Origin of the sequence: Alcanivorax sp. 24, assembly GCF_004360225.1 — a bacterium.
GTDB lineage: Bacteria > Pseudomonadota > Gammaproteobacteria > Pseudomonadales > Alcanivoracaceae > Alloalcanivorax > Alloalcanivorax xiamenensis.
On record NZ_SNUA01000004.1, the window covers coordinates 55,083 to 285,768 of the forward strand.

Below are 230,686 nucleotides of genomic sequence, written 5' to 3' on the forward strand. Positions count from 1 at the left end.
CGAAGAGCGGCTACCATCGATAACAGGCCCGCGCGGAGCGGGCCTTGCGGATTTGCCATCCAACGCTGGCCTGGCTAGGAGACCTGCCTCATGACATCCGATCCCGCCTCCGCGCTGCTCGCGCAACTGGCCCGTCATTGGAAAGGGCTGCTGATCCTCGGTATTGCTTTCGTGATTCTGGGCACTCTCGGCCTGGGCGCCGTCGGGTTGTTCACTTTGGTTGGCGTGTTGTGGTTCGGGGCGATCCTGATCTTCGGCGGCGTGCTGCAGATCGTTCAGGCGTTCCGCGCATCAGGCCTGCCGCGCAGTCTGTTGTTTCTCGCCATCGGCCTGCTCTATACCCTACTGGGTCTGTACGTGGTGTCGCAGCCGCAAGCCGCCGCCGGCGCCCTGACGCTGCTGATCGCCATCGCCCTGGCTCTGACCGGCATTCTGCGTCTGCTGCTGGCCTGGCAAATGAGCGCTGCGATCTCGCCCTGGCTGCCGGCACTGACCGGTGTTCTGGGCCTGGTGCTGGCCGGGATGATCTTCTCCGAATGGCCGGAATCCAGCGCTTGGGTGATCGGTCTGTTCATCGCCATCGAATTGCTGTTGAACGGTTGGATGCTGATCATGGTGGCGCTGACGGTTCGACGCCGCGCCGAGTTCTGATCCTTTCGCCCCCTGTGGGAAGCGGCCTTGGCCGCGAATGCCCCCGGGCCGTTGGCCATTCGCTTGCAAGCAAGCTTCCCACAGTGGCCTTGTAGCCAACTCTGAATTGCTGTGTCGACGCTACATGGCTCTCTGATTCACCCGCGCCGACACCTCGGTGGCACTTTCCTTGCGCTCGGAATAGCGGTCGGTGAGGTAGTCGCCGCGATCACGCACCAGCAGGGTGAATTTCATCAGCTCTTCCATCACGTCGACGATGCGGTCATAGAACGATGACGGTTTCATGCGATCATTATCGTCGAACTCGAGAAAGGCCTTCGGCACCGAGGACTGATTCGGGATCGTCACCATGCGCATCCAACGCCCCAGCACCCGCAACTGGTTCACCGCATTGAAAGACTGAGAACCGCCGCAGACCTGCATCACCGCCAGGGTCTTGCCCTGGGTCGGACGTACACCGCCGAGGGCCAGCGGAATCCAGTCGATCTGCGCCTTCATGATACCGGTCATGGCGCCGTGGCGCTCCGGCGAGCACCACACCATACCTTCCGACCACTGGGCCAGATCGCGCAACTCCGCCACCTTGGGGTGATCCGCCGGTTCCGCATCGGGCAGCGGCAAGCCACGGGGGTCGAAGATGCGGGTTTGCGCGCCCATGGCTTCAAGCAGACGCGCGGCTTCTTCCACCGCCAGACGACTGAAGGAACGCTCCCGCAGGGAGCCGTACAGCAGCAGCACGCGCGGCGGATGGGTGCTGGCCGCGCCCAGTTGCCGCCGGTCCGGCATGCGGAACAGGTCCGCTTTCACATTGGGCAAATCATTCATGTTTCATTTCTCGCTTATGACAGCACCGCCAACCAACCGGCCAGAGCCAGCAGCGTGACGGTCAACACCGGCAGGGTCAGGACAATGCCCACGCGGCAGTAGTAACCCCAACCGATTTTCATGCCCTTACGGGCCAGAACATGCAGCCACAGCAACGTCGCCAGGCTGCCGATGGGCGTTATTTTCGGCCCCAGATCGCTGCCGATGACGTTGGCGTAAATCATCGCTTCGCGTACCAGGCCACCGGCCTGGCTATCGTCAATGGACAACGCCACCACCAGCACCGTGGGCATGTTATTCATGATCGAGGACAGCCCGGCGGCGATATAGCCGGTGCCCAGCGTGGCGACCCACAACTCCTGCCGTGCCAGTTGGTTCAACACCCCGGCGACGGCATCGGTGAGGCCGGCGTTACGCAAGCCGTAGACCACCAGGTACATGCCCAAAGAGAACACCACGATATTCCAGGGCGCGCCGCGCAGTACTTTCATGGTGGAAATGTGATGACCATGACGGGCAATCAGGAACAGCACCAAGGCGCCGATACCCGCGATCAAGCTCACCGGCACTCCCATGGGCTCGGCGAAAAAGAAGCCGCCAAGCAATAGCACCAGCACCCACCAACCGGCCCGGAAGGTTCTGGGGTCCTTGATCGCTTCGCGAGGCTGACGCAGCTTGGCTATCTCATACCCCTTGGGCACGTCGCGGCGGAAGAACAACCACAGCACCAACAGGGACGCGGAGACCGACACCAGATTCACCACCGCCATCACCGTGGCGTATTCGCCAAAGCCGATATCGAAGAAGTCCACGGACACGATATTGACCAGATTCGAGACCACCAGGGGCAGGCTGGCGGTGTCGGCGATAAAACCCGCCGCCATGATGAACGCCAGGGTGGCGGCGGGTCCGAATCCCAGCGCCAGCAGCATTTCAAAAACAATGGGGGTCAGAATCAGCGCCGCCCCGTCGTTGGCGAACACCGCCGCCACCAGGGCACCGAGCAACACCACCGCCGCCAGCAGCCGGCCACCATGGCCACCGCCCCAGCGGGCCACATGCAGCGCCGCCCATTCGAAGAACCCGGCTTCGTCCAGGATCAGGCTGATGATGATGATGGCGATGAACGCGAAGGTGGCGTTCCAGACAATGTCCCAGACCACGGGAATGTCATCGAGATGAATGACACCGGTGAGCAGGGCCACCAGGGCCCCCGCGCCGGCGCTCCAACCGATACCCAGCCCCCGGGGTTGCCAGATCACCAGCGTCAGGGTGGCGATGAAGATCAGTACCGCCAGCAGCATGATCAGTGTTCACCGTGGGAGCGATGAATTTTCTGCAAGGACGCGGTCAATCCCAGGGCGTTCAGATTCTCGAGATCCAGCGCCACCAGGTCCTCGATGCGGCCCCGCAGCCGCTCGTAGGTGGCCTCGAATACGGCGTCGATGGCAGCGTCATCGCCCTGCGCCGTGGCCGGATCGGGAATCCCCCAGTGGGATTTGGCGGTATCCGCCAGCCAGACCGGGCACGACTCGCCGGCGGCGGCATCACAGACGGTTACGATAGCGTCGAAGGACTCAACCTCCAGATCGTCCATGGATTTGGAAGCGGGCTCGCCCACCGGGATGCCATGACGTTCCAGCACCGCCAGGGCACGGGGATGGACCTGGCCGCTGGGCCGGCTGCCGGCACTGGCGGCACGAATCCGGCCCTCGCCGAGATGGTTGGCCAGGGCTTCGGCGATGATCGAGCGGCAGGAATTACCGGTGCACAGAAACAGTAATTTGACAGGGGTGGTCATGATAGCGCTCCAGAATTAAAGGGTTAGCAGCATGCCGTGTCGATGGGGGTAATCCCCAGTTGCTCGCGGGCGGGCGGCAACAGGGTGTCGAGGGTGGCGATCGCCCATTCCGGCAGCGCCGGATTGAGCCGGTAGTGCATCCAGGTGCCCTCACGGCGCGCCACCACCAGTTCACACTGGCGCAGCTGTGCCAGATGACGGGACACCGTGGATTGGGGCGAGTCCAGGGCTGCAACCAGATCGCAGACGCAGATTTCCCGCTCCTTTTCCATCAGGGCCATGAGCCGCAGGCGGTTCTCATCGGCAAGGCATTTACACAGTTGTGCGACAGTCAGATTCATTTATTAATCCGTTTATCCGGAATAACGGATATATTAAACACGCAACACGCAACACGCAACACGCAACACGCAACACGCAACACGCAACACGCAACACGCAACACGCAACACGCAAATAATAGCGTTGCCACGCCCCACCGTCTGTCAACCTCCTCCAGGGTCAACATCAGCAGCGACCGCAAGGTCGCCCCCCTCATTCGCGTGCAAGCGTGTTGCGTGACAGCGTCTTAGCCTTTGACCTTCTCTTCCATCTCGTCCATGGAAATGTGGCGGACGTCCTTGCCCTTCACCAGGAAGATCACCTGCTCGGCGATGTTGCGGGCATGGTCACCGATGCGCTCCAGTGCTCGCAGGGACCAGATGATGTTAAGCACGCGGGAAATGGCACGCGGATCTTCCATCATGAAGGTCACCAGGGAACGCATGGCCGAGCGGTATTCCAGGTCCACCTCGTTGTCCTCCGCCGCCACGTCCAGAGCCTTGTCGGCATCGAAGCGGGCGAAGGCATCCAGGGTATCGCGCAGCATGTTGCGCACATGGTTACCGATATGACGCACTTCCACATAGCCGCGCGGCGATTCGCCTTCCTCGGACAATTGCAGCGCCATGGCGGCGATCTTGGCGGACTCGTCGCCGATCCGCTCGAGATCGGACACCGCCTTGGTCACCGCGATGATCAGGCGCAGATCGGACGCGGCCGGCTGGCGCAGGGCCAGGACCCGGGCACACTCTTCGTCGATCTGGATTTCCAGCTTGTCGACTTTGTCCTCCGCCTGCATGACTTTTTCCGCCAGGTCGGAGTCGGCGCGCAGCAGCGCGTCCAGCGCATCCACGACCTGCTTCTCCACCAGACCACCCATTTCCATCAAATGGTTACGGATGGATTCCAACGCCTCGTTGAACTGCGATGAGCTGTGTTGACCAAAATAGGTGCGATCCATGGGGCACTCTCCTCAACGTCCGGGCGTCAGCCGAACCGACCGGTGATGTAGGCTTCGGTAAGCTCGTGTTCCGGCTTGGTGAACACGGTCTCGGTGTCATTCACCTCGATCAGACGACCCAGATGGAAATACGCTGTCCGATTGGACACCCGCGCCGCCTGTTGCATGGAGTGGGTGACGATGGCGATGGTGTAGGACTCGGTCAGTTCGTCGATCAGTTCCTCGATCTTGGCCGTGGCGATCGGATCCAGCGCGGAACACGGCTCGTCCATCAACACCACTTCCGGGCTGACCGCGATGGTGCGGGCGATACACAACCGCTGCTGCTGTCCACCGGAAAGACCGGTGCCCGGCGCGTGCAGGCGATCCTTTACCTCGTCCCACAGGCCGGCCTTGCGCAGACTGGTTTCCACGATCTCATCGAGCTCGTATTTTTTGTTGGCCAGACCATGCAGACGCGGCCCATAGGCCACGTTGTCATAGATGGATTTGGGGAATGGGTTGGGCTTCTGGAACACCATGCCCACCCGGGCACGCAGCTCCACCACATCCATTTTCGGATCATAGAGATCCTGGTCTTCCAGAAACAGCTCACCGGTCACACGACAGATATCGATGGTGTCGTTCATACGGTTGAGGCTGCGCAGAAAAGTCGATTTGCCACAACCGGACGGACCGATCAGGGCCACCACTTCATTCTTGCCAATGTCCAGGCTGACCTTGTGGATCGCCTGGTTGTCGCCATAGAACACGTCGACGTCGCGCAAACGCATTTTCGGGTCGTCCACGAACGGCGTGCCTACGGTGTGTTCCGGGTATCGGGTTTCCTGCATGGGCTGCTCTTCCAGGTCGATCATCGGCTCCTCGGCATGATTCCGACCGGAAGCGTTCTTGTCCAGTTTCTCAGCGGTGTCCATCGGTCATCTCCTCTGCTAGCGAGGCGCTTACCAGCGACGCTCGAGACGTTTACGCAGTACAACCGCCAAGGTGTTCATGGCGATCAGGAAGGCGAGCAACACCATGATGGCCGCGGAGGTCATGGCCACGAAGGACTGCTCGGGGCTGTCCGCCCAAAGGTAAATCTGCACCGGCAATACCGTGGACGCATCCAGCGGGCCGGTGGGAATGTCGACGATAAAGGCGACCATGCCGATCAACAGCAGCGGCGCGGTTTCACCCAGCGCCTGGGCCATGCCGATAATGGCGCCGGTGAGCATGCCGGGCAGGGCCAGCGGCAGCACATGGTGCAATACCACCTGCATGCGCGAGGCGCCCAACCCCATGGCCGCTTCGCGAATCGACGGCGGCACCGTTTTGATCGAGGCCCGGCTGGTGATGATAATGGTCGGCAGTGTCATCAGCGTCAGCACCAGACCGCCCAGCACCGGCACTGAACGCGGCACCCCGAACAGGTTGATGAAAATCGCCAGCCCCAGCAGACCAAAGATAATCGAGGGGACCGCCGCCAGATTGTTGATGTTCACCTCGATAAAATCGGTGAAGCGGTTTCTCGGCGCGAACTCCTCCAGATAGATCGCCGCGGCCACACCGATGGGGAACGACAGACACAGGGTCACCAGCATGGTGAAGAAGGAACCCACCACCGCGCTCCAGATCCCCGCCAGCTCCGGTTCACGGGAGTCCCCGCTGGAGAAGAACGAGGCGTTGAAGCGACGTTCGGTATCGCCGGCCGCTTCCAGTTCCGTGATCCAGGCTTTCTGCTCCACGCTCATGCGGCTGTCCTCGCGGCCCTTCTCACCGGCCTTGAGGAACAGGTCCACGTCATCGTCCGCCAGCAGCCACAAGGTCTGGGTGGTACCCAACCACTCAGGGTTCTCCCTCAGCAGATCGCGCAACTCATAGCCGGCGCCGATGCTCATCAACGCGCTCAGCTCCCGTACCTGGAGACGTTCGGTCACCCCCGGGAAACGCGCCTTGAGGGCCTCCCGGACGATGCCGTCATAGTTGCCGTAGTTCAGTTGCTCCGGATCACCGGCGTTTTCGATGTCCAGCGTTTGCTCGTTGAAGGTGATATCCAGCTTGACGTAGTGCTCGAAGAACGCACTGTGCCCCTTGCCGATGATATCGGTGAACAAAATCGCCAACGCCGCCAGACCGATGGCGATGGAAATAATCCCGTAGGCCCGGAAGCGGCGCTCGGCGCGGTATCGGCGGGCCAGGGATTTGCGTACCTGCTCGGTGGTTTTACTCATGCGATGATTCTCCACTGCGGTGCCCTGGGCCCGATCATTCGTATTGCTCGCGGTATTTCTTGACGATATGCAGCGCCAGAATGTTCAGACACAACGTGGTCAGGAACAGCATCAGACCCAACGCGAAGGCGGCCAGGGTCTTGGCGCTGTCGAACTCCTGGTCTCCGGTGAGCAGGGTGACGATTTGCACCGTGACGGTGGTCACCGCGTCCAGCGGGTTGGCGGTCAGGTTGGCGGCCAGACCGGCGGCCATCACCACGATCATGGTCTCACCGATGGCGCGGGACGCCGCCAGCAGAATGCCGCCCATGATCCCCGGCAGCGCCGCCGGGAACACCACTTTACGGATGGTTTCGGAGCGGGTGGCCCCCAGCCCCAGAGAGCCGTCACGCATCACCTGGGGTACCGCGGTGATCACATCGTCGGACAGGGAGGATACGAACGGGATGATCATCACCCCCATCACCAGCCCCGCCGCCAGCGCCGATTCCGAGGCCACGTCGAGCCCGATACTCTCACCGACGCCACGAATAAAGGGCGCCACCGTGAGAGCGGCGAAGAAGCCGTACACCACCGTCGGCACACCAGCGAGAATCTCCAGCATGGGTTTGGCCACCGAACGTACCTTGGGCGGGGCGTACTCGGCGAGGTAGATCGCCGACATCAATCCGATCGGCACCGCCACCAATAACGCGATGGTGGAAATCAAAAGGGTGCCGACGAACAGCGGAATCGCCCCGAAGGCACCGGAGGACGCCACCTGATCGGCCCGCAATGCGGTTTGCGGGCTCCATTGCAGCCCGAACAGGAACTCCGCCGGAGACACTTTCTGGAAAAAGCGGATCGACTCGAACAACACGGACATCAGGATGCCCACGGTAGTCAGAATCGCCACCGTGGCACACAACATGAAGATCACGCGCAGGATCGATTCAACCTGCTGCCGGGCCCGCAGTTGCGGCGCGATTTTCACCCAGCCCCAGGCGGCGCCGACCAGCCCCACCGCGATCACCACCACGGTCAACGCCATGGCACTGGTGGTTCGCAGGTTGTTGAGACGCTCGGCGGCGGCGGCGATGGCCGGGTCCACCGACTCGGGGGACAGCGCGCCGCTGGCGACGTTCTGGATCTGACTGAGCAACAGACCCCGGGCGCCGTCACTGTCCGGCCGAAGCGCCTCGGGAAGCCCCTGCATCACCGTCTGGCGGATAATGGTATCGTCGAACGCCAGCCAGCCCCCCAATATCAGCAGCGCTGGCAGAGCGCACCACAGGGCCGCGCGCATGGCGTAATAGAACGGCAGGGAGTGGAGGTGACGGATGCCCCCCAACGGCCGTGCCAAAGCCAGTGACCGCTGATGGCCCAGGTAGTAGGCCAGTGCCACCATCACGATCAGCAACAGCAACAGATTGCCTGTTTGCATGCTCAGCTACTCCGAGATCATTGTTTGCTCGCCAAAACCCGCGGGTTTTGGCCAACAAACCGCCTTCTGCCCAGAGGGCGAAAAAGCCCGATGGCCAAGACCACCGGGCTCGAGATGACGCATCCTTGCGATCCGCACTCCCTGAATTACAGCTCGCTACCGGTCATGCTGGCCAGGCCCTGGGCCTGTTTGGCCATTTCGGCGCGCTTGTCATCCGGCAGCGGAATCATGCCTTTGTCCACCAGGTAACCTTCCGGCCCCCAGGCACGCTCGCTGGTGAATTCCTTGATGTAGCCCTCGATACCGGGAACCACGCCCACGTGCGCTTTCTTCACGTAGAAGTACAGGGACCGGGATACCGGGTACTCGCCGCTGGCGATCACTTCCATGGCCGGAGCCACGCCGTTGATCTTGGCACCCTGCACCTTACCGCGGTTCTGATCCAGGAAGGAGTAACCGAATACGCCAAGGGCATTCGGGTTGGATACCAGCTTTTGCACGATCAGGTTGTCGTTTTCGCCGGCTTCCACATAGGCACCGTCTTCACGGATGCTGCGGCAGATCGCCTTGTACTTGTTTTTGTCTTCGTCCTTGATGGCCTTCAGCCAGTCGAAAGTTTTACAACCGCCTTCGATAGCCAGTTCGTTGAAGGCATCACGGGTACCGGAAGTCGGCGGCGGACCCAGCACTTCAATCTTGGTGTCCGGCAGGGAGGAGTTCACTTCCTTCCAGGTTTTGTAGGGGTTCGGCACCAGCTTCTCGCCACCCTTGGGATCCGGCACTTCCTTGGCCAGTGCCAGGAAGATGTCGCGCAGGGTCAGGTCGATATGGGTGGCTTTGGCGGAGTTGGCCATAACGATACCGTCATAGCCGATAACCACTTCGGTGATGTCCTTGATGCCGTTGCTCTGGCACTGTTCGAACTCGGACTTCTTCATGCGGCGGGACGCGTTGGTGATATCCGGAGTATCCGTGCCAACGCCTTGGCAGAACAGCTTCAGACCGCCGCCGGAGCCGGTGGACTCGATCTTGGGCGTGGGGTTGCCGCCACGGCCGAAACGCTCGGCAACGGTGGTAGCGAACGGGTATACAGTTGAGGAACCCACGATGGAGATGGTGTCGCGGGCGATAGCGGTCGCCGGCGCGGTGGCGAGAGCCAGAGCAGCGGCGGCCCCAACAATCGACGCTTTCAGTTTAACGTTCACAGTAAGCCTCCTGGTTTCATGGCACCGGCGTTGATCCACCCCGGTTTGTTCTTTCAGGCAGGGGGCATGCTAGATTCCGTATATGACAGCAAGATTACATCCGGGTGACGGTTGCACTACCCTCTAATGCCATACCCGGCAGGCCGCCGGGCCGGAATTGGCCACCAAATGTCCATTGTTGGCTGACCCCGGGCGGCCTGATCCGTATAATCGCCGCCGAATTCTTGATCAGTGACATAACAACGTGACCGTCCTCCATTCCCCGAGACTGGCCCATTTCCAGCGGGCCCTGCACCACCTGACCTGCGTCGTCGGCAGAGCCGTCTCCTGGTGCGTCCTGCTTATGGTATTCCTGATGGTGCTGGTGGTGGTAATGCGCTACGGACTCGGCATCGGCAACATCGCTCTGCAGGAAAGCATCACTTATTTGCATGGCGCCGTCTTCATGCTCTGCGCCGGTTACACTCTGGCACAGGACGAGCATGTGCGGGTGGACGTGCTCTATCAGCACTGGGGTCCGCGCCGGCAAGCGTTGGTGAACCTGCTGGGCACGCTGTTTCTGCTGCTGCCCATCTGCGTGGCGATTTTCACGCTGAGCCTGGACTATGTGGTGCACAGCTGGGCGGGGCTGGAGAAATCGGACAATGGCGGCCTTCCCCTGGTCTTCATACTCAAGAGTCTGCTGCTGGTGATGCCCGTACTGCTGGGAATCCAGGCGCTGGCGGATCTGTTGCGCCATGCCATGACCCTGGCCGGAGCCCCTCAACCCGTGGACCGCGAAGACCAGGAGACCCATCCATGGACATGATTCTGCCGCTTTCCATGTTCCTGGCCGTGGGCCTGGTACTGCTCAGTGGCTACCCGGTGGCCTTCTGTCTCGGCGGTGTCGCCCTGTTGTTCGCCGTCGGCGGCCTGGCCACCGGCATGGTTTCGATAAACGACCTGACCTTCCTGCCCGGCCGACTGTTCGGCATCATCAGTAATACCACCCTGATCGCCGTCCCGTTATTCGTGTTCATGGGCGTGATGCTGGAGAAGTCGCGGGTGGCGGAGAAGCTGCTGGCCAGCATGGGGCTGCTGTTCGGGCGGCTGCCGGGCGGCCTGGGTTTCTCCATCATTCTGGTGGGGGCCTTGCTCGCCGCCAGCACCGGCATCGTCGGCGCCACCGTGGTCACCATGGGCCTGCTGACGTTGCCCACCATGCTGCGCCGGGGCTACCAGCCCTCCCTGGCCACCGGCCTGATTTGCGCCACCGGGACCCTGGGCCAGATCATTCCCCCGTCCATTGCCCTGGTGCTGCTCGGCGACGTGCTTTCCACCGCCTACCAGGAGGCGCAACTGCGTCAGGGCGCCTGGGCCCTGGAAACGGTGTCGGTGGGCGACCTGTTCGTCGGTGCCCTGATTCCGGGGCTGGTGCTGGTCGTGCTCTACCTGATCTATATGACGGCGGTGAGCCTGTTGCGGCCGGAGCAGGTGCCGGCGCTGGAGCGCGACGATGGCGACGGCAATGAGCGTACCGGCCTGATGGCGGCGCTGGGTGGCCTGATTCCGCCTCTGCTGCTGATTCTCGCCGTATTGGGCTCGATCCTGGCCGGACTGGCCACGCCCACCGAGGCAGCCGGTGTCGGCGCTTTCGGCACCCTGATCCTGGCCGCCGCCAACCGTCATCTTAATTTCACCATTTTGCGCGAGACCGTGCACGGCGCCGCCCGGCTCACCTCCATGGTGTTCATGATCATGATCGGCGCCAGCCTGTTCACCATGGTGTTCCGCGCCTTCGGCGGGGAAGAGGCGGTGCAGCATCTGTTCGATGCCCTGCCCGGCGGTGTTCTCGGCGCCACCCTGATGGTGATGGTGATCATCTTCCTGCTCGGCTTCATCCTCGACTTCATCGAGATCACCTTCGTGGTGGTGCCGATCGTCGGGCCGATTCTGCTGGGCATGGGCCTGGACCCGATCTGGCTGGGGGTGATGATCGCCCTCAACCTGCAAACCTCCTTCCTGACGCCGCCCTTCGGCATAGCCTTGTTCTATCTGCGAGGAGTGGCACCGCCGGAAGTCCGTACCACCCATATTTACCGGGGCGTGGTACCCTTTGTCTTCATCCAAATCATTATGCTCGGTATCCTGGCGCTATTCCCTCAACTGGCGACCTGGCTGCCTCACCTGCTATATGGATAACAAGATGACCGATCCCAGCGACGACATCCCCCAACCCAAGGGCACCCTGGCCCTGCAAACCATTGCCATGCCGCAAAACGCCAACTGGAACGGCGATATTTTCGGTGGCTGGCTGGTGTCCCAGATGGACCTGGCCGGTTCGGTAACCGCCCGCGCCACCGCCAAGGGGCGCATTGCCACCGTGGCGGTGGATTCCATGGCGTTCCTGCGCCCGGTGCCAGTAGGCGCCGTGGTGAGCTGCTACACCCAACTGCTCGATATCGGCCGCAGTTCGATGCAGATCCAGGTGGAAGTGTGGATTCGGGAAGATACCGGGGAGTTGGCCAAGGTTACCGAAGGGCACTTCACCTTTGTCGCCATCGACGACAGCGGTCGTACCCGGGCCGTGCCTCGCTAGGAAAGGGGGCGCGGGCCTTGGGGACATGAATTGGGAGATAACTACGAAGCCGCCGTGGGAAGCGGCCTCGGCCGCGAATGCCCTCCGGGCCGTTGGCCATTCGCTTGCAAGCAAGCTTCCCACAGCGGCTTCATAGTTCCAATTGTAGGAGCAGCCTGTCAGGCGTCCTTCAACACCAGGGTACGGCTGTTGAGCAGGGCCTGCTCGGCGATTTCCTGATAGGGCATGGAGGCATCGCGGAAAGCGACGATGGACTCATAGATACGCCGTGACAGCTCATTCCCGGCGATCACCTCTTCAATCACCTGATCGCTGGTGTCCTTCAGCGCCATCAGGACATCATCCGGCAAGCGGCGCAGCTGCACCCCGTGCTCATTGACCAGTTGCTTGAGCGCATCGGCGTTGCGGGCGGTGAACTCGTCCAGGATATGCTGGTTCTCGGCCTCGGCGGCGGAACGGACGATGTTCTGCAAGTCCTCCGGCAGGCTGTTCCAGGCGTCCTTGTTGATGATCAGCTCCAATGCCGAACCCGGCTCCTGCCAACCGGGGTAGTAGTAGTACTTGACCACCTTGTAGAGACCGAAGGCCAGGTCGTTATAGGGACCAACCCAGTCGGCGGCATCCAGGGCACCGGTCTGCAGGGAGGTGAACACCTCGCCGCCGGGCATCTGCACCGGGATCGCACCCAGGCGCTTGATCACCTCGCCGGCCAGGCCGGGCATGCGGATCTTCAACCCCTTGAGGTCATCGACGGAATTGATTTCCTTGTTGAACCAGCCAGCCATTTGCGTGCCGCTGTTACCGCACGCCAGCGGCTGCAGGTTGAACGGCTCGTACAGTTCTTCCCACAGCGCCTGACCACCACCGAAATTGAGCCAGCCGTTCATTTCCCAGGCGGTCAAACCAAAGGGAATGGTGGTAAAAAAGGGTGTGGCCGGATGCTTGCCCTTCCAGTAATAAGGCGTGGAGTGCCCCATCTGGGCACTGCCGGAACGGACCGCGTCAAACACCTCGGTGGCGGGCACCAACTCACCGGCACCGTGTACCTTGACCGTCAGACGGCCGCCGGACATGGCATTGACGCGTTCCGCGAAGCGGTTGGCTCCGGTACCAAGGCCGGGGTAATTCTTCGGCCAGGTGGTGACCAGATCCCATTTCAAGGCTTCGGCTTTCTTTTCACCACCAGCGGTGGCGTTCTGTTCGGCCACGGCCGGTTTTTCTTCCTGGCCACAGCCCGCCAAGGCGGCGGCACCCAGCCCCAGGCCCAGGGCGGAAACAAATTTGCGACGGTCCATTGGTAAGTCTCTCCCCTTCGGGTTGTTGTAAGTATGTGCCCGCCATGATCGGGCACGAATCTTATTTCTGTTTACGGTACCGCTGTCTATGGGACTTCTGTCTACCGCACGCTACAGCAAGTCCATCTACAGCACATCCAGGCGGGCATACTGGCTGACCAGCCATTTGGTCCCCACGCCATCGAAGTTGATTTGCAGACGGGCATTGGGCCCCTGCCCCTCGAAGTGCAATACCGTACCCTCTCCGAATTTGGGATGCACCACCCGCGCGCCCAGGCCGATTCCGTTGGCCTCCTCCTGGCGCACCGTGCCGCGGCGGCCCACCGGCCGGCTCATCGCCGCCCGCACCCGCACTTCCTCCACCAACTCACCGGGAATCTCGCGCAGAAAACGACTGGGCGGGTTGAGGGTCTCGTTGCCGAACAGGCGCCGGCTCTCGGCGTAGGTCAGATACAGCTCGCGCATGGCCCGGGTCAGACCCACGTAACAGAGCCGCCGCTCCTCGGCCAGCCGGCCGGGCTCCTCCGAGGACATCTGATGGGGAAACAACCCTTCTTCCAGGCCGGTGATGAACACCACCGGGAACTCCAGGCCCTTGGCGGAGTGCAGTGTCATCATCTGTACCGCGTCCTCGAATGCCTCCGCCTGACCGTCACCGGCTTCCAGGGCGGCGTGATCGAGGAAGGCGGTGAGCGGATCCAGATCGGATTCCTCGTCACCCTCACCGAACTGGCGCGTGGCGGACACCAGTTCTTGCAGGTTTTCCACCCGCTGCTGCCCCTTGTCGCCTTTCTCCTGACCATGAAAATCCAGCAGGCCACTGGCGGCGATCACATGCTCGGTGGTTTCCGCCAGATCCAGCGCCTCGGTGTCGGCCGCCATTTGATCCACCAATTGCAGGAACGCCAGCAGGGCGTTGCTGGCCCGAGGGCTGAGCAGGCGCTCATTGACGGTGGCCACCGCCGCGTCCCAGAGCGGAATACCGCGCATGCGGGCCTGCTCGCGCACCGCTTCCAGGGTCTTGTTGCCAATGCCCCGGGTCGGCGTGTTCACCACCCGCTCGAAGGCGGCATCCGCCTGCCGGTTGTTAAGCAGTCGCAGATAAGCCAGCGCGTTACGGATTTCCGCCCGCTCGAAGAAGCGCTGGCCGCCGTAAATACGATAAGGGATGCCGGCCTGCAGAAACGCCTCCTCCAACACCCGGGACTGCGCATTGGAACGGTACAGCACCGCCATGTCATTGCGATTGGTACCCTGCTGCACCAGGCTTTCCACTTTGCCGGCGACAAAACGGGCTTCGTCCACCTCGTTGAACCCGGCATAGAGGCGAATCGGGTCCCCCTTGCCTCCCTCGGTCCATAACTGCTTGCCGAGCCGGTCCGGGTTGTTGTCGATCACCGCGTTGGCCGCTTCCAGGATCGTGCTGGTGGAGCGGTAGTTCTGCTCCAGGCGGATCACCCTGGTGTCCGGGAAGTCACGACTGAAGCGATGAATGTTCTCGATTTTGGCGCCACGCCAACCGTAGATGGACTGGTCGTCGTCGCCGACGATGGTGACCGCGTTATGGTCATCCGCCAGCAGCCGCAACCAGGCGTACTGGATGGCGTTGGTGTCCTGGAATTCATCCACCAGGATATGGCGGAAGCGGCGCTGATAGTGGCCGCGCAGGTCATCATTGTCGCGAAACAGCTCCAGCACCCGCAGCAGCATTTCATTGAAGTCCACCAGACCGGCACGCTCACAAGCTTCCTCATAGGCCAGGTAGATCTTCTGCATGGTCACGGCGAACAGATCGCCGCCGCTGACATCCATGTGCGCCGCGCGCAGCCCCTCATCCTTCTGGCCGTTGATGAACCAGGTGGCCTGGCGCGCCGGCCAGCGCTGCTCGTCCAGTCCCAATTCACGGATCACCCGCTTCACCAGCCGCTGCTGATCGTCGGCGTCGATGATCTCGAAGCTCTGCGGCAGGCGCGCTTCCTGCCAGTGCGAGCGCAACAGACGGTGAGCGATGCCGTGGAAGGTGCCCACCCACATCCCGCCGGCGGGCATGGCCAGCAGCTGTTCGATGCGGCCGCGCATTTCCGCCGCCGCCTTATTGGTGAAGGTGACCGCGAGAATACCGAACGGCGAAGCCTGTTCAGTGGCGATCTGCCAGGCAATGCGGTGCACCAGCACCCGGGTTTTACCGGAGCCGGCGCCGGCCAGCACCAGCAAATGGCGGTCTTCCGCGGCGACCGCGTCGCGTTGGGCCGGGTTGAGGCCTTCAAGAAGTGTGGTTACGTCATCCATGGGCCTGGAGTTTATCAGAACCAGCGAAAGCCGGCGCTGGCTTTGCGGCAATCGACGCATCCGTGATCAATCGCACGCGCGGTGCTCCCTACGTGGTTTCCTTTCCCGCACTGGCGTGGGTAAACTGCAAAACAAAAAGGCCGTCCACGAGCCTGGAACCCGAGTCCGTGTCTACGTTAACTCAGCAACATATGGATCATTCCCGCCATGCGGTGATGCGTGCCCAGTGCCGCCACTTGAGTGCCGGCTTGCGTGGCATGAGCATGCTGGAAGCGGCCACCGTGCTGGTCACCCTGGCGGCCTACTGGGCCACGCCGGTGTCCCTGCTATTGCTGCTGGGATGGGCGGCGCTGACGCTGACCTTCATAGCGGCGCGCATCCTGTGGCTGCAATCCTGGGACCTGGACGAGGATACCGACCACCGCCAGTTGCGCCGTTACATCTCGCTGTTCGTCCTGATCTCCGGTCTGCTGCTGGGGCTTGGCGGCCTGCTGCTGAACCTCCAGTCCACCACCCCGGACGAGTCCCTGTTCTATGCACAGCTGACCCTGGGTTGCCTGGGCATTGGTCTGGGTATCGTGGCGCTGGCCGCCTACAGCAGCCATCTGTTCACCGTGGTGAGCTATCAGGCGCTGCTGCTGACCCCCGCCTTTACCCAATTGCTGCTGACACAACCGGACAATCCCGCCCTGGCCACCACTTTACTTGCCATCGCCGGCTTTCTGTTTCTCACCGCCCGTTACATCAACAGCACCTCTCACCGTGCCCTGGACCTGCAGATCAGCAACACAGCCCTGATCGACTACCTGGACCGGGCCCGTGCCAATGCCGAGGCGCTGAACGAAAAGCTGGCCGAGGAGATTTGCGAGCGGAAGGAGGCGCGACGACGCCTGCAGGAGGCCAACGACCGGCTCGAATCCATGGTCAGCGAGCGCACCCGGGCGTTGGAAGTGGCGAATCGGGAGCTCACCGCCACCGGCGAGCGCCTGGAGCTGGCGCTGGAGGCCAGCAATATCGGCCTGTGGGACTGGAACCTGAACACCGGTTCCAACTACCACACCAATTTCGACCGGCTGCTTGGCTACGAGAACGAATACTTCGGCAACTTCTTCGGTGATCTCAAGCAGCTGGTTCACCCGGACGACTTTCCCACCATCCGCCGCGGCATGGTCGCCCACTTCAAGGGCGAGACCGATCGCTATCACGCCATTTACCGGCTACGTCACAAGCAAGGGCACTGGTGCTGGCTGGAAGACGACGGCCGTGTGGTGGAGTGGGACGATAATGGCCGGGCCATCCGCATGATCGGTACCCGCCGCGATATCACCTCTCAGCGCGAAGCCCAGGAACAGCAACGTCTGGCCGCCACCGTCTTCGAGAATGCGCCGGAAGGCATCTTCATCCTTGACCGGCAGTTCCGCTTCCTCGCCGCCAACGCCCGTTTCGAGCAGATCACCGGCTATCGCGAGGAAGAGATGAACGGCAAGAGCATCGCCGACAGCGAGCATGCCCGCCGCCACCGCAATCTCTACCACACCATCCGCCTGGGGCTGCGCCGCAACGGCTTCTGGGAAGGCGAGATCACCGGGCGCCGGCGCAACGGCGAGATCTTTCCCGAATGGGTGCAGATCAGCAGCGTGCTCGATGAACGTCAGCGGGTGATCCGCTACGTGGGCATGATTTCCGATCTCACCTCGCGCAAGGAGGCGGAGGAACGGGTCCGCTTCCTCTCCAACTACGACCGCCTGACCGGCCTGCCCAATCGCACTCTGTTCCGCGAGCGGTTGCACAAGGCACTCACCCTGGGGCGTCTCAACCGCTCCCGGGTGGCACTGCTGATGATCGACCTGGACCGCTTCAAGCCGATCAACGAATCGCTCGGCCACGAAATCGGCGATCGCCTGCTGAAACTGGCCGCCGACCGCATCTCGCAATGCGGCCCCGGAGAGGAGAGTCTGGCCCGGGTCGGCGGCGACGAGTTCGCCCTGGTGCTGGATAACTGCGGCGGAGAGCCACAAATCGGCGCTCTGTGCCAGAAGATCATCAACGCTATGAAGAAGCCGTTCCTGATCGACGGCCACGAGCTGCTGCTGGGCGCCAGCATCGGCATCAGCCTGTTCCCGTCCACCGCCATGGACGCCCAGCCAATGATCAACCAGGCCGACATGGCGGTGCATCAGGCCAAACGCAGCGGCGGCAACAACTACCAGTTCTACCGCAGCGGCATGCAGGTGGCGTCGGTGGAGCAACTGGCGCTGGAAACCAGCCTGCGCAAGGCCATCTTCAAAAACGAGTTCGTGGTCCACTACCAGCCGAAAATGGACCTGGCCAGCAACGCGGTGTCCTCGGTGGAAGCTCTGGTGCGCTGGCAACACCCGAGCATGGGGTTGCTGCCACCGTCGGAGTTCATCCCGCTGGCGGAGGAGTCCGGCCTGATCTCCGCCATCGGCGAACTGGTGCTGGAACGCTCCTGCCGCCAGGCGCGCCAGTGGCACAAGCAGGGGCTGGGGGATATCCGGGTATCGGTGAACCTGTCCGCCCACCAATTCCGCAAGGGCAATCTGGCCGACGTCATCGACCGCATCCTCGAACTCACCGGCCTGCCCGCCCATCTGCTGGAACTGGAATTGACCGAAAGCCTGATCATGGAGGATCTGGAGCAGAATATCGCCTTGCTGGAACGGCTGCGCTCACGGGGCATCGGCCTGTCGCTGGATGATTTCGGCACCGGTTATTCCTCGCTCAGTTACCTCAAGCGCTTTCCGGTGGACACCTTGAAGATCGACCGTTCCTTCATCACCGATCTGACCCAGAACGCGGACGACGCCGCCATCACCCGCGCCATTATTGAAATGGCGCACAGCCTCAACATGAGTGTGGTGGCGGAAGGGGTGGAGACCACGCAGCATCTGGAAATTCTGCGTGCCATGGGGTGTGACGGCATTCAGGGTTTCCTGATCAGCCGGCCGGTGGAAGAGAACAAGATCCGGGAGATGCTGCGCGACCAGCACAACCTTTCGCCACGACGGATGTCGTGATCCGGATTAAACCCGAATTTCGCGGTCGCCGGCCCACTGGTCGCTGACACGCCTGCACGCAACACGCTGGCACGCTGCCCCCCGACGCGTCTGCTGGTTCGGGGAGATGAATTCGGCCGGTTCCGATTCGAGTGTCAACACGCATCCCACAGAAGCGCTACAGGGTCGCTGTGGGAAGCGGCCGGGCGGCGCTCCGTTTTAGCGTGTTGGCGTGTTGCGTGTAAGCGGGCTGTTCGACCATGGTGGACCCCAGTGGTCCCCAGGCCGCGCTTCGTTTCAATCAATGGCCGGCGGCTCGTCGCCCAATATCGCCAGGGTTTCCGGTGCTTCGAAGAACGGCGTCAGATGACGGCGCAGCCAGGCCTCCAGCATGCCGTTATCGCGCAACACCCGCACCACGCCCGGGGCGAAGCGGCGGGCATCGTCCAGCATGGTTTCACGGTCGATTCCCACTTCCTCGAGCAATTCCAGCAGGGAACTGTCACGGTATTTGTCAAAGAAGGTGTGCACGCCCTCGCTCAGCAGGGTGGTGAAATAGTCGCTGTGCCGGAACTGCCGCCAGAAGTCATAGCCGATCACGAACAGCTCCTGAATGTCCTCGCTGCCCAGCAGGTCCCGCAGTTCCGCCACCGGGCGTTCGGACAGTTCGCGCCAGCCATCCAGAATCAATTCCCGTAGCGAGGCCAGGTTTTCGTCGCTGTAGAGCCAGGGATCACTGAGTAACGCTTCCATCCGCCGCATCAACCAGTCCTGCAGGCGCAGCTCCGCGGTGGCGCGCCAACGCTCCGGCACACGGCGTCCCAGCAGCCCCCGCACTGCCTCGGGTATCCCCTGATGCAGCCAGGTTTTGACACCCAGCTGGGTGCCGCCGGCCAATAGCGCCAGCAACACCGGGTTGTGGCTGAGCCAGGTGATTCCCTGACGGGACAGCGGCACTTCCAGCAGCTTGTCCACGGTGGCGGTGATGGTGTCCTCGTCCACCAGTTCCCCGATCAACCGATCACTGTCGGTACCACTCTGGTACAGGCGCTCCATCATTTCGCCGACCAGTTCCGGCACCCCGCCACCCAGTTCCATGGTGGCCGCGTACTTGTGCGCGGTGGTGATCACCTGCTCCGGAGTCACGACCTCTCCCAGACGCAGCCGGCCGGCTTCGGCCAGCAGGTAATCAAGCTCCTGCTCCAGCCAGACATTCAGCTGTTCCGGCGCCAACGTACGCTGGAAGTGCGCCACCAGCGCATCAAGTAAACAATTTGCCTTGATTTGTCTATTGTCCGTCACGACATAACCCTGCTGTTAGAAGTGCCTTGCTGATGGCCGGGCCAACTGTATCATCGAGTGATGTAACATTCATTAGAGGTACGTGATTATGGCCATCTCAATTCTGCCGACGCGCCGCAACCTGCGTTTCAAGCTGGATCCGGCGAAGGCCCTCACTTGGCATCGTGACGGCCTCAATGTCAGCCAGTTTCTTAATACCATGAGCCTGTTTTTTCCGGTCGGCGAACGCTTTTTCATAGACAGCGTTCGTCATTACCGGGAGCTGGTTCAGGATCCCGAGCTGAAAAAAGCGGTGGCCGCCTTTATCGGCCAGGAAGCCATGCACGGCCGTGAACATGATGAGTACAACGACCATGTCGCCAGCGCCGGCGTTCCTCTGAAAGCCCAGGAGCGGCTGGTCGAAACGCTGCTCAAGCAAATCCAGAAGCGCGCGCCTCAGTCCTTCCAGTTGGCCAGCACCGTGGCCCTGGAACACCTTACCGCGATTCTCGCCGACGGGCTGCTCAGCCTGCCGGAAATCATGGAGGGTGCGGACGACGGCTACAAGGCCATTTGGAATTGGCACGCCCTGGAAGAGACTGAACACAAAGCGGTGGCCTTTGACGTCTACCAGCTGGCGGTGGGTACCGACGACCGTTTGTCCGCCTACGCGCTGCGGACCTCCTCCCTGGTGATCTCCACCACCGTGTTCTTTGCCCTGTTCCTGCCGTTCTACGTGCATAACGTACGCGTTACCGGTGGTCTGTTCGACGCCAAGGGCTGGCGCTCGGTGCTGCGTCACAGTCTGGGCAAGAAAGGCATCTTCCGCTACACCGCCAAGGCCTGGCTGGACTGGTTCAAACCGGGGTTCCATCCGTGGGACCACGACAACCGCCGGTACCTGGAGCAGTTCGAGGAACTGCTCGGTGACGTCCTCACCGACGCCGCCTGATCCCATCCCCTTTTGGCCACCCACCGGCGGCCCTGCCTTGCGCCGGCCTCCCCCGCCGGCTTTTTTTATCGCCGCCGTCCATGGCGGCAACCCTTTGGACCGATTCGCTGGCAAGCCAGCTTCCCACAGCGGTTTCGTGGCCTTTCTGTGGGAAGCTGGCTTGCCAGCGAATTCATATCGGGAGGCCCCGTTCCTATCAACCTCTGTATCAGCAACAGGCTGGATTTACATCCGTCCTCGCTCAATCCAGGCCGAACTGCCGCATTTTCCGATATAGCGTCGCCCGGGCGATGCCGAGGTCCTTCGCGGCGGCGGAAACATTGCCTTTGTGTCGCGCCAGCGCCACTCGCACCGTTTCACATTCCGCCTGTTGCAAGGTCCCCGAAGGCCGCGTCGATGAGGACGCGGCCAGCGATCGAAGCGAAGCCGGCAAATGCTCCACCGTTACAATACCGTCCTCCGACAACGCCACCGCCAATCTCAGCGCCTGTTGCAGTTCACGGATATTGCCCGGCCAGCAATGCCCCCGCAGCGCTCGCCAAGCTGCCTCGGACAACACCGGCGGCTCTTCCCCCCGTGCTTCCCCGGCCAGCAGGTGCCGCACCAGGTCATCGAAATCCTGGCGCTGACGCAGCGGCGGCAGCGGCATTTGCAACCCGTTAATGCGATACAACAGGTCTTCACGGAACAGCCCTTCCGCCACCCTTTGTTCCAGGTCCCGGTGGGTGGCGCAAATCAATGAACATTGCACCGCGGTGCCACGGGTAGCCCCCAACCGGGTGACCTCCCGTTCCTGCAATACCCGCAAAAGACGCGCCTGCAACTCCAGTGGCATATCACCAATTTCATCCAGGAACAGCGTGCCACCGTCGGCCTGTTCGAACTTACCCGGCATGCCCCCCTTGCGTGCACCGGTGAAAGCGCCGCCCTCGTAACCAAACAGCTCGGATTCAATCAAACCCGCCGGAATCGACGAGCAGTTCACCGCCACAAAGGGCCCCTCGGCACGGGGCCCGGAACGATGCAGCCACCGCGCCATCACCTCTTTGCCGGTGCCGGTCTCGCCGCGCAACAGAACCGGCAGATCATGGTGGAAAGCCCGCTGGGCCTGGCGCAACAAGCCGTTAACCCCGGGATCATCGTGGAAAGGCGCTTGCGGGTCAGGCTGTCCCACCGGCGTCGGACCCGACGGAGAAAAGCCGCTAAAGCGCGGCGATGGCCGCCCCTCCAACCGGCAAAACAATTGCAAGCCGCCATGACAGGACAGAGCCACCGGCGTATTCCCGGCGGTCCAGACGCGCTCCATACTCCCCTCGAATAGCGTCTCGAAACACAGCCGGCCGCCACCTTCCCCCATGGGGAGATCAAGCATCTGGCGGGCCACCGGGTTGGCGCCCAGCAGACAGCCGTCACCGTTAAAGTGCAGCAGCCCGCGCATCGGCGAATCGGTCAGTTCCGGACGATAATGGACCGCCAGCCGCAACTCGCCGCCAATACGCCGCATCATGCGGTTCTCAATTGCCCGCACGGCCAACGCCACCGGCTCCAGAATGCCAATACGATGACCACCATGACGCCGGGAGGCGTCCAGCACCGCCACCAGCTCACCGTAAGGGTCGCGAAGCGGCACAGCCGCGCAGGCGAACACACGGGCCTCATCGAGAAAATGTTCACTGCCACAGACCACCGAGGGGCGCCCTTCCGCCAGTGCGCACCCCGGACCATTGGTGCCGGCCACGGATTCATTCAGATTGACACCAACGCGCAGCGCCGGAGCGAGGTCGCGACAGGCCGGGTTTTCGTTACCCAGGGCATGAATCACCACGCCCCCCGCCTCGATACAGGCCAGGATCCAGTTAGCGCGGCCCAATGAATGAAACAACAGTTCCATTTCCGGCGCCACGTCATCCAATAACAGATGATGATGCTCGCCAATGCGGCGCACGTCGGTACGGGACACGACGTTAAAGATGACCCGATCATCGGGACACAATCCATGATGACGTGAGCGCAGCCAGGAGCGCACCACCGAATCGTCCAGTAGCTGGGGGGGCACATCCCGGCCTTCCTCGAACAGTCGCCTGGCTTTTTTAACACGGTGATCGAAGTCGAACGGGTTAATCTGCATAGCGCTCTCCGGAATCCTGTTTTGTTGTTATACAGCCGGTACTCACCACTGTTTCAAAACGATACACCCATCTATCCGGCAACGAACTCAGGGTCTGCTTCAGGGTCTCTCAAACACCTGACAATCCACAGTATTTTTTAATTTTTCCCAAAAAAACAAGTATGGCACGCCCTCTGCAATACAACAACGAGGTGGCTGTTCGCGAGGGTGACAGTCCGCCTTCGAGGACTTCTATTTTTTGCGACGCTTTCTATCGAATAACAGAAACAAGGAACCGATTTCATGAACGACGACAAGAACGTAAAAGCGGCTTCCCGAAAACCCATCATACCGAAGAAAAAGACCGCCCTGTCACTGCTGGTCGGCGCGCTCTCGGTAGCGGCGGGCCAGAGCCACGCCGTGGACGTGGACGCCGGCGACTATACCGCCTTGCCCGCGGGCACCAATCTGGCCATGGTCTATTACCAGTACGCCGATCGCGACCGCCTCTACAGTGACGGCGACCGGGTACCCATTGATGCCGGACTCGAGTCCCATGTTGGCATTTTACGCGGCGTTCATTTCACGAAAATTGGCGATTACATCGTTGATCCTCAGTTCCTGCTTCCCTTCGGCCACCTGGAAGGGAAGGACGACACCAAGTCACTGGGCGATGCCGATGGTCTCGGCGATTTGATTCTCGCCGCCACGGTCTGGTTGGTGAACAAACCTGAAACCAATACCTACTTTGGTATTACGCCTTTTGTTTATGTGCCTACTGGCACCTATGACCACGACGACGCGCTTAACCTTGGCGAGAACCGATGGAAGTTCGCTCTGCAGGCGGGCTATATCACCGGCCTCACCGAGAAGGTGTTCCTCGACATCGCCGCCGATGTCACCGTGCACGGAAAAAATGATGATTTTGGAGCCAACAAGGACACACTGAAGCAAGACCCCCTGTTCCAGGTCCAGACCTTCCTGCGCTATCAGCTACGTGAAAATCTGGATTTACGTGCCGGGCTTTCCCACACCTTCGGCGGGGAAACCGAAATCAACGGTACCGACCAGGATGATCGTTCCAGAACCACCAAGATGACCATCGGCAGTGGCTGGTTCGTCACGCCTTCCGTGCAGCTACTGGCGAATTATGGGCGCGATCTTTCCGTTGAAAATGGTTTCAAGGAAAACAATCGTTTCAACCTGAGAATTCTCAAGGCATTCTGATCAGTAGCGTCACCGGTGCTCCGGCACCGGTGCGTTCACAGGCAGCGTGATAAAAACGAAAAGGAGCACCTGAAAATGAATTTGATGCTTGCATCCCGAAGGGCGTCCATACCCTCCCTGTTACTACTGTCGTCCCTGTTTGCCACGACGCCGGTTCTGGCTGACCAGGCCGGACCGGACGAGGCCTCCATAGTCGCCAACCGCGACAGTGGCAAGGACTGGCCCAGCCATGGTTTTGATTACGGCGGTACCCGCTTCAGCCCACTTACGCAGATCACCAGCAAGAACGTGGATGAGCTCGGCCTGGCCTGGTCCTACGATCTGAACTCCACGCGCGGCATTGAAGCCACGCCGATCGTGGTGGATGGCACCATGTACGTAACCGCCTCCTGGAGCGTGGTGCACGCCCTTGACGCAAAGACCGGCAAACGCCTGTGGAGTTATGACCCGAAGGTTCCCCGGGAGAAAGCCTACGAGGCCTGCTGTGATGTGGTGAACCGTGGTGTCGCCGTTTACAAGGGCAAGGTTTTCGTCGGTTCCCTGGATGGGCGACTGGTGGCGCTTGACGCCAACAGCGGCAAAAAACTCTGGGAAACGGACACCATCATCGACCGCTCCCGGCCCTATACCGTTACCGGGGCACCCCGCGTTTTTCGCGGTAATGTGATCATCGGCAACGGCGGCGCGGAATTCGGTGTGCGCGGTTACATCACCGCCTACGACGCCGAGACCGGCAAGCAGAAATGGCGTTGGTTCACCGTGCCCGGTGACCCGGCCAAGCCGTATGAAAACGAAGCCATGGCCAAGGCGGCGAAGACCTGGGACCCCAAGGGTAAGTATTGGGAGTCCGGCGGTGGCGGCACGGTATGGAATTCCATGGTGTTCGACCCGGAATTGAACCTGATGTACATCGGTACCGGTAACGGAAACCCCTGGGTACATCGCAAACGCAGCCCCGCCGGCGGCGACAACCTTTACCTGGCCTCCATCGTGGCGATCAATCCGGAAACCGGTGACTACGTCTGGCACTACCAGGAAACACCAGGGGACAACTGGGACTACACCTCAACCCAGGATCTTATCCTGGCCGACATTAAAATTGACGGCAAGCTGCGCAAGGTGATCATGCATGCGCCGAAGAACGGCTTCTTCTTTGTCGTGGATCGCACCAACGGCAAATTCATATCGGCGCAAAACTTTGTCGATGTGAACTGGGCCACCGGCTATGACAAGAACGGTCGGCCAATCGAGATCGCCGAAGCCCGCTCCGAGGACAAACCCTTTGACGCTATCCCCGGCCCCTTCGGCGGACACAATTGGCATTCCATGTCCTACAGCCCGAAAACCGGACTGGCTTATTTTCCGGCGCAGAATATCCCGCTGAATCTGATGGAAGATAAAAACTGGAAGGAGCACGGCAGCAACAAACCGGGACAACCAATGAGCGGCATCGGCTGGAATACCGGCATGTTGATCAATGCCGAGACACCTTCCAGCAAACCGTTCGGCCGGCTGCTGGCCTGGGACCCGGTCAAGCAGCAGGAGCGCTGGCGTTATGAACATGTGGCGCCCTGGAACGGCGGTACGCTGTCCACCGCCGGAAACCTGGTGTTCCAGGGCACCGCTGACGCCAGGCTGATGGCGTTCGACGCCGGCAGCGGCGATGTACTGTGGCAGTCCCCCATGGGTACCGGCGTAATTGCCGCGCCAATCAGCTACCAGGTGGACGGCGAGCAGTACATCACCATCGCCGCTGGCTGGGGCGGGGTATTCGGCCAGACTCAGCGCGCTTCGGAGACGACGACACCGGGTACCGTTTATACCTTCAAATTGAATGGCAAAGCGGAGATGCCGGAGTTCACGAAACACCAGCTCGGCAATCTTCTTACCGGCGTCAAGTACGACCCGGCCCTGGTGGAAGAAGGCACTTACCTTTACGTCAGCAACTGCGTGTTCTGCCATGGCGTCCCCGGTGTCGACAAGGGTGGCAACATTCCCAATCTGGGTTATGTGGACAAGAGCTTTATTGAAAATCTCGACAAGTTCGTCTTCAACGGCCCCTTTGTGTCGCGGGGAATGCCGGACTTCACCGGCAAACTCAGCGCGGAAGACGTGGAGAAGATCAAGGCGTTCATTCAAGGAACCGCCGACGCGATAAGACCCAAGAAATAACTCGATACCACTTTTTTCAATCACTCACACAGCAACACGGCCCGGTTTATCCGGGCCACGGGGAGCTTTTGCCATGAATATGATGACGGAATTCGGTCACACCATTGAGAGTCGCACCCGGACCTTTCTGGAAGCCACCCACCATCGCATGCTGATCGGTGACCAGTGGGTGGAAGCCGTCGAAGGGCAACGTCTGGAGGTGATCAACCCGGCGGATGAAACCGTACTCGGCACCGTTCCGGCCGCCGGGCAAACCGATGTGGATCGCGCGGTACGCGCCGCCGGGCAAGCCCTTGAAAACGGCCCGTGGGGAAGAATGCGCCCCTCCGAACGCCAGAACCTGATGCTCAAACTGGCGGATTTGATCGAACGCGACGCCAAGGTGCTGGCCGAGATCGAGTCCATCGACAACGGCAAGTCCGCGCAAATCGCGCAAGCAGTGGACATCACTCTGTGTATTGAATTTTTCCGCTACATGGCCGGCTGGGCCACCAAGATCGAAGGCGCGTCGCTGGACGTTTCGGTACCGTTCGCTCCACCGGAAAGCGAATTTTTCGCCTATACCCGCCGTGAACCGGTCGGCGTGGTGGCGGCGGTGGTACCCTGGAATTTCCCGCTGCTGGTCGCCACCTGGAAGTTAGCGCCGGCATTGGCGGCCGGTTGTACCGTGGTTCTCAAACCCGCCGAGCAGACGCCGCTCACCGCACTTTATCTCGGCACGCTACTGCAGGAGGCCGGTTTCCCCGATGGTGTGGTGAACATCATCACCGGAGACGGTCCGGATGCCGGCGCTCCGTTGGTGGCTCATCCCGGGGTCAGCAAGGTGAGTTTCACTGGTTCCACCGAAGTGGGCAAGCTGATCGGCCGCGCCGCCATGGACAACATGACCCGGGTCACCCTGGAGCTTGGTGGTAAATCACCGATGATCGTACTCGACGACTGTGATCCGACCCTGGCCGCCCAGGGCGCCGCCCAGGCGATTTTCTTCAACCACGGTCAGGTGTGCTGTGCCGGGTCACGCCTTTACGTACACAAAAAGCTGTACGACAACGTGGTGGCGGAACTCGCGGACCTGGCCAAGGCGCTGCCCATGGGGCCAGGGCTGGATCCGCAAACCCATCTCGGACCTCTGGTCTCCCGTGAACAACTGGACCGGGTGTGCGGTTATATCGACCTGGGTCGTGAACAGGGCGCGGAACTGGTGACCGGCGGCGCGCGCGCCAGTCGCAGCGGTTACTTTGTCGAGCCCACGGTATTCGCCAGTACCGATGACGATCTGCGTATCGTGCGGGAGGAGATTTTTGGTCCGGTGGTGGTGGCGCTACCGTATGAGGATCTGGACGATGTGGCCCGCCGCGCCAACGATACCCCCTACGGGCTTGGCGCCAGTATCTGGTCCAACGATCTGTCGCGAGTGCATCGTCTGGTACCGAAAATCAAAGCGGGAACGGTGTGGGTCAACTGCCACAACATGCTGGACGTCGCGGTACCGTTCGGTGGCTATAAGCTGTCCGGCTTCGGTCGTGACATGGGCCGGCAGTCCCTGGATGCGTACCTGGAAACCAAATCTGTTTTCATGGCGGTTTAGATAACCGCCGGCTCCAACGGATTGATGGTCTGGTGCCTTTCCGCCGACGTGATGCGACGTGCGTCGGCGGTTTTTTTAAAGAGAGAGCTGGTGCATTCGAGCCGGCACACTCCCAACCGGAATGCAAGTTAAGAACAATTATCGCTGTCTTGCCAACGCGGGTTGCAGATCCGGATAGACATGCGAAGCGGCGTCAATCACGTCCTTGAAGTTGGCACTACCGCCATGTGTATTCACCAGCCACCGCGCCATGTCACCGACCGAGTGGAACGACTGATCCGATGTGGCACGGATGTACTCCCACCCCCCGGATGCCTTGATCGCCGCGTCACGGCCAACCGCCTTACCGCTTTTCGACCCTGCCATGCCGCCCAGAAAGCTGCCAAAAAAACCGCCCCCAGGTACATTCTCCATCAGCTTTCGCCCTGCGTAAGCCCCGGCAGCGGCGCCAACAGCGGACCCCGTGGCCTCCCCCATTTTGGTGTTGATCGCCTTATTCACCCATTCTGCAGTGACACCGTCGGAGGTATAAGGGCTGAGGTACGGCCCGGAGTTATCCGAAATCACCAGGTCGGCGATATTAACCGGGGCCGCCGTCTCACCTTGTGTATCCAACCCCTTTTGCCCTTCAAGATAGGTCAACTCGGAAGCACGGCCTTCCGGCCCTCGTATCAGGACCACTTCGCGCTCTTGTGAGTCCTGATTGTTCATCAGTTTCAGTTTTACCCGAGTATAGGGTTGGCCACGAATCACATGGATTGCCTGGTTAAGACCGTAGCCTTTCAATATGACCCATTGAGATTCCGGTGTGGGTGCCGCCGCCAGAATCAGATCCCCCAGCAGGATTTGTCCACTTTGTTCCGCAACCGAACCAGGGTTGATCCGAACCACCATCGGGTAGCCTCTGTGCTTCACCAGCCCCGCGCCAATGGCACCAGAGCCGGCTGGCGACAGTGATGATGCACAGCCCGTCAATTGAACCAGAAGCACGAACCCCAATACGTGCAGGATGGCTTTCATTCTCATGGTAACGCCCTTTCAGGAAATGTTGTCGTAATCGTTTTTCAAGGCCGCATTCTTTCCATGGTCAGCAACGCCAACTCTCGGCCTATCTGGCTCAGTGATACCGGCATATCACGTTTCTGGTAGCCACTGGACGTCGCCACCCAATGCGATTCCTTATCGCTCTCTGGAGGTTCCGCCGTGGTTGAAAACGTTGTCACTACCGTGGCGTTTTCCGTGGACAGGACCCTCACCCGATACCCCGGATCACTGCCATCGCCGGCGGTTAACTCCAGGACATAGTCGGCGTATTCCGCCAGTGCGCGCATCTGCAGGCGCAACTGGTCCGGAGACAAGCGCGAGAAGGTGCCATCCTCCAAGGCATTATCGGATAGACGCCGCGCCAGTCCCTCATCCACCATGCTTGCCCCCGCCGACTGGAACGTTCCGATCAGGCCATCCCGTAAGGCGAAAGAGGTTTCCTTTTGCCGTTCACCCGGCACGCCGCGGGTTTCCGATTGCACACCCGCGGCAACATTTCCCTGTTGTTGCGTCCTTTTTCTTCCGTCGCTTTGTGAAGACTTTCCGCTCATGGCCAAGGTGGTCCGATGGTAGCCATACCAGTCGCTGACGCGGTCGGACAGCGCCTGGTGCCAAAGCACAGCGATACGAGGGCGATCGGGGAACCGCTCGCGGAATTGATCAACAATAGAGTCGGCATCACTGATGCGACCCGACCGCGTACTTAAGTCACTCCACCCCTGCTCCGTCAGCGGGGATCTGGCCGGGGCCATCATCGGCGCGGCGGAATGATCCTGTGCTAGCGCGGCGCCAATACCCGCCAACGCCAACATCAAGACCGTAGCCTGAACGCAGCTCATCGTGCCTGCCTCACTTCAATACGATATTGCAGCCGTTCCGTGCCCACGGATTTTTCCCGGTACACCGCGCTGGAATTAGCTGGTACCGGCAAACGTTGCCATACGGGTTTGGCATCCACCGGTATGCCTTGTTGGGAAAAAAACCGGGTTCTCGCCTCCACTACATAGTTGTGATCGGTGTGATTGCGCAGCTCCAGCCAGACTTCAGAGGTTCCTGTATCCGTGTGTCCAATGCCATGCCCCGCGCTGGAAAGGCGCAACACTTTATCCGGGCCGAACAGCCCTTCGCTGAAGTTCCGGTTCAGGTCGTAATCGGCGAAGACGACGGTATTGAAACCGGGCTCTTCAAGGCGCTGGCTCAGCTCCTTTTTACTCATCCCCGGGCTTTGACAGCCGCCCATTAAAGACAGCAAGCCCATCGCCCAAACCGCATTCATCAATCTGGTTCGCATCATGGTGAGACCCCTTCTGGTGTAGATCGGACGAAGGCAAAGCCATTGCCTTTGCCGTCGTAATGGACGGCTATGGTGGCGACTCTATCCACCATCAGCGCACCATCGGCATCCAGGAACACCATCCGCGACCCGTTGCTGACAGGATCACTTCGCACGGTGGTCAGATGAATTTGATCGGGAAGCCGACGCCAATAGCGTGTGTCCGCCCGAGTACGCGAACGAGCGGACAATCCTTGCGCCGCCACGCCGATGGCGGTGATGGTGTGAAAGCCAGCCGCCACCGCACCGCCGGCACTGGTGCTGAGCCCGGCCAGCACGCTGCTGTCGCTGACCGAGGTCAGAGCATCACCCGTGGCCTCAGCACTTTTCTTGAACTGAACCTTACCTTCGATAATGCGGTCCACGGTCCGCCCTCCCCGAGTTGATGCCTGAAAAAAAACATCCTCGATCGGGAAAAGCGACTGTGATACAGCGGCCGTTTCAAGGCGAGCACCCTGTGTCTGTATCTCACGGCCACGGCGGTAGACCAATTGATAGTGTCCAACACCGTCAGCTAACTTGCGCGGGGCACTGCCGGTTTCGGCAATGACAAGGGTGTTGTCGTCGTCATCCGGCAAGGGGCCATTCGGGCGGAGCCGCCGATACTCGGCAAAGTGCTGTTTGGCCAAACTGCCGTTACCATCCAGGCGTGCCGCCCAGCCCGCCAGGAAGATCAAGGACGCAAAGTCCGTGGCGTGCTGCTCTTCCTCGGCGAAGGCATCCTGCAATAGGCCACTCATGAAAGCCGCCCTCGCATTGCCGTAATCACCCTCACGCAGGAATAGCAAACCCCGGTAGTAGAACACCATGCTCCGCTCGTAGGGCTCGCCCTTGAATTCCTTTTCTCCTTCCTCGTACCAAAGGCTGCGCGCCCGGTGTGCGGCATCGTTGTCCGCGTATACGCTTTCGATGTTGACAATGGCCTGGTCGAACGCGGCGCGGGCCAGATCATATTCCTGCAAATGAAATGCCGCCGCGCCGATTTCCATCAAATTGAGAACCTCATTGCGGCGGCCTTCTTCAAATAGTGCGCGGTACAGCGGTCGCAATGATGGAGGCTTTTGGTCCACCACTTCCTGCTGAGCCACTGAAAGTGTTCGCGGCTGATACTGAGTGGGGCCGGTGGCGCAGCCCGCGAGAGCCATAACGGCCACACCGGCGGCCATCAGTTTAGCGATAGAGCACATTGTCCTGAGCCGCTTTGCGCATTTCGTAAGAGCCACTCCAAACGATGGTGCCCAGCTCCAGGTCCACCATTTCGAAGGTAACCTGATGGTAACGGGAGCGGGTCTGGGTATTGCGATCCATTGCGTCCAGGGAGGCGACCCGCCCGCCAAGGCGGTAATCCGCACCCGCGGTGGCCTGGGTCTTGCGGATGGTTCCTCCATCCACGGCACCATCCCGCTTCAGCGCCCGTTCCTTCTCCACCATGTCGGCATAGTGACGTCCGACAAAGATCAACCGGCCATTGGCGGCCCGGTTCAGTTCCACGCGCAGGCGGTCAGTGAGAAGATTGGTATTGATGATCGACGAGCTTTCGTTGCGCATATACTCGTTGTCGATGATGATCCGTGGCGGCACGTCGCGGGCCGCAAGAATGCGGTTGGCGAGCATGTCACGCATCATCTGGTCGGTCATGGCCACCACGTCCTGTGATTCGATACCCACACCCTGTACCCGTCCGGATGTGGTTGGGTCTTCATATACGGTGGCCTGTCCGGCCACATTATCCACTTGTACTGGAGCACAGCCTTGAATTCCAGCCAGTACCGCCGCGGCAACCAAACTCTTCCGGATCATTATTGTCCGCCTCCGTATACACGGTCGGGCCGACAATCGCCTGCGGGGATAAAGCAACGCGGCGCGACGTACTTCAGAACGCTTTGGAAAAGCCGGCTCCCCAAGGACCCCCGCGGGCTCCCTCCGGCTACCGGGCAAGACTAGACAGTTTAGAGCGGCCGCACATACCCCATATGGGGTATGTGGGACGGATATCGCAGGTCACGGAAAGGGGGTTGAGTAAGGCTCTAACAGCAGAGCGGGCTTCTATGGCCACCTTGCCGCGATCACCGAATCCTCGCTCTCCGAAGAAACCCGGGGCGGGGAGGATGGCGGATGAGGAATAGCGGCAAGCAGCTCACGGGTATAGGGATGTTCCGGACGGTCCAGTAAGTGTTCAGCCGACCCTTGCTCGACAATCCGCCCCGCTTTCATTACCAGCACCCGCTCACACAACAGCCGCACCACATTGAGATCGTGGCTGATGAACAGATAGCTCATACCCAGACGCTCGCGCAGTTCCACCAGCAGATTGAGCACCACTGCCTGCACCGATACGTCCAGCGCCGCCGTCGGCTCGTCGAGAATCAGCAGCTTCGGTTCCAGGGCAATCGCCCGGGCGATTCCCACCCGCGCTTTCTGACCGCCGGAGAGCTGATGGGGAAAGCGGTCAAGCAGGTGATCCGGCAGCCCCACCATTTCCGCCACTGCCTCCACCTTGGCGCGCAACGCGGAGCCGCCCACACTGGCAAGCCGCATCAGCGGATCACTGATCGAGCGGCGCGCGCTCCAGCGGGGGTTAAGACTGTCGGTCGGGTCCTGGAACACCATCTGCAGACTGGCACGGGCCGAATGGCCGGCAAAACGTTTTCCCGGCACCGCGCCGATGTCCTCACCGTTAAACAGAATGTGGCCGGATGTGGGGTCCAGCAAACGCATGATCATCGACGACGTGGTGGACTTGCCACAGCCGCTTTCGCCCACCAGCCCCAGGCTTTCACCGGAGCGTACTTCGAAGGACAGGCCGTCCACGGCCCGGTACTCATCGCCCTTGTCCTTGCCGGGGAATACCTTGACCAGATCCTGTATTTGCAGCAGCGTTTCGCCAGGCGGGCGCGTACTCGGTGTACGGCGGCGCGAATCCTCTTCCGGCAACAGATCCGCCACCTTTGAATCAAGTCTTGGTGTCGCCTGCAACAACCGCCGGGTATAGGGATGCCGGGGGTTGGCGAACAAGGTGGCGGTATCCGCTTCCTCGACGACGCGCCCTTTTTCCATCACCACGATGCGGTCACAGTAAGCGGCGGCGAGACCAAGGTCGTGGGTAATCAGCAAGGTCGACATATTACGCTCGGCGGTGAGCTCACGGATCAGATCCATCACCGCCTTTTGCGTGGTCACGTCCAGACCCGTAGTGGGTTCATCGGCGATCAGCAACCGCGGCCGGCAGGCCAGGGCGACGGCGATCACCACCCGCTGACACATGCCCCCGGACAGTTCGAACGGATAGGCGTGATAGCGGCTTTCCGGATCGTTGATACGTACCGCCTTGAGCACGTCGATGGCTTTTTCCCTGGCATCGGCGCGGGTGGCCAGACTGTGTTCGATCAAAACGTCTTCAATTTGACGGCCCACCGAACGGATCGGATTGAGCGCCGCCCGCGGATTCTGGAAGATCATCGACATCTCACGGCCACGCAGATCCCGCATGGTGCGCTCATCGGCCTTGCCCACATTGATACCACCGAACACGATACTGCCACCGGCGATGCGACCGGCACGATCAAGGATGCGCATCACCGCGTAAGAGGTTACCGACTTACCCGAACCGGATTCCCCGACGATGCCGACGGTTTCTCCCTTGGCCACGGTGACCGAAACCTGCCGCACCGCGTCCACCACGCCGCGACGGGTACCGAATTCCACGGTGAGCGCTTTTATATCCAATAACGGTATGCTCATATTCTCACCTCAAGTACGCCGCTGCGGATCGACCAGATCGCGCAGACCGTCACCGAGCAGATTAAACGTGAACACCGCCAGCATCAGTGCCACCCCGGGGAAGAAAGCCAGCCACCATTCACCGGACACGATGAAGTTGGCACCTTCCGCCACCATGATTCCCCACTCCGGTGTTGGCGGGCGCACGCCCAGACCGATGAACGAAAGACCCGCGGCATTGAGAATGGCCCAACCCATGTTGAGCGAGATTTGCACCATCATCGGCGGCAGAGTGTTGGGAAAAATATGCTGAGCCAGAATGCGCCAGTCGCCATTGCCGGACAGGCGCGCCGCCTGCACGAAGCCGGCATTGCGGCGGATATTCACTTCCGCCCGAGCCATGCGTGCGTAGAACGGCAAGTTGATGATGGCCGTGGCATAGACGATGTTTTCGATGGTATTGCCCGCCGCCGCCACCACGCCCATGGCGAGCACGAACAGCGGAAACGCCATGATGGTATCCAGCAGCCTGCCGGTGATGCGGTCCGCCCAACCACCAAAGTAGCCCGCCACCGCCCCCATGGCGGAGCCGATAACAAAGGCCAGGGCCACCGCGGCCAGAGAGATCATCAGATCCAGACGGGTCGCCACCACCACCCGGGAAAACACGTCACGACCGAGATGATCGGTACCGAACCAGTGATTCCAGGATGGCGGCTGCAGCGCGCGGCCGCCGTTGGTGGCCATCGGGTCGTAAGGCACCAGCGCGGGCCCGGCCACGGCGGCGATGACAATAAACAGAAAAAGCAGCGCCGCCAGCGCGGTCACCGGATTTTCCGTCATCACATAACGGGCATGGCGGGTGAAATTCTTCACCGAGGAAAGTGACATCGGATCAGTCCTCCATACCCAGACGGGGATCGACCAGGGTGTAGGTCACATCGATCAACAAATTGAGAATCACGAACAGTAGCGCCATGGACAACACGAAGCCTTGCACCGCGGCGTAGTCTGATACCACCAGCGCTTCCACCGCGTAGGAACCGATACCCGGCCAGGCGAACACTTTTTCCACCAGCACATTGGCGCCAAGAGCAAAGGAAAACACCATGCCCAAAGTAGTGATCACCGGCAGAATGGCATTGCGCAAAGCATAGCTGTAAAGCACTTTATTGCTGGAAAGGCCCGCCGCCCGGGCAGTGCGAATGAAGTCCCCTTCCAGCACCTGCAACATGGCAGCCCGGGTCATGCGGGCAATCGGCGCCAGAGTGAATAACCCAAGGGTCACCGCCGGCAGAATCAGTTGCGCCAGCGCCGCACGCGCTGTCTCGAAATCAGCATCGATCAGCGCATCGATCACATAGAAGCCAGTAACGTGAGGCGGCGACAAATAGAGAATATCGAGCCGCCCCATCGGCGCCGGTGACCAGCCCAGCAGAAAATAGAACAGGTACACCAAAGCCAGCCCGGTAAAGAAAGTGGGCAGCGATACCCCGGCGGTCACCACGAATCGGCACAGGTGGTCGATCCAGGAGTTGGGACGGGTGGCGGCCAGAATCCCCAATGGCATCGCCACGGCTATCGAGAACAGTAACGCGAACCCGGTCAGTTCCAACGACGCCGGCAGACGCCTGGTCAGCTCGGTCAGCACCGGCTGACCAGTGGAAATGGACTGCCCCAGCTCCCCACGCAAAAGATCTCCCACGTAGGCAAGGAACTGAACCGGCAGCGACCGGTCCAGCCCCATGCTGACGCGGATCTGTTCGATGGACTCCGCCGACGCCGCCGGCCCGGCGAAATAAACCGCCGGGTCTCCGGGCAGCGCCCGGGTCAAAAGAAACGACACCACGACAATGCCGATCAACACCGGAATCGCCTGTAGCAGGCGATAACCCACCAGCCGCAAGCGCTTGGGAACACGCACCATGATTCAGTCCTGTTTCAGAGTCAGCGGCCGCACATCCAGCTGACGGTGGTACCAGTACTCGTAGCCGCCGGTGTTCTGTTGCATGGCCACGTTCAGCGAGGGTTGATACAGCGGAATGCGCGGCACATCGTCGATGGCGATTTCGATCATGCGTCGAATCTTCGGCGCATAGCTGGGATCGTCCTGGGCCATGAACAGGGTTTCATCCACCAGTTCCGCGATCTCCTTGTTATCGTAGTTGGAGGAATTGAACAGGTTTCCTTTCACGTAGGCCCAATAGAAGTAATAGTCCGGCGTATTCAACCAGCCTCCGAAGTTTTCCAGATGCAGTGGCAGTGACTTCTCCACTAGTGCCACGGTTCGCCAATTGGCGCCCGGCACCTTGTTCAGCGACACCTTGATGCCGATCTTGCCCAACGCTTCCTGGATCAACAGCGCGGTGGGTTCAGCCCAGTCCGCCTGGCCGAGATCGAACGACAGTGGCACGGAGAAACCGTCAGCGTGGCTGGATTCCGCCATCAATGCCCTGGCCTTCTCCAGATCCTGGCTGTAGGGAAAAGGTTGTGGCCAGGTGATGCTTTCCGGTTTGGCGCTATCCCCACCCCACATCGGCACGCCGCGCCCGTAGGCGGCATTGTTGAAAATCGCTTCGTAAGGCACCGCATAGGCGATGGCCTGACGTACCTTTTTATCCTGGAACGGCTCGAAATTGAGATTGGTGCAGAGCACATGCAGACAGTTCTCGATCGGCGTGCTGACCACCTTTGCCTTACCGCCCGCCTCCAGTTCGCGCGCATCCTTGGCCGGGATATTCTGTGAGAAATGCACGTCTCCCCGTTCGATCAAGGCGCGGCGGGTGGACTGCGAGGGAATCTCCCGAATAATCACGCGCTGGATCTTCGGCACCGGCCCGCAAGCCCAGTCGTCATTGCGGCTGTAGACCAGCTGCTGCCCGGAATCCCAACGTTCCACCTTGAACGCACCGGAGCCGGCGGGAGTACGATGCAGGTATTCCGTGGCCCAGGGATCCTGCTCGGTGGCGTGCGCCTTGGCCGCTTGGGAATTGATGACGATGGCCACTGGCGTGGTCAGGTCCGGCAGCGTCAATTTGGACGAGTGCGGCAAATGGATGCGGAAAGTCTTGTCGTCCACCGCCTCGAACTGCTCCGGTTCTTCCAGGGAGCCGGCGGCCATCTGAGCGGTGGGGAAACCACCGAGCGTCACGGCGCGATCAAAGGACCATTTCACATCCTCGGCGGTGACCGGCTTGCCATCCCAGAAACGAGCGTTGTCGCGAATCTTGAACGTCAGGACGCGACCATCCCCGGAGACCTCCCAGGATTCAGCCAGCTCCGGTTGCAGATTGTCGTAATCGTAGCTGAGAGAACCGTCTTCCAACTGTTTGTGGCCGAAGGTCAGCAGACGGTCGTAGCAGTTTACCGCTACCTGATAGCTGGGCCGGTTAGTGCCGCTGCGGTGTATGTCCAGACTGTTGATGGTGGTCCCGGTGACCACCACCAGGGTGTCATTCCGGGCCGCCATAGCCGGCATGCTCTTGAGGAAAGTCAGAGCCCCCACACCCACGGACAAAGCGGAGATGCCCTTTAAAAAATCGCGACGGTACATGAACATTGCCCCCTACGGGTTAACATGAATACCAGGGTGTATGCAGGTTCCGGGCCAGATGCCGGTGGGCTTCGGGAGGCTTTTTTTGAAGGTGTCGGGCGATGGCGCGCGGCCCTTCCGGAAGGATTTCTGACAGCCCCGCAGCGCCCCGCTCAGCCGCCTTGCATGCAAGCGCGGGGCGCCACCCCACTCTGGGGCACGAGCCGGGCTTTCTGATCGTGGCGCACCAAATCGGAGCGCCACCGCACCAGGGCCATCCATCGCTCCGTTAAGGCCAAAATGACGGGTCGGCCGGGCGTACTGCCCCCGGTCTCCGGCGCCGGGGCAAATTACCCACGCGAGTCCAGGAGCGACAATGAAGCCCGTTTGCTTCAGGAATCCGATCCGCAGGGAGACAGGCAATGATGCAGTGGCAACATCGAACCGTGGTACGAGACGGCGTCAACCTGGCGGTACGCCAGGGCGGCAACCCGGACGGTCCGGTTCTGGTCATGGTGCACGGCTATCCGGACAACAGTGAAACCTGGGACAAGCTGGCCGAGGCACTGTGGGGGGACCTGCATCTGGTCACGTACGATGTGCGCGGCGCCGGCGCCTCCTCCGCCCCGGCGGCGATCTCCGCCTACCGTCTCAGCGAGCTGCGCGACGACCTGTTCGCGGTGATTGATGCGGTCAGCCCCGGTAAGCCGGTGCATTTGCTGGCCCACGACTGGGGATCGATCCAGTCCTGGGAGGCGGTCACCGAAACGGACGCCGAACGCCGCCTGGCCTCGTTCACGAGCCTGTCGGGGCCCTGCCTGGACCATATGGGGCAACGCCTGCGCCGCCGGTCTTCCCTGGCTTCCGGTTTCGGCCAATTGGCCAAAAGCTGGTACATCGGCGCTTTCCATCTGCCTGGCCTCGCCCCCATGGCATGGCGCCTGGGCCTGGATCGCGCCTGGCCGGATCTGCTGCGACGTACCGAGCAATTGCGGGTGGCGCCGAGCCCCACCCAGCGCCGTGATGGCATCAACGGTATCGCCCTCTACCGCGCCAACGTGCTGCCGTGCCTGCTGCATCCCCGGGAACGCCACACCCGGGTGCCCGTGCAGTTGCTGGTGGCACTGCGCGACCGCTATGTCGGCCCGGAACTGCTTGAGGAAGTGCCGCGCTGGACCGAACGGCTGTGGCGCCGGGAGATGCATACCGGGCATTGGGGACCGCTACAGGCCCGCCCGAACATCACCGCTGGCTACCTGCGTGAGTTCATCGCCCACATTGAAGGGGCGCCGGAGAGCTCATCTCTGCGGCGGGCACGGGTACCCGCGACCCCGCAACCGGACAGCGGCAAACTGGTGGTGATCACCGGAGCCGGTTCCGGCATCGGAGAAGCCACCGCCATGGCCTTCGGTGCCCGCGGCGCCACGGTACTGTGTACCGATATTGATGGCGGCGCCGCCGAACTTACCGCTCAACGCATTATCGATGCCGGCGGCCAAGCCCTTGGCCGCCGCGCGGACGTCGCCAATGCCCGCTCCATGGAAGCGCTGGCACGGTACGTGGAACGGGAACTGGGCGCCCCGGATGTGGTGGTGAACAATGCCGGCATCGGACTGGCCGGGCCGCTGCTGGATACCAGCGTGAAGGACTGGAAACAGGTGCTGGACGTCAATCTCTGGGGCGTGATCCACGGCTGCCGGCTGTTCGCCCGGCAAATGATCGACCAGGCCAGGGCCGGCCATATCGTCAATGTCTCCTCGGCTTCCGCCTACCTGCCCTCAAAAGTTCTGCCTGCTTATGCCACCAGCAAGTCAGCGGTACTGATGCTGACCGAGTGCCTGCGCGCGGAACTGGCGGACCAGGGTATCGGCGTCTCCGCCATCTGCCCCGGCATCATCGATACGCCGATCACCGGCCGCACCCGTTTTGTCGGCGCCAACGACGAAGAGCAGGATCGGCGCCGGGCGTCAGCGGAGCGTTTCTACCGGCGCCGGGGCTTCACTCCTGACCGGGTGGCCGCGGCCATTGTCTCCGCGGTGGAGGAAAACCGCGCGGAAGTGCCGGTCAGCGCCGAGGCCAGCGGCATGCGTCTGGTGGGCCGCTTCAGTCCGGCGTTGGCGCGGCGCTTGGCGCGGCTGGATCTGACGCCCTGAGGGAGGCCGGGATCCCTGGCACCACCACGGCATAGAGTCTATTATCGCCACCATGAGCTCATCACGAAAAACCCCCGCCGCGCTGCTGCGCTCCCTGCGCCAGCAAGCCTTCCGGCCAGCGGGCGGCACCAGCGCGGACCTGGAGAAACGCCAGGAATTCACCATCGACGAGTTGGCCCGGGAGGCCGGCTCCACGGTGCGCAACGTGCGCGCCTATCAGGATCGCGGCCTGTTACCGCCGCCGGAGAAACGTGGCCGCACCGGCATCTATAGCGATGTCCATCTGGCTCGCCTGAAGATTATCGGCGCCCTGCTGGAACGGGGTTACACCCTGAACAATATTCGTGATTTGCTCAGTGCCTGGGAAGAAGGCCGCGATCTCAACGATATCCTCGGCCTGGAAGTGGCGGTGACCTCCTGGCGCAATCCGCAGGTGCCCTCCTACGTGGATTATCAGGACCTGATCGACGACTTTGGCGAAGATATCACCCCGGAAGTCATGACCAAGGCGGTCAGCCTGGGTTACATCGTTCCCGAGGGCATGCGCCTGCGCGTACCCTACCCGCGCGTCTACAACGCCGGCAAGGAACTGGTGGAAGCCGGGGTGCCTCTGGATGCCGTGCTCACCCATGTGCGCCTGGTCCGTCATGAGGTGGACAAACTGGCCGAACGCTTCATCGGCATGATCATCCAGCATCTGGTGGACGACAAATACGGCGAGAACAGCCTGCCCCAGGGCGAGGACGTAGCCACCCTGGCGGAATTCATCACCCGCATCCGGCCACTGGCGGAAGCGGTGGTCAACGATGAACTCGGCCGGGTATTGGAGAAAAGCATTAACAAGGTACTGGTGGACCGGCTGGAAAACGTGCTGGCCCATCTGGAGAAGCATCACTGAGTTGCCCCGGCGCCCTTGAAAGGGGGCTGCCGCAACAGCCTCGCGCCCCCCACAATTGGATATCAGTTCTTCGGCTCCCGGTCACCATACCGGGCCAATACCTCGTCCCGGATCCCCGGTTTGATGTTGGCGCGACTCATATCGCCTTGATAATGACGCACCACCATCGGGTCGATGATCCGGAACCACAGAGGGGGTACCCACGCCAGCAGGATCATCGAGGCGTATCCGCCCGGTAACTGGGGGGACTCATCGAAATGCCGCAGCGATTGATAACTGCGCGTGGGATAGGCGTGGTGGTCGGAATGCCGTTGCAACTGATAAAGGAAAATATTGGTTACCCGGCGGTTCGAGTTCCAGGAATGCTCCGGCAGGCAGCGTTCATAACGCCCATTGTCTTTTTTTTGCCGTAACAATCCGTAGTGCTCGAGATAGTTAACCACCTCCAGCAGCTGAAAGCCGAACAGGCTCTGGATCAGCAGAAACGGCACCACAGCCCAGCCCAACCACAGCCCCAGGGCACCCCAAAGCACCACCGACAATGCCCAGGCTTGCAGATTGTCGTTATGCCGGCTCCATGCCGAAAGCCCCTGCCGCTCCAGCCGCTGCTTCTCCAGCGACCAGGCGGATTTAAGGCTGCCGATCACGGTGCGCGGCAGGAACTCCCAGAACGTCTCACCGAACCGGGAGGATGCCGGGTCTTCCGGTGTGGAGACCCTCACGTGGTGCCCGCGATTATGTTCCACATAGAAGTGCCCGTAGAACACCGGAGCGAGACATAGCTTGGCCATCCATTTCTCGTGACGGTCGGTCTTGTGCCCCATCTCATGGGCGGTATTGATGGCGATACCGGTGGCGCAGCCCGTGGAGATCGCCAGCCCCAGATAGCTGTACCAGGGCAGACTCCAGGTGGCGGCCACCCAGGCGGCATATATAAAGGCGCCATAGAGAAACGGCAGGCACACATACACCGCCCAGCGGTAGTAGCGGTCCTGTTCCAACCGTGGCACCAGCGCTTCTGGCGGATTTTCGGTCTCTTCGCCAAGCAGCATGTCCAGCAGCGGGATCACCCCGAATACGAACAGGAATCCAAACCACCAGAACAAGGCCCAGCCGGTACTGCTGGCCAGCCAGACCGTGAACAGGGGCAACAGCATGGTCAGGGTGCTGAGCAACCACAGGTAGCGGCGGCCGTCCCGCCATTCTTGTATTTCGCCTGATTGAGTCTGCATGGTTACGGTCTTCATCGTTATTCGTCCTCGCCCACGCCCGGTCAATTCATGATCAATCTTTACATTGAACAATGTCAATATGAACGGGCTTGCCTGTCACGACGGAGAAATCCCTCCTGTTTATTCATACTGTTTATGCCCTTTGATGAGTCTTATGCATTTGTCTAATGCATGGACCGGGGGTAGCGTGTCGGTCTCAATAAGTATTATTCGGGAGAGATGCATGCGCGCCATTCTCTGCAAGGAGTTGGGGCCGGCGGACAAGCTGGTCATCGAGGACGTTCCTTCCCCCGCCGTCGGCGCCGACGGCATCAAGGTCCGGGTCAAGGCCGCTGGCCTGAACTTCCCTGACACTCTGATCATCGAGGGCAAGTATCAGATCAAACCGGAACTGCCCTTTTCTCCGGGTGGTGAAATGTCCGGCGAGATCGTCGAGGTGGGTGAAAACGTCAAGGGCTATAAGCCGGGTCAGCGCGTGATGGGCCTTACCGGCTACGGCAGCTTCGCCGAGGAAATGGTGGTCACCGCTGATCGCGTGATCCCGGTTCCGGACGGTATGTCCGACGAACAAGCCGCCGGTTTCAGCATGGTCTACGGCACCAGCTACCATGCGCTGAAGCAGCGGGCCAATCTGCAACCGGGCGAAACCCTGCTGGTCATGGGCGCCAGTGGCGGCGTCGGTCTGGCCGCGGTGGAACTGGGTAAAGCCATGGGCGCCAAGGTGATCGCCGCCGCCAGCACCGCCGACAAGCTGGAAGTGGCCCGTGAAGCCGGCGCCGACGATCTGATCAACTACACCGAGGAAGACCTGAAGGACGTGCTGAAGAGCCGTTATCCGCAGGGCATCGACGTGATCTACGACCCGGTGGGCGACCGCTTCACCGAGCCGGCGTTGCGCAACATGGCCTGGAATGGCCGCTTCCTGATCATCGGCTTCGCCGCCGGCGAGATTCCGAAGATCCCCGCCAACCTGCCTCTGCTCAAGGGTTGCAGCGTGGTCGGTGTGTTCTGGGGCACGTTCACCCGCAAAGAGCCGGAAGCGCACATCCAGAACGTGAAGGATCTGATGCGGATGTTCGCGGAAGGGAAGATCAATCCCAAGGTCAGCGAGGTGTTCCCGTTCGAGGAATATGAGCAGGCCCTGGCGGCATTGAGCTCTCGTCGCGCCAAGGGCAAGGTGGTGCTGAAAGTCGGTTGATCCCGACTATTTCAGTATTGGCCCGGCGGCACCGCCGGGCCATGTCCGCTTTCAACCGCTCTGATCACACACCTTACCGACCGCGCCTTCCTGCAACGCGGCCCGCAGATCGTCGGGCACCCGGGTTTTCTCGAACGGTTCCGTGGTCATCATCACGTACACCGATTCCGCCCGGCACAGCAGCTGCTGGCTCTCCGCATTCAGAATAAGGAATTCCAGCGAGAACGAGGTGTTGCCCAACGACAATGGTCTGACCTGAATCTCGAGCACGTCGTCGAAACGGGCGGATGCTTTCCATTCCAGGGTGAGCTTCACCACCTGGTTATCCAGTCCACGCGCCAGCAGGGCACCGTAATCCCGCCCCAGAGCACGCATGAACTCGGTCATGGCCAGATCGACATAGTCACCGTAACGGGCGTTGAACACCACGTGCTGGGCGTCGCATTCACTGTAACGCACGCGCAGCCGGTAACGGAAAGGCTCACTCATGAAACACTCCTTGGTTTGTATTCTTAACATTCATGGGCGGCGGAGAAATCGCTCAACCCCCTTATATGAAGAGGGCTACAGGCCGCCCCAGGCAAGCCGTGACCGGCCGGTATTGTTCGCCAACATACCTGGTAGTATTCTGCCTGCCAAATTTCAAATGCGTTTTGTAAACCGTTTTTCAAAATAACCAGAAGCTCCGGGACCCGGTTCCGGACCACGGGAGAGGACGATGACCGCAGTCAGTAACGCCATGCCCCAATACGCACCGCAAGTCGACGATGAAGAGTTCCGTTGTCTGCCACGCCGGCTCCAGGAGCTGGCCGCGGAGCAGGGCGATCATCCAGCCATTTACGATGACAGCGGCAACCTGACCTGGCGGCAGTTCGTGGATCAGGTCAACCGCGTGGCCAACCGCCTGATCGACGCCGGTCTGCAACCCGGCGATACCGTGGCCGGCCTGTCCGAAAACAGCATTCCCTATTTTACCCTGTTCATGGGCGTGCTTACCGCCGGCGGCTGCATGGTCCCTCTGTCCAGCATGGCGGCCGGGGAGACCCTGGCGCTGATGATCAACGACTGTGATGCCCGCTTCCTGTTCATCTCCAGGAAGAATCAGGAACTGATCACGCCGCTGCTCGACCAGTTGCGGAATGTCTCTCCACAACAGCGCATCGCCCTGGACTTCCAGGATAAGGGCTGGAATAACTTCATGGACTGGGTTGGCGACGCCCCCGGTACCAGACCGGATCGCGAACCCGGCGCGGACGATCCATTCAATATTATCTACAGCTCCGGCACCACCGGCGTGCCCAAGGGCATTTTGCACGACCACCGCCTGCGGTCCCGGCAGATGGACCGTTTCACCGCGCTGGGATTCGACAACACCGCGATCAACCTGGTATCCACACCACTGTACTCCAACACCACTCTGGTTTCCGTACTGCCTACTCTGTTCGGCGGCGGCACCATCGTCACCATGGGCAAATTCGACGCGCGCAGATTCCTCGAATTGTGCGAGAAGCACCGCGTCACCCATGCCATGTTGGTACCGGTCCAGTATCAGCGGATCCTTTCCGATCCCGAATTCGATCGTTTCGATCTGAGCAGCTTCAAAGTGAAGTTCTCCACCAGCGCCCCCTTGCGGGGCCATGTCATCGCCGAGGTGATGCAACGCTGGCCAGGCAACATCATCGAGTTCTACGGCCTCACCGAAGGCGGCGTCAGCACTATCCTAAACTGTGCCGAGTTCCCCGATAAATGGGATACCGTCGGCCGTGCCGGTGAAGGCTGTGAGCTGCGCATCATCGACGAAGATCTCAAGGAAGTGCCCCCCGGCACCATTGGCGAAATTGTCGGCCGTGCCGGCGCCATGATGCGCGGTTACTACAAAAGGGAAGACAAAACCAACGAGATGCTCTGGACCAGCCCGGAAGGGGACGTGTTCTATCGCACTGGCGATATGGGGCGGCTCGACGAGGACGGCTTCCTGTCCGTGCTGGATCGCCGCAAGGACATGATCATTTCCGGTGGCTTCAACATCTATGCCGAAGACCTGGAAAAGATGCTGCTCAAGCACCCCGATGTGGTGGATGCGGCGGTAATCGCCATCCCCAGCGAGCAATGGGGTGAGACGCCGCTGGGCCTGGTGGTGCGTCGCGAGGACAGTGACACTGGCACCGACCAGATCCGTGACTGGGCCAACCGGCAACTGGGCAAAGCTCAGCGTCTGCACGACGTGGAACTTCGGGATCATTTGCCACGCAGCACTATTGGCAAGATTCTGAAGCGGGAACTGCGTGACCCCTACTGGAAAGAGCAACAACAGCAAGAACGCGGCTGATTCCGGTTACAGCAGATTCTCGATCGGCAGCAACGCCAACACCGCGCTGGCCAACCGGCGCGGTATCGATACCAGGGGCTCCCGGTGACAGACCACCGGCCCCTGGTCGCTCCCCCCGGCCCATGTCAGCCGCCCCTCTTCACGAGACAGCCGGTAGCTGTTCTGTGGCGCCATGCCTTCCTCGATAAACGCGGCCACCGATGCCGCCAATGACGGGGAGTAGATGTAGTACCCCATCTCGGTGTTGAAGTGCACGGAACGGGGATCGGCGTTAAACGACCCGACAAACAACTCACGCCGGTCCAGCACCATGGCCTTGGTATGCAAGCTGGCTTTGGACCGCCCACGCAGCAGCCGGGCCTGACGCATCATGCTGCGGGCATTGGGCTGCAGCTCGTGCAATTCCAATCCGGCATCCACCAGTGCCGGGCGATAGCGTTGATAGGCGGCATGTGCGGCGATGACATCGTTGGTGGCCAGACTGTTGGTCAGTACCGCCACCCGGCACCCCCGTTTGCGCCAACCGCTTAACGCCCGGGTGAAATCATCACCGGGAATAAAATAGCTGGCTTCGATCAGAATCTCCCGGGCGGAATGACGGCCAAGCAGCCGGGCCAGTTGCGTTCCCATCAGACGCTGAGGAGAACCGTGCACCTTTTCCGGGCTATCGAACAGCAATGCCGCCGGGGCATGAACGCGCCTCGCCCGTACCGCCCGCAGAGCCCTCTCGGATAACACGGTATCATCCCGATGCCGGGCACGCTGTTCCGTATCCAGGCTCATCCACAATGCTTCCGCGTCATCACTGGAACGGCGCCAGAACTGCCTCAGGCCCACCGACAAAGGACTGTGCCAATATCGATCAAAGGCGTCCTGCGTGTCGGCGGCGATCGGGCCATCGGCGTAGATATCCAGATCACGGAAGTTGGTGACCGCGTTGACGCCAAAGTAGTGTTCAGAGATATTGCGCCCGCCAACGATGGCGGCTTCACCATCGACGATCCAGGCTTTGTTATGCATGCGGCGATTGAGTTTGGGCGCCCGGTAAAGCCAGCGCAGCAAATTAAGGCCGCGACCGCGTAAAGGATTGAACAGACGGACTTCCACGTTGGGATGGGCGTTCAAGGTCGCCCAATTCCGGTCCCGGCCCAACTGATTGATATGATCGAGCAGCAAACGCACTCGAACACCGCGGCGTGCCGCCTCGAGTACACGCCATATCAAGCGCCGTCCGACCTGGTCGTTGTCCCAGATATAATACTGCAGATCCAGAGAACGTCTGGCGGTTCGGGCCGTCGCCATGCGCAGCAAGAAGGCTTCGCCGGCGTCGGCAACCAACGCGAAGTCGGAATCGACGCCGGCACCCGGCACCAGGGACGACCGCGATCTGGATCTGGTGGTATCGGACAAAAGACCTCTTCCGTGCCTGGTTATTCCCTCAACGTTGTTTAAGGTTGTCACGGATCTCCCGCAACAACAAGATATCCTCCGGGGTTGTCGGCGGCGGGGCGGCTTGCTCTGCTTTTTCTTCTTCCCGCTTCAACCTGTTAATGGCGCGCACCAGGAAGAACACAGCCCAGGCAACGATCAGGAAACTGATGACATTGTTGAGAAACACGCCATAGTTGATCGTCACGGCACCGGCGGCTTGCGCTTCAGCCAGGGTGGCGAACTCGCCGGCACCACGCAGCACCACGAACAAATTGGCGAAGTCCACTCCGCCCAGCAGCAACCCGATGGGGGGCATGATGACGTCGGCTACCAGACTTTTCACGATGGTGGCGAACGCCCCGCCGATAATGATGCCCACCGCCATATCGACCATGTTTCCCTTTATCGCGAACTCACGAAATTCCTTGATCATACCCACGGGCTTTCTCCCCAGGTGATTTCCGCGCGCACCATGCGTGAGCGGATGGTTCGATAATACCGACAAAGCACAAGATCACCGCTATGAAAATAATGACCCTTGGCGATCATCCATGAAATGCCCCCGGGACCCTTCCCTAAATTTGGTTCATCGCGGTTTGGAGGGAAACGGTCTTACCTTCCAGCATGGACAGCAGAGCCGTGTTACGCCTTGGCGGGAACGTCGTGAAACAGGTTCCGCAAAGGCGTAACACGGCTCCGCTTCGAGGTGAGGGGCTAGCACCAGCGCTGTCCGATCGCTGGCATGGAAGGGCTTCGAAGTCGCTGTGGGAGCCCGCTCGCTGGCGAATGGGCTTCCGGGTCTTAACATTCGCTTGCAACGGCCCGCCGCCCGGACAAGCTCCCACAATGGCACTGTAGCGACCTCCGAGTTTAGGTCTCCAAGGCCAGCGAAGGCATAACGCACCTCCGCCATTCCGCGATGAGCCTAAAATTTTCTCTTCATCGGCGTAACATAGAGGGCATTCAGGCATCCAATTCTTCAGGCAGCTTCTACAAGCAGGAGGAACAGGCCATGCGGGTCATCGCCGCGCTTCTAATTACCCTGATCACCGGCCCCGCCCTGGCGGCGCAAGCCACGGCGGTGTTCGCCGGGGGGTGTTTCTGGTGCACAGAATCGGACTTCGAGAAACTCGACGGCGTCAGCGAGGCCATCAGCGGCTACGCTGGCGGTGACGAGGCAAACCCCACCTATGAGCAAGTCTCCAGCGGCACCACCGGCCACACGGAATCGGTCAAGGTAATTTATGATCCCGACCAGGTCAGCTACGCTCAGTTGCTGGACTGGTTCTGGCGTCATATGGACCCCACCGACCCCGATGGTCAATTCGTTGATCGTGGCCACCAGTATCGGGGGGCCATTTTCTTCGAGACACCAGAGCAGGAAGAACAGGCACAAGCCTCCAAGGCGGCACTGGAAAAGAGTGGCCGGTTCGAGAAACCCATCGTCACCGAAATCACGCCATTAAAAGCGTTCTATCCCGCCGAGGAATACCATCAGAATTATTATAAGCGCAACCCGTTGCGCTATAAGTTCTATCGCTACAACTCCGGCCGGGACCAGTTTCTTGAAAAACACTGGGATGATCCGGATCACCTGCCCGGTGACAAAAAGGCAGACGCACAAGCCCCGATGAGCTGGCAGGGGCCTGATCATTTCAAGAAGCCCGATGAAACCACTCTGCGGGCGCAACTGTCCCCGTTGAGTTTTCAGGTGACCCAGGAAGACGATACCGAACCGGCCTTCAAGAACACTTACTGGGATAACAAACAACAGGGCATCTATGTGGATGTGGTCAGTGGCGAGCCCTTGTTCTCATCCACGGACAAATATAAATCCGGCACCGGCTGGCCCAGCTTCACCAAGCCGATCACCCCCGATGCGGTGACCACCCGCGAAGACAGCACTTTATGGATGGTTCGCACCGAAGTCCGTAGCCGTTATGCCGACTCTCACCTGGGGCATGTCTTCAAGGACGGCCCACAGCCCACCGGAGAGCGCTGGTGCATGAACTCCGCCGCCATGCGTTTCATTCCCAAGGAAGACATGCCCGCCGCTGGTTACGGTCAGTACCTGACATTGTTTGAATAACGTTGCCAGAGCAATATCCGTCCGGCGATGACCGTCATCGCCGGAAGTCAAACCGGTTAACACCCTCACCGGCCATCACAAAACCATAATCTGTTCGTTATCCCCCGGTCACGTTCCGTTTTCACCCTCGTTTCGCCGGCCCGGACTTTCCGGCCATTCTTTTTATGACGACGAGGATGTCATGTCTGTTTCTTCAAAAGCATTCTGGCTGGGTATAATTTCCAGCGGTGTCCTGCTTTCCGGCTGTGGCGGCGACGATAATAACGATCCGCCTCTGGTGGATATCCGCCTGATGGAAACCACCGATGTCCACGCCAACGTGATGGATTACAACTATTATGGCGATAAGGCCGATCCCAAGGTGGGCCTGGTCCGCACCGCCACCCTGATCAAACAGGCGCGTGCCGCCCTCGATTTTCCGGACAACAGCTTTCTGGTGGACAACGGCGACCTGATCCAGGGCAGCCCCATGGGCGACTGGCGTCACGCCGAAGGCCTGCCCGCCGATGAGGTTCACCCGGTTTACAAGGCCATGAACGAACTCGGCTATGACGTGGCCAACTACGGCAACCATGAGTTCAACTATGGCCTGGAGTTCCTGGCCGAAAGCGTCAACGATGCCGGATTTCCCTACATCAGCGCCAACATCTTCAAGGACGATGGCGATACGGATCCAGCCAACGATCAGCTGTACTTCGAACCCTACCAATTGGTAACCAAGTCAGTCCGGGATCGAGACGGCGACAGCCATGACATCACGGTCGGGTTCATCGGCTTCCTGCCGCCACAGATCATGCAGTGGGACAAAGCCAATCTGGAAGGCAAGGTGATCACCAAGGACATCAAGGCCATGGCCGAACGCTATGTGCCACGAATGAAGGCAGAGGGCGCGGATGTCGTCGTCGCCATTCCCCATTCCGGTATCAGCACCACGGCCTATTCCGAAGCGGATAAAGCGGAGAACAGCAGTTGGTATCTGGCGGACGTGGAAGGCATTGACGCCATCATGTTCGGCCACAGCCACTTGCTGTTCCCATCCGACAGCTTCGCCGCCACCCCCAATGTGGACGTGGAAAAAGGTACCATCAAGGGTGTTCCGGCGGTGATGCCAGGCTACTGGGGCAGCCATCTGGGCGTTATCGATATGACTCTGTCCTATGATACCGGGGCGGATCAGTGGACCATCGCCGGCTCCCAGGTCCAGGCCCAACCGATCTTCGCCGACGACGCCCCCGCGGTGGAAGCCGACGCGGCCCTGGTGGCCAGGATGGCCGGAGATCACCAGGCCACCATTGACTACATGAATCAGCCCATCGGTGAATCCACCGACGATATCTACAGCTTCCTGGCGTTGGTCAAGGACGATCCGTCCATCCAAATCGTGGCCGATACCCAAAAAGCCTACGTGGAAAACTATATTCAGGGTGACGTCAATCTGCAGAGTCTGCCGGTGTTGTCCGCCGCCGCGCCCTTCAAGGCCTGTAACCGGGAAGGTATCTGCGCCGATGAGAGCGCCTTCACCGTGGTACCGGAGGGCGAGCTCAAGGTGAAGAATGTCGCCGACCTCTACCTCTATCCCAACACCCTGATGGCGGTGAAAGCCGACGGCACCGAGCTGACCCAATGGCTGGAATGTTCCGCTTCCCAGTTCTTCCAGATCGATACCGGCACCAGCGAGCCGCAGGAGCTGGTGGACTACAGCGCCTTCCCCACTTACAACTTCGACGTGATCGATGGTGTGACTTACCAGATAGATGTGACCCAACCGGCTCGCTACGACCGCGATTGCGCGCGAATCAGCGATGGCCAGCGTATCGTCAACCTGCAGTACCAGGGTAATCCAGTGGCGGACAACGACGAATTCCTGATCGCCACCAACAACTACCGCGCCGGCGGCGGCAAGTTCGCGGGCACCGGCGGTGATCACATCGTCATCGAATCCCCCAACGAAAACCGCGCGGTACTGGCGGACTACATCCGGGAAAACAGCCCGGTCACCCCCACCGCCGACGGCAACTGGTCGTTCGCGCCGATTGACGCGGCCACCGATCTGACCATCGTGTTCCGGGCGCCCAATACCGACCGGGCCCGGAACTTCATCGCGGAAAAAGCGCCGGAGGCCGTGTTCCTGAAAACCAACGACAACGGCGAGGCAGTGTACGAACTGGACCTGCAACCCTGACCCGGCGAGCTCACAACGGGATCGTCACTGCTTCCCGCTCCAACACCCGGTTTACCGCCGGGCGTTGGAGCATGCAGCGGGTGTGTTCGATCCACGCCGTATGCTCGCTCATATCCAGCCCCACCAGACCTCCCCAGTTGAACAGGACCAGTAGAAACGGGTCCACGACGCTGTACTGATCACCCAGCGCCCACGGCCCTCGTTGTGCCAGGCGCGCGGTCACATCCTGATTGGCCTGGGCCACCACGTTCAAACCCTGCTCCCGCAGCGCCTGCGCATCGTCCGGATCAGCGCTGAACCGGTGCGGACGCCATATAAGGCCGTAGCCGGTACCGTGCATCCAGCCCGCCAACCATGCCAGCCATTCCTGAGCGCGGCCACGCCATAGAGCATCCGACGGCAATAACACCGGCCTGTCATGGCTTTCCGCCAGGAAGGTCAGGATCGCCGGCAGTTCGGTGAGCACACCCGCCTCGCCCGGAATGACCAGAGCCGGCACCCGTCCCTTCGGGTTGATGGCCAGATATTCCGGTTTGGCGGTATCGCCGTCGCGAACCCTCACCGGTTTCAATCCGGCTGGCAAAGCCAGCTCTTCCAATACAATATGCACCGCCATGGAGCAGGCACCGGGCGAATAATACAACTGATAACTCATGGTTCGACTCCTTGATCGGGAGTGTCAGCCTAGGAGCCCGTCCTGAACCCGACAAACGATACTTTGTAGGGTCTGGGCATTAGTGATATTAATGTCGCCCATGGACAGAAACTCGCTTCCGCCCCTGCAAACGCTGGTGGCATTCGAGGCCAGCGTCCGGCTGCGCAGCTTCACTCTGGCCGCCCAGGAGCTGTCACTGACCCAGGGCGCGATCAGCCAGCACATCCGTTCCCTTGAGCAGCGTCTGGGACGGCGGTTGTTCGAGCGGCAACGTCAGGGCGTTGCCCCCACCAGGGAAGCCCAACATCTGGCCTTGCAGGTGCGCCAGGGCCTGAGCGTTCTGGAGCGTGCTTTCAAGACACCCGGTCGCCGGCGCCACGCCACCACGTTGCGTTTGAGCACCTTGCCGAGCATCGCGCGACACTGGCTGTTACCGCGTCTGGCCGATTTCCATCAACGCTTTCCCGACATCCGCGTGGAGGTGTCCACCGACGTCGATCTGGTCAAGCTCGGGCGTAACGCGGACAGCGACGTGGCACTGCGCTACGGCCCGGGGGGCTGGCCCGGCCTGCAATCGGAGGCATTGTCTTCGGAGTGGGTATACCCGGTGGCCAGTCCGGATTATCGCGATGGTAAACTGCCCCGCAGGCGGGCGGATCTGGACCATTGCGTTTTGCTACGTCACACGGCACAGCCCTGGGCGCTGTGGCTCCAAGCCGCGGGCCTGGCACTGATCAACAGCGATCACGGTCCGCTCTTCCCCAGCCTGACCAGCCTGCTGGCAGCGGCGGAAAACGGCGAAGGCATTGCGCTGGCGCGGCATCATCTGGTGCGGGACGCGCTCGCGGCAGGCCGTCTGGTTCGATTGTGGAAGACTCAGGTAACCGACGTACATCGCTATTATCTGGTCTGGGCCCACCAAGCCGATAAGGACGACACCATCGACACCTTACGTCAATGGCTGAAAACCGCCTTTACTCTCTAAATCGACGGTGCCGGGCGGCGCGCTTTCAGTCGTGGCCAGTTGAAGGCAATGGCCAGCAGCGCCGCCAGTCCCAGCGCCCAGCAATAGTGAATGGCGCCGATCAATGACAACGGCGACAGTGAGGCAATGGAGCAGGCCAGAAGGACTTGGGCGCCGTAAGGAATCAGTCCCTGCACCACGCAGGAAAAGATATCCATAACGCTGGCCGAGCGCCTCGGATCGACGCCATATTCCGCGGCGATCTCCTTGGCCATTTCACCACACAGTACAATCGACACCGTGTTGTTGGCGACAAACAGATTGGCGGTAACCACCAGCAGCGCGATACCGATTTCACCGGCGCGCTGACTGGACAGCTTCAGCCGGCAGGTCAGCGAATGAATACGTTCGATCAGCCAGCGCGTGCCCCCCTGATCATTCATCAGTTGCGACAATCCGCCAATCAGCATCGATAACAGCATGATCTCGAACATGGATTCGAAGCCTTGGTAGATCGCCCCATTGACGTCGACCAGACCGTATTCCGGACTCAGTATCACGCCAGTGAGCCCGGCGGTGACGATACCAATGACCAATACCACCAAGACATTCAATCCGGACAGCGCCAGCAGGAATACCAGCAGGTAGGGCATGACCCGCCAATAGGATACGGCTTCCGACGGCACCGTGTGTTCGCCGTCGCCCAGCAGTGCCAGCAACACCACCGTCGCCAACGCCGCCGGCAATGCTATCCAGACATTCACCCGGAATTTGTCCTTGAGGGAGACGCCCTGACTGCGGGTGGCGGCGATGGTGGTGTCAGAGATCATCGACAGGTTGTCGCCCAGCATGGCGCCACCCACCACCGCTCCCAAGGACAAGGGCAACGACAACGAGGTAGCCTCGGCGAACCCCACCGCGATCGGCGCGGTGGCGGCGATGGTTCCCATGGAAGTACCCATGGCGGTGGCGATAAAAGCGGAGATCAGGAACAGGGCCGGCAACACCCAACTGGCCGGCATGATCTGCAACCCGAATTGGACGGTGGCATCAACACTGCCGATACTCTTGCTGACGCTGGCAAAAGCCCCGGCCAACAGGAATACCAGGCACATGAGAATAATATTGGGATGGCCAACCCCCACCAACAGGCGTTCGACACTGTGATGGAAAGACTGCCGTGCCAGCAGGAATGACAATACAATTGCGACAACCGCCACCACTGGCGCCTTGATTTGATAGAACGCAAGCTCCGCCCCCGCGGCACTGAAGTAAAGTCCACTACCGAGAAAGACGATCAAAAAAAACAGTAGGGGGATCAGCGCCCATGCCCGGGCGGGAGTTCGCGTCATACTGGCCGGCCTGTCGGTCCAAGAAGTCTGACGGTCCAGTGTAGGGGGAAATTCGGAATGCCGAAACCGGCTCTTAGTCCACGAACAGCGCCGCCGGAGGCACACAAAGTCCGCGCCCCAACAGACCAGCCCGCCCGTCACCGCCAACCATGGCGATGGCCACCCTGGGCAAGGCCGTTTCAGCCGTGACCCGATGACGTGCGAGCCCCACCGGCAAGAGCAAGTCCTCGAATAAAGGATGCGCTCCGATCAGCCAGTCCGGTGACACGTCCGCCGGATTTGGTCCGCCCTGCTTGGCCGTCCGGGTTTTCTCATTCGCCGTCTGCACCAGGTCCACTGCGGGCTGTTTCTGGATGAAACCCGGGAGCACAACATCGCGCCGGTTCAGTACAGCCAGGCGCACGAAATCGGGCACATGAGCGCACAATCGAGGCCATCCCGAAAGATCAGCGTGATGTCTTCATGTTGCAGTTGATCAGACTGGTGGAAGCCAATAACGAAAACGGCAGCGCGCCATTCCGCTTAAACAAGGACGGCGACGGATAACCGTCACCGCTCACTCCGCCATGCTAGTACACCACTCGCCAGCAGGCTGACTCCCACGGATAATGCTACGAAGCCGCTGTGGGAGCTTGCTTGCAAGCGAATGGCCAACGGCCCGGGGGGTATTCGCGGCCCAGGCCGCTTCCCACAGTAATGGGCCACGAAGCCGCTATGCTATATAGGAGCTTGGTCCGGGCGGCGGGCTGCCGGCGTTATTACTCCACCGTTACCGACTTGGCCAGGTTGCGTGGCTGGTCCACATCGGTCCCCCGCAGCACCGCCACATGATAGCTGAGCAGCTGCAACGGCACGGTATAGACGATGGGAGCGATGATTTCCGGCACCGCCGGCAGATTGAGCACGTGGATCCCTTCGCCCTCTTTTACACGCGCGTTCTTATCCGCGAACAGATACAGCTCTCCACCGCGGGCGCGCACTTCCTGCAGGTTGGATTTCAGTTTTTCCAGCAACTCATCGTTGGGCGCCACCGCCACCACCGGCATGTCTTTGTCCACCAGCGCCAGTGGCCCATGCTTCAATTCACCGGCCGGGTAAGCTTCGGCATGGATGTAGGAAATTTCCTTGAGCTTGAGCGCCCCTTCCATGGCCACGGGGAACTGGACACCGCGCCCAAGGAACAGGGTGTGATGTTTTTCCACAAAGGCCCGGGAGAGTTGCTCGATCGGCTTGTCCAGAGCCGAGGCTTGTTCGATCAGGTTCGGTAGCTGACGCAGTTCGTTGAGAATACTCTCGACCTTCTCATCGTCCAGGCCTTTACGACGGCCCAAAGCCATCACCAGCATCAACAGGGCAGCCAGCTGGGTGGTGAACGCCTTGGTGGAAGCCACCCCGATTTCCGGGCCGGCCTTGGTCAGGAACGCCAATTCGGATTCACGCACCAGGGAGGAACCGTCCACATTGCAAATTGCCAGCCGGCCCACATAGTTACTGGAGTCGGTATCACGCAGAGCCGCCAGGGTATCAGCGGTTTCCCCGCTCTGGGAGATGGTGACGAACAGCGTGCCTTCCGGCACCACGTGCTGACGATAACGGAACTCACTGGCCACCTCCACCTGGCAAGGGATACCGGCGAGCGCTTCCAGCCAGTAACGGGCCACCATCCCCGCGTGGTAGCTGGTGCCGCAAGCAACGATCTGCACCGTGCGCACCTGGTCGAACACCGCCGCCGCCCGCTCTCCAAAAGCGGCGCTCACACTTTGCGGTGAGTCGATGCGGTCTTCCAGGGTGCGCTGGATGGCCGCCGGCTGCTCGAAGATTTCCTTCTGCATGTAATGGCGGTATTCGCCCTTTTCCGCATCCTCGTGCGCACCGTCCAACTCGTGCACCTCACGGTTCACTTCATTGCCGTCCACATCAAAGATGCGCACGCCTTCAAGCGTCACATCCACCATGTCCCCTTCATCGAGGAACACGAAGCGGTTGGTCACCGGCAGCAGTGCCAATTGATCGGATGCCACATAGTTTTCATCGATCCCCAACCCCACCACTAGCGGGGAGCCGGAGCGGACCGCAACCAGACGATGGGGCTCCCGCGCATGGACCACGCCCAGGGCATAGGCGCCGCGCAGCCGCTTGACCACGCTTTGCAACGCCCCGAACAGGTCGCCGGTTTCCGCCATGGCGCGGTGTACCAAATGCACCACCACCTCGGTATCGGTGTCGGAAGCGAATTGATAGCCTTCGCTTTCCAGCTCCTCGCGCAATTCCTGGAAGTTCTCGATGATACCGTTATGCACCAGGGCCAGTTCCTCACCGGACAGGTGAGGGTGGGCATTTTTTTCGGAAGGGCGGCCATGAGTAGCCCAACGGGTGTGCGCAATACCGGTGAAGCCGTTGGCATTGGTTTCACGGACCGCCTGCTCCAATCCGGCCACTTTCCCCTGGCGACGCACGCGCTGCAAACCCTGGTCATTGATCAGAGCCACACCGGCACTGTCGTAGCCCCGGTATTCCAGGCGTTTCAGGCCGGTGATCAAAATGTTGCTGACGTTGCGCTGAGCCACAGCTCCGACAATTCCGCACATAACGGTCTTACTCCTTGCTTCACTGATCCTGTTTTTTTACAGGACGCTGCCAATCCATAATGTTGCGCTGTTTACCGCGCGCCACTGCCAGAGCGTTGTCTTCCACATCCCGGGTAATGGTGCTGCCCGCGCCGATGGTGGCATTTTCGCCAATGGTGACCGGCGCGACCAGTGAAGAATTGGAGCCGATGAATGCGCCATCCTTCATGATCGTTTGGTATTTGTTAACGCCGTCATAATTGCAGGTAATGGTACCCGCGCCGACATTCACGCCTTTGCCGATCCGGCTGTCACCGATGTAGGTCAGGTGATTTACCTTCGACCCTTCGCCGATGGCCGCTTTCTTGGTCTCGACGAAATTCCCGACCTTCGCTTTGGCCGCCAGTTCCGTGCCCGGGCGCAGGCGGGCAAACGGCCCCACCTGGCAATGCTCACCCACCCGTGCGCCGTCGATGACGGAGTTGGCTTCCACCACGGTGTGAGCGCCGAGATGGGCATCCCGAATCAAACAATTGGGGCCGATACGCACGCCGGGCTCGATGGTGACCTTGCCTTCCAGGACCACGTTGACATCCATCATCACGTCACCGGCCACTTGAACATCACCGCGCACGTCAAGACGGGCCGGGTCCATCAGCGTGACGCCGGCACGCATCAGCGCCTCGGCCTGGTTCAGTTGATAGACCCGTTCCAGCCGCGCCAGCTGCACGCGGTCATTGACGCCATCCACTTCCCACGGAAAAGCGGGTTGGGCGGCTTCCACCATCATTCCCTTCTCCACCGCCATGGCGATCAGGTCGGTCAGGTAATATTCGCCCTGAGCGTTGTTGTTGGACAGCGCCGGCAGACTTTCCGCCAGAAACTGGCGGGTACAGGCGAGGATACCGGTGTTGATCTCCGAGATGCGTTTTTCGTCTTCGCTGGCGTCTTTTTGCTCAACAATACGCCGCACCTTACCGTCCTCGCCACGAACGATACGTCCGTAACCGGAAGGGTCATCCATGGTCAGGGTCATCAACGCCAGGGTCCGGTCGTTCACCCGGGCGACAAACTCCCGCAGGGTTTCCGGGCGGATCAGCGGAACGTCGCCGTAGAGGACCAATACCACGTCCTCTTCCAAATAAGGCAGCGCCTGGGCCACGGCATGGCCAGTACCGAGCTGTTCGGCTTGTTCCGCCCAGCGCAGATTGGTTCCCTGCACCGCTTCGCGCACCTTCTCGCCACCGTGGCCATACACCAGCACGGTATTCAACGGGTCAAGTGCCGCCGCCGCGTCGACAACATGCTGTACCATCGGCCGCCCGGCGATGCCGTGAAGCACTTTGGGGAGGGCGGACTTCATGCGGGTTCCTTTACCCGCGGCAAGGATCACTACCGCTAGGTTCATGTCTGTTCCGGGCTCCATAACAGGGTCGAAAGGGTATTTATCCTATCCCTCGACCATTGCAAATAAAAAAAGGGCGGCACAGGGCCACCCTTTTTTACATCTCTTTGAAAATGGTGCCAACGCAAGCGTCAGCGCTTGGCCATTTTCTTGATCTGCTCAATGGTCCGCAGGCGGGCTGAGGCCTCCGCCAGAACAGCGGCGGCACGCGTGTAATCCATTTCCGAGTTCTTCCCTTCCAGCGCTTCCTTGGCACGCTGTCTGGCTTGCTCCGCCTGGGCACCGTCCATATCCTGGGCGCGCTCGGCGGTGTCGGCCAGCACCGTCACCAATTTCGGCTGGACTTCCAGGAAGCCACCGGACACGTAGAACACTTCTTCCTCACCGTTCTGCAGCTTCACTCTCACCGGGCCTGGCTTGAGGCGGGTCAGCAACGGAGCGTGGCCGGGTAGAACACCCAGGTCACCTTCGATACCCGCCGCTACCACCATCTCCACCAGACCGGAGAAGAGCTGTCTTTCAGCGCTTACAATATCGCAATGCACGGTCATCGCCATTTCGGTTCCTCCCCGTGCAGGTTATTTGCCACCGCGACTGTTGTATGCCTCTACAACTTCGTCGATGGACCCCTTCATGTAGAAGTCCTGCTCGGGGATATGGTCATAGTCGCCCTTCAGGATACCGGTAAAGGAGCGAATAGTATCCTTCAGGGATACATATTTACCCGGAGAGCCGGTAAACACTTCCGCCACGAAGAACGGTTGAGACAGGAAACGCTCGATCTTACGGGCCCGGGCCACGGTGAGCTTGTCTTCCTCGGACAGTTCGTCCATCCCCAGAATGGCGATGATGTCCTTGAGCTCCTTGTAGCGCTGCAGCACTGTCTGCACGCCACGGGCGGCTTCGTAGTGCTCGTGACCGATCACCAGCGGATCCAGCTGACGGGAGGTGGAGTCCAGCGGATCGATCGCCGGGTAAATACCCTTGGAGGCGATGTCACGGCTAAGTACCACGGTCGCGTCCAAGTGGGCGAAGGTGGTGGCCGGAGACGGGTCGGTCAAGTCATCCGCGGGCACGTATACCGCCTGCACGGAGGTGATGGAACCGGTCTTGGTGGAGGTGATCCGTTCCTGCAGAACGCCCATCTCTTCCGCCAGAGTCGGCTGGTAACCCACCGCGGAGGGCATCCGGCCCAGCAGTGCGGATACCTCGGTACCGGCCAGCGTGTAACGGTAGATGTTATCGACGAAGAACAGCACGTCGCGACCTTCGTCACGGAACTTCTCGGCCATGGTCAGACCAGTCAGTGCCACACGCAGACGGTTACCCGGCGGCTCGTTCATCTGACCGTAAACCAGGGATACTTTGTCGAGAACGTTGGAGTCCTTCATTTCGTGGTAGAAGTCGTTACCTTCACGGGTACGCTCCCCCACACCGGCGAACACGGAGAAACCGGAGTGCTCGATAGCGATGTTCCGGATCAGTTCCATCATGTTCACGGTCTTGCCCACGCCGGCACCGCCGAACAGGCCGACCTTGCCGCCCTTGGCGAAGGGGCAAACCAGGTCGATAACCTTGATACCGGTTTCCAGCAGTTCGTTGGTGGCTGCCTGATCCGCATAAGTAGGTGCTTTACGGTGAATGGGCATGCGCTCCTCTTCACCGATCGGGCCCGCCTCGTCGATGGGGCGCCCCAGCACGTCCATGATCCGGCCCAGGGTCTTGGTGCCGACCGGAACCTGAATCGCTTCTCCGGTATCGGTCACGGGTAGACCCCGTTTCAGACCTTCGGTGGAGCCCATGGCGATGGAGCGCACCACACCGTCGCCCAACTGCTGTTGAACTTCCAGCGTGGTTTCGGTGCCGTCCACGGTGAGCGCGTCATACACCTTGGGTACATTATCGCGCGGAAATTCGACGTCGATCACAGCACCGATGATCTGAACAATACGACCGCTACTCATGCTTGCATCCTCTTAAACTTGCGTTTTTCGCCGCGTTTACCGGTATTGTCGCCAAGCCGTTATACCGCGGCGGCACCACCAACGATTTCGGAAATTTCCTGCGTAATGGCTGCCTGGCGCGCTTTGTTGTACACCAGTTGCAGATCACGAATGATGTCACCGGCGTTATCACTGGCCGCCTTCATCGCCACCATCCGCGCCGCCTGTTCGCAGGCATTGTTCTCTACCACACCCTGGTATACCTGGGACTCGATGAACCGCACCAGCAGTTCATCAAGCAGCTCCTTGGGCGCCGGCTCATAGATGTAGTCCCAATGGCGTTTGAGCTCTTCATCGTCGCCCGGCTCCAGCGGCAACAACTGGATCTGCTTGGCCTGCTGGGTCATGGTGTTCACGAATTCGTTGTACATGATGTACAGACGGTCGATCTCACCGGACTCATAGGCTTCCAGCATGACCTTGATGGAGCCCACCAGGTCTTCCAGATGCGGGGTATCGCCCAGACCGTTGACGGTGGCTTGCACGTCACCGCCCATGCTCTTGAAGAAGCTGATCCCCTTGGAACCCACCAGGCAATAGCTCACCTTGGCACCTTGCTCCTGCCATTCACGGGCGCCCTGCACCACTTTCTTGAGCAGGTTCACGTTCAGGCCACCGCACAAACCCCGATCAGAGGTCACCACGATGTAGCCCACGCTTTTCACTTCCCGCTCTTGCAGGTAGGTGTGCCGGTATTCCAGATCAGCGTTGGCAAGATGCGCCACCACCTGACGAATGCGGGTGGCGTAGGGCTTGCTGGCAGCCATGCGGTCCTGCGCCTTGCGCATTTTGCTGGCCGCCACCATCTCCATTGCACGGGTGATCTTCTTCGTGCTCTGGACGCTAGAGATCTTGCCTTTGATCTCTTTACCGCTAGCCATAGGACTAATCCTTTTTTAGCGAATTACCAGGTTTGGGTGGCCTTGAACTGTTCGATGCCTTCTTTGATGCCGGCTTCGATTTCGTCGTTGTAGTCACCCTTCTCGTTGATTCTGTCCATCAACGCTTTCTGTTCGCTGTTCATATAGTCCAGCAGAGCCGCTTCAAAGGCGCCGATTTTCTCGACTTCGATACCTTTCAGGTAGCCTTCGTTGGCGGCGTACAGCACCACGCCCATTTCGGCGATGCTCATCGGGCTGTACTGGTTTTGTTTCATCAGCTCGGTAACCGCCTGACCATGCTCCAGCTGCTCGCGGGTAGCGTCGTCCAGGTCGGAAGCGAACTGGGCGAAAGCCGCCAGTTCACGATACTGAGCCAGTGCCAGACGAATACCGCCGCCCAGCTTCTTGATGATCTTGGTCTGGGCCGCGCCGCCCACACGGGATACGGACACACCGGCGTTCATCGCCGGACGGATGCCGGAGTTGAACAGGTCGGTTTCCAGGAAGATCTGACCGTCGGTGATGGAAATCACGTTGGTCGGTACGAACGCGGAAACGTCACCACCCTGGGTTTCAATGATCGGCAGCGCGGTCAGAGACCCGGTCTTGCCTTTCACTTCACCGTTGGTGAATTTTTCCACGTATTCTTCGTTTACCTTGGCGGCGCGCTCCAGCAGACGGGAGTGCAGGTAGAACACGTCACCAGGATAAGCTTCACGACCCGGCGGACGACGCAGCAGCAGGGAGATCTGACGATACGCCCAGGCTTGCTTGGTCAGGTCATCATAGACGATCAGGGCATCTTCACCGCGATCACGGAAGTACTCGCCCATGGCACAACCGGCGAACGGCGCCAGGAATTGCATGGAAGCCGGATCGGAGGCGGAAGCCGCCACCACGATGGTGTTTTGCATCGCTCCGTGTTCTTCCAGTTTGCGCACCACGTTGGCGATGGTGGACTGCTTCTGACCAACCGCCACATAGACACAGCGGACGCCGGAGTCTCTCTGGTTGATGATGGCATCAACCGCCACAGCGGTCTTACCAATCTGACGGTCACCGATGATCAGCTCACGCTGACCACGGCCAATCGGCACCATGGAGTCGATGGACTTATAACCGGTCTGCACCGGTTCGTTCACCTCTTTCCGCCAGATAACGCCGGGAGCTACTTTTTCCACCGCGTCGGTCTGGGCTGCATTGATCGGGCCCTTGCCATCGATCGGGTTACCCAGGGCATCCACCACGCGACCCAGCAGTTCCGGACCAGTGGGCACTTCCAGAATACGGCCGGTACAACGGACCTTCTGGCCTTCGGCCAAACCCAGGTAGTCACCCAGGACCACGGCACCGACAGAGTCCTGCTCAAGGTTAAGGGCCATGCCGTAGATGCCGCCTTCAAACTCGATCATCTCACCGAACATCACGTCGGCAAGACCATGAATGCGCACAATACCATCGGATACGGATACCACCGTACCTTCGTTGCGTGCCTCGGTGGAGGTATCAAGTTTTTCAATGCGGGACTTGATAATCTCGCTGATTTCGGACGGGTTGAGTTGCTGCATCTCTAGTCCCTCAAACTCAAGAGTTCAGTTGCTCTGCCAGACGGTTCAGTCGGCCACGCACACTGCCATCAATTACGGTATCACCGGCTCGAACCAGCACGCCGCCAATCAGGGCGGGGTCCACGGAAGTGCTGATTTTCACTTCGCCGCCGAGACGTCTTTTCAGAGCATCGACCAGTCGGCTGATATCGGCGTCTTCCATCTCGTAAGCGGAGATGAGTTCCACATCCGTGAACGCTTGCTGTTCGGCCAGCAGTTCGTGGAACAACGCCAAAATCAGCGGCAGAAGCGACAGGCGCTTGTAACGCGCCAGTTGGGCAATGAAGTTACGGCCGCTTTGGTCCAACACATCGCCGCAAACCTGGGCAAAAGCGTCGACTTTAGCGGCGTCGTCCAGTTGGGGCCGATCCAGAAAGGCGTGCATGGTGGCGTCCTGCGCCACAGCCGCCATCGTGGTCAGCATCTGTTCCCACTTGTCCAGGACCCCTGCTTCCTTAGCGTACAAAAAAGCCGCTTTGGCGTAGGGGCGTGCGATGGTGGTCAATTCAGCCATGGTTTACCCGTTTACTCAGAGTTCAGCCGCCAACTGGTCCAGAAGCTGCTTGTGAGTGTCGCGGTTGATTTCGCCACCGAGGACTTTCTCGGCACCGTTCAACGCCAGCGCGGACACTTCCTTACGCAGCTGCTCGCGAGCCTGATTGACTTCCTGTTCAATCTCAGACTGGGCTTTGGCAATCAGACGCTCACCTTCGGTGCGGGCCTGATCTTTCGCTTCTTCCACAATCTGATTTGCTCGACGGTTGGCCTGCTCAATGATTTCGGCCGCTTTCTCTTTTGCTTCCTTGAGATTAGCCGTCGCTTTTTCCTGGGCCAGTTCCAGATCACGCTCGGCGCGATCAGCGGCACTCAGGCCTTCGGCGATCTTCTGTTTTCGTTCTTCCAGCGCCCGTGAAATGGGCGGCCAGACGAACTTCATGCAGAAGGCGACGAACAGAGCGAACCAGATGGCCTGGCCGATCAGTGTCAGGTTGATATTCATTGCGCCTCCTTAAATCGGGTGCGGCAGCAATCGATTTAGGCCGCGAACATCAGATACATACCCAGTACCACTGCGATAATCGGCACGGCGTCCAACAGACCAGCGATGATGAACATGCGGGTTTGCAGCATCGGGCCCAGCTCGGGTTGACGCGCAACGGATTCCAGGAACCGACCGCCCATCAGACCAAAGCCGATACCGGCGCCCAGTGCGGCCAGGCCAGCCATGATGCCAGCAGCGAGAAGGTTGATATCTTCCATCATTACACTCCCGTTAAGTGCTTTTCAGTTAAGGTAAAAACAGTGCTTAGTGCTCTTCGGTGGCCATGCTCAGATAAACAATGGTCAACACCATGAAGATGAAGGCCTGCAGCGTGATAACCAGAATGTGGAACACGGCCCAGGGCCAGGCACCCACCGCCTGCCAGGTACCCAGCATGGCGGCGGCAAGAATAAAGACGAATTCGCCAGCGTACATGTTGCCGAACAGCCGCATGCCCAGGGAAACAGGCTTAGCCAGCAGGGATACGGTTTCCAGTACCAGGTTGATCGGGATCAGGATCACCATGGCCAGCTTGTTCGGCGCGTTGAAGGGGTGCAGGGCCAGTTCACCGATGAAGCCACCGAGGCCCTTTGATCTCAGGCTGTAGAAAATAATCAGGAAAAACACCGTGATCGACATGGACAGCGTGATGTTCGGGTCCGTGGTCGGCACGATCTTGAAGTAAGCTTCATGCGCGTCCCAACCGGCGAAGGTCACCATTACCCATTCGAAGGTCTTGGGAACAAAATCCACCGGGATCAGGTCCATCAGGTTCATCAGGAAGACCCAGCAGAAGATCACCAGGGAAAGCGGGGCGATCAGTTTGCTCTTGCCGTGGAAAGAGTCACGCACCTGAGTATCGATGAAACCGATGATGACTTCGACGAAATTCATGAAACCGGACGGTACGCCGGCGCTGGCTTTGCGGGCACCCAGCCAGAACAGAAGACACATCAGGATACCGAGACCTCCGGACCAGGCCAGAGAATCCACATGAAACGCCATGAAGCCCATATCGACAGCTTCCTGGCCGTTACAGGCGAAGGTCCAGGTGGATTCGGTCAGCGTCTGCTCATGACCATGGCAGGTACGTTCATAGCCGGCGGGCAATTGGCCATAGGTAAGGTTGCCCAAATGGTGCTTGATATACTCGCCGGTGGAGCTCGCTGCCATATCGATACCTACCTAATCGTCAGTCTGGTCGTCTTGCCCGTCCCGCTCCGCTCCCAGGCGACGATCCAGGCGCATCACCTGAATCCATCCGACAATCTGCGTCAGCAGAAACCCCAGAAGCAGGACCGTTACATTCCTGAACTCGCGCGAAAGCCGCACTTCGGCGAAGGTCAGCCCGAAGAGCGCGAGCATTATCAAAACTTTTCCGGCTTCGCCCCGAATGGCGGCACCCGCCATGCGGTCGGGCTTGATATTGCCCGGGTGAAGCCATACCTGGTAGCCACCCCAGGCGTATGCGATCAGGCTGATGGCCGAACCCCAGGCTGCGAACAAGCCCGCGGTGACATCCGCCAGCACCGTGGTCAGTATGGCGACAATCATCAAAGTGATGATTTGGGCGCGCATCAAGCCCCAGAACAAGGTTCTGCGGGCTCGTAAGTCGAAACTGATCACCATGCTCCCGTGTTTGGCTGCTGGTGAAAAACACGATCCACCAGGCGAAGGTCGCGGGTACCCCCTGATCTTGGCGCGGGAAGTATATGGGGAAGGCTATCTGGTATCAACCGGCTGAGCGCGATAGTTTGGCCCAATTTGATAAAAAAGAGCCCCAAAAACAGACGGTTGCTCTTTTGTATACAAATAGGCTTTATTCGTATCCACCCAGGACGAATAAAGCCTCCTCCTTTTTTCGGTAAACGTCAAGCTACTTGATATGGGACAGAATGCCGTCAAGTTCGTCCAGATTGTTATAGCTGATCACCAGCTTGCCTTTTCCTCCTGAGCCCTGCTGGATTTGCACTGGCGCGCCGAGACGATCCGACAGATCGGTAATCAGGGAACGAACGTTGGGGTCTTCCCGTTTCGGTGCCGGCTTGGCCGGCTTCTGCTTCTCGAATTCCCGCACCAGCACTTCGGTCTGGCGCACGGAGAGTCCCTTGGCCACCACCACGCGGGCCGCTTCCACCTGCTTGTCGCCGCCCAGCGCCAACAGCGCCCGGGCGTGCCCCATTTCCAGGTCACCGTGCTCAAGCAACTTCTTCACGTCCGGTTCCAGTGTCATCAGGCGCAGCAGGTTGGTGACCATGGCCCGGGATTTGCCCACGGCATCGGCCACCTGCTGGTGGGTCAGCCCGAATTCGTCCTTGAGCCGGGACAACGCCAGCGCTTCTTCCATGGGATTGAGGTTTTCCCGCTGGATATTCTCGATCAGCGCCATGGCGATGGCGGCTTCGTCCGGCACATCACGGATCACCGCGGGAATGGCTTCCAACTCCGCCATCTGCGCGGCACGCCAGCGGCGCTCACCGGCGATAATCTCGTAACGGTTCTCGCCCAGCGGACGTACCACGATCGGCTGCATCACACCCTGGGCCCGGATCGATTCCGCCAGTTCCTCCAGCGCATCGGCGGACATGTCCTTGCGGGGCTGGTAACGGCCGCGCTGCATGAACTCCACTGGCAGATGGCGCAGTTCGCCATCGCGGGGCGGACGTTGTTCCTGAGCAGGCTCGGCGGGACCGGCGGCGGCGCCGACGGCGACTTCTTCCTGATGTTGCTGATAGCTCGCACTGGTGCTGAGCAGGGCATCGAGTCCTTTGCTGAGACCGCGTTTACGCTTTGCCGCCATGATTCAAACTCGCTCATGTTCGGTTACGGTGACATTCCGCCACCGGAGATTATCGCCCGACGTCACCGCCTTCACGGCGTCTCGGGGGGCTGCTGGGAGGGTGCCGCCGATGCCACCGTCTGCTCGCGCCGCAGGATTTCACCGGCCAGCGCCAGATAGCTTACCGCACCCCGGGATTTGGGGTCATAGGTGATCACCGGCGCGCCGTGGCTGGGCGCCTCCGCCAAACGCACATTACGCGGAATGATGGTGCGGTAAACCTTGTCGCCGAAGTGGCTGATCAGCTGATTGGAAACGTCATTGGACAGGCTGTTGCGCGGATCATACATGGTCCGCAACAGGCCACCGATATGCAGCTTCGGGTTCAGTACCGAGCGAATCTTCTCGATGGTGTTCATCAATGAGGTCAGCCCCTCCAACGCATAGTACTCGCACTGGATCGGCACGATCACGGAATCCGCCGCCGCCAGGGAGTTCACCGTCAGCATATTCAGCGACGGCGGGCAATCGATGATGATGTAGTCATAGCGCTCGCGGATTGCGGCCAGGGCATCGCGTAACCGGTACTCTTTACTATCCAGTTCCAGCAGCTGCACTTCCGCGGCGGTCAGATCACCGTTGGCGGCGACCAGATCAAAACCGGATTGTTCCGGCGTAATCACCACCGCATCGGCCATCCCGGCTTCGCCGAGCAGCACATCCAAAATGGTGTACTCCGGTTCGTACTTGTCGACGCCGGCGCCGCTGGTGGCATTCCCCTGCGGATCGATATCCACCAACAGCACCTTCTTGCGGGTGGCCGCCAAGGAGGCCGCCAGATTGACGCTACTGGTGGTCTTGCCGACCCCGCCCTTTTGGTTGGCAATGGCAAAAACGGTGGTCACGACGCTCCCTCTCATTGGCGACGCGCATCATTGGCGATGCACGATCAACAACACCCTCGATTCCGCCAGACCGGGCACGCTCAGGGTTTCGCGCTGCACCCGCCAGCAGGCCGGCAGGGCAGCCATCTCCTGATTGGCGGCGGCGGCCTTCATCGCCAATAACCGGACATCCCCCTGCATCAGGGGTCCGAGCAACTCCAGCATGTCCGGCAAGGCGGCGAAAGCGCGGCTGATAATCTGTGATGGAGCCTTACGGTACTGTTCCACGCGGGCGTGCACAACCTCCACGTTATGCAAACCCAGTTCCCGTCGCGCCTGGCGAATGAAACGGAGTTTCTTGCCATTGCTGTCCAGCAGCACGAAGGACTGGTCCGGGCGGGCCAGGGCCAGCGGAATGCCCGGCAGGCCGGCGCCCGTGCCCACATCCAGCGTATCCACTGGTTCCACATGGGGGAGCACCGCCAGGGAATCGAGCAGGTGGCGGGTGACCATCTCGGCCGGATCACGCACGGCGGTAAGATTGTAAGCGCGATTCCACCGCACCAGCAGATCCCGGTAGAGCAACAGACGCTCCTGCTGCTCCCGGTCCAGGTCGATATTCAGCTCGGCCAGCCCTTGCGCCAACCGCTGTTGGTCTTCGGTCATGCCTGGCGGGCCGCCCGATGCTGGTGCTTTTTCAGGTAGATCAGCAACAGGGAAATAGCCGCCGGCGTCACGCCAGGGATACGGCCAGCCTGGCCGATGGTCTCCGGCCGGACCTCGGCGAGCTTCTGCTTGACCTCATTGGACAGCCCCTGCACCTGGCCGAAATCGAAGTCCACGGGCACGCGCTGATGCTCGGCGGCGCGCAGCCGGGCAATCTCCGCTTCCTGGCGGTCGATGTAACCGGCGTACTTGGCGAGGATTTCCATCTGCTCCACCACCGGCGGCGTTTCCGGTTCCAGGCCCGCCGCATCAACCAGGGCGTGGTAGTCGATTTCCGGGCGCTTGAGCAGATCCAACAGGCTGTATTCATGGGGCAGCGGCTTATCCACCAGGGCATTGACCTTGTCCGCCGCCGCCGTTCCCGGACGCACCCAGGTGGCGCTCAGACGCGCCTGCTCGCGGGCCATCCCTTCACGTTTGTCGTTGTAGGCGGCCCAGCGCTCATCATCCACCAGCCCCAGCTCACGACCTTTCCCGGTCAGACGCAGGTCGGCGTTGTCCTCCCGCAGCAACAGGCGGTACTCGGCACGGCTGGTGAACATACGGTACGGCTCGCGGGTGCCCATGGTGATCAGATCGTCCACCAGCACGCCCAGGTACGCTTCGTCCCGGCGCGGCGTCCATGGCGCTTTCTCCTGGCTCATCAGCGCCGCGTTCAGACCCGCCAGCAAGCCCTGGGCGCCCGCCTCTTCATAACCGGTGGTGCCATTGATCTGGCCGGCGAAGAACAGCCCCGGCATGTGCTTGGTCTCCAGGCTGTGCTTGAGATCCTGGGGATTGAAGAAATCGTACTCGATGGCGTAGCCCGGCCGGGTGATGTGGGCATTTTCGAAGCCACGGATCGAACGTACCGCCGCCAGCTGGATATCGAACGGCAGACTGGTGGAAATGCCGTTGGGGTAAAGCTCATGGGTGTTCAGCCCTTCCGGCTCCACGAACACCTGGTGGCTGGTCTTGTCCGGATAGCGGTTGACCTTGTCTTCCACGGACGGGCAGTAACGCGGGCCCACGCCTTCGATGACGCCGGCGAACATCGGGCTGCGATCGAAGCCGGAACGAATGATCTCGTGGGTACGCTCGTTGGTATGGGTGACATGACAACACACCTGGCGCGGATGATCCTCCACCCGGCCCAGATAGCTCATCACCGGGGTCGGAGTGTCACCCCATTGTTCCTCCATAATGGAGAAATCCACGCTACGGCCGTCAATTCGCGGTGGCGTGCCGGTTTTTAACCGGTCGACACGGAACGGCAACTCGCGCAACCGGCGGGCCAGGGCATTGGAAGGCTGATCACCGGCCCGGCCACCCTGGTGATTCTCCATCCCAACATGGATGACCCCACCAAGAAAGGTCCCGGCGGTCAGCACCACGGCATCGGCATGGAAACGCAGCCCCATGTTGGTGACCACCCCCACACAGCGGCCCTGCTCGACGATCAGATCATCGGCGGCCTGCTGGAACAAGGTGAGATGCGGCTGATTTTCCAGAGCATGGCGGATAGCGGCTTTATAAAGGATACGGTCGGCCTGGGCACGAGTGGCGCGAACCGCCGGTCCCTTGCGGGCATTGAGCACCCGGAACTGGATGCCGGCCTGATCGGTGGCACGGGCCATGGCCCCACCCAGGGCATCGATTTCCCGTACCAGATGGCTCTTGCCAATGCCGCCAATGGCGGGATTGCAACTCATCTGACCCAGAGTCTCGATATTATGGGTGAGCAACAGGGTTTCCACGCCCATGCGCGCCGCCGCCAGCGCCGCCTCGGTGCCGGCGTGGCCACCGCCAATCACGATCACGCCAAATCGCTGTGGAAAATCCATGGAAGTGTCTCGCTCAGAATGCCGTGCCCATGCAGGGCTGTGCAAAATATGATCAGTCCGGGCGCGCTAGTATAGTGCCGTGGGAATTAAATGAAAGGCCCACCGGTCTGTTATGATGAACCAGACCTACCATTCTCCTTTATATTCCAGGAGTGCATTTGGATTCGTTGAATCTGTATCTGCTGATCGGCACCGGGCTGATGTTCATCGGGCTGCTTTTGGGCTCTCTGAGCACCCGCATCGGCGTGCCGTCCCTGTTGATGTTCCTGCTGGTGGGGATGGCCGCCGGTGAGGACGGCATCGGCGGTATCCAATTCGACGACCTCTCCACCGCTTACGTCATCAGTAACATCGCCCTGGCGGTCATCCTCATGGACGGCGGCCTGCGCACCCGCATGGACACCTTTCGCCTGGCTCTGAAGCCGGCGCTGACTCTGGCCAGCCTCGGTGTGGCCATCTCCGCCGCCCTGGTCGGCGCCTTCACCACCTGGCTGATGGGCGTGGACTGGCGCCTGGGGCTGCTGCTGGGCGGCATTATCGGCTCCACCGACGCGGCGGCGGTATTCAGTGTGATCAAAGGCGCCGGGGTCAACATCAATGAGCGGGTGGCCAGCACCCTGGAGATCGAATCCGGTCTCAACGACCCGATGGCCATCTTCATCACCCTGATGCTGGTGGGTGTGCTGGTGGAGCCGGACGCCACCTTTGGTTTCAACATGATCCTGACCCTGATCCAGCAGTTTGGCCTGGGCGCGATCATCGGACTGGGGCTGGGCGCGGTACTCAGCGAAATCCTGCTGCGGGTGCGCAGTAACGAGGGTCTGCACGCCTTGCTGCTGTGCAGCGGCGGCGCCATGGTGTTCGCACTCACCAACCTTGCCGGCGGCAGCGGCTTCCTGGCGATTTATCTCACCGGCCTGGTCACCGGTAACCGGCGTGGCGGTACCGGGGACAACGTGTTGCGCTCCATGGACAGCATGGCCTGGCTGGCCCAATCCGGCATGTTTCTGATGCTGGGTCTGCTGATCACGCCATCGGAGCTGGGCCAGCACCTGCTGCCGGCCCTGATGGTGGCCTTGTTCCTGATGCTGGTGGCACGGCCAGTGTCGGTGTGGGTGAGCCTGATCCCCTTTATCTTCACCTGGCGTGAGAAACTGTTCATCGCCTGGACCGGCCTGCGCGGGGCGGTACCTATCGTTCTGGCGGTGTTCCCGCTGTTGGCCGGCGTGGGTGAAACCCGTCTGCTGTTTGATATCACCCTGGTGGTGGTGTTGATCTCGCTGTTGGCCCAGGGAGCCAGCCTGCGTTACATGGCACGATTGTTGAAAGTCTCGGTACCGGCGACGGCGTCGCCGAAACAGATGGTGCCCATGGCGCATTCCGCCAACCGCTATCTGATGCAGTTCGAGGTGGAAGAAGGCGCCAAGGCCCAGGGGCAGCGGCTTGGCACCATCACCACCCAGCGCATCACTCCGGTGCTGATCATTCGGGACAAGGCGTTCCTCAACTTGTCCGAGGATCCACAGATCGAAGCCGGAGACATGGTCAGTTGGCTGGCGCCGTTGAGCGAGCAGGACTATCTGTCGGACATGTGCCACAAGATCACCGTGGCGGAGAGGCGCTATTTCGGCGACTTCATCGTGCGCGGCAGCGTACCGGTGGATCAGTTGGTGGCGGCATACGGTATCCATGAGCTGGAGGAGCGCCTGAAAGGCATGACCGTGGAAGCGGCCTTCGAGGATCGTTTCGGCCAACATGCGGTGGTGGGCGACACCCTTAAACTGGGCGGCTTGAGACTGCGTGCCCGCACCGTGGAAAAAGGGCGGGTAATCATGGCGGGGATCAAACTGCCGCAATAAATAGTACGGGGCGCTTGAGCACTGAATCCATGGTAGCGGCCAACTATTGGGCTTGAAGGTATGAATTCACTCTGTCATCGCTGCCAAGGCAGCTTCCCACAGAGGGAGCTACGGAGCCGCTGTGGCAAGCCGCCCTGGCAGCGAATCGGCGTTTAAGCGAGCAAAAACCCTGGAGGGATTCGATGCGATTTTCAGGACACCGGGTTTTGATCACCGGCGCCGGGGCCGGCATTGGACGGCTGATGGCGGAACGGATGGCCGGCCGTGGCGCGGAAGTGATTGTCACCGCCCGCCGCATCGACGCCGCCCGCGAGGTGGTGAAACATATCGTCAACGCTGGCGGCACCGCCCATGCCTATACCCTGGATGTGGGAAAGATCGGCTCGATCGCGACCTTGCGCGACAAGATCCATGAGGAAGTCGGGCCGCTGACCATGCTGATCAACAATGCCGGCGTGGTGTTCGGCGGCGAATTCGAGAAAGTCTCTCTGGATCAGCATTTGCAGACCTTCAAGGTCAACAGCGAAGGGCTGATGGCTTGCACCCATGCTTTTCTTGACGATCTGATACAGGCACCGCGCGGCCATCTGGTGAATATCGCCAGCGCCTCCGCCTTCATCGGCCTGCCCTACGGCAGCAGCTATGCCGCCAGCAAATGGGCGGTGGTGGGTTTCTCTGAATCGTTACGCCTGGAACTGGCCGAACGCGGCCTGCGTAATGTGAAAGTTACCACGGTCTGCCCCAGCTACATCGCCACCGGTATGTTCAAAGGGGTTAAAACCCCCCTGTTCTCCCCCATGCTGACACCGGACAAGGTGGTTTCCAGCATTCTCAAGGGTATCGCCACTGGTGAGCCCTTCGTGATCGAGCCCCCCATGGCCCGGTCCGTGGAACTGCTCAAAGGCGTGCTGCCCCGCCGCCTCTGGGATCAGGTAGCCAAATACACCGGCGTTTCCACTTCCATGTACAGCTGGAAGGGTAAACGGGACTGATTCGCTGGCAAGCCAGCTTCCCACAGCGGCTTCGTAGTTACCTCCGCGGGAAGCTGGCTTGCCAGCGAAGCGGTGTTCAGGCGCAGGGCATGCAAATAATATTGTGCATAAACGTTTCCTCGGAATTTCCCGCCTATTTACCCTAAAGCCGACCCCTACACGCCTTCCCGTCAATGTCTGTCAACGACTGTTCGCCAACAATGCGGCATCCGGCCCGTTTGCCAACCGAAGGTGTGTTTATGCCGAGTTACAAGGCTCCCCTGCGCGATACGCGCTTTTTGATGAATGAAGTGTTTGATTTTGAAAGCCACTACAAGACGCTGCCCAACGGGGAAGAAGCCACCCCGGACATGGTCGAAGCGATCCTGTCGGAAATGGCCAAGCTGTGCGAGAACACCGTCGCCCCGCTGTATCAGAGCGGCGACGAGGAAGGCTGCCGCCTTGAAAACGGGCAGGTGTTCACGCCGAAGGGCTATCCCGAGGCCTATAGCGAATTCGTCGCCGGCGGCTGGCAAGGCCTGAGCCATCCGGTGGAATACGGCGGCCAGGGCCTGCCCATGTCCCTGGGCCTGATCAAGCATGAGATGCTCGGCACCGCCAACTGGTCCTTCGCCATGTACCCGGGCCTGTCCCTGGGAGCGATGAACACGATCCAGATGCACGGCACCGATGAGCAGAAAGAGACCTATCTGACCAGGCTGACCGAAGGCACCTGGGCCGGCACCATGTGCCTGACCGAGCCGCAATGCGGCACCGACCTCGGGCAAGTTAAAACCAAGGCCGAACCCGGGGAAAACGGTTCCTATAAAATCACCGGCACCAAGATTTTCATCTCCTCCGGTGACCACGATCTCACCGAGAACATCGTCCACATTGTACTGGCGCGCCTGCCGGACGCCCCCGCCGGCACCAAGGGTATTTCTCTGTTCATCGTACCCAAGTACCTGCCGGGTCAGATCGGCGAGGACAACGGCGTGAGCTGTGGTGCCCTGGAGAAAAAAATGGGCATTAAGGCCTCGGCTACCTGCGTGATGAATTTTGACCAGGCCACCGGGTTCCTGATCGGCCCGCCCAATCAGGGCCTGGAGTGCATGTTCACCTTCATGAACAGCGCCCGTGTCGGCACCGCGATTCAAGGTGTGGCCCACGCCGAACGCGCCTATCAGGCGTCCCTGCCCTACGCCAAGGAGCGTCGCTCCATGCGCGCCCTGTCCGGCAAAAAGGATCCGGAACAAGTCGCTGATGCCCTGATTCATCATGGCGACGTGCGTCGCATGCTGCTCAAGCAGAAAGCCTACGCCGAAGGCGGCCGTGCCATGGCATACTTCACCGCCATGTACGCGGACCACATGATCGCCGGCATGTTGGAAAACGATCAGAAGAAGTACGGTAAGTGGGATAGCGAGCTGGGCTTCCTCACCCCGATCCTGAAAGGCTTCCTCACTGAAAAAGGCCTGGAGGCCGCCAACGAAGCCATGCAGGTATTCGGCGGCCACGGCTATATCAAGGAACACGGCATTGAGCAGATCGCCCGCGACGCGCGCATTGCCACCTTGTACGAAGGCACCACCGGCATCCAGGCACTGGACCTGCTCGGCCGCAAGGTGCTGCTGACCAGCCGTGGCAAATGTGTGCGTAGCTTCTCCAAGAATCTGGTGGACTTCGGGCGGCAAAACCTCAAGGACGCCAAACTACGCCCCTACGCCTGGAAGCTGCTCAAAATCGCCGCCGAGTGGAACTATCTGACCACCCGCATCATGCTGGCCGCCACCAAGGACCGGGACATCGTCTCCACCGCCAGTTACGACTACCTGATGTATTCCGGCTACGCCATGATGGCGTACTTCTGGGCTCTGCAGGCGGCCACCGCCCGAGACAAACTGGAGCATGGCGGTAACGAGCCGGCGGAATTCTACAAAGCCAAGCTCGCCACCGCGGAGTTCTACTTCGAGCGTCTGCTGCCCGCCGCCAAAGGCCACGCCGACGCGGCACTCAAACCCACCCGCAGCACCATGCAGATGAGCGCGGAGCACTTCTCGTTCGATTACGAGTAAGCGATCCCGCAGCATTGAGCGCGGTCGATCGACCGCTCCCACAGGCAACTTGTGCTGTACCTGTGGGAGCGGCCCTCTTCAATACAGAAAAGAACGGTGATGGCCTTTCCGTGCGGCGTTACTCGCCATTTGCATCATTGCCGGAGTGCAGCCAGTACAGCACCTCGCCCAGATGATTCAGCACCAGATCCGCCTGGTCCTCGAAATGCCGATTCTTTCCATTGCGCAACAACCCCGATGCCATACCGGCATCGCGGGCGGCCTGGAGATCGAAGACGAAGTCCCCGACATACACCGTGGTCGCTGGTCGCAATCCGAGACGCTCGGCAAGCAACAACAACCCCTCGGGATCCGGCTTCGGCGCGCAATCCTCGCGAGTCAGAATCAGGTCCACCGGCAACCCCAATAACTCATTGGTCCGTGCTACCGCCGCCCGGCTGTTACGGGTGAGAATGGCCGTGGGCACGCCACGGCGATGAAGGGTATCAAGCAGGGATTGGGCGCCGTCGATCCAGGTGGCAGCGGCCGCCCCTTTCATTTCATGGCGATCAATCACCGTACTCGCCCAAGCTGCCTGCTCCGGGTCTTCCAGGGTCGCCAGATGCTCAAGCACGCCGACGCCCTCCGGAAACCCCAGTTCACGCCGCAAAGCAGCGAAATCCAGCCGGGTATCCACCAAGGTCCCGTCCAGATCGAACAATACCGCCTCGAACGGTCCCCCGGTCATAACAGCGGCCTCTCCACGAAGAACGGATCCGCAATAATCCGACATCACACCATGTCGGATTATTGGCACCCAGGACGGCACTGTAAAGCGACCGATACCATCGTCCTTCAACGGCGTACCCGACGGCGCAGGCCCGCCAGCAACGCCAGGGTGATCACGCCACCCAGGGCACCGCCGCCTGAACTGCCGGAATCATCCTCATCACCGTCCAGGGCCAGGTCCACCCACACCGGGTCATGATCGCTGGCGCGGTAGGCGTCGGCGGCGTAGAAGCTGCCGATCTGATCGTCGCTCTTGTACTCGGTGTTGTAGTCCAGGGCTCGCGGTTCGTCCGCATTGATGTGCCATTCGCCGGCACCGAGGATCGCACTCTCCAGCCCTGCGTCCGCCAGAGCGTGGTCCAGGTAGCCGGTTTCACCCTTATAGATATAGCTGTAAGCGTCATCGTCGTTAAAGCGAGCCAGCAGGTTCTGGTAACCCGCTTGTTCCAGCGCGCGGATCGGATCTTCCTTGGCGTAGGCGTTGAGGTCACCAATGATCAGCGTGCCGGCGGCGGCTTCCTGCAATCCGGTGGGGTTGTTCGCCAGCCAGTCGGAAAGCATCCGCGCGGACTCGGTGCGTAGCGGGTTCCAGCAACCCTGGCCGTGTTCGGCATTGTCGCTACTGTCGTCGGGACAGCTGCCCTTGGACTTGAGATGGTTCACCGACACCGTGACCACTTCCCCGCTGTTGAGATGGCGGAAGCTCATCGCCAGCGGTTGCCGGCTTTTGTCGGTGAAAGGCCCGCCTTCGAGCGTGGCCGGCTGGCCCACCGGCTCCACCACATCGGTGCGGTAGAGCAAACCAACGGCGATGACATCGGTGCCCAGCCGCTCCAGCCCCGGGTCAACAAAGGCCCAGGACGTTCCCAAAGCCTCCGTCAGTTCGGCGATGGCGGCGTCGGTTCCGTAGCCGTCGTTCTCGATTTCCATCAGGCCGATGACGTCGGCGTCCAGCTGTGACAGGGCGGTAAGAATCTTCGCTTTTTGCCGTTCGAATTCGGCTGGATTATTGGCGCCCCGGTAGTCTGGATCATCAAACCCGCCGCCATTGCCGTCACCGTTGAAGAAGTTCAGTACGTTGAACGCAGCCACCCGCAGGTTGCTGCCAGCGGTGCGCGCTGGCGGCTGCGGACGCGGGTTTGAGGCTTCGATCTGTACCAATATCGGCTGGATGCGCCAGTCATTGAAGCCGTAGCTGACAATGCCTTCCAATCCGGTAATGGTGTCCCCGACCCGCAGGGTATTGGTGGCGGACAGGCCGCCGTCGGGATAAATCACCGTCGCGGGATTCTCGTCATTGCTGCCATCGTCCAGCAGGATCCGGTTGAGGGCGTTGATTTCGGCCACCGCGTCCGCGGCTTCTCCGGGTTCGGCCGCGTGGGTGGGGATCATGCGGCGACCGTGGCTGAGCATCACCGAACCGTAGCGGGCCAGATCATAGACTTCGCTCACCGTCAGGGTTTGATCGCTCACTACCCACATGCTTTCCAGGGCTTCCAACTGATCCGGCGCGGTCAACGGCAGGGTCAGTGTCACCGGTGCCACCGCCAGCTGATCGGCGCACACCGCACCCTCGTTCCAGGCAATCTGGGTCTGACCGTAGTACTCACTGATGGCGCCACTGACGCGGACCTGATTGCCCGCCTGCACCGAAACCTCATTGTTTCCGGTATAGACGAACAGACCTTCGGAGGTCAGGTCATTCCCGTCACGGTCGCTGTCTTCCTCGATCACAAAGAAGCCACTGAGGTCCGGGAAGACTCCGGTGACCACCGCTTCCACCACATGCGCCTCACCATCCAGAGGGGAGGCCTCTCCCTGTCCCTGGATTTGCGAGATCAGGGTGGCGGGATCGCCGCAGCTGCCCAGTTCCACCATCGGAGGTTCTTCTTCCTCCGTTCCCTCTTGTCCGGGCAGGCCCAGACCGCTGAAATCATTCTGACTGAAAACAGCCCATTGGTCCGCCGGGTTGAAGGCGTCGTCGATGACGGTATCCCCGGTGGTCACGGTTTCCCGACGTCTCAGCGTGCGGTCCTTGGTGGTGACGTCACCGCTGGTCCAGGCCTCTCCGGGGTCCTCGCCGACACGGCCGAAGCTGTCCACCACGACTCCGTCCCGGCGCAGAACAAAGGCATCGTCACCATTGTGGTTCACCACCGAGTTGCTCGTCTCATCCGCCAAAGCCAGCACATCATGGTCGGCTCCGCTATTGGCGATCACCCACACGGCTCCCGGCTCCAGGCTTCCATTCAGGGTCATGGAGGCATTGGGACTGCTATTGCCATTGGAATAAAGTTCCAGCTTGTAATCAGCCAGATTGAGTATGGTTTCGCCAATATTGTGCAGTTCCAGGGCTTTGTTATTGGAACTGCCTTCCACATACTCACTAATCAACAGATCCGCTGGGGCGGCGTGAGCCACCAGCACGCCGGCAAGGCTAAGAAAAAGGCGTTTCATTTAGCGCTCCCACACAAATTTGCTACAGCCTGTGGGGAATCGATTACCATCCCATGGCATTGGCATGGCAGGATTATTGCATTTTCCTCATTGGCCCACCGGGCATCACATCGCTTTGGTTTGGGCATCGCATCCATCACGGGTTTTAAGGCACTATCTTTTTAGTAACGATCCGAGTTTCCATGTGGTATCACCGCGCCTTCAGACGGCCCTGGCATAACAAAAAGGGGATGGCATGAAATCACTGAGTCCCGTGGACCAGCTCTTTCTGTGGCTGGAGAAGCGCCAGCAACCCATGCACGTGGCCGGGTTGCAGTTGTTCTCGTTTCCCGAGGATGCCGGGCCCAAGTACGTTAGCGAACTGGCCCAGTCGATCCGCGACTATTGCTGCCCCGAGCCCCCGTTCAATCAGCGTCTGACCCGCCGTTTCGGCCAGTATTTCTGGACCGAGGACAAGCAGTTCGACATCGATCACCACTTCCGCCACGAGGCGCTGCCCAAACCGGGCCGAATTCGTGAACTGTTGTCACTGGTGTCCGCCGAACACTCCAACCTGCTGGACCGGGAACGGCCGCTGTGGGAGGCCCATCTGATCGAAGGGATTCGCGGACGCCAGTTTGCCCTCTACACCAAGGTGCACCACTCCGTGGTCGATGGTATCTCCGCTATGCGCATGGGCATGCGGGCGCTGTCCAAGGATCCGCATGAGCGGGACCTGCCGCCAGTGTGGGCCTATAAACCCGAGAAAAAACAACGCTCTCTGCCCAGCAATCCGGTGGACGCCATGAGCAGCCTGGCACGCCTGACCGCCGGTGTGAGCAAGCAGGTGGCCACGGTGCCGGCGCTGGCGCGGGAACTGTACAAGGTCAGCCAGAAAGCCAAGACCGATCCGAACTACGTTTCCATCTTTCAGGCGCCGGACACCATGCTGAATCAGTGCATTACCGGCTCCCGTCGTTTCGCCGCGCAAAGCTTTCCCTTGTCACGTCTGCGCAAGCTGGCCGGCACCTTCAATTGCACCATCAACGATCTGGTATTGAGCATGTGCGGCCATGCATTGCGTGAATATCTGATCGGCCAGAACGCCCTGCCGGACCAGCCGCTGATCGCCATGGTGCCACTCTCCTTGCGTAAGGACGACAGCGCGGGCGGCAATCAGATCGGCTTGATTCTGGCCAATCTGGGCACCCATGTGTGTGATCCGGCCAATCGCCTCCGTATCGTCCAGGCCTCGGTAAAAGACGCCAAACGGCGCTTCGCTCAAATGAGCCCGGAGGAAATTCTCAATTTCACCGCCTTGAGCATGGCCCCCACCGGTCTCAACCTGCTCACCGGTCTTGCACCAAAGTGGCGCGCGTTCAATGTAATTATCTCCAATGTCCCCGGGCCACGGGAGCCGTTGTATTGGAACGGCGCCCGCCTGCGCGGCATGTACCCGGTATCGGTGGTGCTGGACCGGATCGCCCTCAACATCACCTTGACCAGTTACCAGGATCAGTTGGAATTCGGCCTGATCGCCTGCCGCCGGACCCTGCCTTCCATGCAGCGCCTGCTGGATTATCTGGAAAATTCCGTGCGAGAACTGGAGATCGCCGCCGGTTTCAAATAGAAACCAACATGGCGCCGCCGCCAACCGCCTTCCCGCCAGGGATCACGGTTACAAAAAAATCAGTGGTGCCGGCTGGAAAAGGGGAGTAGAGTCGGAAGGGCTGCAGATTCAGGCAGTGGTGGTTTGTTTTGGTAGTTGCCTTCCCCCGCGCGAAGCTGAGAAGTCTCCGAACACCCTCCTCCGGTTTGCAAGCAAAACCCTATGTAAAGTTTTGAGGTATAGATTCACATGGCTACTGGTACCGTTAAATGGTTCAACGAGTCCAAAGGGTTCGGTTTCATCTCCCAGGACGACGGTGGTGCGGACGTATTCGTTCACTTCAGCGCGATCCAAGGCTCCGGGTTCCGTACCCTGGCTGAAGGTCAGAAAGTTTCCTTCGATATCCAGCAGGGCCCGAAAGGTCCTCAGGCAGCTAACGTAGAAGCCGGCTAAGGCTTCTTAGTACGCTGGAAAGCCCCGCCTCGCGCGGGGTTTTCATATTAAGGACTCAAGGCGACGGCAAAAGCCGGACCGTCGGATTCTTCTTTTTTGTTTTCCAATCTCTCCTTTGCTCCGGACAACCTGTCCGCCGCGGCAACTTGACGGCCCTGCCACGCCCCTCTGTATAACAACGACAATCGACAAAGCCGGACAGAGACCATGACGATTACCCTGTATGGCGGTGAAGTCAGCTACTTCACTGGCAAAGTCCGCGCCTACCTGCGCTGGGCGGATCTTCCGTTCGAGGAAGTGATCGCCAGTGCCGACGTTTACAGACAGATCATTCTCCCGTCCGTGGGCGTGCCGGTGATTCCGGTACTGCGCACCCAAAGCGGCGAGATCCTGCAAGACACCACAGTCATCATTGATACCCTGGACCAGGACCGCGCCACCAGCCCGCCTTCCGTCTATCCCGCCACTCCGATTCGCAAGCTGGTCGCTCTGATGCTGGAAACCTACGGGGATGAATGGCTGGTGATTCCGGCCATGCACTACCGCTGGCACTATGATCGCGAATGGGCAATGGGCGAATTCGGCGCTCTCAACGCGCCCCGGGCCTCCGCCGAAGAACAGTACAAAATTGGTAGCAAGCTGGCCACGCCTTTCTCCAACGCCGCATCACTATTGGGCGCCACGCCGGACATGATGGCCGCGGTGGAACGTGCCTATGAAGCGCTACTGGCGGAGCTGGATGCCCATTTCGCCTCGTCACCGGCGCTGCTTGGGGACCAGGCCACCATGGCCGACTTTGGTCTGATTGGCCCGCTCTATGCCCATCTCTACCGCGATCCCACACCTGGCAAGCTAATGCGTGGGCTGGCGCCGAACGTGACACGCTGGGTGGAGGAGCTGCAGTTTCAGCCACGGCGATTGAGGCAGCCGCTGGACGACGGCGATGACATTCCCGCCACGCTGCTGCCGGTTCTGCGCCGTATGGCCCGGGAACAGTTGCCGCCTTTGGTGGACGCCGCCGGCAAGGTCAGCGCCTGGATGGTGGAACATCCCGGCGAGCCTCTGCCCCGAACCCTCGGGAAGCACGGGTTTGAACTGGAAGGCCGCCACGGAGAAAGAATCCTGCGCCCCTACAGTCTGTGGATGGTGCAGCGGATTCGCGATCACCTGAAGGGAATGGAGCCGGCGGCCCGGGAACAGGCCGATGCCTTTTTACGTTCGATTGGCGCCGACGCCTTGATTGAGTTTCCAGACCCGCCAAGACTGGCCCGGGACAAATTGTCCGTGCGACCAGCCGGGAGTTGAGGGCCGCCGAATCGCTCGTCCGTACAAGCGGCGACAGCCCTGCCTTTAGCGGATCAGACCACGCCCTGGCGCAGCATCGCCTCCGCCACCCGCACGAAGCCGGCCACACTGGCCCCCTGGACATAATCCGGGCGCTTGCCCTGGCCACCATACTCCAGGCACTTATGGTGGATGCGCGACATGATGTCGTGCAAACGCCGGTCCACTTCTTCACGGCTCCAGGGATGACGCAGGCTGTTTTGACTCATCTCCAGACCGCTTACCGCCACACCGCCGGCGTTGGCGGCCTTGCCGGGTCCGTAACCGACACCGTGGCTCACTAAATGGGCAATCGCCTCCGTGGTGGTGGGCATATTGGCGCCCTCCGCCACCCAGCGGCAGCCGTTTTCCACCAGAACACGGGCGTCCTGTTCATCCAGTTCATTCTGGGTGGCGCAGGGCAAGGCAATGTCACAGGGGAACCGCCAGGGCTTGATGCCGCTTTCGTAGGTCAGACCATCGTGGTGTTCCGGCAGTTGATGGAGACGACCACCTTCCTCCTGGAGCCGATCAAGAGTCTCCAGATGTTCCTGAGTCAGCCCGTTGGGAGCATGCAAGGCACCACGGGAATCGGACAAAGTGATGACCGTGGCGCCTTCCGCCAACGCTTTCTCCGCCGCGTAGCGAGCCACGTTACCAGCGCCGGACACCGCTATCCGCCGCCCCTCCAGGGACTCTTGCTGTTCCTGAAGCATGTATTGAAGGAAATACACCAACCCATAGCCGGTGGCTTCGGTGCGCAGCAGGCTGCCGCCGAAGACCGGCGATTTGCCGGTGATGGCACCGCTGTCGTGGGAGCGGTTCAGTTTCCGGTACATACCAAACAAGTAGCCGATTTCCCGGGCTCCGACACCAATATCTCCGGCCGGGACGTCGACGTCGGAACCGATATGATCGAACAGTTCCGCCATAAAGGCCTGACAGAATCGCATGATCTCGCCATCGGAACGGCCATGGGGATCAAAATCCGCCCCCCCTTTACCGGATCCCAGGGGCAGGTCGGTTAATGCATTCTTGATGGTCTGTTCCAGAGCCAGGAAACGCAGGACATCGAGATTCACCGACGGATGGAAGCGCAATCCGCCTTTATAAGGGCCGAGAGAACCGTTCATTTGCACACGGAAGCCACGGTTCACCTGCACCCTCCCCTGATCATCCACCCAGGGTACACGGAAAATGATCACCCGCTCCGGCTCCAGCAGGCGCGCGAACAAACTCGGATCCGCGTAGCGGGGCTGGTTCCGCAGGAACGGCGCCAGCCCTTCAAGCAGACCACCGGCCGCCTGGTGGAAGTAGGTTTGATGGGGATCTTTTTCCCGCAGTCCATTGATCAGGGTATCGATGTCTATAGTCAAAGCCGTCTCCTTTTATTCAGGCAATATTTGATCCAATCGTTGTTTTCGACGCCGCCAGTCCGGCATGCGTCTATCCATCAGGTCATGGAATTGCGGTCCATGATGGGCGTACTCCAAGTGACAAAGTTCGTGCATTACCACGTAATCGATCACCTCAAGGTCGTAGCGCATCAGCGCCAGGTTCAGGTTGATGTACCCCCGCTGGGACAAAGATCCCCAGCGAGTGCGCATTTTCTTGATCCTCAATACCGGCAATTCATGGCCACGGGCCGCGAACCAGTGGAATTGCCGTTCGATACTGTGCTGGAACTGGTCGCGCGCCTGTCGCCGCCACCAGGCTTCCACGGCTTCCCTGACCGTCTCCTCCAACGCCGGCGGCGGCACCGCCACGGTCAGAATATCCCCTTCCAGCTCCACCCGGGGTCTGGCCGCATGGGTAACCCGCAACCGCACCGGGCGGCCCAGGTGCGGCACGGTATCACCTTCCCGCCAATGCTGGCGAGGCCGGGCGCGCCAATAGGCCTGCTGGCGCCGGATCCAGTCCCGGTGTTCGTGCACGAAGTCATCGATGTGCCGGCGGCCGAGACGTAACGGCGCGCGGACTTCGACCTGGCCATCGGCCGCCACTCGTAAAGCCAGTGTACGTCGCTTGGAGCGAACCAGTTGATAATCCATGCGGGTTACCTGGAGATATCCGGTGCGGGACGGGGCCGGATCAGCGATCCGTTTCCCGCCGCATTTGCGACGCCAGCTGCTGAGCCACCGCGTCCGCCGGGCGGGCGTAGGGGGCCAGCCACAGATAGAGCACGGGAATAATGAACAGGGTCAGCACAGTGGCGAACAACAGGCCACCGAGAATCACCACCCCTATGGTCATGCGGCTTTCCGCTCCGGCACCGGTGGCCAGCACCAGGGGGACCGCGCCAAAGATGGTGGAAATACCCGTCATCAATACGGGCCGGAAGCGTAGAATAGCACCTTGATAGACCGCCTCACGTACCGCCAGCCCCTGGTCGCGCAGCTGATTGGCGAATTCGACGATAAGAATACCATTCTTGGCCATCAGTCCCACCAGCATCACCATACCGATCTGACTGTAGATATTCAGGCTGTTGCCGGTCACACGCAACGCCAGAATGGCGCCGGCGATCGCCAGGGGCACCGTCAGCATAATGATCAGCGGATGGATCCAGCTTTCGAATTGCGCCGCCAATACCAGGAAGACGATCACCAGAGCCAGCAGGAACGTGATCAGGATTGCCGCGGAAGCCTCGGTGAATTCCTGGGCGACACCTTTATAGCTCAGGCGCGCTTCCAGCGGCAGGCTTTCCTGAACGGTCCGTTCGATGAAATCCAGCGCGCTGCCCAGATCATAGCCGGGGGCCAGATTCGCCGACAACGTCACCGCCGGCAGACGGTCCAGCCTTCTCAGCTCCGGCGCCGCCCCCAGGGTGCGCAGCTCCACCAGAGCGGACAGCGGAACCAGAGCGCCAGCGGCGGTGCGAACATAGACCGCGTTAACGTCATCCGGAATACGCGCATCCTGTTCCCGCGCTTCCAGCAGGACGTCGTACTCGCGGCCACGATCGATATAGGTCGACGCGGTCAGGGTGGCGAACATGGCTTGCAGGGTCTGGCCCACTTCGGCGGCGGAAATACCGAAGTCCGCGGCCCGGTCCCGATTGATCACCACTTCAATCTGGGGCTGGGTTTCCTCGTAATCCGTGTCCACGCTCAACAGTTGAGGATTGGCGGCCATGGCGGCGCGCAGGGTCTCGCTCCAGCCCACCACGGATTCGTAATCCTGCCCCCCGATCACCACCTCCAGCTCCTGATCGAAACCGCTTTGCCCCAATCCCGGTGGATTAACGGCAAATACGCGCAGACCGGGCACGGTGGTGACTTCGCCGCGAATGTCGTTAACGATGTCTTGCTGTCTCCGGTCCCGATCTTCCCACTGCTCCAGACGCACGATGCTGAAACCACGCTCGGTCTGCCCGCGAAAACCGACAATGGATAACACCCGAACCGCCACCCCGTCCTCGATCAAAGGAAGCAGCCTTTCCTCCACTTTCTGAATATGGTGACTGGCGTATGCGGTACTGGATCCCTGGGGGGCGTTCGCCGACACGATGAACACACCCCGATCCTCGGTGGGGGCCAGTTCCCGGGACAGCTGGCTGAATACCCCCCCCGCGGCCACGCAGATCAGCACCGAGATCACCACAATGGGAGCGGGTCGCCGCAGAGTCTTAGCCAATCTCGTCCCGTAGGCCTGGTTGAGTCCATTCAGCGCCCGGTTGAGCAGGTTGTTCTGTTCCTGCTTTTCCTGCTCAGGGGTGTGCGCGTGCAACCAGCGGGAGCACAGCATCGGAGCCAGGGACAACGCCACTATGCTGGAAATGATCACCGCCACTGCCAGGGTAAAACCGAACTCGCCAAACAGACGTCCGACATCGCCCCCCATGAAAGAGATCGGTACAAAGACCGCCACCAGAGTGGCGGTGGTGGCGATGACCGCGAAGGCCACCTGCCGAGCCCCCAAGAAAGCGGCCACCAGACGACTTTCACCTTCGTCGATACGCCTCTGGATGTTCTCGAGCATGACGATGGCATCGTCCACCACCAGACCGATGGCCAGAATCAGCGCCAGCAACGTCAGCACGTTGATGGAAAATCCGAGAATCCCCAGACCAATGAACGCTCCCACGATGGATACCGGAATCGTGACCGCCGGGATCAGTGTGGCGCGCAGATTGCCCAGGAAAACAAAAATGACCAGGATCACCAGCGTCACGCTCATCGCCAGGGTCACCAGCACTTCCTTGATGGACGCGCGGATAAACAGGGATTCGTCGTGATTCACGTCCAGGCGGATGTCATCGGGCAGGTTATTGCGGACCGCCTCGATTTCTTCGCGGACATTGTTGGAAACGGTCACCGTGTTGGCCTTGGATTGGCGCACCACCCCGAGCCCAATGGCGGTCTTGCCGTTGGCGCGCAACACGGTGTCGTCGTTCTCCACGCCCAGCGCCACCCGCGCCACATCCCCCAACCGCAACAGATAATCACCCTGGCGGTGCACCACCATGTGGTTGAACTCTTCCACCGAGCCGAGCCGGCTGTCGGCGCGAACGGTAAAACTGCGGCTGTCGGAATCCAGGCGGCCGGCCGGTAATTCCACGTTGTTGGCGCGCAAAGCGTTATAGATGTCGGTGACGGTGACATCGTTGGCGGCCATGCGCTGGCGATCCAGCCATACCCGCATGGCATAGCGACGCTCACCGCCGATAATGACTTCGGACACCCCACCCAGAACGGCGAAACGGTCCACCAGCGAGCGTTCAGCGAAATCGGTCAGTTCCTGCGGCGCCAGACTGTCGCTACTGAGTGTGACCCACATGATGGGCCGGGCATCAGCGTCGGTCTTGGCGATAACCGGTGCTTCCGCTTCCTCCGGCAAACGATTGAGCACCCGCGACACCGCGTCGCGGACATCGTTGGCGGCGACATCCAGATCCCGGTCCAGGTTGAACTCCACCGAGGTGCGGGCGGAACCCCGGCGGGAACGGGATTCAATGCGGCGGACCCCTTCCACGCCCGCGATGGCCCCTTCGATGACCTGGATGATCTGGGTATCAATGACCTCCGGCGCCGCTCCCGGGTATTCCACCGCCACCGACACCTCGGGGGGATCGATGTCCGGATATTCCCGCACTGGCAGCTTCATCAGGGCGCTGATGCCAAACACCACGATCAGCAAACTGATCACGGTGGCGAACACCGGGCGCTTGATGGAGACATCGCTGAGGATCATCAGGCACTGGTCTCCATCAGAACCCGCTGGGCCGGCAGCAGCGCCCCCTCATCCTCGACCACTTTCACCGGCGCGCCGCTGCCAAGCCGGCTGTGCCCGTTAACGATCACCGCGTCGTCATCGCTGAGTCCTTGTACCACTTCAACCCAGCCATCCCGGCGCCCGCCCAGCTCCACCGGCAACCGCAGAGCGGTGTCGTCCTCAGCCACCACGAACACGAAGTTCTGCGCGCCCTGGGCGACAATCGCCTGTTCCGGAACCAGCAGGGCCTGATGCTGACTGAGCAGGATATCGATCTGCAGCAACTGCCCTGGTCGCAACAGACCGTCACTGTTGTCCAGGCTGCCTTTTACCGACAGCGTCCGGCTGGCGGCATTGACGCGGGAATCCAGCAGCGTGACCTTGCCCTGGAAAAGGCGTTCCGGGTAGCTGTCGCTGGACACCATCAGCACCAGCCCAGGCTTCACCCGGGCCAGATACCGTTCCGGCACCTCGAAGGTCACCTCCAGATTACGCACGCTGTCCAGGGTGACCACCGGTGTGCCGGGTTGCAGATAGGCTCCGGGGTCAACCTGGCGCAACCCGACCACGCCTTCGAAGGGCGCGCGAATCTGATGCTTTTCGTGGGTCGCCCGTGCTACCCGCAAGGCCGCCTGGGCCGCCTCCATGCCATTCTTCAGATTGTCCACCTCGGCCTGGGAAATAGCGCGGCTGTTGATCAGGCGGGAAGCACGCTGATAATCGGACAGCGCCCGCTGGTATTCGGCGCGCAACCGGTCGCGCTCGCCTTTCGCCTGGCGGTCATCCAACTCCACCAGCAGGTCACCGGCGTCAACGGCCTGCCCTTCCCGGAAATGCAGCTGCATTACCCGGCCCTCGACTTCAGCGGACAGCACCACGGCCCGGGTAGCACGGGCATTGCCCACCACCTCCACCTTTTCCGTCAGAGGACGTACCAGAGCCGCAATTACATTGACCGTAGTCGCCGGCCGGGTCCCCGCCGTCACTGGCTCTTCAGCCCGCCACCACCAGAACAGCGCCACCGCTGCCACCACGATCACCACCACAAAGGCGCCCACACGCACCATCTTGTTCTCCGAGCAACTACACCGTCACGGTGGGAACCGCAACCGGGCCGGCGCCCATAAAAAGATCAGGCAACCGAAGGTACCGGCTCTGCTACAGGCCGGTAAGGAAGGATTGTTCTGTATTCCGTAATGGCTGCTCTTGGCCTTCCAGGGCTTGAGCGTTACTCCGTGGATCGGACCCGGGAACCCGTTCGGGGTTCAGGAGCACTTACATTCGATACAAAAGACCACGGAGTATGACACTGCATTGTGCAGTCATTATATGACAGGGAAAAGGGAAAGCCGGCGGGAGGACCCCGCCGGCCAGGGGATCAGACCAGTTCCGCGCGCATCTTCTTCTTGTCCAGTTTACCCACGGAGGTGCGCGGCAGCTCCTCCACGAACACCACTCGATCTGGAATGCCATAGCGGCTGATCACACCTTTTTCCGCGTAATCCGCCACCATATCGATGATCGTCCGTGCTTCCACCTCGGTGCCCTTGACCACCAGCGCCACCGGGCGCTCACCCCATTTTTCGTCCGGCACGCCCACCACGGCGCACTCACGCACGGCGTCGTGCTGAAGAATCAGGCTTTCCAGATCCAGGGAAGAGACCCATTCACCACCGGTTTTGATCACGTCCTTGATGCGGTCGGTGATTTTCAGCCAGCCATCGGCATCGATCACACCAATATCCCCGGTGTGCATCCAGCCGCCGCGCCACAGCTCCCGGGAGTTGGACTCATCCTTCAGGTAACCCTGGGTCAGCCAGGGGGCGCGCAACACCAGTTCGCCCTGAGCCTTGCCATCATGGGGCACATCGTTCATGTCACCATCGACGATGCGCCATTGCACCATGGGTACCGGACGGCCTGTGCGGGTGCGGTAATCCGCCTGGGTTTCCAGATCCGCCTGTTCCAGTTCCGGCGTCAACAGAGCGAGGGAGATCAGCGGACAGGTCTCGCTCATGCCATAACCGCTGTAGATGTCGATGCCGCGCTCCAGGGCGCTTTTGGCCAGCGGCTTGGGCAACGCGGAACCGCCGATGATCACTTTCCAGCCACTCAGATCAATGCTTTTCACCGCCTCGGATTGCAGCAGCATCTGGATGATGGTGGGCACGCAGTGGGAGAAGGTCACCTTTTCAGTGATCAGCAGTTTGAGCAGGGTTTCCGGTACATAACGACCCGGGTAGACCTGCTTGACCCCCAACAGCGTGGCGACAAAGGGGACGCCCCAGGCATGCACGTGGAACATCGGCGTGATCGGCATGTAGACGTCGTTCTGGTTGAAACGACCATGACCGGTGCCCGTCAGAGCGGCACGACCGGCAAAGGTGTGCAATACCAGCTGCCGGTGGGAGAAATACACTCCTTTGGGCAGGCCGGTGGTGCCCGTGGTGTAGAACGTGGTGGCGCGGGTGTTCTCGTCCAGCTCCGGGAAATCGAATTGGGCGGAAGCCTGGGCCACCAGCGCCTCGTACTCTCCGGCCAGATCAATGGTGGTATCGGTGTCGCCGCCTTCATCATCCAGCAGGATGTAAGTCTTGACCGTCTCGATGCGGTCCTTGATCTGGTCCAGCACAGGCAAAAACTCCCGGTTCACCAGAACCACGTCATCCTCGGCGTGGTTGATGGTGTAGAGAATCTGCTCCGGACTCAGACGCACGTTCACGGTGTGCAGCACCGCGCCCATCATCGGCACGGCGAAGAAAGCTTCCAGGTAACGGTGGGTATCCCAGTCCATCACCGCCACGGTATCACCGGGTTTCACCCCTTGCTGCTGCAAGGCACTGGCGAGACGAGCAACCCGCTCCCCCATTTCCCGATAGGTCATCCGCCGCTGATCGGCGTAGACGATTTCCTGATTGGGTGCGTTGCGAACGCCGGCCTCCAGGATACTGTTGATCAAGAGCGGTGACTCCACGGCTTCCGCGGTACGCTGGATGGTCAGATCGTTGCTCATCGGTTACTACTCTCCACGTTTTTATTGTGACAGTGGCGAATCCGGAATATAGGCGCCACGCCCGACTTCCCCAGGAACAATCGCCGGGAGCGATTGTTGACGTTGCCTTGGCAACGGCCTGGAGGGTGACCGCCAGGGGCGGTGGTCACAAAAGCCCGGCGCCAAGCCTGTCACAGCTGATCGTCGAGGTCACGACCGGCGACTGACTCAAGAGTCAGAGGCCGCCGGGTGAGTCAGTTTGAGCGGATCGAGCAAGGCAGTGAGTTCCTCCACCGACAGATCGGTCTGCTCGGCGGCGACGTCGATCACCGGCCGGCCACTGGCGAACGCTTGTTTGGCAATGGCCGCCGCCTTCTCGTAGCCAATGACGGGGTTCAGGGCCGTGACCAGGATCGGATTCCGCCCCACTCCCTCGGCCAGATGCTCACGATTGTAAGTCAGGCCGGCGATGGCCTGATCCGCCAGATTACGGCAACTGTTGGACAGCCACTCCAGCATATCCAGGAGATTGGCGGCCACCAACGGCAACATGACATTGAGTTGAAAATTACCGCTCTGCGCCGCCACCGTATTGGCCTGATCCAGCCCCATCACCTGCGCGGCGACCATGGTGGCGGACTCACAGATCACCGGGTTGACCTTCCCCGGCATGATCGACGATCCCGGCTGGGTGGCCGGGAGCTGAATTTCCGCCAGGCCGTGAATCGGACCAGAGTTCATCCAGCGCAGGTCATTGCTGATCTTCATCAACACCACCGCCAGACTCCGCAACGCCGATGACAGCGCCAGTGGCGCATCCACGGCACTCTGCGCCACGGCCGGATACGGCATGGCGGTAAAGGGATGCCCGGTTTCATCGGACAGCACATCAACAAAGCGTTCCGCGAATTCGGCATGAGCATTGATACCGGTCCCGACCGCGGTACCGCCCTGCGGCAACGCATGCAGCTCCTCCCGGGCGCCGGCCAGGCGCTGGCTGGCGGCCTGCAGTTGCAGCACCCAGGTGCGCAACTCCTGTTCCACCGTCACCGGCATGGCGTCCATCAGGTGAGTACGGCCGGTTTTGACCAGATCCCTGCCTTCCCCGGCTTTCGACCCCAGCGTGGTGATCAAATGCTCAAGGGCTGGCATCAACTGTTCGTTGACGGCGATCGCCGAGGAGACATGAATGGCGGTGGGGATGGTGTCATTGCTGCTCTGTCCAAGGTTGACGTGATCGTTGGGATGCACGTCGACGCCGCGGGTCTGGCACAGATGGGCCACCACCTCGTTGACGTTCATATTGGTGCTGGTACCGGAACCGGTCTGGAACACGTCCACCGGGAACTGGTCGGCGTGCTCACCACGGATCAGTGCTTCGCAGACCGAACGGATCGCATTGCCCCGCTCCTCGGACAGCAGCGCCAGATCCACATTCACCGACGCCGCGCAGTGTTTGATCCGGGCCACGGCCTGAATGAACCGGGGCGGCAACCGACGTCCACTGATCGGAAAATTATTCACCGCGCGCTGGGTCTGCGCGCCCCACAACGCCGTCTTTGGCACCGCCACTTCGCCCAGGGAATCCTTCTCCACCCGTGTGTCACTCATGACCGTTCTCCTCAGCCGGGAAGTGAAACCTCAGTATCGGCAAGGCCCGGTTGGACGTCCAGGGTGGCGCCGGCGATTCCGGCCATAGTCATGTTCGATACCGCATCAAGCCGGCCGCTTCAGAATCAACCCCATGCCCTTGAAGCTGGCCACCACTTCACCATGCTGATTGACGCCTTCCATCAATGAATAGATGAGGCCCCTATCCGGCTTGGAACGGGACGGGCGCGCCTCCAGAACCGTCGCCCGCATGGACAATCGATCACCGGGACGTACCGGTCTGTGCCAGCGCACCTCATCCACTCCGGGAGAGGCCAGCCCCGCCACGGTGGAAACATAGTTATCCACCATCAGTCGCATCATCAGGCTGAGGGTGTGCCAGCCGCTGGCGATCAGCCCCTGGAACGGGCCGGCGGCGGCGGCCTCGGGATCCGTGTGCATCTTCTGGGGGTCGAAACGGCGGGCAAAGGAAAGGACCTCTTCCTCCTCCACGTCAATGGAGCCCAGATCATAGGTCGTGCCCACCAGGTAATCTTCAAAATAGCGGTCGTCCTGGGGCTTGCTGAAGTTCGTTATTGTCATCGTGTTCTCCCGTGCAAACGAAAGATCCGATCATAGCGCCGACCGGATGCCAATAACGACCCCATTCCCCCACGTCTCTGAGGTATTCTGGAGCCATCGCCGGGGCAAGGAGTGCAAGGATGTTTTCAAAATGGCAGTGGCTGCTGGTCCAGTTCTCCCGCGCCCTCTGGGTTCGGGCCACCGCATTCGCCATTCTCGCCGTGGCGACGTCCTTGCTCGCCATTATCGGCCAGCGCTGGCTGCCCACGAACCTGCCGGTGAGCGTCGGTGCCAAGTCCGTGGACACCATTCTCAATGTGCTGGCCTCCAGCATGCTGGCGGTCACCACCTTCTCTCTCAGTGTCATGGTCAGCGCCTACGGCGCCGCCACCACCAACGTGACACCCCGGGCCACCCGGTTGCTGATGCAGGACACCACTACTCAGAACGTGCTGGCCACCTTTATTGGTTCCTTCCTGTTCAGCCTGGTCGGACTGGTGGCGCTCAGCACCGGTGCCTATGGCGAGGGCGGTCGGGTGATTCTGTTTCTGGTCACCCTGGTGGTCATCGTTATCATCGTCGTGACTATTTTGCGCTGGATTGAACATCTGTCGCGCCTCGGCCGGGTCGGGGAAACCACCGACCGCGTTGAACAAGCCACTCGCGCGGCCATTGTTCAACGCGCCACCAACCCGGCTCTGGGCGGTAAGTCCTGGTCCCCGGAACAGTCGATCCCGGACCAGGCGCTTCCCGTTTACCCAACCTTGGTGGGCTACATCCAACATGTGGATGTGGAGGCACTCGCTCAATGGGCGGAACAGAACAACGCCGAGATTTACCTGACCGCCCTTCCCGGCCGTTTTGTGCATCCGGCCCGGCCTATTGCCTGGCTGATCGGCGCCACCGGCGATGACGCCTCTTCAGTGCGCGACCATTTCACCGTGGATGACGAGCGCTCCTTCGATCAGGATCCACGTTTCGGTCTGGTGGTGCTCTCCGAAATAGCGTCGCGGGCGTTGTCCCCGGCGGTTAACGACCCCGGCACCGCCATCGATGTGATCGGACGGGCGGTGCGGGTTCTGCATCACTGGCATACCCAGCGCAACGAAGCGGACGAGACCGTGCGCTGGCCCCGGATCCGGGTTCCCTTGCTCAACGAACGGGAATTTTTCGACGACCTGTTCAACCCCATCGCCCGGGACGGCGCGGCCCTGCTGGAAGTGCAGATTCGTCTGCAAAAAGCCTTCATGGCATTGGCCTCCCACGGCGGCGCCTTTCGCGCCAGCGCCCGGCTTCATGCCGGGTTGGCGCTGGCGCGAGCGGAACAGGCGCTGACATTGGAGCGGGACAGGGAGGAATTACGCACGCTGGCGCGCTGGCTGGAGCAGGATTAAGCCCGGTTATTTGCCGATGCAGAAAGACGAGAAAATCCGCCCCAGAAGATCGTCGGCGGTGAACACCCCGGTGATGTCTTCAAGGGCCTTCTGCGCGGCGCGCAAGTCCTCGGCAAGCAGTTCGCCGGCGGCGTGATCGCCCAGCTGGCGCTGACCTTTATCGAGCGCGGCCAGGGCCTGCTCCAGGGCGGTGATGTGGCGGCGGCGGGCGGAAAACGGACTTTCGTCGGTACTCTGATAACCGGCCACGGTTTTCAGGTGCTCGCGCAGCACGTCCAGCCCTTCCCCCGAGGTGGCGGAAATCACAAAGGTGTCCGGGTTGCCCGCCAGAGGGCCGGGCTTCATACCGCTGAGATCGGCCTTGTTGAGTACGACGGTCACCGGCAGTTCCAGATTTTCCAGCTGCTTCTGGCTGTCCGGTAACAGCTGCCCCGGATCCTTCAGCGCTTCGGGTCCGGTTTGAGAATCCACCACTACCAGCAGCCGGTCCGCCTTGCGCATCTCCTCGTAGGCCCGGCGAATCCCTTCCTGCTCTACCCGGTCCGGGCTTTCACGCAAGCCGGCGGTGTCGATGAGGTTCAGAGGCAGGCCGTCGATCTGGATCGATTCACGCAGCACGTCCCGAGTGGTGCCGGGCACTTCGGTAACAATGGCGGCGTCGAAACCGGCCAGGCGGTTCATCAGGGAGGACTTGCCGGCATTGGGCCGCCCTGCGATAACCAGAGTCAGCCCTTCACGGACCAGGCGCCCCTGGCGGGCGGTGGCGAGCACCCGGTTCACTTGCGCCAACAACGCCGCCAAATCGGAGGCCACTCTCCCATCGGAGAGAAAGTCGATCTCCTCCTCGGGAAAATCGATGGCGGCTTCCACATAGATACGCAGTTGGATCAACTGCTCCACCAACCGATTTACTTCCTCGGAAAACGCCCCCTGCAGGGAGCGCAGAGCGGCGCGGGCTGACGCCTGGGTGCCGGCATCGACGAGATCGGCGATGGCCTCGGCCTGGGCCAGATCCAGTTTGTCGTTGAGAAACGCCCGCTGGGAGAACTCACCGGGCCGCGCCTGACGGGCCCCGTGGTACAGGCAGGCGCGCACCAGCATGTCCAGCACCACCGGGCCTCCGTGGCCCTGGAACTCCACCACATCCTCGCCAGTAAAAGAGCCGGGCCCGGGGAACGATAACACCAGCCCCTCATCAATGACGTCGCCCTGTTCATCGCGAAAACGGCGAAAATGGGCCTGACGCGGCTGTAGTGGCTGGTCGCCGACCACGCCGGCGGCGATGTCCAGCGCGCGATCACCGGAAAGTCGCACCACGCCGACACCGCCACGGCCGGGAGCGGTGGCGATGGCGACGATGGTATCGGAATCAGTGGCGGACATGGCGTGCTTACCCGGAACCGGAATCAGAAAGGGGGCCAACGGCCCCCTTTTTCCATCATTCCCGTTCGATGCGGCGGGTAATGATGTATTGCTGGCCGATGGACAGCAGGTTGTTGGTCAACCAGTAGAGTACCAGACCGGCCGGGAACCACAGCATGAAGACCGAGAAAATGACCGGCATCCATTTCATCACCTGGGCCTGGGTGGGATCCGCCGGAGTCGGATTCAGGCGGGTCTGAAGGAACATGGAGGCGCCCATCAGAATCGGCAAGACGAAGTACGGGTCCATCACCGACAAATCCTGGATCCACAGGAAGAACGGCGCCTGGCGCAGCTCCACGGATTCCAGCAGCACATAGTAGAGAGCGATGAACACCGGCATTTGCACCAGGATCGGCAAGCAGCCGCCAAGCGGATTGATCTTCTCCCGCTGGAACAGCTTCATGGTTTCCATTTGCTGCTTCTGCTTGTCGCTCTTGTGTTCTTCCCGGATGCGCTGCATCTCCGGCGCTACTTTCCGCATCTTGGCCATGGAACGGTAGCTGGTGGCGCTGAGCTTGAAGAACAGGGCCTTGATGATAAAGGTCAGCAGGATGATGGCGACACCCCAGTTCCCCACACCGACACCCAGATCCATATTCAGGCCGAAGATGGAAAGCTTACCGCTTTGCAGGAACACCAGCAGAGCAAAGATCGGCTGGGACAGGAACCACAACCAACCGTAGTCCACGGTCATATTCAGGCCAGGGCTGATCGCCTCCAGGTGATCCTGGATTTTCGGGCCGGCATAGAACTCGGCGTACATCTGTCCGGTTTTGCCGGGAGCCACCTGCTGTCCCTGGGAGACGAACCGCAACAGATACTGGTCACGGTTCTTCTGATACACGGTGGAATAGGTCTGCTGCAATTGCGGATCAGGGATCCAGGCGGACAGGAAATAGTGCTGAACCATGGCGATCCAGCCGCCTTCCTGCATGGTACGCAGGGAGGATTCTTCCATATCGCCGAATTTCAGCTTGTTGTACGGCTTTTCGCTGGACCAGTAAGCGGCGCCCAGATAAGTGGGCATCGGCGCGAACCCCTGCTTGGACAAGCCCGGATCATCGCCGCCATCACGCTTGATCTGGCCGTAGAGCTGGCCGCTCCAGGTCTCGCCACTGTTGTTCTCGACGATATGGGTCACCCGCACCAGATAGCTGCCACGCTCAAACGTGTAGCGCTTGGTGATCTTGGCGCCGCTGTCCTGGGTCAGCGTCAGATCCACGTTCAGTTCTTGGGCATCGCCCATCTGGTAGCTCTGCTCGGCGCTGCTCCATACCGGACGACCGGAAGCGGAATCGGTGCCGTTGGTGCCGATCAGACCCGTCTGAGCCACATAGGTGCGGGAAGAGGTGTTTTCCAGCAGCACGAAGGGCTGGTCCGGAGTGTCGGCGTGACGCGGATAAGCCGGCAGGCTCAAGCGTACGATGTCGCCACCACGGGGATCGATTTCCAGGTTCAGCACATCGGTGGCGACACGAATGGCGCGGCCACTCTGCGTTTTGGGGTTGTCTTGAACGCTGTCGCTGACTTCTCCGCCGGGAATGGAGACAGCCGTGGGATCGGCATGCTCCTGCGGATCGGGCACCAGGTCATTATTGTCCGTGGTGTCGGCGTTATTGCCCGTCACTTGCTCGCTGATTTGCGGCTCGACGGTGTCCGGGGCAGCGTAGTCTCCCTGCCAGGCCTGAATCATCAGGTAGGAGACAACGGCAATGCCCGTAATGACAAGGGCTCGGGGGATATCCATAGCTTTGTATTCGGCTGGCGGAAAAGCGGGGGGCAGTTTCTCAGTCTTGCCTACGCTTGGCAAGCAGCTTGTCGAACAGCCGCGCCAGCAAAGGGGTCCAGTTTTCCTTTTCGGCCGGCAGGGGGCCGCGCATTAACACCACGATATCGAGGCCGGCCAATTCATGCTGGCGTAAACGGAACTGTTCCCGGATCCGGCGTTTCACCGCACCACGGTCAACGGCATGCCGAATACGTCGTTTTGCGATAACCAGACCCAGACGAGGGAAAGGCTGCTCGGTTTCTCGGGCCAGTAACAGAAAACATTGCTGACCAAGGCGCCAGTCCGGCTGGTCGAACACGGATTGGAAGGATTTGCCATCAAGCAGACGCAAACCGCGGGAGAACCCGAATCGGGGGGGCGTGTTCTGGGAAGGGGGTACTGATGGGCTCACCGTGTCTGTTACCCCGGTGATGCCACCAGAAGAAACAGCGATTGGCTTATACAGCCAACCGCTTGCGGCCTTTGGCGCGACGAGCGGCCAGTACCTTACGTCCGTTTTTGGTAGCCATGCGAGCGCGGAAGCCGTGGTTACGCTTACGCTTCAGATTGCTCGGCTGGAATGTGCGTTTCATGGCGGCATCCCCGCTGTGGAAGTCTTAAGAGGGCGCGGATATTAGCCCTGGCGTGCGGTGCTGTCAAGTGCTTTGCCAAACGGAGGGTTTTGCTTATCAATATCTTTAAATATTTATTTTCTTATTTAGTGATAGTTGTTTTTATAGGTAAAGCCAATTCTGGGGATAAGCCTGGAAAGTGTAAGTAGATCAGTGCGTTGCGATGTGAGTAACCGGCGTATAACTGTGTGTAACTCCTGGTGACTAAGCTGGGACAAGCTGTCCGGAACTGTGGGAGAAATGGGTTCACCCGTTTATCCCCATACTTATACGGCCCCCTACCAACAGGCTTGCGGACATAGTTATCCACAGACGGGGGCCGAAAAAAAAAGACGTTCCGAGCTGTGGATAGTTACAGGCCCAGAGGTATAGAATGGCCCGTTCAAATTCACGGTTTCTGGCAAGGCGGGGATGTGTCCAAAACGCTTTGGAATCGCTGTTTGACGCGACTTGAGGACGAGTTGCCGTCACAGCAGTTCAATATGTGGATTCGCCCTTTGCAGGTGTCGGTATCCGCCGATGGTGCGGAGATGACATTGTTCGCGCCTAATCGTTTCGTGGTGGATTGGGTGCGCGACAAGTATATGGAGCGTATCGGCGAGGTTATGGGGGAGATGGAGCAGGGCCCCCTGCCCCAGTTACGCCTGGAGGTGGGCAGCTCCCGGGTGACCGAGATCATTCCCAAACGTCCGGCGCCGGAGCCACGCCCGGCGGCAACGCCGACGGCGGAAACACGTCCGTCCCCCCCGCCGGCGCCCCCTTCCGATGTGGGACTGGCGGCCAAGCATCGCAGTAATCTGAATACCGGGTTCACTTTCCCGACCTTTGTTGAGGGCAAGTCCAACCGCATGGCCTGTGCCGCGGCCCAACAGGTGGCGGAGAATCCGGCCAGTCACGGCTACAACCCATTGCTGCTTTATGGTGGCGTGGGGTTGGGGAAGACACATTTGATGCACGCGGTGGGCAACGAATTGCTGCGGCGAAACCCCAACGCCAAGGTGGTTTACCTGCACTCCGAGCGCTTTGTCGCGGATATGATTTCGGCGTTGCGGAATAAAACCATCAATGAATTCAAGCGGTTCTACCGATCCGTGGATGCACTTCTGATTGATGATATACAGTTTTTTGCTGGAAAGGAGCAATCCCAGGAAGAGTTCTTCCATACCTTCAATGCTCTGTTGGAGAATGGGCAGCAGATCATCCTGACTTGCGATAAATTCCCCAAGGAAGTGGATGGCCTGGAAGAGCGCCTCAAGAGCCGTTTTGGTTGGGGGTTGTCGCAACCCCTGGAGCCGCCGGAGCTGGAAACCCGGGTGGCGATCCTGAAAAAGAAGGCGGAAGAGGCCCGCATTGAGTTACCTAACGACGCGGCCTTCTTTATTGCTCAACGCATTCGTTCCAATGTACGGGAACTGGAAGGCGCGCTGCGCCGGGTTATTGCCCATGTGCGGTTTACCGGGGCGCAGATTGATATCGGTTTGATCAAGGAAGCGTTGAAGGATCTGATTGCATTGCAGGCGCGTCAGATCAGCATCGATAACATTCAGCGCACGGTAGCGGAGTACTACAAGATCAAGATTCCGGATTTGCATTCGCCACGCCGCACTCGATCGGTGGCGCGGCCAAGGCAGATCGCGATGGCATTGTCGAAGGAGCTGACCAGCCACAGTCTGCCGGAGATTGGGTCCAGTTTTGGCGGGCGTGACCATACCACGGTGCTTCACGCCTGTCGGAAAGTGAATGAACTTCGGGAAACCAGTCCCGAAATTGAGGAAGATTACCAAAATTTGCTGAGAACTCTCACGTCTTGACGGCGCTGGGGTCGGCTCATCGATGACGGGAAAGGGACATGAAATTTTCGATCAACCGTGAACAGGTGCTCAAGCCGTTGCAGCAGGTAGCGGCGGTAGTGGAGAAGCGACAGACGCTGCCGGTGCTGTCCAATGTGCTGGTGGAGGCCAGTGATGGCTGGCTGTCACTGACGGGTACCGATCTGGAATTGGAACTGGTGGCTCGTTTGCCGCTGGAGGGGGAAAACCAGAGCGGTGAGACGACGGTCCCGGCTCGCAAGTTGGTTGACATTGTCAAAAGTTTGCCTGCGGAAGCGGAGATCCGTTTTGAGGTGGATGGCGAACGGATGCTGGTGAAATCGGGCCGTAGCCGGTTTTCTCTGTCCACTTTGCCTGCTTCCGAGTTCCCTAGCCAGGAAGAAGACAAGGCCGCGTCCGGATTCGATATCGCTCCGGGGGTTTTGCGGGGGTTGATTGACCGCACCGCCTTTTCCATGGCTCAGCAGGACGTGCGTTATTACCTGAACGGCATGCTGTTTGAGTTGCGCCCAGGAGCATTGCGGGCGGTGGCCACTGATGGCCATCGTCTGGCTTTGTGCGATGCGGAACTGGACGGTCCGGATCAGGAAGCTTCGGTGATTTTGCCGCGCAAAGGGGTTATGGAGCTGTCCCGCATCCTGGCGGACGCCGGTGAAATGGTTCGCCTGACCCTCGGGCGTAACCATGTTCGTATCGTGGCGGGTGCCATTACCTTCACCTCCAAGCTGGTGGACGGTAAATTCCCGGAATACGAGCGAGTTATTCCGAAAGACGGTCAGCGTCGGATTCTTGCCGATCGGGAAACGTTGCGGCAGGCCTTGGCCCGTGTGGCAATTCTCTCCAATGAGAAATATCGTGGAGTGCGGGTGCAGCTGTCCGAAGGCAGCTTGAGAGTCGTGGCGAATAACCCCGAGCAGGAGGAGGCGGAGGAGGAAGTGTCCGTTGACTTCAACGGTTCTCCCCTGGAGATTGGTTTCAACGTCAGCTATCTGCTGGATGTGTTGACCACACTTAATGGCCCGCAGGTGGATTTGGAATTGGGGGACAGTAACAGCAGTGCCCTGATCACCGACTCAGAAGATAAAGCCGCGGTGTATGTTGTCATGCCGATGCGTCTCTGACGTTTCGGTGCCAGGGCCTCGTACCGCGAGGCCCTTACCCTCCTCCCTCCTTATGCTCACCGAACTCCGTCTCTCTGACTTTCGTAACTACCACCAGGCGGACTTTTTGCCCTCGCCCGGGCTGAATCTGATCTTTGGCGCCAACGGCAGCGGCAAGACCAGCTTGCTGGAAGCTATTTATTTTATTGGTAGCGGGGGGCGGTCCTTTCGCGGAGGGCGGCTGTCCCGCCTGGTGCGTGATGGTGCGGCCGCGGCGACCTTGTTTGCGGTGGTGGATCAGCCAACCGGCAAACAGGACAGGCTTGGGGTCCGTAGGGCCTTGTCGGGTATCGAATCGTTAAAGCTCAATGGGCAGACCCCTTCGGCATTGAGTGATGTGGCCACCCTTCTCCCTGTCCTCGCCTTGCACCCTCAGTCAGTTGAATTGATATTTGGCGCTTCTTCCATTCGTCGGCGTTTCCTGGATTGGGGAATGTTCCACGTGGAACATTCTTTTCTGGCTGCTTGGAAGGAGGCAAATGGGGTGCTCAAACAACGCAATGCCCTGCTTAGGTCGGGGCATGCGTCTCAGAGGGAGCTGCGTTATTGGGACCAGAAACTGGCGTCCAGTTCTGCTACTATTGAAGGGTTGCGCAGACCGTATCTGGCCCGCCTGAAGTCGGAGTGGCGGAAAATTCTGGAAATGCTGTCTCCTGATCTGAAGGTCAATCTGGAGCTACACAACGGTCTGCGTCCTGGAGAAGATTATCTTCAGGCGCTGATTCGAACCGAGGAAGAAGACCGGCGTAGAGGTTTTACCCACGCAGGCTTTCATCGGGCGGATGTCAGAATTACGAAAGATGGTGTGGTGGCCCGGGATCGTGTTTCCCGCGGGCAGGCAAAGATATTGTCTTATGCCCTGGTGCTCTCTCAGCTCCCCATGATCTCTGAAGCGAACAAGGTTTGTACGCTCCTTGTGGATGATCTCGGCTCTGAGCTGGATCAAACCCACCGGGATACCCTGTTGCGCTTTTTGACTATGGGAAACCACCAGACATTGATCACTGCGGTGGATGCGGACCATCTGGGCCGGGCCACCGTTGAAAACAGCGGTGCTGCCGCCCGAATGTTCCACGTGGAACATGGACGGATTCAGCGGATATCGAACGACTCGTAAGGGAAGAAAATGGCGGAAAACAGCTACGATTCATCCAGCATCAAGGTTCTTAAGGGCCTGGATGCCGTTCGCAAGCGGCCCGGCATGTATATTGGCGATACGGATGACGGCACCGGCTTGCATCATATGGTCTTCGAAGTCGTGGATAACTCCATCGATGAAGCCCTGGCCGGCTACTGTAGCGAGATCAAAGTCACGATTCATCCCGATGAATCCGTTTCCGTTACAGATAACGGGCGTGGTATTCCGGTGGATCTGCACCCGGAAGAAGGTGTCAGCGCGGCTCAGGTGATTATGACTGTGCTGCATGCTGGCGGGAAATTTGATGATAACTCCTACAAAGTTTCCGGTGGTCTGCACGGTGTGGGGGTTTCCGTGGTTAACGCCCTCTCCGAAACGCTCAAGCTGACCATTCGCCGTCACGGTAAGGTTCACGAGCAGGTTTATCATGACGGTGTACCTGAGAAACCGCTGGAGGTGGTGGGAAGTACGGAAAGCAGCGGTACTGCTATTCGTTTCCGCCCTTCCCCGGAGACGTTTAACAACATCCAATTCCACTACGATATCCTGGCCAAACGTCTGAGGGAGCTGAGTTTCCTGAATTCCGGCGTGCGCATTCATCTCGTGGATGAGCGCAGTGGGGATGAGGATGTGTTTGAGTATGAAGGTGGTTTGAGCGCCTTTGTTACCTATCTGAACCAGAACAAGAACGCGCTGAATCAGGTGTTCCACTTCCAGATGGATCGTGAGGACGGTATCAGCGTGGAAGTGGCGATGCAGTGGAATGACTCCTATCAGGAGAATATTTTCTGCTACACCAACAACATTCCACAGCGGGATGGAGGTACTCACCTGGCCGGATTTCGGGCGGCTCTGACCCGGACTCTGAATAATTACATGGAAAAAGAGGGATTTTTGAAGCGGGAAAAGGCCAACCCGTCTGGCGATGATGCTCGGGAAGGATTGACCGCGATCATCTCCGTGAAAGTGCCGGATCCCAAGTTCTCCAGCCAGACCAAAGATAAACTGGTGTCCTCGGAGGTGAAAAGCGCCGTCGAACAGACCATGACGGAGCGTTTTCAGGACTTCTTGCTGGAGCATCCAGTCGAGTCAAAGAACATCGTTCAAAAGATTATTGATGCTGCCCGGGCCCGGGATGCGGCACGTAAGGCCAGGGAAATGACGCGTCGTAAAGGGGCACTCGATATTGCCGGGCTACCTGGAAAACTGGCGGACTGCCAGGAAAAAGACCCTGCCCTGTCCGAGCTGTACATTGTGGAGGGTGATTCCGCGGGCGGTTCCGCCAAACAGGGCCGGGATCGAAAATATCAGGCTATCCTGCCGCTGAAGGGCAAGATTCTGAACGTGGAGAAAGCCCGCTTTGACAAGATGCTTTCTTCCCAAGAGGTAGCAACTCTGATTACGGCCTTAGGTTGCGGTATCGGCCGGGATGAGTATGACGCGGATAAACTTCGCTATCACCGCATTATTATCATGACGGATGCGGACGTGGATGGTTCTCACATCCGTACTCTGCTTTTGACATTCTTCTTCCGGCAGATGCCGGAGCTGATTGTTCGTGGTCATATCTATATCGCTCAGCCCCCTCTTTATAAGGTGAAGAAGGGCAAACAGGAGACCTACATCAAGGATGACCCTGCCCTGGATGAGTATCTGACCACGCTGGCGCTGGATAAGGCCGCGCTTCACCCCGGCAATGAGGCACCGCCTATCAGTGGCGAGCCTCTGTCCAATCTGATTGGTGAGTACCGGAAGGTCATGAAGATTGTGGAGCGTCAGTCCCGGGTCTTCCCCGCACAGGTGCTGGAGGAGATGATTTATCTGCCCAGTATCGATGAGAGCAAACTGGAAGATGAGGCTTTCATGGTGGACTGGTGCGCTAAATTGCAGGCGCGCCTGGCCAATCTCGGAAACAATATTCAGAAATTCACCATCAGCGCTGAAAAAGATACGGAACGAGGTCTGTATCTGCCACGTGTGCGAGTGCTCGCTCACGGCATAGTCCGCGAATATCAAGTGACTCTGGATTTCCTGGAGTCTCCGGACTATCAAAGTATTGCGCGGCTGGGGGAAACGCTGGAAGGCCTGCTGGCCGAGGACGCGAAGGTGGTGAGAGGTGAAGCAAGCCGCCCGATCCGGGATTTCGCTGAGGCCATGCTATGGCTGATGCAGCAAGCTCGTCGCGGTATTAACGTGCAGCGTTATAAGGGCCTGGGTGAAATGAACGCGGATCAATTGTGGGAAACTACCATGGATCCGGAATCCCGCCGTATGCTGCAGGTTACCGTGGAGGACGCTATTGCGGCGGATCAGATCTTCACAACCCTGATGGGCGATGATGTGGATCCCCGGCGTCAGTTCATCGAATCCAACGCGTTGTACGTATCCAATCTGGATATCTGACCGGCTGGTGGGGCTGAACCTCCCTGCTCTCGCCTCACCAACAAAAAGGGCTCCCGATGGGAGCCCTTTTTGTGTCAGAAGGTAGCCTGCTGGTGGAAATCAGACCTCGTAGTCTTCCAGCTTGCCGCCTTTTTCCAACGCTTCTCTCAGCCATACAGGACGCTTACCGCGGCCGGTCCAGGTCTGAGAGCTGTCCGCCGGATTACGGTACTTGATCTTGGCCGGTTTGCGAACGGCCACTTTCGTCGTCTTCTTGCGAGTGACCTTACGAGCCGCTTTTTTGCGACCGGTGGTTTTCTCGTCGAGAAGATCTTCGACGGAAACGCCCAAATCCTTGGCGATCTTTTCGATTTCCGCCTGAGCGCTTTTCACTGCGTCACGGCGTTTCTTTTCCAGCTTTCTCTCCGCCTGCTTGATCAGCTTTTCCAATTCAGCTACGGAAAGGTCGTCGAGATTAATAGTCATTCTTGGCGTTCCTTCTTGGTTAAATCAGCTCAGCCAGGACTTTAAATACTCTGCAAATGAAACGCAATTAATCGTTATCCATTTTGTTCAATTCACCCGGGTAATTCATCACAATCCAGTTTTTTACCTCCCGGGTAACGGTTTTAGCGTCTTTATTACGAGTATCCATTGGAGGGCTTATACGAAGCGTAATAGTGCCCGGTAATCGCAGCCAGGAACGAGCCGGCCAGCAGTCACCGCTATTATGGGTCACCGCGATTACCGGGAAGCCTGAGCGGCTGGCCAGAAGAGCTCCGCCACTATTGAAATGGCCGATGTATCCCGGCGGCTGTCGTGAACCTTCAGGATAAATAACCACCGGTATGTTGGAGCGCAGACGCTCTTCCCCTTGTTGAATAACCGCTTTCAGAGCCGCCCTGCCTTTTCCACGATCTATTTTGATGGGTTTTAGTAATGCCAGAGCCCAGCCGAAAAAGGGAAGCCATAACAGTTCTCGTTTCAGAACCGTGGCCTGGGGGCCCACTAATAGCTGTAGGTAAAAGGTTTCCCAACTGCTCTGGTGGTTGCTGATAATCACCGCGGCCTGGCCTTGCAGGTGTTCCTTCCCTTCCACCCTGAAGCGCACGCCGTTGAGTCTCTGTAACAGCCACATGGCGAATCGGGTCCAGAGGTTGACCAGGGTGTGACGTTTTTGGAACGACAGAAACGGGCCAATCAATACACAGACAAGGCTGTGGACAATACCCGCGAGGTTATAGAGCAGGAAAAACAACAAGCTGCGTATCCGGATATTCCAGGTTACCCGGACTTCACGCGGAAATCCGCTCATTCGGAGTCCTTGAGAAAATGGTCGACGAAGCGGGCCAGAGAGTCGTGGATCTCCACCGTGCCCAGCTCGGGGGGCAGGCCCTTTGCCTGAGTGCGCAGCCCTTTCCCGGTGAGTACCAGGACCGGCCGGCAGCCTCGGGCTACTCCGGCCTGCAGGTCCCTAAGGCTATCACCGACCAGGGGTACGGAGGCCACATCGCCATAATCGGCAACAATTTGATCGATCAGGCCGGGGAGAGGCTTACGGCAATCGCAGCCATCGTCTGGGCCATGGGGGCAGAAATAGATGCCATCCAGATGGGCGCCGACGCTGGCCAGGTGAGCCGCCATGCGTTGGTGAATCGCCTGCAGGGTGGTCAGATCGTAATAGCCTCGAGCAACACCGGACTGGTTGGTGGCGACCACCACCCGATAACCGGCCCGATTCAGACGGGCAATGGCCTCGGCGCTGCCGGCGATCGGACTCCATTCCCCGGGAGATTTGATGTAGGCATCGGAGTCTTCGTTGATGACACCGTCCCGGTCGAGAATGATCAGCTTGTTGGTCATTGAGGCCTGCCCGTAAAAGGGCCCCAGTGTAGAAAGCTCCCGGCGCAGCGGCAAGGTATGTGAAAGGCGGATTACTCTTTGGTTTGATGGGCTGGCTGACGGCGTGGATGGGCCGCCGAGTCAAGGACAGCGCTACCAACCTGCCCTTCGGGGAGGACGCCGAACCCGTTCTGGATGCGCGTCCCCGTCATGGTCCGCAGGTGCGGGGGCTGACCATGGCCTTTGGTGGTGTAAAAGCGGTCAGTGGTCTTAATTGGGGGGCGTTGACCAGTCTGACTGGTCCCAATGGAGTGGGCAAAACCACGGTGTTGAATATGTCAGCGGGCGAGCGCTTTGCTGTTGTTTTGTGATTATCACGGCGACCCCGCCCCACCTGTTTCGCAATCACCTCATGTGGACCGGTGCCTGGTGGCGGAGAAGAAGGCGGACGAGATCCGCGCGAACGTGGATCTCGCCAGCGCCTGTCCGGGCAACACCGAGCCTACTCCTGCAGCAGGCTGATGTCGGCCACGTTGAGGAACAGGTCGCGCAGAAAACTCAGCAAGGCCAGGCGGTTGTCGCGAACCGCCGGGTCCTTGGCCATCACCATCACGCTTTCGAAGAAGGCGTCCACCGGGGCACGCAGCTCCGCCAACAGTTCCAGCACCGCCTGGTAGTCGCCCCGCTCCAGCAGCGGCTCGGACTGTTCGTAGGCGGCCACCACCAGATTGGTGAGTTCCTGTTCCGCTTCGTCTTCCAACAGGGCGCCATCGATTTCTTCCGGCGGGGCTTGTTCCAGCTTGGCCAGAATATTGGAGACCCGCTTGTTGGCCGCGGCCAGAGCCTGGGCTTCCTCCCGCTGCTGGAACGCGGCCACGGCTTTCACCCGGCGATCAAAATCCAGCGGCTTGCGGCAGGCGTCCTCGATGGCCAGCACCGACAGGATCACCGGCGTGGCGATACCCTGTTCCTGGTACATGGCCCGGTAACGGCCCTTGATGAAGTCGAAGGCTTCATCAACCTGAGCGGCGTCGATACGATCACCAAGCTGGGTGGCGGCCTGATCCAGAAGGTCGCGCAGATCCAGTTCCAGCTGGTTTTCGATGATGATGCGCAGTACGCCGAGCGTCGCCCGCCGCAGGGCATAGGGGTCCTTGGTGCCGCTGGGCTTCTGACCGATACCGAAGATCCCAACCAGAGTGTCGATCTTGTCGGCCAGGGAGACCGCCATGCCGGTTTTGCTTTGTGGCAGTTTGTCGCCGGCGAAACGGGGCAGGTATTGCTCGTACAGCGCTTCGGCCACGTCCTCGGGCTGGCTTTCGCGTTGGGCCAGATAGTAACCCATGATGCCCTGCATGGTGTCGAACTCGTACACCATCTCGCTGTTGAGATCGGCCTTGCTGAGTTCACCCGCCAGCTTGGCATGTGCACTATCACCGCCGATTTGTTCGGCGATCACAGCCGCCAGGGCCCCGATGCGCTGGCATTTATCGGCCACGGTGCCCAGCTGCTGCTGAAACACCACCTGAGCCAGGCCCTCGGCGTGTTGCGCCAGGGTCTTCTTGCAGTCGTTGTCATAGAAGAAGGCGGCGTCGGCCAGGCGGGGGCGGATCACCTTCTCGTTACCCGCGATCACCTGCTGGGGATCCTTGGACTGGATATTGCTGATGGTGATGAATTTCGGCATCAGCTTGCCGTCGGCGTCGAGCACGGAGAAATACTTCTGGTGTTCTTCCATGGCGCTGATCAGAGCTTCCTGGGGAACGCGCAGGAAATCCTCGTCGAAGCCGCCGGTCAGTGCCACCGGCCATTCCACCAGGGCGGTGACCTCGTCGAGCAGCTCCGGGTTGATCCGCGCGGTACCGCCGGCCTGTTTGCCCGCGGCAATCGTCTGCTCTTCGATCATCGCCTTGCGGCGGTCGAAATCGGCGATCACATGCCCTTCATTTTCCAGGCGCTCGGCGTAGTCACCGGCCTGGCTCAGCTCAATGGCTCCCGGCGCGTGGAAGCGGTGGCCATAGCTGGTGCGGCCGGATTGCAGATCCAGCAGTTCGAACGGTACGACCTCGTCGCCGAACAATGCCACCAGCCAATGTGCCGGGCGCACGAACTGCACCTTGCGGCTGCCCCAGCGCATGCGCTTGGGAATCGGCAGCTTCTGGATCGCCTGGGCGAAGAATGCCGGAACCAGCTCGGTGGTGGCCTTGCCCTCTTCGGTGATACGGGCAATCAGGCGTTCCCCTTTGCCGGTGTCCTGGCGGTCCAACTGGTCCACGGTCAGCCCCAGGGAAGCGGCGAAGCCCTGGGCGGCCTTGGTCGGATTGCCTTCGGCATCGAACGCCGCCTGTACCGCCGGGCCCTGACGCTCGATATCACGGTCGGCCTGTTTTTCGTCCAGGTCACGGACCAGCACCGCCAGCCGGCGTGGCGCGGCGAAGCTTTTCACCTCGCCGTGTTGCAGTCCGGCCTCGTCCAGTTGCCGCACGAACTCCTCGGTGAGCGCCGCGCTGAGAGTTGGCAACGCCTTCGGGGGCAATTCCTCGGTGCCCAGCTCGATCAGTAAATCCCGGGACATTATTTCTTCCCCTTCTTATCGCCTTTCTCGGCGGACGCTTTTTTTGCCGCCTTCTCGTCCTGCTTTGCCAGCTCCGCTTCCACTTCCTCACGGATGGCCGGATCGGCCATGGGGAAGCCCAGTTTGCGGCGGGCATCGAAGTAGGCCTGGGCCACGGCCCGGGCCAGGGTGCGCACACGCAGAATGAAGCGCTGACGTTCGGTCACCGAGATAGCCTTGCGCGCATCCAGCAAGTTAAAGGTGTGAGAAGCTTTCAGGGCGTATTCATAAGCAGGCAGCGGCAGGCCCGCCGCAATCAGTTTGGTGGATTCGGATTCAAACAGGTCGAACTGCTTGAACAGTGCCTCGACGTTGGCGTGCTCGAAGTTGAAGGTGGACATCTCCACTTCGTTTTGCAGATAGACATCGCCGTAGCTGACCTTGCCGAAGGGGCCATCGGACCAGACCAGGTCGTAGACCGAATCCACGCCCTGAATGTACATGGCCAGACGCTCCAGACCATAGGTGATCTCACCGGTGACCGGGTAGCAGTCGATACCGCCGACCTGCTGGAAGTAGGTGAACTGGGTCACTTCCATGCCATTGAGCCACACTTCCCAGCCCAACCCCCAGGCGCCCAGCGTGGGGGATTCCCAGTTGTCCTCGACGAAGCGGATATCGTGCACCAGCGGATCGAAGCCGAGCAGGCGCAGGGAGCCCAGGTACAATTCCTGAATGTTGTCCGGGGACGGTTTGAGGACCACCTGGAACTGGTAATAGTGCTGCAGTCGATTGGGGTTTTCCCCATAACGGCCGTCGGTGGGCCGCCGGGACGGCTGCACATAGGCGCTGTTCCAGTTTTCCGGGCCAATGGCGCGCAGGAAGGTGGAGGGGTGGAAAGTCCCCGCGCCCACTTCCATGTCCAAGGGCTGCACGACCACGCAGCCCTGCTCGGCCCAATACTGTTGCAGGGCCAGAATCAGGCCCTGAAAGGTCATCACGTCCGCTTGCGGTTGATCCGCCATGTCGCTTCCTGTTAATCCTCTGGTGCACCGGTGCGAGCCCGCGCTCCTGGCGGCGATGCCATGCCCTCCACGGTGGCGCTGGCCCCGTGTTCGGGAGGGAGAGAGACGGGCTCGTGAAACGAAGACCGCAAGTATAGCGTTCCCCAGGGGCCGGTGATACCGTGGCCCGGAACCCGACATTCCTTCACCGAGATCGCCCATGGAACGATGCCCCTGGTGCGGTACCGACCCCCTGTACGTGGCCTACCACGATCAGGAGTGGGGGGTACCGGAACACGATGATCGCCGATTGTTTGAATTTCTGCTTCTGGAAGGGGCGCAGGCCGGCCTCAGCTGGATCACGGTATTGCGCAAACGCGAAAACTACCGGCGGGCCCTGGATGGCTTTGACCCGGAAAAGATCGCCCGCTATGGCGAGCGCAAGCTGGAGCAACTGCTGCAGGATGCGGGGCTGATCCGCAACCGGTTGAAAATGAAAGCGGCGGTGGGGAACGCACAGGCCTATCTGGACCTGCGTGAGGCAGGCCAGACTCTGGATGCCCTGCTGTGGGGCTTCGTCGATGGCGCGCCCCGGATAAACCACTATCGGTCGTTGTCAGAAGTGCCGGCGGTCACCCCCACCGCCGAAGCCATGAGCCGGGAATTGAAGAAGAAAGGCTTTCGTTTCGTCGGCCCCACCATCATGTATGCCTTTATGCAGGCCGCGGGCCTGGTGAACGACCATCTGATCAGTTGTCCGCGCCATCGGCAGCTGTCCGATGGGTAAAAACCGGCCGGATTGAAAACTTTTACAACGACGGCGCCAGAGCTGGTATGGGCTTTGCTGAGGCACTGGGGAACGCAACCCAGGGACTGGTGAAGGAGGCTCCCATGAAACCGGTGTTGATAATAAAGGCCGGCAGTACCTACCCCGAACTGATCGGGCATTACGGGGACTTCGAGGACTGGATCGCCCGGGGGCTTGGTGATCGCTGCGCGATACAGGTCTGTGATGTGCGTGAGCCGGTGCCATTGCCGGCGGCGGACGGTATCGCGGCGGTGATCATCACCGGCTCCCATGCCATGGTGACCGAACGGGCACCCTGGATGGTGCGATTGACCGACTGGCTCGATGACGCCATCACCCATCCAGCGGCGCCGCCGGTATTGGGAATCTGCTTCGGTCATCAACTGCTGGCGAAACTGCTTGGCGGTGAAGTGGGAGACCACCCGCAGGGCATGGAGGTTGGCACGGTGGCGCTCAGAATGGCCCCGGACGCGGCCCGGGATCCTCTGTTCGCCGGACTTTGCCAGCAGCCCTGGGGGCAGATGGTGCACCAGCAGTCGGTGCTGGTGGCGCCGCCGGAGGTGACGGTGTTGGCCAGCAACGGCCACGACGCCTGCCAGGCGTTTCGCTACCGGCAACGGGTGTGGGGGTGTCAGTTTCACCCGGAGTTCAGCGCGGATATCACCCGGGCCTATCTGCAAGCCTTGCGTGGACGGAGTATCAGTGGCCAGCGTGCCGCGGACGTCATGGCCGAAGTCCGCGAGTGCCCCGGTGCCAATGAGGTGCTGAGTCGCTTCGGACAACTGGTACAAGACCTCTGCGCTGCTTAGGCGCTCAGGCGGTAGGCGGGCGGCGCTTGGTGTAGGATGCCGTATTCGCCATTTCTTCACCAAGGCCATGAGCGACTCCTACCGCGAACAACACAAACTGCGCCTGGCGTATATGCCCTGGCTGTATCCCCGGCTCAAGCAGCGGCACCGGGTCTGGGCGGAACCCTGGCAGACAGCGGTGCAAAAGGAGCTGGAGCGCCTCGAAACGGTGCATTTCGGTGAGCACTGTTTTGTCGCACCGCAGGCGCGCCTGTTCGCCGAGCCGGGCCGCGATATCCAGGTTGGCGATCACAGCCATATCGCCGCCGACGCTGTGCTGCATGGCCCGATCCGGCTCGGGGCCCACGTCAGCATCAACCATCACGCCACTCTGGAAGGCGGGGCCGCCGGTATCGAGATCGGCGACCACACCCGCATTGCTGCCTATGCTGCGCTTTATGCCTTCAATCATGGCAGGGAGGCCGCCGCCCTGGTTCGCGAGCAACCGGTGACGTCCCGGGGCATTCGTATTGGCCAGGATGTCTGGCTGGGTGCCCGTTGCGGCATCGTCGACGGCGTCACGGTGGGGGACCACGCGGTGGTGGCGATGGGGGCGGTGGTAACCCGGGACGTGCCCCCCTGGTGCGTGGTGGCGGGCAATCCGGCGCGCCCCATAGGCCGCCGGCCGGGGGCGCCGCCGGTAGAATAAAGCACGCGGTCGCCATGCCCTGCTATTGAACACTGTTTATTTGTGTTGCATGCTAGGCCGATTGAACGGTGTTTAGGGAGGGAAAATGGCGAGGCGTAACCAGCACAGCAAGGAAGAACTCCGGGCCATGGCCATCCAGGCTTTGGCGGATCTGGTGGAACGGGAGGGGGTGGATAATTTCAGCGTTCGTCAGATCGCCGGAAAACTGGGTTATACCCCGGGGATGCTTTATCACCTGTTCGTTAATCTGGATGATCTGATTCTGCACTTGAACGCACAGACATTGGATGCGTTGAATGCCCGCATCGATCAGGCAACCCACCATGATGATCCGGTGGCGGTTTTGAAAGCCATGGCGTTTGAGTACCTGCGTCTGGCTCAACAGCATACGGCCCTCTGGCAGTTGGTGTTCAGCCACCGGATGGCGAACCAGGCTCCGGTGCCGGACTGGTATATTGATCGTACCCGGCACATGTTCGAGCAAGTGGAGGTGCAGCTGAAACGGGGCGTGCCAGCGGCGGATGAGAAGCAAAGGCAGGTGATGGCAAGGACGTTGTGGGGCAGTGTGCACGGCATCTGTCTGCTGCACGTGGAAAATAAACTGAATGTGGCTGGCGATATCGCACCGGAGATGATGCTGGAGTCCCTACTCGATCATTATCTGTCGTCATGCGCCAGGGAAGGAGAAAAATAAATGGGAAAGAGTGTGTTTTCCTTGTTGTTCAAGCGGCGGTTCGGTCCATTTTTCGGCACCCAGTTTCTTGGCGCCTTCAACGACAATGTGTTTCGCCAGGGATTGATTCTCCTGATCGCCTCCGGCGTGGTGGTGGGAACCGAAGTCAATACTCTGAATAACGTGGCTCTGGCGTTGTTCATCGTCCCCTTCTTTTTGTTTTCCGCGCTTGCCGGACAAATCGCCGACAAATTTGATCGCGCCAGTCTGATCCGCTGGATCAAGTTCGCGGAGATCGTGATCATGAGTTGCGCCGCGCTGGGGTTTTATTTCGACGCGGTTTACGGGCTGTTGACAGTGCTGTTCTTCATGGGATTGCAATCCACTTTCTTCGGGCCGATCAAGTACTCCATCATTCCCCAGCATCTGCCCAATGAAGAGCTGGTGAGAGGTAACGCCCTGGTGGAAATGGGCACCTTTCTGGCGATTCTGTTGGGCTCGGTTTCCGGGGTGATGCTGAAAATGGGTGGCAATACGCCACTGGTAATCAGTACCGCGGTGATTGGGCTGGCGGTGTTGGGGTTTGTTTGCTCCCTGGGTATTCCCAAAGCTCCGGCGGCGGATCCGGGCTTGCGCCTGAATTGGAATTTGTGGAAGGAAACCTGGCACATCGTCGGTTACGCCCGCGAGGTGAAATCGGTATGGATGTCGGTGCTGGGTATTTCCTGGTTCTGGTTCCTCGGCGCCGCTTACACCACGCAGTTGAAGGTGTATGTGGATGACTATCTGATGGGTACCGAGGGGCTGTACGCGTTGTTGCTGGCCACCTTTTCCATCGGCATTGGCCTGGGCTCCTTTTTTTGTGAAAAGGCATCCGGAAAGCGGGTGGAGCTGGGGCTGGTTCCGTTGGGTTCCATTGGTATCAGCGTGTTCGGTATCGATTTGTTTTTCTCTTATGCGTCGTTGAATTTGAGCGGTCAGCTGTCGATATCGGAGTTTCTGCAGCAGCCCGGTGGCTATCGCATCATGGCCGATTTACTTGGCGTCGGTATCTTTGGTGGTTTCTATATCGTGCCGCTGTTCGCGTTCGTCCAGCACCGCTCCAATCCGAAACATCTGGCCCGCATCATCGCCGCCAATAACATCCTGAATGCCTTGCTCATGGTGGCGTCGGCGGTGGCGGGGATTGTTTTTGTCGGCCTCCTGGATCTTACCGTTCCGCAGTTTTTCCTGGCGCTGGCGTTAGCCAACGTGGTGGTGGCGTTGTACATCTATACGGTGGTGCCAGAATTCATGATTCGTCTTCTGGTATGGATGCTGACCAACACCATCTATCGAGTGAAGCATAAAGGTCTGGAAAACATTCCGGAGGAAGGGCCTTGTTTGCTGGTGTGCAATCACATCAGTTATACCGATGCGTTGCTGCTGGCCGGTGCGGTACGCCGTCCGATTCGTTTCGTGATGGCGAAACCCATCTATGACATGCCGGTCCTGAATTACATTTTCCGTACCGGCAAGACCATTCCGATTGCCTCCAAGGAAAAACACCCGGATATTTATCAACAGGCCTTCCGTCGGGTACGCGAGGAATTGGCGGACGGTCAGGTGGTGTGTATTTTCCCGGAGGGCCGTTTGACACCTGACGGCGAAGTGGGCGAATTCAAAAGCGGAATGGAAAAAATCGTTAAGGAAACCCCGGTACCGGTGGTGCCCATGGCATTATCCGGCTTGTGGGGCAGCTTCTTCAGTCATAAAGGGGGCGCTGCCCTTACCCGCATGCCGCGGCGCTTCTGGTCACGGGTCAAACTCACTGTCGGTGAACCGGTGGCACCCGAGGCGGTTGATGCGCGAACCATGCGAAGCGCGGTGTTGGCGTTGCGAGAGCGGCCGTGAGGGAACGAAGTCACCCGACGCGGGTCTATTTCCGGACATTGCCATGGAGATCCAAAAGGAGCCGATCAATGAGACGAATTTCCAGCGCTGCCCTGATCCTGGTGGCGGCCTTGGTTTCCACCGTCACGGCACAAGCGGACCAGGACGGGAAAAAGGTGTTCGGGTGGGTGGAAAAAACCACCATCGAATCCTGGGACGTTGAGATGAAAGCCAAACTGGACAGTGGTGCTTTGACGTCCTCCATGCAGGCCACCGACATTGAAACCTTCACCAAGGATGGTGAGGACTGGGTCCGATTCACGGTGGATGTGGAAGACGCCAACAGCGGCAAAGAGGTGGAGCGCCGTTATGAGAAGCCACTGTTCCGGGATCTGACCGTGCGTGGCGCCGGAGGCCGGGATGAACGGCCGGTGGTTCTGATGAAAATCTGCATGGACGATACCGTCTACGAGGAGCAGTTCAGTCTTCGTGACCGTAGCGAGATGTTGTATCCGGTGCTGCTTGGACGTCGCACCATTCAGCATCTGGGGCTGCTGGATGTCACCAGTACCTTCCAGAACCCGCCCACCTGTGACGATCAGTCCGAAGTGAAGCATAACAAGGATCAGAAGGACGACGAGGACATCGGCGACTAGTGATCCATCTGGCCGGCGCCAGTGGCGCCGGTCCGCTTTCGCGGGTCAGGCGACTTCCGAAAACACCTGAATAATGTTGCCCAGACGGGCGGTCAGCGTGTCGCCGGTATTCAGCGCCGCAACGCCGCTGGGAGTGCCGGTGAAGATCAGATCGCCGGGATCCAGGCGGAAGGTCTGACTGATATGGGCGATCAGCTCAAAGGTGGGAAACAGCATTTGCCCGGTGTGGCCGTGCTGACGGGGCTCGCCGTTGATTTCCAGCGACACCTCCAGGTTCTGGCGCACGGAAATGCCACGGGCGTCGACGAAGCCGGATACCGGAGCGGCGCCGTCGAAGGCCTTGGCGCGTTCCCAGGGATGTCCTTTCGCTTTTAGCGTGTTTTGCAAATCCCGCAAGGTCAGATCAAGACCCACGCCGTAGGCGGCAATGGCGTAGCGGACCCGTTCGGGGTCGGTTTCGCCGCTGAGGGTCTTGCCAACCATGACCACCATTTCCACTTCATGATGGACCTCCCCCTGCCCTTTGGGCAGTATCACCGGCTCATGCAGGCTGCACAGGGCGGAGGCGGGTTTCATGAACAGCAGGGGTTGCTCCGGCACCTCGTTACCCAGTTCGCGGGCGTGTTCGGCGTAGTTACGGCCCACGCACACCACTTTGCCCACCGGCATGTCCATGGTCGAGCCGTCGATCCAGCGGTGAAGATAGTTTGGCGTCATCACGATAATCCTGAAAAAGGGCTGATGATCGACCGCTTAGAGGTCGAACAGCTTGCCCGGGTTCATCACGTTGTTCGGATCGAAGACCTGCTTCACCGCTTTCATATACGCGATTTCCTCGGGGCTTCGGGAGTAGCCCAGGTAGGGCTTCTTGGTCATGCCGACACCGTGTTCCGCGGAAATCGAGCCGTTGTAGTGTTCCACGATTTCAAACACCCACTTGGAAACATTGTTGCACTTCTCGAAGAACTCCTCCTTCGGCAATGCTTCCGGTTTCAGGATGTTCAGGTGCATGTTGCCGTCGCCGATATGACCGAACCAGACGATCTCGAAATCCGGATAGGCATCCTGGACCACTTTGTCCACCGCCTCGACGAAATCCGGCACCTTGTCGATGGTCACCGAGATGTCGTTCTTGTACGGCGTGTGCGGCGCGATCGACTCGGAAATTCGCTCGCGCAACTGCCACAATTGCTCCAGCTGCTGTAGTGATTGGCTCATCACGCCGTCCAGCACCCAACCTTGCTCCACGCAATGCTCGAACACCGCCATCGCCTGATCGGCGCTTTGTTCGGACACCTGTTCGAATTCCAACAGGCAATAAAACGGACAGTCGGTATCGAAGGGACGAGAGACACCGTGCGCCAGCACGTGGGCCATGGCCTTGTCGGAGAAGAACTCGAAGGCGGTCAGGTCCAGTTCCGACTGGAAGGCGTGCAACACCTTCATCACTTCCTGGAAGCCGGGTACGCCCAGCACCAGGGCGGTCAGATTCCTGGGTTGCCGGGCGAGCTTGACGGTGGCTTCCACCACGAAACCCAGGGTGCCTTCCGACCCGATGAACAGATGGCGGAAGTCATAGCCCGTGGCGTTCTTGATCAGGCCTTTGTTGAGCTCCAGCAGTTCGCCCTTGCCGGTGACCACTTTCAGGCCGGCGATCCAGTCCCGGGTCATGCCGTAGCGGATCACCTTGATACCGCCGGCATTGGTATTGATGTTGCCGCCGATCTGGCTGGAGCCGGCGGAGGCGAAATCCACCGGATAGAACAGCCCCTGCTGTTCGGCGTATTCCTGCAGCTGTTGGGTGATCACGCCGGGCTGGACCGTGACGGAGCGATCGTAGGCGTTGAAGTCCAGAATTTTGTTCATCCGGTCGAAGGCCACCACCAGCTCGCCAAAGGCCGCCACGGCGCCGGCGGAGAGCCCGGTACGGCCGCCGGAGGGCACCAGATGCAGGCCATGCTCATTGGCGATTTCGACGATCTGCTGCACTTCATCAATGGTTTCCGGCAGCAGCACGGCGGTGGGGGCCGGGGCCCACACCTTGGTCCAGTCCACCCCGTAGCGCTGAGCGCTGTCCTGATCGGTCAGGCAGCGGGCACCGAGCAGTTCGGTCAATTGTTCCAGGGCGGCATGGGCTAAAGCGGTCATGGCGACTCCAACAGTCCTCAACTCAACTTGAAAAAGGCAACCGGTCCGGGTGGCTCTCATCCGGGGCGCGCTATGATACCATACGCGCCCATTTAGCCCGCTATAGAGACCACCCATGGCCCATACCTCTCTTGAGAAGGACAAGATCCGTATCCTCCTGCTCGAGGGCATCCACCAGAACGCGGTGGATAATCTGAAGGCGAACGGCTACCACAACGTGGAGCTACTGCCCAAGGCCCTGACCGGCAGCGACCTGACCGACGCCATCAAGGACGCCCATTTCGTGGGTATCCGCTCCCGCACCCAGCTCACCGAAGAGGTGTTCGCGGCGGCGGAGAAGCTGATCGGCGTGGGCTGTTTCTGTATCGGCACCAACCAGGTGGATCTCAAGGCGGCGCTGAAACGCGGCATTCCGGTGTTCAACGCGCCCTACTCCAATACCCGCTCGGTGGCGGAGTTGGTGATCGCGCACACCATCAGCCTGATGCGGGGCATTCCGGAGAAGAACGCGGAGGCTCACCGTGGTGGCTGGCTGAAATCCGCCAAGGACAGCTATGAGATCCGCGGTAAGAAGCTGGGGATCGTCGGCTACGGCAACATCGGTGCCCAGGTGTCGGTGCTGGCCGAGTCCATGGGCATGAAAGTCTACTTCTACGATGTGGTGCCAAAGCTGCCGCTGGGTAACGCCACCCAGGTGCAGAGCCTCCACGACCTGCTGGGCATGTGTGACGTGACCAGCCTGCACGTACCGGACACCCCGGCTACCCGCTGGATGATCAAGGAAGAGCAGATCCGGGCGATGAAGCCGAAGAGCTATCTGATCAACTATGCTCGCGGCAAGGTCGTGGACATTGAAGCGCTGACCGCCGCCGTCAAGGACGGTCATCTGCTGGGCGCGGCCATCGACGTGTTCCCCGAGGAGCCGAAGGGCAACGATGATGAGTTCATCAGCCCGCTGCGGGAGTTCGATAACGTCATTCTCACGCCGCACATCGGTGGTTCCACCCACGAAGCCCAGGAAAACATTGGCACCGAGGTGTCCGAGAAGCTGATCCGCTACTCCGACAACGGTTCCACCCTGAGTGCGGTGAACTTCCCCGAGGTGGCGCTGCCGTCCCATCCGGACATGCACCGTTTGCTGCATATCCACCAGAACATCCCGGGCATTCTCAGCCAGATCAATACCGTTTTCTCCGAGAACGATATCAACATCTGTGGTCAGTATCTGCAGACCAACGAGGATATCGGGTACGTCGTGATTGACGTGAACAAGGGCTACAGTCAGTTGGCCCTGGAGAAGCTCCGGACCATCGAGGGCACCATCCGCACCCGGGTGCTGTTCTAAACCGATCGGGCCCGTCGCCGTGGGTGACGGGCTCTCTGGCTTTTCAGGGCGGTCATGGAAGCAGACCGAGGTTGGAACGGAAAAAAACTCTGGTTGATGCTGGTGATGCCGCTATGGCTTACCGGCTGTGCCGTGGGTTCCCTGTTTCAGCCTTATCCGAGTCAGGCCCAGTCCTGGGTTCACCCCGCCCCTGGCCGTGACGCGGCCATCGTTCAACACCTCGAACGTGCCGGTAAAGGGCGGGACGGGGTGCTCTATCTGCAGGAACTGGGGCTGTTGCAGCAGCGCCTGGGCAACGACGCCGCCAGCCGGACGGTGTTCGCCGATGTCATCAATCACTATGAGCACACCGATGCCCAGGCGCTGATCCGCGTGACCGGGCTGGCGTCGCAGACCGGCGCCTTGCTCATTAACGACAACGCCCTGCCCTACCGGGCGCCGGATTACGAGCGTATTTTTACTCACAGTTACCAGGCGCTGAATTACTGGGCCGCCGGCGATGTTACCGGCACCGCGGTGGAGTTGCGCCGGGCCGCGCAAGCGCAACGCCTGGCCGAACAGCGCCGTGAGGGCGAGCTGGCCGAGGTTGATGAGGACGCGGCGTCCCTGGATCTGTCCCAATACCAGGGCTATTTCGAAGGCCTGGATGCCGCCGCCGGCGCGGTTAAAAGCAGTTTCCAGAACGCCTGGACCTTCTATCTCTCGGCGCTGTTCTGGGAAGCCCACGGCGAGTACAACGATGCCCTGGTGGATTATAAGAAGGCGTTGGAACTGCATCCTCGGGCGGACTGGCTCAAGGCGGACGTCCAGCGGGTTTCCCGGGCCCTGGATGGCCATCGCGAACAGGGTACGGGGACCGTGGCGGTGCTCTACGAACAGGGCGAGGTGCCGGCGCGGCAGGAAGTGAGCCTGCCGATTCCCACTCCGCATGGACTGTTCCTGGTGGCGTTCCCTTCTTATTCGGTGATGTCCCGCTCCGCCCCCCGCCCGCTGACCTTTGAAATTGGGGGCCAGACCGCGCAAACCCGGGTGCTGGCCGATGTCGGCGCCCTGGCGGCACGGAATCTGCGGGAACAGGCGCCGGCGATGCTGATTCGTCAGGTGCTGCGCGCCACCGGCAAGTATAATCTGCAAAAGAAAGCCAACGACGATTTTGGCAGTGCCGGCGCTTTCCTGACGCAGTTGTTCAATCTGATCAGCGAGCAGGCTGACCGGCGCAGCTGGCTGGGCTTGCCGGCTTACGCCCAGGCTGGCCGTGTCACCGTGCCCGTGGGGGAACAACAGGTTCTGTTGAGCGGTCCGGGAGGCGATGCTAGCGTGACCGTACCGGTTGCGGAGCGCGGCCTGACCTTGATTCATGTGACCGAACGCGCCGGGCGTCTGGTTGCCCGAGTGCTACCCGTTCAGGAGGGACCCCTATGACCCGTTTTCTTTGCCGCGTCGCGCCGATGCTGGCGGTGCTGCTGCTGACGGCCTGTTCGGCCAGTAATATGTCGCGCCTGGAAGTGGTGGATGACGGCGAGCAGTTGCAGCTGTATTCCAATAACAGCCTGCTGGCCAGCCGTTTGTCGGTGGAAGAGGTACGGCGCAAGAGGGTCAATGACCTGCTGTACATGCAGGCAACCCTGGAAAACGGCTGGAAGTTTGAACTGGATTTCCAGTACAAGATCAAATGGTTCGACCAGCAAGGCTTTGAGCTGGCGCCGGAATCCCAACCCTGGCGCCAACTGGTGATGGCCGGCCGCAGTCAGGCGAATGTGCAAGCGGTGGCGCCCAACCCCAGTGCCGTGCGCTTTGAAATATGGGTGCGTGAATAACGCCCCGACCCCAATGGATGCCCGCGAGGAGAAGCGAAGATGCGCATAGTGATGGCGATGATGCTGGGAGTGGTGCTGCTGGCAAGCGGCTGTGCCTCGAAAGTGGAATACGGCGACCCCCAGGCGCGGGAGACCGTGACTCCGGACTTCGGCTCCTCGGATCTGCAGATGATCGCCGCCAAGATGGTGGATGACATGATGGTGTTCCCGCCGGTGGTGGAACTCACCCGCGACCGTCGCCCGGTGCTGTTCGTGGACCGGGTCAAGAACAAGACCAGCGAGCATGTGGACACCGAATCCATCACCGACACGATCCAGTCCAGGCTGATCAACTCCGGCAAATTCCGTTTCGTCGATATGACCGTGGTCGACCGGGTGCGTCAGCAGCTGGAGTACCAGCAGGACTCCGGCATGGTGGATCAGTCCACCGCCGCCCAGATGGGCCGGCAGATCGGTGCCGAGTTCATGCTCTACGGCAATCTGTCTTCCATCGTTAAACGGGACAACAGCACCAAGGACGTGTATTACAAATTCACGCTCAAGCTGCTGAACATCCAGAGCGGTATTATCGAATGGTCCGGCGAGAAGGAAATCCGCAAGACCCGCAGCCGCAGTCTGTTTGGTTTGTAACAGGCTGCCCCAATGGGCAGGGAGGCAGTCATGGTGATCCGGTTTTATAGAACCCTCCTGGTGACGCTCGGTCTGCTGCTGAGCGGCCTGGTCTGGAGTGCCACCGAAACCGTCAAGGTGACCGCCGAGGGATATGGTGAAACACCACAACACGCGGTCAGCGAAGCGCTGGTGGGGGCGGTGCGTCAGGCCGGCGGCGTGGCGCTGGCGGTGGACCCCGCCTTTCGCCGTCAGGTCAGCCAATGGATGAGTCAGCGCCAGGGGGACGTCAGCACCTGGGTTGGCAGCCAGACCTCGGTAGCGGATCCGCAATTACCGACCCTGGGCAGCCTGCAGGGCTATCGGGTACTGGCGGTGGAACAGGTTGACGACGCCTTGTGGAAAGCGAGCGTGGAAGCCCGGGTGCTGCGTTATCAGTCCTTGCGGCCGGGGCGTGGCCACCTGCCGGCCATCGCGGTGATGCCATTCGAAACCCGTGCCAATGAATATCAATTGGGGGAAGTGACCATCGGCGCCGCCGAGGTGCGAAGCCGGCTGCGGGACGATCTGGTCGATGCCTTCACGCAGGCGGGTCGGTTCCGGGTGCTTGATCGCGCTCATCTGGCGGCGTTGGAACGGGAAAGAGCGACGGTGTCCGGTGGTAGCGTGGAGCCGGCGGAATGGGCCCGGCTGGGTCGGGTGCAGGGCGCGGATGTGTTGCTGGTGGGACGGATCGAGGATTTCAGTATCGGCGACCGGCAACGTCGCTTTTACGGTGCCGACTTCCAGGGGTTCGAGCCCCGTGTGCGGGTCCGTTACCGGCTGCTGGATACCGCCACCGGTGAAGTGTTGTGGAGCGACCTGTTCGATTGGCAACAGGATGAGGCCACGGTGCGGGCCTGGGCACGTCAGCAGAACATTGAGGACCGCCGTCATCCCGAGCGTTTGGCCGACCGGCTCTATCCCCGTATCGCCCGGGCCTTGAGTGGCGCCGCCACCGACGTGCTGTATCCGGTGCGGGTGTTGAAAGTCAGCGGCGATATGCTCTATCTGAGCCAGGGTGCGGGACGGCTGGAAACCGATGCGATGGTGTCGGTATACCGGCCTGGGGAACGGATCAAGGATCCGGACACCGGCTTGCCGATTCAACTGGCCGGTGCCGAGCTGACCCGGGCCCGAGTGATCGAGACCCGTGAAGGGTACGCGCTGGCGCGCGTAACGCGGGCCGCCGCCGCGGTGCAGGCAGGCGACCGGGTGCGGGTGCTGGGGATCGCGGCAGTGGGGGGAGAAGGCCCGGCCGGACAGCCGCCCTCCCCCGGCTCCTCGGACGCGCCGATCCGCTGGGACTGACGAGCCGCGACAGCCAATTCCTAGGAGCCGCCAATGGAAGGTTTTTTCGTACAAGCGTTAGTGCTGTTGGGCGCAGCGGTGCTGTTGCTGCCGTTGTTCCAGCGCCTGGGGCTGGGCAGCATCCTCGGTTACCTGGTGGCCGGCGTGATCGTGGGGCCGATGGGGCTGGCGGCTATCCAGGGCGCGGATCGGGTGCTGCATTTCGCCGAACTGGGCGTGGTACTGATGCTGTTCGTGGTGGGCCTGGAGCTGGCTCCGCAACAGCTTTGGGCGCGGCGCCGCCAATTGATGGGGTTGGGGGTGAGCCAGGTGCTGTTCAGCGCCGCCCTGCTGACCGGCTTTTTCCTGTGGTGGGGTGAGCCCACCAACGCCGCCATTGCTATTGGCGCCACCCTGGCGCTGTCCTCCACCGCCTTCGCCGTGCAAATGCTGGTGGAGACCCGGCAGCTGGGCACCCCCCAGGGGCGAGGGGCTTTTTCCATTCTGTTGTTCCAGGATCTGGCGGTGATCCCGCTGTTGCTGTTGCTGCCGGCCCTGGCCGGTGGCGCCGAGGGCGCGGATAAACCCAATCTGCTGATCGGTTTGCTGGCGCTTGTCGGCATGGTCCTGGCTGGGCGTTACCTATTGAACCCCTGGCTCGGCTGGCTGGCCAAGCTGCATAACCGGGAGTTGATGACCGCCACCGCTTTGCTGCTGGTTCTCAGCGCCGCCGCCCTGATGGAAATGCTGCACCTGTCCATGGGACTGGGGGCTTTCGTGGCCGGCATGTTGCTGGCCAATTCGCCCTATCGGGAGCAGCTCGATACCGATATTCAGCCGTTCAAGGGGCTGCTGCTGGGTCTGTTCTTCATGGCCATCGGCATGACCATGGACCTGCGGCTGCTGGTGCGGGCGCCCTTGGATATCCTGGCCTGGGGGGTAGCGCTGCTGGCGCTGAAAACCCTGGTGTTGATGGTGATCGCCAAAGTCGCCGGCAACAGCTGGCGTGGCGCGCTGCTGTTCGGGCTGCTACTCAGTCAAGGCGGTGAATTCGCCTTCGTGCTGTTCACTCAGGCCGGCGCCCTGGGATTGTTGGGCAGCGATGATATTGGTCGCTTGAACCTGGTGGTGGCGCTGTCCATGGCCGCCACTCCGCTGCTGTTGAAGCTGGTCACCCGGCTCTGGCCGGAACGGCGTCCCCATGCCGCCCTGCCCGAGGAGCCGATTCCCGATAATCAGGAACCGCAGGTGGTGGTGGCCGGCTTCGGTCGTTTTGGTCAGATCGTTGGTCGTATTCTGCTGAGCCGGAATATCCCCTTCACCGCGCTGGATACCAATCCGGAACACATCGATACGGTGCGGCGTTACGGCAACCAGGTGTATTTCGGCGACGTCACCCGGCTGGATTTGCTCCACCATGCCGGTATCGGTCACGCCCGTGTGGTGGTGCTGGCGGTGGATGGCGTGGAGGATTCGCTGCGTGCCGCCCATTTGATTCTGGAGCATTTTCCGCGGGTAACGCTGATTGCCCGGGCGCGGGACCGCCACCACGCTTATTCCCTGCTGGCGCTCGGCGTGCAGCATGTGGTGCGGGAAACGCTGGAATCCAGTCTGCGTGCCAGTCAGGCGGTACTGACTCAACTGGGGCTGCCGGAAACCACTGCCATTGATCTGGTGCGTACTTTCCGTGAAGTGGATGAGCGGTTGCTGCGCGAACAGGTGGCTCACCGTGATGAGTTGGAGAAACTGATCGAGCTGTCCGCCCGTGGGCGAGAGGAACTGCAATCCCTGCTCAGCGCCGATCGGGAGCAGGAATAAACCCGTTTACAACATCCGGTCAGCCTGGCTCCGCAGCGGGGGTAACGATGAAGGTGACCGTGCTTTGGTACCAGATCTTCAGCTCTCTATCGCACCAGGTGACAGTGGCCGTGTGAGGGCCGGGTGCCAGAGGCTCCGGCGAGAAGGTGTGGCGGATACTGCCGTCTTCTTCTTCCATCGCGGTCATCGGCGCCACGTTCAGACGCTGATCCAGGCTGACATGCACCCGTTCCACGCTATTGACGTCTGTTTCCTGGTTTACCGGAAAGGCGATAGTAAGGGGCATGTTTGCCTGATAAAGGCCGCCAGGCCCTGTACCGCTCGGATTTTCCCAGCGGTACAGGGTGTCATCCGCCTGGGGCGGCAGTTCGATGGTCAGACGCCCTTGCTGGAAACGGGTGATCCAGCTGAACGCCACATTGTCCACCATCCCTTCACGCCGGGTTTCGCCGGATACCGTGGTCACCCCGACCTGGGCTCCCGGCGCCACGGCCCGGGTGGTCCAGGTCAGGGCGGGGTCGGCGAGCAAGTCCGCGGCCAGTTCCGCCTGTTCCGAAGTCTGGCGGGCGAAGGCCATGATGTCGGGGTAAAGCGCCCGGCTTTCCCGGCTGAGCAGATCCCATCCCGCCCTGGACTCCCTTCGAGCAAGGTGATCCAGAAACAACCGTACCGTGCTCTGATGCGTCTCCACGGGCACGCCCGCTACCGCGGGAGGCCCCGGAGGATGGGAGAACGGCGGTGGGGGGGCCGGCCGGGAAGAGCCCTCGTTGCAAGCGACCAGCAGCAAAGCAAAACCCATCACCAGCGCGGAAAAAAGAGACTTCATGGAGCAACCGTGCCGTCGATTTCCGCTTAAGGATACTCCCCGCGGTGACGGTGGCGCCATCACCCATGGCGTACAATGTCCACCGGGATGCCGTTGGGATCACGAACGACGAAATGGCGGTCGCCCCAGGGCTCGTCCCTTAATGGCACCTCGATATTGACTCCGGCATGGCGGAATCGCTGGTATTGCGTCTCCACATCATCCACGTCCACGGCAATCCAGGCCCCATTCGTTACCGTTTGCCGGAACATCGGTGCCTGCGCGTCCTGATCCGGTTTCAGAAAGCCCAGCTCACCGCCGCCCAGGCTCAACAAGACAAACCAGTCGCTGTCGAACAGCACTTCGCTGCCGAAGTGGTTCACATAAAAGTCCCGCGCCGCCGTGGGATTCGTTACCACCAGACCCGACCACAGTTTCATCGTCGATCTCCCGTCGAATAACGGCGCCTCGGCGGCGCCAGGAAGTGTCAGATTAGGGGGGGCCGCGCATCGCGTCTTGAATAAAAGCGACATCGTGATCGGGCAGGATGGCGGCGGCGGGGGTCACGCCCATCACCCGTTTCAGGGTACGGGTCATATGGCTCTGGTCACTGAAGCCGGCGTCCTGGGCCAGCGCCGCCAGGGGCGGCACGCCTTCTTGGGTCAGGGTTCGGATCAGCCATTGGCAGCGGCGGATGGTCAGAAAGGTCCCCGGACTGATACCCAGGCGCTGCTGAAATTGCCTTTGTAGTTGGCGCTTGCTCACTCCGAAGGCATGACAAACAGGGGCGATACCGCTCTTCCAGGGTGCGTGGAGCAGCCAACGATCCAGGGCGTCGGTCTCCGCCGGATAATGCCCCAGCCAGTCCAGTAGCAGCTGATCGAGGATCCGACGTGGGTGCGGATGGGTAAAAACTTGGGAACCTAATGTCGCGATCAGTCCTCGATTGTCTGGCAAAGGGAGCGCGCGATCGCGCAGTTCCGCCGCCGGCAGAGGCAGAAAATGACGGTGCTGTCCCGGATGGAAACGAATGCCGAGATAGTGATGGCCGGCTTGTACGCGGGCGGTTCCCGGGGCGGTGGTGGAACCGTAGGCGGTGACGGTGAGATCGTGACCGGCGGTCAGGACCAGATCCACACAGCCATCGGGCAGGATGCGGTGGTCACCGGCGCTACTGTTCCGGCTAAGCCAGTAATGGCTGATGTAACGCCGCAACCGGGGATGCGGTGCGAGCGGCATCAACAGGTCCACCGTCGAGGCCTCCCATTGTGAGACGGATCAACCCTATCTTACCCGGTTACTCCGTGCCGTCACGCGCCGGACCGCCTCAGGAATCCGGCGCCCGCACCCGGGCGGCGCCAATGCCTCGTGGATCACTGGCGGCGGTGACCTCGCCGGTACGCTTATTCCAATAAATCGCCTGCATGTTGCCGTAGCGGCGGCCGGTGGATTTCAGGGTATGGCCGCGTAACGCCAGCCCACGGGCCTCGGCGGTGTCCAGGAAGTCCGGTTCCACTTCCACTTCGTCCGGCAGGTATTGATGGTGGAAGCGAACCCGCGAGACCCAGTCTTCCACGGGTTTGCCGTTCACCGCTTCCAGAACCCCGAGCAACACCATGGAGATGATACGGCTGCCACCGGGGGTGCCGAGAATGGCAACACCGTCCTTCGTTTCCACGAAAGTCGGGGTCATCGAGGACAGGGGACGCTTGCCCGGGGCGATGGCGTTGGCCTTGCTGCCGACCAGGCCATAGGCGTTGGGGCTGCCCGGTTTGGCGGAAAAATCGTCCATCTCATTGTTGAGCAGGACACCGGTGCCGGGGGGCACGAAAGCACTGCCGAAAGGGAGATTGATGCTGAGCGTGGCGGCAACCCGGTTGCCTTCACCATCGAGCACGGACAAATGGGTGGTATGGAAGCCTTCCTCCACCGTCACCGGGTCGCCGAGACTGGCGCTGGGGGTGGCCTTGTCCAGCTTGATGCCGGCGGCGCGCGCCTTGGCGTAGGACTTACTCACCAATTTATCCACAGGCATATCCACAAAGTCCGGATCACCCATATAGCGTGCGCGATCCTGGTAACCGCGCCGCATGGCCTCCACGGTGAGATGCGGAAGTAAGTCCTTACTAATCTCGCCGCCATTGAAATTGCTGAGGATGTTAAGCGTTTCCATCATCACAAGCCCGCCGGAGGACGGCGGCGGCGCGGAAACGATTCGGGCTCCCCGGTACTCGCCGACAATCGGTGCCCGTTCTTTTACCCGATAGTTTTCCAAGTCTTCCAGAGTCCAGACGCCCCCAGCCTCGCGAACCCCTGAAACCATCTTCCTGGCCAGTGGGCCGCGGTAGAAACCGTTGAAACCCTGATCGGCGATGGCCTCCAGAACCCTGGCCAGATCCGGCTGGCGGATGATGGTGCCGGCTTTGGGAATGCCGCCGTCGCGCAGAAAAATAGCGGCCGCTTCCGGGTAACGATTGAGCACGTCCACACGGTAGCCGGCGAGTGTCTGGTAATGCTGTTCCACCGGAAAGCCGTCACGGGCCAAGCGGATCGCGGGTGCCAGGGTCCGGGCCAGTGGCAGACGGCCATAGCGTTCGCTCAGGTGGACAAAGGCCGCGGCCTGGCCCGGGATGCCGGCGGCGAGAGGGCCATTGATGGCGCGGTCGCGCACAACGTTGCCCTGGTCATCCTGAAACAGCGTTTCAGTGGCCGCGGCGGGTGCGGTTTCCCGGGCGTCCACCATGGTTTCATGGCCGTCCTTCTGGCGATGGAGCAGCCAGAAACCGCCACCGCCCATGCCGGCGGAGTAAGGTTCCACCACCGCCAGGGCGGCGGCCACCGCGATGGCGGCGTCGAAGGCGTTGCCCCCTTCATTCAAAACCTCGAAACCGGCGTCGGTGGCGAGGGGGTGGGCACTGGCGATGGCCGCTTCGTCGGGCGCATCGGCGTTGGCGGTGCCGCACAACAATGCGAAACCGGCGAACAGGGACAGCAGCAAGGAACGCGGTGTCATAAGGGAAGCTCCTGATTCAATCCGTACCGGCGGGTTCTTCGCTTCATCAACGAGCACCAACGAGTCTTCACCAGCGAGCGGGCTGGCGGTGGTTACTCGCCGGCCAGTTCTTTCTTGCGGCGTTCCAGCGCGATGGCCACGTTGTCTGGTACGAATTCCCGAACATCGCCATCGAGCAGCGCGATCTCCCGAACCAGGGAGCTGGAAATAAAGGACAGATGCTCAGCCGGGGTGAGGAACACGGTTTCCAGTTCCGGTGCCAGCTTGCGATTCATGTTGGCGAGCTGAAATTCGTATTCGAAGTCACTGACCGCGCGCAGGCCTCGCAGCAGAATGTTGGCGTTCTGGTTCTGACAGAAGTGGGCCAGCAACTGGGAAAAACCCACCACTCTGACGTTGTCGCGGTCGTGAACGCACTCTTCCACCAGCGCGACGCGCTCTTCCAGAGTAAACAGCGGACGTTTCTTTTCACTGGCGGCCACCGCTACGATCACTTCATCGAACATGTCGGCGGCCCGTTCGATAAGGTCTTTATGGCCGTTGGTAATGGGGTCGAAGGTGCCCGGGTAAACAACGCGATTGGTCATGTTCGGCTCGCTTTGTCCTTGAAATGGGGCGCCAAGCATAACGCGATCCATGCGCGCACGCACATTACCCGGAACCTTGCCGTTTTTACCGTGCGTGTCCGTGACTTTCCAGATAGTGACCGGCACTGGCCCGGAGTACTCGCGGCATGGGCGGGAGCCGTATGCCGGTGCGCTCCAGGAAGGGCATGGTGGCACTGAGGTCGAACCGCTCTGGTTGAATGAAATGGAGCGCCTCGGGTTCGGTGTTGGCGAATCGGGCCAGAGCGGGCAGCCGCAGCAGATGAGCGAGCAGCGGAATGGGAAGATGGAGCCTGGGAGAACGGCATCCCAGAGTCTCCGCGATCAAAGCCAGCATCGGTTTCAGGTTCGGCGTATCCGGATCCAGCCCTAGGATTCGCCGTGGCGGCGCCGGATCCTGGATGGCGTGGTCGATGATCTCGGCCAGGGTATCCACCGGAATCAATGGCAGCCAGTGTTCGGGGCCGCCGGGGACCATCGCCAGCCGCCCCCGGGCCAAATTGTCGATCAGGGCGTGCAGGGGTTGCGCCGGGTCCAGATCACCATTGCGGCTATGACCCGCCACCGTGGCGGGTTGTACTTCCACCCAATCCTGGTTGCGCAGTTGCCAGCGTACCGTGATCGCCGCTTCTATTTTGCTGGCTTCATAGGGCCCGGCACGACGGTATACCCGTTGCCAGTCGATGGTCGCCGGATCTTCTCCGTTAAGTCCCAGGCGTTTCAGGTGGCGTTGGTTGTCCAGCATGAAGCCGCTGATGAAGACCAACCGGCATTGCTGCCGCCGTGCCAGTCGCGCCACCGCCAGGCTGCCGGAAACGTTGGTTCGGCGCGCGGCTTCCGCGGGTAATCGCCAACCGAAACGGGCGCCCAGATGCACCACCGCGTCCAGTGACGGCGGGCTGCCGGCGAGACCAAGATCAGGGGCGTTCAGATCCCCCGGCAGAGCGTCCAGGTAGTGGCTGTTTCCTCCGAGCCGGTCCACGGTGGCCTGGAGCTCCTCGAGCGCTTGCGGGCGGCGCATCAGCGCCAGCACGGGCTGTCTCCGGGCGGTTAGCCGGGCGCACAGGTGCCGGCCGATAAAGCCGGTGGCGCCGGTGATCAGTAGCGTCATGACGGGTTCTCCCTGATGAGTGGCCCGCCACTGTAAAGTGTAGAGTATGCTCTAAGGTCAATACTGGTGGGAGGAAAAGGTGCGCATCGCGGAACTGGAACAAAGAACCGGAGTGAGTCGCCACACCCTGCGTTATTACGAGAAACAAGGGCTGCTGCGGGAAGTGGACCGCCGTGGTAACAACTACCGCGATTACCCGGAACCGGCGGTGGAGCGGGTGGCCATGGTGAGGCAACTGAAAGGGTTGGGGTTCTCCCTCAAGGAAATTCGCGAGGTGCTGGACGCGCTACGTGATGATCGCATCGATTGTGCCCGGGGGGCGGCGTTGATGGCGGAAAAACGGGAAGCCGTGGAGCGGCGCCTGGCGGAGCTGTCGGAGGTGCGTGATCTGCTGGCGCGGGAGCAGCGGAAGCTGGAGGAAAGTGCCGCGCGATCACGCGGCACCTGAGCGACCCGCGGCGGTTGATGCCTTCAGGCGCCGAGCTTTTCCGCCAGGGCGGTGGCGTTGCGCGCACTGATGCCGTAGATGGTGAGCTGTGGGTTCACCCCGAGACTGGTGGGGAACACCGAGCCGTCGATGACATACAGATTGTCCAGGTACTTGTAGCCGCCATCGCTGTTGACCAGACAGTATTTCTCATCACTGCCCATGGCGCACCCGCCCATCACGTGGGCGCTGCCCAGGGCGGTGATAAAGGGCGCGTATTCCAGGGTTTCCATGCCCTGCCGGGCCTCATCCCAGTCGCGGTAGTGTGGCGCGTGGGAATGGCCGGGCCGGACCGTCTTGGCACCGGCGGCGAATTGCATTTCCACCTGGGTCAGATGAGATCGTTTCACTGCTTCCAGCAGGTACGCGTTCACCGGGTAGTCCAGCACGGGTTCGCCATTGTCGCGTAACTCCACCGAACCGCCTTCGCTGTTTTCATGGAAGCCGTCGCGCACCAGCGCGATGGAGGCCGCCAGATGGGGCAGACCGGCGATCTCTTGCCTGGCCTGATCACCGATGCCACCGATCAGGGCACCGGCCAGGCCCGGGTGCAGCGGCATCATCTCCAGCTTGTAGCCGCCGGGGCCGTCTACGCCGTATTTGAAGACAAACTCGTCGGAATACAGTGATTGTGGCGCGCCATAGTAGGGCGCCACTTCCTCTTCGTAACGACCGAAAGTAAAGCTGGTGGGGTGCAGGAAGGTGCGCTTGCCGATCCGTTTTTCCGGATCCGGAGCATCCGAGCGCAACAACAGTGCCGGGCTTTGAATACCGCCGCCGGAGACCACCACGGCCCGCGCTTTCAGCGTGAGGGTGGCGCCGGTGGGCTCCTTGTCCTTATTCAAGGGCCGCGCTTCCACCCCCACGACCTTGTCGCCCTCCATCAGCAGGCGTTCGGCGCGGGTGCTGTGGAGCAAGGTGGCGCCTTCCTTCATGGCCGCTGGCAGGGTGGTGACCAGCATGGATTGCTTGGCATCGGTGGGACAGCCCATGCCGCAGTAACCGATATTCCAGCAGCCGCTTACATTGCGCGGGATGATGCCCCAGTGCCATCCCAGTTTTTCGCATCCCTTCTTGATGACGGCGTTATTGGCGTTCGGAGGCATCGCCCATTTGCTGATGTTGAGGCGCTGTTCCATCCTTTCGAACCAGGGATTGAGCGCTTCCCGGTCCAGCTCGGTAACACCGAACCGGTCCCGCCAATAGTCCAGTGTCTGGCGTGGCGTGCGGAAACTGCTGGTCCAGTTGACCACGGTGGTGCCGCCCACGGTGCGACCTTGCAGGATGGTCATGCCGGCATCCTTGGTGGCACGCATGGCGCCTTCTTGATAGAGGTCGTGGTAGGCCTTGCCCTCATCAAGAATAAAGTCGTCGGAACTGCGTAACTGGCCGGCTTCCAACAGGATAACGGTGAGGCCGTGCTGGGTGAGCACCTCCGCGCTGACGCCGCCGCCGGCACCGGTGCCGACGATGATCACGTCGGCTTCCAGGGTGCGGTTTTCGGTGATGGTCTGGCCATCCAGGGCGTGCCAGCCTTCGGCGATACCGGTTTTCCAGAGATCCTTGATGCCGCTGATCGGCAAGGTGGATAAATCCTGCATGGCGATACCTATATGCTTTTTTGTTTTCAGCTGGGTGCGGTGGTTTGGGGCCTGTTCACATGACAATCTTCTTCGGCGGGCCGGGGTACCCGGTGGTGCGCGCGGCATCCGGTTTGACGTACCAGCCCATATGGATCGGTTTGGTGAGACCCTGGAACGCGGCCCGCGGCAGCTCGCTTTCACTGCGTGACCAATGATCCAGGGTGGCGCGGAGCTGCTCTTCGGTTTGTTCGGCGAAGTGCTTCCAGGTGCCCGTGAGGTACCAGCGTCCGGGGGCCAACTGCAACAAATCCAGCAATTCGAATACGGCACCGCGGGTGCCGGGCATGCCGCCGTCAAGAAGATCATCAAAGGCCATCAGCGCCTGATCGGCGGTGGCCTCCGCCGCCGTCAGGGCTGGTGCCAGCAAGACCCGGGCCAGCGGTCTGAGCAGGGTGACGTCCTGGGAGCGCAGGTGGCGGTAGCCGTGTGCCGGCCCGTCGTTACGGCTGCAGCCGGTCAACAGGGCCAGACTTGACCCCGCCGTCAGCATGACACTGGCACCGGCGCTGAGTTTGAGAAAGTCGCGACGATCCATTCCCGGTTTCCATCCTGGTTGTGTTGTTGTGCTTGTTATCGCGGGCGGGCGTCACTGAAAAGTCACGCCCGCCGAGCCGTTACTTGAGCAGGTATTTATAGATGAAACGGTGCATGCCCCGGCCGTAGGGCGGCAGGATATGCTTGGTGCCGTTGAACTTGCCCTTGCGATAGACCCCTTTGGCCTTGGAGAAGGTCAGGAAGCCTTCGTGGCCATGGTAGTGCCCCATGCCTGAAGGGCCGACCCCGCCGAACGGCATGTCATCCACGCCCACGTGACTGACGGTGTCATTGATGCAGACGCCGCCGGCGTGAGTGTTGCGCAGCACGTATTGCGCGTTGCCGCTGTTCCAGTCGAAGTAGTACAACGCCAGTGGACGGGGACGGTCATTGACGTAGTCCAGGGCCTGATCAAGTCCCTTGTACGGAATCACCAGCATCAAGGGGCCGAAGATTTCGTCCTGGGCGATTTTCATGTCGTCGGTGATGTTCAGCACCAGAGTGTGCGGCAGCTTGCGGCTGTCGCCGAGATCCTCATTGGCGGGGTTGATGCCGATGATACGGGCGCCTTTCTCTTCCGCGTCGCGCAGGTAACCCTGCAGGCGCTGGTACTGGCGATCGTTGATGATGCTGGTGTAGTCCGGGTTTTCCGCCATGGTCGGATACAGCTTGCCGATCTGCGCGCGCCACTGTTCAACGAATTCCTCCACCCGCTGCTCGGGGCAAAGAATATAGTCCGGCGCCACACAAGTCTGGCCGCTGTTCAGGCATTTACCAAAGGCGATACGCTCCACCGCTTCGTTCATCGGGAAATCCTCACCGATGATGCAGGGGCTCTTGCCGCCCAGCTCCAACGTCACCGGTGTCAGATTTTCCGCGGCGGCGCGCAGGATGTGCCGGCCCACGGAAGTGGAGCCGGTGAACAGCAGATGATCGAATGGCAACGCGGAAAACGCCGCCGCCACGTCCACTTCGCCGTTGACCACCGCCACTTGATCTTCCGGGAAGGTGTCGGCGATCAGTCGTTGCAGCAGAGCACCGGTGGCCGGGGTGGATTCGCTCATCTTGATCATCACCCGGTTGCCTGCCGCCAGCGCCGCCAGCAGAGGGCCGATGGCCAGATACACGGGGTAATTCCAGGGCACGATCACACCGACCACACCCACCGGCTGATATTCCACCCAGGCCTTGCCCGGCCATTGCGGCGCGCCGACCTTGCGGCGGCTGGGTTTCATCCATTTGGCGACTTTCTTGGCGTGGTACTTGATCCCCTCGACGCTGGTGAGCAACTCCGCCAGCTTGGTTTCATCGGCGGCGCGGTTGCCGAAATCCTGGCGCAGCGCTTCGATGATTTCATCCTGGTGATCCAACAGCATGGGTTTGAGGCGCAGGATGGCCTGACGGCGCTCTTCCACGGATGGATAGGGCTGACGGCGGAAAGCGGTCCGCTGGGCTTCGAACAAGGTGTTCATGCGCGTTATCTGCGCCTGATCGGTTTTGAGCTCCTTGATTTCCGCGACCATAATGCACCTCTTGGATTGTTATTGGACTGATTGGGATTTTTAGAGTAATTACTCTAGAGGTCAACCCCGTGTTTCCCCTTTGATTGGATTGGCCCCGTATGACTGGCACGAAGACGCGCATTCTGGACACCGCCCTGGACCTGTTTAATCGCCATGGCGAGCGCAATGTCACCACCAACCACATCGCTGAAGCCCTCGGGATCAGTCCCGGCAACCTGTATTATCACTTCCGTAACAAGACGGCGATCGTGGCGGCGTTGTTCGAGCGCTATCGCCAACAGATCTGGGAATGGTTGCCACCCCCCCGGGGGGAACTGACCTGGCAGGACAAGATGCATTACCTGCAGGGGATTCTTGAGTCGATGTGGCAGGGCCGGTTCCTGCACCGGGATTTACCGCATTTTCTCCACCAGGACCCGGAGTTACGCGCTGAATACACGAGGTTCGTGCAAGATGGCATGGAGCGCGGGCTGCATATTTATCAGGGACTGCGGGCCAGCGGTCTGATCGAAGCCAGTGATGAGGACCTGCGCGCCCTGATGGTGAATACCTGGGTTCTGGCGATGTCGTGGCCGGGCCTGACCCATGGCCTCAACCCCGCCGCCGCCGAGAATGAGAGCCTGGACCGGGCGCTGTTGCGCCAGGGTATTTACCAGATCGTATGCCTGGAGGCGCCCTATTTGCGGGGAGAAGCTTTGGACCATCTGGATGCCATGAAGGCGGAATTCCGGGTTGGCGACAGCACGGAGAACCTGCTGTTCACGGCATTCGATGCCTCTGTCAGGGAGGCGTCGAACGGCTGAGCTTGGCAGATCGCGGGGTAATGGCTATCGTTATGCGAGATAAAATTCACGTATAACGAGAAAATATGCCGCCGCGGAGTCCCATGAGCTCAGTCCGAACCACCACCGCCAAGAAGGCCAAGCCCGCCACCAGCACCACTCTGGCCAAGGCATCGTTGTTGTTGCGTACGGTCGCGCGCACTTTCCCCACCGGCGGCACGCTGTCACGCATTGCGCGGGAGGTGGGAATGAACACCGCGACCGCCCATCGGTTGCTGACCGCCCTCACCCACGAAGGGTTGCTGACCTTCGATCCCTATGTGAAGACTTATCATGTGGGCTTCGAATTGCTCGATATCGCCGAATCCGCCCAGGCGGTGGCGCCGGATCTGCAGCTGCGGCAACGGCTGAGACCGATGCTCAAAAATATCTCGCGACGCACCGAGGAGTCCACTTACCTGTCGATCCGTTCCAATCGGGACTCGGTGTGCATCGACCTCTCCGAAGGTACCTACCCGATCAGTGCCAACACGCTGATGGTCGGAGCCCGTCGGCCGCTGGGGATCGGAGCCGGTTCCTGTTCGCTGCTGGCCTCCCTGTCGGTGGAGGAAGGCGACCGCATGCTGCTGCTCAATCAAGATCGCTACGAGCGCTATTCGGGCATCACCTTGTCGGAGGTGCGCCAGTGGCTGCTGGAATACCGGCGCGACGGTTTTGCTTTCAACAATGGCCGCATCATCCCGGAAGTGGCGGCCTTGGGGGTGGCGTTCCGGGTGCCCGGCTCCGGTCAGGACGTGGCGGTCAGTGTGGCCTCGGTGGTGTCGCGGATGAGCGACGAGCGTCGACGCATGGTGATCGACGTGATCCGGAACGAAATATCCCGTTTGCAGGAATGATACTGACCAGGCCGATAAACAAATAAGTGCTTATATTGTGGCGCATTTGTGACCAGTTTCCTGATCATTTCTTGAAATGCGAGAATTTTTTATTTGAATTTGGGAAAATTTATTGACTCCAACCGGAGTGACCGACTAGTTTTCGCAAAGGGCCGATGCCGGAATTCTCTCCGGTATGAGGATGGCCCTCCTGAGCCGGGCGGGATGCCCCTGAATCGTCACGCACGATTTTGACGCCGTCCACGACGGCCGCAAAAAAACAATCCTCGGAGATGCTTATGACTTCATCGACTCGCCTGCGTCGATTTTTCGCCTCTATCATGATTGGGGGTGGTTTGGCCCTGACCGCCGGCGCCAACGCCGCGGAACTGCCCAAATCCATGACCTGGTCCTCCTATGACGTGGGTTCCGCCGGCTACGCCGAAGCGTCCGCCATTGCCGATGCGTTCGGCAAGAAATTCGGCACCCGTATCCGTATCCAGCCTTCCGGCTCTTCCATTGGTCGTCTGCAACCGGTGCTGAGCAAGCGCGCCGACATTGGCTTCCTGGCCACGGAGACGTTCTTCGCCAGTGAAGGGATCCATGATTTCTCCACCCGCCGTTGGGGACCGCAAGATCTTCGGGTGGTGGCTGGTCGTCCTTCCTCGTTCGGTATCTTCACCGCCGCGGATGCCGACATTCATACGCTGCAGGATCTCAAGGGCAAGCGTTTCGCCTATGTGGCGGGCAACCCGTCCATCAACGTCAAATGCGATGCCTTCCTGGCGTTCGCCGGCCTGACCCGGGATGACGTCGACGCGAAGATGTTCCCCACCTACGCCAACGCCATGAGTTCCCTGGCGCGTAACGAGGCCGACGCGTCCTGTACCACCACCACGCCCAGCCACGTGTACGAGCTGGAGCAATCCCCCCGTGGTATCCGTTGGTTGGAAGTGCCCGCCGATGACGCGGAAGGCTGGAAACGCCTGCGCGCGGTAGCGCCGTTCTTCCAGCCCTACACGGAAACCGTGGGCGCCGGTATCAGCAAGGAAAACCCGGTGGACATCCTGGCCTACCGTTACCCGGTGCTGGTGGTCCGCTCCGATAGCGACGCGGATCTGGTGTACGCCTTCACCAAGGCGCTGGATGAAACCTATGACCTGTACAAGGACGCCACCTCGGTAATGCCGCGCTGGGACCTGAAACAGGCTGGTGTGCCGGCGGCGGACGCGCCCTTCCATGAAGGCGCCATCCGTTACTTGAAGGAAAAAGGCGTCTGGACCGACGAGGCCCAGGCCTGGAACGACGCCCGCATCAAACGCCTGAATGCATTGCGTGACGCCTGGCAGAAAGCCGTGGCCGAAGGCGATGGCAAGAGCGACGAAGAGTTCGCCGCGATCTGGGATCGTATCCGTACTCAGGCACTCAATTCCCTCTGATCCTTCTCTGAATTCCGGGGCGGAAAGGGAGCCCGCCCCGGGTTCCATCATGTTATTTCCGGAGTCCCTCCATGACGACGTCCGCGGATGCTTCCCAAGAGCACAGCCAGGAGGCCGGTGCTCCTTCCTCCCGTTTGCGCGGGCCGGCCTATTGGCTGGTCATGACCCTGGGTACCCTGGGTCTGTTGATGGCCATTAATCAAACCTTCGATCTGGAGCTGCTTGGCTTCAAGCCACTGGGTAATGCGTATCTGTACTACCTGATCGGCCTGTTCCTGGCGGCGGCCTTCATTACTTTCCCGGCCTGGTCCGGTGCTCGCGAGCGGGTGTCCTGGTACGACTGGATTCTGGCGCTGGCGGCGCTGATGTCGTGTGGTTATCTGGGGCACCACGGGTTGGTCATGATTCAGGAAGGCTGGGACTTCATGGCGCCCACCGAGGCCACCGTGTTTTCCGGCATTCTGCTGGTGCTGGTGCTGGAAGGCGTGCGCCGCTGCGGCGGCTGGCCGCTGCTGGCGGTGGCCCTGTTGTTCGGCAGTTTCCCCCTCTATGCGGATCACATGCCCGGTTTCCTTTGGGGGAATCAATACGGTTTCGCCGAAACCATCCGCTCCCATGTGATCGGCGTGGAAAGCATCATCGGTATTCCGATGCAGGTGGTGGCGCAACTGGTGATCGGTTTCGTCGTGTTCGGCGCGGCGCTCACCGCCACGGGTGGCGGTGAATTCTTCATGCGCTTCGCCACCGCCCTGATGGGACGTAGCCGGGGTGGACCGGCCAAGGTGGCGGTGCTTTCCAGTGGCATTCTCGGCAGTTTGTCCGGCAGTGTGATTTCCAACATTCTCACCACCGGTCCGATCACCATTCCGACCATGAAGAAAACCGGCTATCCGGCACACTATGCCGGTGCCGTGGAGGCGTGTGCTTCCACTGGCGGGACTCTGATGCCGCCAATCATGGGCGCGGTGGCGTTCATCATGGCGTCGTTCCTTGGTGTCCCCTACTCCGAGATCATGATCGCCGCTTTCCTGCCGGCCCTTCTGTTCTACCTGGCGCTGATTTTCCAGGTGGACAATTACGCCGCCAAGCGTGGTCTCAAAGGGTTACCGGAGTCGGAAATTCCCAGCCTCAAGGAAACACTGAAGGACGGCTGGCCCTATCTGTTCAGCCTGGTGGCGTTGATCTACATGCTGCTGGTGATGCGTCTGGAGGCCTACGCGCCTTATTACGCCGCGCTGGTACTGCTCGGTATTTCCATGTTCAAGCGCAGCCATCGTCTGAACTGGACCCGCGCGAAAACCATGATTCAGGATCTGACGCTGAGCGTTTCCAATCTGGTGGCGATCCTGGCCGGTATCGGCCTGGTGGTCGGCGGTCTTTCCTATACCGGCGTGGCGGGGGCTTTTTCCCGCGAGTTGTTGCTGTACGCCGGCGGCAGTGTGCCGTTGATGCTGGCGGCGGGTGCCGTTACCAGCTTCATTCTCGGCATGGGGATGACCGTCAGTGCCTGTTATATCTTCCTGTCCATTTTGCTGGCGCCGGCCCTGGTCAATGCCGGTCTCAATCCGCTGGCCAGCCACCTGTTCATTCTGTACTGGGGCATGATGTCCTACGTCACCCCGCCGGTGGCTCTGGCCGCCATCACCGCCGCGGGCGTGGCCGATGCCAATGCCACCAAGACCGGTGTGTACGCCATGCGGTTGGGGGCGATTCTGTTTGTCCTGCCGTTCCTGTTCGTGCTCAACCCGTCCCTCATTCTGCAGGGCGAGTGGAGCAAGATTCTGTTGTCCACGGTGACCGCGATCACCGCCATCTGGCTGTTGGCCTCCGCCATGGAAGGGTACCTCTACCGTGTCGGCGTGCTGACGATGCTGCAGCGGATCGTACTGATCGTGGCGGGCGCTTTGCTGATATATCCGGAACCGATCACCGACGTGACCGGGTTCGGTTTGCTGGCGTTGGTGTATCTGAGCCGGCGTTTGTTCAAGGCGGTGGCGGTGACTTCCACGCGTGAATCGTAAAGGTGAAAGAACGTGATCAATAAAGTCTGGGATTCCTTCGCGTCGGCGGTGGCCGACGTCAAGGATGGTGATTCGGTGATGATCGGCGGCTTCGGCAGTTCCGGTTTTCCCCTGCAACTGATCGAGGCCCTGCGCCAACATGGTGCCCGGGACCTGACCGTGATCTCCAATAACGCCGGGGTGGGCGACGAGGGTATCGCCTCCCTGCTGAAAGACCGTCTGGTGCGCAAGATCGTCTGTTCGTTCCCGCGCTCCGCCGGTTCCGTCTGGTTCGAGCGCCTTTATGAAGAGGGCGCCATCGAACTGGAACTGGTGCCCCAGGGCACCCTGGCGGAACGGATCCGCGCCGCTGGCGCCGGCATTGGCGGTTTCTATACGCCTACCGGTTACGGCACCCGCCTGGCCGAGGGCAAGGAAACCAAAGTAATCAATGGCCGTGGCTACGTACTGGAAACCGCCCTGCCCGCCGACGTCGCCCTGATCAAGGCGCAACGGGCGGATGCCTGGGGCAACCTGATTTACAACACGGCTGGCCGTAACTTCAACCCGCCCATGGCCACCGCCGCCGCACTGACGGTGGCTGAAGTGGAACGGGTGGACGCAGTGGGCGATCTCGACCCGGAATGCATCGTGACCCCGGGTATCTTCGTGGATCGGGTCGTGGCACATGGCATGAAAGGAGTGGCGGAATGATGCGGCTTAAACCAGCGGAAATCGCCGAGCGCGTGGCCCAGGACATTCCTGATGGCGCCTACGTGAATCTGGGCATCGGCATGCCCACCATGGTAGCGAACTACGTCAGCGACGACCGGCAGGTGATCTACCAGAGCGAGAATGGCATCCTCGGTGTCGGCCCGGCGCCGGCGCCTGGCGAGGAAGACCCGGATTTGATCAACGCCGGCAAACAGTTCGTCACTCTGCTGCCCGGCGGCGCCTACTTCGACAACGCGGAATCCTTCGCCATGATGCGCGGCGGCCATTTGGATCTGGCGGTACTGGGGGCCTTCCAGGTGTCGGAGAAAGGCGACCTGGCCAACTGGGCCACCAATAACGACACTTACCCGCCGGCGGTGGGTGGGGCCATGGATCTGGCGGTGGGCGCCAAGCAGGTGTTTGTGATCATGAGTCACACCACCAAGAGCGGCGAGCCGAAGATCCTGGAAAGCTGTAACTATCCGCTCACCGGCGCCGCCGTGGTGAAACGCATCTACACCGATCTGGCGGTGCTGGACGTGACCGACCAAGGGCTGCGGGTACGTCAACTGCACGGTGACAACACCTTCGACGAGGTGCAGGCGCTGACCGGCGCGACGCTGTTGCCGGCGCTGAGCTGACGTGTCGACGGCGGCGCGGCTTCGCTGGCGGTCGGGGCTGACCTACGCGGCCCTGGTCGCAGGTCTGCTGCCGGCCTGGCCGGCCGTGAATCTGGCGGGCACCGCCGCCGCGCTGGTGGCGGTGACCCTGGCCTGGAGTGAGCTGCGGATGGTGGCGCGGGGTCTGTTGACGCTGGTGCTGCTGTCATTGCTGGCGGCGCTGTTGGTGGCACCGCACTCCTTGGTGTTGGCCGCCACCGCCATGATTCGCCTGACCGCGCTGATTGTCACCATGATGTTATTGGCGGCGGTGCTGGGCCGCTCACCGGATCTGAAGCGGATTTCCGCCGGCCTGTTCAGCGGCCGGCCCCTGCCCCGCTATTACAGCATCACTTTTGGCACGGCCTTCCTTTCCGTGCCGCTCAACTTCGGTTCGGTGGGGCTGATCGGCTCGATGGTCGACCAGCAGGTGCGGAGCCATGGTGATTCGGCCATGGCGCGCAACGCCGCCCGTGGTGTGCTGCGTGGCTATGGTGCCTCGCCAATGTTCTCCCCGCTGTCGATCTCCGTGGTCACCACCCTGACCTACCTCGTGGGCCTGCATTCCTGGGAGTTGCTGGCGATCAGCGTGCCGTTGGCGATGGTCTATCTGGCCAGCGGCGCTTTGTTCCGGGAGGCGGAAAAACCGGTCGGCGGCGACGACAGTAAAGACAGTATGCTGATGCCTTGGCTGCGCTTCGGCGCGGTGGTCACCGCGATCTGGATGGTGACGCTGCTGTTCAACGGTCTGCTGGATTTGCGTTACTCGAAAGCGGTCACTCTGAGCTGCCTGATCGCGGTCATCCTGCTGATGGTGCGCGAGCGCTGGCGCGGGGAACGGGTATCGCTGCCGACCATGGCGCCGCTGGCCAACGAAGTGGTGATCATGGGCGGCTCATCGTTTCTGGGCGCGCTGATCAGTTTGCTGGTGCTGCATTCTCTGGGGGAGGCGTTCTCGCTACCGGACTGGGGCTACCCTCTGGTGGCCTTCGTGGTGCCGTTTCTGTTCTTCGGTGGCGGCCAGCTCGGACTCAACCCGATCATAATGGGTACTTTGGCCGGCGGCGTGATGGGGCCGGTATGGCCGCCGGAAGCGTATGTCGGTCTGGGGCTGGCGATCGTCAGTGGCTGGGCCCAGTGCGCCACGGGGACACCCTATTCCGCCAATTCGCTATTGATGGAACGGCTCACCGGCTACGACGCCCGGGTCGCCGCGTTCCGCTGGAACCTGGGGTTGTCCGCCTGCTGGCTGGTCTTGAGCGGCGGGCTGGCCGCTTTGCTCACCGTGGTGCTGATGCCGTGAACGGCAAGCCGTGGTCTGTGGATCATTGGTGTCCCGCAGTTATGGGCCAGCCTGCTTACACGCAACATTCCGCTACGTCTAGACGCCCATTCGCTGGCAAGTCAGCGAATACGTTGGAAATTCATGTCTACAAGGTCAACAGGCCGGGAACGAACAAGGGTTTAGCGGCCAGATGCCAGGGCTTCCCAAATTTATGGGACAGCAATGGTCCGTGGATCACGATCCCGTGTGAATAGCGTTCAGCCGGCAGCGGCCGATACGCTTTGATGATCAGATGAAAACGCGCGGACGAAAGCCTCGGCCCGTTCCTCCAGCCAATAATGCGGGCGCCGCATGGAACCCTGAACAAACCCCACATGGCCACCGTGTTCGGCCACTTCCAGCGTCACCGCGTCACTGAGATCCCGCTGTCGGGGCAGGCTGGCCTCGGTCATGAACGGGTCGTCCCGCGCCTGAAGCAGCCAGGTGGGAGTGCGAATCGCCCCAAGGCGGGTCCCGGCGGAGCATTGCGCGTAGTAGTCGGCGGCATCCCGGAAACCATACAGGGGCGCGACGATCCGGCCGTCAAAGTCCCAGAAGGAGCGGATGCCGGTGCGGTCGAGGCCAGCCAGGATCGCCGCCTGTTCCGGGTTCACCGTGCTCAAATGCCGCTCCTGGGCGTCGAGCGTAACCAGCAGGGTCTTGATCAGATGGTTGCGATAAATTCGCGACAGGCCCTGATCCATATGGTCGGCGCTGTTCGCCAGTCGCAGTGGCGCACAGATCGCCAGCGCGCCGTCCAGCTTGCCGGAGTCCGCCAGGGCCAGCCAGTTGAGCAATCGTGAAGCCCCGAGGGAGACCCCCAGCGCCAGTACCGGTGCTCCCCCGGCAAGCCCGTGGACGTGCTCGATCACCGCGTTGAGATCATCGATCTCTCCGGCGTGATAAGACCTGGCGGTATCATTGGGAGCCAGGGCGCCACGGCCATTGGCCGCCACCGACGGCAGGCCCAGGTCGAGCAGGCGCCGCTGGATGCCGATGATGTAATGGGAATCGCTGGAACCGGACAGGCCATGTTGTAGCAGCAGGACTGGAAGCTGTCCGTCCGGAGACGGGCCGCACCAGTCCAGCAGCAGATGATCGCCGTCCGCCAGCGGCAGCACTTCCCGCCGCCGCGCTGGCGCCCTGGTGCGGCGCAACAGCGGCCCCCACAGTGTCTGCAGGTGGGGGGAACGGGCCCACCAGGGGGCCCGGAAAGCGGCGGAAGTCATGCTCAGGGCTGGGTTCTGTCGATGGTCTTCAGCACTTTCTGCAGACCGGCGACGGTACCGCCCACATCGCTCAGATTGGACGGCAGCAACAGCGTGGTGGACTCCTTCGCCAGCTTCTCGAAGGCGCTCACGTACTGTTCGGCGATGCGCAGGCTGACGGCTTCCTCGCCGCCGTCTTCCTTCACTGCCGTGGCCACTTCACGCAAACCGGTGGCGGTGGCCTGGGCGATCAGCTCGATCTGCCGGGCGCGACCTTCCGCCTCGTTGATTTGCTTCATCTTTTCACCTTCGGAGATGTTGATCATCTCCTGCTTCTCACCCTCGGAGCGGTTGATCGCCGCCTGGCGGTCACCTTCGGAGCGGTTGATCGCGGCCTGACGATCCCCTTCGGACTCCGCCACCACCGCGCGCCGTTCCCGCTCGGCGCGGACCTGTTTCTCCATGGCGTCCTTGATGGAAGCCGGCAGGTTGATGTCCGCCACTTCGTAACGCAGAACCTTCACGCCCCAGGGCTGGGCCGCTTCGTCCACCGCCTGAACCACTTCCATGTTGATTTCGGAGCGTTCCTCGAAGGTCTTGTCCAGATCGATCTTACCGATCACCGAACGCAGCGTGGTTTGCGCCAGCTGCTGGGCCGCCATGACATAGTCGTCCACGCCGTAGCTGGCGGATTTGGGATCGATCACTTGCAGGTACATGACACCGTCGATGGAGACTTCGATGTTGTCCTTGGTGATACAGCTCTGGCGCGGCACGTCGCGCACGATTTCCTTCAGGGAATGTTTGTAGGCCACTTTGTCGATGAACGGCATGAGAATATGCATGCCCGCTTCCAGAGATGTGCGGTATTTGCCGAGCCGTTCCACCACGTAGACGTTCCGTTGCGGAACGATACGAATGGTCATCCCCAGTAGCACGATGACGCCGATGGCGATCAGTGCGGAAATAATCAATCCTTGCATAATATAATCCTTACGGTTGCTTGTCGGTTGAAGTGCTGGACCAGGGCTCGACCGTGAGCCAGAGTCCATCATGTTTGGTGATGCGCACCATCTCCCCGGTCTTCAAGGCCACTGGCGATTGTGCCTGCCAGCGGGCGCCGCGGTATCGTACCGCGCCGATACCGTCCACGAAATCCTGATCGACGGTGGCGCGGGAGCCGATCAGGCCGGCGCTGTCCTCGATGGATTTGGACTGGGCCTCGCGCCCGAACAGCCAGGCGCGCAAATAGCGGCGCGCCCCCACCAGCAACAGCAGGCTGATGACGGCGAAGGTGGTGATTTCCCAGGTCAGGTCATCGAGCACACCAAAAAACACCAGGATGCCGACGATTACCGCCGCCAGACCGAGAAAAATGGTCAGTAGCCCGGAGATCAAAAACTCCGCGATGATCAGAATCAACCCGAGAATGATCCAGTAACTGTATTCCGGCATAGGTTTCAATCCCTTGTAATTGGTGTGCTTTTGGCGGCGAAATGACGCCCCTGACAAGTGCCCTATGGTAGCCTAGGCGCACCGCAAAAACCGCCCTCGTGTTAACGGATCCGCCGATGCCTTCAATGCGCCGATTCTTCGATGATCAGGAGTTTCACCTCGACCGGCCCTGCCAGTTGGGCGCCAACGCCAGCCAGCATATCGCCCGGGTACTGCGCATGACCGAGGGTGAGGAAGTGGTGCTGTTCAACGGCCACGGTGGCGAATGGCGTGCCCGGCTGTGCTCGGTTGGCAAGAAAACGGTGGAAGTACTGCCTCTGGCCCATGACCCGATGGAACGCACGCCGCCGCTGGCGGTGACCCTGGGATTGCCGATGATCAAGGGCGAGCGTATGGACTACGCCATCCAGAAAGCCACCGAGCTGGGCGTTGCCCGTATCCGGATTCTGGATACCGCCCGCTGTGAAGTTCGCCTGAAGGGCGAGCGTCAAGACAAGAAGCGCGACCACTGGCGGCAGGTAGCGATCAGCGCCTGCGAGCAATGCGGACTGAACCGGCCGCCGGAGATTCTCGCCGCGATGCCCTTGAAACACTGGCTGGCCGGACCGTTGCCCGGGCTCAAACTGATTGCTCATCCGGGGAGTGAGCCGTTTGCCCCGGAAAGTCTGAGGAGGCAGAGCGAGCTGACCCTGCTTACCGGCCCGGAAGGTGGATTCGACGACGACGAACTCGACAGCGCTTTCCAGGCTGGGTTCTCCGCCTTTGCCCTCGGCAGTCGGGTGTTGCGAGCGGAAACCGCGCCGGTGGCATTGCTGGCGGCCTTATGGGCCTGGCTGTCCTGACGGTCCCGTCATTTGAACTCTCCTCGCCCGAAATGAGGGCATCGATACCGCCATTGTGCACGCTTTCTCTTTGCGTGGTGTGCCTCTTATCTGGCACTTCCATTCTTCGCGGTAGGTAAACACGCCCTATTTCCGCATTCCCCTCGGTATTTTCTGTAAATCCAAGTATTTGGCACGGCTTTTGATTCCCAGAAGGCAACGCGACAGGAGTTTGCCCCGGTGGCGGTTTTCATCCCCGGGGATTTTTTCAGGGATATGCGTTGCATCGTTAAAGAGGAAAGATGGGGACGTTTCCATGATCAAGACCAGGTTATTCGCGGTTTCCGCCTTATCGCTTGCCGTACTCGCCGGGTGCGGCGGTTCTTCCAGCAGTGATTCCATTCCGCCGGTGGTGGAGCCGGTGCCGTTCTCCTTTGTTGAAGCCACGGTAAGCAGCCTGCATACCTCTCTGGAAACGGGTGGCGTGACTTGCGAGGAAGTGGTTCAGGGCTACATCGATCGTATCCATGCTTATGACGACGATGGTACCGCGACCGAACTGCGCAGCGTCGTTAACATTAACCCGGACGCCTTGTTCGAAGCCCGGGAAAAGGATTTGAACTTCGAGGTCACTGGCATTGATGGACCGCTCTATTGCGTGCCGGTGCTGCCAAAGGACAACTTCAACACCAAGCAGATGCCGACCACGGGCGGTGCGATCGCCTTCCAGTACAACCGGCCCCTGGAAGACGCCTACACCGTCCGTCGCCTGCGCGAAGCTGGTGCCATCATCATCGGCAAGGCCAACATGGATGAGTTCGCGTTCGGCTACACGGGCGCCAGCTCGGTTCGCGGGTTGGTCAAGAACGCCTATGACCAGAGCAAGGGCGCGGGCGGTTCATCCAGCGGCACCGGCTCCGCCATTGCCGCCAGTCTGGCGATGATGGGTACCGGCAGTGACACCGGCGGCTCCATCCGGGTGCCCTCCAGTCTGGGGGGCTTGGTGGGCATTCGCCCATCGCTGAAGCTGGTGAGCCAGGATGGCATCATGCCGCTGGCGTCCTGGCAAGATACCGGTGGCCCCATGTGCCGCACGGTGGAAGATTGCGCCTTGATGATGGACGCCATGGTTGGCTTCGATGAATCACCCCACGCCAATCAGCGCATCAGCTTTGAGATCGACGCGCCCCTGATGACCAGTGAGGAGGAGTACAAAAGCATTACCGGTGTTCCGGACACCTATACGGATTATCTGGACGCCAATGGCCTGAATGGCGCTCGTATCGGTGTGGTGCGGGACTTGTTCGGCGAGAACGAAACCGTCAACGCGGTGATGGAAGAGGCGTTGGCCGCCATGGAAGCCGCCGGTGCCACGCTGGAGGATGTTACCGTCGATGATCTTGGCGCCATACTGGGCGACTACTCCTCCATGTCCAGTTATGAGTTCCAGCATGATCTGGTCGCGTACCTGAACAGCTGGGTCAACGTCATGGATGGCCACATCCAGACCTACCAGGGGTTGCTCGACAGCGGTGGTTATCTGCCGAACTATCAGGGTAGCCTGGAGTATCGCGGCACCATTGACCTGAACAATCTCACCCCGGAACAACAGGCGGTGTACACCAAGAACACGGTGGAACGCCCGGTATTCGTGCGCGAGCGGCTGATGCGGGCGCTGGATAACGTGGACGCCGCCGGCAATAGCCTGGGCCAGCCTTACGATGTGCTGCTGTACCCGACCATGACCGGTCTGGCCGGTGATCTCGGGGGCAGCCCCAGTGCTGGCAGCAACAACCGGCTAAGCCCGTTTTCCCAGTTCCCGGCGCTGACGTTGCCCGCCGGCATGGCCACCAATCTGGATCCGGCACAACCCATCGGCATGGAGATGCTGGGGCGGGAGTACGCCGAGCCGACCCTGATCAAAATCGCCTATGGCTACCAGGAATTGGTGCACCCGCGGCAACCGCCGACATCCACGCCAGAGCTTTAACCATGGCTTTTCCCGGGAGATTTCCGGGACAGGGGCACCTTGGGGTGCCCTTTTTTATGATTCATCGCGGTTTAGAGGAAAACGGCCCGCCCCTCCATCAGGGACAGCGGAGCCGTGTCAGGCCTTTGCGGGAACCTGCTTCACGACGTTCCCGCAAAGGCCTGACACGGCTCCGCTTCGAGGTGACCGGTGAATACGGATGCCCTCCGTGCAGACCCGTGCCTTCGATGGAGACCCACATTACTGGTAATCCGCGATGACCCTTTTTTATGAGCGCCCCCATGCCGGCCATGCTTAGGCCGTCGCGGAATCCGGGCCGGGAATCGCGCCTGGATGGCGCCGTGGTCAGTGAATCATCTATTGCCAGATAATATATAAAAATATAAATTAAAGAAAATGAAAGTGAGAGTGCCCATGAGCCATCCCATGCCCGACCTCAATATGGATCAGCTGCGTGACAACGCGGCGGCAGCGGGACGCCTGTTGAAGGCGCTGGCCAATCCGGACCGGTTGCTGCTGCTCTGTCAGCTTTGTCAGGGGGAGCGCAATGTGGGGGAGTTGGAAGGCGCGGTGGGGGTACCGCAACCCTCTCTGTCCCAGCAACTCGGCGTACTACGCCGGGAGGGGCTGGTGGCGACCCGGCGCGAAGGCAAACAGATTTACTACCGCATCGCCAGTGACGAAGCACTGGCGGTGATCGAAACCCTGTATAGGTTGTTCTGTGAGGAGACACGCCGATGAACATTGAGTGGAGCCTGTTCACACCCTGGAGCGCCCTGGCCGGAGGGGTGTTGATCGGCCTGGCCGCGGCCTTGCTGATCCTGGCCAACGGCCGTATCGCCGGCATCAGCGGATTGCTGGGTGGACTGCTGGACGGCATGTTTGCCCGATCGGCGCAAGCCGGTGACGAAGGGCGCGGTGAAGCGGCCCTGTTCTTGCTCGGGCTGCTGGCCGCGCCACTGTTGTGGCAACTGTTCGCCACGGTACCGGAAAGTCATTTCAGCGGCTCGCCGATAACCTTGGTGGTGGCGGGGCTGTTGGTGGGCGTCGGGACCCGCTATGGCTCCGGCTGCACCAGTGGTCACGGTGTCTGCGGCCTGTCGCGGCTATCGCCGCGTTCGCTGATCGCCACACTGTGTTTCATGGGGGCGGGCTTCGTGACCGTCCATGTGGTCCGTCATCTGCTGGGAGTCGCGGTATGAACAAGCTGACGGCGTTACTCGCGGGCCTGTTGTTCGGTCTTGGATTGATTCTGTCCGGTATGACCGACCCGGCCAAAGTGTTGGGCTTTCTTGATCTGGCCGGTGCCTGGGACCCCTCCCTGGCGCTGGTGATGGTGGGCGCCATTGCCGCGGCCGTGGTGCCGATGGCCCTGGCTCGCCGCCGTTCCCGGGCCTGGTTGGGCGGTGCCATGCGGTTGCCCTCCCGGCGTGATATTGACCGCCGCCTGATCGGCGGCAGTCTGGTATTCGGGGTTGGCTGGGGGTTGGCGGGTATTTGCCCTGGCCCGGCCCTGACACTGCTGCCGCTGGGTTATTGGCAGGGCATTGTATTCGTGGTGGCGATGGTCGCCGGCATGGTGCTGTTCCGTGTTATGGAATCACGAGGTCGTGGTTGATGCTTCCGTTGGCGCCAACCATGCCAACAGGCAGGCCGCCACCGCCAGACCCAGGCCGAGCCCGACCACGCCGTTCCACTGGTAATGCTGGTAAATCCAGGCGGAGGCCAGCGAGCCGCCGGCGCCGCCAAGAAAATACACGAACATGTAGCCGGAATTGAGGCGGTTACGGGCCGACTCGTCCAGCGCGTAGATCACGTTCATGTTGCTGATGTGCACCGCCTGGATCGCCAGATCCAATATCACGATACCGATGATCAGGGCGATCAGACTCTCTTCACTGAAGCCCATCACCACCCACGATAGCGCCAGCATCAACACGCCGCCCAATGTGGTCCAGCGGGCATGGCCGCGATCGGCCAGGCTGCCCGCCTTGCGCGCGGACAAGGCGCCCACCGCCCCGGCCAGCCCGAACAGGCCAATGGCGGCGTCGGAGAAGTGCCAGGGCTCGGAGGAAAGTAGAAACGCCGCCGAGGTCCAGAACACACTGAACATGGCGAAGGTCAGAAAGCCCAAGGCGGAACGGGTCCGGTACAGGCGATGGCGGGCGAACAACTGGCCGATGGACAGCAGTAAACGGCCATAGGAAAGCCCGGCCGATTGTCGGTGAGTGGGCAGTAGCCGCCACAGCGCCAGGGCATTTATGAACATCAGTGCCGAGGCCACCCAGTAGACGGTGCGCCAATCGCCGAGGGTGGACAAGGCGCCGGCCACGGTCCGGGCCAGCAGAATCCCCAGCAGCAGACCGCTCATTACCGTGCCCACCACCTTGCCGCGTACCCCCGGCGCCGCGAGAGTGGCGGCGAAAGGCACCAGCACCTGAGCCACCACGGTGAAGGCGCCGGTGATGGCGGTGCCCACCAGCAGCATGGTCAGTGTCGAGGCATTGGCACTGATCAACAGGCCGCCGGCGGCCAGCGTGATCATGGTGACGATCAGCCGGCGCCGCTCGAACATGTCGCCCAGGGGCACCAGCAGCAGCAAACCGGCCGCATAGCCAGCCTGGGCGGCGGTGACGATGATGCCGGCACCGGAATAGGACAACGACAGCTCATCGGCGATGGTGTGCAGCAGCGGCTGGGCATAGTAGTTGCTGGCCACCGCTAACCCGGTGGTGACGGTCATCAGCATAAGCAGCATGGGAGTGAGCCCGGGTGCCGTATCGTGCTGGCGGTCTGTGTTCATGGCCTCTCCTGGCGGATTTTCCTGGCGGGCTGGAGATCAATAGTTGACTGAGCGGCGCAGTGTCGGCCAATCGCCGCCATGTGACAAATGCATTAATATCATCCCAGCTATCTATAAAAGAGATGCCCCAGGGAGCGGACCATGAAACTGCGCCAGATCGAGTATGTGCTGGCGGTGGCGGAGGAAGGCAGTTTCACCGCCGCCGCCCGCCGCTGTCATATTGTGCAATCGGCACTGAGCCATCAGGTGGCGCAGCTCGAACAGCAGTTGGGGACCATCCTGTTTGAGCGTAACTCCCGATCCTTGCGACTCACTCCCGCCGGCGAGGCGTTCGTGGAGAGCGGCCGGCGGGCTTTGGATGCGGTGCGCCGTATCGAAGACGAGGTGGCCGCGCGCAGCGGTGAAGTCCGCGGCCGGCTTTCTCTTGGAACCATTTCCACACTGACCGAACCGGACGTGATCGGACTGACGGCCCAATTTCATCGCCGCTATCCCCATGTGGACATCGAGATGAGCATGGACGGCAGCGAACGGATGATCGACCGCATGCACGAGCACAGCCTGGACCTGGCCTTCGTCGGTCTCTGGCCCGGTGTGGTGATTGAACGGCTGGAAAGCGCTGATCTGTGCGAAGAAGAGTTGGTGGCACTGCTGCCTAAAGAGCACCCACTGACCCGGTGCCGGCGGGTCCGCCTGGAGCAGTTGACCGAATGGCCGATGGCGGATTTTGGTGAGGGAACCGGAGCCCGCCAGCAATCAGAGGAAGCGTTCGCCGCCGCCGGTCTGCGATATGCGGTCCGATTCGAGGTGAGCACCATTTCACTGCTGGTGGATATCGTCCGCCGTGGCCTGGCGATCGGCCTGATTCCGGCCAGTCTGGCCCCCCGCCTTGCCGGTGTCTGTACGCGACCGGTGCGGGAAGCCCCGCGCCGGGTGGTGCGGGCGGTGTGGCATCCCAATCCGACACCGGCGACGCGGGCCTTTCTGGCGTTGCTCGATCTTTAATTCTTGACCTGTTTCTCCATCATGTCGGCCTGGATGATCTCGATCCAATAGCCGTCGGGATCACGGATAAAGCCCAGGCCTTTCATTTTGCCGTCGTCCGGTTTCTTGACGAAATCCACGCCGAGTTTTTCCAAACGCTCGCAGGCGGCGTAGACGTCCGGCACGGTGACGCCGATGTGGCCGAAGCCACGCGGGTCTTCATTGCCGTTGTGGTAAGCGAAATCGGTGTCTTTCTCCGTGCCCCAGTTATGCGTCAGTTCCAGCATCGCTTCACGGCCGAAAGTGTAGGTCAGCCGCGCGGCATCGTCCTCGGGTACCCGACGTTCCTCATCCGGTGCCAGATAGCCCAGGAAGTAGAGGCTGAATTGCATTTCCGGGAAGTCCAGTTTGCGCACCAAGCGCATACCCAGGACGCGGGTGTAGAAGTCCAGGCTGCGCTCGGGATCCTTGACTCGCAGCATGGTCTGATTGAACAGATAATCGTTGGTTTCCGCGTCCGGCTGTTGGCACAGGCCGGGAGCGGACTCGAAATGGCGGGGCATATCGCGCTCTCCAATAAAACGGCTCTCCAGCACATGGGGTTGAGCGCCGCTTTTACAACTCCTCACGGACAAAATCCGCTGAATCGCGCAGACTGCGGTCAGGATACAACGGGGATCGGGCCATGCGGCAGCTTTTGATCGGCGGTACGGAACAGGGACGAATTGCACTCAACGGGGCCATGGCGAATCGCCATGGATTGATCGCCGGCGCCACCGGTACCGGTAAAACCGTGACCCTGCAGGTGCTGGCGGAGGGCTTTTCACGTCTCGGTGTGCCGGTGTTCACCGCCGACGTGAAAGGAGACTTGTCCGGTATCGCGGTGGCCGGCAAGAGCAATGACAAGATCCAGGAGCGGGTTCAGCGCATCGGTATCACGGACTGGGCCGCCCAGGCCTGCCCGACCCGGCTTTGGGATCTGTATGGTCGTACCGGTCAAGCGGTTCGCACCACCGTGGCCGACATGGGACCGGCGCTGTTGAGCAACCTGCTGGAGCTCAACGAGGTACAAAGCGGTGTGCTCCACATCGCCTTCGACTACGCCGACAGCGAGGACCTGCCGCTGCTGGACTTGAAGGACATGGAAAGCCTGCTGAACTGGATGGTGGAGCAGCGCAAACCATTGTCCGAGCGCTATGGCACGCTGTCCTCGCAGAGTCTCGGCGCTATTTTGCGCCGGCTGCTGGTACTGAAGAGCCAGGGCGGTGATGTGTTCTTCGGCGAGCCGGCGCTGGATATCATGGATCTGATACAGCAGCGGAACGGACACGGCGTGGTCAATCTGCTGGATGGTCGCGAGCTGATTCTGCAGCCCCGTTTGTACACCACCTTCCTGCTCTGGCTACTGGCGGAGCTGTTCGAAAGGCTGCCGGAACGTGGCGACCAGCCTCTGCCGTTGCTGGTGTTTTTCTTTGATGAAGCCCATCTGTTGTTCGACAGCGCACCGAAAGCGTTATTGGAAAAGCTTGAACAGACGGTCAGGCTGATGCGCTCCAAGGGCGTTGGTATTTACTTCGTCACCCAATCGCCGTCGGATATCCCCGACACTGTGCTGGGACAGCTCGGCAACCGGGTGCAGCATGCCCTGCGGGCCTACACGCCCAAGGATCAGAAAGCGGTAAAAGTGGCGGCCCAGACTTTCCGCGCCAACCCGGATCTGGATACCGCCAGGGTGATCACCGAACTGGGCGTTGGCGAAGCGCTGGTCAGCGTGCTCGACGACCAGGGTATTCCGACGCCGGTGGAGCGTACCCTGGTGGCGCCGCCGCGCGGCCGTATCGGGCCGGCCGACGAGGATGCCTTGGCGCAACTGAAAGCGGCGTCGCCGTTGGCCGCCAAATACGATCAGGCGGAGGATCGGGACTCCGCCCACGAGCGTCTGCAGGCCCGCCGCCAGCAGCGAAAGGAAGCGGAACAGGCGAAGCCGGAGCCGGAGAAAAAAGCCAGCATGAAGCGTGCATCACGCCGGCAAAGCGCCGGCGAGGCGTTCACCAAAAGTCTGTTGAGAACCCTGGCCACGCAATTGGGCCGGGTGTTGGTGCGAGTATTGGAGCGGTTTCTGAAGGGGCGTTGAAGCGGTGCGGATCGCGGTCGGCAGATCCCTGTTGTTCCATAGGCTTGGAATGATCCGCCGATTCGCTGCCAAAGCAGCTCCCACAGCGGCTTCGTAATCGCTTTTGTGGGAAGCTGCTTTAGCAGCGAATGGTGTGTTAGCGTGATGCGTATCGGTGCGCTGTCCTGGAACTTTGGACACCAACGACCCATGGCCCGCGATATTTCAGTGCTGGTGGCCGCCCGGACCATGAACATGGCGGTGGGCGATTTCCTCGGCGCTGGCGTCGCGGATATCCTTGATCGAGAGCTGAAAGCGCAAGGCGCGGCCCGCCAGTGGATGGTTGGCATCCACGTCCACGGTTTTCAGGCCCACTTTCACCACGGTAACCAGGCGCGGGCCCTGTTCGGTTTGCAGCCGCACCACTTTGCCGGGTTTCAGCTTGCCGGCGTGCTTGAAGTGCTTGGCCGGCAGGCGTTGCCGCAGGCTGTCGTCACGTTCGCCGTAGGCATCCCCGGCTTCCAGGGTCACTTCCACATCCTCGCCGACGTCCTTGCCCTCCAGCGCGGCCTCAAGGCCGGGCAGAATGTTGCCGGCACCGTGCAGATACAACAGGGGCGCATCTTCGGCGCTGCGTTCCAGTTCGCTGCCATCCGCACCATCGAGCAGGGTGTAGTGCAGGGTAACGACCTTGTCTTTATTGATCGGCATGGACCAGTCCTCGAAAACGAAGGCGCTATTATGCTTGTCCTTCCGAGGGGACGGAAGCGCTCCGCGGCGGCGTGGTGTCCGGTGCCAGGCCCAGCGCCGAGCGGTCCTCCCCGTGGGCGGCGCGGTGCAACAGCACCAGGGATTGCCGGTACCACAGACGGCGGCCGCCGGGACGCCATTTGAAGCGTTTGTACGTCCATTGATACTGGGTCGGCTTGCGGCTGATGCAGCGGGCCAGATGCCGATTCAAGGCGGACAGAATGGCGTCGTCGTCCTCGGCGTTTTCAATGTCCGGCGCCGGTTCGAAATGCACCTGGATATCCCGCACCCCGCCGTCGCCACGGTAGCAGGACACCACGAAAATATGAGGCCGGAAGCGGCGCACCAGTTTTCCCACCAGCGCCGGAGTGGGTACCGGGTGGCCGAAGAACGGCGCATAGGGATTGGCGCGGCTGCCGGGGTTATGGTCGGCCAGCAACGCCAGAGTACCGCCGGCGCGCATGGTGGCCAGCCCTTCCTTGACCCCCTGGCTGTTGGTGGGCACCAGCCGGCAGCCGGTACGTTCGCGTGCCAGCTTCACCACTTCGTCCAGCAGTGTGGCCGGATGCGGCTGGTACATCACCGTGGTGTCGCCTTTCTGCCCCAGATACAGATTGATGTTTTCCCAACTGCCCTGGTGCAGCGACAACAGCAGCACCGGCCGTTCGCTGGCGGTGGCCTCGAGAAAAGCGGCTTCGCCATGGATATGGGAAAAGCGCGCCAGTGTTTCCTCCACCGGCCGGCTCCAGACATGGGCGAACTCAGTCAGGGTGCGGCCCAGCTCGCACACGCTTTGCCGGGCGATCCGGCGCGCCTCGGACAGGGGCATGTCCGGATACGCCGCCAACACATTGATCAGAGCAACCCGGTAAGCACTGGCATAACGTAATGGCACCCGGGTCATCAATCCCGCCAGAAACGCCCCCAAGCCTGTCGCCACGGGTAACGGCAGCCACGCAAACAGACGCATCAGCCACCAGAGACGCCGCCCCCGTTGCCGTGGTGTCATGTTCCGCTTTCTCCTTGGATCTCGCTGCCTCCGCGTGCGAAGGCTGAATTCTTGTGGTCCCGGGTCCGGAGTCAAGGTGTGCCGGCGGGGGCCGTCCATGAGCACATTCTACATGAGCCGTGGATCAGACCCATGGTCGACCCGCGCTTAGTCCCGCAAAACAGGGTCAATGGCGGCAACGGTGTCGCGCAAGGGCAGGGTCACGGTTTCGCCATGGGCTGGAACGCGGAATTGTCCGGCGGGAATGCCCCGGGTTGCAAGGGCATGGGTGAGCAGTCGCGGCGGTTCGTCCATCGGCTCGTCGGTGAGTACGAAGGTGCCCCAGTGCATGGCCAGGGAATGGCGCGCGTGCAGATCCTGGTGAATGCGCACGGCTTCCTCCGGATTGATATGCACCGGCGCCATGAACCAGCGAGGCAGATAGGCGCCGATCGGTAACAACGCCGTGTCCACCGGTCCCATCGCTTTGTGGATGTCCTGAAAGACCGGAGCGTAACCGGTATCGCCAGCGAAAAACAGACTGAACTCCGGCCACTGCAGGCGCCAGCCGCACCACAGGGTGGTGTTGCGATCACGGGGGCCACGGCCGCTGAAATGCTGGGTCGGCAGGCAGAACGCCTGAGCGTCATGCCAGTCCGCGTGCTGCCACCAGCCCCGCTCGACCACCTCGGTGATGCCCCGGCGGCGCAGCCAGGCGCCCACTCCGGTGGGGGCGAACCAGGTGATCTGATCGCCAAAGCGCCGTTGCAGTGCGTCCACCGCCGCCCGGTCCAGATGGTCGTAATGATTGTGAGAAACCAGCACCGCGTGGATGGGGGGGAGTGCGTCGATGATCAGTGCCGGCGGAACGGCACGCTTGGGGCCGGCGAAGGAGACGGGTGAGCAGCGCTCGGAGAACACCGGGTCGGTGAGCAGATTCCAGTTCTGGTATTGGATCAGATAGGTGCTGTGGCCAATCCAGGTGAAACGCGGCCGAGGTGCCGGCCGGGCCAGCAACGCCGGGTCCGGTTGCTGTAATGGGAATGGCAGATGGGACGGGAAGCGGCCACGGGTTTCCCTTTGCCAACGCAGAAACGCCGCCAGTCCGTGATCGGGGGTCGGATAAAGATTGCGGAAGCGTCCGCGAGGACGGGCATCGCGCCGTGCCCAGTGCTCCAGCAGAGACCAGTCAATCATTACCGGCATTGTCCGGATTGCAGGCCCGCCACCGCTTTTTCCACCGCGTCGAGATCAGGAATCACCGCCAGATCGCCTCCCATTTGCACGTTCATCGCCGCCGCCGGACCGATCTCCCCCGGTTCCTCCCGGGGGGCGCCGGGTGTCACCCGCAGCAATCTTGGTATCCCTTGTACCACCATGGCGTAGAAACGGCACGCCCCGGATACCGAATGAAGGATGGCGATACGCGCTTGTGGCCCGATATGAACGGGGCCGGACTCATTCAGCTTCTCGAAGGACAGCAGCGGCAACTCCTGTTCGCGCCAGTGCATCCAGCCAAGCAGCCACTCCGGGCCATGGCCGGGGCGGTCCGGGTGGCGCAGCGGGATCACTTCCGCCACCACCATATTGGGGATCAGCCAGGGACGTTCCGCCATGGGAATCAGCAGACCGGCGATATCGTCGGGGAGTGCGTCGGCATGGCGATCATCGGACATAGTATTATCCGACACGGTTTTATCGAACATGGTCTTCTCCTTGCAAGGGCCGGGGTCACCGGCCTGGTGCCGGGGCCGATAATTCCCGGCGTACCTGTTCCACCAACTGGCCGGCCAGTTGTTCCGGACTGCCGCTATAGCTGACACAGCCGGTATCCCGCACCGAGTCCGGCTGGCTGCTGGCGGCGCAGGTGTCCGTTGACTGGGCCCAGACCAGGGTGCCGGCAGCCGCCAGGCGCGGCGCGGCGATGGCACCGTCGTTGCCCATGCCGGAAAACAGAATGGCGCCGGCGCAGTGACCGATGCCCTCCAGTACATGGGTCATCAACTGGTCGATGCTGGGGGCATAAGGGCCTTCCCAACGGTGGCCGGTGGTGATGACCCGGCCATCGGAATGAAAACGGATGGCGTGTTCCACCGGCGCCAATAACACCTCGCCGTGACACAGACGGCTGCCGCCTGCACCGATCCGGCAGCGGATCGACGGGTTCCGGTCCAGGACCTGACGGAGCGTGCCAAGAAAGCCGGGATCGATGTGTTGAGCCAGAACAAAGGCCACCGGCAGATGTTCCGGTAACGAGTCAAGAAAACGTTTCACCGCCGCCGGCCCTCCCAGGCTGGCGCCCAGCACCCAGACCCTTCGCGGACGGCCCTGATCGTCCCGCGGCAGGTCACGGAATTCCCGGGGCTCCGGGATTGGCGCGCGGGTGTCCGGGGGCAGACTTTGCAGGCGTTCCCGCAGCGCCGGTGGGCCCACATAGTCCAGCAGTTTGCTCAGCAGACGCCGCTCCCAGCGCGGATAATGGGCGGCGTTACGCGGCGGAGCCTGGCCATCGCAGAACAGCAACGGCGCGCGGGCGCCTTCCAGCAAGTGGTCAAGGAAGTGCTGCCAGCGATCTTCCCGGGACAGGTCCACCACCCACAGATCCAGGCCGCTGTCATCAAGCCAGTGGGCCGCCAGGTTCTCCGGGTCGGTGCTGATCACCACCTGATAACCCTGGCCGCGAATCGCCGTGGACAGCAAGTGACCTTGCAGGGTGTCATCGGCGATCACGCCGATGCGGGCCGCCGGTGGCGTCATCCCACGCTCTCCCGGCTTTCCTCCAGCAATTCGCCGAGGGTGGTGAGCAGCTCACCTTCCTGGAAGGGTTTCCCCATGTAGCCGTTGACGCCGATATCGAAAGCCCGGTCACGGTGTTTCTCGCCGGTTCTGGAAGTGATCATGATGATGGGCACCCGCGCCAGCCGCGCATCATGACGGACATGGGACGCCACCTCGAAGCCATCCATGCGTGGCATTTCAATGTCCAGCAGCATGGCGTCCGGCGTGTGATCCTCCAATTTGGCGATGGCGTCCAGACCATCCTTGGCGGTGATGACCCGATAACCCTGGCGTTCCAGCAAGCGTCCGGTGACCTTGCGCACCGTCACCGAATCGTCCACCACCATTACCAGCGGCGCCTGCTCGCGAGCGGTATCGCGCTGGTCCGCCGGGGCGGTCAGCGGTGCCGGTTGGCGCAGTTGGGCGGCGCGGATCAGGGAGTGGATGTCGAGGATCACCACCACGGAACCGTCACCGAGAATGGTGGCGCCGCTGATACCGGCCACGCTGGTGAGCTGGGGCCCGAGGGATTTCACCACCACCTCGCGGGAACCCACCAGGTTGTCCACCACCAGGGCCACGGCGTGGTCGGAACCGCGGATCAACAGCAACGGCAACGGCTGGCTCTGCACATCCGGATGCGGCATCGGCAGATCATGGACGAAACGGCCCAGGTAATGCAGGTCGTAGTCCTGGCCGGCGTAGCGGTACACCAGATTCTGATTTTCCACATAATCGAGTAATTCGAACGGGCTGACCCGCACAATGCCTTCGATCTGGTTGAGCGGAATGGCGTAAGTGTCGTCGTTGGCCCGCACCATCAAGGCCCGGTTCACCGCCAGGGTGAAAGGCAGACGCACCACGAAACGGGTGCCCTGCCCCCGGCGCGACTCGATGTGCACGGTGCCGCCGAGTTGTTTGATTTCGCTGGCCACCACATCCATGCCGACGCCCCGGCCCGAGAGTTGGGTGACCTGGCTGGCGGTGGAGAAGCCGGCGTGGAAAATGAACTGATGCACGTCCTGGTCGCCGGGATTGGCGTCGGCGGCCACCAGACCCCGCTCCACCGCCTTGGCGCGTACCGCCTCGGTATTGATGCCGCCGCCGTCGTCGGCCAGGGTCAGCACCACCTCGCCGCCTTCGCGGGTCAGCTCCAGGCGTACCTGACCGGTCTCGTTCTTGCTGGCCGCACGCCGCTCCCGTGGTGACTCGATGCCGTGATCGATGGCGTTGCGCAGCATGTGTTCCAGAGGGGCCACCATGCGTTCCATCAAAGTGCGGTCCAGCTCGCCTTCCGGGTTGATCACCTCGAAGTCGACTTTCTTGCCGACCTCGCCGGAAACCTGGCGGATGATGCGGCGCAGGCGCGGCACCAGCCGGGAGAACGGCACCATGCGCGTGCGCATCAGCTTCTCCTGCAGCTCGGTATTGATACGCTGTTGCTGCAGCAGCAGGGTCTCGCTGTCGCGGGTCCGTTCCAGCAGCGTGTTTTTCAGATCCAGTAAGTCCGAGGCGGATTCGGAAAGCTGTTTGGTGATCTGGTGCAGTTCGGAATACTGATCCATCTCCAGAGGGTCGAAGCGGGCGTCGAACTCACCCCGGTCCACGCCCTGTTGATAATTGGAGAGAATCTGGGCTTCGGTCTCCGCGTCCAGCCGCCGCAATTGTTCGTACAGCCGGGTAACGGTGGCGCCAATCTCCGACACATGGGAGACGAAGTCGTTGAGGCTCTGTTCCACCCGGCCCCGGTTGATGGAGGTTTCCCCGGCCAGATTCACCAGCGCCTCAAGTACTTCGGCGCTCACCCGTACCATTTCCTGGGGCGCCGCCGGCGCGGTGGCGGGCGGTTCGGCGGCGGTGCCGGGTTCCGGGAGGGTGTCCGGTGCGCGGGTGTCCGCCGGTTGCCCGCGCAGTTGTCCGCGTTGCTGATTGATCGCGTCCAGCCAGCCAAGCATGGTGAGAAAGTCGTCTTCTTCCGGCGCCCGGCGTTGACTGTCCAGTCGTTCCAGGAACTGCTCGAAATCGTGGCTCAAGTCGCCAAGGGGCACCACCCCGGCCAGCCGCGCGCCGCCCTTGAGGGTGTGCAGAGCGCGCTTGAGCTGGTCGTTGAGCTGGCGGTCTTCCGGCTGATCCCGCCAGGCGGTCAGGGTGACTTCGATGGTCTCGCCCAGCTCCTCCGATTCCTCCAGAAAAATATCGAGAATATCGGGATCGATACCGCCGGTATCGCGGTTGTCGCCCGGCGGCGTGGTGGGTTGGTCCGCGGGGACTTGGGGGCTGATCTCCGGGGCGGGACTCGCGAGGCGGAAAGCGGATGGATCGGTCAGGTAGTCGTGGATGGCCTGAAGCAAATCCCGGGCCGGGGCAAGGGCCCGCCGGGCGGTGACCTGGTCAATCATCTCCGCCACGCGGTCGTGGCAGCGATGCAGCAGATCGAAAACCGCCGGCCGCCGCTCCACGCGGCCAAGAGCGAGGCGCTCGTAGAGCGTTTCCATCTCATGGCCCAGATCACCCAGCTCGCGGAGTTCGGCCATGCGCGCCCCGCCTTTGAGGGTGTGCAGGTCCCGCTGCAGGGCCTGCACCAGCAGAATGTTTTCTGGCTCCGCGATCCACTGTTCCAGGCTTTCGGTGCAACTGTGGAGAATGTCCTCCGCCTCTTCCAGAAAGATGCCGACCAATTCCGCGTCCCGTTCCACCACGGCCGGTCGCGCCGCCGGTTCCGGTGGCGCTTCCCTCACCGCCGGCTGCTTCTTGGCTCCCGTCTCGACCGGCGGGGTCCAGGGCGTATCGGCCAGTGCCAACATCTCCTCGAGAATGGTGTCCGTGGACGGCAATGAGCCGGAGCGCAGCTGGTCGATCATATCGGCCAGGCGGTGATGGGCTCTTTGCAGAATATCGAACACCGAGGGCGTGGGGGCCGCCGTTTCCGGTGATGCCAGACGGCGATACAGGCGGGCCAGGGAGCCGGCCAGGTCCGCCAGCGCGGGGACCTCGGCCTTGCCGGCGCTGGTGGCCAGTTCGGTGAATTCCTGGTCCAGTTGATCTAGGCTGGCCGGTTGCCCCAATTGCCAGGTGGCAAGATGTTCGTTGGCGCGCAGCAGGATCTCCTCGGCCTGCCGCAAAAGCCCGGCATTCTGTTCCGAGGCCGGTATCGTCGCTGCCTGCGGGGCCGGGCTCCCTGCCCGCCGGGTTTCGGTCAAATCACGCAGGCCGTCCACTAACCCCAGCTCGGCGCGGACGGTCTGGCCGGCGGCCAGACAATCGAGCATGTTGATCAGCGCGTCATGCCCCTCGTTAAGCTGTGCAAGCAGCTCCGGATGGAAGATCAGACGGCCCTGAGTGATGGTAGCGTAGGTGTTGGCCAGGGCCAGGGCGAGCCCTTCGATTTCCTCCAGGCCGGCCTTGCGGGCACCTTGCGCCAGATTCTGCAGGTCATCACGTAACCGGGCCAACGGTCGGATTTGTTCGGGATCGGTGGACCAGGCCTGTAACAGTGTGTCCGCATCCATCACCAGGTCCATGCTGTCGGACAACAGCATGGACAGTACCTGGGCGTTATTGTCGTGATGGTCGCCGCGAATCTGGTGGCGGGCGTCGTCCAGGGCGTTCAACAAAGATCCGGCATCGGGTAAAGAGGCATCGCCCTGTGTGGCCAACCGCCGCAGGGTGTCACCCAGTTGCTGGTGGCTGTCGCGGATCAGCGCCACCTGATCGCGGCTGGCGCGCAGACCGGCGGCGATCAGCTCCTTCACCAGCTTTTCACCCGCCTCCGCCAGTTCCGCCATGGCAGTCAATTCGGCCATGCGCGCGCTGCCTTTCAGGGTGTGCAAGGCGCGATGGACGCGGTCATCCAGGTCCTGCTCGCTGAGTTCCGGGTCCAGCGCATCCAGCCATTGCGCCAGCAGCGCGAGGTTGCGCTCGGCCTCGCGGAGGAAAATATCCAGCAGCACGGGATCGGGCTGGTCCACGGAAGCATCGGGCAATATCAGACTGTCCAGGTCATCCAGCGTGTCGTCCGATGTCTCCGCCGGATCCATCTTCGCGTTGCCGGTGAGGGCCTGGTAGTCCTCATCACTGAGTGTGACGGAGGGCCTGGTGCCGGCTTTCCGCGCCTCTTCTTTCCCCTGGGCGCCACCCGCTGAAGGCACCTGATCCAGGCTGCCGCCGTCAGCAAGAATGCCGGCGGCCTCGATCAGTGGGGTCACGTCCACCGGATCCGGTTGGCGTTGGGCGAAAGCGCCGACCAGATCGGGGATCAGAGCGTGAACCTCGCGCACCAGACCAATCAGTGTGGCGTCGGCGCTGATGCTGTGATCAATGACCCGGTTCATCATATTCTCGATGGCCCAGGCCAGTTCACCCACGGTGGTGGCGCCGACCATGCGGCCGGAGCCTTTCAGGGTGTGGAAGGCGCGGCGGAACTCCACCAGAGCGGTTTCATCGCCGGTATTGGCGGCCCAGCGGGGAAAGTACTGGTCCAGCGCCTCGATGACTTCGTCCGCTTCCTCGACAAAAATCTCGACGATTTCGTCATCCACCAGATCATCGTCGTCGGCGTAGGGTGGTTCCGGCGCCGCTTCCGTTGTGCTCGACGGCGGCTCCGCGTGGTTTTCCTCGGGCTGGAGCGGATAACCCAGGGCGGCGATGCTGCGATGCGCCACTTCGAGAACATCGTCGCCGGTATGCGGGTCGTCGCTGAGACGTTCCAGGTAGTATTCCACCGAGCTCATGGCGTCGGCGAGAGTATCCATGCTTTGCCAGTCCGGGGCCTGCTCATCGTCCAACAGCCGTTCCCGAATGAAACGGGCGCATTGGCGAAGTACCAGGGCCGGGCGCTGCAGTTGCACCATTTCCAGGCCGCCACGGACGGTCTGCAGGCGGTCCGGTACGGATTGCAAATGCGCGCGATCCCAATGCGAGGCGATGAATTCCACCACTCCGTCCTTGGCTTCTTCCAGGCCCGCCCGGCATTCTCGCAGCGCCGCTTCCATGGCCTGGCCGATATGATCAGGCAGCGGTGAAGCGTTGGTGCTTTCAAGAGTATTCCCGGCGGGGCGGCGCGGGTTGTTGCCGCCAAAGCCGGCGAGCGTCGCTTCCACGTACAACAGAGCACCGGCCACATCCATCAGCCGCTCCCGTTGCGGCGGCTGACGGCGTTCGGCGATGTCGTCCAGGACCCGCCGTTGTTCATCCACCAGTACCCGGGGCTGGCCCAGACCGAGCATGGCGATGGTGTCGGACACTTGTTTCAGCGTGCCGACCAGGGGGGCCAGGTCGGCGGGATCCGAGCGGGGGGCATGAACGAACCGCTCCAGGTGATCCTTGACCTTGGTGATCTCCTCGGACAAAGCGGTCACCACCGAATGCAGGGTCGCGGCATCGGGGCCATTGAGACGGGCCCGTTCCTCGTTGACCAGTGCTTCCGGGGGGAGAGCCTCCCGCAGACGAAAGCGCCGCCGGATGGCATCGATGGCCGGTGTCGCGCGCTCCGCCCGGGCCACGTAATAAAGCAGGTTCTTGATCAACTCCGTTGGCGCCGGGCGTTCCAGACTGTCGGCGCCGTCGGCGGCCAGCTCACGCAGGGTGCGATCCAGCTGGCCGAGCATCTGTTTGGCCGAGGAGCCCAGTGGAATAACGTCTTCCTCCAGTCCTTCCACCATGGCATCGGCGATCCCCCATAATGGGGCCCGGGCGGCGTCACCGCTGATTTGCCGGAGCTTCTCCAACACCCGGCGCAGATAGCCGAGATTACGCTTCACCTGGTCGCCGCGCATGATGCCCACCAGGGCTACCTGAAACGTCTGCCGCATCTTGCGGATCAACTGCGGGAAACGGGCGTCGTTGCGGATGCTCTCGTCAATGCGACCGTCGCCCCGGGCATGGCTCAGATCGGGTTTGAACAGCGCGGTTTCGGACAACAGTGGTTCGCCGCGCGCGGCGCGCAGGTCGTTCAAGAGTGGCAGCAACACGACCGGTAGATCCCGGCGGTTACTGGCCACCCGATCCAGATAGGGGGGCAACTGCAGGATCGCGCGCATCAACAGCTCCAGGCTTTCCGCTTCCTGGTCAATACGCCGATCAAGCAGGGCCCGGGCCAGCTTTTCCATTTCCTCGGCGAGCAGCGCGGCGCCGTAGAACTCCACCATTTGCAAGGTCCCATGGACCTGATGCAGATGGGTCTGGCAGAACCGCATGCGTGTCGAGTCGCCCGGGTTCTCCACATAGGCTTCCAACGCTTCGCGGGCCTGATCCAGTGTTTCCTGGATTTCGCCACGCACCCAGTCGAGAGCCAGATAGTCGTGATGGTCGCTCATTTGATGATCCCCCCGGAGCTGCCCCCAGCCCCTGGCCGTCAAACGCGGCGCCGGAACGCCAACGTGTCGGGATAGACTTCCCGCTCCAGATTATCGTTTTGCCAGTCGGTGATTTCGCCGGGTCCGAGGACCAGGACGCCCCCCGGCGCCAGACGGGCGGCCAGACGATTGACGATCTGGCGTTTTCGCCAGCGGCGAAAATAAATCAGCATGTTCTGGCAGAAGATCAGGTCCAGGTTTTCCATCGGAGCCTGATCCAGATCCAGCACATTCAGATGGGCGAAGCACACCCGCTCGCGCAAGGTGGCGGTAACCTGAAGGTGCTGGGTGTCGTGGGGTTGAAAATACCGCTCGCGTAACGCTGGTGCCACGCGGTTTACCCGGCGCAAGGGGAACACGCCACGGCGTGCCCTGGCCAGGGTGGGCAGACTGATATCCGTGCCGGTGATGCCGTAAAAAAGTTTGTCGCGGGCACCGGCGAAACACTCGTTGATCACCATCGCCAGCGAATAGGCTTCCTCGCCGGTGGAGCACCCCACGCTCCACGCATTGAGGGTGCCGCCGTTGACATGCCGGCGGGCGAATTCACGACTGAACGCTTTGACCAGCGCGAAGGATCCCGGGTGACGGAAAAAGCCGGTTTCCTGCACCGTGAGCCGGTCCACCAGAATCGACCATTCCATGGCACGGGACTCGCTGGCGCCGGTGACCAATTGAGCGTAATAGGTTTGGTAATCCTCCAGGCCCAGCTCACGCATGCGTGCACTCAGGCTGGTTTCCAGAAAGGATTTCCGTTCCGTCGGCAATGTCATGCCGGTGCGCTCTTCCAGCAATGTTCGCCAGAGCTGAAATTGCTCCGCGTCCATGGCCGGCGCGTTGCGAAGGGCCCAGGGCGGCGTCACGGCGATGTCCATCAGCCGGGCAATCTGAAGCCGGCCACCGAGTTACGCATGTCCTGCGCCATCTCCGCCAGATCGCCAATGGAACGGGCGGTGGCGGTGGTCCCGGCGGAGGTCTGCGAGGTGATTTCCTGGATCACGTTCATGGTGTTGGAAATGTGTCCCGCGGACGCGGCCTGCTGGCGGGCGGCGTTGGAAATGTTCTGAATCAGGTCGGCCAGGTTCTTCGATACCGTTTCGATTTCTTCCAGTGCCACGCCGGCGTCCTGGGCGAGACGGGCTCCCTTCACAACTTCGGCGGTGGTAGCCTCCATGGAGATCACCGCTTCGTTGGTGTCGGTCTGAATCGTCTTCACCAGGGTTTCGATCTGCTTGGTGGCGGCGGCGGAACGCTCCGCCAGGCGCTGCACCTCGTCGGCGACCACGGCGAAACCACGGCCGGCTTCCCCGGCCATGGAGGCCTGGATGGCGGCATTCAGGGCCAGAATATTGGTTTGGTCGGCGATGTCGTTGATCAGCGAAACAATGTCGCCAATTTCCTGGGAGGACTCGCCCAGGCGTTTGATCCGTTTGGAGGTTTCCTGGATCTGCTCTCGAATGGTGTCCATGCCATGAATGGTGGCCTGCACCACCTCGGCGCCTTTGTTGGCGATGGCCACCGCCCGTTCCGCCACCGCCGCGGACTCGGCGGCATTGGCGGACACCTGATCGATGGACACCGCCATCTCATTCACCGCCGCGGAGGCGCCGGCGATTTCCTGGGCCTGATGTTCGGAAGCTTCCGCCAGGTGCATGGCGGTGGACTGGGTTTCCTGGGCGGCGCTGGCCACCTGCACGGCGGATTGGTTGATGGTTTGTACCAGACTGCGTAGCTGGTCAATGGAATAGTTGATGGAGTCGGCGATGGCGCCGGTAAAATCCTCGGTTACCGTCGCTTCCACGGTCAGGTCACCGTCCGCCAGATCCCCCAGCTCGTCGAGCAGGCGCAGAATCGCCGCCTGGTTACGCTGATTCTCGCTTTCCAGCTCACCGCGTTGTTTGCTGGCGCTGCGGTTGCCCTGCAGCATGATCAGGAAAAACAGCAGCACCGAGATCGCCGCGCACAGGATTCCCAGCCATATGGAGGGGAACAGGCCGCTGTTGGCGTTCTCGAACAGGTTGTCCAGATTGGAAGCTTCCTGTAGCAGGTCCTGGGAGCGCAGGAACAGGCTGTCGGCGGCGGCCCGGATCCGCATCAGATCCGGCGCGGTTTCCAGCACCTTGTCCACGGAGGGATTGATGAATTGATTGAAAACATCGGCGATATCCGCCAACCGCGCGCGAGCATCGCGGTCGCTGACTCTCTGAATGCCGAGACGGCTGTTGCCGCGCAGCATGCCGTTGACCACATTGCCGAATCGCACCGCGTCGGTGCCAAACGTTTCCGCCGCCGCCACCGCGCTGTCACGGCCTTCCAGGATTTTCGACAAGGATCGCATCAAACGTTCGGTGAGCAATGACTGACGTTGTGCCAGTGCCACCTGATCGGCGGAGGCGCCGTTGGCGATCAGGATGCGCACCACCTCGTCATACTTGTTCTGAAGTTCCGGAATGGTCTGTGCCAGGGTGGCGGACACCTGGTGCAGATCCAGCACCGTGGCACGTCCCTGAAGGACCGTGTTCACCTGCCGTAGCGCTTCGTCCCACAAGTTTTGCAGGCGTTGCAGCACCCGCGGATCCGACACCGGTTCGTCCTTGACCTGAGTCCAAGCGCGCAGAAAGCCCTGGCGGCCCTGCTCAAGCAAGGCGAAGGCCTCGGCGTTGCCGGACACCGCCTCCAGAGCGTTTTTCGGCAACTGTTGGGAATAGACACGCATGTCCGACGCCTGGGTAATATTATCCCGGGCGTGGTTGGCGCCGATGGCGGACAGAACGAAATTCATCAAGGCGAGAACGATAAAGGCGAGTAACCCGACATACAGAGCAACACCCAGCGGATTGTTACCCGCTCCCCCCCGCATCTTGTCTAACACAAGCCCCGGTTTGAACTTCATAGCTTGGCTCCTGGCCTGACTCAGCTCTTATTGTGTGACCGTATTGCGTGGCCGCCGTCGATGGCGGTCTCCCCCTTTTCCCGGGCAGTCACTGGCACGTCAAAAACCGTTCCCGACGATTCTGGAACCGCGATGGTTGATTGGAGGCATGCCGATGTTCCCCCCGGCACGACGTCCTCCCCCCACGGTCACTCCCTTCTGCTCATTCCCCGCTGGCCGCTCGCATAAAGCGCGGATCCCGTGCCAGCCGGGCAAGGCTGAACACGGACCAGTATTCCCCGTCCCGGCGGTAACCCCCGTCCAGATAGGCGGCCATCGGACTTTCCTCCGGACGTGGCGGCGCTGTGACACGGTTTTCCACCGGAAAATGTTGCATCCCCAGAACATCATCGACCATCACGCCGGTGTAGAGTTCGTCTCGGTCCAGCACCAGCAACCGGCGCCGGCCTTCGGCGATTTCCGAGGCGCGTTCAAGAAATCGGCTCAAATCGGTCACGGTCATCAAACGCCCGCGAACATTGGCCACGCCGCGTACCCAATCCTGAGCGCCGGGCACCCGGGCACAGGCCTGCGGCGACAGAATCTCGGCCACTTCCGTCAACGGCGCTACCAGACGGTGGCCGTTGAGGGAGAATCCGACACCACTCCAATAAGGTGTGGCATCCTGCTCTTCCGGCAGGTTGGCGGCATTGTCGCGGCAACGGATGAAATAGTCCGCCAGTTTCAAATAGGCTGTGGACGTGGCGCTCATCGGCGATCCCCCTCGTCACGCTCCGGTGAGCTGACGCTCGACCGTTTCCAATAAAACCGCTTCATCCACCGGCTTGGTCAGATAATCCCGAGCTCCCTGGCGTTTACCCCAAACCCGATCGGTTTCCTGATCCTTGGTGGTGACGATAACAATTGGGATGTGTCGGGTGTCCGCGCCTTTGGTCAACTGCCGGGTGGCTTGAAAACCATTGAGGCCGGGCATCACCACATCCATTAATACCAGATCCGGTTGTTCGGAACGGGTAGCCGCCACACCGTCGGCCCCGTTGCTGGCTTCCAGCACCTGGTGGCCGTGCTTCTCCAGAATCTCCCGCAGCTTGTACGTCTCCGTGGGAGAATCATCGACAATAAGAATCCGTGCCATCTTTTCCTCTATGGTTGAGCAGGGTCACATCGGTCAGGCGCCCGTTTCAGGCGCTGATATGCTGACGGATGGCGCCCAGTAGCTCGTCCTTGGAAAAAGGCTTGGTCAGGTATTCATCGGATCCCACGATGCGGCCCTTGGCCTTGTCGAACAAGCCGTCCTTCGAGGAGAGCATGATCACCGGTGTCTGCTTGAACGCGCTGTTGTTCTTGATCAAAGCGCACGTTTGATAGCCATCCAGCCGGGGCATCATGATGTCCACGAAAATGATCCGGGGCTTGCTGTCGGCAATCTTGGCAAGCGCATCGAACCCGTCGGTGGCGGTAATCACCTCACAACCCGCTTTCTTCAATAAGGTCTCGGCGGTACGACGAATGGTTTTCGAATCGTCGATCACCATGACCTTGAGGTCTTGAAAATTATCAGTCATTGAGAACTGCCTTTCACCGTGATTCGAATACAGGCCGCGACACCTTGTAATGAGGAATCTTTTTATAGTGTCGCGATAGGCAGGGCTTCGGGGTCTTTCAGCCCACGCCGAGGTTTTAACACAGTTTCTACAATCAATCTATAAGACCCTGTGGGACTTGAGAAAAGCATCCCGTAGCGAGCATGCCCACGCGCTGCTAACATGCGGTGTCGTCCTTTTGCCTGGAGCCACCATGAGCCTTGATATCGGTGTGGTGATGGATCCCATCGCTCACATAAAACCCTGGAAAGACACCACTTTATCCCTGCTCCTGGAAGCTCAGCGGCGCGGCTGGCGGCTGCACTACATGGAACCGGGGGATCTGTATGTTCGTGACGGCCGGCCCCTGGCCATCACCCGACCGCTGCGGGTGGAAGACAATAACGATCACTGGTTCGAACTCGGCGACGCCGTGCGGACGTCCTTGCCGGATCTGGACATGATCCTGATGCGCCAGGATCCGCCGTTTAACGCCGAGTACGTCTACGCGACCTATATTCTTGAAAAAGCGGAGCGCGAGGGCGCCCTGGTGGTGAATCGTCCCGGCAGTGTCCGTGACAGCAACGAAAAACTGTTCGCCACCGATTTCCCGCAATGCTGTGTGCCGACCCTGGTTTCCGGCCGCGCCGATCAGTTGCGGGCTTTTGTAGCGGAGTTCAATGACATCGTCATGAAGCCGCTGGATGCCATGGGCGGCGCTAATATCTTCCGGGTGTCCAAGGACAGCCCCAACACCAGCGTGATCATCGAGGTGCTGACCGATCACGGCCGCACGCCGATCATGGCGCAACAGTTCATTCCCGAGATCACCAGCGGTGACAAACGCATCCTGATGATCAATGGGGAACCGGTGCCCTATGCGCTGGCGCGCATTCCCAAGGAAGGTGAATTCCGCGGCAACCTGGCGGCTGGTGGCACCGGCCAGGGGCGGGAGTTGAGCGACCGTGATCGCTGGATCTGCGAGCAAGTGGGGCCGGTGTTGCGCGAGCGCGGATTGTATTTCGTCGGGCTGGATGTGATCGGTGACTATCTCACCGAGATCAACGTCACCAGTCCCACCTGCGCGCGGGAGCTGGACGCCATTTACGGCATCAATATCGCCGGCCAGCTTTTCGACGCTTTGCTGGAAATGCGTAACCGGTCCTAGCGAAAACGTAAAACCGACGGGACAATACCCGCCATAACAAGGGCCGGTCCACCGGCCCGACCGAATTGTGGATAACACACTCTTTCCAATAATACATTTCGATAACTGCCCATGGCCTCTGCTCAGGTTACCGCCGCCGATCGCCTCGGCTTCACACTCTTCATGGCGTTGGCCGTGCATGGCCTGGTGCTGTTCGGTGTCGGCTTCGCTCCGGAGCAACCCCGCGCCGCGCCGCGAACGCTGGATGTGACGCTGGCGACCCACAGAAGCGATCAGGCGCCGGACGAGGCGGACTTCATTGCCCAGACCAATCAGGAAGGGGCGGGTGACGAGCAGCAAAAACAGGAATTGACCACCACCGAGCAGGCGCCGTACACCGATGCGCGGCCGCGACCGGTGCGGCTGGAGCCGGCCAGCGCGCCGCCACCCCGTCCGGTGTCGCGTCAGAAAGTGATCGTGACCCACTCCTCCGCCCCCCGCGCGCAATCGCCGCAACAAGAGCAGGAACAGGAGCCCCGCGAGCAGCGCCAGGATGACAGTCTGGATCAGCTCAGCCGCGAGATCGCCAGCCTGCAGGCACGTCTGGATCAGCAGCAGCAAGCCTACGCCAAGCGGCCGCGGGTGCGTCGGCTCACTTCGGTTTCCACCAAGGCCCATTATGAAGCGCTTTACATCGATGCTTTTCGTCGCAAAGTGGAGAGCACCGGTACTCGCCATTTCCCGGCCCGGGCGCTGACCAGTAACACCTTCGGCGGTGTGCGCCTGATGGTGGCGCTGGGCAAGAGCGGTGACATCCGCGACATTCGCGTATTGCAGTCCTCCGGGCATGCATTCCTGGACGAGGCGGCGGTGCAGAGCGTGCGCTTGTCGGCGCCGTTTGAGCCTTTTTCCTCGGAGATGCGTCAAAATATGGACGTGCTGGAGATCATCCGCACCTGGCAGTTCGACGCCAACCAGCAGGTTTCCTCACGCTGATCCGGCGCTCCGTCTACTCCGGCGCCTCTCTACTCTTGCCCTGGTCCCGCGCTCCCCGGATACTGGGCCCATGACGCACAACAGCCTGAAACACCAGTTTCTGATCGCCATGCCGCAGCTGGACGATCCGAATTTCGACCGCACCGTGACCTATGTGGTGGAACACAATCCGGAAGGGGCCATGGGGCTGACTCTGAACCGCCCGGCGGGCTTGAGCCTGCACGATATTCTCGCGGACATGGAGATCGAGGTGGAGGTGCCACCCTCCAGCCGCCATCAGGTGGTCGCCGGTGGCCCGATCCAGCAGGAAGCGGGGTTCGTGCTGCACCGGGACGTGGAACGCCACTGGCAGTCCACCCTGATGCTGGCGGATGGGCTGTGCATGACCACCTCGCGGGATATTCTCGAGGCCATCGCCGTGGGCGAGGGGCCGGAATCCACCCTGGTGTGTCTGGGCTATGCGGGTTGGAGCGAGGGCCAGCTGGAGCAGGAATTGGCGGATAATGTCTGGCTGAGCACGCCCAGCGCTCCGGAACTGGTGTTCGAGATCCCGTTTGAACAGCGCTGGCATGCCGCCGCCGCCCGCATGGGCGTGGATATGAGCCTGATCGCCACTCAGGTGGGACACGGTTGATTCTGCTCGCCTTTGATTACGGAACCCGCAAAATCGGTGTCGCCAGTGGCAATGCCCTGATCGGCACCGCCTCGCCGTTACCGGCCCTGCCCTGCAAAAATGAACAACCCGACTGGCAACAGATGGCCGCTTTGCTGGATGAGTGGCGCCCGGAACGGGTGGTGGTGGGCCTGCCTCTGAACATGGACGGCAGTGAAAGCCATTCCAGCGAGCGCGCGCGCAAGTTCGCCCGGCGTATCCAGGGGCGGTTCGGATTGAAGGTTTATATGGTGGATGAACGTCTTTCCACCCGGGAAGCGCGGGAGCGCACCGCCACAAGAGGGCCGGATCCGAAGGTGGATTCCATGGCCGCGGTGGTGATCGCGGAGGGGTACCTGAATGGCGCCGAGCCGGTGATGCCTTGATCCCCGGCCCGGCGGTGCCACGGCCGGCTGGCCGCGACGCCGGAAGGGTTTAGCCGGCCGGAGTCCACAACTGCTGCAGGGAACCGAGCACGCCATCGGCAACGCCCTGACCACCCAGGAACTTCAGCATGACCGGCGCGAACTGGCCGATCATATCCGGGCTCAGGCCCATGGCGCTGAAGGCGGTCTGCGCGCCTTGCAGGCTTTTCACATTACCCAGCACATTGCCAAGCAGGCCGCTGCTTTGTTCGCTGGAACCGAGCATGTTGCTCAGACCGGAGACTTTGTCGGTGATGCCGCTGAACTGACTGGCATCCAGCTTGGTCTGGGCTAGGGCGAGCAGCGCGGCGGAACCGCCGGCGGCCTGCGCCCGGCTGACGCCGAGGTCGCTGGACAGGGTGTCGACCATGTTCTTGGCGTCACCGGCCACTTGCCACTGGCCGGTGGCCTGATCCAGGTTGGCCTGGCCCTTCTCGGAAGCAGAGTTAATGGCGCTGTTGGCTTTGTCGGTCTGCTCGTTGACCTTGTTGCTGGCTTCGTCCACCGCCTTGGTGGCTTTGTCGGTGAGGCCTTTCAGGTCGAAGGCATGAGCGTTGGCACCCAAAGCCGCCGCCAGTATCGTGCCCGCTGCAATCCGGATTGACTTGTTCATAACCGTTCCTTAGTAATCAAAATGACATGAAACAGGGCGCGCAGTGTACTCTTAAAGTCTTAGCGGGTCCCGTGGTGTAAACCTGTTTTTCAATTCGCCCGGCAACGGCTAGACTGCTGCGAAGTGATAACGCGGGCGAAGCGCGCGGCGGTGACTGCCAGAACAGCAGGCCGAGGAGATAGACTTGCATTGGAATCCGGAACAGATTGACGCCCTGCTGCGGGACATGGCGTCCGCGCTGGAGCGTTTGGAAGAGACGGACGGTGCCACCGGTCTGGTTGGTATCGAATCCGGTGGCGCCTGGGTGGCGAAGGCCTTGAACGAGCGCCTGAGCAAACCGCTGCCCCTGGGGTTTCTGGACGCCAATTTCTACCGCGATGATTTCGAGAAACGTGGTCTTAAGAAAAGCGTCAAGCCGTCCAAATTGCCGTTCGACGTGGAAGGGGCGCATCTGATCCTGGTGGACGATGTGTTGATGACGGGTCGAACCATCCGTGCCGCCATGAACGAGCTGTTTGATTTTGGCCGTCCGGCCTCGATTCGTCTGGCGGTGTTATTCGATATCGGTCGGCGCGAGTTGCCCATTCGCGCTGATGTTTGCGGTGAGGTGTTGTCCCTGCCCGCCGAGCAACGGGTGGAACTGAGCGGGCCGGATCGATTGGAAGCATCGGTGCAGGCCGTCGGCAACGGCCGTTGATGTCGTAATCCTTGGCATTGTGCCCCGGTCCATAGCATTCTGCCCCGGTCAATAGTTAGAATGTGGCGGATCCGCGCCCTCCGGCCGCGGAGCATGCCATAGGTTCTGTCCGTGCCCACAGACCCTGGAAATAAGGTTTCAGGAATGACGCTTGCGCCGCCCTCCTCCCGCGTGCAGCTCACCGATGATGGAAAGCTGCGCCATTTTCTCTCCGTGGAACACCTGTCTCGCCCGCTTTTGGAAGACATCCTCGATACCGCCGCCGGTTTCGTCGACGTCGGTGGGCGGGCGATCAAGAAAGTGCCGCTGCTGCGCGGCAAGACCGTGGTCAACCTGTTTTTCGAGTCCAGCACCCGGACCCGCAGCACATTTGAGCTGGCCGCCAAACGCCTGAGTGCGGACGTGCTCACGCTGGACATCGCCAAGTCCGCCACCAGCAAGGGCGAGACGCTGCTGGATACGCTTCGCAATCTGGAGGCGATGGCGGCGGACATGTTCGTGGTGCGCCACCAGGACTCCGGTGCCCCGTTTTTCATCGCCGAGCAGGTAACGCCGAGAGTGGCGGTCATCAATGCCGGTGACGGGCGCCACGCGCACCCCACCCAGGCGATGCTGGATATGTACACCATCCGCCATTACAAAGGCGGATTCGAGGGGCTCAAGGTGGCCATTGTCGGTGACATCCTGCACTCACGCGTGGCCCGCTCACAGATCCATGCGCTCAATATCCTTGGGGCCGAGGAAGTGCGGGTAATCGCGCCGCGCACCTTGCTGCCGGCCGACGCCGATGCGCTTGGCGCCACCGTATTCACCGATATGGTCCAGGGCATCGAGGATGTGGATGTGGTGATCATGCTGCGCTTGCAGAGGGAGCGCATGGATTCCGCCCTGCTGCCCAGTGAAGGCGAGTTCTTTCGTCTCTACGGACTGACCAATGAAAAGCTCGGCCACGCCAAGCCGGATGCCATCGTCATGCATCCGGGGCCGATCAACCGTGGCGTGGAAATCGCTTCGGAAGTGGCCGACGGGCCCCGCTCGGTGATCCTTAACCAGGTGACCTTCGGCATCGCCGTGCGCATGGCGGTGATGTCCATGGCCATCAGCGGCCAGGAAAGTCTGGACGCGGCTCAGGAGGATGACCATGGACACTAAAGCCAACCTGCTGATCCGCAAGGGACGGGTCATCGACCCGGCCTCTGGTCGTGATGATGTCGCCGACCTGTTGGTGGAAGGGGGGCGTCTGGTGCGGGTCGGCGCCAGCCTGGACGCGCCCGGGGCGGAAATCATGGAAGCGGAAGGGCTGTGGGTGATTCCCGGCCTGGTGGACAGCTGCGTGCACCTGTCTCTGCCCGGCGAGGGTCCCTGGGCCGGTGACGTGGCCTCGGAATGCCGCGCCGCCGCCGGCGGCGGCATCACGCATATGGCGGTGCAGCCGGACTGTGGCCCGGTGGACAGTACCGCGGTGGTGCGTCTGATCCGGGAGCAAGCCGGGCAGGCCAACTTTGCCCGGGCCCTGCCGGTGGCGGCGTTGACCCAGGGGCTGGCGGGCGAGCATCTGGCGGAAATGCAGACGTTGGCCCAGGCCGGATGTATCGCGGTGGGCCAGGCCGGCGCACCGCTGGCGGATTCGCTCACGCTCAAGCGCTGTCTGGAATACGCCGCCACCTTTGATCTGCTGGTGCTGTTCCGGCCGGAGGATGCCTCCCTCACCGCCGGAGGGTGTGCCCATGATGGCGCCGTGGCGGCCCGCCTCGGCCTGCCGGGCATTCCCGCGGTGGCGGAATCGGTGGCGCTGTCCCGGGATCTGCTGTTGGTGGAAGCCACCGGGGTGCGGGCGCACTTCCAGCAGATCTCCAGCCGCCACTCCTTGGCCCTGATCCGGGAAGCAAAACGCCGGGGGCTACCGGTTACAGCGGATGTGAGTATTCACCACCTTTTGTTGGATGAGTCCGCTCTGGAAGGCTTCAACAGCCATTGCCATGTCATGCCTCCGCTGCGTACGGCGCGGGACCGGCAGGCGTTGCTGGACGCCGTGGCCGACGGCACTCTGGATGCCATTTGCTCCAAACATCAACCGCTGGGTTCGTTCAGCAAGGCGGCGCCGTTCCCGTCCACCCGACCGGGTATTTCCGGGCTCGATACGCTGTTGCCGCTGGTGCTGAAGCTGGTCCGGGAAGAGGCTCTGCCGCTACATCGGGCGCTGGATGCGGTGACCGCGGCGCCGGCCCGTTGCCTGGGCATTCCGGCGGGTCAGCTGGAAACCGGACGGATGGCCAATCTGACGGTGGTGGCGCCGGATGAACAGCGTGTCATGAGTGAACGCTGGCTCTCCGGCGGCCGTAACTCACCCTGGTTCAATACCCTGTTGCCGGGCTCGGTGCGCCGTACGGTATGTAATGGCGAGGTGAGCTGGCTGGCCGGATAGCCCCGGCCCCCGGTGCCACCGGCTATGGCGCCTTCGGCGCCGGCCGGGTCTGGAATACGTAAGTGGCCAAGGCGTCTTCGTTCATCAGTCCCGGCGCTGCTTGCAGGCGGCCGTTCGGGTCCAGGAACAGAGTCGCCGGCGTGCCGCGCAAGCCCAGCTGCATCATCAGGATGGTATTGGCCTGGAGGGCGTTTTCCACTTCGGCGGGGATGTCCTGCAACGGCTCGATGCCACCTTGGTCGAAATCACTCTGGGCTGTATTCAGAGCCGCTTGCGGATCCTTGGCATTGAGCACCGCCGCGCCCTTGCCCAGACTGGTGGGCTTGATCAGGGCAACGATGATGTGACGCACCTGGACATCATTGTCCGCGCTTTGCAGAAACGGCCGGATCATTTGCCACTGGCTGGCGCAATACGGGCACTCCATGTCGGTGAACATGTACACCACGCGTTCCGGGTCGTCCGCGCCTTCCGCCACCCAGTGGCTTTTTTCCAGCATCCCGAACACCCGTTCTTGCATGGCGGCCTGGTCCGCCTGGTCTTCGGCGTGGGTTGTGGTACTGGTGAAAAGGGCGGCCACCAGCAACAGCGGCAGGGATAATGAACGAAGCATGGTGTTACTCCTTGATATACGGGGCCAGCAGATGGCGCAGGCTGGCGTCGGAAAGCGGACCCACATGGCTGCCAACCAGGCGGCCGTCGGCATCGATCAGCACCGTGGTGGGCAGCGCGCTGCTGCCCAGGGCGCGCAGCAGATCACTGTGCGGATCGACCAGGACCCGTTGCAGGCGCAGCGATTGTTCCGTCAGGTAAGCGCGGATCCGGCTGTCGCTCTCGCCTTGATTGACGTAAACAAAATCCACCTCGGGGTAGTGTTGTTGCCCCCGTTGCAGTACCGGCATTTCACGGCGGCATGGCGGACACCAACTGGCCCACAGGTTGACCACGGTCAGCGTGGCCGGACCGTCATCGAGAAGGCTGACGGTGCGCCCTTGCAGGTCCCGCAGGGCCACCTCCGGGGCCGGGGGGCGCACGCCGCTGAACGCCATCACCACGGCCAGTACCGGCACGGCGACCACGGCGCCCGCCGTCAGGGTCCGCAGCAGTTCGCCGCCGGCCTGACGATGACGCAACCATCCCAGAGCAGCGCCGACGACGGCGCCCGCAACGCCCCCGGGCCACCACCAGCCACCGTCACGGATGTCCAGGAGCGACCCGCTCAGGCCGTATTGATCCCAGTAGCGGGCGACAAAGGCGAGGCGGGCCCCCACCAGGGCGCCGATCAGCAGCCACCACAACAGGGGTTCGGCGTCCGCCCGGCCGCGTCGTCGTCGCCACACGGTGGTCAGCCAGGCACCCAGCAGTAGAGCCAGCCAGGGTATCGCCATCCATGGCAGGGCCAACGGGCCCAGCGTAAAGGTGGTCATTCGCCGCTCCTCCAACAATGCGGATCAGTATGCAGGGTGCGGATTAACGCACCATTAGCCCGCCGCGGCTTTCGAACCGCAGTTGGGGATGTGCTCATTCGCTGCCAAGGCAGCTTCCCACAGCGGCTTCCTGGCCCCTCTGTGGGAAACTGCCTTGGCAGCGAATAGCCGTGTTGGCCAGCCCCTGTTAATGGTTGGCTAATGCGGCGGTGTTATTCTGGAGCACCCGGGACTGGAGGTCCTGGTGATTCGTTCGTTGGAGTCTGCTAGACAATGCACGTACTACTGGTGGAGGACGACGCCCTGTTGGGTGACGGTGTGAGCGCCGGCCTTGAAGCCCACGGCTTTACCGTGGCGTGGGTGACCCGCGCGGCGGAAGCGGATCAGGCGCTGACCAGCTGTCATTTCGATGTGGTGGTGTTGGACCTGGGGCTGCCGGATGAGGACGGTCTGGTATTGCTGCGTCGCTGGCGGCGCCGTCAGCGGGACGAGCCGGTGCTGGTGCTCACCGCCCGGGACCGGGTTGCCCACAGAGTCGATGGTCTCGATGCCGGCGCTGATGATTATCTGGTCAAACCTTTTGATCTCGATGAACTGGTGGCGCGCCTGCGGGCCTTGCTGCGCCGCGCCCAGGGCCGTGCCGTGCCGTGGATCGAATATGGCCGCCTGCGGTTCGATCCGGGGCAGCAGCGAGTCTGGCTGGATCAGCAACCGGTTTCACTGGCCCGCCGTGAACGGGCGCTGCTTCAAGCGTTGCTGCAAAGCCGGGGGAGGTTGCTGACCGTGGACGAGCTTACCGACCGTGTGTACGGCTGGACCGGTGGTGTCGAGAGCAACGCCCTGGCGGTGCACATTCACAACCTGCGTCGCAAGTTGGGGGACGGTCTGATCGAGACGGTGCGTGGCGAAGGCTACCGATTGGGGAGCCCGCCATGATTCGTGCACGAAGCCTGCGTGCGCGCCTGCTTTGGGCTCTGGGGTTGGGGCTGTCGCTGTTATGGCTGCCCCTGGCGATTTGGCTGCATGGTGAAACCCGGGACCGGCTGTCGGATATGCTCGACCATCGCCTGGCGTCCTCGGCGCGGATGGTGGTGTCGCTGATCACCGCCAGCGGCGCGACGCCGAATCAGGCCGTGGACCGCCCGGATGACATGCCCTTCCAGGGCATCGCCTGCGAAGTCAGCATGCTGCGCGGCGAGATTCTGGCGCGCAGTGCCGGGGCGCCGCCGGGGGAGTTGGTGTTGCCGGAGGACGGTTTCGGCGAGCGCTGGCTGGATGGTGAGGCCTGGCGGATTTATACCGTCACCGAGGGTGATCTGCGGGTGGCTTCCGCCGAGCGCGTTAGCGGCCGGACCCGTTTCCTGCATCGTATGGCGGTGATGCTGATAGTGACGCTGGTGGCCGGGCTGTTGGCCAGCCTGGCGCTGGTTTGGTGGGCGGTGGGGCGGGCGCTCAAGCCGGTGTCCTCGCTGCGTAAGCAATTGATGACGCGAGACCTGGAGGATGCCCGGCCGCTGACACTGGCCCCGGGAGCCGGTGAACTGGCGCCGATGGTGGCGTCAATGAATCATTGGCTGGCGCAAAGTGGCCGCGCGCTGACCCGGGAGCGGGAACTGACCGATAACCTGGCTCATGAGCTGCGCACGCCGTTGGCGGCGATTCGCACTCAGCTCCAGGTGGCGCGGATTACTTCCGGAGAACAGGCGGAGCGGGCGCTGGCGGCGGCGGAGCAGGCCACCGTGAGGCTGGGAGGAAGCCTGGAGCAATTATTGGCGCTGGCGCGTGAAGACCGCGTCCCCGGCGAGGCGCCGCCCTGCCCGTCCCTGGCCGAAGTGGCGGCCGGTGTATTGGAGGAGTTTCCTGGCCAGGGTGCCCGGCGGGAGCTGGCGCAGGGCGGTCAATCGGCGCCGCTGGCACCGGAAGGACTGGTTCGGATCGCCGTACGCAATGTGCTGGATAACGCGCTGCGCCACAGCCCCCGGCAGGGCGTGATCAGCATCGGGTTCGAGGAGCAGGAGGGCCTGTGCTGGCTGACGGTTGCTGACCAGGGGCCCGGTATTCCCGAGGCGCGGCAACGGCGTGCTCTGGATCGGGGTTGGCATGGCCATGACGGCGGCCATGGCTTGGGATTGGCCATTGTCGCCAGCATCATGACCCGTACCGGAGGGCGGCTGCGGCTGGAGAACCGTCCGTCGGGCGGGCTGCGGGTCAGTTTGGGGTGGCCGCCGGCGGATAGCGATTGAACATTTCCCGCACCATGGTCTCGATGCGCTCCGCCCGCCGTTCCGTGGCCATCTCGAAATAGAGAGTATCGCGGCTGGTACCTTGCCAGACCACCTGCTTGTCGCCGCGGTCCACCAGGGCGATCCGCAGGCGGTATTCCTGGTTGGTTTGTCCTTCCACCGGTGTCGTGGTGGACAGACCGTAGCGATCACGCCAGAAACCGAAGCCAAACTGCACGGAACTGCCCTGGAAGCGGTCCACCGGAACGAAGCGGTAGCGCACCAGCAGATCGGCGTTGCTCTCGTCAGCGGGTTGCAGCGGGCCGTTGGCCAGTGCCGCGCGCACCGCCTTTTGTACGCGCTGGCCGTCCAGGCTCAGCGCTTCCTGATCTTCCTTCGGAGGGTCGAAGGCATAACTGCGGTATTGGCTGAAATTGGTCTGCGCGCGCTGGTCGATGACCACGGGCGCGACACACCCGGTGAGCAGGAGGGCAAGGATCAGAGCAACGGTACTACGCATGGGAACGCCTCCAGAGTGAATCCAGCTTCAGTATAGACTGGGTATGATTAGTGGTCAGCGTCGAAGTTCAGACAACTGGCTTTCAGGCTTTCACCGAGGAATCGCGCGGCGCGGCCGGCGTATTGCCCGTCCGCGTAGACCAGGTACAGGTCTCCGTAACGTTCCCCTCCCTCCTTGAGCGGCAGAGGTTTGAGGCTGCCAGTTTCGAGATCGTCTTCCACCTCGGTTTCCGGCGCCCAGGCGAACCCCAGCCCGCGCAGCAGAGCCTCCCTCCGGCTACCGCCGTAGGAGAAGGTCCAGCGTTGCTCAGCGCCGAGCCAGCCGGAATCCAGGCGGCGCTTGCCGGAATCCCGGATCACCAGCTGGCGGTGCGCGCGCAGATCTTCCAGGCTCAGTTCGCCCTTTTGGTGCAACGGATGATCCGGAGCGGCCACGGCAATGAAGCGCACCCGCATCAGATGATCGCCCATGAATCCCGGCGGTACCCGGCCGGTAACCACCACGTCCGCTTCATGCCGAAGCAGGGCTTCATCGGAACCGGACAGCACGGTTTCCTGGAACTCCACCCGGGTCAGCGGGCTCTCCTCGGCCAGCGAGACCAGAGCGCAAAGCGCTTGCTGACGGGGAAACAGAGCGTCCGCGGCCAGACGCACCAGCGGTTCCCAGCCGTGGCTGGACTGGATCGCCGAGTGTTCGATGCGACCGGCTTCTTCCAGCAGCAGTTTGGCCTGGCGGTACAGCATGTCGCCGGTTTCGGTGAGTTTGGCCCGCCGCCCCTCCAGGGTGAAGGCGCGAACACCCAGTTCGGTCTCGATTTTCTGTACGGCATAGCTGATCGCCGACTGGCTCTTGCCCAGTGCCTCGGCGGCGGCGGCATAACCGCCTTCGTCCACGACCGCGATCAGTGCTTGCCATTGGTCCAGGGAGATTTTGGTCGACATATCAGATATTTCGAAGATATTGCTCGAATAGTTGCTGTTTTATATCGGATCAGACGAAAAGACAATGGTGTCATTCGATCATTACGGAGCAGCAGCCATGACCCGGATTCTTTACCTGCAAAGCAGCATCTTTGGCGACCAGGGCCAGTCCAGCCAGATGGCCGCGGCCTTCATCGAGTCCTACCAGGCTCGGCACCCTGGCACCGAAGTGGTGGTGCGTGACCTGACCAATGACGGCGTGCCACACCTGGACCTGGAACGGGCCGGCGCACTGCGCGGGTTCAGCGACAGCCTGAATGACGATCAGAAAGCGGTCCTGGCGTTTTCCGACGTCCTGGTGGAAGAGCTGCGCGCCGCGGATCTGGTGGTCCTGGGCCTGCCTATGTACAACTTCGGCGTGCCTACCCAGTTCAAAGCCTGGTTTGACCACATCGCCCGAGCCGGAGTGACCTTCCGCTATACCGCCAACGGTGCGGAAGGGCTGGTGGCCGACCGGCCGGTGCGGGTGTTCGCCTCCCACGGTGGTTTTCATGTGGGCCAGCCCCATGAAACCAGCACCACCTTCGTCAAAGCGATTTTCAATTTCATCGGCATTCAGGACGTGCGGTTCATCCATGCCGAGGGCTTGAACATCAGTGAGGATGTGAAGCGGGAAGCCCTGGAAAAGGCGCGAGTGGAAACCGAAGCGGCGCTGGCGGCCCTGTAAGCCACCGCGATCGGCTGACGCAATAACCGGCAAAGTCAGGAGAGCACCATGGGATTATTGGTGGACGGTAAATGGCAGGATAAGTGGTACGACACCGACAGTACCGGTGGCCGCTTCAAGCGGTCGGAAAGCCAATTCCGCAACTGGGTAACCGCCGATGGCGAGGCCGGGCCCAGTGGCGAGGGTGGCTTCAAGGCGGAAAGCGGGCGCTATCACCTGTACGTTTCCCATGCCTGCCCCTGGGCTCACCGGACCTTGGTAATGCGGGCCTGGAAAGGACTGGAAGAACACATCAGTGTTTCCGTGGTACACCCGCTGATGCGGGAAAACGGCTGGGAGCTGGGTACGGATTTCGACGGCGCCACGGGCGATCCGCTGTACCGTCTGAGCAAGCTGTACGAGCTGTATTTGAAAGCCGATCCGCACTACACCGGCCGAGTCACGGTGCCGGTGCTGTGGGACAAACAGCGTGAGACCATCGTCAGTAATGAGTCGGCGGAAATCATCCGCATGCTCACCCAGGCCTTTGACGGTTTGGGTGCGCGGGCCGGTGACTATTACCCGGAGTCGTTGCGCGCGGAGATCGATGCCATCAATGACACCGTCTACAACCGCGTCAATAACGGCGTCTACAAGGCCGGTTTCGCCACCAGTCAGGCGGCCTATGACGAGGCCGTGGTGTCACTGTTCGACACCCTGGATGAATTGGAGCAACGGCTGAACCAACAGTGGTATCTGGTGGGTAATACACTCACCGAAGCGGATTTGCGGCTGTGGACCACGCTGGTGCGTTTCGATGCGGTGTACGTCACCCACTTCAAATGCGACCGGCGCCGTATCAGCGACTACCCGAATTTAAGCGGGCTGCTGCGTGAACTGTATCAGCTACCTGGTGTGGCGGAGACCGTGCACATGGATCACATCCGTCACCATTATTTCCGCAGTCACCCGACGGTGAACCCCAACGGGATCATTTCGATCGGGCCGGAACTGGACTTCACTGCGCCGCATCAGCGTGAACGGCTGGGCGAGAGGGAAATACGTGGCGTCTGATCCCGGGCATCATGAACAGGCTCTACAGCCCCGAGGGGCGAGGAGGAAACATGAAAGACAGACAAGTGCTGCATACCATCCGGGCTTTGGAAACCTCCGATGGCGCCGGCGTGCGGCTCAAGCGCGCCCTGGGTCAAAACCCGGCGGTGCGTCTGGATCCGTTCCTGATGCTGGATGCGTTCTCCTCTGATAACCCGGACGACTATATTGCCGGTTTTCCGCCCCACCCTCATCGGGGATTCGAGACCGTCACCTACCTGATGGAAGGCCACATGCGCCACCGCGATCACCTGGGTAACGAGGGCGATCTGCAACAGGGCGGTGTGCAGTGGATGACCGCCGGGCGCGGCATCATCCACGAGGAAATGCCGCAGCAGGAAGACGGTTTGCTGCGCGGTTTCCAGTTGTGGATCAATCTGCCGGCGGCGGAAAAAATGAAACCCGCCGGCTATCGCGATATTCATGATCGCGAAATACCCCGGCTGGATCTGCCGACGGGCGGACAGATCAAGGCGATTGCCGGGAAACTGGGCCTTGCCGGTGAGTCGCTCACCGCGCCGGTGCACGGCGGCAGTACCGATCCGCTCTACCTGGATGTGATCTTGCGTCCCGGCGAGAGCGTCACGGTACCGCTGACGCCGGGCTACAACGCCTTCCTGTATCTGTTCGAAGGCGCGGTGACGGTGGCGGAAGACGCGGTGCCGGTGGATCACGTCGCGGTGCTTACCAACGGTGACCAGGTCTCTCTGGTGGCCGGGCGGGACGGCGCCCGCTTGTTGCTGCTGGCGGGCCGGCCGCTGGGCGAACCGGTGGCCCAATACGGCCCTTTTGTGATGAACACGCAGGAGGAGCTGGAGCAGGCCCTGCAGGATTATCGCAACGGGACTCTCACCGAACCGGTCTGAGGCCGATACCCCAAGCCCCGCTTCGGCGGGGCTTCTCTGCTTGATTCTTCATAGCCCGCCGTTCATGGCGTCTGCCCTTGTGGCGCATCAGGCCGCACTCAAGGGTTTGATCCGCGCCACGTCCTTGCCAATGGCTTTGGCGGCGTCCCATAAATCCACCGCGCGCTGGGCGTTGAGCCAGAACTCCGGTGAGTTGCCGAACAAGCGCGCCAGCCGCAGCGCCATTTCCGGGCTCAGTGCGCGCCGCTCCCGCAGCAGCTCATTGATGGACTGACGGGACACGCCCACCGCCGTGGCCAGGCGGGTCACGGTGAGCTGGTAATCGGGCATGAAATCCTCGCGCAGCATCTCGCCAGGATGGGTGGGACGGCGTTTCAGACCCGACAGACTTTCCGGCGTCATGAGATTTCCCCTGACTCGTTGATCAATCGTGATAATCACAAACCTCCACCTCGAACGCATCACCATCACGGAAGCGGAAACAAATACGCCATTGATCGTTGATGCGTATGGCGTGTTGCCCCTGGCGATTGCCTTTGAGGGCATGCAACCGGTTGCCCGCTGGTACCGCCAGATCCAAAAGCGTGCTGGCGAAGTGGATATAATCCAGCTTCCGCACGGCCCGCCGGGCGATATCCGGAGGCAGACCCGGGCCCCGGCCTTGTTTGAACAATGTCCGGGTTCGTTTATCGGCGAAGGTCAGAATCATTTGTAGCGTGTCACGTGATGGATGTCAATAATGGAAAGGGCAGCACCACGAGGATGTCATGAAGAGTCCGGGCTGGCTGTCAGCCCAGGCTGAGATAAAAGTAGGAAGAACGCGGCTGTCGCACAATTCGCTGGCACGCAACACGCAGGCACGCCCAGCACTCCCACAGAACTACGGAGTCCATCACTGTGGAAGCGGCTCACGAGCCGCGATAGGCGTGGTAGCGTGTCGCGTGTAAGCGTGCCAGCGAAGATGGTGCCGCCGAGGCAGGAAAAATCAGTCCGAGTCCTCAATGCTCAGGCCACGGGTGGCGTGGTCCAGGCTGGAGGCATCGGTTTCATTGGCGAGCTTGATCATCAGACGCAGGTCGTTGGGGGAGTCGGCGTGGGCAATCGCGTCCTCGTAAGTGATTTCGCCGGCGTCATAAAGATCATAGAGGGCCTGATCGAAAGTCTGCATGCCCTGCTCCCGGGACTTACCCATCAGCGCCTTGAGCAAATGCACTTCACCTTTACGGATGTGGTCCGCCACCAGTGGCGTGTTCAGCAGCACCTCAATGGCGGCGCGGCGGCCCTTGCCGTCCGGAGTCGGGATCAGTTGCTGGGCGACGATGCCGCGCAGGTTCAGGGAGAGGTCCATCCATAGCTGTCGGTGACGGTCGGCCGGGAAGAAGTGAATGATCCGGTCCAGAGCCTGGTTGGCGTTGTTGGCGTGCAGGGTGGCCAGACACAGGTGGCCGGTTTCGGCGAAGGCGATGGCGTAATCCATCACTTCGCGGCTGCGGATCTCACCGATCAGAATCACGTCCGGCGCCTGTCGCAGCGTGTTCTTGAGGGCGATCTCGAAACTGTCCGTATCCAGGCCCACCTCCCGTTGCGTGACAATGCAGCCCTGGTGCTGGTGGATGAACTCGATCGGATCCTCGATGGAGATGATGTGGCCTTTGGAATTGCGGTTGCGGTGCCCGATCATCGACGCCAGCGAGGTGGATTTCCCGGTGCCGGTGGCGCCAACGAAGATCACCAGGCCGCGCTTGGTCATCGCCAGGTCCTTGATGATCGGCGGCAGCCGCAGTTCGTCCGCATCGGGGATCTTGGTCTCGATGCGCCGCAATACCATGCCCACCAGATTGCGTTGGTAGAAGGCGGAAACGCGGAAGCGGCCGATGCCCCGGGAGGACAGGGCGAAATTGCATTCGTGTTGGTCGACGAATTCCTTGCGCTGTTTTTCCGACATCACACCGAACACCAGATCCCGGGTCATGTCCGGGGTCAGGGCGTTGCGGGTGACCGGCACGACTTTGCCGTGGACTTTCATGCTGGGCGGGACGCCGGCGGTGATGAACAGGTCCGAACCGCCTTTTTGCACCATCAGTTTAAGCAGGTCTTCAAATTCCATGGGCGCTTACCGCTGTGTTCAGATTGAGTCCGGGCTCTTGGCTTTTTCCCGGGCCACCTCGCGGGCTACCAGGCCCCGCTGCACCAGCCCTTGCAGACATTGATCCAGGGTCTGCATGCCCACCGAGGCGCCGGTCTGGATCGCCGAATACATTTGCGCCACCTTGTCCTCGCGAATCAGGTTGCGAATCGCCGGGGTGCCGATCATGATTTCGTGGGCCGCTACCCGGCCGCCGCCGTTTTTCTTCATCAACGTTTGCGATACCACCGCCTGCAGGGACTCGGAGAGCATGGAACGGACCATGGCTTTCTCCTCGGCGGGAAACACATCCACCACCCGGTCGATGGTCTTGGCGGCACTGGTGGTGTGCAGGGTGCCGAACACCAGGTGGCCGGTTTCGGCGGCGGTCAGCGCCAGCCGGATGGTCTCCAGGTCCCGCATCTCCCCCACCAGAATGATGTCCGGGTCCTCCCGCAGTGCCGAGCGCAGAGCTTCGGCGAAGCCGTGGGTGTCCCGGTGCACTTCCCGCTGGTTGACCAGGCATTTCTTGGATTCATGGACGAATTCAATCGGGTCCTCGATGGTGAGGATGTGCTCGTGGCGAGTGTTATTGATGTAGTCCATTATCGCCGCCAGCGTGGTGGATTTACCGGAGCCGGTGGGGCCGGTAACCAACACGATGCCCCGTGGCAGCGAGGCGATGTTCTGGAATACCTTGCCCATGCCCAGTTCCTCCATGCTCAGCACCTTGGAGGGAATGGTCCGGAATACGGCGCCGGCACCCCGGTTCTGATTGAAGGCGTTGACCCGGAAACGAGCCACGCTGGGCACATCGAAGGAGAAGTCGGTTTCCAGGAACTCCTCGTAGTCCTTGCGCTGCTTGTCGTTCATGATCTCGTAGATCAGCGAGTGCACCTCCTTGTGCTCCATGGGTGGCAGATTGATACGGCGCACATCGCCGTCCACCCGAATCATCGGCGGCAGGCCGGCGGACAGGTGCAGATCCGAAGCGCCGTTCTTGGCGCTGAAGGCGAGCAATTCGGTGATATCCATGGGTTGCTTATATAGTGTTGTGTAATTCGTCCCGGCCGCCCCCCGAAAACCCGATGACCGAGACACTCAGTAAAAAGTATCAGCCATAAACTAACCTCTGGATGCCCACCGTTCAATCATGAAGCACAGTGAAACACCATATACCTCGATTCGCGCACGAATTGACGACGCTTGCCGCCGATCCGGAAGGGATCCCGCGCGGGTGACCCTGCTGGCGGTCAGCAAGACACGATCGGCCGGGGACGTGGCCGCGCTGGCGGATCAGGGCCAGCGCGACTTTGGCGAGAACTATCTGCGGGAAGCGCTGGACAAGATCCGGGCACTGGCGGATAGGCGGCTGACCTGGCATTTCATCGGACCGATCCAGTCCAACAAGACCCGTGACATCGCTGCCCATTTTCAGTGGGTGCACTCCGTGGACCGGGCCCGGATCGCCGAACGCCTGAATGCTCAGCGTCCCGAAGGGCTGGCGCCATTGAATGTTTGCATTCAGGTGAATGTGGATGAGGAAGACAGCAAAAGCGGCGTGGCATTGGTGGACGTCCCCGCCCTCGCCGCCCGTTTCCAGCAATGGCCGCGCCTGCGCTTGCGCGGCCTGATGGCGATTCCCCAGGCGGACGCCGCCGATGGTGGCCGGGATGCCTTTCGTCGACTCGCCATGACACTGTCACAATTGCGCAATACAATGCCGGCCCTTGATACGCTTTCCATGGGCATGAGCGCGGACTATCCGGTGGCGATCGATGAAGGCGCCACCATCGTGCGCCTGGGCACCGCCCTGTTCGGTCCGCGCCCGCCCAAGGCGAGTAATCCCGCGGTATGACCACGGCGGGATCTGAACATGGGAAGGAACGCATGGCACAACAGCTAATCGGATTCATCGGCGCCGGCAATATGGCCACCAGCCTGGCCGGAGGTATGATCGCCAAGGGCATTCGCCCCGCCCGTATTTGGATGAGCGACCCCTCCCGGGATCGGCTCGACGAAGTGTCCCAGCAGCACCGTGTCCACGTGGCCACGGAGAACCTGGAAGTGGCCCAGCGAGTGGATGCCCTGGTGCTGTCGGTGAAGCCGCAGATGATGGCATCGGTATGCGCTGATTTGCGTTCGGTGGTGGCGGAACGGCGACCACTGGTGATTTCCATCGCCGCGGGTGTCACGGTGGCGAACCTGCGTGCCTGGCTCGGTGAGGAAGTGCCCATCGTGCGCTGCATGCCGAATACGCCGGCACTGGTGCAGGCCGGGGCCACCGGTCTGTATGCCGCCGAGGGCGTGGATGACGGCCAGAAAGCCCTGGCTGCCCAGGTATTGGGGGCGGTGGGCCTTACCTTCTGGTTTGATAACGAACAGGCGCTGGACGCGGTGACCGCCGTTTCCGGTTCCGGTCCGGCCTATTTCTTCCTGTTGATGGAAGCGCTGATCGACGCCGCCAAGGCCCAGGGCCTGGATGCCGCCACCGCTCGCCAATTGGTGCTGCAGACCGCCTGGGGCGCGTCGCAACTGGCGATCACCAGCGAGGTGGGCCCGGATGTGCTGCGCCAGCGCGTCACCAGCCCTGGCGGCACCACCGCCGCCGCCCTGGAAGTCTTCGAGGAAGCCGGCTTCCGTGAGCACGTCCAGGCCGCCGTCGCCGCCGCCCGCGAACGCTCCGAAGAGCTGGCTGGGTAAATCACGACCGAAGCATGCTTCGCAGCGTGATTTACGACTGGCCATGGATGGCTGTGGGAAGCTTGCTTGCAAGCGAAGGGTCCGCTCAGGCGTTTGCAATATTCGCTTGCAAGCAAGCTTCCCACAGCGGCTAAAGATCAGCTGTTTTTATTTTTCCGCTGTCAACTGCCCTCGTGGGCGTTTCCTGCAACGGCGACCCGCCCTCGATCTCGGGTGCCGGCTCCTTCCAATCACCCTCCCCCACCGATCCGGTTTGAATTCACGCCGATTTGCCCCAATACTCTTTCGCCAAATGACACCGCCGGAGAGCCTATGAACCCCCAGGGTGCCGCGATCTTCCTGATCAATGTGGCGTTCAGTATTTACATTTTCATTGTTCTGACCCGCTTTGTACTGCAACTGGCCCGGGCCGACTTCTACAACCCGATTTCCCAGTTCGTGCTGCGCGCCACCAACCCCCTGCTGGCGCCGCTGCGTCGGATCATCCCCGGTTGGCGGGGGTTGGACATTGCCTCGCTGGTGTTGGTGGTGATCCTGATCATCGCCAAGGTGTTGGTGCTCAGTGCCATCCATTACGGCTCCCTGCCCTCCGGTCTGGGGCCGCAACTCTTGATCTACACCCTGCGCGAGCTGGCGTCGCTGATCCTCAACTATGTGTTCTGGATGGTGTTGATCCGGGTAATCCTGAGCTGGATCGCGCCGGATCCGTACAATCCGATGGTGCGGGTCATCGTGCAGATCACCGAGCCGATCATGGCCCCGGCGCGGCGCCTGCTGCCGGATATGGGGGGGCTGGATTTAAGTCCGCTGATCGTGTTGCTCGGGGTGCAACTGCTGAAGATCCTGTTCCAGCTTCACTAGACGTTTTTGGTGTTTTCGGGGCCAATCTCCTCATTTTCGGTGAGAATGGCGGACATTGGCCCCTCAATCCAGAAGATTACCAAAGACAGGGCGTTTTGCCGCGCTTCTCCTGTGAGGCCATCCACTCCAGAATTCGCCCGCCCAGCGGCCGCTGGGTCGCTTCCGCCGCCAGCGCCACCACTTCGCGCAGGCCCTGGATGTCGATGCCGGTTTTCAGGCCACAGCTTTCGAGTAAATAAACCAGATCCTCGGTGGCCATATTGCCGGTGGCGCCTGGCGCGAACGGACAGCCGCCGAGGCCGCCCACCGAGGCGTCGAAGCGGCGCACACCCAGGTCCGCCGCCTCCCAGGCCATGGCCGCCGCCAGCCCGCGAGTGTCGTGTAAATGGACAAAGAACTTGTTGGCACCGTATTCACGGATCAGCGGCGTCATGATGTCCTTCATCTGCTTCGGGTTGCCGGCGCCGATGGTGTCGGCGATGGCGACCTCATCGCTGCCGGCGGCGAACATGCGCCCGGTCAGCTGTTGTGGCAGGCTGACCGGCACCGGGCCGTCGTAAGGGCAAGCGAAAGCGCCGGAAATGTAGGTCCGGGTGACCACGCCGTCCTCGCGGGCGGCGGCGATGATGCTCTCGCAGCTGGCGGCGGCCTGTTCCAGGGTCATGTTCAGATTGCGCTGGTTGAAGGTGTCGGTGGTGGACAGCACCAGGGCAACGGTGCGGTAACCGGCATCCCGGGCCAGTTGATAGCCTTTCAAATTGGGCACAAGGGCAGTGTAGTGCAGCCCTTCGCCGGCCGGTAACCGGGGGGTCAGCGCGGCGGCGTCGGCCATCTGCGGGATCGCTTTCGGGCTGACGAAGCTGACCGGCTCAAGATAGCGGACACCGGCATCCACCAGCAGGCGGGCCAATCGCGCCTTGGTGTCGGTATCCACGGTGACGGGCTGATTCTGCAGGCCATCACGCAGGCCCACTTCGTTGACTATAACGGTGTCGCTCATATTGTTCTCGTTCGTGCTCTTCCCGAAAAGGTCAGCCAGTTTGCCATGACACCCCCGGTGCGGTCATGTCAATGACCGTCGGCGGTACGCGGGTGCCAGTACCGCGTTGAGCCGGGCGCCGGGGGCGCGTAGTTTTCCGGAACGGCCCGGTGCCAAGAGTGCCGGTTATAAAGGAGAACCCCCTATGTCCTGGATTTTCTGCTTGCTGCTGGCTCTGTTGCTTGTCCCTGGGGCCCTGACGCTGGTGTTCTATCTGCTTTGGTACTATGACCGGCGTGCTTTCCCCTCTCCCACGCCAGCGGACCGGGAAGCCGCATTGCATCCCCTGCCCGCTTTACTGGCGGTGGCGCGGGAGGCCCTCAGTCTGACCATACTGGTACTGAGTTATCCACTGCGGCTGGTCCAGGACGCGTCGCCGCGTCGCTCCCGTCAGCAGGGGCGGAAACCGATTATTCTGGTGCACGGGTATGGCGGCAACAGTACCAATTTTCTCTGGCTGCAATGGTGGTTGCGCCGTCGTGGCTGGGCCAATGTGTATTCGGTGAGTTATACCCCACCCCACATTAATGCGCGCAAACTGGCCCAACAAGTGGCGGATCACGTGAACCGCATCCTGGCCCTGACCGGAGCGGAGAAAGCCGACCTGGTATGCCATTCCATGGGCGGCCCCCTGGCCCGCTATGCGCTCAAGAATCTGGGGCTGGCCGGTAAGGTCGATCGGGTCATCACCCTGGGTAGCCCCCATCACGGATCGCGCATCTCGGCACTGTTCGCGCCCCGTGGCGCCGCCGCCCAGATGCGCTATGACAGTCCTTTCATCAAGGAGCTGGAAGAAGGCGGAGCCTGCCCCGGAGGGGCGCTCTACCAGGTGATCTACTCCACCATGGACAACTTTATTCTGCCCGCCTCCAGTGCCTTGCTGGACGGCGCCGAGCGCACCGTGCATGTGCCCTATCTCGGCCATTGCGCCCTGCTCCACAGTCGCCGGGTAGCGCGGGCGGTGGCCGAAGGGTTACAGGGTGAGAACGAGGGGTAACGTTTTCGCGGCGGGTATTGACCTTGATCACTTGCCACGAAGCGTGCCCGGGGGCATGGTTGAAGAGGAGCTTGTTCAGAGGGCCGAAGGGAGAATTGCCATGACCGAGTACACCGCCAGCGTCGCCTGGCATCTGCCGCCGGGCGCGGATTTCCAGTATGAGACTTTTCCACGCGACCATGAATGGACGTTCGCCGGGGGCGAGGTGATCCAGGCGTCGGCGTCGCCGGATTACCATGGTTGTCATAGCCGGGTGAATCCGGACGAGGCGGTGATCGCCGCCACCTCCAGTTGCCACATGCTGACCTTTCTCTCCATCGCCGCCAAGAAAAAGCTGCGAGTGCTCAGCTATGTGGACCGGCCTCAGGGCGTGGTGGACAAGAACGCGGAAGGACGTATGTCCATTACCGAGGTAGTGCTGCATCCGAAAGTGGTTTTCGACGGCGATGAGGTGGATGAAGAGACGTTGAGGAGGCTTCATGAGAGTGCGCACCGTAACTGCTTCGTGGCCAATTCGTTAAAAGCATCAGTGAGCGTAAAACCAGAAAAGTAGTCGTTTTCTTTAAGTAAAAAGGCCGGCTTTGATGCCGGCCTTTTTACTGTTTTCGATGTGCTGACAACACGTCTAGTTCATACCGTAAGTACCTACATCCACCTTGGAAAAGATCTCGTCCCAGTACAGTTTTTCCAGCTCTTCGACACTATCGACATCCTCTACCAGGTCGACCCAGCGAACCAGAATTTCATGGAATGAATCGAGCATCTCCTTGCCGCGTTCAACGCCGTGATTCTTGGCGTAATAGTTGACGATGGTATCCATGTCGGCTTTGACGAACTCGCGGGTGGCCTCCATCAGGGCTGGGTCCGGATCGTGCTGTTTGATTCCTTCCTTGTCCGCCAGCGCCATGGCCTCCGCTTTTTGTTCCAGTGAAGCCCAGGGTGACAGGGCGGTGGTGGCGGCGCCGGCGCGGAGTACGGCGCGGCGTTGCTCCTCGGTGAGCCCCTGCCAGACGTCCTGATTGAAACCGGCGGCGCTGGCGCCCGCGTACAGACCGCCAGGGATAGCCAGGGTCATGTCGGTGACCACTTCGCCGAGGCCGAGATTGATGAGTTCCACCGGGGAGGTGATGCTGCAGTCGATCACGCCCTGGCTGAGTCCTTCCAGGGTTTCGTTGATGGTGAGGGAAACCGAGGAGGCGCCGAAATGCTGGGCCCAGCGGGACCAGTGAGAGCCGGCGACGCGGATGCGTTTGCCTTTCAGTTGGTCTTGATTGGTCACCGGGGTGGTGCATAAAAGGCCGTAACTGATGCTGGTGGCATTGGCGGTATAAACCTGATTCTGCTTTTCGTATTCCTCCAGACACTCGGGGCAGTGGAACAGAGTGAACTCCGACATGGCCGCTTCGAAAGCCAGCGCTTCCTTGCCATTCAGGGTTTCCGGATCCAGCAACAGAAGTTGCATGGCGGATTCGTTGACCAGATTGGTATGCGGATACATGGCGGGGAAGTACACGGTGTACATGACGCCGATATCGGCGATGCCGTCACGCACACCGTCGGAAATTTCCGCGGCGCTCAGCAATGACATCGGATACACCTTCACCGACAGACTGCCGTCGGTATATTGCTTTACCGTCTCCGCGTACTTCTGCATGACTTCGTCGGCTTTTGAACCCGGCGGGTAGCCCAGTGCCAATCTCAATGTGTCCGCGGCGCTAGCCTGGCCGAAACCGACCAGGAACATGGCCACGAGAAAAGCACGGGTGACACTTTTTGTTATCGCCATAATCAGTCACCTTTTCTCTGTGTTATCGGTTTACTTCATTCCGTAGCTGGATACATCCACTTTGGAGAAAACCTCGTCCCAGTACAGCGCTTCCAGATCGTCGAGACTGTCCACATCCTGAACCAGGCCGACCCATTTTTTGAGAAGATCATGGAAGGTATCGAGCATTTCCTCACCGCGTTCGACGCCATGATTTTTAGCGTAGTAGTCGATGATGGTGTTGAGATCCTGCTTAATGAACTCACGGCTGGCCTCAAACAGTTCCGGTGATGCCTGGTGCAGTTCGGCGCCTTTTTCCTCGGTCTTCTTCAGAGCTTCCTTTTCAAGTTGCAGGTAGCTCCAGGGTGTTTCGGCGGTGTAACGGGCACCGGCGCGGAGAATAGCCTGTCGTTGTTTCTCATTGAGTTTGCGCCAGACATCAACATTGAAACTGCCGGCATTGGCACCAGCATAGACGCCACCAGGAACGCTCATGGTGATATCGCTGACGGCCTCGATCAGTCCCAGGTTGATCAACTCCGGCGCTGATGCGATGGTGCAGTCAATCACGCCTTGGTGCAGCGCTTCGAGCGTATCGTTGATGGTCAGTGACATGGAGGTGGCGCCGAAATGTTCGGACCAGCGGGACCAGTGGGAGCCGGCTACGCGAAGACGTTTGCCTTTGAGTTGTTCCTGATTGGTGACCGGTTTGTTGCACAGCAAACCATAACTGGAGCTGGCGGCGTTGGCGGTATAAACCTGTTTTTGCTGTTCGTACTCTTCAAGGCATTCGGGGCAGTTGAAGAAAGTGAATTCCGTCATGGCGCCTTCATAGGCCAGGGCGCCTTTACCATTCAGCGCTTTCTCGTCGAACAGCAACAGCTGCATGGAGGATTCGTTGACCAGATTGGTATGCGGATACATGGCGGGAAAGTACACCGTCAGCAAATAGCCGCCGTCGGCGATACCATCACGGACACCATCGGAAGTTTCTGAAGCATTGAGAAGAGACAGCGCGAAGACGCGTAACTTCAGATCACCATCGGAATATTTTTCCACCGCTTTGGCGTAATTTTCCGCTGCCTTGGCGGGCAGGGACCCCGGAGGATAGCCGGTGGCATAACGCAAGGTGGTGGCGTGGGCGCCGGCCATGCCGGCGAGCAGAATCCCTATTAAGACCGGACGTAGAACGACAAGCAAAAAGTGCATGGACGACCTCCCAAAAAAGGTGAGTAACCCACCATAAAAGGCGAGTCTGGCCGTCCTTACCCTATCGACAAAGCCATAACCGGTTATCGTCTGTTACGACGATTTGCCGGGAGGGGCTCGAGCCGTCAAACGAAGGTAATGGCGTCGCGCCGATCAGGGCGATCCAGGTGGGGCAGGGCATTGAACGTGGAAAGGCGCCATTCGGAACGACCAACGATAATTTCGCAGAATGCGCTGTTGCGGAACTGGAAATTCAACTCGATGGCGGAACGCGGCGCGGTCTGTAACAGGCCGGCTATGGTGGTGCCGATGACACCGCCGGAACTGACCGCCAGAACATTGTCTTCCCGGGACAAACCCGTGCACAGACCACCCAACGCCTGGTGGATGCGGCCGCCGAAATCCGCCCAGCTCTCGTGCTCTCCGATAAGGGTGCCGTCCACCCAGCCTTGATAAGCACCACGGAACGTCCGCCAGTAATCCACCGCGTCCCGTTTTTGGTGGCCGGCCACATCAGCGCTGCCAGTATGGCTGACATAAAGCGCGTGACCATCGTACTCGTCCAGGCCGGGATGGGTGTCCAGAGGAGGAGGGTTTTCGGTGGCGGCGAGCAGGCTCTTGGCGGTGTCCTGTTGCCGCATCAACCCGCCGGCCAGGGCTCGCTTGAAAGTGACCCCCCGTTCACGGAAATACTCACCAAGCCAGCGTGCCTGCTGGTGACCGAGCTTGGAAAGCTGATCGTAATTGTCTTCGCCGAAGGCCGCTTGGCCGTGGCGTACCAGAAACAGTTTGGCCATGAACGCTCCGTCCTGCCGATTCGGGAAACGGCAGATGATCCATGGCGGTGACGGCGCTGTCCACCCGTGCCCAGTGACAATCGGCGGAATGGACGAGGCGGGGGCACGCCGGGAAGGCAGAGGATAGGTAAAAAATGTCGCTTGGGCGGCAACCGCCAGGGCTTCGGGTTGACGTTACGTCAAGTGTTATCCTGAAGAATCACACCTTAGAATAGGGCGCTTTCCGGCAAACCGGTATGTCCTTTGCGGTATCCGGATGGTTCGGGTACCCGTTACGGGGCCGGGAAGGTCCCGTTTTCAAATGGCCAGGTTACAAAACAGGTGAGTCATGCTTGACCAAAACGAAATTGAGCTGTTCCGCGATAATGTCCGCAAGTTCCTCGAGAAGGAAGTCGCGCCACACTATGACCAGTGGGAGAAAGAAGAGAAATTCCCCCGCGAATTGTGGAATCAATTGGGTGAAAACGGGTTTCTGTGTGTCGACGTGCCGGAGGCCTACGGCGGCTTTGGCGCCGATTTCCGGCTTTCCGCGGTGATCGTGGAAGAGGCCTCCCGTTTGGGGTTCGGCGCTCTGGCGTCCAACCTGTCCGTGCACTCCGACATCGTTGCGCCCTATATCCTGCACCTGGGCACGGAGGAGCAGAAACAGAGCTGGTTGCCGAAGATGGTGGCCGGGGAGGCAGTGGGCTCCATTGGCATGACCGAGCCCGGTGCCGGTTCCGATCTGCAAGGCATGAAAACCCGCGCGGAAAAAGACGGCGATCACTATGTGATCAATGGCCAGAAGACCTTCATTACCAATGGCCAGCACAGCGACGTTATCGTCCTGGCCACCAAAACCGATCCCGATGCCGGCGCCAAGGGCGTGACCCTGTTTACCGTGGACGCCACGACGGCGGGTTTCTCCCGTGGCCGCAATCTGGAAAAGATGGGTCATCACGCGGCGGACACCTCGGAGTTGTTCTTCCAGGATGTCCGCGTCGGCGCCGACCAGATCCTGGGCGGAGAAGGCAAGGGTTTCTTCAACCTGATGAACGAGCTGCCCCGTGAGCGCTTGATTCTGGCGCTGAGCGCGGTGGCCGCGTGCGAAGGCATGCTGGAGCGGACCATCGAGTACGTCCAGGAGCGTCAGGCGTTCGGGCAGTCCGTGGCCAAATTCCAGAACACCCGCTTCGTGCTCGCCAACCTGCACGCCATGGTTGAGGTCAACAAGGCCTTCACCAGCCAGTGCATTGATCAGTATGGCCGGGGTGAGCTGAGCACCACCAACGCCTCCATCGCCAAACTGATGACCACCGAGCTGCAGGGCAAAGTGGCGGACCAGTGCCTGCAGTTGTTCGGCGGTTACGGTTACATGAAGGAGTATCCGATTTCCCGGGACTATGTGGATGCCCGTATTCAGCGCATCTACGGCGGTACCAGCGAGATCATGAAGGAAATCATTGCCCGGGATATCCTCGGCCGCTAAGTGTTTCCGCGTTGGCCACGGATTCCGTGCTGGCCACCGTTCTCATGCTGACCACATAGCGCAGCGGCCCTCCCGCTGCGCTGGCGTCGAAGGGATAGCAGGTGACCAGGACCAGCGCCCGCGGGTCCGCCGGCGGTTGCAGGGTGTCCCGTCGGATGTCGGCCACTTCGGTGGCGGTCACCCGGTAACGGAACCAGTGCCCATCCGCCTTCTGCAAGCTCAGCCGGTGGTCTTTTGCCAGTCCTTCCAGAAAGCGGAAGTGGGTGTCCCGGTGTCCGGCCACCACCCAGCCGCCATCGCCGGTCGCCATGCGGCCGGGACCGAACGCCAGGGCCTGGCCGCTGGCGCTTTCCAGGACATACAAATCCCTGCCGTTGTGATCGGTCAGCCGCGCCACCGGCCAGGTGTCCGCCCAGGGCCAGGGGGGATGGTGACCACCGTCGGCCAGGGTCTGTTCCCAGGCCCGGGCGATCAGAACCTGGGCGACCCAGGCCTTGGCCTCGATCCAGGTCGCCTTGCCGACCACCAGCACCAGAAAGACCAGCACTGCTCCGAGCAACCCACGTTCGCCCCTAGTCACGGCGGTGTCTCCGGCGGAACACCAGGATCAGAAGCAGGCCGGTGAGGGCGAGTACCGCGGCGTGTCGCCAGAGCCGGTCGACACCGGTGGCGGTAGCGGGCCAGGCCAGACCATCGGGAAGGGTGTTGGCAAGGTCCTCCCGGATCAACGGCTCGTCCAGCGGGCGGGAAGGGATGCGCTCGATGGCAACGAAGCTGGTGTAGCGGCTCATCAGCGAGTGCTCCAGTGCCACGTCGGTGAGCAGTGGACGGATCACTTCTTCCGATTCGCCCAGCGCCAGCCGGTCATTCAGTGCCTCGATCTTGTTGCGGGCCCAGAGGCGGGCGATGCCGGGGTGTTGCCGTCCTTCGGGCAGTTGCAGGGTCTGTTCCCACGGCGTGGGCGTGAGGCCGGTCAGTGTCAGGTACTCGGGAACGCGATTCAGCTTCAGCGTCAGCAGCAGCGGCTCACTGGCGTACAAGTCAGGAATGCGGCGCGGCCAGATTTCCGCCTCCACGCCAGGTGGCAGGGTCAGCTGTACATCGCGGATCACCGGATTCTCCAACTTCTCGAACAGGGCGGTCATGGTTTTCGACACTTCCTGCAGGTTGCCGATGTAGGTGAAGGTGCCACGGCCGAACTGCGCTGCCTTGCGCATGAAATGACTGTTGGGGCTGGAGCCGATGCCGACGGTGAACAGACGGGCCGAGCCCAGGCGCCGATGAATCAGGCTGAAGATGCCGTCCTCGTTGGTCACCGCGCCGTCGGTGATGAACATTACCTGGCGCAGGTATTCGGTATCAGTGGGCATGGTCAGCGCGGTATTCAGAGCGGGCAGCATTTCGGTGCCGCCGCTGGCTTCCAGTCCGGCGACAAAGCGGCGTGCTTGCTGCAAGTGCGCCTCGTCGGCGGGCATTGGGGCTTCGAACAGGGCGTGATGGACGCTGTTGAATTCGATCACATTGAAGCGGTCACCAGGCCGCAGGTGCGCCAGCGCTTCCAGCAGACTGGCGCGGGCCTGGCGGATGGAGGCGCCGCTCATGGAGCCGGAGGTATCGATAATGAACAGCGTCTCCCGGGGCAGGGCGCGGGTGGCGGCGGGTCGCGAGGGCGGGGTCAGCATCACCAGCGCGTAGTGTTCGCCATTCACCGTCTCCACGAACAGGCTGCCGCGGCTTTGTTCGGCGTTGGCGATGCGCCAGTGCAGCAGGAAATCCCGGTCCATGGGCACCAGGCCTTCGCTGGGATGGAGCTGATAGACGCCACGGGCGCCGCTCACGTCCAAATCATGACTGCCGCTGTCCGGCGGCAGGATCGATTGGCCGGCATCAAGCTCCACCTGCACACGCGCCATATTGGGGCTGGCACCGCTATCCGGGGACTGGAAGGGGCCGGAAAGGCTCTCGCCGCCTTCCGGTTGGTAACGCGGCGTCAGCGTCATCGGCACCCGTAGCCGGAAGTCATTGCCCCGCACATCCACGGTCTGGCTGTAGTGCAAGGTGACTTCGACGCGTTCGCCGGGAGCGATATGGGCCACGGAAGTGGTGAACAGGTTGCTGTGACGTTGCTCCACCAGCCCGGCGCGATGGCCGTCCCTCCTGGCCTGCTGGTAACGGCGTTTGGCCTCCTGCTTGGGCTGGATCTCACCGACGATGCGGCGCTCTCCCACCGTCAGGGTCATGCCGGTGACCGCCGCCTGCTCCGGCAGCGGGAACACGTAACGCCCCTCGCTGAAGAGCGCGCCCTCATTCTGGAACGACTGCACCAGGGTGATCTGGGCGACCGGGCCGCTGATATCAATATTCACATCGGAGGATAGCAGGGTGGCCGGCACCTCCCGGCCCTGGTCATCGAACATCAGGAAGACGCCGCTACCGGGCTCCGCCGGGGTGTCCCGGGGCAGGGCGTGGGCGGTGGCGGACAACAGCAGCGCGGCCAGGCAAAACAAGGCCCAGGGCAGGGTGTTTCGGGGTGCGGCACCGGGCCGCGTGGCAAGCAGGCGAATGGTCATGTCGGTTCCCCTCGCAGGTTAGGTCGGGGGGAGCATGGACGGCCTGAATGGGACTCTTATGTGGGTTTTGTGTGGAAGCGGTGGGGAGAGCTCGTTCCGTGTCAAAACTTCCGCTTTGCCACGGCCCGCAGCACGATCCGGCATTGGTTCTCGCCATACTCGCGAATGTCCGCGGCGGCTTTCTCGGGATCCCGCGCCAGCACGTTTTCCAACAGGCGCTGGAAAATGCGAAGGGACACATCGAACTCGGTGGTTTCCTCCTGCAGCGCAATGAAGGAAAACCGCTTCAACAAGGGCATCAGGTCGGTGATGTCCGCCGCCAGGTAGCGGTTGGCGGCGAAACGATCGGTGGCGATCTCGACGAACCGGAAGGCCAGTTGGTGGCCGCCCTGGACATCGCCCTGGTCATAACAGCGCTGGAAGTCCGGCAGCATGGCGGCGAGGTCCTCGATCTGGCCGGGCTGCCAGTTGCTGGCAGCTTGCGCCGCAAGCCGTGAAAGCAGCAGAAACAGGAAATCATAAAGGTCGCGAACCTCGCTTTCGCTGACCTCGCAAACCCGCGCGCCACGGCGCGGCTGCAGTTCGATCAAATGTTGCTTTTCCAAGAGTCTGAAAGCCTCCCGGAGTGAGTTGGTGCTCACTTCCATCTGTTTGGCCAACTCCGATTCCGGCAGCTTCTCTCCGGGTTTGCGCTCGCCGCGGACAATCTGCTCGGCCAGATGATCGGCAATCTGCTCGCTGAGGCTCACGGCTCTCAAGGTCATAAAGGGCTCCTTTTGATGAGAGCAATTATCGCCATTATCGGCGCATGTGTCACTAATTGAATTGTTTGACAATTGAGTTAATCGTGATAACGTTGCCATCGAAGACTGTTACCGTCACTAGCGAGGCCGATCATGTTCGCCAAAATGTCGTCCGACACCATGTTGAAAATAAAAAAGTGGGGCTATCTCCTGTTCTGGGCCGCGGTGCTGCCGCTGTTGCCGTTCAGCGTCTATGTGGGACGTGATTCCGGCACCCAGGACTATTGGGCCTGGTTCATCTATTTCGTTGTCTTCGGCATCGTGCCGTTGCTCGACTATCTCATCGGCAAGGATCCGTCCAACCCGGACGAGCAGGTCCAGGTGCCGTCCCTGAGCGAGGAGCGCATCTATACGTTCTTCCTGTTTCTGATGGGCTTTATCTGGCTGGGCGTGCTGTTCTATGCCGGCCATGTGTTCATCAGTAACGACTACAGCTGGTTCGGCAAGTTGGGCTGGATTGTGTCCATTGGCACAGTGGGCGGCATCATCGCCATTAACCTGGGCCATGAATTCGTCCATAAGGATCCCAAACTGGAGAACTGGATGGGCGGGCTGCTGCTGTCCTCCGTGACCTACGCCGGCTTCAAGGTGGAGCACGTGCGCGGCCACCATGTCCATGTTTCCACCCCGCAGGATGCCTCCTCATCCCAGTACAATCAGGGGCTGTACAGTTTTCTCCCGCGTGCCATCAAGCACAACTTCCTCAATGCCTGGAAGCTGGAAAAGCAATATCTGGAGCGCAAGGGTAAAAAGAACTTCAGCATCCATAATGAACTGATTTGGTGGTACGGCATCTCCGCGTTGTTCGCGGTGGCGTTCGGAATCGCATTTGGCTGGCAGGGCGTGTTGTTCTTCGCCGCGCAGAGCTTCGTGGCCGCGGTGACCCTGGAAATTATCAACTACGTCGAACACTACGGTCTGCACCGTCGATTGCAGGACAGCGGCCGCTATGAGCGGGTAACCCCGGCGCATAGCTGGAACTCCAACTACCTGCTGACCAATCTGGCGCTGTTTCAGTTGCAACGCCACAGCGACCACCATGCCTACGCCAAGCGGCGCTATCAGGTCCTGCGCCACTATGAGGAAAGCCCGCAACTGCCCGGTGGATACGCCGCCATGTATGTGCTGGCGTTGTTCCCGCCGCTGTGGAAAAAGGTCATGAATCCCCGCGTCGAGGCTTACTATGAAGGGGAAATGGATCAATTGTTCCGCAATGCGCGCCGCGTGAACAACATCGCCTGAATCCCCGCTGATGACACGAAGCCCGGCCTTGCCGGGCCCATTTCCTGGTTCCCTTCAGGACCCCGGGCCGTATCGACTGCGGTACCCGGGGTTTTTTTATGGTTCACCGCCCATGGTAAACCGCCCCGCGGATTGCCACCGGCGCCGCCCCGAGTATGACTCCCGATGCCAGTCTGACGCGGTAGCGTTCACTGATCTTCACGGCGCCTTCATCGCCGCTCGCTGAAACTTGTACAAAACGGCATTCTTGTACAGATCAAAGAACGCGAATGGAGCCTGGCCATGACCGCGCATCCGGTAATCACCAAAGATTCACGCATCCCCGTGGGGATCAGCGCCTGCCTGCTGGGCAGTCCGGTACGGCACGATGGCGGGCATAAGCACTCCCGTTACTGCACGGAGGTGTTGGACCGCTACTTCCAGTTTCATCCCCTGTGCCTGGAGATGGGCGCCGGCCTGCCCGCGCCTCGTCAGGCTATGCGGCTGGTGGAAATCGATGGCGGGATCCGGTTGTGCGCCACGCATGGGGAAAAGGATTTCACCGCGCTGATGCACGGTTTTATCGATCAGGGGCTGGAACGTCTCGCGCACCTCCGAGGGTTCGTATTGATGGCCAAGTCGCCAAGTTGCGGCATGGAACGGGTCCGCGTCTATCGCGCTGATGGTGAGGTGGCGAGGCGGGACGCCAGCGGGCTGTTCGCGTCGGCGTTGGCGCGCCGGTTTCCCCTGATGCCACTGGAGGAGGAAGGGCGCCTAAACGACGATGGCCTGCGGGAAAACTTCGTTGAGCGGGTATTCGTGTATGACGACTGGTGTCGTTTGCGGGAGAACGGGGTGACCGCGGAAGGGTTGTTGGCCTTCCACCGCCGCCACAAGTTCCAGTTGCTGGCGCACTGCCAGGCCACCTACCGGCGGATGGGCCCGTTGTTGTCCGACCTCAAGCGCCGGCCTCTGCCGGTGATTGCCGACGAATACATCGCCCGGGTGATGCCGGCGTTGGCGCGGCGGGTGTCACGGGGCAGCCACGTCAACACCATGCTGCACTTGACCGGCTTTCTGCGCGAGGGACTGAGTACCGAGGACCGCCGCCTGATTCATCAGCAGATCGAGGCTTACCAGCGTGAAGAAGTGCCTCTGGTCGTACCGATGACGATGCTGCGGAGCGCTCAGAGCAAAGTGGAGCAGCCTTATCTGGCGACCCAGGAATATTTGTGTCCGTATCCGGATGCCCTGGGATTGAGGAACCGTTTATGAGCACGGAAGAGACCCTGACCATCCAGGAGGTTGGCCAACGTTGCGGTGTGAACCCGGTGACGCTGCGGGCCTGGGAACGGCGTTATGGACTGATCCGTCCCGCCCGGACCGAGCGGGGCCATCGCCGGTATGTTGAAGCGGATGTCGCTCGTATCCACTCTATCCTCGCCTGGCTGGATCGCGGGCTGCCGATCAGTCAGGTGTGTGCTGTTCTGGAACAGGGAACGCCCCCGGAGGCGGCGAGCGGCCCTTGGCGCCAGGCCATGGAGGAGGCCTGGTCCGCTCTGGATGACCTCAATGTTCGCCGATTGGAACAGTTATTCCGGCGGCTGACCGGCGACTACCCGCTGGAGAAGGTGGTGAGCGGCTGGTGCGAGCCATTGCGGTCGCACCTGCGAACGCCGGGTCGTCTCGCCGCGCGTACGCTGTTTGACAGCTTTTTGCGACTGAAGCTGTCCGGCCCTCTGTTGGCGGCCACGCCCAGTCGCCGTCAACACGGATGGTTGGTGATGGCGGTGGGCGACCCCCTGCCGGGGATGCTTCAGGCCGCGCTTTCGGAAGTGCCGGTATGGAGTGTGATGTTGCCGGTGGCGGGGACGGAACTGGGGACCTGGCTGAACCATCCCCGTCTGGATGGCCTGCTATGGGTGCTCGGGGAACACCCGGTAAGACGTCAGAGTGCCAGGTGGTGGCCGAAGCGCACACCGGGTTTCGGGCCGGCTCTGTGGTGCTGTGGCCCGGCTCTGACTTCGGAATTATCGACACCGGAATGGTTGGCCCGCTGTCCGGGAGATTTCGCCGAAGTGGCCCAGGCAATGAGGGATTGGTCGACGACCATGGCGGCGAGGAGGGGAGACGATGCGTCTGATTTGGTTCCGTAACGATTTGCGCTGTCACAGCCACACGCCCCTGCTGCGGGCGTTGGCGGCGGGTGAACCGGCGCTGGCGTTGTATGTATTGTGCCCGTTGCAGTGGGACCGGCATGAGGTGGCGCCGCTGCGCCGCTGGTATGTGCTGGAGAGTCTGCTGGAATTGGGGAAGACGCTGGCATCGCGCGGCGTGGATCTGCATGTGGTCGACGGGGGGGACTTCGAGGATGCGGTGGTGGCGGTAACGAATTTCGTCCGCGAACACGGCATTACCGATGTGTTTTGCAATCGCGAATACCCGTTGAATGAGCTGAACCGGGATCGAGCGGTGGCGTATGAATTGGAGAAGGATGGCGTCCGTATTCATGGTTTCGACGACGGGGTTCTGGTACCGCCCAGAGCCTTGAATACCGGTAAAGGCACTCCTTACACGGTTTTCACCGCGTACAAACGACGCTGGGACCGTTGGATGGAGGAAAACGGCCCACGAGTGCCGGAGGTGCCGTGCTGGCCGGCACGGCGGGGTCGTTTTGCCGGGCGCGGCAGGGTGGAGGCGGCATTATCGGAACTGTCGCTTGGGCAGGCATTGAGGGCGCAGTGGCAGCCGGGAGAAGACGCCGCCGCCCGGCAATTGTCGGCATTCGTTAAGTGGCACATCGAAGATTACAAAAGACTGCGCGACCGGCCGGCGGAGACGGCCACCAGTGAACTGTCAACGGCATTGTCCGCTGGCACCCTGGCGCCGGCGGAGGCCTGGCGGGCGGCGCGAATGGCGATGCAGGACCCGGTGGCCAGGGAAGGCGCGGCGACCTGGATCGGTGAGCTGGCCTGGCGGGATTTTTACCGGCAAATCCTGCACCGGTTTCCGGCATTGGCGAAGGGGGCCCCGTTCCGCCCGGAAACGCGATTTCTGCGTTGGAACGATAACGAAGCCCATTTTGACGCCTGGTGTGAGGGCCGCACCGGCTATCCGCTGGTGGACGCGGCGATGCGGCAACTGGTCAGCACCGGATGGATGCATAACCGTTTGCGCATGCTGGCCGCCATGTTTCTGACCAAGCATCTGTTTATCGATTGGCGAAAGGGGGAGCGGTTCTTCATGCGACATTTGATCGACGGGGATTTCGCCGCCAACAACGGTGGCTGGCAATGGAGCGCGTCCACCGGTACCGACGCGGCGCCGTATTTCAGGGTTTTCAGCCCGGTCCGACAAAGCCGTCGGTTCGACCCGGAAGGGCGCTTTATCGCACGCTATGTCACCGAGTTGGCGGAGCTCGATAACGAGACCATCCATGAGCCCTGGAAGCAGCCGTTGTTGACCGGAGACTATCCGCCGCCGCTGGTGCCGCACGAAGGGGTCAAGCAGCGGGTGGAAACAGCGTTTCGCGCCGCGCGTGACGCCTGGCATCGGCAGGCCGGAGAGCAGGGGGCATGAGTCAGCGTATCGCCATTGTCGGCGGTGGCATAGCCGGGTTGACCGCGGCCTGGTATCTCGGCGCCCGTCATCAGGTCACGGTGTTCGAGGCCGAAGCGCAACTGGGCGGGCACACCTATACCGTGGATGTGCGCCGCGAACATGGCGATTACGCCGTGGATATGGGGTTCATTGTCTTCAATGACCGTACCTACCCGAACTTTGAAAGCTTGCTGACGCTGTTGGGAGTAGGGCGCCAACCGACCCGCATGGGGTTCGCGGTGTCCGATGCACGTACCGGGCTGGAATACTGTGGCGATGGTCTGTCGGGCTTCTTCGCTCAGCGCGCCAACCTGGCCCGTCCGCGGCATTGGCGATTGTTGCGTGACATCCTGCGTTTCAATCGCGATGCCCCGGCTCTGTTGACCGAACCCGGTGGCGAGCAACCGCTTGGGATGTTTTTGCGGGAAGGCGGTTACAGCGATGCCTTTCGGCGGCATTACATTCTGCCCATGGGCGGTGCTATCTGGTCCTGCTCACTGGCGCAGATGGAGGCGTTTCCCGCTCGTTTTTTCGTGGGCTTTTTTCAACATCACGGCCTGTTGACGTTACGTGACCGGCCTCAGTGGTACGTTATCCCCGGGGGCTCCCGCGGCTATTGTGCGGGCGTTGCGTTCAACCTGTCCGGCGCACTGGGTTACCGGGCGCGCGGTGATCTCGGTGCGCCGCGATGCCGCTGGTGTGAATCTGACGCTGGCGGGGGAAGAAAAGCCGCGCCGTTTCGATCAGGTGATCCTGGCATGTCACAGCGACCAGGTTTCGGAAATACTGGAGGACGCGGACCCGCTGGAAAGAGAGTGTCTGGGGGTGTTGCCTTATCAGTCCAATGATGTGGTTCTGCATACCGACACCCGCCTGCTGCCACGCCGCCGGCGTGCCTGGTCCAGCTGGAACGCCATGCTGGGCAAGGCCGATGAGACTCAGCCGGTACAAGTGACTTACAACATGAACCTGCTGCAGGGGCTGACATCCCCGGAGACATTCTGTGTAACGCTGAATGCGGGGGACCGGATTCGCGAGGAGAAAGTGCTACACCGCCGCACCTTTCGCCATCCTTTGTTCACCCCGGCGGGGCTCGCCGCGCGTCAGCGTCTTTTGCAGCGCAACGGCGAACGGCGAACCTGGTTCTGCGGCGCCTGGTGCCGCAACGGATTCCATGAGGACGGGGTGGTGTCCGCCCTGAACGTGGTTGACGGGTTTGAGCGTTCCGGGGGAAGTTCGTGATTCCGGATTTCGCTCTGGCCCGCGGACACGTCTGGCATTGCCGCCGGACGCCGGTGGTGCATTCGTTCCGCTACCCGCTGTGGTTGGTGTGGTGCAATGTGGACGAGCCTGACCGGTTGCTGCGGAGGCAGAAACTGTGGGGGCGGCGTTGGCGCCTGGTGACGTTCCGGGACCGGGATTTCATCGATGGCCGGGACCGGCCGCTGGGGGAAAAAGTCCGCCAGCAGGCCCGGGAGCATGGACTCGACTGGTCGTCGGGCCGGATTTGTATGTTGGGACAATGGCGTACCTTCGGTGCTTTGTTCAATCCGTTGGTGCTGTATATGCACTTTCCTCCCGGCGCCGATTATCCCTCGGCGATGCTGGCGGAAGTGAGGAATACGCCCTGGCATGAGCGGCATTTCTATGCGTTGCCGCTGGCGTGGACAGAACAGGGGCTGACGGCCTCCCACGCCAAGACGTTTCATGTTTCCCCGTTTCTTCCCATGGCGCTGCGCTACCACTGGTACCTTCACGCGCTGTTTCCCGACCTTCGCTTAACGTTGGAGGACCATGACGGCGATCAGCTGGTGTTCTCCGCCGGCCTGAACATGCGAATGACCAACGCGGATCCCGGCGCCATGGCGAGAATCGTCTGTCGCTTTGGCGCTCAGAGTTTGAAAACCATGGCGGGGATTTACTGGCAAGCCTGGAGATTGTGGCGAAAAGGCGTGCCGTTTCATGCCCATCCCGGGCGAGGTGAGTCGAGAGGAGGGGACAACGGCCATGATGGACGGGGATAAAGCTCTGGTAATGCGGCATCCGACCTGGCTGCAAGGGGTGGCGCGTAAGCTGGTGCATAAGCGGCTGGCGGCCCTGCCTGTCGGCGGCCTGTCTCTTTATGAGCCGGACGGTACTCAGGTACGCTTCGGCGACGGCGCCGCCAGTCTGCGGATCGCTGATTGGGACTGCTACAGACGAATGGTGACCGGAGGTGCTCTGGGGGCAGCCGAAGCCTATATGGACGGAGGCTGGGACAGTCCCGATCTGGTGGCGGTGATGCGTTATTTCGCTGCGAATATAGAAGCAATGCGGTCCTTGGAGGGCGGCGCTGCACTATTGGTCAAACCGCTACTGAAGGTCCTGCATTCCGCCCATCGTAATTCCGTGAACGGCTCGCGCCGTAACATCGCCGCTCATTACGACCTGGGCAATGAGTTTTTCGCTCTTTTTCTGGATGCGCGGATGATGTATTCCAGCGCCATCTATCCCGGCCCGGAGGTGGACCTGGAAACCGCCTCGGTGCATAAACTGGATCTGATCTGCCGCCGCCTGCGTTTGTCCGAAGGTATGCACCTGCTGGAGATCGGTACCGGCTGGGGTGGGCTGGCGATCCACGCAGCCCGTCATCATGGTGTTCGGGTAACAACCACGACCCTCTCCCGCGAGCAGGCACGATACGCCCGCGAGAAAATCAAAACGGCCGGTCTGGACCACCGTATCGAGGTGCTGGAGCGCGATTATCGGGAACTGAGCGGTGTTTACGATCGAGTGGTTTCGGTGGAGATGGTCGAGGCGGTGGGGCATCAATACCTGGACGGATACTTCGACATTCTGAATAGCCGGCTCAAACCGGATGGCATGTTGCTGCTACAAGCGATCACGGTGCCCGACCAACGTTATGAGTATGCGCGGGATAACGTCGATTTTATAAAGCGGTATATTTTTCCCGGCGGTTTTCTGCCATCGGTAACGGTAATGAGTGACACTCTGCGTCGTCGTACTCGTCTGGTTCCCGTGGCGCTGCATGATATCGGTCATGATTATGCGCGTACTCTGGGGCACTGGCGGCAGAGATTTGTTTCCGCTTTGCCCAGGATCAGGGAGATGGGATTTGATGAGCGCTTCTGCCGAATGTGGGACTACTATCTTTGCTATTGCCAGGGGGCTTTTCTGGAAAGAGCTATCAGTACCGTCCATCTTCTGGCAGTCGGGCCGTGCTATCGGGGTGACATGATCCGCCTGGGCTTGGAACACCGATAAAGTCGGTATCGGGCTCTTCAACGTAGACCCGAGGCGGCGGCGTGGCGCCAGTGTTCCGCCGACACCGGAAGAGACGCCCTATCAGGGATGCTGCCGCAGCATTCGGGTCACGGGGCCGATGATGGGAAGATGCTGATCCAGACCCTGGCTGCTGTCCCAGAAATCCTGATGGAAGATCACCTGGCCTTGCCGGTTAAAACGCAGTTGCGAGATGCCAATGGTACGTGAGCCGCGTTCCCGGCCGAGAACCGTAAAGCGGGTTTCCATGATCCATTGCAGGAAAACATCATCGTCGTCCCGCCAGATCTTACGGATGCGCAGCCGCATTTCATTAAGTCGTTCGGCGGTTTTCAACATATGCGCCTTCAACTCGTCACGCTGGTAGAACGTGGCCAGAGTATCGTTGAAGTAAATCCGTTCCGCGTAGACCTCATCCAGATGGGCGCGCAGATAGTGGGCGTCGATCGGGGAATAGAGCGCGATAAAACGTTCCAGTGCCCCTGCCGGCACGGGCGTTACACCGCGTTGCTGTTCAAGGGCGTGCTCATAGAGGTGTGAATAACCCGGTGAATCCGGGCTATGGGCACAACCGGCGGCGGCCAGCAACGATACCGTGGCCATGGACCAAAAAAGGCGTTTCATGGGGTTCTCCTCAATACCAGTGGCTACAATTTCACGACGGTTGTGAATCCGTTGTGAGCCTGGTTCACAGGCCGTTGACGAGACACGGAGGATGCTGCGGTGTATGAATCGTGTTGTCGCCGCCACTGTGGCTAATTTCGTAGGATTTCAGGTGCTATGGCGGTGGCGGTGATCGGATCCGCGCGCCAATGGGTGGTGCCGGCATGGAGCGTGGTGGTGATAATGCTGGCGGTGCTGTGGACGCTGGAGCGGAACTGGCGTGCGGATCTGAGATTGTTGGTGGCCGGTGCATTGTGCTGTGTTCTGGTGGAGCCGTTTTTGATGTTCACGGGAGTGCTGCACTACGTGACAGGCGGCGGAACCTGGTGGCCGCCGTCATGGATATGGAGTCTGTGGTTGGGTTTCGCGGTGAGCTTTAATTATTCGCTGGCCTGGTTACGGCGCCGGCCGCGGTGGGCTGCCGTTGTCGGGGCGATGGGTGGTGTGTTTTCGGTAACCGCGGGGATTCGTTTCGGTGCGGCGAGCGCACCGCTGGGCTGGATGCCGATGGCGCTATGCTATGCGCCGATCTGGGCGGTAATTGTGCCGTTTCTGGCCTCCTTGTCGCGGCGTGAAAGGAAGGAAACACGATGATCTCCGGTGTTCTGATTGTCAGTCTGGTTCTGTTGTTATTGGCTTTTACCATGGCGTGGTGGGTTCAGCGGCTGACCGGGAACGCGGGTTGGGTGGACGTGGCCTGGAGTATGGGAACGGGTCTGACCGGATTGTCCTATCTCATTGCCGGAAGTGGTGAAGGGTTGCCGAGGTTGGTGGCGGGGGCTTTGTTGTTGGTCTGGGCGACCCGCCTTGGTGGCCACATTTTCAAGCGGGTGACCAACGAGAAGCAGGAAGACGGCCGTTACCGGGCGATGCGTGAACGACTGGGGCGTGGCGCGCAGCCTGTGTTCCTCCTGGTGTTCTGGGCTCAGGCCGGATTGGCCTGGGTGTTCGCCTTGCCGTTCCATGTTATTGCCAGCCAGTCGCTATTCCACCCGATAACGATGACCGCGGGCATCGCCATCGGGCTGGTGGCGATCTGTGGAGAGGCGTTGTCTGATCATCAACTGGCGCGCTTCAAGGCACGAGACGACAGTCACGGGCGAACCTGCCGTGACGGCCTGTGGCGATACTCACGGCACCCCAACTATTTTTTTGAGTGGTTGCATTGGTTCAGCTATCCACTGATCGCCGTTGGTGCGAAAGGTGGCGTCTGGCTGTGGGGCCTGCCGGTACTGATGCTGCTGTTTCTCTGGTTCGTCACTGGCATTCCCTATACCGAGAAGCAGGCGCTGAAATCCCGTGGCGCGGATTACCGTGATTACCAACGTACCACCAGTCCGTTTATCCCCTGGAGATCCGCCTCATGATGATTCGTCTGGCTGAATCCGGCTTGTTGCCTGACAGACTGGTCCGCCAAGGTATTCGTTACTTGCTTGGCAAACGTCTGCGGCGGGAACCGCCCCGCCGAACCGAACAGCGTCAACTGCTCGACACACTCTCCGGCGGCCCGGTGGCGGTGGCACAGGGAGAAGCCAATGAACAGCACTACGAGGTGGATGCTCGCTTCTATTCGCGGATTCTTGGACGGCATCTTAAATACTCCAGCGGATACTGGGCGGATGGCGTGGACGATCTGACCGAGGCGGAGGAAGCAATGCTGTCACTCTCCTGCGAAAGGGCGAAGCTCAGTGATGGTCAGGAGGTACTTGAGTTGGGTTGCGGCTGGGGATCGCTTTCCCTGTGGATGGCCGACCGCTACCCGCGCAGCCATATTACCGCGGTCAGCAATTCAAACTCGCAACGGCAATGGATTCTGGCCCGGGCCAAGGCGCGGGGACTGGATAATCTTCGTGTCATCACTGCGGATGTGACCGTGTTCCAACCGGATCGGAACTTTGATCGCGTGGTCTCGGTGGAGATGTTTGAACACATGCGTAATCATCGTGAGCTGACCCGCCGTATTCACCATTGGTTGAAGCCCGGTGGCAAGCTGTTCGTGCACATATTCTGCCATCGGCAGCTGACATATCTTTTCGAAACGGAGGGTGATGCCAACTGGATGGGGCGTTACTTCTTTACCGGCGGGGTCATGCCGTCCTTCGATTGGCTGCCCCGTTGTACCGATCGGCTCAACCTGGAACAGTCCTGGGCCATAAATGGCCGCCACTATGGTCGTACCCTCGAAGCCTGGTTGGAAGCAACGGATCGCCAACGGGAAGAGTTGATTCCACTACTGGATGAACTATACGGCGGCAATGAAGGGGTGATCTGGCTACAGCGTTGGCGGATGTTTTTCATGGCCTGCGCCGAACTGTTCAACTATGGTGAAGGCAAGTAATGGTTCGTTGGCCATTATTTGTTCTGTCGGGACCAAGATGACACGTAAAGGGGTTCAGCACCGGCTCACTCGGGTTTTTCTGATACAGATTCTGTTTATCAGCACGGCCACGGTGCTGGGAGTCTGGGCCACGGCGAAAATCATTGAAAACGTGTTGGTCAAGGAAGCCCTGATGCAGGAGGCCGAGCACTATTGGCGGCTCTATCAGCAAGATCCGGGTTCCGCCCGTCCCAACACTCGCCACCTGCTCGGGCTGCTGGTGGATGAGCGGATCCGGGATCCGGTGCCCGAGGTGCTGAGATCATTGCCCGATGGTTATCAGAGAGTGACGCTGGATGGCGAACAGCCGCTGATCTATATCGAGCATAATGGTGAGGCCCGGCTCTATCTGATTTTCGATGAACAGAGGGTTTCCGCCCTGGCGTTCATGTTTGGCATCCTGCCTTTGACCGGCGTATTGCTGGTGATTTACCTGACCTCCTTTCTGGGTTGGAGGAAGTCCAGAGCGTTAGTGTCGCCGCTGGTTCGATTGTCGGAAACACTGCGTCATACCAATGTGCTTGATCCGCAGCAGGCACGGCCGGATTTTTCCCAGGTGGAAGCGGAGCCGGGCAGCGAAGCCTCGGTGTTGATCGCCGCGCTGGATGCTTATGCGGACCGTCTGCTGCGTTTTGTTGAACGGGAACGGCAGTTCACCCGGGATGCCAGTCATGAGCTGCGTACGCCTCTGGCGGTGTTCCGTGCCAATCTTGAGCTGTTGGAGCGTCAGATTGGCGATCGGCCGTTGATCGGCAGGATGTCGGATACCGTCGATGACATGGAAGCGCTGGTGGAGACGTTGCTGCTGCTGGCGCGCACGGAACAGCGGCCAGTGTCGCCGGAGCCGCTGGTTGTGAACGACGTCGTGGCGAATCTGATCGATCGACTGCAACCGCTGGCGGAGCGCAAGCGGATTCAACTCCGGGTGAAGCAAAAAGCATTACTGTCACTGGAGGCGTCGGAGACCGTACTGAACATCGTCTTCACCAATCTGATCCGCAATGCCATCAATTACAGCGGCTCGGGCCGCGTTACTCTGGTCGTGGTCGATGACGCCGTGCACGTGGTGGACACCGGATCCGGAATGGATCGTGAGGAACTGGCGCGGCTATTGAAGCCGTTTGAACGCGGTGCCGCCAGTGAGGGCGGGTATGGTTTGGGACTGGCCATAGTGCAGCGCCTTTGCGAGCGTTTCGAATGGCACCTGGACGTGGCCAGCCAGCCAGGCAAAGGCACGGAAGTGCGCGTACGATTTCGTTAACCGTTTCTCAGGCGCTCTCGCTCCGCGGAGCCCGGATGCTGAAACCGACACCTGGCAAAGTCTCCATGAGGTTGTGAGCGAACGGCTTGTCCACCGCTTTGCGTAGATTGTAGAGATGACTTCTGAGTGCGTCCGAGTCCGGCACCAGGTCGCCCCAGAGTTCCTGTTCGAGCTGCTCACGGCTCACCACCTTGGGCGACTCGCGCATAAGAATGCGTAATATTCGGAACGCGGTGGGAGAGAGCTTCAGAATCTGGCCGCCGCGGCGGACTTCCTGCCGGGCAGGATCCAATTGCAGATCATCGATGGTGAGTACATTAGGGGTGACTTCGCGACGCTCCCGGCGCACCAGAACACGAATCCGCGCAACCAGCTCCGGAAGCGCGAAAGGTTTGACGATATAGTCGTCCCCACCCCGTTCGAAGCCCTCCAGCTTGTCATCGAGCTGATCCCGCGCGGTGAGAAAAATCACCGGCGTATCCAGAGCCAGATCATGGCGCAGATATTGGCAGAAACTATAACCGTCCTCGCCGGGCAGCATCACGTCGAGTATCAGGATGTCGTAATGGTGTTCCTTGACCAACGAACGAGCCAGGCTGGTGTCGCCGGCGTAGTCCACCATCGCGCCTTCCTGCTCCAGATATTCGACCACGGTTTGGGCCAGCTGGCGATGGTCCTCGACCAGAAGAACAGATAGATTCTTCACGATGTTATCTCCTTTTCGGCCACCCATTTTGCCCTTGATCGCGTCAAGGCGTTGTCAATCATCATCACGCGAATGGGTAACCGGCACCAGTGAACGGAAACCACTGTCGCGAATCACCAGGCATAAGCAAATTGCGACATTGGCTGGGCCGGGTTTCTCGTATTATGGAACAACCTCTTCTCATCGAGCAGGATTCTTCTTACAGTGCAACTTCCATTGTCTGGGACCTCGGACCCGGGCGCTGTCAGGAGGAAAGCGTTTCACACGTCATGGCCGTCATGGATAGGCACCGTCCCGTCGTTCTACGTCCGGCCCGTCGGCAGGACGCGGCGGCTATTTCCCGTTGCGTGCTGCGCGCGTATCAACATTTCGTTCCCCGCATGGGGCGCCCTCCGGCGCCGATGACCGACGACTACAATCAAGTTGTGTTGCGGAACATCGTGTGGGTGGCGGACGATGGGCTCGGTATTCAGGGTGTGGTGGAGCTGGAAGAAACCGACGTCGGGCTGCTCACAAAAAACATGGCGGTGGACCCTGATTTTCAGAAACAGGGGCTGGGCCGGAGGCTGTTGAAACAGGCCGAACAGCTGGCTCGTGATGCCGGTCATGACATGCTCTATATCTACATCAGCGAAGCCATGGTCGAGAATCTGGTGTTTTATCTTGATCACGGCTATGAAGAATGCGAGCGGCGCCTGGAGCAGGGTATTTATCGCCGGATCTATTTACGTAAGACGCTGCTCTGACCGTCCTCCACCGCGACGTCCTCAAGTCGATCCACCTGGCGTAAGACCGGAAAGCCCCACATCCACAAGCCAACCACCGCGAGTGTGCCGACGCCGCCAATTACCGCCGCCGGCACGGTACCGAACCAGGACGCGGTAATGCCCGACTCGAATTCCCCCAACTCATTGGAGGCGCCGATGAACAGCATATTCACGGCGTTGACGCGTCCCCGCATTTCATCCGGCGTGGCCAGTTGCAGCAATGTCAGCCGCACATAGACACTGATCATGTCGGCGGCGCCAGCAATGAACAGGGCAGCCAGGGATAGCCAGAATGAGGTGGACAGGGCGAACACCAGATTGGCGACGCCGAAGATCGCCACCGCCGCGAACATCACCAGGCCGGTGTGCTGGCGAATGGCGCGTACTCCCAGATACAAACCCATGACGAAAGCACCGAGGGCGATGGCGCTGCGCAGGGCACCAAGTCCCTCCGAACCCACGTGCAGGATTTCATCGGCGTAGATCGGCAGCAGTGCCACCACGCCACCGAACAAGACGGCGAACAGGTCCAGGGAGATGATGCCGAGAATCACCGGCTTATCGCGGATATAAAGAATACCGGCGGTAAAGCGTTGCCAGGAGGTGGTGTCGCCAGAATGCAGAGGGCGCTGTCGGTAGCGGATCGGCACCAGAAAAAGCATGGCCAGAGCGAACAGAAAGCAACCGAGGACCACACTGTAGGCGGTGGTGGCACCGAGCGGATAAAGGAATCCGCCCAGCATCGGCCCGCCAATGACCGCGATCTTCATGATCGAGGAATTGAGCGCGATGGCTTTGCCAAGTATGGCTTGTGGCACGATTTGCGGCAGCAGGCTTTGCAAGGTTGGGCCGGTGAAGGCGCGGGCGGCGCCGAACAGCACCAACACCACATAGAAAGGACCGGCGTGAGCCGGCGGGTTCAGGGAAAGCACGATGAGCAGAGCGCTGCACACGGCTTGCGCCGCCCAACTGGCGTGCAGGATCAGACGTCGATCAAAGCGATCCACCAGATCGCCGGCGGGCAGCAGCAACACCACCATCGGCAGGAACTGGGCCAGACCCACATAACCCAGGCTGAGCGGATCCCGGGTCAAGGCGTAAACCTGCCAGGCGACGATGATGGCCTGCACTTGCATGGCTAACGCCGCGCCCAGACGGGCGAGAACGAAAGGCACGAAGCCCGGGTGTTGATAGACGCGGGGCCCGGCGTCGGCGGAGGGAAGGGGCATCGGAGTCCGTCCAGTGACCGGCATGCGAGCCGTGCCGGGCAGGAAACGAAAAGGGCGCGCGGGCGCCCTGATCGGGGATTATTGGCCGCTGAATTTCGGGCCCCGCTTATCGATGAAAGCGGCCACGGCTTCGTCGTGGTCGTCGGTGGTGTGCGCCAGCGCCTGCATGGCGGCGGACATTTCCAGCACCGTATCCAGGCGTGAGGAACGGGCGCTCCACAGCAGGCGTTTGGTCATGCGCACCGCCTGCGGCGGATTGGCGGCGATACGCGCGGCCAGGGCGCGGGCCTCGTCCAGCAATGTGTCGTCCGCCACCACCCGGGACACCAGGCCACAGGCGAGAGCTTCCTCGGCACCGACGCGGTCGCCGGTCAGTGCCATTTCCGCCGCTTTGGAAAAGCCCACCACTCGCTGCAGCAGCCAGGCGCCGCCGTCGCCGGGAATGATCCCCAACTTGACGAAACTCTCGGCGAACCAGGCGCGCTCGCCAGCGATGCGGATGTCGCACATGCAGGCGAGATCGCAGCCCGCGCCCACCGCCGGGCCGTTGACGGCGGCGATGACCGGGACCTCGAGTTTTTCGAACGCCAGCGGAATGCGCTGAATGCCGGTTTTGTAGTTGCGCCGGGTTTTGACCGGGGCGGTGGCGTCGTTGAGGCCGCCGGCGGCGCCCATTTTTTTCACGTTGCCGCCGCTGGAGAAGGCACTGCCGGCACCGGTAAGAATCGCCACCCGGGCTTGTGGGTCCGCTTCCAGGCGCTCCAGGGCGTCCAGCAGCGCCTCGATCATGTCGGCGTCGGAAATCGGGTTGCGGTTTTCCGGGCTGTTCAGGGTCAGGGTGACGATGCCGTCGTTGATTTGATAGGTAACCAGTTCGCTCATAAAACGCTCTTCTTCGTGTGTGTGGTGGTTCGTGAACACGCAGACACGCTTACACGCAACACGCTTGCACGCCATGCTTGCCAGCCCCGAGCCAGACGGAAAGGTCTGATTGCTCGGGAAGTCAGGGCCGGATTGCGCTCTGCTTTGGCAGTAGCGTGCAAGCGTGTTGCGTGTAAGCGTGCATGCCCATGCATGTCAATCGCCTCTCAACGCAAACCCAGGCCACGCGCGATGATACCGCGCAGAATTTCCCGGGTGCCGCCTCGTAATGAAAATGCGGGTACTTGTTGCACAGCGTAGTGGAGCACCTGGAAAAAGTCCCGGTGCGCGGCGTCGGCATGGCCGGTGTCCACCAGTTGCCGGGCAATGTCCGGAATTTCCTGTTCCAGCAAGGCTCCCAGGTCCTTGACGATGGCCGCCTGCAAAGTTGGATTCTCGCCCCGCTGCAACATGCCGGCGACGCTGCGTGACAGTCGGCGCAGGCTCATTAAGTGCGCGGTGAGGCGGCCAACGGCGATGCGGGACTGATCGTCATCCCGGCCTTGCAGAGCGCGGATCAACTCGATCAGCACCCACAGAGTGGAGAGAAACCGGTCCGGGCCGCTGCGCTCGAACGCCAGTTCACTGAGCACCTGGTTCCAGCCATCGCCCATTTCGCCGATCAGGGCGTCGCGGGGAACGCGCACGTTTTCGAACACTACCTCGTTGAAATGATGCGCGCCGGACAGGTCGTGGATCGGCCGGATGGTGATACCCGGCAGGGTCAGATCGATCAGCAACTGGCTGGTGCCGCCATGGCGGTCCTCATTGTCGCGGCTGGTGCGGCAGAACAGCACCATGTAATGGGCCTCGTGGCCGTAGGTGGTCCACAACTTGGTGCCGTTGACGATGAAGCCGTCGTCCACCGGCTCGGCGTAGGTGCGGGCGGCGGCCAGGTCGGAACCGGAATCCGGCTCGCTCATGCCGATACAGAAGAAACATTCGCCACGGGTGATGCGCGGCAGGATCGCTTGCTTCTGGGCTTCGGTGCCGTAGCGCAGAAGCAGCGGACCGCTCTGCCGGTCGGCGATCCAATGCGCGGCCACTGGCGCGCCGGCGGCCAACAGTTCCTCCAGCAGCACGTAGCGTTCCAAGGCGCTGCGTTCACTGCCGCCGTACTGTTTCGGCCAGGTCAGGCCGATCCAGCCCTGCTCGCCAAGGCGGCGGCTGAAGCCGGCATCGAATCCCATCCAGGATTCGACCCGCTGAAGCGGCGCGCGGCCAGCCAGTTCGGTGGCGAGGAAGTCGCGTACCTGTTCACGGAAGCTCTCCGCCTGTTGTGATTCCGGAGGCGTCGGGAAGGACAAATCGATCATTGGCGCGCTCCTTCGGTGCTGCTGCCCAGTTCGGTGATAAAGGGCCAAAGGCCATCGGCGCCGCGCGCCAGCACCTGCTCGCCCAACCGGACCTGCCAGTAGCGTTCGCCGCCGAATTCGTCACGCCAGCTCCAAAGCCGCCGGCTGTACAGGTTGAGCCGGTATTCCCGGGTCATGCCGATGGCGCCGTGGACCTGGTGGGCGATGGCCAGTGCCTGGCCGGCGGCTTCACCGCAGCGGGCCTTGGCGGCGGCGATCAGTGACTGGCGGCGGGGATCATGGAACGCGTCCACCGCCATGTCGGCGGCCCCGGCGGCCACCGCTGCCTGGGTGGCCAGCACCGCCAGTTGCTGCTGGATCGCCTGTTGCCGGGCGATGGGTTTGCCGAATTGCACCCGTTCGCCGGCGTATTGGACGGTCATGTCGAGCACCGTGGCCAGGGCCCCGGCGATTTCCTGGCAGCGCAGCAGGGCGCCGCTTTCGAACAGCCATTCAGGGCTGAGCGTCTCGGGCAACTCGCGCACCCGCTGGTCGTTCAGCTCAAGGTCCAGGGTCAGGTCGGTGCGCGGCTGATCGGCCAGGTTGGTTCCGGGCGTTGCCGCCAGGCTGCCGGGGTCGAGCAGCAGCAGCCGGTTTTGCCGATCGTGCCGGGCGATGGTGACGATCACTTCCGCGTGTTCCGCCCAGGGGGCCGCCGGCAGCCGGCCCGTCACCCGCCAGCGGTTCTCCTCCCGGTTCAATTCCAATGGATTGCGCGGGTCCGCCACGGCAATGGTGGGGCGCCCTTCGTCGATATCGGCGCCGGCCTCGGCGAGCAGACGGTTGGCGAGCAGGGCCTCGCCGAGCGGTGCCGCCAGTGCGTATTGACCGGCCAGGCGAACCAGCGCCAGCGCATCCGCAGCCGGCAGGTCGAAGCCGCCGCGGGCCTCGTCCACCAAGGCCAGTGGCAGGCCGAGTTCGGCCACCCGCCGCCAGGCCAGATCAGCATCGTCCGGTGTGTCCCGCAGTTCGGCGAAGAGTCGTCCAGCGGTGTCCAGTAACAAGCTACGACTGTCGTCCATGGAACCTCACAGCCGCTCGACGATGGTGGTGTTGGCCATGCCGCCGGCCTCGCACATGGTCTGCAGACCATAGCGCTGGCCGTTCTGGCCCAGAGCGTGCACCAGTGTGGTCATCAGCCGGGTCCCGGAAGCGCCCAGCGGATGGCCGAGGGCGATGGCGCCGCCGCGAGGATTAAGCCGTTGAGGGTCCGCGCCCAGCTCCTTTTGCCAGGCCAGGGGGACCGGCGCGAAGGCCTCGTTCACCTCGAAATGGTCGATCTGATCCACGCTCATGCCGGCTTTTTGCAGGGCCCGTTTGCTGGACGGAATCGGCGCCGTCAGCATGGTCAGCGGGCTGTCGCCGCGGACATCGAAGCTGACGAAACGGGCCAGCGGTTGAAGCCCCAGTTTGTTGGCCAGGCTTTCACTCATGATCAACAGGGCGGAGGCGCCGTCGGTGATCTGAGAAGCGTTGCCGGCGGTGATGCTCCAGTTGATTTCCGGGAAGCGCTGTTTCAGGGCGTCGTCCTGGAATGACGGACGCAATTCACTCAGCCGTTCGGCGGTGGTGGCGGGGCGGATGGTTTCGTCCTCGGACAGGACACGGCCGTCGGGCAGGGTCACCGGCACGATCTCGTCGCGGAAAGCACCGGCTTCGCGATGAGCCGCGGCCCGCTGGTGGGACTGGGCGGAATACTGATCCAGGGTATCGCGGTCCAGCTGGTAACGGCTGGCCACCAACTCGGCGGCTACGCCCTGGGACACCAGGCCGGGGGCATAGCGTTCGTTCACGCCCTGGCCGAACGGATCCTGGCCCATGCGCGCGCTGCCCATGGGGACCCGGCTCATGGACTCCACGCCGCCGGCGATCACCAGCTGATTGGCGCCGGCCATGATCGACTGGGCGGCGAAATGCACCGCTTGCTGGCTGGAGCCGCATTTGCGATCAATGGTGGTGCTGGGGACATGCTCGGGAAAGCCGGCGGCGAGCAAGGCCATTCGGCCGGGGGTGGCGGACTGCTCCCCGGACTGACTGACGCAACCGATCATGACGTCATCCACCAGGCCGGGATCAAGGTCGTGGCGCTGGACGGTCTCTTTCAACAGGGCGGCGAGCAGGTCCACTGGGTGCAGGCTGGCCAGCCCGCCATCAGGTTTGCCACGGCCCATGGGGGTACGCAGGGCGTCGACGATAACGGCGGCTTCAGTCATGACGGACTCCATGCCGGGGATCGCCCGGCGGCAGGGGGGGATTCATTTTGTGCTCCTTATTGTTCCGATGGCCGCCATCCGGGAATATCCGGGAGGCATCGCCCGTTGGGTCCGGGAACCTGGCGCGAAAAAGAGCGCCCGGGGCTCGACAAAACGGGATAAACAATCAACCATGATTTTTTTTGCCGGTCAAGATGATCGGCATTCGGCGAACGCAATGGATCACAACCATGACCGAAGACGTAGAGAACTCTCCGGCGATGGACGCGGAAGTCCCCGGTGCCCGGCGCGCCCCCCGGCAGGCGCGCAGTCTGGATACCCGGGAGAAACTGGTGACCGCCGCCCTGGAGTTGATTCGCACGGAAGGCTACGCCGCCCTGAGCACGCCGTTGGTGGCGCGTCGCGCGGGGGTTTCCCGGGGCGCTCTGCAATACCACTTTGCCTCCCGCGACGATCTGTTCGTGGCGGTTCGCAGCCGTCTGGCATTGCGCCTGGACTGGGGGTTTCCGGTGGCGGAGCTGGCGGCCCGGCCTTTGGCCGATCGGGTGGCCTGGGTAGTGGACCATTACTGGTCGGTGTTGGGCAGCGACGACTATGTGGCGGCCATGGAGATCCGTTTGTATGAGCGTTTCAATGGCGCGCTCCACTCGCAGCTGTGCCAGGAAATGCGCGAGCTGGCCGAGACCCGCCATCGGGAATGGGTGCGTCTGTTCGCCGACGTGTCCCTGGACACCGACACTCTGGTCGGGGTGCGCACGTTCATGATGGATGCCTTGCGCGGTATTGCCCTCAGGCGCATCGAGATGGGGCCGGAGGAGCGGGTGCGGCCGGCGCTGGCATTGCTCAAGACCAGCCTGGTGGGGCGGCTGGCTGAATAATTCAGCCAGCCGCATTCGCCAGCAAACTGGCTCCCGCGGATTACGCCACGAAGCCGTTGTGGGAAGCTTGCTTGCAAGCGAATGGCGGTTATAAAAAATCAGCTTTGATTGTCGTCGTGAAAAGTGGAAAAGTATCGGGCTGATTCCGGCCTGTCCGGGATCGGAAACCCGGAAATGAAAACAACAGACCGGGACAATCAGGAGCCTCGATGACAACAACAACGTCGCAAAAACCGGTGCTGCCGGGTCCGGATCGGGACTGGCTGGCACAACATCAGGAACCGGTGCTGGAGCCGGATCTGGCCATCGTCGACCCGCACCATCATCTGTGGGGGCCGCCACGGGCCACCTATCTGCAAGCGGATATCGAAACCGATCTGAACGCCGGCCACCGCGTCATTGGCACGGTCTTCGTGGAATGCCTGGAACAGTATCGTGACAGCGGCCCGGAACCGATGCGCCCGTTGGGCGAGACCCGTTTTGCCCGAAGCGTGGCGGACGCCACCGGTGGCCGGGTTTGTACCGGCATCGTCGGTCACGCCGATCTGCGCCTGGGCACGTCGGTGAACCGGGTTCTGGAAGGCCACCTGAAGGAAGGCGGTGGTCGTTTTCGTGGCATCCGTCAGTCCAGCGTCTGGGATCCGGATCCGACGGTACGCACCACCACCCGGATTCCACCGGAGAAGCTGCTGCTGGATCCCAATTTCCGCGAAGGGTTCGCCTGTCTGGCGCCGTTGGGACTAAGCTTTGATTGCTGGACCTACTTTCACCAACTGCCGGAGCTGGAGAATCTGGCGCGGGCTTTCCCCGACACCGTCATCGTACTCGATCATGTCGGCGGGGTGCTTGGCGTGGGGCCTTATGCCGGGCGGCGTCAGGATCTGTTTTCCGAGTGGCGCATGGCGATCGAGTCGCTGGCACGCTGCCCCAACGTACGGATCAAACTGGGTGGGCTGGGCATGCACAGTTGTGGTTTCGATCTGGATGGTCAGGCTCTGCCGCCGTCCTCGGAAACGCTGGTGGCTCTCTGGCGCCCTTATCTGGACGTTTGTCTGTCCGCCTTCGGCGTGGAAAGGGCGATGTTCGAAAGTAACTTCCCGGTGGATCAGGTGTCCTGCTCCTACCAGGTGTTATGGAACGCCTTTAAACGCTACGCCGCCGGTTTTTCCGAGACAGAGAAAGCGGCGCTGTTCCGGGAAAACGCCATTGAAACGTATCGGCTGGAAATTCCGCGGGGCCAATGATTCGCGAGCAAGCTCGCTTCCCACAGCGGCCCGTAGCCTCATGTGGGAAGCGAGCTTGCTCGCGAATACAGCGTTAGATATCACTGCTTCCAGAACAGCGGCGTGAACAGCACCAGCAGGGTGAAGATCTCCAGACGGCCGAGCAGCATCAGCAGGGTCATCATCCACTTGGCGGCGGGAGAGATGTCGGCGAAGCCGCCGGCCACGCCGCCGATACCCACGCCCAGGTTGTTGAGACTGGCGGCAACACAACTGACCGCGGTGGTCAGGTCCAGCCCGGTGACGGTGAACAGCAGCGTGAAGACCACCGCGATGGTGATGTATACGCCGACGAAACCCCATACCGCCTGCAGTACCCGATCATTCACCGTATGGCGGCCGAAGCGCAGGGCGAAAGCACCGTTGGGGTAGATCAGCCGCCGCAGTTCGCGAATGCTGTGATGGAATACCAGGGCGCCACGCACACTCTTCATACCGCCGCCCGTGGAGCCGGCGCTGGCGCCGAGGAAACTGGTGAAGATCAGCAGAAACGGCACGAAACCCGGCCAGGCGGCGGCGTTGGTGCTGGTATAGCCGGTGCCGGTGCTGAACGAGGCGACCTGGAACGCGGCGTGACGCAGTGTCTCGTCGGCGCCTTGGAACACGTTGAAGGCCAGCAGTCCCAGGGTTACCAGCAGGATGTAGAGGAACACCATGCCGATATAGAAGCGGAATTCCGGGTCGCGCACGAACGTCAGGGGCGAGAGGCCGCGAATAGCAGCGAAATGAAGCGCGAAATTGGTGCCGCCGATGATGATGAAAACGGTGGTGATCCAGTCAATGGCGGCACTGTCCCAATAGGCCATGGACTGATCGTGAGTGGAGAAACCGCCGGTGGCCACGGTGCTGAAGCTGTGGGTGATAGCATCGAACAGAGACATACCGGCCAGCCAGTAGGCGGAAGCGCAGGCCACGGTAATGAACAGATACAAATACCACAGGGCCTTGGCGGTCTCGGCGATGCGCGGCGTCAGTTTGGCGTCCTTCATCGGCCCGGGAATCTCCGCCTTGTACAGCTGCATACCCCCGATGCCCAACATGGGCAGAATCGCCACCGCCAGCACGATAACGCCCATACCGCCAAACCACTGCAGTTGCTGGCGGTAGTAAAGAATGGATTTGGGCAGTGTATCCAGACCGGAGAGCACCGAGGCGCCGGTGGTGGTCAAGCCGGACACGGATTCAAACACCGCGTCGGTGAACCCCACCGGCGTATCGGCGGAGATCAGAAACGGCAGGCCGCCAATCACCCCCAGTACCGACCAGAACAGGGTCACCACGAGGAAGCCGTCACGGGTCTGCAGTTCGGCACGGTGGCGGAAGAACGGCAGCCACAGCACCAGGCCGAGCAGCAATGAGATCACAAAAGAGGCCAGGAAAGGCCCTTCGCTGCCATCCTGGTAAAAGTAGGACACCGCCACCGGCGGCATCATGGTGAAGCTGAACACCACCAGCAGCAGGCCAAGCACTTTGGAGATCAGCGCGAAATGCATGCTTTCTTCCTTCGCTGACACGCCAGCACGCAACACGCAACACGCAGAAAAACGTGGGCTGGAAAGTGGCGCTTGCGAGCGTGCAAGCGTGTTGGCGTGTCAGCGTGCATACGTTTCCTAGAAGAACGTAAACCCGACCTGGAACAGCTTCTCCACATCGCGGATGCGGCGGCGGTCGATCAGGAACAGAATCACGTGATCGTTCGGTTCAATCACCACATCGTCATGGGCGATCAGCACCCGTTCACCGCGCACCACGGCGCCGATGGTGGTGCCCTCCGGCAAGTCGATGTCCTCGATGGCGCGGCCCACCACCTTGGAGGATTTGGCGTCACCGTGGGCAATCGCCTCGATGGCCTCGGCGGCGCCACGGCGCAGCGAATAGACGTTGACCACGTCACCACGGCGTACATGGGTCAGCAGGCTGCCGATGGTGGACTGTTGCGGCGAGATGGCGATGTCGATGTCATGGCCCTGGACCAGGTCCACGTAGGCCGGGTTGGCGATCAGCGTCATCACCTTGCGCGCCCCCAGGCGCTTGGCCAGCAGCGAGGCCATGATGTTGGCCTCGTCGTCGTTGGTCAGCGCGCAGAACACATCGGTGTTTTCGATGTTAGCCTTGAGCAGCTCGTCGCGGTCCGTGGAGAGGCCCTGCAGCACCACGGTGTGCTCCAGCTTTTCACCGAGCCAGTCGGCCCGTTGCGGTGAGCGTTCGATGACCTTGACGTTGTAGCGGTGCTGAATGCTTTTCGCCAGGCGGTAGCCGATGTTGCCGCCGCCGGCGATGAGCACGCGCTTGTAGTTGTGTTCCAGCCGGCGCAGTTCACTCATGACCGCGCGTATGTCGTTCTTGGCGGCGATGAAGAACACTTCGTCATCCGCCTCGATGACGGTATTGCCTTCTGGAATGATCGGCCGGTTACGGCGGAAAATCGCCGCCACCCGGGTGTCCACGTTGGGCATGTGCTTGCGCAGCTCGCGCAGCTCGTTACCCACCAGCGGTCCCCCATAGTAGGCGCGCACCGCCACCAACTGTACCCGTCCGCCGGCGAAGTTCACCACCTGCAAGGCACCGGGGTGTTCGATCAAACGCTTGATGTAGTCGGTGACCACCTGCTCGGGGCTGATGATGACATCAATGGGAATGGCGCTTTCGTTGAACAGCTTGTCGGCGCGGCTGGTGTAATGGGCGGTGCGGATGCGGGCGATCTTGGTGGGAGTGCGGAACAGACTGTACGCCACCTGGCAGGCGACCATGTTGACCTCGTCGGAGTTGGTCACCGCGATCAGCATGTCCGCGTCCTCGGCACCGGCGTCCTTGAGCACGGTAGGGTAGCAGCCCATGCCCTGCACCGTGCCGATGTCGAGGCGGTCCCCCAGTTCCCGCAGGCGCTCGCCGTCGGTATCGATGACGATGATATCGTTGCGTTCGCCGGCGAGGTTTTCCGCCAATGTGCCGCCCACCTGGCCGGCACCCAGAATAATGATCTTCATGATCGCGGTCCGATCACCCCATGGTTTTGCGCAGGCGGGCCAGATAAAAACCGTCCGGCCCCTGATCCCGCGGCAGCAATTGCCAGCCTCGCGCCGCCGGTGACGGGGCGTCAACGCCCGGCGTGTCCTCGGTGGCGTCCTCGGTGCGTTCCAGGAACGCACTGATTTGCTGATCGTTTTCGGCGCGCAGCACCGAGCAGGTGGCGTACACCAGCGTACCCCCGGGGCGCAGAAGCGGCCATAGTGCATCCAGCATGCGCGCTTGTAAATCCACCAGTGCCGGCAGGTCCTGGCGGCGGCGATGCCATTTCACGTCCGGCTGGCGGCGCAGGATGCCGGTGGCGGAGCAGGGCGCGTCCAGCAGAATGGCGTCGAAGGGCTCGCCGTCCCACCAGCTTCGCGGTTCGGCGGCGTCACCCTGGAGCACGGTGGCCTCGGCGCCGAGACGCTTGAGCGCCTCGCGCACCTGACGCAGGCGAGGTTCGGACACGTCCAGTACCACCAGCCGCGCGTCGGGAAAGGTTTCGGCCAACTGCCCGGTCTTGCCGCCCGGTGCGGCGCAGGCGTCGAGTATGCGCGCGCCGTCGGGTACCGCCATCAAGGTCACCGGCAGTTGCGCCGCCTCGTCCTGCACCGTCAGTTCGCCCTCGGCGAAACCGGGCAGGGCGGTGACTGGACGGGGTGGTGACAGATACAACGCCCAGGGAGAGAGGGCGCCGGCGCGGGCTTCGGCTCCGAACCGCGCCAGCCAGAAGTCGCGGTCGTGGTGCCGTTGATTCACCCGCAGAGTCAGCGGCGGCGCCGCCAGGCTGGCCTCGGCCATGGCGGCGGCCTGATCCGGCCAGTCATTTTGCCATTGCTGCCAGAGCCAGTCCGGCAGCGACCAGCGCACCGCGTCAGGGTAGCCGGCGAAGGCGGTGGCGGCGTCAACACGGCTGGCCTTGCGCAGGACCGCGTTGGCCAGGCCGCTGGCCCAGCCTGCCTTCAATTTGCGGCACAGGTCCGGATAGGCGTTGACCACCGCATGGTCGGCGCGATCGCTGAACCACAATTCGTAAAGGCCGCACAGGAGCGCCAGACGCACCGGTTGGGCACTGGGTTTGAGCGGCTTGCTCAGCTGCTGATTGAGCCAGTGATTGAGCGGGCGCAGGTAGCGGCAGACGCCGAAGCAGAGATCGCGCATCAGACCGCCGGCGGCGCCCTCCAGGGCCTGGGCGCGCAGCACTTCACGCAGACTGGCGCCGTCGCCGCTGCCCGGCAGCACACGATTGAGCGCGCGTACCGCCGCCAGACGGGGGTTGGGGGCCGGCTCAGCCAAGATGACCGCCCCGCGCGAACAGATCCGGATGGCCGCGCAGCACCTCGGCCACGCTCATCGGCTTCTTGCCCGGCAACTGGATCCGTTGCAGCCGCAAGGCAATGTCGCCGCAGGCCACCACCACGCCGTCGGCATCGGCGGTGACGATGTCGCCGGGTTCCAGCAGGGTGGTGTCGGCGTCGCACTCCCGCGCTTCCCATACCCGCACCGCCTTGCCATCCAGATCAAACCAGCACACCGGCCAGGGATTGAACGCGCGGATGCGGCAGCTCAGGGCCCGGGCCGGCAGGCGGAAGTCCAGGCGCGCTTCTTCCTTGCTCAGCTTGTGGGCATAAGTGACGCCGTCGTCCGGCTGCGGCCGTGCCCGTTGTAAATGGCCGGGCAGATCCGCCAGCACCGTGATCAACAGGCGCGCGCCCTGTGCGGCCAGCCGGTCGTGCAGTTCACCGCCGGTTTCACGGTCGCCGATGTCCAGCGCTTCGGCCAGCAGCATGGGGCCGGTGTCGAGGCCGGCGTCCATGCGCATGATGGTGGTGCCGCTTTGCCGGTCACCGGCCATGATGGCGCGCTGGATCGGCGCCGCGCCGCGCCAGCGCGGCAGCAGTGAAGCGTGCACGTTGACGCAGGCCAGCCGGGGGATATCCAGCACCGCCTGGGGGATGATCAGGCCGTAGGCGACCACGATCAGCGCGTCCAGTTCGAGATCGCGGAGCCGGGTCTGGATCGCCTCGTCCTTAAGAGTGGCGGGTTGCAGAACCGGGATGCCGGCGCTCTCCGCCAGTGCTTTGACCGGCCCCGGCTTGACCTTTTTGCCGCGACCGGCGCCCCGGTCCGGCTGGGTAAGGACGGCGACAACGTCGTGCGAGCTGTCCAGCAGTGCTTGCAGGCAGCTCGCGGCGAAGTCCGGCGTGCCGGCGAAGGCCAGCCGTAATCGGGAAGATGGTTCGGAATGGGCCACGATGGTGATCCGTCTCCAGGAAGCAGGGCGGCGCTGCCGCCCCTTGGTTAGGGAACCTCTGAAAAACACCCCGTCATCCCGGGATCTTCCTCTGCAGGGCGCATGGCTTGGTAGAGGGAGATGCCGGATCGAGTCCGGCATGACGTTCTTCAGCGGCTTCTTAGAAGCGTTAAACAGGCGCTCAGGCTTGCTGGCGGTGAATCTTCTGCAGTTTCTTCTTGATACGGTCGCGCTTGAGCCGCGATACGTAATCCACGAACAGCTTGCCGTCCAGATGATCAATCTCGTGCTGGATGCAGGTGGCGAGCAGGCCGTCGGCCTCCATCTCAAACGGATTGCCGTCCCGGTCCAGGGCCTTGATCATCACCCGCGCCGGCCGCTCCACCTGTTCGTAGAAGCCCGGCACCGACAGGCAGCCCTCCTCATAGGGAGCGAGATCCCCGGTGAGCGGGGTGATCTCCGGATTGATGAACACCAGCGGCTGATCCCGTTCCTCGGAGATGTCGATCACCAGCAAACGCTGATGCACGTTCACCTGGGTCGCCGCCAGACCGATGCCGGATGCCTCGTACATGGTTTCGATCATATCGTCGATCAGTTTGCGAAGCGCGTCATCCACCTGCTCCACCGGTTTTGCTACGGTGCGGAGTCGGGGGTCGGGGAATTCAAGTATTTCCAGTTTGGCCATTTGGGGTCCCGGCTAGTCTGCTGTTGCCAGACTACTTTAGATTTGGTTGCTAACTCTATGATCACGTTGCTAGTATCGAGAATCGGCTCACGCCGATTTGGGGGATGCATCCACAACGTGGGTGCTCATAATCATAAAAGGAAACCACTGATGATCAAAACGCTCCGGCGCCTGGCGGCGGCGTGCGCGATGCTGGTGGTGGCCGCCGGCGTTTCCGCCGTAACCCTGCGCGATAATCACCCGGACGTCTACTACGTCAAGAAAGACGATACTCTCTGGGACATCAGCGGGCGTTTCCTGGAACATCCCTGGCAATGGCCCGAGATCTGGCACGTTAATCCCGCCATCAAGAACCCGCACCTGATTTTTCCCGGTGACGCCATTCGCCTGTCCTGGGTGGATGGTGAACCACGGCTGGAGCTGGATCGCGCCAGCGGTGAGCAAAGCCAGTTGCCCGACGGCACCGTGAAGCTGTCACCCAGGATACGGGAAATGAGCCGCGAGGACGCCATCCCGGCGATTCCGATGAACGCCATCCAAAGCTATCTCAAGCAGGCCCTGGTACTGGAGCGCGCGGATATCAGCGCCGCGCCCTATATTCTCGGTGGGCAGGACCGCCGTGTCATCTTCGGCGGTGGCGATACCGTCCACGCCCGTGACCCGGAGCAGCGTTGGGAAAACGCCGAGCAGCGCTATGGGCTGTATCGAGTGGGGGAAGAATACGTGGACCCGGTCACCGATGAGGTGCTGGGCTACGAGGCCCGTCAGGTCGGTTTGGCCTCGGTGGCGCGTATCGAGGAAGACATGGCTACCATGCGGGTGTTGCGCTCTTCCGAGGACCTGCGGGTGGATGATCGGCTGTTCCCGCAACCGGATCAGCGCGTGCGCGCTTTGCTGTATCCACACGCACCGGAGGAAAAAGTGGAGGGCCGTATCATCCGCTTCTTCGACCGGATCAGCAGCGTCGCCCGCAATGACGTGGTAGTGATCAACCGCGGCGCCCGGGAAGGCATGGAGGAAGGCCACGTGCTGGATATCTTCCAGCAGGGCGAGCAGGTTCGGGACCGGCAGCAGGATGAGATGGTGCGTCTGCCCCGTACCCGGGCCGGTTCCCTGGTGCTGTTCCGGGTGTTCGAGAAAGTCAGCTATGGGCTGATCATGGAGTCCGAGCGTCCGGTTTATATGAATGACATGGTGGAAAGCCCGGAAGGCAGCTACTGAGCCTGCTGTGGGAGGTTCCATGGTGCCTATCACGCCCTTCGCCAGCAGGCTGGCTCCCGCGGATCATGCTACGAAGCCGCTGTGGGAAGCTTGCTCGCAAGCGAATGGCCAACGGCCCAGAGACTTCGCGGCCAAGGCCGCTTCCCACAGCGGCTTCGTAGCTATCTCTTACTGGAGTCGTTCTACAATCCTTTGGCACTCGGCCTGAGGCCGATTTACAGAGTCCATAACGCGCACAGGGAGGTGCGTTTTTATGCGAGACCAGCTTGCGCGCCTGGCATTGGCCAAGGCGTTCGATCCCGCTTCCATGCACCTCGGTGAGGCCCTGCGTCGTTACCCCATCGCCGAAACCCCTCTGACCCGCTATGGCGAGGCCTTGCCCGGGCGTTTGCCGAATGCGGGCGAACGCCGGCGCTGGCTGGCGGCCCCGGAGTCCCTTGAAGCGCTGTGGCGGCCGCTGGCCAGCCAGGGGTGGCGTTGGCTGGCCTTGGGGGACGAGGATTATCCTCCACTGCTGGCGGATCTGCCGGACGCGCCGGGGGTGCTGGCGGTAATGGGCGAGGTGACCGCGCTGGCGCGTCCCCAGATCGCCCTGGTCGGCGCCCGCGGCGCCTCCGCCGAAGGGGAAGCCAATGCCTTTCGTTTCGGACGTTGTCTGGCCGGGGCGGGATTCGCCGTCACCAGCGGGCTGGCCCTGGGCGTGGACGGCGCCGCTCACCGTGGCGCGCTGGCGGCCCCGGGGATCACCCTGGCGGTGCTGGGGCATGGCCCCGGCAAGCTTTACCCGCCACGTCATTGCCGGCTGGCCGGGGACATCGTCGCCGCTGGCGGTGCCCTGGTCAGCGAATTCGCCCCGGGGCGGCCGCCTTCCCGGCGCTCTTTCCCGCAACGCAATCGCCTTATTAGCGGCCTGAGTCTGGGCGTCGTGGTGGTGGAGGCGGCGCTGCGCAGCGGCTCCCTGATCACCGCCCGCTGTGCCGCTGAACAGGGGCGGGAAGTATTCGCCATCCCCGGTTCCATTCATAACCCGCTCAGCAAGGGCTGCCATAAGCTGCTGCGCGAGGGCGCCAACTGGCTGGAATGTGTGGATGATGTGCTGGCGGCCTTCGAGGACTTTCATCGCACGGTGGCGCACAGCCCGTCACTGAGTGAACCGCCGTCGCCGTTGCCGCGGTACTTCATCGGCGGCGTGAATACCCTGGATCAGCTATGCGAACGCTCCGGCCTGGCGCTGCCGGAGCTGACCGCCGCCTTGCTGGAGCTGGAGCGGGAGGGGTATATCGAACGGGTCGGCGGCGGCTATGTGAGCCGCCCGCAGGGTTGACCCGCCGGGGTGGCCAGGCGGCGAACCGTCCGGTGCTGGCGGGATGGACGCTACAACGGGTATCCTACGTGCCGACCGGAGAGGCTCTCCCCATTCGTCCCAACGCGCTTTTCACATGAATCTGCACCTGGACACAGCGGCCCGCATTGTTCACGCGGGCGGCGTAATCGCATACCCCACGGAAACCGTTTACGGCCTTGGCTGTGACCCGTTCAACCGCGAGGCGGTGAACCGACTGCTGGCGATCAAATCCCGGCCCTGGCGTAAGGGGTTGATCATGGTCGCAGCGGACCTGTCCCAGCTCGACGGGCTGGTGGTTCTGAGTGACGCGGAACGCCGGCAATTGAGCGATATCTGGCCGGCACCGGTGACCTACCTGCTGCCGGCCACCCCGGCGGTTCCGGAGTGGGTTCGCGGCGAACACGCCAAGGTGGCGGTGCGGGTCAGTCCGCATCCGCTGGTGCGGGCCCTGGCCCGGGCCGTGGGCACGCCGATCATTTCCACCAGCGCCAATCGCGCCGGCCAGCCCCCCGCTCGCAATCGCTTTCAGGTCGCCCGGGTAATGGGGGAGGAGCTGGATTTCATCGTTACTGGTGACTGCGATCCCAGGGCCCGGCCCTCCACCATTATCGATCTGGAAACCGGGCGAGTCGTGCGGGCCTGACCGGCGCGACCGTCCAGATAACCACGGAGAAATGCCGATGACCGAGGTGGCGCCGCAAGCGGTAAAGCGCTATCTGCTCGAACTGCAGGACCGCATTTGCCGGGAGCTTGAGGATGAGGACGGCGGCGCCCGCTTCATCGAGGACGCCTGGGAGCGCCCGGAGGGCGGTGGCGGCCGCAGCCGGGTGATCAGCGAGGGGGCCGTGTTTGAGAAAGGCGGGGTCAACTTCTCCCATGTGCATGGCGAGAGCCTGCCGCCTTCCGCCAGTGCTCATCGGCCGGAGCTGGCCGGGCGTTCGTTTCAGGCCATGGGCGTTTCTCTGGTTCTGCATCCACACAATCCCTATGTGCCCACCAGTCATGCCAATGTCCGTTTCTTCCTGGCGGAAAAACCGGGGGAATCGCCAGTATGGTGGTTCGGTGGTGGTTTTGATCTGACGCCCTATTACGGATTCGAAGAGGACGCGGTGGCCTGGCACAGTGCGGCCAGGGACGCCTGCGCGCCGTTCGGCGAGGACCTGTACGCGGAGTTCAAGGCCTGGTGCGATCGCTACTTCCATCTGAAGCATCGGGACGAACCGCGTGGTATCGGCGGGTTGTTTTTCGATGACTTCAACCGGCTTGGTTTTGACCACAGCTTTGCTTTCATGCGCAGCGTTGGTGACGCTTTCATTCGCGCCTACCGGCCTATCGTGGCGCGCCGCAAGGCCACGCCCTTTGGGGAACGCCAGCGCCGCTTCCAGCTTTATCGGAGGGGACGTTACGTGGAGTTCAACCTGGTCTACGACCGTGGCACCCTGTTCGGCCTGCAGTCCGGCGGTCGCACCGAATCGATTCTGATGTCGCTGCCGCCGTTGGTGCGCTGGGATTACGACTGGCGCCCGGAGCCGGGCAGTGAGGAAGCCGCGTTGTACGAGCAGTTTCTGATTCATAAGGAGTGGATATGACCGATCGCTACGCGGTATTCGGCAATCCGGTGAGCCACTCGCGATCGCCGGACATCCACCATGCCTTTGCCGCTCAGCGCGGCGAGGACCTCCGCTACGAGCGTATCGAAGCGCCTCTGAATGGCTTCGCCGAATTGGTTGACGCTTTCTTCCAGGCTGGTGGCAAAGGCGCCAACGTTACCGTGCCGTTCAAGGAACAGGCCCATGACCTGTGCGCA

General features: G+C 61.2%; 210 protein-coding genes (1 of these 210 running past the window's edge). 93 read left to right on the plus strand and 117 right to left on the minus strand.

The window, feature by feature from the left end; all coding sequences use genetic code 11:
* The first annotated feature begins 90 nt into the window (after positions 1-90).
* Complete coding sequence (locus E0L37_RS07070) at positions 91-651, plus strand: HdeD family acid-resistance protein (protein ID WP_133491072.1); 561 nt, start codon at positions 91-93, stop codon at positions 649-651.
* A gap of 120 nt (positions 652-771) precedes the next feature.
* On the opposite strand, the gene arsH is transcribed toward E0L37_RS07070, so the two are convergent.
* The 9 genes from arsH to E0L37_RS07120 all read right to left on the minus strand — a co-directional run bounded on the left by arsH (position 772) and on the right by E0L37_RS07120 (position 9,400).
* A complete protein-coding gene (gene arsH / locus E0L37_RS07075; RefSeq protein WP_133491073.1) occupies positions 772-1,476 on the minus strand; it encodes an arsenical resistance protein ArsH in 705 nt (234 codons plus the stop codon).
* A 14-nt stretch (positions 1,477-1,490) separates the two neighbouring features.
* Positions 1,491-2,780 (minus strand): arsenic transporter, encoded by a 1,290-nt coding sequence (locus tag E0L37_RS07080; protein WP_133491074.1) that lies wholly within the window; start codon positions 2,778-2,780, stop codon positions 1,491-1,493.
* A 2-nt stretch (positions 2,781-2,782) separates the two neighbouring features.
* Positions 2,783-3,277, minus strand: coding sequence for an arsenate reductase ArsC (locus E0L37_RS07085; RefSeq protein ID WP_133491075.1), 495 nt, complete (start codon positions 3,275-3,277; stop codon positions 2,783-2,785).
* Positions 3,278-3,300: 23 nt separating this feature from the next.
* Positions 3,301-3,618 carry a metalloregulator ArsR/SmtB family transcription factor gene (locus tag E0L37_RS07090; protein WP_133491076.1) on the minus strand — a complete coding sequence of 106 codons (318 nt, stop codon included), beginning with the start codon at positions 3,616-3,618 and terminating at the stop codon, positions 3,301-3,303.
* A 227-nt stretch (positions 3,619-3,845) separates the two neighbouring features.
* The gene (gene phoU / locus E0L37_RS07100) at positions 3,846-4,559 is read right to left on the minus strand and encodes a phosphate signaling complex protein PhoU (protein ID WP_022997310.1); all 714 of its coding nucleotides are present in this window, start codon (positions 4,557-4,559) and stop codon (positions 3,846-3,848) included.
* Positions 4,560-4,585: 26 nt separating this feature from the next.
* The gene (pstB, locus tag E0L37_RS07105) at positions 4,586-5,476 is read right to left on the minus strand and encodes a phosphate ABC transporter ATP-binding protein PstB (RefSeq protein WP_097058889.1); all 891 of its coding nucleotides are present in this window, start codon (positions 5,474-5,476) and stop codon (positions 4,586-4,588) included.
* A gap of 27 nt (positions 5,477-5,503) precedes the next feature.
* Entirely contained in the window at positions 5,504-6,772 is a 1,269-nt protein-coding gene (pstA, locus tag E0L37_RS07110) for a phosphate ABC transporter permease PstA (RefSeq protein WP_133491077.1), read from the minus strand.
* 34 nt (positions 6,773-6,806) lie between these two features.
* Positions 6,807-8,195 (minus strand): phosphate ABC transporter permease subunit PstC, encoded by a 1,389-nt coding sequence (pstC, locus tag E0L37_RS07115; RefSeq protein ID WP_133491078.1) that lies wholly within the window; start codon positions 8,193-8,195, stop codon positions 6,807-6,809.
* A gap of 146 nt (positions 8,196-8,341) precedes the next feature.
* A complete protein-coding gene (locus E0L37_RS07120; RefSeq protein WP_201303671.1) occupies positions 8,342-9,400 on the minus strand; it encodes a PstS family phosphate ABC transporter substrate-binding protein in 1,059 nt (352 codons plus the stop codon).
* 343 nt (positions 9,401-9,743) lie between these two features.
* Here E0L37_RS07120 and E0L37_RS07125 point away from each other — a divergent pair, with 343 nt between their 5' ends.
* The 3 genes from E0L37_RS07125 to E0L37_RS07135 are packed head-to-tail and all read left to right on the plus strand — an operon-like array spanning position 9,744 to position 11,978.
* The gene (locus E0L37_RS07125; RefSeq protein WP_133491079.1) at positions 9,744-10,208 is read left to right on the plus strand and encodes a TRAP transporter small permease subunit; all 465 of its coding nucleotides are present in this window, start codon (positions 9,744-9,746) and stop codon (positions 10,206-10,208) included.
* Positions 10,199-11,581, plus strand: a complete 1,383-nt coding sequence (locus tag E0L37_RS07130; protein WP_097058886.1) for a TRAP transporter large permease subunit — start codon at positions 10,199-10,201, stop codon at positions 11,579-11,581. Before E0L37_RS07125 ends, E0L37_RS07130 begins: the two co-directional genes overlap by 10 nt.
* A gap of 4 nt (positions 11,582-11,585) precedes the next feature.
* Positions 11,586-11,978, plus strand: a complete 393-nt coding sequence (locus tag E0L37_RS07135; protein WP_014996682.1) for an acyl-CoA thioesterase — start codon at positions 11,586-11,588, stop codon at positions 11,976-11,978.
* Positions 11,979-12,136: 158 nt separating this feature from the next.
* Here E0L37_RS07135 and E0L37_RS07140 read toward each other — a convergent pair whose 3' ends face one another.
* Both E0L37_RS07140 and uvrD read right to left on the minus strand, forming a co-directional pair.
* A complete protein-coding gene (locus tag E0L37_RS07140; RefSeq protein ID WP_133491080.1) occupies positions 12,137-13,273 on the minus strand; it encodes a TRAP transporter substrate-binding protein in 1,137 nt (378 codons plus the stop codon).
* Between the two features lie 126 nt (positions 13,274-13,399).
* Positions 13,400-15,562: a DNA helicase II gene (gene uvrD / locus E0L37_RS07145; RefSeq protein WP_133491081.1), complete on the minus strand. Its 2,163-nt coding sequence runs from the start codon at positions 15,560-15,562 to the stop codon at positions 13,400-13,402.
* 167 nt (positions 15,563-15,729) lie between these two features.
* Here uvrD and E0L37_RS07150 point away from each other — a divergent pair, with 167 nt between their 5' ends.
* Positions 15,730-18,600 (plus strand): EAL domain-containing protein, encoded by a 2,871-nt coding sequence (locus E0L37_RS07150; protein WP_240687438.1) that lies wholly within the window; start codon positions 15,730-15,732, stop codon positions 18,598-18,600.
* A gap of 276 nt (positions 18,601-18,876) precedes the next feature.
* Here the strand turns inward: E0L37_RS07150 and E0L37_RS07155 are convergent, their stop codons facing one another.
* Positions 18,877-19,881 (minus strand): hypothetical protein, encoded by a 1,005-nt coding sequence (locus E0L37_RS07155; RefSeq protein ID WP_133491082.1) that lies wholly within the window; start codon positions 19,879-19,881, stop codon positions 18,877-18,879.
* Between the two features lie 88 nt (positions 19,882-19,969).
* On the opposite strand from E0L37_RS07155, the gene E0L37_RS07160 reads away from it, so the two are divergent.
* Positions 19,970-20,812: a metal-dependent hydrolase gene (locus tag E0L37_RS07160; protein WP_133491083.1), complete on the plus strand. Its 843-nt coding sequence runs from the start codon at positions 19,970-19,972 to the stop codon at positions 20,810-20,812.
* Between the two features lie 241 nt (positions 20,813-21,053).
* On the opposite strand, the gene E0L37_RS07165 is transcribed toward E0L37_RS07160, so the two are convergent.
* A complete protein-coding gene (locus tag E0L37_RS07165; protein WP_133491084.1) occupies positions 21,054-22,940 on the minus strand; it encodes a sigma-54-dependent Fis family transcriptional regulator in 1,887 nt (628 codons plus the stop codon).
* A gap of 282 nt (positions 22,941-23,222) precedes the next feature.
* Here E0L37_RS07165 and E0L37_RS07170 point away from each other — a divergent pair, with 282 nt between their 5' ends.
* From E0L37_RS07170 to E0L37_RS07180, 3 genes are all read left to right on the plus strand, one after another.
* Positions 23,223-24,146, plus strand: a complete 924-nt coding sequence (locus E0L37_RS07170; protein WP_097058881.1) for a transporter — start codon at positions 23,223-23,225, stop codon at positions 24,144-24,146.
* A 75-nt stretch (positions 24,147-24,221) separates the two neighbouring features.
* Entirely contained in the window at positions 24,222-26,318 is a 2,097-nt protein-coding gene (locus E0L37_RS07175; RefSeq protein WP_133491085.1) for a PQQ-dependent dehydrogenase, methanol/ethanol family, read from the plus strand.
* 73 nt (positions 26,319-26,391) lie between these two features.
* Positions 26,392-27,906: an aldehyde dehydrogenase family protein gene (locus E0L37_RS07180; protein WP_305015732.1), complete on the plus strand. Its 1,515-nt coding sequence runs from the start codon at positions 26,392-26,394 to the stop codon at positions 27,904-27,906.
* Positions 27,907-28,044: 138 nt separating this feature from the next.
* Here E0L37_RS07180 and E0L37_RS07185 read toward each other — a convergent pair whose 3' ends face one another.
* The 9 genes from E0L37_RS07185 to E0L37_RS07225 form a co-directional block, all read right to left on the minus strand.
* A complete protein-coding gene (locus E0L37_RS07185) occupies positions 28,045-28,926 on the minus strand; it encodes a hypothetical protein (RefSeq protein ID WP_133491086.1) in 882 nt (293 codons plus the stop codon).
* A 44-nt stretch (positions 28,927-28,970) separates the two neighbouring features.
* A complete protein-coding gene (locus tag E0L37_RS07190; RefSeq protein ID WP_133491087.1) occupies positions 28,971-29,432 on the minus strand; it encodes a hypothetical protein in 462 nt (153 codons plus the stop codon).
* Between the two features lie 353 nt (positions 29,433-29,785).
* On the minus strand, positions 29,786-30,244 hold the full coding sequence (locus tag E0L37_RS07195; protein WP_051015562.1) for a hypothetical protein: 459 nt from the start codon (positions 30,242-30,244) through the stop codon (positions 29,786-29,788).
* Positions 30,241-31,449: a hypothetical protein gene (locus tag E0L37_RS07200; protein ID WP_101536274.1), complete on the minus strand. Its 1,209-nt coding sequence runs from the start codon at positions 31,447-31,449 to the stop codon at positions 30,241-30,243. The genes E0L37_RS07195 and E0L37_RS07200 overlap by 4 nt, the downstream gene beginning before the upstream one ends.
* 4 nt (positions 31,450-31,453) lie before the next feature.
* A complete protein-coding gene (locus E0L37_RS07205; RefSeq protein ID WP_205655588.1) occupies positions 31,454-31,951 on the minus strand; it encodes a penicillin-binding protein activator LpoB in 498 nt (165 codons plus the stop codon).
* 378 nt (positions 31,952-32,329) lie between these two features.
* Complete coding sequence (locus tag E0L37_RS07210) at positions 32,330-34,024, minus strand: ABC transporter ATP-binding protein (protein ID WP_133491089.1); 1,695 nt, start codon at positions 34,022-34,024, stop codon at positions 32,330-32,332.
* A gap of 9 nt (positions 34,025-34,033) precedes the next feature.
* Positions 34,034-34,894, minus strand: a complete 861-nt coding sequence (locus E0L37_RS07215; protein ID WP_133491090.1) for an ABC transporter permease — start codon at positions 34,892-34,894, stop codon at positions 34,034-34,036.
* A gap of 4 nt (positions 34,895-34,898) precedes the next feature.
* Complete coding sequence (locus E0L37_RS07220) at positions 34,899-35,930, minus strand: ABC transporter permease (RefSeq protein ID WP_133491091.1); 1,032 nt, start codon at positions 35,928-35,930, stop codon at positions 34,899-34,901.
* Between the two features lie 3 nt (positions 35,931-35,933).
* Positions 35,934-37,556: an ABC transporter substrate-binding protein gene (locus E0L37_RS07225; protein WP_133491092.1), complete on the minus strand. Its 1,623-nt coding sequence runs from the start codon at positions 37,554-37,556 to the stop codon at positions 35,934-35,936.
* A gap of 401 nt (positions 37,557-37,957) precedes the next feature.
* Between E0L37_RS07225 and E0L37_RS07230 the strand changes: the two genes are divergently transcribed.
* Together E0L37_RS07230 and E0L37_RS07235 are read left to right on the plus strand one after the other, a co-directional pair.
* Entirely contained in the window at positions 37,958-39,688 is a 1,731-nt protein-coding gene (locus E0L37_RS07230; RefSeq protein ID WP_133491093.1) for an SDR family oxidoreductase, read from the plus strand.
* 52 nt (positions 39,689-39,740) lie between these two features.
* A complete protein-coding gene (locus E0L37_RS07235; RefSeq protein ID WP_133491094.1) occupies positions 39,741-40,586 on the plus strand; it encodes a MerR family transcriptional regulator in 846 nt (281 codons plus the stop codon).
* A gap of 62 nt (positions 40,587-40,648) precedes the next feature.
* Here E0L37_RS07235 and E0L37_RS07240 read toward each other — a convergent pair whose 3' ends face one another.
* On the minus strand, positions 40,649-41,833 hold the full coding sequence (locus tag E0L37_RS07240) for an alkane 1-monooxygenase (protein ID WP_133491095.1): 1,185 nt from the start codon (positions 41,831-41,833) through the stop codon (positions 40,649-40,651).
* Between the two features lie 208 nt (positions 41,834-42,041).
* On the opposite strand from E0L37_RS07240, the gene E0L37_RS07245 reads away from it, so the two are divergent.
* Positions 42,042-43,016: an NADPH:quinone oxidoreductase family protein gene (locus E0L37_RS07245; protein WP_022997338.1), complete on the plus strand. Its 975-nt coding sequence runs from the start codon at positions 42,042-42,044 to the stop codon at positions 43,014-43,016.
* A gap of 51 nt (positions 43,017-43,067) precedes the next feature.
* On the opposite strand, the gene E0L37_RS07250 is transcribed toward E0L37_RS07245, so the two are convergent.
* Positions 43,068-43,505: a thioesterase family protein gene (locus E0L37_RS07250; RefSeq protein WP_133491096.1), complete on the minus strand. Its 438-nt coding sequence runs from the start codon at positions 43,503-43,505 to the stop codon at positions 43,068-43,070.
* A gap of 229 nt (positions 43,506-43,734) precedes the next feature.
* Here E0L37_RS07250 and E0L37_RS07255 point away from each other — a divergent pair, with 229 nt between their 5' ends.
* Positions 43,735-45,345 carry a class I adenylate-forming enzyme family protein gene (locus E0L37_RS07255; RefSeq protein ID WP_133491097.1) on the plus strand — a complete coding sequence of 537 codons (1,611 nt, stop codon included), beginning with the start codon at positions 43,735-43,737 and terminating at the stop codon, positions 45,343-45,345.
* Positions 45,346-45,351: 6 nt separating this feature from the next.
* Here E0L37_RS07255 and E0L37_RS07260 read toward each other — a convergent pair whose 3' ends face one another.
* Both E0L37_RS07260 and mscL read right to left on the minus strand, forming a co-directional pair.
* Complete coding sequence (locus E0L37_RS07260) at positions 45,352-46,755, minus strand: phospholipase D family protein (protein WP_133491098.1); 1,404 nt, start codon at positions 46,753-46,755, stop codon at positions 45,352-45,354.
* Positions 46,756-46,783: 28 nt separating this feature from the next.
* A complete protein-coding gene (gene mscL, locus E0L37_RS07265) occupies positions 46,784-47,215 on the minus strand; it encodes a large conductance mechanosensitive channel protein MscL (protein WP_133491099.1) in 432 nt (143 codons plus the stop codon).
* A 573-nt stretch (positions 47,216-47,788) separates the two neighbouring features.
* On the opposite strand from mscL, the gene msrA reads away from it, so the two are divergent.
* Together msrA and E0L37_RS07275 are read left to right on the plus strand one after the other, a co-directional pair.
* Complete coding sequence (gene msrA, locus E0L37_RS07270; RefSeq protein WP_133491100.1) at positions 47,789-48,865, plus strand: peptide-methionine (S)-S-oxide reductase MsrA; 1,077 nt, start codon at positions 47,789-47,791, stop codon at positions 48,863-48,865.
* A 181-nt stretch (positions 48,866-49,046) separates the two neighbouring features.
* On the plus strand, positions 49,047-51,047 hold the full coding sequence (locus E0L37_RS07275) for a bifunctional 2',3'-cyclic-nucleotide 2'-phosphodiesterase/3'-nucleotidase (RefSeq protein ID WP_133491101.1): 2,001 nt from the start codon (positions 49,047-49,049) through the stop codon (positions 51,045-51,047).
* A gap of 10 nt (positions 51,048-51,057) precedes the next feature.
* Here the strand turns inward: E0L37_RS07275 and E0L37_RS07280 are convergent, their stop codons facing one another.
* On the minus strand, positions 51,058-51,702 hold the full coding sequence (locus E0L37_RS07280; protein WP_133491102.1) for a glutathione S-transferase family protein: 645 nt from the start codon (positions 51,700-51,702) through the stop codon (positions 51,058-51,060).
* Between the two features lie 100 nt (positions 51,703-51,802).
* Here E0L37_RS07280 and E0L37_RS07285 point away from each other — a divergent pair, with 100 nt between their 5' ends.
* Positions 51,803-52,687 carry a LysR substrate-binding domain-containing protein gene (locus E0L37_RS07285; protein WP_133491103.1) on the plus strand — a complete coding sequence of 295 codons (885 nt, stop codon included), beginning with the start codon at positions 51,803-51,805 and terminating at the stop codon, positions 52,685-52,687.
* Here E0L37_RS07285 and E0L37_RS07290 read toward each other — a convergent pair.
* The 17 genes from E0L37_RS07290 to mnmG form a co-directional block, all read right to left on the minus strand.
* Positions 52,684-54,018, minus strand: a complete 1,335-nt coding sequence (locus E0L37_RS07290) for a Na+/H+ antiporter NhaC family protein (protein ID WP_133491104.1) — start codon at positions 54,016-54,018, stop codon at positions 52,684-52,686. The two genes, E0L37_RS07285 and E0L37_RS07290, sit on opposite strands and share 4 nt — an antisense overlap.
* A gap of 73 nt (positions 54,019-54,091) precedes the next feature.
* On the minus strand, positions 54,092-54,433 hold the full coding sequence (locus E0L37_RS21670) for a hypothetical protein (RefSeq protein WP_205655589.1): 342 nt from the start codon (positions 54,431-54,433) through the stop codon (positions 54,092-54,094).
* A gap of 343 nt (positions 54,434-54,776) precedes the next feature.
* Positions 54,777-56,606, minus strand: a complete 1,830-nt coding sequence (gene glmS, locus E0L37_RS07305; RefSeq protein WP_133491105.1) for a glutamine--fructose-6-phosphate transaminase (isomerizing) — start codon at positions 56,604-56,606, stop codon at positions 54,777-54,779.
* Positions 56,607-56,625: 19 nt separating this feature from the next.
* Positions 56,626-57,993: a bifunctional UDP-N-acetylglucosamine diphosphorylase/glucosamine-1-phosphate N-acetyltransferase GlmU gene (glmU, locus tag E0L37_RS07310; protein ID WP_133491106.1), complete on the minus strand. Its 1,368-nt coding sequence runs from the start codon at positions 57,991-57,993 to the stop codon at positions 56,626-56,628.
* 128 nt (positions 57,994-58,121) lie between these two features.
* Positions 58,122-58,547 (minus strand): F0F1 ATP synthase subunit epsilon, encoded by a 426-nt coding sequence (locus E0L37_RS07315; protein ID WP_133491107.1) that lies wholly within the window; start codon positions 58,545-58,547, stop codon positions 58,122-58,124.
* A 21-nt stretch (positions 58,548-58,568) separates the two neighbouring features.
* Complete coding sequence (gene atpD / locus E0L37_RS07320) at positions 58,569-59,954, minus strand: F0F1 ATP synthase subunit beta (RefSeq protein WP_133491108.1); 1,386 nt, start codon at positions 59,952-59,954, stop codon at positions 58,569-58,571.
* A 59-nt stretch (positions 59,955-60,013) separates the two neighbouring features.
* Positions 60,014-60,874, minus strand: a complete 861-nt coding sequence (atpG, locus tag E0L37_RS07325; protein WP_022997364.1) for a F0F1 ATP synthase subunit gamma — start codon at positions 60,872-60,874, stop codon at positions 60,014-60,016.
* Between the two features lie 23 nt (positions 60,875-60,897).
* Positions 60,898-62,442, minus strand: a complete 1,545-nt coding sequence (atpA, locus tag E0L37_RS07330) for a F0F1 ATP synthase subunit alpha (RefSeq protein ID WP_133491109.1) — start codon at positions 62,440-62,442, stop codon at positions 60,898-60,900.
* A gap of 16 nt (positions 62,443-62,458) precedes the next feature.
* Positions 62,459-62,995 (minus strand): F0F1 ATP synthase subunit delta, encoded by a 537-nt coding sequence (locus E0L37_RS07335; protein ID WP_133491110.1) that lies wholly within the window; start codon positions 62,993-62,995, stop codon positions 62,459-62,461.
* A 15-nt stretch (positions 62,996-63,010) separates the two neighbouring features.
* Positions 63,011-63,481, minus strand: coding sequence for a F0F1 ATP synthase subunit B (locus E0L37_RS07340; RefSeq protein WP_022997367.1), 471 nt, complete (start codon positions 63,479-63,481; stop codon positions 63,011-63,013).
* A gap of 35 nt (positions 63,482-63,516) precedes the next feature.
* Positions 63,517-63,744 (minus strand): F0F1 ATP synthase subunit C, encoded by a 228-nt coding sequence (gene atpE / locus E0L37_RS07345; protein ID WP_014996732.1) that lies wholly within the window; start codon positions 63,742-63,744, stop codon positions 63,517-63,519.
* 43 nt (positions 63,745-63,787) lie between these two features.
* The gene (atpB, locus tag E0L37_RS07350; protein WP_133491111.1) at positions 63,788-64,696 is read right to left on the minus strand and encodes a F0F1 ATP synthase subunit A; all 909 of its coding nucleotides are present in this window, start codon (positions 64,694-64,696) and stop codon (positions 63,788-63,790) included.
* Positions 64,697-64,708: 12 nt separating this feature from the next.
* Positions 64,709-65,152 (minus strand): ATP synthase subunit I, encoded by a 444-nt coding sequence (locus E0L37_RS07355; RefSeq protein WP_236563930.1) that lies wholly within the window; start codon positions 65,150-65,152, stop codon positions 64,709-64,711.
* A gap of 247 nt (positions 65,153-65,399) precedes the next feature.
* Positions 65,400-66,323 (minus strand): ParB/RepB/Spo0J family partition protein, encoded by a 924-nt coding sequence (locus tag E0L37_RS07360; RefSeq protein ID WP_133491112.1) that lies wholly within the window; start codon positions 66,321-66,323, stop codon positions 65,400-65,402.
* A gap of 71 nt (positions 66,324-66,394) precedes the next feature.
* Positions 66,395-67,207, minus strand: a complete 813-nt coding sequence (locus E0L37_RS07365; RefSeq protein WP_133491113.1) for a ParA family protein — start codon at positions 67,205-67,207, stop codon at positions 66,395-66,397.
* 27 nt (positions 67,208-67,234) lie between these two features.
* Positions 67,235-67,852 (minus strand): 16S rRNA (guanine(527)-N(7))-methyltransferase RsmG, encoded by a 618-nt coding sequence (gene rsmG / locus E0L37_RS07370; RefSeq protein ID WP_133491114.1) that lies wholly within the window; start codon positions 67,850-67,852, stop codon positions 67,235-67,237.
* Positions 67,849-69,735: a tRNA uridine-5-carboxymethylaminomethyl(34) synthesis enzyme MnmG gene (gene mnmG / locus E0L37_RS07375; RefSeq protein ID WP_133491115.1), complete on the minus strand. Its 1,887-nt coding sequence runs from the start codon at positions 69,733-69,735 to the stop codon at positions 67,849-67,851. Before mnmG ends, rsmG begins: the two co-directional genes overlap by 4 nt.
* Positions 69,736-69,893: 158 nt before the next feature.
* On the opposite strand from mnmG, the gene E0L37_RS07380 reads away from it, so the two are divergent.
* From E0L37_RS07380 to E0L37_RS07390, 3 genes are all read left to right on the plus strand, one after another.
* A complete protein-coding gene (locus tag E0L37_RS07380) occupies positions 69,894-71,594 on the plus strand; it encodes a potassium/proton antiporter (protein WP_133491116.1) in 1,701 nt (566 codons plus the stop codon).
* Between the two features lie 182 nt (positions 71,595-71,776).
* On the plus strand, positions 71,777-72,586 hold the full coding sequence (locus E0L37_RS07385) for an SDR family oxidoreductase (RefSeq protein ID WP_133491117.1): 810 nt from the start codon (positions 71,777-71,779) through the stop codon (positions 72,584-72,586).
* A 239-nt stretch (positions 72,587-72,825) separates the two neighbouring features.
* On the plus strand, positions 72,826-74,640 hold the full coding sequence (locus tag E0L37_RS07390) for an acyl-CoA dehydrogenase C-terminal domain-containing protein (protein ID WP_133491118.1): 1,815 nt from the start codon (positions 72,826-72,828) through the stop codon (positions 74,638-74,640).
* Between the two features lie 118 nt (positions 74,641-74,758).
* Here E0L37_RS07390 and E0L37_RS07395 read toward each other — a convergent pair whose 3' ends face one another.
* Both E0L37_RS07395 and E0L37_RS07400 read right to left on the minus strand, forming a co-directional pair.
* Positions 74,759-75,367, minus strand: a complete 609-nt coding sequence (locus E0L37_RS07395; RefSeq protein ID WP_133491119.1) for an HAD family hydrolase — start codon at positions 75,365-75,367, stop codon at positions 74,759-74,761.
* Between the two features lie 107 nt (positions 75,368-75,474).
* The gene (locus E0L37_RS07400; protein ID WP_133491120.1) at positions 75,475-77,865 is read right to left on the minus strand and encodes an ExeM/NucH family extracellular endonuclease; all 2,391 of its coding nucleotides are present in this window, start codon (positions 77,863-77,865) and stop codon (positions 75,475-75,477) included.
* A gap of 235 nt (positions 77,866-78,100) precedes the next feature.
* Between E0L37_RS07400 and E0L37_RS07405 the strand changes: the two genes are divergently transcribed.
* The 3 genes from E0L37_RS07405 (at position 78,101) to E0L37_RS07415 (ending at position 81,211) form a co-directional block, all read left to right on the plus strand.
* Positions 78,101-79,474 carry a wax ester/triacylglycerol synthase family O-acyltransferase gene (locus E0L37_RS07405; RefSeq protein WP_133491121.1) on the plus strand — a complete coding sequence of 458 codons (1,374 nt, stop codon included), beginning with the start codon at positions 78,101-78,103 and terminating at the stop codon, positions 79,472-79,474.
* Between the two features lie 228 nt (positions 79,475-79,702).
* A complete protein-coding gene (locus tag E0L37_RS07410) occupies positions 79,703-79,906 on the plus strand; it encodes a cold-shock protein (protein ID WP_014996745.1) in 204 nt (67 codons plus the stop codon).
* A 207-nt stretch (positions 79,907-80,113) separates the two neighbouring features.
* A complete protein-coding gene (locus E0L37_RS07415) occupies positions 80,114-81,211 on the plus strand; it encodes a glutathione S-transferase (RefSeq protein WP_133491122.1) in 1,098 nt (365 codons plus the stop codon).
* A gap of 53 nt (positions 81,212-81,264) precedes the next feature.
* Here the strand turns inward: E0L37_RS07415 and gdhA are convergent, their stop codons facing one another.
* From gdhA to E0L37_RS07450, 7 genes are all read right to left on the minus strand, one after another.
* Complete coding sequence (gdhA, locus tag E0L37_RS07420; RefSeq protein ID WP_201303675.1) at positions 81,265-82,599, minus strand: NADP-specific glutamate dehydrogenase; 1,335 nt, start codon at positions 82,597-82,599, stop codon at positions 81,265-81,267.
* A gap of 18 nt (positions 82,600-82,617) precedes the next feature.
* Positions 82,618-83,280, minus strand: coding sequence for a M48 family metallopeptidase (locus tag E0L37_RS07425; protein ID WP_133491124.1), 663 nt, complete (start codon positions 83,278-83,280; stop codon positions 82,618-82,620).
* Positions 83,281-83,320: 40 nt separating this feature from the next.
* Entirely contained in the window at positions 83,321-86,422 is a 3,102-nt protein-coding gene (locus E0L37_RS07430) for an efflux RND transporter permease subunit (RefSeq protein ID WP_133491125.1), read from the minus strand.
* Positions 86,422-87,510, minus strand: coding sequence for an efflux RND transporter periplasmic adaptor subunit (locus E0L37_RS07435; protein ID WP_133491126.1), 1,089 nt, complete (start codon positions 87,508-87,510; stop codon positions 86,422-86,424). The genes E0L37_RS07430 and E0L37_RS07435 overlap by 1 nt, the downstream gene beginning before the upstream one ends.
* Positions 87,511-87,821: 311 nt before the next feature.
* The gene (locus E0L37_RS07440; protein WP_133491127.1) at positions 87,822-89,456 is read right to left on the minus strand and encodes a fatty acid--CoA ligase; all 1,635 of its coding nucleotides are present in this window, start codon (positions 89,454-89,456) and stop codon (positions 87,822-87,824) included.
* A gap of 207 nt (positions 89,457-89,663) precedes the next feature.
* On the minus strand, positions 89,664-91,046 hold the full coding sequence (locus E0L37_RS07445) for a lyase family protein (RefSeq protein WP_133491128.1): 1,383 nt from the start codon (positions 91,044-91,046) through the stop codon (positions 89,664-89,666).
* 105 nt (positions 91,047-91,151) lie between these two features.
* Complete coding sequence (locus E0L37_RS07450; protein WP_133491129.1) at positions 91,152-91,628, minus strand: MaoC family dehydratase; 477 nt, start codon at positions 91,626-91,628, stop codon at positions 91,152-91,154.
* A gap of 119 nt (positions 91,629-91,747) precedes the next feature.
* On the opposite strand from E0L37_RS07450, the gene E0L37_RS07455 reads away from it, so the two are divergent.
* On the plus strand, positions 91,748-93,001 hold the full coding sequence (locus E0L37_RS07455; RefSeq protein ID WP_133491130.1) for a DUF2254 domain-containing protein: 1,254 nt from the start codon (positions 91,748-91,750) through the stop codon (positions 92,999-93,001).
* 6 nt (positions 93,002-93,007) lie between these two features.
* Here the strand turns inward: E0L37_RS07455 and mnmE are convergent, their stop codons facing one another.
* The 4 genes from mnmE to rpmH are packed head-to-tail and all read right to left on the minus strand — an operon-like array spanning position 93,008 to position 96,787.
* Positions 93,008-94,384: a tRNA uridine-5-carboxymethylaminomethyl(34) synthesis GTPase MnmE gene (gene mnmE / locus E0L37_RS07460; RefSeq protein ID WP_133491131.1), complete on the minus strand. Its 1,377-nt coding sequence runs from the start codon at positions 94,382-94,384 to the stop codon at positions 93,008-93,010.
* 55 nt (positions 94,385-94,439) lie between these two features.
* Positions 94,440-96,173 carry a membrane protein insertase YidC gene (yidC, locus tag E0L37_RS07465; protein ID WP_133491132.1) on the minus strand — a complete coding sequence of 578 codons (1,734 nt, stop codon included), beginning with the start codon at positions 96,171-96,173 and terminating at the stop codon, positions 94,440-94,442.
* A gap of 40 nt (positions 96,174-96,213) precedes the next feature.
* On the minus strand, positions 96,214-96,606 hold the full coding sequence (gene rnpA, locus E0L37_RS07470; protein ID WP_133491133.1) for a ribonuclease P protein component: 393 nt from the start codon (positions 96,604-96,606) through the stop codon (positions 96,214-96,216).
* A gap of 46 nt (positions 96,607-96,652) precedes the next feature.
* Positions 96,653-96,787, minus strand: coding sequence for a 50S ribosomal protein L34 (rpmH, locus tag E0L37_RS07475; protein ID WP_022997393.1), 135 nt, complete (start codon positions 96,785-96,787; stop codon positions 96,653-96,655).
* A 452-nt stretch (positions 96,788-97,239) separates the two neighbouring features.
* Between rpmH and dnaA the strand changes: the two genes are divergently transcribed.
* From dnaA to gyrB, 4 genes are read left to right on the plus strand one after another with little or no spacing between them, the layout of a single operon-like run.
* Positions 97,240-98,637: a chromosomal replication initiator protein DnaA gene (gene dnaA, locus E0L37_RS07480; protein ID WP_133491134.1), complete on the plus strand. Its 1,398-nt coding sequence runs from the start codon at positions 97,240-97,242 to the stop codon at positions 98,635-98,637.
* Between the two features lie 38 nt (positions 98,638-98,675).
* Positions 98,676-99,776: a DNA polymerase III subunit beta gene (gene dnaN, locus E0L37_RS07485; RefSeq protein WP_133491135.1), complete on the plus strand. Its 1,101-nt coding sequence runs from the start codon at positions 98,676-98,678 to the stop codon at positions 99,774-99,776.
* Positions 99,777-99,828: 52 nt separating this feature from the next.
* Positions 99,829-100,932 (plus strand): DNA replication/repair protein RecF, encoded by a 1,104-nt coding sequence (gene recF, locus E0L37_RS07490; protein ID WP_133491136.1) that lies wholly within the window; start codon positions 99,829-99,831, stop codon positions 100,930-100,932.
* Positions 100,933-100,941: 9 nt separating this feature from the next.
* Positions 100,942-103,356 carry a DNA topoisomerase (ATP-hydrolyzing) subunit B gene (gene gyrB, locus E0L37_RS07495; RefSeq protein WP_133491137.1) on the plus strand — a complete coding sequence of 805 codons (2,415 nt, stop codon included), beginning with the start codon at positions 100,942-100,944 and terminating at the stop codon, positions 103,354-103,356.
* Positions 103,357-103,455: 99 nt separating this feature from the next.
* Here gyrB and E0L37_RS07500 read toward each other — a convergent pair whose 3' ends face one another.
* From E0L37_RS07500 to gmhB, 3 genes are all read right to left on the minus strand, one after another.
* Positions 103,456-103,821 (minus strand): H-NS family nucleoid-associated regulatory protein, encoded by a 366-nt coding sequence (locus E0L37_RS07500; RefSeq protein WP_133491138.1) that lies wholly within the window; start codon positions 103,819-103,821, stop codon positions 103,456-103,458.
* 67 nt (positions 103,822-103,888) lie between these two features.
* Entirely contained in the window at positions 103,889-104,650 is a 762-nt protein-coding gene (locus tag E0L37_RS07505) for a 1-acyl-sn-glycerol-3-phosphate acyltransferase (RefSeq protein ID WP_133491139.1), read from the minus strand.
* Positions 104,647-105,198, minus strand: coding sequence for a D-glycero-beta-D-manno-heptose 1,7-bisphosphate 7-phosphatase (gene gmhB, locus E0L37_RS07510; protein ID WP_133491140.1), 552 nt, complete (start codon positions 105,196-105,198; stop codon positions 104,647-104,649). The genes E0L37_RS07505 and gmhB overlap by 4 nt, the downstream gene beginning before the upstream one ends.
* Before the next feature lie 59 nt (positions 105,199-105,257).
* Between gmhB and E0L37_RS07515 the strand changes: the two genes are divergently transcribed.
* Positions 105,258-105,548, plus strand: coding sequence for a hypothetical protein (locus E0L37_RS07515; protein WP_133491141.1), 291 nt, complete (start codon positions 105,258-105,260; stop codon positions 105,546-105,548).
* A gap of 131 nt (positions 105,549-105,679) precedes the next feature.
* Here the strand turns inward: E0L37_RS07515 and glyS are convergent, their stop codons facing one another.
* Both glyS and glyQ read right to left on the minus strand, forming a co-directional pair.
* Entirely contained in the window at positions 105,680-107,752 is a 2,073-nt protein-coding gene (gene glyS / locus E0L37_RS07520; protein ID WP_133491142.1) for a glycine--tRNA ligase subunit beta, read from the minus strand.
* Positions 107,752-108,756 carry a glycine--tRNA ligase subunit alpha gene (gene glyQ / locus E0L37_RS07525; protein ID WP_133491143.1) on the minus strand — a complete coding sequence of 335 codons (1,005 nt, stop codon included), beginning with the start codon at positions 108,754-108,756 and terminating at the stop codon, positions 107,752-107,754. The genes glyS and glyQ overlap by 1 nt, the downstream gene beginning before the upstream one ends.
* A 199-nt stretch (positions 108,757-108,955) precedes the next feature.
* Here glyQ and E0L37_RS07530 point away from each other — a divergent pair, with 199 nt between their 5' ends.
* The 6 genes from E0L37_RS07530 (at position 108,956) to E0L37_RS07555 (ending at position 114,241) form a co-directional block, all read left to right on the plus strand.
* Positions 108,956-109,522: a DNA-3-methyladenine glycosylase I gene (locus E0L37_RS07530; RefSeq protein WP_133491144.1), complete on the plus strand. Its 567-nt coding sequence runs from the start codon at positions 108,956-108,958 to the stop codon at positions 109,520-109,522.
* 104 nt (positions 109,523-109,626) lie between these two features.
* A complete protein-coding gene (locus tag E0L37_RS07535; RefSeq protein WP_133491145.1) occupies positions 109,627-110,352 on the plus strand; it encodes a glutamine amidotransferase in 726 nt (241 codons plus the stop codon).
* Positions 110,353-110,419: 67 nt separating this feature from the next.
* Positions 110,420-111,040, plus strand: coding sequence for a DapH/DapD/GlmU-related protein (locus E0L37_RS07540; protein WP_133491146.1), 621 nt, complete (start codon positions 110,420-110,422; stop codon positions 111,038-111,040).
* Between the two features lie 85 nt (positions 111,041-111,125).
* On the plus strand, positions 111,126-111,734 hold the full coding sequence (locus tag E0L37_RS07545) for a TetR/AcrR family transcriptional regulator (RefSeq protein WP_133491147.1): 609 nt from the start codon (positions 111,126-111,128) through the stop codon (positions 111,732-111,734).
* Complete coding sequence (locus tag E0L37_RS07550) at positions 111,735-113,606, plus strand: MFS transporter (protein ID WP_133491148.1); 1,872 nt, start codon at positions 111,735-111,737, stop codon at positions 113,604-113,606. It begins immediately after the preceding gene.
* Between the two features lie 68 nt (positions 113,607-113,674).
* A complete protein-coding gene (locus E0L37_RS07555; protein WP_133491149.1) occupies positions 113,675-114,241 on the plus strand; it encodes a RimK/LysX family protein in 567 nt (188 codons plus the stop codon).
* 45 nt (positions 114,242-114,286) lie between these two features.
* Here the strand turns inward: E0L37_RS07555 and E0L37_RS07560 are convergent, their stop codons facing one another.
* Positions 114,287-114,958 carry a fumarylacetoacetate hydrolase family protein gene (locus tag E0L37_RS07560; RefSeq protein WP_133491150.1) on the minus strand — a complete coding sequence of 224 codons (672 nt, stop codon included), beginning with the start codon at positions 114,956-114,958 and terminating at the stop codon, positions 114,287-114,289.
* 36 nt (positions 114,959-114,994) lie between these two features.
* On the minus strand, positions 114,995-116,389 hold the full coding sequence (locus E0L37_RS07565; RefSeq protein ID WP_133491151.1) for an FAD-binding oxidoreductase: 1,395 nt from the start codon (positions 116,387-116,389) through the stop codon (positions 114,995-114,997).
* Positions 116,390-116,504: 115 nt separating this feature from the next.
* On the opposite strand from E0L37_RS07565, the gene serA reads away from it, so the two are divergent.
* The 6 genes from serA to E0L37_RS07595 are packed head-to-tail and all read left to right on the plus strand — an operon-like array spanning position 116,505 to position 123,307.
* Positions 116,505-117,734, plus strand: a complete 1,230-nt coding sequence (gene serA / locus E0L37_RS07570; RefSeq protein WP_133491152.1) for a phosphoglycerate dehydrogenase — start codon at positions 116,505-116,507, stop codon at positions 117,732-117,734.
* Between the two features lie 54 nt (positions 117,735-117,788).
* Positions 117,789-119,156, plus strand: coding sequence for a COG3014 family protein (locus E0L37_RS07575; RefSeq protein WP_133491153.1), 1,368 nt, complete (start codon positions 117,789-117,791; stop codon positions 119,154-119,156).
* Positions 119,153-119,551 (plus strand): YcfL family protein, encoded by a 399-nt coding sequence (locus tag E0L37_RS07580; protein ID WP_133491154.1) that lies wholly within the window; start codon positions 119,153-119,155, stop codon positions 119,549-119,551. Before E0L37_RS07575 ends, E0L37_RS07580 begins: the two co-directional genes overlap by 4 nt.
* Before the next feature lie 39 nt (positions 119,552-119,590).
* Entirely contained in the window at positions 119,591-120,181 is a 591-nt protein-coding gene (gene lpoB / locus E0L37_RS07585; protein ID WP_133491155.1) for a penicillin-binding protein activator LpoB, read from the plus strand.
* Between the two features lie 30 nt (positions 120,182-120,211).
* Positions 120,212-121,510 carry a CsgG/HfaB family protein gene (locus tag E0L37_RS07590; protein WP_133491156.1) on the plus strand — a complete coding sequence of 433 codons (1,299 nt, stop codon included), beginning with the start codon at positions 120,212-120,214 and terminating at the stop codon, positions 121,508-121,510.
* A gap of 33 nt (positions 121,511-121,543) precedes the next feature.
* Positions 121,544-123,307: a monovalent cation:proton antiporter-2 (CPA2) family protein gene (locus tag E0L37_RS07595; RefSeq protein ID WP_133491157.1), complete on the plus strand. Its 1,764-nt coding sequence runs from the start codon at positions 121,544-121,546 to the stop codon at positions 123,305-123,307.
* A gap of 19 nt (positions 123,308-123,326) precedes the next feature.
* Here the strand turns inward: E0L37_RS07595 and E0L37_RS07600 are convergent, their stop codons facing one another.
* The 6 genes from E0L37_RS07600 to E0L37_RS07625 all read right to left on the minus strand — a co-directional run bounded on the left by E0L37_RS07600 (position 123,327) and on the right by E0L37_RS07625 (position 128,841).
* Positions 123,327-124,133: a hypothetical protein gene (locus tag E0L37_RS07600; RefSeq protein ID WP_133491158.1), complete on the minus strand. Its 807-nt coding sequence runs from the start codon at positions 124,131-124,133 to the stop codon at positions 123,327-123,329.
* 59 nt (positions 124,134-124,192) lie between these two features.
* On the minus strand, positions 124,193-124,552 hold the full coding sequence (locus E0L37_RS07605) for a VOC family protein (protein WP_133491159.1): 360 nt from the start codon (positions 124,550-124,552) through the stop codon (positions 124,193-124,195).
* A 52-nt stretch (positions 124,553-124,604) separates the two neighbouring features.
* Entirely contained in the window at positions 124,605-125,351 is a 747-nt protein-coding gene (locus tag E0L37_RS07610; RefSeq protein WP_133491160.1) for a helix-turn-helix domain-containing protein, read from the minus strand.
* Between the two features lie 88 nt (positions 125,352-125,439).
* Positions 125,440-127,125, minus strand: coding sequence for a gamma-glutamyltransferase (gene ggt / locus E0L37_RS07615; protein ID WP_133491161.1), 1,686 nt, complete (start codon positions 127,123-127,125; stop codon positions 125,440-125,442).
* A 92-nt stretch (positions 127,126-127,217) separates the two neighbouring features.
* Positions 127,218-127,712, minus strand: coding sequence for a pantetheine-phosphate adenylyltransferase (coaD, locus tag E0L37_RS07620; protein ID WP_133491162.1), 495 nt, complete (start codon positions 127,710-127,712; stop codon positions 127,218-127,220).
* A gap of 85 nt (positions 127,713-127,797) precedes the next feature.
* Positions 127,798-128,841, minus strand: a complete 1,044-nt coding sequence (locus tag E0L37_RS07625; RefSeq protein WP_133491163.1) for an SDR family oxidoreductase — start codon at positions 128,839-128,841, stop codon at positions 127,798-127,800.
* A 79-nt stretch (positions 128,842-128,920) separates the two neighbouring features.
* Here E0L37_RS07625 and E0L37_RS07630 point away from each other — a divergent pair, with 79 nt between their 5' ends.
* Positions 128,921-129,289, plus strand: a complete 369-nt coding sequence (locus tag E0L37_RS07630; RefSeq protein WP_133491164.1) for a MerR family transcriptional regulator — start codon at positions 128,921-128,923, stop codon at positions 129,287-129,289.
* Positions 129,290-129,312: 23 nt separating this feature from the next.
* Here the strand turns inward: E0L37_RS07630 and E0L37_RS07635 are convergent, their stop codons facing one another.
* The 3 genes from E0L37_RS07635 to E0L37_RS07645 all read right to left on the minus strand — a co-directional run bounded on the left by E0L37_RS07635 (position 129,313) and on the right by E0L37_RS07645 (position 133,028).
* Positions 129,313-130,929 carry a GMC family oxidoreductase gene (locus E0L37_RS07635; protein ID WP_133491165.1) on the minus strand — a complete coding sequence of 539 codons (1,617 nt, stop codon included), beginning with the start codon at positions 130,927-130,929 and terminating at the stop codon, positions 129,313-129,315.
* A 55-nt stretch (positions 130,930-130,984) separates the two neighbouring features.
* Positions 130,985-131,506, minus strand: coding sequence for a twin-arginine translocation signal domain-containing protein (locus E0L37_RS07640; protein WP_133491166.1), 522 nt, complete (start codon positions 131,504-131,506; stop codon positions 130,985-130,987).
* Positions 131,507-131,585: 79 nt separating this feature from the next.
* A complete protein-coding gene (locus E0L37_RS07645; RefSeq protein WP_133491167.1) occupies positions 131,586-133,028 on the minus strand; it encodes a coniferyl aldehyde dehydrogenase in 1,443 nt (480 codons plus the stop codon).
* 98 nt (positions 133,029-133,126) lie between these two features.
* Here E0L37_RS07645 and E0L37_RS07650 point away from each other — a divergent pair, with 98 nt between their 5' ends.
* The 7 genes from E0L37_RS07650 to E0L37_RS07680 all read left to right on the plus strand — a co-directional run bounded on the left by E0L37_RS07650 (position 133,127) and on the right by E0L37_RS07680 (position 140,800).
* Positions 133,127-133,831 carry a TetR/AcrR family transcriptional regulator gene (locus E0L37_RS07650; protein WP_133491168.1) on the plus strand — a complete coding sequence of 235 codons (705 nt, stop codon included), beginning with the start codon at positions 133,127-133,129 and terminating at the stop codon, positions 133,829-133,831.
* A gap of 83 nt (positions 133,832-133,914) precedes the next feature.
* The gene (locus tag E0L37_RS07655; protein ID WP_133491169.1) at positions 133,915-134,706 is read left to right on the plus strand and encodes an IclR family transcriptional regulator; all 792 of its coding nucleotides are present in this window, start codon (positions 133,915-133,917) and stop codon (positions 134,704-134,706) included.
* A 278-nt stretch (positions 134,707-134,984) separates the two neighbouring features.
* On the plus strand, positions 134,985-136,124 hold the full coding sequence (locus E0L37_RS07660; protein WP_133491170.1) for a TAXI family TRAP transporter solute-binding subunit: 1,140 nt from the start codon (positions 134,985-134,987) through the stop codon (positions 136,122-136,124).
* 71 nt (positions 136,125-136,195) lie between these two features.
* A complete protein-coding gene (locus E0L37_RS07665; protein WP_236563928.1) occupies positions 136,196-138,145 on the plus strand; it encodes a TRAP transporter permease in 1,950 nt (649 codons plus the stop codon).
* Positions 138,146-138,157: 12 nt separating this feature from the next.
* Positions 138,158-138,838 (plus strand): 3-oxoacid CoA-transferase subunit A, encoded by a 681-nt coding sequence (locus E0L37_RS07670; RefSeq protein WP_133491171.1) that lies wholly within the window; start codon positions 138,158-138,160, stop codon positions 138,836-138,838.
* Complete coding sequence (locus E0L37_RS07675; protein WP_022997438.1) at positions 138,835-139,479, plus strand: 3-oxoacid CoA-transferase subunit B; 645 nt, start codon at positions 138,835-138,837, stop codon at positions 139,477-139,479. The genes E0L37_RS07670 and E0L37_RS07675 overlap by 4 nt, the downstream gene beginning before the upstream one ends.
* Position 139,480: 1 nt before the next feature.
* Complete coding sequence (locus E0L37_RS07680) at positions 139,481-140,800, plus strand: hypothetical protein (RefSeq protein ID WP_133491172.1); 1,320 nt, start codon at positions 139,481-139,483, stop codon at positions 140,798-140,800.
* Between the two features lie 239 nt (positions 140,801-141,039).
* Here the strand turns inward: E0L37_RS07680 and E0L37_RS07685 are convergent, their stop codons facing one another.
* The 3 genes from E0L37_RS07685 to E0L37_RS07695 are packed head-to-tail and all read right to left on the minus strand — an operon-like array spanning position 141,040 to position 143,484.
* Positions 141,040-142,050 carry a YheT family hydrolase gene (locus tag E0L37_RS07685; protein ID WP_133491173.1) on the minus strand — a complete coding sequence of 337 codons (1,011 nt, stop codon included), beginning with the start codon at positions 142,048-142,050 and terminating at the stop codon, positions 141,040-141,042.
* A 2-nt stretch (positions 142,051-142,052) separates the two neighbouring features.
* Positions 142,053-143,012: an SPFH domain-containing protein gene (locus E0L37_RS07690; protein WP_133491174.1), complete on the minus strand. Its 960-nt coding sequence runs from the start codon at positions 143,010-143,012 to the stop codon at positions 142,053-142,055.
* Positions 143,013-143,022: 10 nt separating this feature from the next.
* Positions 143,023-143,484, minus strand: a complete 462-nt coding sequence (locus tag E0L37_RS07695) for an NfeD family protein (RefSeq protein WP_133491175.1) — start codon at positions 143,482-143,484, stop codon at positions 143,023-143,025.
* A 116-nt stretch (positions 143,485-143,600) separates the two neighbouring features.
* Between E0L37_RS07695 and E0L37_RS07700 the strand changes: the two genes are divergently transcribed.
* From E0L37_RS07700 to E0L37_RS07720, 5 genes are all read left to right on the plus strand, one after another.
* On the plus strand, positions 143,601-144,326 hold the full coding sequence (locus E0L37_RS07700) for a 16S rRNA (uracil(1498)-N(3))-methyltransferase (RefSeq protein ID WP_133491176.1): 726 nt from the start codon (positions 143,601-143,603) through the stop codon (positions 144,324-144,326).
* A 295-nt stretch (positions 144,327-144,621) separates the two neighbouring features.
* Complete coding sequence (locus E0L37_RS07705; protein ID WP_133491177.1) at positions 144,622-146,295, plus strand: amidase; 1,674 nt, start codon at positions 144,622-144,624, stop codon at positions 146,293-146,295.
* Between the two features lie 414 nt (positions 146,296-146,709).
* Positions 146,710-147,036, plus strand: a complete 327-nt coding sequence (locus E0L37_RS07710) for a helix-turn-helix transcriptional regulator (RefSeq protein WP_133491178.1) — start codon at positions 146,710-146,712, stop codon at positions 147,034-147,036.
* The gene (locus E0L37_RS07715; protein ID WP_133491179.1) at positions 147,033-147,497 is read left to right on the plus strand and encodes a YeeE/YedE family protein; all 465 of its coding nucleotides are present in this window, start codon (positions 147,033-147,035) and stop codon (positions 147,495-147,497) included. Before E0L37_RS07710 ends, E0L37_RS07715 begins: the two co-directional genes overlap by 4 nt.
* Entirely contained in the window at positions 147,494-147,913 is a 420-nt protein-coding gene (locus E0L37_RS07720; protein ID WP_133491180.1) for a DUF6691 family protein, read from the plus strand. Before E0L37_RS07715 ends, E0L37_RS07720 begins: the two co-directional genes overlap by 4 nt.
* On the opposite strand, the gene E0L37_RS07725 is transcribed toward E0L37_RS07720, so the two are convergent.
* On the minus strand, positions 147,896-149,098 hold the full coding sequence (locus E0L37_RS07725; RefSeq protein ID WP_133491181.1) for an MFS transporter: 1,203 nt from the start codon (positions 149,096-149,098) through the stop codon (positions 147,896-147,898). The genes E0L37_RS07720 and E0L37_RS07725 overlap by 18 nt on opposite strands.
* Before the next feature lie 141 nt (positions 149,099-149,239).
* Here E0L37_RS07725 and E0L37_RS07730 point away from each other — a divergent pair, with 141 nt between their 5' ends.
* Positions 149,240-150,103 carry a LysR family transcriptional regulator gene (locus E0L37_RS07730; protein ID WP_133491182.1) on the plus strand — a complete coding sequence of 288 codons (864 nt, stop codon included), beginning with the start codon at positions 149,240-149,242 and terminating at the stop codon, positions 150,101-150,103.
* On the opposite strand, the gene gloA is transcribed toward E0L37_RS07730, so the two are convergent.
* A complete protein-coding gene (gene gloA / locus E0L37_RS07735) occupies positions 150,100-150,645 on the minus strand; it encodes a lactoylglutathione lyase (RefSeq protein ID WP_133491183.1) in 546 nt (181 codons plus the stop codon). The two genes, E0L37_RS07730 and gloA, sit on opposite strands and share 4 nt — an antisense overlap.
* Positions 150,646-150,767: 122 nt before the next feature.
* Between gloA and E0L37_RS07740 the strand changes: the two genes are divergently transcribed.
* A complete protein-coding gene (locus E0L37_RS07740) occupies positions 150,768-152,216 on the plus strand; it encodes a helicase HerA-like domain-containing protein (protein ID WP_133491184.1) in 1,449 nt (482 codons plus the stop codon).
* Positions 152,217-152,420: 204 nt separating this feature from the next.
* Here the strand turns inward: E0L37_RS07740 and E0L37_RS07745 are convergent, their stop codons facing one another.
* The 11 genes from E0L37_RS07745 to pilG all read right to left on the minus strand — a co-directional run bounded on the left by E0L37_RS07745 (position 152,421) and on the right by pilG (position 167,522).
* Positions 152,421-152,906 carry a peptidylprolyl isomerase gene (locus tag E0L37_RS07745; RefSeq protein WP_133491185.1) on the minus strand — a complete coding sequence of 162 codons (486 nt, stop codon included), beginning with the start codon at positions 152,904-152,906 and terminating at the stop codon, positions 152,421-152,423.
* Positions 152,907-152,934: 28 nt separating this feature from the next.
* Positions 152,935-153,954 (minus strand): lysophospholipid acyltransferase family protein, encoded by a 1,020-nt coding sequence (locus tag E0L37_RS07750; protein WP_133491186.1) that lies wholly within the window; start codon positions 153,952-153,954, stop codon positions 152,935-152,937.
* Between the two features lie 147 nt (positions 153,955-154,101).
* Positions 154,102-155,130, minus strand: coding sequence for an MBL fold metallo-hydrolase (locus E0L37_RS07755; RefSeq protein WP_133491187.1), 1,029 nt, complete (start codon positions 155,128-155,130; stop codon positions 154,102-154,104).
* Complete coding sequence (locus E0L37_RS07760) at positions 155,130-155,639, minus strand: chemotaxis protein CheW (protein WP_133491188.1); 510 nt, start codon at positions 155,637-155,639, stop codon at positions 155,130-155,132. The genes E0L37_RS07755 and E0L37_RS07760 overlap by 1 nt, the downstream gene beginning before the upstream one ends.
* Before the next feature lie 25 nt (positions 155,640-155,664).
* On the minus strand, positions 155,665-156,690 hold the full coding sequence (locus tag E0L37_RS07765; RefSeq protein WP_133491189.1) for a chemotaxis protein CheB: 1,026 nt from the start codon (positions 156,688-156,690) through the stop codon (positions 155,665-155,667).
* Positions 156,687-163,025 (minus strand): Hpt domain-containing protein, encoded by a 6,339-nt coding sequence (locus E0L37_RS07770; protein ID WP_133491190.1) that lies wholly within the window; start codon positions 163,023-163,025, stop codon positions 156,687-156,689. Before E0L37_RS07770 ends, E0L37_RS07765 begins: the two co-directional genes overlap by 4 nt.
* A gap of 38 nt (positions 163,026-163,063) precedes the next feature.
* Positions 163,064-163,927 (minus strand): protein-glutamate O-methyltransferase CheR, encoded by an 864-nt coding sequence (locus tag E0L37_RS07775; RefSeq protein WP_370450522.1) that lies wholly within the window; start codon positions 163,925-163,927, stop codon positions 163,064-163,066.
* An 11-nt stretch (positions 163,928-163,938) separates the two neighbouring features.
* The gene (locus E0L37_RS07780; RefSeq protein ID WP_133491192.1) at positions 163,939-165,957 is read right to left on the minus strand and encodes a methyl-accepting chemotaxis protein; all 2,019 of its coding nucleotides are present in this window, start codon (positions 165,955-165,957) and stop codon (positions 163,939-163,941) included.
* Between the two features lie 202 nt (positions 165,958-166,159).
* On the minus strand, positions 166,160-166,708 hold the full coding sequence (locus E0L37_RS07785) for a chemotaxis protein CheW (protein WP_133491193.1): 549 nt from the start codon (positions 166,706-166,708) through the stop codon (positions 166,160-166,162).
* Positions 166,709-166,723: 15 nt separating this feature from the next.
* Positions 166,724-167,092 carry a twitching motility response regulator PilH gene (gene pilH / locus E0L37_RS07790; protein WP_133491194.1) on the minus strand — a complete coding sequence of 123 codons (369 nt, stop codon included), beginning with the start codon at positions 167,090-167,092 and terminating at the stop codon, positions 166,724-166,726.
* 46 nt (positions 167,093-167,138) lie between these two features.
* Positions 167,139-167,522, minus strand: a complete 384-nt coding sequence (gene pilG / locus E0L37_RS07795; protein ID WP_014992438.1) for a twitching motility response regulator PilG — start codon at positions 167,520-167,522, stop codon at positions 167,139-167,141.
* A gap of 232 nt (positions 167,523-167,754) precedes the next feature.
* On the opposite strand from pilG, the gene gshB reads away from it, so the two are divergent.
* The 4 genes from gshB to ruvX all read left to right on the plus strand — a co-directional run bounded on the left by gshB (position 167,755) and on the right by ruvX (position 170,721).
* On the plus strand, positions 167,755-168,708 hold the full coding sequence (gene gshB, locus E0L37_RS07800) for a glutathione synthase (protein WP_133491195.1): 954 nt from the start codon (positions 167,755-167,757) through the stop codon (positions 168,706-168,708).
* Positions 168,709-168,819: 111 nt separating this feature from the next.
* The gene (locus E0L37_RS07805) at positions 168,820-169,683 is read left to right on the plus strand and encodes an energy transducer TonB (RefSeq protein ID WP_133491196.1); all 864 of its coding nucleotides are present in this window, start codon (positions 168,820-168,822) and stop codon (positions 169,681-169,683) included.
* A 70-nt stretch (positions 169,684-169,753) separates the two neighbouring features.
* A complete protein-coding gene (locus E0L37_RS07810; protein WP_022997464.1) occupies positions 169,754-170,317 on the plus strand; it encodes a YqgE/AlgH family protein in 564 nt (187 codons plus the stop codon).
* Complete coding sequence (ruvX, locus tag E0L37_RS07815) at positions 170,317-170,721, plus strand: Holliday junction resolvase RuvX (RefSeq protein WP_133491278.1); 405 nt, start codon at positions 170,317-170,319, stop codon at positions 170,719-170,721. The genes E0L37_RS07810 and ruvX overlap by 1 nt, the downstream gene beginning before the upstream one ends.
* 49 nt (positions 170,722-170,770) lie before the next feature.
* Here ruvX and E0L37_RS07820 read toward each other — a convergent pair whose 3' ends face one another.
* Complete coding sequence (locus E0L37_RS07820) at positions 170,771-171,373, minus strand: DUF2780 domain-containing protein (protein WP_133491197.1); 603 nt, start codon at positions 171,371-171,373, stop codon at positions 170,771-170,773.
* Positions 171,374-171,557: 184 nt separating this feature from the next.
* On the opposite strand from E0L37_RS07820, the gene pyrR reads away from it, so the two are divergent.
* From pyrR to E0L37_RS07835, 3 genes are all read left to right on the plus strand, one after another.
* The gene (gene pyrR, locus E0L37_RS07825) at positions 171,558-172,070 is read left to right on the plus strand and encodes a bifunctional pyr operon transcriptional regulator/uracil phosphoribosyltransferase PyrR (RefSeq protein ID WP_133491198.1); all 513 of its coding nucleotides are present in this window, start codon (positions 171,558-171,560) and stop codon (positions 172,068-172,070) included.
* A gap of 144 nt (positions 172,071-172,214) precedes the next feature.
* On the plus strand, positions 172,215-173,222 hold the full coding sequence (locus tag E0L37_RS07830; protein ID WP_133491199.1) for an aspartate carbamoyltransferase catalytic subunit: 1,008 nt from the start codon (positions 172,215-172,217) through the stop codon (positions 173,220-173,222).
* Positions 173,212-174,495: a dihydroorotase gene (locus E0L37_RS07835; protein ID WP_133491200.1), complete on the plus strand. Its 1,284-nt coding sequence runs from the start codon at positions 173,212-173,214 to the stop codon at positions 174,493-174,495. Before E0L37_RS07830 ends, E0L37_RS07835 begins: the two co-directional genes overlap by 11 nt.
* 22 nt (positions 174,496-174,517) lie before the next feature.
* Here E0L37_RS07835 and dsbG read toward each other — a convergent pair whose 3' ends face one another.
* Together dsbG and E0L37_RS07845 are read right to left on the minus strand one after the other, a co-directional pair.
* Positions 174,518-175,108, minus strand: a complete 591-nt coding sequence (gene dsbG / locus E0L37_RS07840; RefSeq protein WP_133491201.1) for a thiol:disulfide interchange protein DsbG — start codon at positions 175,106-175,108, stop codon at positions 174,518-174,520.
* A gap of 4 nt (positions 175,109-175,112) precedes the next feature.
* Complete coding sequence (locus tag E0L37_RS07845) at positions 175,113-175,922, minus strand: TlpA disulfide reductase family protein (RefSeq protein WP_133491202.1); 810 nt, start codon at positions 175,920-175,922, stop codon at positions 175,113-175,115.
* A 273-nt stretch (positions 175,923-176,195) separates the two neighbouring features.
* On the opposite strand from E0L37_RS07845, the gene E0L37_RS07850 reads away from it, so the two are divergent.
* Positions 176,196-176,858: a response regulator gene (locus tag E0L37_RS07850; protein ID WP_133491203.1), complete on the plus strand. Its 663-nt coding sequence runs from the start codon at positions 176,196-176,198 to the stop codon at positions 176,856-176,858.
* Positions 176,855-178,165 carry an ATP-binding protein gene (locus E0L37_RS07855; RefSeq protein WP_133491204.1) on the plus strand — a complete coding sequence of 437 codons (1,311 nt, stop codon included), beginning with the start codon at positions 176,855-176,857 and terminating at the stop codon, positions 178,163-178,165. The genes E0L37_RS07850 and E0L37_RS07855 overlap by 4 nt, the downstream gene beginning before the upstream one ends.
* On the opposite strand, the gene E0L37_RS07860 is transcribed toward E0L37_RS07855, so the two are convergent.
* Together E0L37_RS07860 and E0L37_RS07865 are read right to left on the minus strand one after the other, a co-directional pair.
* The gene (locus E0L37_RS07860; RefSeq protein WP_133491205.1) at positions 178,131-178,664 is read right to left on the minus strand and encodes a DUF4136 domain-containing protein; all 534 of its coding nucleotides are present in this window, start codon (positions 178,662-178,664) and stop codon (positions 178,131-178,133) included. The two genes, E0L37_RS07855 and E0L37_RS07860, sit on opposite strands and share 35 nt — an antisense overlap.
* A 47-nt stretch (positions 178,665-178,711) precedes the next feature.
* Positions 178,712-179,605, minus strand: coding sequence for a LysR family transcriptional regulator (locus E0L37_RS07865; RefSeq protein ID WP_133491206.1), 894 nt, complete (start codon positions 179,603-179,605; stop codon positions 178,712-178,714).
* Between the two features lie 97 nt (positions 179,606-179,702).
* Here E0L37_RS07865 and E0L37_RS07870 point away from each other — a divergent pair, with 97 nt between their 5' ends.
* The 3 genes from E0L37_RS07870 to E0L37_RS07880 are packed head-to-tail and all read left to right on the plus strand — an operon-like array spanning position 179,703 to position 182,269.
* Positions 179,703-180,311: an FMN-dependent NADH-azoreductase gene (locus tag E0L37_RS07870; protein WP_133491207.1), complete on the plus strand. Its 609-nt coding sequence runs from the start codon at positions 179,703-179,705 to the stop codon at positions 180,309-180,311.
* 48 nt (positions 180,312-180,359) lie between these two features.
* Positions 180,360-181,364: a glutathione S-transferase family protein gene (locus tag E0L37_RS07875; protein WP_133491208.1), complete on the plus strand. Its 1,005-nt coding sequence runs from the start codon at positions 180,360-180,362 to the stop codon at positions 181,362-181,364.
* Between the two features lie 50 nt (positions 181,365-181,414).
* Entirely contained in the window at positions 181,415-182,269 is an 855-nt protein-coding gene (locus E0L37_RS07880; protein WP_133491209.1) for a pirin family protein, read from the plus strand.
* Between the two features lie 87 nt (positions 182,270-182,356).
* Here the strand turns inward: E0L37_RS07880 and E0L37_RS07885 are convergent, their stop codons facing one another.
* The 4 genes from E0L37_RS07885 to E0L37_RS07900 form a co-directional block, all read right to left on the minus strand.
* Positions 182,357-182,671, minus strand: coding sequence for a HigA family addiction module antitoxin (locus tag E0L37_RS07885; RefSeq protein WP_133491210.1), 315 nt, complete (start codon positions 182,669-182,671; stop codon positions 182,357-182,359).
* Between the two features lie 22 nt (positions 182,672-182,693).
* Positions 182,694-182,978: a type II toxin-antitoxin system RelE/ParE family toxin gene (locus E0L37_RS07890; RefSeq protein WP_133491211.1), complete on the minus strand. Its 285-nt coding sequence runs from the start codon at positions 182,976-182,978 to the stop codon at positions 182,694-182,696.
* Between the two features lie 276 nt (positions 182,979-183,254).
* Positions 183,255-184,376, minus strand: coding sequence for a PilT/PilU family type 4a pilus ATPase (locus E0L37_RS07895; RefSeq protein WP_022997479.1), 1,122 nt, complete (start codon positions 184,374-184,376; stop codon positions 183,255-183,257).
* Positions 184,377-184,394: 18 nt separating this feature from the next.
* Entirely contained in the window at positions 184,395-185,429 is a 1,035-nt protein-coding gene (locus tag E0L37_RS07900; RefSeq protein ID WP_133491212.1) for a type IV pilus twitching motility protein PilT, read from the minus strand.
* A gap of 118 nt (positions 185,430-185,547) precedes the next feature.
* Here E0L37_RS07900 and E0L37_RS07905 point away from each other — a divergent pair, with 118 nt between their 5' ends.
* From E0L37_RS07905 to E0L37_RS07915, 3 genes are all read left to right on the plus strand, one after another.
* A complete protein-coding gene (locus tag E0L37_RS07905; RefSeq protein ID WP_133491213.1) occupies positions 185,548-186,252 on the plus strand; it encodes a YggS family pyridoxal phosphate-dependent enzyme in 705 nt (234 codons plus the stop codon).
* 32 nt (positions 186,253-186,284) lie between these two features.
* Positions 186,285-187,097 carry a pyrroline-5-carboxylate reductase gene (proC, locus tag E0L37_RS07910; protein ID WP_133491214.1) on the plus strand — a complete coding sequence of 271 codons (813 nt, stop codon included), beginning with the start codon at positions 186,285-186,287 and terminating at the stop codon, positions 187,095-187,097.
* A gap of 312 nt (positions 187,098-187,409) precedes the next feature.
* Entirely contained in the window at positions 187,410-187,958 is a 549-nt protein-coding gene (locus E0L37_RS07915; protein WP_022997221.1) for a YggT family protein, read from the plus strand.
* Positions 187,959-188,034: 76 nt separating this feature from the next.
* Here the strand turns inward: E0L37_RS07915 and E0L37_RS07920 are convergent, their stop codons facing one another.
* Entirely contained in the window at positions 188,035-188,958 is a 924-nt protein-coding gene (locus E0L37_RS07920; RefSeq protein WP_133491215.1) for a hydroxymethylglutaryl-CoA lyase, read from the minus strand.
* Positions 188,959-189,142: 184 nt separating this feature from the next.
* On the opposite strand from E0L37_RS07920, the gene E0L37_RS07925 reads away from it, so the two are divergent.
* Complete coding sequence (locus E0L37_RS07925) at positions 189,143-189,994, plus strand: triacylglycerol lipase (protein WP_133491216.1); 852 nt, start codon at positions 189,143-189,145, stop codon at positions 189,992-189,994.
* A gap of 100 nt (positions 189,995-190,094) precedes the next feature.
* Positions 190,095-190,547, plus strand: coding sequence for an OsmC family protein (locus tag E0L37_RS07930; RefSeq protein ID WP_133491217.1), 453 nt, complete (start codon positions 190,095-190,097; stop codon positions 190,545-190,547).
* A 72-nt stretch (positions 190,548-190,619) separates the two neighbouring features.
* Here E0L37_RS07930 and E0L37_RS07935 read toward each other — a convergent pair whose 3' ends face one another.
* The 3 genes from E0L37_RS07935 to E0L37_RS07945 form a co-directional block, all read right to left on the minus strand.
* The gene (locus E0L37_RS07935; RefSeq protein ID WP_133491218.1) at positions 190,620-191,780 is read right to left on the minus strand and encodes a C4-dicarboxylate TRAP transporter substrate-binding protein; all 1,161 of its coding nucleotides are present in this window, start codon (positions 191,778-191,780) and stop codon (positions 190,620-190,622) included.
* A 30-nt stretch (positions 191,781-191,810) separates the two neighbouring features.
* Positions 191,811-192,968: a C4-dicarboxylate TRAP transporter substrate-binding protein gene (locus tag E0L37_RS07940; protein WP_240687439.1), complete on the minus strand. Its 1,158-nt coding sequence runs from the start codon at positions 192,966-192,968 to the stop codon at positions 191,811-191,813.
* Between the two features lie 125 nt (positions 192,969-193,093).
* Complete coding sequence (locus E0L37_RS07945) at positions 193,094-193,765, minus strand: histidine phosphatase family protein (protein WP_133491219.1); 672 nt, start codon at positions 193,763-193,765, stop codon at positions 193,094-193,096.
* 328 nt (positions 193,766-194,093) lie between these two features.
* Between E0L37_RS07945 and E0L37_RS07950 the strand changes: the two genes are divergently transcribed.
* A complete protein-coding gene (locus E0L37_RS07950; protein ID WP_133491220.1) occupies positions 194,094-195,233 on the plus strand; it encodes an acyl-CoA dehydrogenase family protein in 1,140 nt (379 codons plus the stop codon).
* Here the strand turns inward: E0L37_RS07950 and E0L37_RS07955 are convergent.
* The 3 genes from E0L37_RS07955 to E0L37_RS07965 form a co-directional block, all read right to left on the minus strand.
* A complete protein-coding gene (locus E0L37_RS07955; RefSeq protein ID WP_205655590.1) occupies positions 195,205-195,813 on the minus strand; it encodes a class GN sortase in 609 nt (202 codons plus the stop codon). The genes E0L37_RS07950 and E0L37_RS07955 overlap by 29 nt on opposite strands.
* The gene (locus E0L37_RS07960; RefSeq protein ID WP_133491221.1) at positions 195,806-197,803 is read right to left on the minus strand and encodes a marine proteobacterial sortase target protein; all 1,998 of its coding nucleotides are present in this window, start codon (positions 197,801-197,803) and stop codon (positions 195,806-195,808) included. The genes E0L37_RS07955 and E0L37_RS07960 overlap by 8 nt, the downstream gene beginning before the upstream one ends.
* 101 nt (positions 197,804-197,904) lie before the next feature.
* Complete coding sequence (locus tag E0L37_RS07965; protein WP_133491222.1) at positions 197,905-198,567, minus strand: GntR family transcriptional regulator; 663 nt, start codon at positions 198,565-198,567, stop codon at positions 197,905-197,907.
* 132 nt (positions 198,568-198,699) lie between these two features.
* On the opposite strand from E0L37_RS07965, the gene E0L37_RS07970 reads away from it, so the two are divergent.
* From E0L37_RS07970 to E0L37_RS08000, 8 genes are all read left to right on the plus strand, one after another.
* Entirely contained in the window at positions 198,700-199,848 is a 1,149-nt protein-coding gene (locus tag E0L37_RS07970) for an alkane 1-monooxygenase (RefSeq protein WP_133491223.1), read from the plus strand.
* Between the two features lie 282 nt (positions 199,849-200,130).
* Positions 200,131-201,102: a DUF523 and DUF1722 domain-containing protein gene (locus tag E0L37_RS07975; protein ID WP_133491224.1), complete on the plus strand. Its 972-nt coding sequence runs from the start codon at positions 200,131-200,133 to the stop codon at positions 201,100-201,102.
* Positions 201,099-201,983, plus strand: a complete 885-nt coding sequence (locus tag E0L37_RS07980; protein ID WP_133491225.1) for a MerR family transcriptional regulator — start codon at positions 201,099-201,101, stop codon at positions 201,981-201,983. Before E0L37_RS07975 ends, E0L37_RS07980 begins: the two co-directional genes overlap by 4 nt.
* On the plus strand, positions 201,961-203,406 hold the full coding sequence (locus tag E0L37_RS07985) for a deoxyribodipyrimidine photo-lyase (RefSeq protein WP_133491226.1): 1,446 nt from the start codon (positions 201,961-201,963) through the stop codon (positions 203,404-203,406). Before E0L37_RS07980 ends, E0L37_RS07985 begins: the two co-directional genes overlap by 23 nt.
* The gene (locus E0L37_RS07990) at positions 203,403-204,275 is read left to right on the plus strand and encodes an NAD(P)/FAD-dependent oxidoreductase (RefSeq protein WP_240687440.1); all 873 of its coding nucleotides are present in this window, start codon (positions 203,403-203,405) and stop codon (positions 204,273-204,275) included. Before E0L37_RS07985 ends, E0L37_RS07990 begins: the two co-directional genes overlap by 4 nt.
* Positions 204,253-204,669 (plus strand): hypothetical protein, encoded by a 417-nt coding sequence (locus E0L37_RS21750; RefSeq protein ID WP_240687441.1) that lies wholly within the window; start codon positions 204,253-204,255, stop codon positions 204,667-204,669. The genes E0L37_RS07990 and E0L37_RS21750 overlap by 23 nt, the downstream gene beginning before the upstream one ends.
* Positions 204,666-205,451 carry a DUF1365 domain-containing protein gene (locus tag E0L37_RS07995; protein WP_133491227.1) on the plus strand — a complete coding sequence of 262 codons (786 nt, stop codon included), beginning with the start codon at positions 204,666-204,668 and terminating at the stop codon, positions 205,449-205,451. The genes E0L37_RS21750 and E0L37_RS07995 overlap by 4 nt, the downstream gene beginning before the upstream one ends.
* Positions 205,435-206,691: a cyclopropane-fatty-acyl-phospholipid synthase family protein gene (locus E0L37_RS08000; protein WP_133491228.1), complete on the plus strand. Its 1,257-nt coding sequence runs from the start codon at positions 205,435-205,437 to the stop codon at positions 206,689-206,691. The genes E0L37_RS07995 and E0L37_RS08000 overlap by 17 nt, the downstream gene beginning before the upstream one ends.
* Before the next feature lie 81 nt (positions 206,692-206,772).
* On the opposite strand, the gene E0L37_RS08005 is transcribed toward E0L37_RS08000, so the two are convergent.
* Positions 206,773-207,333 carry a nuclear transport factor 2 family protein gene (locus E0L37_RS08005; RefSeq protein ID WP_240687442.1) on the minus strand — a complete coding sequence of 187 codons (561 nt, stop codon included), beginning with the start codon at positions 207,331-207,333 and terminating at the stop codon, positions 206,773-206,775.
* Positions 207,334-207,489: 156 nt separating this feature from the next.
* Here E0L37_RS08005 and E0L37_RS08010 point away from each other — a divergent pair, with 156 nt between their 5' ends.
* Genes E0L37_RS08010 through E0L37_RS08025 form a run of 4 tightly spaced genes read left to right on the plus strand, consistent with a single transcriptional unit; the run spans position 207,490 to position 211,010 of the window.
* Complete coding sequence (locus tag E0L37_RS08010; RefSeq protein ID WP_133491229.1) at positions 207,490-207,966, plus strand: DUF2878 domain-containing protein; 477 nt, start codon at positions 207,490-207,492, stop codon at positions 207,964-207,966.
* Positions 207,963-208,739, plus strand: a complete 777-nt coding sequence (locus E0L37_RS08015) for a DUF1295 domain-containing protein (RefSeq protein WP_133491230.1) — start codon at positions 207,963-207,965, stop codon at positions 208,737-208,739. Before E0L37_RS08010 ends, E0L37_RS08015 begins: the two co-directional genes overlap by 4 nt.
* Positions 208,736-209,710 (plus strand): cyclopropane-fatty-acyl-phospholipid synthase family protein, encoded by a 975-nt coding sequence (locus E0L37_RS08020; RefSeq protein ID WP_205655591.1) that lies wholly within the window; start codon positions 208,736-208,738, stop codon positions 209,708-209,710. The genes E0L37_RS08015 and E0L37_RS08020 overlap by 4 nt, the downstream gene beginning before the upstream one ends.
* 37 nt (positions 209,711-209,747) lie before the next feature.
* On the plus strand, positions 209,748-211,010 hold the full coding sequence (locus E0L37_RS08025) for a HAMP domain-containing sensor histidine kinase (protein WP_133491231.1): 1,263 nt from the start codon (positions 209,748-209,750) through the stop codon (positions 211,008-211,010).
* Positions 211,011-211,017: 7 nt separating this feature from the next.
* Here the strand turns inward: E0L37_RS08025 and E0L37_RS08030 are convergent, their stop codons facing one another.
* A complete protein-coding gene (locus E0L37_RS08030; RefSeq protein WP_133491232.1) occupies positions 211,018-211,716 on the minus strand; it encodes a response regulator transcription factor in 699 nt (232 codons plus the stop codon).
* Between the two features lie 164 nt (positions 211,717-211,880).
* On the opposite strand from E0L37_RS08030, the gene E0L37_RS08035 reads away from it, so the two are divergent.
* Positions 211,881-212,462, plus strand: a complete 582-nt coding sequence (locus E0L37_RS08035) for a GNAT family N-acetyltransferase (protein WP_133491233.1) — start codon at positions 211,881-211,883, stop codon at positions 212,460-212,462.
* On the opposite strand, the gene E0L37_RS08040 is transcribed toward E0L37_RS08035, so the two are convergent.
* The 5 genes from E0L37_RS08040 to E0L37_RS08060 form a co-directional block, all read right to left on the minus strand.
* Complete coding sequence (locus E0L37_RS08040) at positions 212,438-213,712, minus strand: MFS transporter (protein ID WP_133491234.1); 1,275 nt, start codon at positions 213,710-213,712, stop codon at positions 212,438-212,440. The genes E0L37_RS08035 and E0L37_RS08040 overlap by 25 nt on opposite strands.
* Positions 213,713-213,790: 78 nt before the next feature.
* Positions 213,791-214,594 carry a crotonase/enoyl-CoA hydratase family protein gene (locus tag E0L37_RS08045; protein ID WP_133491235.1) on the minus strand — a complete coding sequence of 268 codons (804 nt, stop codon included), beginning with the start codon at positions 214,592-214,594 and terminating at the stop codon, positions 213,791-213,793.
* A 206-nt stretch (positions 214,595-214,800) separates the two neighbouring features.
* Positions 214,801-215,949, minus strand: a complete 1,149-nt coding sequence (locus E0L37_RS08050) for an acyl-CoA dehydrogenase family protein (protein ID WP_133491236.1) — start codon at positions 215,947-215,949, stop codon at positions 214,801-214,803.
* Entirely contained in the window at positions 215,946-217,010 is a 1,065-nt protein-coding gene (locus E0L37_RS08055) for an acyl-CoA dehydrogenase family protein (protein WP_133491237.1), read from the minus strand. The genes E0L37_RS08050 and E0L37_RS08055 overlap by 4 nt, the downstream gene beginning before the upstream one ends.
* Before the next feature lie 6 nt (positions 217,011-217,016).
* Positions 217,017-218,201 carry a thiolase family protein gene (locus E0L37_RS08060; RefSeq protein ID WP_133491238.1) on the minus strand — a complete coding sequence of 395 codons (1,185 nt, stop codon included), beginning with the start codon at positions 218,199-218,201 and terminating at the stop codon, positions 217,017-217,019.
* A gap of 230 nt (positions 218,202-218,431) precedes the next feature.
* Between E0L37_RS08060 and E0L37_RS08065 the strand changes: the two genes are divergently transcribed.
* Together E0L37_RS08065 and E0L37_RS08070 are read left to right on the plus strand one after the other, a co-directional pair.
* Complete coding sequence (locus E0L37_RS08065) at positions 218,432-219,079, plus strand: TetR/AcrR family transcriptional regulator (protein WP_166643021.1); 648 nt, start codon at positions 218,432-218,434, stop codon at positions 219,077-219,079.
* A 209-nt stretch (positions 219,080-219,288) separates the two neighbouring features.
* The gene (locus E0L37_RS08070; RefSeq protein ID WP_133491240.1) at positions 219,289-220,323 is read left to right on the plus strand and encodes an amidohydrolase; all 1,035 of its coding nucleotides are present in this window, start codon (positions 219,289-219,291) and stop codon (positions 220,321-220,323) included.
* Between the two features lie 80 nt (positions 220,324-220,403).
* On the opposite strand, the gene E0L37_RS08075 is transcribed toward E0L37_RS08070, so the two are convergent.
* From E0L37_RS08075 to def, 5 genes are all read right to left on the minus strand, one after another.
* Positions 220,404-221,855: a TrkH family potassium uptake protein gene (locus E0L37_RS08075; RefSeq protein WP_133491241.1), complete on the minus strand. Its 1,452-nt coding sequence runs from the start codon at positions 221,853-221,855 to the stop codon at positions 220,404-220,406.
* Between the two features lie 117 nt (positions 221,856-221,972).
* Positions 221,973-223,349, minus strand: coding sequence for a Trk system potassium transporter TrkA (gene trkA / locus E0L37_RS08080; protein ID WP_133491242.1), 1,377 nt, complete (start codon positions 223,347-223,349; stop codon positions 221,973-221,975).
* Between the two features lie 13 nt (positions 223,350-223,362).
* Entirely contained in the window at positions 223,363-224,667 is a 1,305-nt protein-coding gene (rsmB, locus tag E0L37_RS08085) for a 16S rRNA (cytosine(967)-C(5))-methyltransferase RsmB (RefSeq protein WP_133491243.1), read from the minus strand.
* The gene (gene fmt, locus E0L37_RS08090; RefSeq protein WP_133491244.1) at positions 224,660-225,625 is read right to left on the minus strand and encodes a methionyl-tRNA formyltransferase; all 966 of its coding nucleotides are present in this window, start codon (positions 225,623-225,625) and stop codon (positions 224,660-224,662) included. Before fmt ends, rsmB begins: the two co-directional genes overlap by 8 nt.
* Before the next feature lie 181 nt (positions 225,626-225,806).
* Positions 225,807-226,313, minus strand: coding sequence for a peptide deformylase (def, locus tag E0L37_RS08095; RefSeq protein ID WP_097058313.1), 507 nt, complete (start codon positions 226,311-226,313; stop codon positions 225,807-225,809).
* Positions 226,314-226,463: 150 nt separating this feature from the next.
* Between def and E0L37_RS08100 the strand changes: the two genes are divergently transcribed.
* From E0L37_RS08100 to aroE, 5 genes are all read left to right on the plus strand, one after another.
* Entirely contained in the window at positions 226,464-227,534 is a 1,071-nt protein-coding gene (locus tag E0L37_RS08100; RefSeq protein WP_205655592.1) for a LysM peptidoglycan-binding domain-containing protein, read from the plus strand.
* Positions 227,535-227,787: 253 nt separating this feature from the next.
* Positions 227,788-228,858 (plus strand): DNA-processing protein DprA, encoded by a 1,071-nt coding sequence (gene dprA, locus E0L37_RS08105; protein ID WP_133491245.1) that lies wholly within the window; start codon positions 227,788-227,790, stop codon positions 228,856-228,858.
* 115 nt (positions 228,859-228,973) lie between these two features.
* Complete coding sequence (locus E0L37_RS08110; RefSeq protein ID WP_133491246.1) at positions 228,974-229,522, plus strand: L-threonylcarbamoyladenylate synthase; 549 nt, start codon at positions 228,974-228,976, stop codon at positions 229,520-229,522.
* Positions 229,523-229,559: 37 nt separating this feature from the next.
* Positions 229,560-230,468, plus strand: a complete 909-nt coding sequence (gene hemF / locus E0L37_RS08115; RefSeq protein WP_133491247.1) for an oxygen-dependent coproporphyrinogen oxidase — start codon at positions 229,560-229,562, stop codon at positions 230,466-230,468.
* Positions 230,465-230,686, plus strand: the beginning of a protein-coding gene (aroE, locus tag E0L37_RS08120; protein WP_133491248.1) for a shikimate dehydrogenase. It continues 597 nt past the right edge of the window; 222 of the gene's 819 nt are visible here — the first part of the coding sequence; it begins with the start codon at positions 230,465-230,467; its stop codon lies off the right edge, out of view. The genes hemF and aroE overlap by 4 nt, the downstream gene beginning before the upstream one ends.

Bases quoted from the DNA above. Each gene is read 5' to 3' on its own strand.
- E0L37_RS07985 (WP_133491226.1), top strand. From the start codon at position 201,961: ATGCGTCTGATTTGGTTCCGTAACGATTTGCGCTGTCACAGCCACACG.
- E0L37_RS07920 (WP_133491215.1), bottom strand. From the start codon at position 188,958: ATGAGCGACACCGTTATAGTCAACGAAGTGGGCCTGCGTGATGGCCTG.
- E0L37_RS07405 (WP_133491121.1), top strand. From the start codon at position 78,101: ATGAAATCACTGAGTCCCGTGGACCAGCTCTTTCTGTGGCTGGAGAAG.
- E0L37_RS07950 (WP_133491220.1), top strand. From the start codon at position 194,094: ATGCTTGACCAAAACGAAATTGAGCTGTTCCGCGATAATGTCCGCAAG.
- E0L37_RS07765 (WP_133491189.1), bottom strand. From the start codon at position 156,690: ATGACGCCACCGGCGGCCCGCATCGGCGTGATCGCCGATGACACCCTG.
- E0L37_RS07820 (WP_133491197.1), bottom strand. From the start codon at position 171,373: ATGAACAAGTCAATCCGGATTGCAGCGGGCACGATACTGGCGGCGGCT.
- E0L37_RS07360 (WP_133491112.1), bottom strand. From the start codon at position 66,323: ATGGCGGCAAAGCGTAAACGCGGTCTCAGCAAAGGACTCGATGCCCTG.
- E0L37_RS07780 (WP_133491192.1), bottom strand. From the start codon at position 165,957: ATGAAGTTCAAACCGGGGCTTGTGTTAGACAAGATGCGGGGGGGAGCG.
- E0L37_RS07865 (WP_133491206.1), bottom strand. From the start codon at position 179,605: ATGTCGACCAAAATCTCCCTGGACCAATGGCAAGCACTGATCGCGGTC.
- E0L37_RS07890 (WP_133491211.1), bottom strand. From the start codon at position 182,978: ATGATTCTGACCTTCGCCGATAAACGAACCCGGACATTGTTCAAACAA.
- E0L37_RS07665 (WP_236563928.1), top strand. From the start codon at position 136,196: ATGACGACGTCCGCGGATGCTTCCCAAGAGCACAGCCAGGAGGCCGGT.
- E0L37_RS07250 (WP_133491096.1), bottom strand. From the start codon at position 43,505: ATGAGTGAGCCTTTCCGTTACCGGCTGCGCGTGCGTTACAGTGAATGC.
- E0L37_RS07130 (WP_097058886.1), top strand. From the start codon at position 10,199: ATGGACATGATTCTGCCGCTTTCCATGTTCCTGGCCGTGGGCCTGGTA.
- E0L37_RS07530 (WP_133491144.1), top strand. From the start codon at position 108,956: ATGGAACGATGCCCCTGGTGCGGTACCGACCCCCTGTACGTGGCCTAC.
- E0L37_RS07180 (WP_305015732.1), top strand. From the start codon at position 26,392: ATGAATATGATGACGGAATTCGGTCACACCATTGAGAGTCGCACCCGG.
- E0L37_RS07645 (WP_133491167.1), bottom strand. From the start codon at position 133,028: ATGGTCGCGGAAATCAAGGAGCTCAAAACCGATCAGGCGCAGATAACG.
- E0L37_RS07965 (WP_133491222.1), bottom strand. From the start codon at position 198,567: ATGACCTTGAGAGCCGTGAGCCTCAGCGAGCAGATTGCCGATCATCTG.
- E0L37_RS07745 (WP_133491185.1), bottom strand. From the start codon at position 152,906: ATGCCGATCAATAAAGACAAGGTCGTTACCCTGCACTACACCCTGCTC.
- E0L37_RS07450 (WP_133491129.1), bottom strand. From the start codon at position 91,628: ATGACAATAACGAACTTCAGCAAGCCCCAGGACGACCGCTATTTTGAA.
- E0L37_RS07990 (WP_240687440.1), top strand. From the start codon at position 203,403: ATGAGTCAGCGTATCGCCATTGTCGGCGGTGGCATAGCCGGGTTGACC.
- atpD (WP_133491108.1), bottom strand. From the start codon at position 59,954: ATGAGTAGCGGTCGTATTGTTCAGATCATCGGTGCTGTGATCGACGTC.
- atpG (WP_022997364.1), bottom strand. From the start codon at position 60,874: ATGGCTAGCGGTAAAGAGATCAAAGGCAAGATCTCTAGCGTCCAGAGC.
- E0L37_RS07945 (WP_133491219.1), bottom strand. From the start codon at position 193,765: ATGGCCAAACTGTTTCTGGTACGCCACGGCCAAGCGGCCTTCGGCGAA.
- E0L37_RS07090 (WP_133491076.1), bottom strand. From the start codon at position 3,618: ATGAATCTGACTGTCGCACAACTGTGTAAATGCCTTGCCGATGAGAAC.
- E0L37_RS07455 (WP_133491130.1), top strand. From the start codon at position 91,748: ATGTTTTCAAAATGGCAGTGGCTGCTGGTCCAGTTCTCCCGCGCCCTC.
- E0L37_RS07390 (WP_133491118.1), top strand. From the start codon at position 72,826: ATGCCGAGTTACAAGGCTCCCCTGCGCGATACGCGCTTTTTGATGAAT.
- E0L37_RS07070 (WP_133491072.1), top strand. From the start codon at position 91: ATGACATCCGATCCCGCCTCCGCGCTGCTCGCGCAACTGGCCCGTCAT.
- E0L37_RS07715 (WP_133491179.1), top strand. From the start codon at position 147,033: ATGAACATTGAGTGGAGCCTGTTCACACCCTGGAGCGCCCTGGCCGGA.
- pstB (WP_097058889.1), bottom strand. From the start codon at position 5,476: ATGGACACCGCTGAGAAACTGGACAAGAACGCTTCCGGTCGGAATCAT.
- E0L37_RS07770 (WP_133491190.1), bottom strand. From the start codon at position 163,025: ATGAGCGACCATCACGACTATCTGGCTCTCGACTGGGTGCGTGGCGAA.
- atpA (WP_133491109.1), bottom strand. From the start codon at position 62,442: ATGCAGCAACTCAACCCGTCCGAAATCAGCGAGATTATCAAGTCCCGC.
- gmhB (WP_133491140.1), bottom strand. From the start codon at position 105,198: ATGACCAACAAGCTGATCATTCTCGACCGGGACGGTGTCATCAACGAA.
- E0L37_RS07980 (WP_133491225.1), top strand. From the start codon at position 201,099: ATGAGCACGGAAGAGACCCTGACCATCCAGGAGGTTGGCCAACGTTGC.
- pstA (WP_133491077.1), bottom strand. From the start codon at position 6,772: ATGAGTAAAACCACCGAGCAGGTACGCAAATCCCTGGCCCGCCGATAC.
- E0L37_RS07335 (WP_133491110.1), bottom strand. From the start codon at position 62,995: ATGGCTGAATTGACCACCATCGCACGCCCCTACGCCAAAGCGGCTTTT.
- E0L37_RS07880 (WP_133491209.1), top strand. From the start codon at position 181,415: ATGAAAGACAGACAAGTGCTGCATACCATCCGGGCTTTGGAAACCTCC.
- E0L37_RS07870 (WP_133491207.1), top strand. From the start codon at position 179,703: ATGACCCGGATTCTTTACCTGCAAAGCAGCATCTTTGGCGACCAGGGC.
- glyQ (WP_133491143.1), bottom strand. From the start codon at position 108,756: ATGGCGGATCAACCGCAAGCGGACGTGATGACCTTTCAGGGCCTGATT.
- E0L37_RS07175 (WP_133491085.1), top strand. From the start codon at position 24,222: ATGAATTTGATGCTTGCATCCCGAAGGGCGTCCATACCCTCCCTGTTA.
- E0L37_RS07140 (WP_133491080.1), bottom strand. From the start codon at position 13,273: ATGGACCGTCGCAAATTTGTTTCCGCCCTGGGCCTGGGGCTGGGTGCC.
- glmU (WP_133491106.1), bottom strand. From the start codon at position 57,993: ATGAACCTAGCGGTAGTGATCCTTGCCGCGGGTAAAGGAACCCGCATG.
- recF (WP_133491136.1), top strand. From the start codon at position 99,829: ATGCTCACCGAACTCCGTCTCTCTGACTTTCGTAACTACCACCAGGCG.
- atpB (WP_133491111.1), bottom strand. From the start codon at position 64,696: ATGGCAGCGAGCTCCACCGGCGAGTATATCAAGCACCATTTGGGCAAC.
- gshB (WP_133491195.1), top strand. From the start codon at position 167,755: ATGAGCCTTGATATCGGTGTGGTGATGGATCCCATCGCTCACATAAAA.
- E0L37_RS07340 (WP_022997367.1), bottom strand. From the start codon at position 63,481: ATGAATATCAACCTGACACTGATCGGCCAGGCCATCTGGTTCGCTCTG.
- E0L37_RS07410 (WP_014996745.1), top strand. From the start codon at position 79,703: ATGGCTACTGGTACCGTTAAATGGTTCAACGAGTCCAAAGGGTTCGGT.
- E0L37_RS07675 (WP_022997438.1), top strand. From the start codon at position 138,835: ATGATGCGGCTTAAACCAGCGGAAATCGCCGAGCGCGTGGCCCAGGAC.
- E0L37_RS07925 (WP_133491216.1), top strand. From the start codon at position 189,143: ATGTCCTGGATTTTCTGCTTGCTGCTGGCTCTGTTGCTTGTCCCTGGG.
- gloA (WP_133491183.1), bottom strand. From the start codon at position 150,645: ATGCCCCGCCATTTCGAGTCCGCTCCCGGCCTGTGCCAACAGCCGGAC.
- E0L37_RS07710 (WP_133491178.1), top strand. From the start codon at position 146,710: ATGAGCCATCCCATGCCCGACCTCAATATGGATCAGCTGCGTGACAAC.
- mnmG (WP_133491115.1), bottom strand. From the start codon at position 69,735: ATGGATTTTCCACAGCGATTTGGCGTGATCGTGATTGGCGGTGGCCAC.
- E0L37_RS07575 (WP_133491153.1), top strand. From the start codon at position 117,789: ATGGAAGCAGACCGAGGTTGGAACGGAAAAAAACTCTGGTTGATGCTG.
- E0L37_RS07650 (WP_133491168.1), top strand. From the start codon at position 133,127: ATGACTGGCACGAAGACGCGCATTCTGGACACCGCCCTGGACCTGTTT.
- E0L37_RS07220 (WP_133491091.1), bottom strand. From the start codon at position 35,930: ATGGTGCGTGTTCCCAAGCGCTTGCGGCTGGTGGGTTATCGCCTGCTA.
- E0L37_RS07080 (WP_133491074.1), bottom strand. From the start codon at position 2,780: ATGCTGCTGGCGGTACTGATCTTCATCGCCACCCTGACGCTGGTGATC.
- coaD (WP_133491162.1), bottom strand. From the start codon at position 127,712: ATGACCAATCGCGTTGTTTACCCGGGCACCTTCGACCCCATTACCAAC.
- mnmE (WP_133491131.1), bottom strand. From the start codon at position 94,384: ATGTCCGCCACTGATTCCGATACCATCGTCGCCATCGCCACCGCTCCC.
- E0L37_RS07705 (WP_133491177.1), top strand. From the start codon at position 144,622: ATGATCAAGACCAGGTTATTCGCGGTTTCCGCCTTATCGCTTGCCGTA.
- E0L37_RS08065 (WP_166643021.1), top strand. From the start codon at position 218,432: ATGACCGAAGACGTAGAGAACTCTCCGGCGATGGACGCGGAAGTCCCC.
- rpmH (WP_022997393.1), bottom strand. From the start codon at position 96,787: ATGAAACGCACATTCCAGCCGAGCAATCTGAAGCGTAAGCGTAACCAC.
- E0L37_RS07290 (WP_133491104.1), bottom strand. From the start codon at position 54,018: ATGACGCGAACTCCCGCCCGGGCATGGGCGCTGATCCCCCTACTGTTT.
- E0L37_RS07635 (WP_133491165.1), bottom strand. From the start codon at position 130,929: ATGCAGGATTTATCCACCTTGCCGATCAGCGGCATCAAGGATCTCTGG.
- E0L37_RS07595 (WP_133491157.1), top strand. From the start codon at position 121,544: ATGGAAGGTTTTTTCGTACAAGCGTTAGTGCTGTTGGGCGCAGCGGTG.
- E0L37_RS07160 (WP_133491083.1), top strand. From the start codon at position 19,970: ATGGCCATCTCAATTCTGCCGACGCGCCGCAACCTGCGTTTCAAGCTG.
- E0L37_RS07805 (WP_133491196.1), top strand. From the start codon at position 168,820: ATGGCCTCTGCTCAGGTTACCGCCGCCGATCGCCTCGGCTTCACACTC.
- E0L37_RS07440 (WP_133491127.1), bottom strand. From the start codon at position 89,456: ATGAGCAACGATCTGACCATCCAGCGTACCGCGGAAGCCGTGGAGTCA.
- E0L37_RS07640 (WP_133491166.1), bottom strand. From the start codon at position 131,506: ATGGATCGTCGCGACTTTCTCAAACTCAGCGCCGGTGCCAGTGTCATG.
- E0L37_RS07930 (WP_133491217.1), top strand. From the start codon at position 190,095: ATGACCGAGTACACCGCCAGCGTCGCCTGGCATCTGCCGCCGGGCGCG.
- arsH (WP_133491073.1), bottom strand. From the start codon at position 1,476: ATGAATGATTTGCCCAATGTGAAAGCGGACCTGTTCCGCATGCCGGAC.
- dprA (WP_133491245.1), top strand. From the start codon at position 227,788: ATGCGAGACCAGCTTGCGCGCCTGGCATTGGCCAAGGCGTTCGATCCC.
- E0L37_RS07875 (WP_133491208.1), top strand. From the start codon at position 180,360: ATGGGATTATTGGTGGACGGTAAATGGCAGGATAAGTGGTACGACACC.
- E0L37_RS07170 (WP_097058881.1), top strand. From the start codon at position 23,223: ATGAACGACGACAAGAACGTAAAAGCGGCTTCCCGAAAACCCATCATA.
- E0L37_RS07760 (WP_133491188.1), bottom strand. From the start codon at position 155,639: ATGTTCGATAAAACCGTGTCGGATAATACTATGTCCGATGATCGCCAT.
- E0L37_RS07830 (WP_133491199.1), top strand. From the start codon at position 172,215: ATGACGCTTGCGCCGCCCTCCTCCCGCGTGCAGCTCACCGATGATGGA.
- E0L37_RS07395 (WP_133491119.1), bottom strand. From the start codon at position 75,367: ATGACCGGGGGACCGTTCGAGGCGGTATTGTTCGATCTGGACGGGACC.
- E0L37_RS07660 (WP_133491170.1), top strand. From the start codon at position 134,985: ATGACTTCATCGACTCGCCTGCGTCGATTTTTCGCCTCTATCATGATT.
- hemF (WP_133491247.1), top strand. From the start codon at position 229,560: ATGACCGAGGTGGCGCCGCAAGCGGTAAAGCGCTATCTGCTCGAACTG.
- E0L37_RS07430 (WP_133491125.1), bottom strand. From the start codon at position 86,422: ATGATCCTCAGCGATGTCTCCATCAAGCGCCCGGTGTTCGCCACCGTG.
- E0L37_RS07975 (WP_133491224.1), top strand. From the start codon at position 200,131: ATGACCGCGCATCCGGTAATCACCAAAGATTCACGCATCCCCGTGGGG.
- proC (WP_133491214.1), top strand. From the start codon at position 186,285: ATGGCACAACAGCTAATCGGATTCATCGGCGCCGGCAATATGGCCACC.
- E0L37_RS07730 (WP_133491182.1), top strand. From the start codon at position 149,240: ATGAAACTGCGCCAGATCGAGTATGTGCTGGCGGTGGCGGAGGAAGGC.
- lpoB (WP_133491155.1), top strand. From the start codon at position 119,591: ATGCGCATAGTGATGGCGATGATGCTGGGAGTGGTGCTGCTGGCAAGC.
- E0L37_RS07210 (WP_133491089.1), bottom strand. From the start codon at position 34,024: ATGAGCATACCGTTATTGGATATAAAAGCGCTCACCGTGGAATTCGGT.
- E0L37_RS07580 (WP_133491154.1), top strand. From the start codon at position 119,153: ATGACCCGTTTTCTTTGCCGCGTCGCGCCGATGCTGGCGGTGCTGCTG.
- E0L37_RS07600 (WP_133491158.1), bottom strand. From the start codon at position 124,133: ATGAAGTCTCTTTTTTCCGCGCTGGTGATGGGTTTTGCTTTGCTGCTG.
- E0L37_RS07755 (WP_133491187.1), bottom strand. From the start codon at position 155,130: ATGATTGACTGGTCTCTGCTGGAGCACTGGGCACGGCGCGATGCCCGT.
- E0L37_RS07550 (WP_133491148.1), top strand. From the start codon at position 111,735: ATGGGAAAGAGTGTGTTTTCCTTGTTGTTCAAGCGGCGGTTCGGTCCA.
- E0L37_RS07845 (WP_133491202.1), bottom strand. From the start codon at position 175,922: ATGACCACCTTTACGCTGGGCCCGTTGGCCCTGCCATGGATGGCGATA.
- E0L37_RS07535 (WP_133491145.1), top strand. From the start codon at position 109,627: ATGAAACCGGTGTTGATAATAAAGGCCGGCAGTACCTACCCCGAACTG.
- E0L37_RS07850 (WP_133491203.1), top strand. From the start codon at position 176,196: ATGCACGTACTACTGGTGGAGGACGACGCCCTGTTGGGTGACGGTGTG.
- E0L37_RS08040 (WP_133491234.1), bottom strand. From the start codon at position 213,712: ATGCCCCTTCCCTCCGCCGACGCCGGGCCCCGCGTCTATCAACACCCG.
- E0L37_RS07555 (WP_133491149.1), top strand. From the start codon at position 113,675: ATGAGACGAATTTCCAGCGCTGCCCTGATCCTGGTGGCGGCCTTGGTT.
- E0L37_RS07505 (WP_133491139.1), bottom strand. From the start codon at position 104,650: ATGAGCGGATTTCCGCGTGAAGTCCGGGTAACCTGGAATATCCGGATA.
- E0L37_RS07835 (WP_133491200.1), top strand. From the start codon at position 173,212: ATGGACACTAAAGCCAACCTGCTGATCCGCAAGGGACGGGTCATCGAC.
- msrA (WP_133491100.1), top strand. From the start codon at position 47,789: ATGCGGGTCATCGCCGCGCTTCTAATTACCCTGATCACCGGCCCCGCC.
- E0L37_RS07195 (WP_051015562.1), bottom strand. From the start codon at position 30,244: ATGATGCGAACCAGATTGATGAATGCGGTTTGGGCGATGGGCTTGCTG.
- serA (WP_133491152.1), top strand. From the start codon at position 116,505: ATGGCCCATACCTCTCTTGAGAAGGACAAGATCCGTATCCTCCTGCTC.
- E0L37_RS08055 (WP_133491237.1), bottom strand. From the start codon at position 217,010: ATGGACGACAGTCGTAGCTTGTTACTGGACACCGCTGGACGACTCTTC.
- pilH (WP_133491194.1), bottom strand. From the start codon at position 167,092: ATGGCACGGATTCTTATTGTCGATGATTCTCCCACGGAGACGTACAAG.
- phoU (WP_022997310.1), bottom strand. From the start codon at position 4,559: ATGGATCGCACCTATTTTGGTCAACACAGCTCATCGCAGTTCAACGAG.
- E0L37_RS08000 (WP_133491228.1), top strand. From the start codon at position 205,435: ATGATGGACGGGGATAAAGCTCTGGTAATGCGGCATCCGACCTGGCTG.
- E0L37_RS08010 (WP_133491229.1), top strand. From the start codon at position 207,490: ATGGCGGTGGCGGTGATCGGATCCGCGCGCCAATGGGTGGTGCCGGCA.
- E0L37_RS07255 (WP_133491097.1), top strand. From the start codon at position 43,735: ATGACCGCAGTCAGTAACGCCATGCCCCAATACGCACCGCAAGTCGAC.
- E0L37_RS08020 (WP_205655591.1), top strand. From the start codon at position 208,736: ATGATGATTCGTCTGGCTGAATCCGGCTTGTTGCCTGACAGACTGGTC.
- E0L37_RS07240 (WP_133491095.1), bottom strand. From the start codon at position 41,833: ATGAAGACCGTAACCATGCAGACTCAATCAGGCGAAATACAAGAATGG.
- E0L37_RS07605 (WP_133491159.1), bottom strand. From the start codon at position 124,552: ATGAAACTGTGGTCGGGTCTGGTGGTAACGAATCCCACGGCGGCGCGG.
- E0L37_RS07445 (WP_133491128.1), bottom strand. From the start codon at position 91,046: ATGAGTGACACACGGGTGGAGAAGGATTCCCTGGGCGAAGTGGCGGTG.
- E0L37_RS08100 (WP_205655592.1), top strand. From the start codon at position 226,464: ATGATCAAAACGCTCCGGCGCCTGGCGGCGGCGTGCGCGATGCTGGTG.
- E0L37_RS07215 (WP_133491090.1), bottom strand. From the start codon at position 34,894: ATGTCACTTTCCTCGGTGAAGAATTTCACCCGCCATGCCCGTTATGTG.
- E0L37_RS07245 (WP_022997338.1), top strand. From the start codon at position 42,042: ATGCGCGCCATTCTCTGCAAGGAGTTGGGGCCGGCGGACAAGCTGGTC.
- E0L37_RS07165 (WP_133491084.1), bottom strand. From the start codon at position 22,940: ATGCAGATTAACCCGTTCGACTTCGATCACCGTGTTAAAAAAGCCAGG.
- E0L37_RS07285 (WP_133491103.1), top strand. From the start codon at position 51,803: ATGGACAGAAACTCGCTTCCGCCCCTGCAAACGCTGGTGGCATTCGAG.
- glmS (WP_133491105.1), bottom strand. From the start codon at position 56,606: ATGTGCGGAATTGTCGGAGCTGTGGCTCAGCGCAACGTCAGCAACATT.
- E0L37_RS08035 (WP_133491233.1), top strand. From the start codon at position 211,881: ATGGAACAACCTCTTCTCATCGAGCAGGATTCTTCTTACAGTGCAACT.
- E0L37_RS07275 (WP_133491101.1), top strand. From the start codon at position 49,047: ATGTCTGTTTCTTCAAAAGCATTCTGGCTGGGTATAATTTCCAGCGGT.
- E0L37_RS08075 (WP_133491241.1), bottom strand. From the start codon at position 221,855: ATGCATTTCGCGCTGATCTCCAAAGTGCTTGGCCTGCTGCTGGTGGTG.
- E0L37_RS08110 (WP_133491246.1), top strand. From the start codon at position 228,974: ATGAATCTGCACCTGGACACAGCGGCCCGCATTGTTCACGCGGGCGGC.
- E0L37_RS08005 (WP_240687442.1), bottom strand. From the start codon at position 207,333: ATGAAACGCCTTTTTTGGTCCATGGCCACGGTATCGTTGCTGGCCGCC.
- E0L37_RS07085 (WP_133491075.1), bottom strand. From the start codon at position 3,277: ATGACCACCCCTGTCAAATTACTGTTTCTGTGCACCGGTAATTCCTGC.
- yidC (WP_133491132.1), bottom strand. From the start codon at position 96,173: ATGGATATCCCCCGAGCCCTTGTCATTACGGGCATTGCCGTTGTCTCC.
- E0L37_RS07725 (WP_133491181.1), bottom strand. From the start codon at position 149,098: ATGAACACAGACCGCCAGCACGATACGGCACCCGGGCTCACTCCCATG.
- E0L37_RS08045 (WP_133491235.1), bottom strand. From the start codon at position 214,594: ATGAGCGAACTGGTTACCTATCAAATCAACGACGGCATCGTCACCCTG.
- E0L37_RS07135 (WP_014996682.1), top strand. From the start codon at position 11,586: ATGACCGATCCCAGCGACGACATCCCCCAACCCAAGGGCACCCTGGCC.
- trkA (WP_133491242.1), bottom strand. From the start codon at position 223,349: ATGAAGATCATTATTCTGGGTGCCGGCCAGGTGGGCGGCACATTGGCG.
- E0L37_RS07625 (WP_133491163.1), bottom strand. From the start codon at position 128,841: ATGACGCTACTGATCACCGGCGCCACCGGCTTTATCGGCCGGCACCTG.
- rsmG (WP_133491114.1), bottom strand. From the start codon at position 67,852: ATGACCGAAGACCAACAGCGGTTGGCGCAAGGGCTGGCCGAGCTGAAT.
- E0L37_RS07885 (WP_133491210.1), bottom strand. From the start codon at position 182,671: ATGACGCCGGAAAGTCTGTCGGGTCTGAAACGCCGTCCCACCCATCCT.
- E0L37_RS07315 (WP_133491107.1), bottom strand. From the start codon at position 58,547: ATGGCGATGACCGTGCATTGCGATATTGTAAGCGCTGAAAGACAGCTC.
- atpE (WP_014996732.1), bottom strand. From the start codon at position 63,744: ATGATGGAAGATATCAACCTTCTCGCTGCTGGCATCATGGCTGGCCTG.
- E0L37_RS07810 (WP_022997464.1), top strand. From the start codon at position 169,754: ATGACGCACAACAGCCTGAAACACCAGTTTCTGATCGCCATGCCGCAG.
- E0L37_RS08050 (WP_133491236.1), bottom strand. From the start codon at position 215,949: ATGATCGATTTGTCCTTCCCGACGCCTCCGGAATCACAACAGGCGGAG.
- E0L37_RS07685 (WP_133491173.1), bottom strand. From the start codon at position 142,050: ATGACTTCCGCCGCTTTCCGGGCCCCCTGGTGGGCCCGTTCCCCCCAC.
- pilG (WP_014992438.1), bottom strand. From the start codon at position 167,522: ATGACTGATAATTTTCAAGACCTCAAGGTCATGGTGATCGACGATTCG.
- E0L37_RS07435 (WP_133491126.1), bottom strand. From the start codon at position 87,510: ATGGTGCGTGTGGGCGCCTTTGTGGTGGTGATCGTGGTGGCAGCGGTG.
- glyS (WP_133491142.1), bottom strand. From the start codon at position 107,752: ATGTCCCGGGATTTACTGATCGAGCTGGGCACCGAGGAATTGCCCCCG.
- E0L37_RS07785 (WP_133491193.1), bottom strand. From the start codon at position 166,708: ATGAGCGCCACGTCCACAGCCTATTTGAAACTGGCGGACTATTTCATC.
- E0L37_RS07720 (WP_133491180.1), top strand. From the start codon at position 147,494: ATGAACAAGCTGACGGCGTTACTCGCGGGCCTGTTGTTCGGTCTTGGA.
- E0L37_RS07855 (WP_133491204.1), top strand. From the start codon at position 176,855: ATGATTCGTGCACGAAGCCTGCGTGCGCGCCTGCTTTGGGCTCTGGGG.
- E0L37_RS07750 (WP_133491186.1), bottom strand. From the start codon at position 153,954: ATGACACCACGGCAACGGGGGCGGCGTCTCTGGTGGCTGATGCGTCTG.
- E0L37_RS07560 (WP_133491150.1), bottom strand. From the start codon at position 114,958: ATGACGCCAAACTATCTTCACCGCTGGATCGACGGCTCGACCATGGAC.
- gyrB (WP_133491137.1), top strand. From the start codon at position 100,942: ATGGCGGAAAACAGCTACGATTCATCCAGCATCAAGGTTCTTAAGGGC.
- E0L37_RS07935 (WP_133491218.1), bottom strand. From the start codon at position 191,780: ATGGCGATAACAAAAAGTGTCACCCGTGCTTTTCTCGTGGCCATGTTC.
- E0L37_RS07415 (WP_133491122.1), top strand. From the start codon at position 80,114: ATGACGATTACCCTGTATGGCGGTGAAGTCAGCTACTTCACTGGCAAA.
- E0L37_RS07540 (WP_133491146.1), top strand. From the start codon at position 110,420: ATGAGCGACTCCTACCGCGAACAACACAAACTGCGCCTGGCGTATATG.
- E0L37_RS08060 (WP_133491238.1), bottom strand. From the start codon at position 218,201: ATGACTGAAGCCGCCGTTATCGTCGACGCCCTGCGTACCCCCATGGGC.
- E0L37_RS07960 (WP_133491221.1), bottom strand. From the start codon at position 197,803: ATGACCATTCGCCTGCTTGCCACGCGGCCCGGTGCCGCACCCCGAAAC.
- E0L37_RS07900 (WP_133491212.1), bottom strand. From the start codon at position 185,429: ATGGATATCACCGAATTGCTCGCCTTCAGCGCCAAGAACGGCGCTTCG.
- E0L37_RS07425 (WP_133491124.1), bottom strand. From the start codon at position 83,280: ATGGATTATCAACTGGTTCGCTCCAAGCGACGTACACTGGCTTTACGA.
- E0L37_RS07545 (WP_133491147.1), top strand. From the start codon at position 111,126: ATGGCGAGGCGTAACCAGCACAGCAAGGAAGAACTCCGGGCCATGGCC.
- E0L37_RS07235 (WP_133491094.1), top strand. From the start codon at position 39,741: ATGAGCTCATCACGAAAAACCCCCGCCGCGCTGCTGCGCTCCCTGCGC.
- E0L37_RS07860 (WP_133491205.1), bottom strand. From the start codon at position 178,664: ATGCGTAGTACCGTTGCTCTGATCCTTGCCCTCCTGCTCACCGGGTGT.
- E0L37_RS07895 (WP_022997479.1), bottom strand. From the start codon at position 184,376: ATGGAATTTGAAGACCTGCTTAAACTGATGGTGCAAAAAGGCGGTTCG.
- E0L37_RS08025 (WP_133491231.1), top strand. From the start codon at position 209,748: ATGACACGTAAAGGGGTTCAGCACCGGCTCACTCGGGTTTTTCTGATA.
- uvrD (WP_133491081.1), bottom strand. From the start codon at position 15,562: ATGGATGACGTAACCACACTTCTTGAAGGCCTCAACCCGGCCCAACGC.
- E0L37_RS07280 (WP_133491102.1), bottom strand. From the start codon at position 51,702: ATGAGTTATCAGTTGTATTATTCGCCCGGTGCCTGCTCCATGGCGGTG.
- E0L37_RS07905 (WP_133491213.1), top strand. From the start codon at position 185,548: ATGAAGCACAGTGAAACACCATATACCTCGATTCGCGCACGAATTGAC.
- E0L37_RS07915 (WP_022997221.1), top strand. From the start codon at position 187,410: ATGAACCCCCAGGGTGCCGCGATCTTCCTGATCAATGTGGCGTTCAGT.
- E0L37_RS07940 (WP_240687439.1), bottom strand. From the start codon at position 192,968: ATGCACTTTTTGCTTGTCGTTCTACGTCCGGTCTTAATAGGGATTCTG.
- E0L37_RS07400 (WP_133491120.1), bottom strand. From the start codon at position 77,865: ATGAAACGCCTTTTTCTTAGCCTTGCCGGCGTGCTGGTGGCTCACGCC.
- E0L37_RS07230 (WP_133491093.1), top strand. From the start codon at position 37,958: ATGATGCAGTGGCAACATCGAACCGTGGTACGAGACGGCGTCAACCTG.
- E0L37_RS07500 (WP_133491138.1), bottom strand. From the start codon at position 103,821: ATGACTATTAATCTCGACGACCTTTCCGTAGCTGAATTGGAAAAGCTG.
- E0L37_RS07695 (WP_133491175.1), bottom strand. From the start codon at position 143,484: ATGCCGGAATACAGTTACTGGATCATTCTCGGGTTGATTCTGATCATC.
- E0L37_RS07690 (WP_133491174.1), bottom strand. From the start codon at position 143,012: ATGCAAGGATTGATTATTTCCGCACTGATCGCCATCGGCGTCATCGTG.
- E0L37_RS07355 (WP_236563930.1), bottom strand. From the start codon at position 65,152: ATGGTGATCAGTTTCGACTTACGAGCCCGCAGAACCTTGTTCTGGGGC.
- dsbG (WP_133491201.1), bottom strand. From the start codon at position 175,108: ATGCTTCGTTCATTATCCCTGCCGCTGTTGCTGGTGGCCGCCCTTTTC.
- E0L37_RS08070 (WP_133491240.1), top strand. From the start codon at position 219,289: ATGACAACAACAACGTCGCAAAAACCGGTGCTGCCGGGTCCGGATCGG.
- E0L37_RS07385 (WP_133491117.1), top strand. From the start codon at position 71,777: ATGCGATTTTCAGGACACCGGGTTTTGATCACCGGCGCCGGGGCCGGC.
- E0L37_RS07590 (WP_133491156.1), top strand. From the start codon at position 120,212: ATGGTGATCCGGTTTTATAGAACCCTCCTGGTGACGCTCGGTCTGCTG.
- E0L37_RS07185 (WP_133491086.1), bottom strand. From the start codon at position 28,926: ATGAAAGCCATCCTGCACGTATTGGGGTTCGTGCTTCTGGTTCAATTG.
- def (WP_097058313.1), bottom strand. From the start codon at position 226,313: ATGGCCAAACTGGAAATACTTGAATTCCCCGACCCCCGACTCCGCACC.
- ggt (WP_133491161.1), bottom strand. From the start codon at position 127,125: ATGACACCGCGTTCCTTGCTGCTGTCCCTGTTCGCCGGTTTCGCATTG.
- E0L37_RS07740 (WP_133491184.1), top strand. From the start codon at position 150,768: ATGCGGCAGCTTTTGATCGGCGGTACGGAACAGGGACGAATTGCACTC.
- E0L37_RS07125 (WP_133491079.1), top strand. From the start codon at position 9,744: ATGGTATTCCTGATGGTGCTGGTGGTGGTAATGCGCTACGGACTCGGC.
- E0L37_RS07700 (WP_133491176.1), top strand. From the start codon at position 143,601: ATGCCTTCAATGCGCCGATTCTTCGATGATCAGGAGTTTCACCTCGAC.
- E0L37_RS08015 (WP_133491230.1), top strand. From the start codon at position 207,963: ATGATCTCCGGTGTTCTGATTGTCAGTCTGGTTCTGTTGTTATTGGCT.
- E0L37_RS07610 (WP_133491160.1), bottom strand. From the start codon at position 125,351: ATGCCGCTCGCACCGCATCCCCGGTTGCGGCGTTACATCAGCCATTAC.
- E0L37_RS07655 (WP_133491169.1), top strand. From the start codon at position 133,915: ATGAGCTCAGTCCGAACCACCACCGCCAAGAAGGCCAAGCCCGCCACC.
- E0L37_RS07565 (WP_133491151.1), bottom strand. From the start codon at position 116,389: ATGACCGCTTTAGCCCATGCCGCCCTGGAACAATTGACCGAACTGCTC.
- E0L37_RS07970 (WP_133491223.1), top strand. From the start codon at position 198,700: ATGTTCGCCAAAATGTCGTCCGACACCATGTTGAAAATAAAAAAGTGG.
- pstC (WP_133491078.1), bottom strand. From the start codon at position 8,195: ATGCAAACAGGCAATCTGTTGCTGTTGCTGATCGTGATGGTGGCACTG.
- E0L37_RS07225 (WP_133491092.1), bottom strand. From the start codon at position 37,556: ATGTACCGTCGCGATTTTTTAAAGGGCATCTCCGCTTTGTCCGTGGGT.
- dnaN (WP_133491135.1), top strand. From the start codon at position 98,676: ATGAAATTTTCGATCAACCGTGAACAGGTGCTCAAGCCGTTGCAGCAG.
- E0L37_RS07200 (WP_101536274.1), bottom strand. From the start codon at position 31,449: ATGGCCGCCGGTGTGGCCGTTATGGCTCTCGCGGGCTGCGCCACCGGC.